Annotated in this window: 200 protein-coding genes, 1 tRNA gene and 3 pseudogenes (2 of these 204 cut by a window edge); 89 read left to right on the top strand and 115 right to left on the bottom strand. The window is 69.9% G+C overall.

Features of this window, described 5'->3' with window-relative positions; translation table 11 throughout:
• Positions 1-1,614, top strand: partial view of a cytochrome c oxidase assembly protein gene (locus AB0L53_RS06705; protein ID WP_363991346.1) — the 3' portion only. The gene continues 315 nt to the left of window position 1, outside the view; 1,614 of the gene's 1,929 nt are visible here — the last part of the coding sequence; its start codon lies off the left edge, out of view; the stop codon is at positions 1,612-1,614.
• Here AB0L53_RS06705 and AB0L53_RS06700 read toward each other — a convergent pair.
• The 4 genes from AB0L53_RS06700 to AB0L53_RS06685 are packed head-to-tail and all read right to left on the bottom strand — an operon-like array spanning position 1,531 to position 6,626.
• Positions 1,531-3,462, bottom strand: a complete 1,932-nt coding sequence (locus tag AB0L53_RS06700) for a hypothetical protein (protein WP_363991343.1) — start codon at positions 3,460-3,462, stop codon at positions 1,531-1,533. The two genes, AB0L53_RS06705 and AB0L53_RS06700, sit on opposite strands and share 84 nt — an antisense overlap.
• Before the next feature lie 29 nt (positions 3,463-3,491).
• Positions 3,492-4,382, bottom strand: a complete 891-nt coding sequence (locus AB0L53_RS06695; RefSeq protein WP_363991340.1) for a carbohydrate ABC transporter permease — start codon at positions 4,380-4,382, stop codon at positions 3,492-3,494.
• A complete protein-coding gene (locus tag AB0L53_RS06690) occupies positions 4,372-5,244 on the bottom strand; it encodes a sugar ABC transporter permease (protein ID WP_363991337.1) in 873 nt (290 codons plus the stop codon). Before AB0L53_RS06690 ends, AB0L53_RS06695 begins: the two co-directional genes overlap by 11 nt.
• 11 nt (positions 5,245-5,255) lie before the next feature.
• Entirely contained in the window at positions 5,256-6,626 is a 1,371-nt protein-coding gene (locus tag AB0L53_RS06685) for an extracellular solute-binding protein (protein WP_363991333.1), read from the bottom strand.
• A 101-nt stretch (positions 6,627-6,727) separates the two neighbouring features.
• Between AB0L53_RS06685 and AB0L53_RS06680 the strand changes: the two genes are divergently transcribed.
• Positions 6,728-7,501: a FadR/GntR family transcriptional regulator gene (locus tag AB0L53_RS06680; RefSeq protein WP_363991330.1), complete on the top strand. Its 774-nt coding sequence runs from the start codon at positions 6,728-6,730 to the stop codon at positions 7,499-7,501.
• Between the two features lie 137 nt (positions 7,502-7,638).
• Here the strand turns inward: AB0L53_RS06680 and AB0L53_RS06675 are convergent, their stop codons facing one another.
• From AB0L53_RS06675 to AB0L53_RS06665, 3 genes are all read right to left on the bottom strand, one after another.
• Positions 7,639-9,084 carry a peptidoglycan recognition family protein gene (locus tag AB0L53_RS06675; protein WP_363991327.1) on the bottom strand — a complete coding sequence of 482 codons (1,446 nt, stop codon included), beginning with the start codon at positions 9,082-9,084 and terminating at the stop codon, positions 7,639-7,641.
• A gap of 127 nt (positions 9,085-9,211) precedes the next feature.
• Positions 9,212-10,489, bottom strand: coding sequence for an ABC transporter substrate-binding protein (locus tag AB0L53_RS06670; protein ID WP_363991324.1), 1,278 nt, complete (start codon positions 10,487-10,489; stop codon positions 9,212-9,214).
• Positions 10,490-10,616: 127 nt separating this feature from the next.
• Positions 10,617-11,489, bottom strand: coding sequence for an AraC family transcriptional regulator (locus AB0L53_RS06665; protein WP_363991321.1), 873 nt, complete (start codon positions 11,487-11,489; stop codon positions 10,617-10,619).
• Positions 11,490-11,593: 104 nt separating this feature from the next.
• Between AB0L53_RS06665 and AB0L53_RS06660 the strand changes: the two genes are divergently transcribed.
• Positions 11,594-12,424, top strand: coding sequence for a phytanoyl-CoA dioxygenase family protein (locus AB0L53_RS06660; RefSeq protein WP_363991319.1), 831 nt, complete (start codon positions 11,594-11,596; stop codon positions 12,422-12,424).
• Between the two features lie 163 nt (positions 12,425-12,587).
• Positions 12,588-13,550: a D-glycerate dehydrogenase gene (locus AB0L53_RS06655; RefSeq protein WP_363991316.1), complete on the top strand. Its 963-nt coding sequence runs from the start codon at positions 12,588-12,590 to the stop codon at positions 13,548-13,550.
• A gap of 212 nt (positions 13,551-13,762) precedes the next feature.
• Here the strand turns inward: AB0L53_RS06655 and AB0L53_RS06650 are convergent, their stop codons facing one another.
• Positions 13,763-14,866, bottom strand: coding sequence for an ice-binding family protein (locus AB0L53_RS06650; RefSeq protein WP_363991313.1), 1,104 nt, complete (start codon positions 14,864-14,866; stop codon positions 13,763-13,765).
• Between the two features lie 151 nt (positions 14,867-15,017).
• Here AB0L53_RS06650 and AB0L53_RS06645 point away from each other — a divergent pair, with 151 nt between their 5' ends.
• Positions 15,018-15,857 carry a L,D-transpeptidase gene (locus tag AB0L53_RS06645; RefSeq protein WP_363991310.1) on the top strand — a complete coding sequence of 280 codons (840 nt, stop codon included), beginning with the start codon at positions 15,018-15,020 and terminating at the stop codon, positions 15,855-15,857.
• 11 nt (positions 15,858-15,868) lie between these two features.
• On the opposite strand, the gene AB0L53_RS06640 is transcribed toward AB0L53_RS06645, so the two are convergent.
• Positions 15,869-16,708 carry a universal stress protein gene (locus AB0L53_RS06640; protein WP_363991307.1) on the bottom strand — a complete coding sequence of 280 codons (840 nt, stop codon included), beginning with the start codon at positions 16,706-16,708 and terminating at the stop codon, positions 15,869-15,871.
• Positions 16,709-16,870: 162 nt separating this feature from the next.
• Between AB0L53_RS06640 and AB0L53_RS06635 the strand changes: the two genes are divergently transcribed.
• Both AB0L53_RS06635 and AB0L53_RS06630 read left to right on the top strand, forming a co-directional pair.
• Positions 16,871-17,431 carry an MFS transporter gene (locus AB0L53_RS06635; RefSeq protein WP_363991304.1) on the top strand — a complete coding sequence of 187 codons (561 nt, stop codon included), beginning with the start codon at positions 16,871-16,873 and terminating at the stop codon, positions 17,429-17,431.
• Positions 17,432-17,631: 200 nt separating this feature from the next.
• Positions 17,632-19,062 carry a PepSY domain-containing protein gene (locus AB0L53_RS06630; protein ID WP_363991301.1) on the top strand — a complete coding sequence of 477 codons (1,431 nt, stop codon included), beginning with the start codon at positions 17,632-17,634 and terminating at the stop codon, positions 19,060-19,062.
• 6 nt (positions 19,063-19,068) lie between these two features.
• On the opposite strand, the gene AB0L53_RS06625 is transcribed toward AB0L53_RS06630, so the two are convergent.
• A complete protein-coding gene (locus AB0L53_RS06625) occupies positions 19,069-21,108 on the bottom strand; it encodes a M14 family zinc carboxypeptidase (protein ID WP_363991298.1) in 2,040 nt (679 codons plus the stop codon).
• A 224-nt stretch (positions 21,109-21,332) separates the two neighbouring features.
• Here AB0L53_RS06625 and AB0L53_RS06620 point away from each other — a divergent pair, with 224 nt between their 5' ends.
• A complete protein-coding gene (locus AB0L53_RS06620) occupies positions 21,333-22,604 on the top strand; it encodes an alpha/beta hydrolase-fold protein (RefSeq protein ID WP_363991295.1) in 1,272 nt (423 codons plus the stop codon).
• Positions 22,605-22,644: 40 nt separating this feature from the next.
• Here AB0L53_RS06620 and AB0L53_RS06615 read toward each other — a convergent pair whose 3' ends face one another.
• The 3 genes from AB0L53_RS06615 to AB0L53_RS06605 form a co-directional block, all read right to left on the bottom strand.
• Complete coding sequence (locus AB0L53_RS06615; RefSeq protein WP_358544439.1) at positions 22,645-23,004, bottom strand: hypothetical protein; 360 nt, start codon at positions 23,002-23,004, stop codon at positions 22,645-22,647.
• Between the two features lie 221 nt (positions 23,005-23,225).
• Positions 23,226-24,008, bottom strand: a complete 783-nt coding sequence (locus AB0L53_RS06610; RefSeq protein WP_363991291.1) for a GAF and ANTAR domain-containing protein — start codon at positions 24,006-24,008, stop codon at positions 23,226-23,228.
• A 51-nt stretch (positions 24,009-24,059) separates the two neighbouring features.
• Positions 24,060-24,632, bottom strand: coding sequence for a DUF5994 family protein (locus AB0L53_RS06605; RefSeq protein ID WP_363991288.1), 573 nt, complete (start codon positions 24,630-24,632; stop codon positions 24,060-24,062).
• A gap of 206 nt (positions 24,633-24,838) precedes the next feature.
• Between AB0L53_RS06605 and AB0L53_RS06600 the strand changes: the two genes are divergently transcribed.
• Both AB0L53_RS06600 and AB0L53_RS06595 read left to right on the top strand, forming a co-directional pair.
• On the top strand, positions 24,839-25,840 hold the full coding sequence (locus tag AB0L53_RS06600; protein WP_363991285.1) for a LacI family DNA-binding transcriptional regulator: 1,002 nt from the start codon (positions 24,839-24,841) through the stop codon (positions 25,838-25,840).
• A 62-nt stretch (positions 25,841-25,902) separates the two neighbouring features.
• Positions 25,903-27,267, top strand: coding sequence for a sulfatase-like hydrolase/transferase (locus AB0L53_RS06595; RefSeq protein WP_363991282.1), 1,365 nt, complete (start codon positions 25,903-25,905; stop codon positions 27,265-27,267).
• A 40-nt stretch (positions 27,268-27,307) separates the two neighbouring features.
• Here the strand turns inward: AB0L53_RS06595 and AB0L53_RS06590 are convergent, their stop codons facing one another.
• From AB0L53_RS06590 to AB0L53_RS06580, 3 genes are read right to left on the bottom strand one after another with little or no spacing between them, the layout of a single operon-like run.
• Positions 27,308-28,225: a formylglycine-generating enzyme family protein gene (locus tag AB0L53_RS06590; RefSeq protein ID WP_363991279.1), complete on the bottom strand. Its 918-nt coding sequence runs from the start codon at positions 28,223-28,225 to the stop codon at positions 27,308-27,310.
• Between the two features lies 1 nt (position 28,226).
• A complete protein-coding gene (locus tag AB0L53_RS06585) occupies positions 28,227-29,642 on the bottom strand; it encodes a sulfatase (RefSeq protein ID WP_363991276.1) in 1,416 nt (471 codons plus the stop codon).
• Positions 29,639-31,105, bottom strand: a complete 1,467-nt coding sequence (locus AB0L53_RS06580; protein WP_363991274.1) for a sulfatase-like hydrolase/transferase — start codon at positions 31,103-31,105, stop codon at positions 29,639-29,641. Before AB0L53_RS06580 ends, AB0L53_RS06585 begins: the two co-directional genes overlap by 4 nt.
• A 236-nt stretch (positions 31,106-31,341) precedes the next feature.
• Between AB0L53_RS06580 and AB0L53_RS06575 the strand changes: the two genes are divergently transcribed.
• Positions 31,342-32,214 carry an ice-binding family protein gene (locus AB0L53_RS06575; protein ID WP_363991272.1) on the top strand — a complete coding sequence of 291 codons (873 nt, stop codon included), beginning with the start codon at positions 31,342-31,344 and terminating at the stop codon, positions 32,212-32,214.
• Between the two features lie 8 nt (positions 32,215-32,222).
• On the opposite strand, the gene AB0L53_RS06570 is transcribed toward AB0L53_RS06575, so the two are convergent.
• Positions 32,223-32,423, bottom strand: coding sequence for a hypothetical protein (locus AB0L53_RS06570; protein ID WP_363991270.1), 201 nt, complete (start codon positions 32,421-32,423; stop codon positions 32,223-32,225).
• 396 nt (positions 32,424-32,819) lie between these two features.
• Between AB0L53_RS06570 and AB0L53_RS06565 the strand changes: the two genes are divergently transcribed.
• Positions 32,820-33,428 carry an SUKH-4 family immunity protein gene (locus AB0L53_RS06565; RefSeq protein WP_363991267.1) on the top strand — a complete coding sequence of 203 codons (609 nt, stop codon included), beginning with the start codon at positions 32,820-32,822 and terminating at the stop codon, positions 33,426-33,428.
• A gap of 268 nt (positions 33,429-33,696) precedes the next feature.
• On the opposite strand, the pseudogene AB0L53_RS06560 reads toward AB0L53_RS06565, so the two are convergent.
• A pseudogene (locus tag AB0L53_RS06560) lies at positions 33,697-33,789 on the bottom strand (TetR family transcriptional regulator); the annotation flags it as partial.
• A 163-nt stretch (positions 33,790-33,952) separates the two neighbouring features.
• Positions 33,953-35,170 (bottom strand): hypothetical protein, encoded by a 1,218-nt coding sequence (locus AB0L53_RS06555; RefSeq protein ID WP_363991265.1) that lies wholly within the window; start codon positions 35,168-35,170, stop codon positions 33,953-33,955.
• Positions 35,171-35,639: 469 nt separating this feature from the next.
• Between AB0L53_RS06555 and AB0L53_RS06550 the strand changes: the two genes are divergently transcribed.
• The 3 genes from AB0L53_RS06550 to AB0L53_RS06540 all read left to right on the top strand — a co-directional run bounded on the left by AB0L53_RS06550 (position 35,640) and on the right by AB0L53_RS06540 (position 38,060).
• Complete coding sequence (locus tag AB0L53_RS06550; protein ID WP_363991262.1) at positions 35,640-36,062, top strand: hypothetical protein; 423 nt, start codon at positions 35,640-35,642, stop codon at positions 36,060-36,062.
• A gap of 187 nt (positions 36,063-36,249) precedes the next feature.
• Positions 36,250-37,398 carry a histidine kinase gene (locus tag AB0L53_RS06545; RefSeq protein WP_363991259.1) on the top strand — a complete coding sequence of 383 codons (1,149 nt, stop codon included), beginning with the start codon at positions 36,250-36,252 and terminating at the stop codon, positions 37,396-37,398.
• Complete coding sequence (locus AB0L53_RS06540) at positions 37,395-38,060, top strand: response regulator transcription factor (protein WP_363991257.1); 666 nt, start codon at positions 37,395-37,397, stop codon at positions 38,058-38,060. Before AB0L53_RS06545 ends, AB0L53_RS06540 begins: the two co-directional genes overlap by 4 nt.
• 80 nt (positions 38,061-38,140) lie before the next feature.
• On the opposite strand, the gene AB0L53_RS06535 is transcribed toward AB0L53_RS06540, so the two are convergent.
• From AB0L53_RS06535 to AB0L53_RS06520, 4 genes and pseudogenes are all read right to left on the bottom strand, one after another.
• Positions 38,141-38,818: a GNAT family protein gene (locus AB0L53_RS06535; protein ID WP_363991254.1), complete on the bottom strand. Its 678-nt coding sequence runs from the start codon at positions 38,816-38,818 to the stop codon at positions 38,141-38,143.
• A gap of 150 nt (positions 38,819-38,968) precedes the next feature.
• Positions 38,969-39,355 (bottom strand): VOC family protein, encoded by a 387-nt coding sequence (locus AB0L53_RS06530; protein WP_363991251.1) that lies wholly within the window; start codon positions 39,353-39,355, stop codon positions 38,969-38,971.
• A 32-nt stretch (positions 39,356-39,387) separates the two neighbouring features.
• Positions 39,388-40,238 (bottom strand): annotated as a pseudogene (locus AB0L53_RS06525) (IS5 family transposase).
• 164 nt (positions 40,239-40,402) lie between these two features.
• Positions 40,403-41,299, bottom strand: a complete 897-nt coding sequence (locus AB0L53_RS06520; protein ID WP_363991247.1) for a zinc-binding dehydrogenase — start codon at positions 41,297-41,299, stop codon at positions 40,403-40,405.
• Positions 41,300-41,429: 130 nt separating this feature from the next.
• Between AB0L53_RS06520 and AB0L53_RS06515 the strand changes: the two genes are divergently transcribed.
• The 3 genes and pseudogenes from AB0L53_RS06515 to AB0L53_RS06505 all read left to right on the top strand — a co-directional run bounded on the left by AB0L53_RS06515 (position 41,430) and on the right by AB0L53_RS06505 (position 43,393).
• Positions 41,430-42,026 carry a TetR family transcriptional regulator gene (locus tag AB0L53_RS06515; RefSeq protein ID WP_357962672.1) on the top strand — a complete coding sequence of 199 codons (597 nt, stop codon included), beginning with the start codon at positions 41,430-41,432 and terminating at the stop codon, positions 42,024-42,026.
• 54 nt (positions 42,027-42,080) lie between these two features.
• Positions 42,081-42,212, top strand: a pseudogene (locus AB0L53_RS06510) (IS5/IS1182 family transposase); the annotation flags it as partial.
• Between the two features lie 152 nt (positions 42,213-42,364).
• Positions 42,365-43,393: a hypothetical protein gene (locus AB0L53_RS06505; RefSeq protein ID WP_363991243.1), complete on the top strand. Its 1,029-nt coding sequence runs from the start codon at positions 42,365-42,367 to the stop codon at positions 43,391-43,393.
• Positions 43,394-43,808: 415 nt separating this feature from the next.
• Here the strand turns inward: AB0L53_RS06505 and AB0L53_RS06500 are convergent, their stop codons facing one another.
• Entirely contained in the window at positions 43,809-44,189 is a 381-nt protein-coding gene (locus tag AB0L53_RS06500; protein ID WP_357962522.1) for a helix-turn-helix domain-containing protein, read from the bottom strand.
• A gap of 143 nt (positions 44,190-44,332) precedes the next feature.
• On the opposite strand from AB0L53_RS06500, the gene AB0L53_RS06495 reads away from it, so the two are divergent.
• The 5 genes from AB0L53_RS06495 (at position 44,333) to AB0L53_RS06475 (ending at position 47,311) form a co-directional block, all read left to right on the top strand.
• Entirely contained in the window at positions 44,333-44,740 is a 408-nt protein-coding gene (locus AB0L53_RS06495; RefSeq protein ID WP_357962525.1) for a RidA family protein, read from the top strand.
• A gap of 69 nt (positions 44,741-44,809) precedes the next feature.
• Entirely contained in the window at positions 44,810-45,016 is a 207-nt protein-coding gene (locus AB0L53_RS06490; RefSeq protein WP_357962527.1) for a hypothetical protein, read from the top strand.
• Positions 45,017-45,037: 21 nt separating this feature from the next.
• A complete protein-coding gene (locus AB0L53_RS06485; RefSeq protein WP_363991239.1) occupies positions 45,038-45,328 on the top strand; it encodes a hypothetical protein in 291 nt (96 codons plus the stop codon).
• 477 nt (positions 45,329-45,805) lie between these two features.
• Complete coding sequence (locus AB0L53_RS06480; protein ID WP_363991236.1) at positions 45,806-46,363, top strand: DinB family protein; 558 nt, start codon at positions 45,806-45,808, stop codon at positions 46,361-46,363.
• Between the two features lie 558 nt (positions 46,364-46,921).
• Positions 46,922-47,311 (top strand): DoxX family protein, encoded by a 390-nt coding sequence (locus AB0L53_RS06475; RefSeq protein ID WP_363991233.1) that lies wholly within the window; start codon positions 46,922-46,924, stop codon positions 47,309-47,311.
• 91 nt (positions 47,312-47,402) lie between these two features.
• Here the strand turns inward: AB0L53_RS06475 and AB0L53_RS06470 are convergent, their stop codons facing one another.
• Complete coding sequence (locus AB0L53_RS06470) at positions 47,403-47,876, bottom strand: TIGR00725 family protein (RefSeq protein WP_363991230.1); 474 nt, start codon at positions 47,874-47,876, stop codon at positions 47,403-47,405.
• A gap of 17 nt (positions 47,877-47,893) precedes the next feature.
• On the opposite strand from AB0L53_RS06470, the gene AB0L53_RS06465 reads away from it, so the two are divergent.
• Positions 47,894-48,082 carry a LuxR C-terminal-related transcriptional regulator gene (locus AB0L53_RS06465; RefSeq protein WP_363991227.1) on the top strand — a complete coding sequence of 63 codons (189 nt, stop codon included), beginning with the start codon at positions 47,894-47,896 and terminating at the stop codon, positions 48,080-48,082.
• 170 nt (positions 48,083-48,252) lie between these two features.
• On the top strand, positions 48,253-49,431 hold the full coding sequence (locus AB0L53_RS06460; RefSeq protein ID WP_363991224.1) for an IS701 family transposase: 1,179 nt from the start codon (positions 48,253-48,255) through the stop codon (positions 49,429-49,431).
• Positions 49,432-49,582: 151 nt separating this feature from the next.
• On the opposite strand, the gene AB0L53_RS06455 is transcribed toward AB0L53_RS06460, so the two are convergent.
• From AB0L53_RS06455 to AB0L53_RS06440, 4 genes are read right to left on the bottom strand one after another with little or no spacing between them, the layout of a single operon-like run.
• The gene (locus AB0L53_RS06455; RefSeq protein WP_363991221.1) at positions 49,583-49,798 is read right to left on the bottom strand and encodes an MFS transporter; all 216 of its coding nucleotides are present in this window, start codon (positions 49,796-49,798) and stop codon (positions 49,583-49,585) included.
• A complete protein-coding gene (locus AB0L53_RS06450; RefSeq protein ID WP_363991218.1) occupies positions 49,799-49,972 on the bottom strand; it encodes a hypothetical protein in 174 nt (57 codons plus the stop codon). It abuts the gene before it with no gap.
• A 14-nt stretch (positions 49,973-49,986) separates the two neighbouring features.
• The gene (locus AB0L53_RS06445) at positions 49,987-50,970 is read right to left on the bottom strand and encodes a hypothetical protein (protein WP_363991215.1); all 984 of its coding nucleotides are present in this window, start codon (positions 50,968-50,970) and stop codon (positions 49,987-49,989) included.
• Complete coding sequence (locus AB0L53_RS06440) at positions 50,967-57,899, bottom strand: DNRLRE domain-containing protein (RefSeq protein WP_363991212.1); 6,933 nt, start codon at positions 57,897-57,899, stop codon at positions 50,967-50,969. The genes AB0L53_RS06445 and AB0L53_RS06440 overlap by 4 nt, the downstream gene beginning before the upstream one ends.
• Before the next feature lie 300 nt (positions 57,900-58,199).
• Between AB0L53_RS06440 and AB0L53_RS06435 the strand changes: the two genes are divergently transcribed.
• Both AB0L53_RS06435 and AB0L53_RS06430 read left to right on the top strand, forming a co-directional pair.
• Positions 58,200-59,744: a protein kinase gene (locus AB0L53_RS06435; protein ID WP_363991209.1), complete on the top strand. Its 1,545-nt coding sequence runs from the start codon at positions 58,200-58,202 to the stop codon at positions 59,742-59,744.
• Positions 59,745-59,803: 59 nt separating this feature from the next.
• Complete coding sequence (locus AB0L53_RS06430; RefSeq protein WP_363991206.1) at positions 59,804-60,304, top strand: NUDIX domain-containing protein; 501 nt, start codon at positions 59,804-59,806, stop codon at positions 60,302-60,304.
• A gap of 7 nt (positions 60,305-60,311) precedes the next feature.
• Here the strand turns inward: AB0L53_RS06430 and AB0L53_RS06425 are convergent, their stop codons facing one another.
• Genes AB0L53_RS06425 through AB0L53_RS06415 form a run of 3 tightly spaced genes read right to left on the bottom strand, consistent with a single transcriptional unit; the run spans position 60,312 to position 63,429 of the window.
• Positions 60,312-61,133 (bottom strand): carbohydrate ABC transporter permease, encoded by an 822-nt coding sequence (locus AB0L53_RS06425; protein WP_363991203.1) that lies wholly within the window; start codon positions 61,131-61,133, stop codon positions 60,312-60,314.
• Positions 61,133-62,062, bottom strand: a complete 930-nt coding sequence (locus tag AB0L53_RS06420; RefSeq protein WP_363991200.1) for a sugar ABC transporter permease — start codon at positions 62,060-62,062, stop codon at positions 61,133-61,135. Before AB0L53_RS06420 ends, AB0L53_RS06425 begins: the two co-directional genes overlap by 1 nt.
• Positions 62,059-63,429 carry an extracellular solute-binding protein gene (locus AB0L53_RS06415; protein ID WP_363991198.1) on the bottom strand — a complete coding sequence of 457 codons (1,371 nt, stop codon included), beginning with the start codon at positions 63,427-63,429 and terminating at the stop codon, positions 62,059-62,061. Before AB0L53_RS06415 ends, AB0L53_RS06420 begins: the two co-directional genes overlap by 4 nt.
• Before the next feature lie 104 nt (positions 63,430-63,533).
• Between AB0L53_RS06415 and AB0L53_RS06410 the strand changes: the two genes are divergently transcribed.
• Positions 63,534-64,745 (top strand): ROK family transcriptional regulator, encoded by a 1,212-nt coding sequence (locus tag AB0L53_RS06410; protein ID WP_363991195.1) that lies wholly within the window; start codon positions 63,534-63,536, stop codon positions 64,743-64,745.
• On the opposite strand, the gene AB0L53_RS06405 is transcribed toward AB0L53_RS06410, so the two are convergent.
• The 6 genes from AB0L53_RS06405 to AB0L53_RS06380 form a co-directional block, all read right to left on the bottom strand.
• Positions 64,723-65,592: a hypothetical protein gene (locus tag AB0L53_RS06405; RefSeq protein ID WP_363991192.1), complete on the bottom strand. Its 870-nt coding sequence runs from the start codon at positions 65,590-65,592 to the stop codon at positions 64,723-64,725. The genes AB0L53_RS06410 and AB0L53_RS06405 overlap by 23 nt on opposite strands.
• Positions 65,593-65,689: 97 nt before the next feature.
• Entirely contained in the window at positions 65,690-66,526 is an 837-nt protein-coding gene (locus AB0L53_RS06400; RefSeq protein WP_363991189.1) for an SDR family NAD(P)-dependent oxidoreductase, read from the bottom strand.
• A gap of 11 nt (positions 66,527-66,537) precedes the next feature.
• Entirely contained in the window at positions 66,538-67,314 is a 777-nt protein-coding gene (locus tag AB0L53_RS06395; RefSeq protein ID WP_363991186.1) for an SDR family NAD(P)-dependent oxidoreductase, read from the bottom strand.
• Positions 67,311-68,636: an MFS transporter gene (locus tag AB0L53_RS06390; RefSeq protein WP_363991183.1), complete on the bottom strand. Its 1,326-nt coding sequence runs from the start codon at positions 68,634-68,636 to the stop codon at positions 67,311-67,313. The genes AB0L53_RS06395 and AB0L53_RS06390 overlap by 4 nt, the downstream gene beginning before the upstream one ends.
• An 81-nt stretch (positions 68,637-68,717) precedes the next feature.
• Positions 68,718-69,593: a polysaccharide deacetylase gene (locus AB0L53_RS06385; RefSeq protein WP_363991180.1), complete on the bottom strand. Its 876-nt coding sequence runs from the start codon at positions 69,591-69,593 to the stop codon at positions 68,718-68,720.
• Positions 69,594-69,595: 2 nt separating this feature from the next.
• The gene (locus tag AB0L53_RS06380; protein WP_363991178.1) at positions 69,596-70,606 is read right to left on the bottom strand and encodes an asparaginase; all 1,011 of its coding nucleotides are present in this window, start codon (positions 70,604-70,606) and stop codon (positions 69,596-69,598) included.
• 160 nt (positions 70,607-70,766) lie between these two features.
• On the opposite strand from AB0L53_RS06380, the gene AB0L53_RS06375 reads away from it, so the two are divergent.
• Positions 70,767-71,789 (top strand): substrate-binding domain-containing protein, encoded by a 1,023-nt coding sequence (locus tag AB0L53_RS06375; protein ID WP_357948043.1) that lies wholly within the window; start codon positions 70,767-70,769, stop codon positions 71,787-71,789.
• A gap of 28 nt (positions 71,790-71,817) precedes the next feature.
• On the opposite strand, the gene AB0L53_RS06370 is transcribed toward AB0L53_RS06375, so the two are convergent.
• The 5 genes from AB0L53_RS06370 to AB0L53_RS06350 are packed head-to-tail and all read right to left on the bottom strand — an operon-like array spanning position 71,818 to position 76,245.
• Positions 71,818-72,582: an amino acid ABC transporter ATP-binding protein gene (locus AB0L53_RS06370; protein ID WP_357948040.1), complete on the bottom strand. Its 765-nt coding sequence runs from the start codon at positions 72,580-72,582 to the stop codon at positions 71,818-71,820.
• On the bottom strand, positions 72,579-73,526 hold the full coding sequence (locus tag AB0L53_RS06365; RefSeq protein ID WP_357948037.1) for an amino acid ABC transporter permease: 948 nt from the start codon (positions 73,524-73,526) through the stop codon (positions 72,579-72,581). The genes AB0L53_RS06370 and AB0L53_RS06365 overlap by 4 nt, the downstream gene beginning before the upstream one ends.
• Positions 73,523-74,455: an ABC transporter substrate-binding protein gene (locus tag AB0L53_RS06360; RefSeq protein ID WP_363991173.1), complete on the bottom strand. Its 933-nt coding sequence runs from the start codon at positions 74,453-74,455 to the stop codon at positions 73,523-73,525. Before AB0L53_RS06360 ends, AB0L53_RS06365 begins: the two co-directional genes overlap by 4 nt.
• A 15-nt stretch (positions 74,456-74,470) precedes the next feature.
• On the bottom strand, positions 74,471-75,307 hold the full coding sequence (locus AB0L53_RS06355) for a nitrilase-related carbon-nitrogen hydrolase (RefSeq protein ID WP_363991170.1): 837 nt from the start codon (positions 75,305-75,307) through the stop codon (positions 74,471-74,473).
• A complete protein-coding gene (locus tag AB0L53_RS06350) occupies positions 75,304-76,245 on the bottom strand; it encodes a hypothetical protein (RefSeq protein ID WP_363991167.1) in 942 nt (313 codons plus the stop codon). Before AB0L53_RS06350 ends, AB0L53_RS06355 begins: the two co-directional genes overlap by 4 nt.
• Before the next feature lie 94 nt (positions 76,246-76,339).
• Between AB0L53_RS06350 and AB0L53_RS06345 the strand changes: the two genes are divergently transcribed.
• A complete protein-coding gene (locus AB0L53_RS06345; RefSeq protein ID WP_363991164.1) occupies positions 76,340-77,704 on the top strand; it encodes an aminotransferase class I/II-fold pyridoxal phosphate-dependent enzyme in 1,365 nt (454 codons plus the stop codon).
• A gap of 64 nt (positions 77,705-77,768) precedes the next feature.
• Here AB0L53_RS06345 and pip read toward each other — a convergent pair whose 3' ends face one another.
• From pip to AB0L53_RS06325, 4 genes are all read right to left on the bottom strand, one after another.
• Positions 77,769-78,716, bottom strand: a complete 948-nt coding sequence (gene pip / locus AB0L53_RS06340; RefSeq protein WP_363991161.1) for a prolyl aminopeptidase — start codon at positions 78,714-78,716, stop codon at positions 77,769-77,771.
• A gap of 57 nt (positions 78,717-78,773) precedes the next feature.
• On the bottom strand, positions 78,774-81,671 hold the full coding sequence (locus AB0L53_RS06335; protein ID WP_363991158.1) for a M36 family metallopeptidase: 2,898 nt from the start codon (positions 81,669-81,671) through the stop codon (positions 78,774-78,776).
• Positions 81,672-81,889: 218 nt separating this feature from the next.
• Complete coding sequence (locus AB0L53_RS06330) at positions 81,890-82,816, bottom strand: amidohydrolase family protein (RefSeq protein ID WP_363991156.1); 927 nt, start codon at positions 82,814-82,816, stop codon at positions 81,890-81,892.
• Positions 82,817-82,836: 20 nt separating this feature from the next.
• Positions 82,837-83,529: a FadR/GntR family transcriptional regulator gene (locus tag AB0L53_RS06325; RefSeq protein WP_357948014.1), complete on the bottom strand. Its 693-nt coding sequence runs from the start codon at positions 83,527-83,529 to the stop codon at positions 82,837-82,839.
• A 185-nt stretch (positions 83,530-83,714) separates the two neighbouring features.
• On the opposite strand from AB0L53_RS06325, the gene AB0L53_RS06320 reads away from it, so the two are divergent.
• Positions 83,715-86,135, top strand: coding sequence for a glycoside hydrolase family 95 protein (locus AB0L53_RS06320; RefSeq protein ID WP_363991152.1), 2,421 nt, complete (start codon positions 83,715-83,717; stop codon positions 86,133-86,135).
• Here AB0L53_RS06320 and AB0L53_RS06315 read toward each other — a convergent pair.
• Positions 86,111-87,232, bottom strand: a complete 1,122-nt coding sequence (locus tag AB0L53_RS06315) for an FCD domain-containing protein (RefSeq protein WP_363991149.1) — start codon at positions 87,230-87,232, stop codon at positions 86,111-86,113. The two genes, AB0L53_RS06320 and AB0L53_RS06315, sit on opposite strands and share 25 nt — an antisense overlap.
• A gap of 142 nt (positions 87,233-87,374) precedes the next feature.
• Between AB0L53_RS06315 and AB0L53_RS06310 the strand changes: the two genes are divergently transcribed.
• The 7 genes from AB0L53_RS06310 (at position 87,375) to AB0L53_RS06280 (ending at position 95,778) form a co-directional block, all read left to right on the top strand.
• A complete protein-coding gene (locus tag AB0L53_RS06310) occupies positions 87,375-88,646 on the top strand; it encodes an extracellular solute-binding protein (protein ID WP_363991147.1) in 1,272 nt (423 codons plus the stop codon).
• On the top strand, positions 88,643-89,572 hold the full coding sequence (locus AB0L53_RS06305) for a sugar ABC transporter permease (protein ID WP_363991144.1): 930 nt from the start codon (positions 88,643-88,645) through the stop codon (positions 89,570-89,572). The genes AB0L53_RS06310 and AB0L53_RS06305 overlap by 4 nt, the downstream gene beginning before the upstream one ends.
• Positions 89,569-90,375: a carbohydrate ABC transporter permease gene (locus AB0L53_RS06300; RefSeq protein WP_363991141.1), complete on the top strand. Its 807-nt coding sequence runs from the start codon at positions 89,569-89,571 to the stop codon at positions 90,373-90,375. Before AB0L53_RS06305 ends, AB0L53_RS06300 begins: the two co-directional genes overlap by 4 nt.
• 1 nt (position 90,376) lies before the next feature.
• The gene (locus AB0L53_RS06295) at positions 90,377-92,281 is read left to right on the top strand and encodes a hypothetical protein (RefSeq protein ID WP_363991138.1); all 1,905 of its coding nucleotides are present in this window, start codon (positions 90,377-90,379) and stop codon (positions 92,279-92,281) included.
• A gap of 114 nt (positions 92,282-92,395) precedes the next feature.
• Positions 92,396-93,160, top strand: coding sequence for a hypothetical protein (locus AB0L53_RS06290; protein WP_363991135.1), 765 nt, complete (start codon positions 92,396-92,398; stop codon positions 93,158-93,160).
• Between the two features lie 73 nt (positions 93,161-93,233).
• On the top strand, positions 93,234-95,048 hold the full coding sequence (locus tag AB0L53_RS06285) for a right-handed parallel beta-helix repeat-containing protein (RefSeq protein WP_363991132.1): 1,815 nt from the start codon (positions 93,234-93,236) through the stop codon (positions 95,046-95,048).
• A gap of 532 nt (positions 95,049-95,580) precedes the next feature.
• On the top strand, positions 95,581-95,778 hold the full coding sequence (locus AB0L53_RS06280; protein WP_363991130.1) for a hypothetical protein: 198 nt from the start codon (positions 95,581-95,583) through the stop codon (positions 95,776-95,778).
• 58 nt (positions 95,779-95,836) lie between these two features.
• Here AB0L53_RS06280 and AB0L53_RS06275 read toward each other — a convergent pair whose 3' ends face one another.
• Genes AB0L53_RS06275 through AB0L53_RS06265 form a run of 3 tightly spaced genes read right to left on the bottom strand, consistent with a single transcriptional unit; the run spans position 95,837 to position 98,208 of the window.
• Complete coding sequence (locus AB0L53_RS06275; protein ID WP_363991127.1) at positions 95,837-96,292, bottom strand: GNAT family N-acetyltransferase; 456 nt, start codon at positions 96,290-96,292, stop codon at positions 95,837-95,839.
• A gap of 51 nt (positions 96,293-96,343) precedes the next feature.
• The gene (locus AB0L53_RS06270; protein WP_363991124.1) at positions 96,344-97,006 is read right to left on the bottom strand and encodes a response regulator transcription factor; all 663 of its coding nucleotides are present in this window, start codon (positions 97,004-97,006) and stop codon (positions 96,344-96,346) included.
• A complete protein-coding gene (locus AB0L53_RS06265; RefSeq protein WP_363991122.1) occupies positions 97,003-98,208 on the bottom strand; it encodes a histidine kinase in 1,206 nt (401 codons plus the stop codon). Before AB0L53_RS06265 ends, AB0L53_RS06270 begins: the two co-directional genes overlap by 4 nt.
• 215 nt (positions 98,209-98,423) lie before the next feature.
• On the opposite strand from AB0L53_RS06265, the gene AB0L53_RS06260 reads away from it, so the two are divergent.
• Positions 98,424-99,407 carry an MASE1 domain-containing protein gene (locus tag AB0L53_RS06260; protein ID WP_363991120.1) on the top strand — a complete coding sequence of 328 codons (984 nt, stop codon included), beginning with the start codon at positions 98,424-98,426 and terminating at the stop codon, positions 99,405-99,407.
• A 35-nt stretch (positions 99,408-99,442) separates the two neighbouring features.
• On the opposite strand, the gene AB0L53_RS06255 is transcribed toward AB0L53_RS06260, so the two are convergent.
• The 4 genes from AB0L53_RS06255 to AB0L53_RS06240 all read right to left on the bottom strand — a co-directional run bounded on the left by AB0L53_RS06255 (position 99,443) and on the right by AB0L53_RS06240 (position 104,069).
• Complete coding sequence (locus tag AB0L53_RS06255; RefSeq protein ID WP_363991118.1) at positions 99,443-101,284, bottom strand: rhamnogalacturonan lyase; 1,842 nt, start codon at positions 101,282-101,284, stop codon at positions 99,443-99,445.
• A gap of 21 nt (positions 101,285-101,305) precedes the next feature.
• A complete protein-coding gene (locus AB0L53_RS06250) occupies positions 101,306-102,265 on the bottom strand; it encodes an arabinan endo-1,5-alpha-L-arabinosidase (RefSeq protein ID WP_363991116.1) in 960 nt (319 codons plus the stop codon).
• Positions 102,266-102,504: 239 nt separating this feature from the next.
• Entirely contained in the window at positions 102,505-103,500 is a 996-nt protein-coding gene (locus AB0L53_RS06245; RefSeq protein ID WP_363991113.1) for a CU044_5270 family protein, read from the bottom strand.
• Between the two features lie 2 nt (positions 103,501-103,502).
• The gene (locus AB0L53_RS06240; protein ID WP_363991111.1) at positions 103,503-104,069 is read right to left on the bottom strand and encodes a sigma-70 family RNA polymerase sigma factor; all 567 of its coding nucleotides are present in this window, start codon (positions 104,067-104,069) and stop codon (positions 103,503-103,505) included.
• 117 nt (positions 104,070-104,186) lie between these two features.
• Here AB0L53_RS06240 and AB0L53_RS06235 point away from each other — a divergent pair, with 117 nt between their 5' ends.
• Complete coding sequence (locus AB0L53_RS06235; protein ID WP_363991108.1) at positions 104,187-104,861, top strand: MOSC domain-containing protein; 675 nt, start codon at positions 104,187-104,189, stop codon at positions 104,859-104,861.
• Between the two features lie 4 nt (positions 104,862-104,865).
• Here AB0L53_RS06235 and AB0L53_RS06230 read toward each other — a convergent pair whose 3' ends face one another.
• The 3 genes from AB0L53_RS06230 to AB0L53_RS06220 are packed head-to-tail and all read right to left on the bottom strand — an operon-like array spanning position 104,866 to position 107,126.
• Complete coding sequence (locus tag AB0L53_RS06230) at positions 104,866-105,978, bottom strand: tetratricopeptide repeat protein (RefSeq protein ID WP_363991105.1); 1,113 nt, start codon at positions 105,976-105,978, stop codon at positions 104,866-104,868.
• A 24-nt stretch (positions 105,979-106,002) separates the two neighbouring features.
• Positions 106,003-106,824 (bottom strand): hypothetical protein, encoded by an 822-nt coding sequence (locus AB0L53_RS06225; protein WP_363991102.1) that lies wholly within the window; start codon positions 106,822-106,824, stop codon positions 106,003-106,005.
• 2 nt (positions 106,825-106,826) lie between these two features.
• A complete protein-coding gene (locus AB0L53_RS06220) occupies positions 106,827-107,126 on the bottom strand; it encodes a hypothetical protein (protein WP_363991099.1) in 300 nt (99 codons plus the stop codon).
• Positions 107,127-107,322: 196 nt separating this feature from the next.
• Between AB0L53_RS06220 and AB0L53_RS06215 the strand changes: the two genes are divergently transcribed.
• Positions 107,323-107,703 (top strand): YbaB/EbfC family nucleoid-associated protein, encoded by a 381-nt coding sequence (locus tag AB0L53_RS06215; RefSeq protein ID WP_363991097.1) that lies wholly within the window; start codon positions 107,323-107,325, stop codon positions 107,701-107,703.
• 111 nt (positions 107,704-107,814) lie between these two features.
• On the opposite strand, the gene AB0L53_RS06210 is transcribed toward AB0L53_RS06215, so the two are convergent.
• A complete protein-coding gene (locus AB0L53_RS06210; protein WP_363991095.1) occupies positions 107,815-109,143 on the bottom strand; it encodes a GH1 family beta-glucosidase in 1,329 nt (442 codons plus the stop codon).
• A gap of 510 nt (positions 109,144-109,653) precedes the next feature.
• On the opposite strand from AB0L53_RS06210, the gene AB0L53_RS06205 reads away from it, so the two are divergent.
• Positions 109,654-111,066 carry a glycoside hydrolase family 6 protein gene (locus tag AB0L53_RS06205; protein ID WP_363991092.1) on the top strand — a complete coding sequence of 471 codons (1,413 nt, stop codon included), beginning with the start codon at positions 109,654-109,656 and terminating at the stop codon, positions 111,064-111,066.
• A 101-nt stretch (positions 111,067-111,167) separates the two neighbouring features.
• On the opposite strand, the gene AB0L53_RS06200 is transcribed toward AB0L53_RS06205, so the two are convergent.
• Entirely contained in the window at positions 111,168-112,757 is a 1,590-nt protein-coding gene (locus tag AB0L53_RS06200; RefSeq protein WP_363991089.1) for an IclR family transcriptional regulator C-terminal domain-containing protein, read from the bottom strand.
• Between the two features lie 313 nt (positions 112,758-113,070).
• On the opposite strand from AB0L53_RS06200, the gene AB0L53_RS06195 reads away from it, so the two are divergent.
• Genes AB0L53_RS06195 through AB0L53_RS06185 form a run of 3 tightly spaced genes read left to right on the top strand, consistent with a single transcriptional unit; the run spans position 113,071 to position 115,663 of the window.
• Positions 113,071-113,895, top strand: coding sequence for a CoA transferase subunit A (locus AB0L53_RS06195; protein ID WP_363991087.1), 825 nt, complete (start codon positions 113,071-113,073; stop codon positions 113,893-113,895).
• Positions 113,892-114,521 carry a CoA transferase subunit B gene (locus AB0L53_RS06190; protein WP_363991084.1) on the top strand — a complete coding sequence of 210 codons (630 nt, stop codon included), beginning with the start codon at positions 113,892-113,894 and terminating at the stop codon, positions 114,519-114,521. The genes AB0L53_RS06195 and AB0L53_RS06190 overlap by 4 nt, the downstream gene beginning before the upstream one ends.
• Positions 114,518-115,663 (top strand): thiolase family protein, encoded by a 1,146-nt coding sequence (locus AB0L53_RS06185; protein ID WP_363991081.1) that lies wholly within the window; start codon positions 114,518-114,520, stop codon positions 115,661-115,663. Before AB0L53_RS06190 ends, AB0L53_RS06185 begins: the two co-directional genes overlap by 4 nt.
• A 5-nt stretch (positions 115,664-115,668) precedes the next feature.
• Here the strand turns inward: AB0L53_RS06185 and AB0L53_RS06180 are convergent, their stop codons facing one another.
• Positions 115,669-115,926 carry a hypothetical protein gene (locus AB0L53_RS06180; RefSeq protein WP_363991078.1) on the bottom strand — a complete coding sequence of 86 codons (258 nt, stop codon included), beginning with the start codon at positions 115,924-115,926 and terminating at the stop codon, positions 115,669-115,671.
• On the opposite strand from AB0L53_RS06180, the gene AB0L53_RS06175 reads away from it, so the two are divergent.
• Positions 115,890-116,087, top strand: a complete 198-nt coding sequence (locus tag AB0L53_RS06175) for an amidohydrolase family protein (protein ID WP_363991075.1) — start codon at positions 115,890-115,892, stop codon at positions 116,085-116,087. The two genes, AB0L53_RS06180 and AB0L53_RS06175, sit on opposite strands and share 37 nt — an antisense overlap.
• Before the next feature lie 52 nt (positions 116,088-116,139).
• Here AB0L53_RS06175 and AB0L53_RS06170 read toward each other — a convergent pair whose 3' ends face one another.
• The gene (locus AB0L53_RS06170) at positions 116,140-117,333 is read right to left on the bottom strand and encodes an Ig-like domain-containing protein (RefSeq protein WP_363991072.1); all 1,194 of its coding nucleotides are present in this window, start codon (positions 117,331-117,333) and stop codon (positions 116,140-116,142) included.
• A 326-nt stretch (positions 117,334-117,659) separates the two neighbouring features.
• Here AB0L53_RS06170 and kstD point away from each other — a divergent pair, with 326 nt between their 5' ends.
• The 3 genes from kstD to AB0L53_RS06155 all read left to right on the top strand — a co-directional run bounded on the left by kstD (position 117,660) and on the right by AB0L53_RS06155 (position 124,043).
• Positions 117,660-119,435, top strand: coding sequence for a 3-oxosteroid 1-dehydrogenase (gene kstD, locus AB0L53_RS06165; RefSeq protein WP_358536010.1), 1,776 nt, complete (start codon positions 117,660-117,662; stop codon positions 119,433-119,435).
• A 102-nt stretch (positions 119,436-119,537) separates the two neighbouring features.
• Positions 119,538-122,609, top strand: a complete 3,072-nt coding sequence (locus AB0L53_RS06160) for an NACHT domain-containing protein (protein ID WP_363991069.1) — start codon at positions 119,538-119,540, stop codon at positions 122,607-122,609.
• Positions 122,610-122,792: 183 nt separating this feature from the next.
• Entirely contained in the window at positions 122,793-124,043 is a 1,251-nt protein-coding gene (locus tag AB0L53_RS06155; protein ID WP_363991066.1) for an MFS transporter, read from the top strand.
• Here AB0L53_RS06155 and AB0L53_RS06150 read toward each other — a convergent pair.
• From AB0L53_RS06150 to AB0L53_RS06140, 3 genes are read right to left on the bottom strand one after another with little or no spacing between them, the layout of a single operon-like run.
• The gene (locus tag AB0L53_RS06150) at positions 124,024-124,446 is read right to left on the bottom strand and encodes a hypothetical protein (RefSeq protein WP_363991063.1); all 423 of its coding nucleotides are present in this window, start codon (positions 124,444-124,446) and stop codon (positions 124,024-124,026) included. The genes AB0L53_RS06155 and AB0L53_RS06150 overlap by 20 nt on opposite strands.
• A 14-nt stretch (positions 124,447-124,460) precedes the next feature.
• Positions 124,461-125,636, bottom strand: a complete 1,176-nt coding sequence (locus AB0L53_RS06145) for a hypothetical protein (protein WP_363991060.1) — start codon at positions 125,634-125,636, stop codon at positions 124,461-124,463.
• A complete protein-coding gene (locus tag AB0L53_RS06140) occupies positions 125,629-126,138 on the bottom strand; it encodes a SigE family RNA polymerase sigma factor (RefSeq protein ID WP_363991056.1) in 510 nt (169 codons plus the stop codon). The genes AB0L53_RS06145 and AB0L53_RS06140 overlap by 8 nt, the downstream gene beginning before the upstream one ends.
• A 157-nt stretch (positions 126,139-126,295) precedes the next feature.
• Here AB0L53_RS06140 and AB0L53_RS06135 point away from each other — a divergent pair, with 157 nt between their 5' ends.
• Positions 126,296-126,667, top strand: coding sequence for a hypothetical protein (locus AB0L53_RS06135; protein WP_363991053.1), 372 nt, complete (start codon positions 126,296-126,298; stop codon positions 126,665-126,667).
• A 582-nt stretch (positions 126,668-127,249) separates the two neighbouring features.
• On the top strand, positions 127,250-128,623 hold the full coding sequence (locus tag AB0L53_RS06130; RefSeq protein ID WP_363991050.1) for a hypothetical protein: 1,374 nt from the start codon (positions 127,250-127,252) through the stop codon (positions 128,621-128,623).
• Between the two features lie 111 nt (positions 128,624-128,734).
• On the opposite strand, the gene AB0L53_RS06125 is transcribed toward AB0L53_RS06130, so the two are convergent.
• From AB0L53_RS06125 to AB0L53_RS06090, 8 genes are all read right to left on the bottom strand, one after another.
• Positions 128,735-129,022, bottom strand: coding sequence for a hypothetical protein (locus tag AB0L53_RS06125; protein ID WP_363991047.1), 288 nt, complete (start codon positions 129,020-129,022; stop codon positions 128,735-128,737).
• Between the two features lie 143 nt (positions 129,023-129,165).
• Entirely contained in the window at positions 129,166-130,014 is an 849-nt protein-coding gene (locus AB0L53_RS06120; protein WP_358535990.1) for a family 3 encapsulin nanocompartment shell protein, read from the bottom strand.
• A 10-nt stretch (positions 130,015-130,024) separates the two neighbouring features.
• On the bottom strand, positions 130,025-130,747 hold the full coding sequence (locus AB0L53_RS06115; protein ID WP_363991043.1) for a hypothetical protein: 723 nt from the start codon (positions 130,745-130,747) through the stop codon (positions 130,025-130,027).
• Positions 130,744-131,727, bottom strand: a complete 984-nt coding sequence (locus tag AB0L53_RS06110) for an aldo/keto reductase (protein ID WP_363991041.1) — start codon at positions 131,725-131,727, stop codon at positions 130,744-130,746. The genes AB0L53_RS06115 and AB0L53_RS06110 overlap by 4 nt, the downstream gene beginning before the upstream one ends.
• Position 131,728: 1 nt before the next feature.
• Positions 131,729-134,650: an amino acid adenylation domain-containing protein gene (locus tag AB0L53_RS06105; protein WP_363991038.1), complete on the bottom strand. Its 2,922-nt coding sequence runs from the start codon at positions 134,648-134,650 to the stop codon at positions 131,729-131,731.
• Between the two features lie 71 nt (positions 134,651-134,721).
• A complete protein-coding gene (locus AB0L53_RS06100) occupies positions 134,722-135,828 on the bottom strand; it encodes an FAD-binding oxidoreductase (RefSeq protein WP_363991035.1) in 1,107 nt (368 codons plus the stop codon).
• Positions 135,825-137,258 carry an MFS transporter gene (locus AB0L53_RS06095; RefSeq protein ID WP_363991032.1) on the bottom strand — a complete coding sequence of 478 codons (1,434 nt, stop codon included), beginning with the start codon at positions 137,256-137,258 and terminating at the stop codon, positions 135,825-135,827. The genes AB0L53_RS06100 and AB0L53_RS06095 overlap by 4 nt, the downstream gene beginning before the upstream one ends.
• The gene (locus tag AB0L53_RS06090; RefSeq protein ID WP_363991029.1) at positions 137,255-138,901 is read right to left on the bottom strand and encodes an AMP-binding protein; all 1,647 of its coding nucleotides are present in this window, start codon (positions 138,899-138,901) and stop codon (positions 137,255-137,257) included. The genes AB0L53_RS06095 and AB0L53_RS06090 overlap by 4 nt, the downstream gene beginning before the upstream one ends.
• Positions 138,902-139,106: 205 nt before the next feature.
• Between AB0L53_RS06090 and AB0L53_RS06085 the strand changes: the two genes are divergently transcribed.
• Positions 139,107-140,000: an ATP-grasp domain-containing protein gene (locus AB0L53_RS06085; RefSeq protein ID WP_363991026.1), complete on the top strand. Its 894-nt coding sequence runs from the start codon at positions 139,107-139,109 to the stop codon at positions 139,998-140,000.
• Positions 140,001-140,546: 546 nt separating this feature from the next.
• On the opposite strand, the gene AB0L53_RS06080 is transcribed toward AB0L53_RS06085, so the two are convergent.
• Together AB0L53_RS06080 and AB0L53_RS06075 are read right to left on the bottom strand one after the other, a co-directional pair.
• The gene (locus AB0L53_RS06080) at positions 140,547-142,643 is read right to left on the bottom strand and encodes a hypothetical protein (RefSeq protein ID WP_363991023.1); all 2,097 of its coding nucleotides are present in this window, start codon (positions 142,641-142,643) and stop codon (positions 140,547-140,549) included.
• Between the two features lie 34 nt (positions 142,644-142,677).
• On the bottom strand, positions 142,678-142,890 hold the full coding sequence (locus AB0L53_RS06075) for a hypothetical protein (protein ID WP_363991020.1): 213 nt from the start codon (positions 142,888-142,890) through the stop codon (positions 142,678-142,680).
• A gap of 380 nt (positions 142,891-143,270) precedes the next feature.
• Between AB0L53_RS06075 and AB0L53_RS06070 the strand changes: the two genes are divergently transcribed.
• Positions 143,271-143,468: a hypothetical protein gene (locus AB0L53_RS06070; RefSeq protein WP_363991017.1), complete on the top strand. Its 198-nt coding sequence runs from the start codon at positions 143,271-143,273 to the stop codon at positions 143,466-143,468.
• Positions 143,469-143,560: 92 nt separating this feature from the next.
• The gene (locus tag AB0L53_RS06065) at positions 143,561-144,814 is read left to right on the top strand and encodes an FxsB family cyclophane-forming radical SAM/SPASM peptide maturase (RefSeq protein WP_357947893.1); all 1,254 of its coding nucleotides are present in this window, start codon (positions 143,561-143,563) and stop codon (positions 144,812-144,814) included.
• Positions 144,815-145,350: 536 nt separating this feature from the next.
• Here AB0L53_RS06065 and AB0L53_RS06060 read toward each other — a convergent pair.
• Positions 145,351-147,045 carry a protein kinase gene (locus AB0L53_RS06060; RefSeq protein WP_363991013.1) on the bottom strand — a complete coding sequence of 565 codons (1,695 nt, stop codon included), beginning with the start codon at positions 147,043-147,045 and terminating at the stop codon, positions 145,351-145,353.
• 245 nt (positions 147,046-147,290) lie between these two features.
• Between AB0L53_RS06060 and AB0L53_RS06055 the strand changes: the two genes are divergently transcribed.
• Positions 147,291-148,193, top strand: coding sequence for a TauD/TfdA family dioxygenase (locus tag AB0L53_RS06055; protein WP_363991010.1), 903 nt, complete (start codon positions 147,291-147,293; stop codon positions 148,191-148,193).
• A gap of 124 nt (positions 148,194-148,317) precedes the next feature.
• Here the strand turns inward: AB0L53_RS06055 and AB0L53_RS06050 are convergent, their stop codons facing one another.
• Entirely contained in the window at positions 148,318-148,725 is a 408-nt protein-coding gene (locus tag AB0L53_RS06050; protein ID WP_358429809.1) for a nuclear transport factor 2 family protein, read from the bottom strand.
• Between the two features lie 86 nt (positions 148,726-148,811).
• On the bottom strand, positions 148,812-150,218 hold the full coding sequence (locus AB0L53_RS06045; RefSeq protein WP_363991007.1) for a dienelactone hydrolase family protein: 1,407 nt from the start codon (positions 150,216-150,218) through the stop codon (positions 148,812-148,814).
• A 365-nt stretch (positions 150,219-150,583) separates the two neighbouring features.
• Between AB0L53_RS06045 and AB0L53_RS06040 the strand changes: the two genes are divergently transcribed.
• Both AB0L53_RS06040 and AB0L53_RS06035 read left to right on the top strand, forming a co-directional pair.
• On the top strand, positions 150,584-151,741 hold the full coding sequence (locus tag AB0L53_RS06040; RefSeq protein ID WP_363991004.1) for a DUF418 domain-containing protein: 1,158 nt from the start codon (positions 150,584-150,586) through the stop codon (positions 151,739-151,741).
• A 57-nt stretch (positions 151,742-151,798) separates the two neighbouring features.
• Positions 151,799-155,125 (top strand): glucodextranase DOMON-like domain-containing protein, encoded by a 3,327-nt coding sequence (locus tag AB0L53_RS06035; protein ID WP_363991001.1) that lies wholly within the window; start codon positions 151,799-151,801, stop codon positions 155,123-155,125.
• Positions 155,126-155,133: 8 nt separating this feature from the next.
• Here AB0L53_RS06035 and AB0L53_RS06030 read toward each other — a convergent pair whose 3' ends face one another.
• The gene (locus AB0L53_RS06030) at positions 155,134-155,772 is read right to left on the bottom strand and encodes a helix-turn-helix domain-containing protein (protein WP_363990998.1); all 639 of its coding nucleotides are present in this window, start codon (positions 155,770-155,772) and stop codon (positions 155,134-155,136) included.
• Between the two features lie 113 nt (positions 155,773-155,885).
• On the opposite strand from AB0L53_RS06030, the gene AB0L53_RS06025 reads away from it, so the two are divergent.
• Both AB0L53_RS06025 and AB0L53_RS06020 read left to right on the top strand, forming a co-directional pair.
• Positions 155,886-157,466: an MDR family MFS transporter gene (locus AB0L53_RS06025; protein WP_363990995.1), complete on the top strand. Its 1,581-nt coding sequence runs from the start codon at positions 155,886-155,888 to the stop codon at positions 157,464-157,466.
• Positions 157,467-157,687: 221 nt separating this feature from the next.
• A complete protein-coding gene (locus AB0L53_RS06020) occupies positions 157,688-158,008 on the top strand; it encodes a DUF6289 family protein (protein WP_363990992.1) in 321 nt (106 codons plus the stop codon).
• 95 nt (positions 158,009-158,103) lie between these two features.
• Here the strand turns inward: AB0L53_RS06020 and AB0L53_RS06015 are convergent, their stop codons facing one another.
• Positions 158,104-158,970, bottom strand: coding sequence for a fumarylacetoacetate hydrolase family protein (locus AB0L53_RS06015; protein WP_363990989.1), 867 nt, complete (start codon positions 158,968-158,970; stop codon positions 158,104-158,106).
• A gap of 106 nt (positions 158,971-159,076) precedes the next feature.
• Here AB0L53_RS06015 and AB0L53_RS06010 point away from each other — a divergent pair, with 106 nt between their 5' ends.
• The 10 genes from AB0L53_RS06010 (at position 159,077) to AB0L53_RS05965 (ending at position 169,567) form a co-directional block, all read left to right on the top strand.
• On the top strand, positions 159,077-159,778 hold the full coding sequence (locus AB0L53_RS06010; protein WP_358173986.1) for a FadR/GntR family transcriptional regulator: 702 nt from the start codon (positions 159,077-159,079) through the stop codon (positions 159,776-159,778).
• 8 nt (positions 159,779-159,786) lie between these two features.
• Positions 159,787-160,551 carry an enoyl-CoA hydratase/isomerase family protein gene (locus AB0L53_RS06005; RefSeq protein WP_363990986.1) on the top strand — a complete coding sequence of 255 codons (765 nt, stop codon included), beginning with the start codon at positions 159,787-159,789 and terminating at the stop codon, positions 160,549-160,551.
• Positions 160,551-161,729: a CoA transferase gene (locus tag AB0L53_RS06000; protein WP_363990983.1), complete on the top strand. Its 1,179-nt coding sequence runs from the start codon at positions 160,551-160,553 to the stop codon at positions 161,727-161,729. The genes AB0L53_RS06005 and AB0L53_RS06000 overlap by 1 nt, the downstream gene beginning before the upstream one ends.
• The gene (locus AB0L53_RS05995) at positions 161,717-162,760 is read left to right on the top strand and encodes a hypothetical protein (RefSeq protein WP_363990980.1); all 1,044 of its coding nucleotides are present in this window, start codon (positions 161,717-161,719) and stop codon (positions 162,758-162,760) included. The genes AB0L53_RS06000 and AB0L53_RS05995 overlap by 13 nt, the downstream gene beginning before the upstream one ends.
• The gene (locus tag AB0L53_RS05990; RefSeq protein ID WP_363990977.1) at positions 162,757-163,461 is read left to right on the top strand and encodes an SDR family oxidoreductase; all 705 of its coding nucleotides are present in this window, start codon (positions 162,757-162,759) and stop codon (positions 163,459-163,461) included. The genes AB0L53_RS05995 and AB0L53_RS05990 overlap by 4 nt, the downstream gene beginning before the upstream one ends.
• Entirely contained in the window at positions 163,458-164,504 is a 1,047-nt protein-coding gene (locus AB0L53_RS05985) for an aldose 1-epimerase family protein (RefSeq protein ID WP_363990974.1), read from the top strand. The genes AB0L53_RS05990 and AB0L53_RS05985 overlap by 4 nt, the downstream gene beginning before the upstream one ends.
• A gap of 367 nt (positions 164,505-164,871) precedes the next feature.
• Positions 164,872-166,266 (top strand): family 2B encapsulin nanocompartment shell protein, encoded by a 1,395-nt coding sequence (locus AB0L53_RS05980; RefSeq protein WP_363990971.1) that lies wholly within the window; start codon positions 164,872-164,874, stop codon positions 166,264-166,266.
• Positions 166,267-166,287: 21 nt separating this feature from the next.
• The gene (locus tag AB0L53_RS05975) at positions 166,288-167,562 is read left to right on the top strand and encodes a family 2 encapsulin nanocompartment cargo protein terpene cyclase (protein WP_363990968.1); all 1,275 of its coding nucleotides are present in this window, start codon (positions 166,288-166,290) and stop codon (positions 167,560-167,562) included.
• A 40-nt stretch (positions 167,563-167,602) separates the two neighbouring features.
• Positions 167,603-168,457 carry a geranyl diphosphate 2-C-methyltransferase gene (locus AB0L53_RS05970; RefSeq protein WP_363990965.1) on the top strand — a complete coding sequence of 285 codons (855 nt, stop codon included), beginning with the start codon at positions 167,603-167,605 and terminating at the stop codon, positions 168,455-168,457.
• A 102-nt stretch (positions 168,458-168,559) separates the two neighbouring features.
• Entirely contained in the window at positions 168,560-169,567 is a 1,008-nt protein-coding gene (locus tag AB0L53_RS05965) for a LacI family DNA-binding transcriptional regulator (protein ID WP_363990962.1), read from the top strand.
• On the opposite strand, the gene AB0L53_RS05960 is transcribed toward AB0L53_RS05965, so the two are convergent.
• From AB0L53_RS05960 to AB0L53_RS05945, 4 genes are read right to left on the bottom strand one after another with little or no spacing between them, the layout of a single operon-like run.
• The gene (locus tag AB0L53_RS05960; protein ID WP_363990959.1) at positions 169,564-170,439 is read right to left on the bottom strand and encodes a nucleoside hydrolase; all 876 of its coding nucleotides are present in this window, start codon (positions 170,437-170,439) and stop codon (positions 169,564-169,566) included. The genes AB0L53_RS05965 and AB0L53_RS05960 overlap by 4 nt on opposite strands.
• Positions 170,440-170,451: 12 nt before the next feature.
• Entirely contained in the window at positions 170,452-171,237 is a 786-nt protein-coding gene (locus AB0L53_RS05955; RefSeq protein WP_363990956.1) for a carbohydrate ABC transporter permease, read from the bottom strand.
• A gap of 2 nt (positions 171,238-171,239) precedes the next feature.
• Positions 171,240-172,085 (bottom strand): sugar ABC transporter permease, encoded by an 846-nt coding sequence (locus AB0L53_RS05950; protein WP_357947826.1) that lies wholly within the window; start codon positions 172,083-172,085, stop codon positions 171,240-171,242.
• Positions 172,082-173,383, bottom strand: a complete 1,302-nt coding sequence (locus AB0L53_RS05945) for a sugar ABC transporter substrate-binding protein (protein WP_363990952.1) — start codon at positions 173,381-173,383, stop codon at positions 172,082-172,084. Before AB0L53_RS05945 ends, AB0L53_RS05950 begins: the two co-directional genes overlap by 4 nt.
• A 241-nt stretch (positions 173,384-173,624) precedes the next feature.
• Between AB0L53_RS05945 and AB0L53_RS05940 the strand changes: the two genes are divergently transcribed.
• A complete protein-coding gene (locus AB0L53_RS05940) occupies positions 173,625-175,679 on the top strand; it encodes a beta-galactosidase (RefSeq protein WP_363990949.1) in 2,055 nt (684 codons plus the stop codon).
• Between the two features lie 65 nt (positions 175,680-175,744).
• Here AB0L53_RS05940 and AB0L53_RS05935 read toward each other — a convergent pair whose 3' ends face one another.
• Both AB0L53_RS05935 and AB0L53_RS05930 read right to left on the bottom strand, forming a co-directional pair.
• The gene (locus AB0L53_RS05935; protein ID WP_225290909.1) at positions 175,745-176,209 is read right to left on the bottom strand and encodes a PPOX class F420-dependent oxidoreductase; all 465 of its coding nucleotides are present in this window, start codon (positions 176,207-176,209) and stop codon (positions 175,745-175,747) included.
• A gap of 62 nt (positions 176,210-176,271) precedes the next feature.
• A complete protein-coding gene (locus AB0L53_RS05930; protein ID WP_363990945.1) occupies positions 176,272-178,821 on the bottom strand; it encodes a caspase family protein in 2,550 nt (849 codons plus the stop codon).
• Between the two features lie 83 nt (positions 178,822-178,904).
• Here AB0L53_RS05930 and AB0L53_RS05925 point away from each other — a divergent pair, with 83 nt between their 5' ends.
• Entirely contained in the window at positions 178,905-179,378 is a 474-nt protein-coding gene (locus AB0L53_RS05925; RefSeq protein ID WP_363990942.1) for a GNAT family N-acetyltransferase, read from the top strand.
• Positions 179,375-179,857, top strand: a complete 483-nt coding sequence (locus AB0L53_RS05920; protein ID WP_363990939.1) for a metallophosphoesterase family protein — start codon at positions 179,375-179,377, stop codon at positions 179,855-179,857. The genes AB0L53_RS05925 and AB0L53_RS05920 overlap by 4 nt, the downstream gene beginning before the upstream one ends.
• Before the next feature lie 29 nt (positions 179,858-179,886).
• Here the strand turns inward: AB0L53_RS05920 and AB0L53_RS05915 are convergent, their stop codons facing one another.
• Positions 179,887-180,642: a poly-gamma-glutamate hydrolase family protein gene (locus AB0L53_RS05915; protein WP_363990936.1), complete on the bottom strand. Its 756-nt coding sequence runs from the start codon at positions 180,640-180,642 to the stop codon at positions 179,887-179,889.
• A 567-nt stretch (positions 180,643-181,209) separates the two neighbouring features.
• On the bottom strand, positions 181,210-181,818 hold the full coding sequence (locus AB0L53_RS05910) for a UTRA domain-containing protein (RefSeq protein ID WP_363990933.1): 609 nt from the start codon (positions 181,816-181,818) through the stop codon (positions 181,210-181,212).
• A 50-nt stretch (positions 181,819-181,868) separates the two neighbouring features.
• On the opposite strand from AB0L53_RS05910, the gene AB0L53_RS05905 reads away from it, so the two are divergent.
• Positions 181,869-182,309, top strand: coding sequence for an NUDIX domain-containing protein (locus AB0L53_RS05905; protein WP_363990930.1), 441 nt, complete (start codon positions 181,869-181,871; stop codon positions 182,307-182,309).
• 25 nt (positions 182,310-182,334) lie between these two features.
• A complete protein-coding gene (locus tag AB0L53_RS05900; protein WP_363990927.1) occupies positions 182,335-182,871 on the top strand; it encodes an XdhC family protein in 537 nt (178 codons plus the stop codon).
• A 24-nt stretch (positions 182,872-182,895) separates the two neighbouring features.
• Here the strand turns inward: AB0L53_RS05900 and AB0L53_RS05895 are convergent, their stop codons facing one another.
• The 8 genes from AB0L53_RS05895 to AB0L53_RS05860 form a co-directional block, all read right to left on the bottom strand.
• A complete protein-coding gene (locus AB0L53_RS05895) occupies positions 182,896-183,129 on the bottom strand; it encodes a DUF6289 family protein (RefSeq protein ID WP_363990925.1) in 234 nt (77 codons plus the stop codon).
• Positions 183,130-183,265: 136 nt separating this feature from the next.
• Entirely contained in the window at positions 183,266-184,573 is a 1,308-nt protein-coding gene (locus AB0L53_RS05890) for an alpha-glucosidase/alpha-galactosidase (protein ID WP_363990922.1), read from the bottom strand.
• Positions 184,570-185,520 carry a carbohydrate kinase family protein gene (locus AB0L53_RS05885; protein WP_363990919.1) on the bottom strand — a complete coding sequence of 317 codons (951 nt, stop codon included), beginning with the start codon at positions 185,518-185,520 and terminating at the stop codon, positions 184,570-184,572. The genes AB0L53_RS05890 and AB0L53_RS05885 overlap by 4 nt, the downstream gene beginning before the upstream one ends.
• Before the next feature lie 26 nt (positions 185,521-185,546).
• Positions 185,547-186,428: a carbohydrate ABC transporter permease gene (locus AB0L53_RS05880; RefSeq protein ID WP_363990916.1), complete on the bottom strand. Its 882-nt coding sequence runs from the start codon at positions 186,426-186,428 to the stop codon at positions 185,547-185,549.
• Positions 186,425-187,375: a sugar ABC transporter permease gene (locus tag AB0L53_RS05875; protein WP_363990913.1), complete on the bottom strand. Its 951-nt coding sequence runs from the start codon at positions 187,373-187,375 to the stop codon at positions 186,425-186,427. The genes AB0L53_RS05880 and AB0L53_RS05875 overlap by 4 nt, the downstream gene beginning before the upstream one ends.
• A 10-nt stretch (positions 187,376-187,385) precedes the next feature.
• Positions 187,386-188,708, bottom strand: coding sequence for an ABC transporter substrate-binding protein (locus AB0L53_RS05870; RefSeq protein WP_363990910.1), 1,323 nt, complete (start codon positions 188,706-188,708; stop codon positions 187,386-187,388).
• A gap of 50 nt (positions 188,709-188,758) precedes the next feature.
• A complete protein-coding gene (locus tag AB0L53_RS05865) occupies positions 188,759-189,520 on the bottom strand; it encodes an endo alpha-1,4 polygalactosaminidase (RefSeq protein ID WP_363990907.1) in 762 nt (253 codons plus the stop codon).
• A gap of 333 nt (positions 189,521-189,853) precedes the next feature.
• Positions 189,854-190,741 carry a hypothetical protein gene (locus AB0L53_RS05860; RefSeq protein WP_363990903.1) on the bottom strand — a complete coding sequence of 296 codons (888 nt, stop codon included), beginning with the start codon at positions 190,739-190,741 and terminating at the stop codon, positions 189,854-189,856.
• Between the two features lie 48 nt (positions 190,742-190,789).
• Between AB0L53_RS05860 and AB0L53_RS05855 the strand changes: the two genes are divergently transcribed.
• Positions 190,790-190,930, top strand: a complete 141-nt coding sequence (locus AB0L53_RS05855; protein ID WP_363990900.1) for a hypothetical protein — start codon at positions 190,790-190,792, stop codon at positions 190,928-190,930.
• 42 nt (positions 190,931-190,972) lie between these two features.
• Here the strand turns inward: AB0L53_RS05855 and AB0L53_RS05850 are convergent, their stop codons facing one another.
• The 5 genes from AB0L53_RS05850 to AB0L53_RS05830 all read right to left on the bottom strand — a co-directional run bounded on the left by AB0L53_RS05850 (position 190,973) and on the right by AB0L53_RS05830 (position 198,450).
• On the bottom strand, positions 190,973-194,212 hold the full coding sequence (locus AB0L53_RS05850) for a hypothetical protein (protein ID WP_363990897.1): 3,240 nt from the start codon (positions 194,210-194,212) through the stop codon (positions 190,973-190,975).
• 212 nt (positions 194,213-194,424) lie between these two features.
• Complete coding sequence (locus tag AB0L53_RS05845) at positions 194,425-195,432, bottom strand: hydroxyacid dehydrogenase (RefSeq protein WP_363990894.1); 1,008 nt, start codon at positions 195,430-195,432, stop codon at positions 194,425-194,427.
• 117 nt (positions 195,433-195,549) lie between these two features.
• Positions 195,550-197,547: a DUF2264 domain-containing protein gene (locus tag AB0L53_RS05840; protein ID WP_363990891.1), complete on the bottom strand. Its 1,998-nt coding sequence runs from the start codon at positions 197,545-197,547 to the stop codon at positions 195,550-195,552.
• Positions 197,548-197,605: 58 nt separating this feature from the next.
• Positions 197,606-198,325, bottom strand: a complete 720-nt coding sequence (locus tag AB0L53_RS05835; protein WP_363990888.1) for a cupin domain-containing protein — start codon at positions 198,323-198,325, stop codon at positions 197,606-197,608.
• Positions 198,322-198,450 carry a hypothetical protein gene (locus tag AB0L53_RS05830; RefSeq protein ID WP_363990885.1) on the bottom strand — a complete coding sequence of 43 codons (129 nt, stop codon included), beginning with the start codon at positions 198,448-198,450 and terminating at the stop codon, positions 198,322-198,324. Before AB0L53_RS05830 ends, AB0L53_RS05835 begins: the two co-directional genes overlap by 4 nt.
• A gap of 469 nt (positions 198,451-198,919) precedes the next feature.
• Here AB0L53_RS05830 and AB0L53_RS05825 point away from each other — a divergent pair, with 469 nt between their 5' ends.
• Positions 198,920-199,774, top strand: a complete 855-nt coding sequence (locus AB0L53_RS05825) for an SGNH/GDSL hydrolase family protein (protein ID WP_363990882.1) — start codon at positions 198,920-198,922, stop codon at positions 199,772-199,774.
• Here the strand turns inward: AB0L53_RS05825 and AB0L53_RS05820 are convergent.
• On the bottom strand, positions 199,763-200,995 hold the full coding sequence (locus AB0L53_RS05820; protein WP_363990879.1) for a helix-turn-helix domain-containing protein: 1,233 nt from the start codon (positions 200,993-200,995) through the stop codon (positions 199,763-199,765). The genes AB0L53_RS05825 and AB0L53_RS05820 overlap by 12 nt on opposite strands.
• Positions 200,996-201,147: 152 nt before the next feature.
• Here AB0L53_RS05820 and AB0L53_RS05815 point away from each other — a divergent pair, with 152 nt between their 5' ends.
• From AB0L53_RS05815 to AB0L53_RS05800, 4 genes are read left to right on the top strand one after another with little or no spacing between them, the layout of a single operon-like run.
• On the top strand, positions 201,148-201,801 hold the full coding sequence (locus tag AB0L53_RS05815; RefSeq protein ID WP_357947744.1) for an ABC transporter permease: 654 nt from the start codon (positions 201,148-201,150) through the stop codon (positions 201,799-201,801).
• The gene (locus tag AB0L53_RS05810; RefSeq protein WP_363990875.1) at positions 201,788-202,846 is read left to right on the top strand and encodes an ABC transporter ATP-binding protein; all 1,059 of its coding nucleotides are present in this window, start codon (positions 201,788-201,790) and stop codon (positions 202,844-202,846) included. The genes AB0L53_RS05815 and AB0L53_RS05810 overlap by 14 nt, the downstream gene beginning before the upstream one ends.
• Positions 202,843-203,610 carry an ABC transporter permease gene (locus AB0L53_RS05805; RefSeq protein WP_363990872.1) on the top strand — a complete coding sequence of 256 codons (768 nt, stop codon included), beginning with the start codon at positions 202,843-202,845 and terminating at the stop codon, positions 203,608-203,610. Before AB0L53_RS05810 ends, AB0L53_RS05805 begins: the two co-directional genes overlap by 4 nt.
• 55 nt (positions 203,611-203,665) lie before the next feature.
• Positions 203,666-204,631 (top strand): glycine betaine ABC transporter substrate-binding protein, encoded by a 966-nt coding sequence (locus AB0L53_RS05800; RefSeq protein ID WP_363990869.1) that lies wholly within the window; start codon positions 203,666-203,668, stop codon positions 204,629-204,631.
• Between the two features lie 136 nt (positions 204,632-204,767).
• Here AB0L53_RS05800 and AB0L53_RS05795 read toward each other — a convergent pair whose 3' ends face one another.
• From AB0L53_RS05795 to AB0L53_RS05785, 3 genes are all read right to left on the bottom strand, one after another.
• Positions 204,768-207,260: a PEP/pyruvate-binding domain-containing protein gene (locus tag AB0L53_RS05795; protein WP_363990866.1), complete on the bottom strand. Its 2,493-nt coding sequence runs from the start codon at positions 207,258-207,260 to the stop codon at positions 204,768-204,770.
• A complete protein-coding gene (locus AB0L53_RS05790; RefSeq protein ID WP_363990863.1) occupies positions 207,257-207,985 on the bottom strand; it encodes a helix-turn-helix domain-containing protein in 729 nt (242 codons plus the stop codon). Before AB0L53_RS05790 ends, AB0L53_RS05795 begins: the two co-directional genes overlap by 4 nt.
• A gap of 61 nt (positions 207,986-208,046) precedes the next feature.
• Positions 208,047-213,203 carry a tetratricopeptide repeat protein gene (locus AB0L53_RS05785; RefSeq protein WP_363990860.1) on the bottom strand — a complete coding sequence of 1,719 codons (5,157 nt, stop codon included), beginning with the start codon at positions 213,201-213,203 and terminating at the stop codon, positions 208,047-208,049.
• A 123-nt stretch (positions 213,204-213,326) separates the two neighbouring features.
• On the opposite strand from AB0L53_RS05785, the gene AB0L53_RS05780 reads away from it, so the two are divergent.
• Both AB0L53_RS05780 and AB0L53_RS05775 read left to right on the top strand, forming a co-directional pair.
• The gene (locus AB0L53_RS05780) at positions 213,327-213,872 is read left to right on the top strand and encodes a hypothetical protein (RefSeq protein WP_363990857.1); all 546 of its coding nucleotides are present in this window, start codon (positions 213,327-213,329) and stop codon (positions 213,870-213,872) included.
• A gap of 37 nt (positions 213,873-213,909) precedes the next feature.
• Entirely contained in the window at positions 213,910-214,131 is a 222-nt protein-coding gene (locus AB0L53_RS05775; RefSeq protein WP_363990854.1) for a DUF6766 family protein, read from the top strand.
• Here the strand turns inward: AB0L53_RS05775 and AB0L53_RS05770 are convergent.
• A complete protein-coding gene (locus AB0L53_RS05770; protein ID WP_363990851.1) occupies positions 214,056-214,925 on the bottom strand; it encodes a 1-aminocyclopropane-1-carboxylate deaminase/D-cysteine desulfhydrase in 870 nt (289 codons plus the stop codon). The two genes, AB0L53_RS05775 and AB0L53_RS05770, sit on opposite strands and share 76 nt — an antisense overlap.
• Positions 214,926-214,968: 43 nt before the next feature.
• Here AB0L53_RS05770 and galK point away from each other — a divergent pair, with 43 nt between their 5' ends.
• The gene (gene galK / locus AB0L53_RS05765; RefSeq protein ID WP_363990849.1) at positions 214,969-216,081 is read left to right on the top strand and encodes a galactokinase; all 1,113 of its coding nucleotides are present in this window, start codon (positions 214,969-214,971) and stop codon (positions 216,079-216,081) included.
• Positions 216,082-216,292: 211 nt separating this feature from the next.
• Here galK and AB0L53_RS05760 read toward each other — a convergent pair whose 3' ends face one another.
• From AB0L53_RS05760 to AB0L53_RS05745, 4 genes are all read right to left on the bottom strand, one after another.
• Entirely contained in the window at positions 216,293-217,066 is a 774-nt protein-coding gene (locus AB0L53_RS05760) for an enoyl-CoA hydratase-related protein (RefSeq protein WP_363990846.1), read from the bottom strand.
• A gap of 132 nt (positions 217,067-217,198) precedes the next feature.
• Positions 217,199-218,338 carry a nitric oxide synthase oxygenase gene (locus AB0L53_RS05755; RefSeq protein ID WP_363990843.1) on the bottom strand — a complete coding sequence of 380 codons (1,140 nt, stop codon included), beginning with the start codon at positions 218,336-218,338 and terminating at the stop codon, positions 217,199-217,201.
• A gap of 192 nt (positions 218,339-218,530) precedes the next feature.
• Entirely contained in the window at positions 218,531-219,157 is a 627-nt protein-coding gene (locus AB0L53_RS05750; RefSeq protein WP_363990840.1) for a response regulator transcription factor, read from the bottom strand.
• The gene (locus AB0L53_RS05745) at positions 219,142-220,293 is read right to left on the bottom strand and encodes a sensor histidine kinase (RefSeq protein ID WP_363990837.1); all 1,152 of its coding nucleotides are present in this window, start codon (positions 220,291-220,293) and stop codon (positions 219,142-219,144) included. The genes AB0L53_RS05750 and AB0L53_RS05745 overlap by 16 nt, the downstream gene beginning before the upstream one ends.
• Before the next feature lie 84 nt (positions 220,294-220,377).
• Between AB0L53_RS05745 and AB0L53_RS05740 the strand changes: the two genes are divergently transcribed.
• On the top strand, positions 220,378-220,563 hold the full coding sequence (locus tag AB0L53_RS05740) for a hypothetical protein (RefSeq protein ID WP_363990834.1): 186 nt from the start codon (positions 220,378-220,380) through the stop codon (positions 220,561-220,563).
• A gap of 180 nt (positions 220,564-220,743) precedes the next feature.
• Here the strand turns inward: AB0L53_RS05740 and AB0L53_RS05735 are convergent, their stop codons facing one another.
• Together AB0L53_RS05735 and AB0L53_RS05730 are read right to left on the bottom strand one after the other, a co-directional pair.
• Complete coding sequence (locus tag AB0L53_RS05735; protein WP_363990831.1) at positions 220,744-221,379, bottom strand: hypothetical protein; 636 nt, start codon at positions 221,377-221,379, stop codon at positions 220,744-220,746.
• Between the two features lie 270 nt (positions 221,380-221,649).
• Positions 221,650-221,721, bottom strand: a tRNA-Asn gene (locus AB0L53_RS05730).
• Between the two features lie 126 nt (positions 221,722-221,847).
• Between AB0L53_RS05730 and AB0L53_RS05725 the strand changes: the two genes are divergently transcribed.
• A complete protein-coding gene (locus AB0L53_RS05725; protein ID WP_363990828.1) occupies positions 221,848-222,171 on the top strand; it encodes a YtxH domain-containing protein in 324 nt (107 codons plus the stop codon).
• A 107-nt stretch (positions 222,172-222,278) separates the two neighbouring features.
• Here the strand turns inward: AB0L53_RS05725 and AB0L53_RS05720 are convergent, their stop codons facing one another.
• From AB0L53_RS05720 to AB0L53_RS05710, 3 genes are read right to left on the bottom strand one after another with little or no spacing between them, the layout of a single operon-like run.
• Complete coding sequence (locus AB0L53_RS05720) at positions 222,279-222,752, bottom strand: hypothetical protein (protein ID WP_363990825.1); 474 nt, start codon at positions 222,750-222,752, stop codon at positions 222,279-222,281.
• A complete protein-coding gene (locus AB0L53_RS05715; RefSeq protein WP_363990822.1) occupies positions 222,749-224,023 on the bottom strand; it encodes a hypothetical protein in 1,275 nt (424 codons plus the stop codon). Before AB0L53_RS05715 ends, AB0L53_RS05720 begins: the two co-directional genes overlap by 4 nt.
• Positions 224,024-224,055: 32 nt before the next feature.
• Positions 224,056-224,211 carry a hypothetical protein gene (locus AB0L53_RS05710; protein ID WP_357947682.1) on the bottom strand — a complete coding sequence of 52 codons (156 nt, stop codon included), beginning with the start codon at positions 224,209-224,211 and terminating at the stop codon, positions 224,056-224,058.
• A 175-nt stretch (positions 224,212-224,386) separates the two neighbouring features.
• Here AB0L53_RS05710 and AB0L53_RS05705 point away from each other — a divergent pair, with 175 nt between their 5' ends.
• The 4 genes in view from AB0L53_RS05705 to AB0L53_RS05690 are tightly spaced (each overlapping or abutting the next) and all read left to right on the top strand, a layout consistent with a single transcriptional unit that may run on beyond the window.
• A complete protein-coding gene (locus AB0L53_RS05705; protein WP_363990819.1) occupies positions 224,387-225,556 on the top strand; it encodes a hypothetical protein in 1,170 nt (389 codons plus the stop codon).
• Positions 225,553-227,697: a tetratricopeptide repeat protein gene (locus AB0L53_RS05700; RefSeq protein ID WP_363990816.1), complete on the top strand. Its 2,145-nt coding sequence runs from the start codon at positions 225,553-225,555 to the stop codon at positions 227,695-227,697. Before AB0L53_RS05705 ends, AB0L53_RS05700 begins: the two co-directional genes overlap by 4 nt.
• Entirely contained in the window at positions 227,697-228,743 is a 1,047-nt protein-coding gene (locus AB0L53_RS05695) for a protein phosphatase 2C domain-containing protein (protein WP_363990813.1), read from the top strand. The genes AB0L53_RS05700 and AB0L53_RS05695 overlap by 1 nt, the downstream gene beginning before the upstream one ends.
• Positions 228,736-229,858 carry the 5' portion of a VWA domain-containing protein gene (locus tag AB0L53_RS05690; RefSeq protein WP_363990810.1) on the top strand. 170 nt of this gene lie beyond the right edge of the window, so 1,123 of the gene's 1,293 nt are visible here — the first part of the coding sequence; the start codon lies at positions 228,736-228,738; its stop codon lies beyond the right edge, outside the window. The genes AB0L53_RS05695 and AB0L53_RS05690 overlap by 8 nt, the downstream gene beginning before the upstream one ends.

The following is a 229,858-nucleotide window of genomic DNA, read 5'->3' as shown; positions in this document are numbered from 1 at the left end:
TACCTGCTGACGCTCGCGAACATCCTCAGCCTCCCGGCGAGCCAGGTGTTCGGCGACTTCACCCTGCTGAACTTCGGCACCGCCCTCCCCCAGACGCAGGCCATGCTCGTGGTGACGTGCACGGCCACGGTCGTGGTGCTCGGCTCCTCGCGGGTACGGGACGGCCGGCGGCCCCGGTGGGCGGTCGCCCTGCTCGTGGCCGCCGCGTTCGGCCTGCTGCCGCCCGCCTACGTCGGTCACGCCGCCTCGGCCGGAGATCACGACGTCGCGGTCTCGGCGCTGATGACGCACCTGCTCGCCGCGGCCGTGTGGGTCGGCGGCCTGGTCGCCGTGCTGATCCACTTCCGCCGCTCGGACCGGCTGGCCGGGGTCGTCGCCAGATTCAGCACGCTGGCCCTGTGCTGCTTCGTCGCGGTGACCGTGTCCGGTGTGGCCGGCGCCTGGGTCCGGCTGGACTCGGTACCGCAGTTGTGGACGACGAGGTACGGCACGCTCGTCCTGGCCAAGGTGACGGCGCTGGTGGCCTTGGGCGTCATCGGGTGGATGCATCGCCGCCGTACCGTCGCCGGGATCGCCGAACGCTCCAAGCGTGGCACCTTCGTCCGGCTGGCCACCGGCGAGATCGTGGTGATGGCGGCGGCCATGGGCCTGGCCGTCGGCCTGTCACGCTCCGCGCCGCCGACCACCGGCAGCCACGACGACCTGCTGGGCTACAACCTGGCGCCCTATTCGATCGGCCACCTGATCACCGAGTTCCGGCCGAACCCGCTGGTCCTGCTCGCCCTGGCGCTTCCGGTCATCGGCTATCTGGCCGGGCTGCGCAGGCTCGCCCGCGCGGGCGTGCCGTGGCCGGTGAGCCGGACGATCGCCTGGTTCGCCGGGGTGGCGGTGCTGGCATTGGTGCTCGCCGGCGGCGTGAGCGCCTACGCGCGGGCGATGCCGTCGGCGCACGCGCTGCACTACACGGTGCTCAACGTCGTCGGCCCGCTGCTGCTGGCCTTCGGGGCGCCGCTGACGCTGACCGCGCGGGCCATCACACCCGGCTCACAGTACGGCGACATCGCCTCCGCCATCCTGTACAGCCCCCTGGCCAGGCGGCTCACTCATCCGGTGACCCTCCTGGCCATCTATGTCCTGCCGCTCCTCGTCCTCTACGGCACCGAGTGGCTGGCCTGGTCGGTCATCAACCAGGCGGTCCACCTGCTCACCCAGGGCCTGTTCTTCGGCACCGGGCTGCTGTGTTGCTGGGTGCTGGCCGGGGTCGACCCGCTGCCCCAGACGATCGCGCGGCGCGATCGCACGCGGCTGCTCGCGGCCGTCGCCGCGACGCAGGTGGTGGTCGGCCTGCTCCTGCTGTACGGGCCGGTGCTGGCCCAGGACTGGTTCGCGCAGGTGACCCCGCGCGGCGCGCCGGGCGTGGCGGCCGGGCAATGGCTGGCCGGCCTGATCTACCTGGCGCTGCCCGTGGCCGCCCTCGCCCTCCTGGCCGTACGGATGACCCGGTCACAGAAGAGCGCGGGGAGGACAGGCTCAGTCCCACGGCTGCCGGTACGACGGCTGGTAAGCGTGCAGCCGCAGCCTCAGGGTCAGCGTGACGGTGGTGCCGGCCGGTAGCTCCACCGTGAGGTGCGGGCCGCCGACCGTGAGCTCGGTGGCGGACGGCACCGGCTGGTGGTGGATGTACTCGGTGTCGTGGCCGGTCCAGCCAGGCTCGGCCCCGGTCGCGACGGCGGTGGCGATCTCGTGCTCGCCGAACGTCCCCGCCTGGACGATGAGCACCCGGTCGTCGGTGGCCGAGAGGTTGACCAGCGTGACCACGGTGGCCTCCGGCTCGATCGCGCTGACCAGCGCGGCGACCTGCTCCGGCACGCCGGCGCGGCGGCGTACGGCGTCGAAGTAGCGGACCCTGGCCTGCTGCAGGCCGCCGTTGTAGATGACCTGCGGGCCGCCCCACATCGTCTGGGCCAGTGCCTCGGTGACCACCGGGTTGACGTTCTGCCACAGGTGGATGGCCTCCTCCGGCAGGTCCCGGTCGGCGTTGGCGAGCAGCAGCGCTATGCGGCGCCGGGCCTGGGCGTGCGCGGCGGCGAGGATTCGCTGGGGGTAGTCCGGGTTGTCGCCGCACAGGTAGGCGTACCACGGCTCCTCGTGCCCGGCCTCCTCCTTGTCGCGGAACGGCCGTACCGTCGCCCAGTCATAACCGGCCGCGGCGCGCAGCGCGTCCAGACGGGCCCGGTCCTCGGCCGCGCCGGTGTGGTGCCAGAGCGCGAACGGGACCGAGGTCTGGATCGGGTTGTAGTCGAACCAGCCTTTGTCGCTGTGCCGGTAGGGCACGAGCAGCGTGGCGGTGTCCACGTCCGAGCCGAGATGAGCGCGCCAGCGGCCCTGATTGGCCGAGTCGCTCTGGCTGAACGGCAGCTTGACGCCCAGGCCGATGATCGCGTCCAGCAGCGACCGGACCAGGTCGAGGTAGCCGTCGTCGCGCGTGGCCAGCGCGGCGCTGAGCGCGCCGACGGCCGTCGCCTGGCCAACGCTGTACATGCCGTGCGGCCAGGTCCAACCGTAGTGACCGCCGTACCAGCGCCCGTCCAGCTGGCTGCCGACCGCACCGTCCAGGCCGACGTTGTCCGGGACGATCCCGCCGTTCTCCTGGGCCCGCCGCTGCCAAGCGCCGACGTACTCGCGCAGCCAGGCGGCGTATCGCTCGTCGCCGGAGACCAGAAAGGCGTTGCAGACCAGGCCGGCCACGCTCAGGTTGCCGACCGCGTCGCCCCGGCCCATACGCTCGCGCATCTCCGCGCCCAGTCGCGGGTCGTCGGCGAGCGGCGGCACCGGCGCGTCGGCCGGAACCAGCCAGTCCAGCGGGTAGCCGTACTGCGCGGCCTCGGCCTCGGTCCAGGGATAGGCGGGCGTGTCGGACACCCCGTCGCGGGCTCCCCCGCTGCCGTTGTGCGGGGCCTTGATGATGCGGTGGACCGGGTCGTAATTGCCCGGGTTCGGCCGGTCCGGGAGATAGAGGTCGGCGAACCTGGTCGCCCGCTCCGCCCAGGCCGCCGGGTCGGCGGCGGTGAGGAAGTAGGTGAAGAGCAGGCTCTCGCCCTGGTGGAACCAGTCGTAGCCGATCTCGAACTCCTCGGCGAACATGCCGAGCTCGGTCATCTGGGCCACCACCCCCTCCCAGTGGTGGGCGCACGCGGGGAGCAGGTCGTCCGCGCCGCCCAGCAGGTAGAGCTGGGGCCAGTTGAAGAACGGTTCGAAGAAGTCGTCCGCGCCGTCGCGGCTGGACAGCCGGCCGGAGTAGCGCAGCGAGCCGTCCGGCCGGGTGTAGCGGGCGGAGAACAGCCGCCACCCGCTGTCCAGCAGGTCGAACAGCGCGCGCTGGGACAGCGCCCAGGCCGGTGGCTCGATGACGGGGACGCTCGCCGTGACAACGGGCGGGCGCCGGGCGGAGCTGTCGGTCATATGGTGCGTACTCCTCACCTCGTAAAATCTCATCCCTTGGTCGCGCCGGCGGTCAGCCCGGCGACCAGGAAGCGCTGAGAGAACAGGAACACCAGCAACACCGGCGCGATGGAGATGAGGGTGGCCAGCACCAGTTCGGGCGGCTGCACCTCGGCGTTGGCACCGACGACGGGGTTGAAGGTGGGGGTCGCGGCCAGCATCTGGGTCAGGCCGACCTGCATGGGGTAGTTGTCGCTGTTCGGCAGCATCACGTACGGCAGGAAGAAGTTGTTCCAGTTGTTGACGAAGCTGAAGAAGGCGACCAGCGCGACCACCGGCTTGGCCAGCGGGAGCGCCACCCGGAAGAAGGTCGCGGTCTCGCCGCAACCGTCCAGCCGGGCCGCGTCCAGCAGGTCGCCGGGGACGCTGGTGGAGAAGTAGATGTAGGTCAGGTACACGCCGAAGGGGAAGAACGACATCGGCAGCACGACCGAGGCCGTCTTGTTGATCAGCCCGAGGTAGCTGAGCTCCAGGAAGATCGGCAGCACCAGGGCGGTGGCCGGCATCAGCATCACGACCAGGGTGACGATGAGCAGCAGGCGGCGTCCGCCGAATCGCATGAGCGCCATCGCGTAGCCGGCCGGGATGCCGACCAGCAGGGTCAGCGCCACCGAGAGCGCCGAGTAGACGACGGAGTTCGTCATCCACGTCAGCACCGCCCCGTCCTGGAAGGACATGAGGTGCTGCCAGTTCGTGACGAGCGAGCCGATCGAGCCCGGTGACAGCGGATTGGCGTGGATCAGGTCGGCCGGGCTCTTGGTCGAGGCGAGCAGCAGCCATACCATCGGCAGGACGAAGAACAGCGCGAAGGCCAGCAGCAGCGCGGCGATCAGCCCTCGGCCGACCATCCGGATGACGCCGGGCCGTTGATCAGTCCGCATCGAAGAGACCTCCCCGCGCGACGAACAGCCCGGCGCAGCACAACGCCACGATGAGCAGGTCGATCGCGATCGCCGCCGAGCCGTTGAAGTCGTTCTGGTCGAAGGCGTACAGATAGGCGAGCTGGTTGAGCGAGTAGTCGGTCCCGACCACCCCGAAACCGGCCTGCGAGACGAGCTGCGGCTCGACGAAGAGCTGCGTGCCCGCGGCGAGCGACAGGATCAGCATGTAGACGATCCACTTGCGCAGCATCGGCAGTTGCACCCGCAGCGCCGTCTTCACCGGCCCGGCGCCGTCCACCCGCGCCGCCTCGATCACCGTGTACGGGATGCTGTTCAACGCGCCGTACATGACCGTGATCCAGCCGCCCGCGCCGGTCCAGAAGGCGATGATCGTGAAGATCCACGGCAGGTGGCCCGGCGCGATCACCTGCACGAACGTGTCACCCCACAGCGAGCGGACGAGGCCGTCGACCGGGCTCACGGAGGGGTCCAGCATGAACAGCCACAGCAGCACGCTCGACGCCCCGGCCAGCGCGCCCGGCACGTAGTAGACGAACCGCAGCGCCGCCCGCGACCAGCGCGAGGCGAGCCGGTGCACCACCAGCGCGAGCAGCAGGACGAGCACGGTCAAAGTGACCAGCCACAGCACAAGGTAGGTGGCCACATGGCCGACCGCGGCCACGAACCGATAGTCCTGGGCGGTACGGAGGAAGTTGGAGATGCCGGCGAAGCGCCCCTCGCCGTCGGTGAACGCCAGATTGAGTGCGTACACCGTAGGCGCGATGCCGAACGCGACCAGGAGCACCACGTACCCGGAGACGAAGACGTGCCCGGCGGCAGGCCGCCAGGAACGACTCCGCACGTGCGTAACGCTCACTTGGTGACCTGGTATCCGGACACCTGAGCCTGCTGCTCGATCGCCGTCTGCCAGTCCGGCAGCAGCGACTCGATGGTCTTGCCGGCGGTCTGGCCGGGGATGACGGTCTTGGCCCAGACCGCCTCCTGGCTGAACTCCGGCGAACCCCAGCCCGGCCAGACCTGTCCGGCCGCGGCGGCGATCGGGGCGGCGATGTCGCCGGCGTAGTAGCCGCTGTCCTGCTGCTTCTTGATCCACTTCGTCGCGGCGGCCGAGAAGGCGGGGTAGCCCGGTGAGAGGGCGACCTGGTACTCGTCGGCGGTGGCGACCCAGCTGATGAAGTCCTTGGCCGCCTTCAGGCGCGCGGTGTGCCGCGACAGCCACCAGGTGCCGCCGCCGACGTTGCCGGTCACCGGCTCGGTCTGGTCCGCCCAGTGCAGCGCGTCACCGACCGCGAGCTCGCCCTTCGGGGTCTTGATCGTCCCCTGGAACACCGCCCCGCCGTACCAGGCCGGGCCGGGCAGCATGAGCACCTTGTCGCCCTGGTTCTTGACGAAGTCGGGGCCGAACAGCGGCAGCATGGACATCGTCTTGTTCGCCACGAGCTTGTCCAGCATCCGCGCGGTCCGTACGCACTTGGCGTCCGTCGCCTTGACGGTGATCGCCTTGGCGCCGGTGACCTGGTTGGCCGGGCACTCGCCGCCCCACATGTAGATCTCCGGCGCCCACGCGTCACCGGCCGTGCCGATGATGTATCCCGGGTGCTCGGCGGCCACCTTCTCGCCCAGCGCGGTGTATTCCTCCCACGTCTTGGGCAACGGGTAGCCGAACTTGTCGAGCAGCTTCTTGTTGTACCAGAGCACCACCTGGGCCAGGTCGTTGCGCAGGCAGTAGACCGTGCCGTCGACGGCGCACACGTCGAGCGCGCCCTTGGCGAAGCCGCTCAGCGTGGCGTCGTCGAGCAGGCCCTTGTTGAGCGGGGCGACGAAGGCGTCATCACCCTGCGAGGCCCAGGAGGCGGTGTTGTTGTCGGTGGTGAACACGACGTCCGGCCAGCCCTCGCCGGCCCGGTTGAACAGCTGCACCTTGGTCTTGAGGGTGTTGGAGCCGTTGGCGTTGCCGTCGTAGGTGACGATGTCCAGCGGCACGCCGGGGTGCGCCGTCTGGTAGGCCTTCGCGGCGTCGAGCCGGGTGGAGTCCACCCAGACCACGAGCTTGCCGTCCTTCTGCTCGGCCGTGGCGAACCCGTACGGGGAAGCGGCGCCGGTCGGCTTCGACGAAGCCGTGGGGTTGGGGGGACCGCAGGCCGCCACGGCGAGAAGAACCGCCGCGGCGGCGGTGGCCGCAGGCACCGCACGGCGGTACGCGGCATGACTGCGTCGTCTCATTGGGCCTCCGTTAACGGCATGTTTCGAGATATGACATCATACGAATGACGTCGACACAATGGCCTATACTCAAGGCGCTGTCGTGATCAAGGGAGGGCACGTTGACTCAGCACGCGGAGGGTCCGTGGACGGACGACGCGGTGCGGCCCCAACCACCCGCGAAGCGGCCCCGCCGCGAGCGGGCCCCCAAACTGGGCACCACGGTGGTCGAGCAGCTGGTCGACGACATCATCCGCGGCACGCTGCGCCCGGGTGCGACGCTGCCGCCCGAGGCCGACCTGTGCGAGGAGTTCGGCGTCAGCCGCACGGTGATCCGCGAGTCGGTCAAGGTGATCCAGGAGAAGGGCCTGGTCCGGATCGAGCACGGTCGCGGCACCCAGGTCACCGAGCCGAGGCAGTGGAACCTCCTCGACGACGTCGTGCTCACCTCAGTGATCGCGCACGACGAGACCGCGGCCTTCCTCGACGAGCTGGTCACCGTACGCACCGCGCTCGAAGCCGAGATGGCCGCCGCCGCGGCGCTGGCCCGCACCTCCGACGACGATCAGCGCATCGCCGAGGCGCTGGGCGTCATGCGGTCGAACCTCGCCTCTCCCCCCGATTTCGGCGCCGCCGACGTCCGCTTCCACGACGTGATCATGGCGGCCTCCCGCAACCGGCTCGGCCGGGCCATCGTCAACAGCATCCATGACAAGGCCCGCACCAGCATGCGCTACCACGGCCAGTACAACGAGGAGGTCATGCGCCAGACGCTGGACGAGCACCAGGCGATCAGCGACGCGATCTCGGCCGGCGATCCCGAGGCGGCGGCCGCGGCGATGCGCACGCACATCCTCGACTCCTGGAACCGGCGGCGCCCCACTCCGGCCCAGTGACCACGCTGGCCGGTGATCACGCTGGGTCCGATGATCGCCTGACATGACGAAGGCCCCGACGACGATTCGTCGGGGCCCCGTTGTTTCTGTTTCCGGCTACCCGCGGCGCATCGCGCGTCGAGGCCGGGACGTTCCGGTTATCCGCAGTGCTCGGACGGGCTGTCGTAGGTGGACGCGCCGGCCTTGCCGCCCCATCTGACGCACTTGTCGGCCGCGTTGGCGCGGACCGGACCCGCGTAGTAGGCGAAGTTACCGGTGTCGGTGATGCGCGTCTGGCCCTCCACCTCCAGGTAGGCAGTGGTCGCCGAGGCCGTGCCGAGCTGGGTCTTCTTGATCGTGGCCACGCAGTTGTAGCCGGTGGTCGAGTTGTACGTCAGGTAGACGGTGCCCGCCGTGCCCAGCGCCGCCGAGTCGATCACCTTGAACCCGGTGCCGCAGACCGATTCGGCGGTGTGCGGGTTGGTGGGGCCGGTGCCGCCATTGACGTAGTTCATGTACGTGGTCCAGTTCCAGTTCGGACCCGGGTCGGTGTGGTCGGCGCCGGGCACCTCGCTGTGGCCGAGGATGTGCGCCCGGTCCTTGGGGATGCCGTAGCGGTCGGCGATGTTGCGGGTCAGCGCCGCCGAGGAGCGGTACATCGCGTCGGTGAACCAGGAGGCGTTGTCGACGAATCCCTCGTGCTCGATGCCCACCGAGCGCCTGTTGTAGTCACCGGCGTGGAAAGCCCGGTCCTTCTCCCTGACCATCTGGGTGATGGCGCCGTCCGACGAACGGATGACGTAGTGCGCCGACGTGGGGTTCGGCCGCGGCCCTGTCTGGAACCAGTCGATCGTCCCGGAGTAGGAGCCCTGGGTGACGTGGATGACGATGCGGTCGATCGCGTCGCTGGTCGGGCGGTTGGAGACGGCGTAGTTGGAGCTGTGCGCCGCCGCCCACGTCGCCCCCGGGTAGTCGACCGCCGCCGCGAGCGTGTTGGTCTTGCCCAGCTCCTGCGCCTTGGCGTAGGAGCCACGCTCAGGCTCGACGACCTGCGGCGCCGCCGTGACGGCCTCGCCCTCCGGAGTGGTGGCGCGGATCCCCTGGGCCATCAGGTCGTAGACGGTGTCGGCGTACAGCCGGGCGGCCTCCGGCGAGGAGGCGCCGCCGTACTTGGCCACCGCCTGGTACCACTTGGCGGCGTCCTTGCGGGCCTTGGCGTCCAGCCCCAGCTCGTCGGCGTAGGCGCGCAGTACGGCGGCGCCGCCCGTGATGTTGGCCGCGGCGTCCGCCTTCAGGGCCGAGACGGGCTGCTTGGTCAGCGTGGCCGCACGCTCAAGGGTGTGCGTGACGGGGTTGCTGACCAGGTGCATCACCCCGTAGCCGCCGGACGCGCTGGGCTGACCGCGGTGGCCGTCCAGGTGGGTTTCTGAGTAGGCGAGGGACACCAGCAGGTCGCGTGGCACCTCGTACGTGGCGGCCGCGCGGGCGAAGGCGTCGGTCATGGGATCGGCGGACGCGGCTCCGGCCGGTTGGCCGGTGAGCAGCGAGAGGGGGATGAGCGCACCGGCAAGCAGCGCGGCCGAACGACGGAGTCGGGCCTGCACAGGTTTCTCCTCAAGAACAGTTCCGGGGGGCATCGCAAGGAGTGGAGGCCGCACGCGGCACCCGCTGTTGATCAGCCTGCAAGCGCGGCGTACAGAATTCGTACAGGTGCCGATGCGCCCTCGAATCTCAGCTGCCGGGCTGGTGACTGCTCCAGTACTCGTCGGCGGCGCCCTGGATGTCCTCAAGGACCTTCTGGTAGCTGTCCGGCTTGACGAGGAAGGCGCCGAAGCCGTCCAGCGCGGCCGTGAGCACGGGCGGCGGCGTGGCCTCGAAGTAGCGGTTGACCAGGCGATACTGTCCGCTGCCCGCCGCCTTGCTGACCTCCGCGATCGCCTGGTCGGTGATGGTGACCTTGGGGTTGGCCGAGACGTCTCCCCTGGCGGTGGCCCACTTCTCCTGCGCGGCCGGCGTCACCCACCACTTGAGGTACTTCGTGCTGGCCTCAGGGTCGGGCGCCTTGGCCAGCGAGCAGAGCGGGCCGCTCTCGAAGATCATCGAGGTCTTGGGCAGCGCGGGGTTGACGTTCGGGATCGTGAAGTAGCCGTAGTCGGTGCCGGCCTTCAGATCGCGCTGCGTCATGCTCGTGTTGAACCACGTACCGAACGACACCATCGCGGTCTTGCCGGTCTTGAGTACGTCACCCGGGTCCGTCTTGTCACCGGCGTTGTTGAAGTATCCGGCGTCGATCATCGACTTCCACCGCTTCATGACCTCGACCACGCCGGGATCGGTGTACTTCGCCTGGCCGGTGGAGAGGCGGTCGTACAGGTCGGGGTCGGTGCCGGCGAGCAGCTGCTCGAACCAGACGAAGGAGAACAGCACCGAGGTGTGGTAGAACGCGGGCACCCCGTTCTTCTTCAGCGTGTCGGCGATCTTGATCAGCTCGTCCCACGTGGTGGGGGGCTTGAGGCCGTACCTGTCGAAGACCTTCTTGTTGTAGAACATCCCCCAGTAGGCGGCGTTCAGCGGCACGCAGTACTGCTTCCCACCCACCGTGTAGTACTTCGCCAGGTCCGCCGACAGGTCGCCGTTCTTGATGGCCTCCTGCCAGAGCGCGGTCGTCTCGGCCAGCTGCTTCTGGGCGACGACCTCGGCCAGCCCGCCGCCGGTCGTCCAGGTGAACAGGTCGGGCTTGACGTTGGTGCGGAAGGACGCCTTGATGAACGCCTGGTACGTCGGCTCGTCGGTGTAGCCGACCGGCTTCATCGACAGCCCGATCTGCTGCTTGGACAGGGCGCCCATCTGGTCGAAGTATTTGCTCCAGGCGCCCTTGTCGTTGTACAGCTTCAGCTCGGTCTTGCCCGCCCCCTTCGCCGTGTCACCGCTGGAGGAGCAGCCCGTGAGGGCGAGCGGGGTGACGACGGCGCAGATGGCGGCCATGCACAGTAAACGCGACCGGATCATGCCCGGCCTCCTGTTCGATCTTGGGGGGTGTCTCGTACGTGGGCGTCGAGTGGGGGCATGATCGCGTCCGCCGGGGGTGGATCGGGCGGCCGCACCATGCGTCCTTCGCCCAAGTGAAGTCATCTAATCACTTGATGTGTGGGGTGTCCAGGGCCGCCGGGACCACCGCCCGCCGGGTGGCCTCCCGATAGTCGCGGGGCGCCAGGCCGTATTTCTGGTGAAAAAGCCTGCCGAAGTACGACTGGCCGGAGAAACCGCAGCGCTGGGCGATCCGGCCGATGCCCTCGGTCGTCGTGGTGAGCAGCAGCGCGGCGTGCTCCAGGCGGCGCCCGGCGACGAACGCGATCGGCGTGCACCCGTAGTGCGTACGCATGGAACGGGCCAGATGCCCCGGGCTGACCGCGGCCATCGCGAGCAGCCGGGGCAGCCCGTCGCGCAGGTTCTCCTCGCGGCTCATCGCCACGCAGGCCGCCACCAGCCAGCCCGGCCGCCGGTCCACGGCGGTGCCATCGGCCCGTTCCAGGAGCGGGACGACCGCCGTCCACAGCCCGACCAGGTCGAGCACGCGCGGCACGCCCGAATAGGCGGCCAGCACGCGGGCGAACTCCGCCGCGACCGGCCCGTCCAGGTCGGTGCGCGCCGCCAGGGGAAGGTCGCGCCGCTCCCATTCCGCCGTGCCGGCCAGCCCGGCGAGGTCGGCGAAGGCGCGCCAGCGCCAACTGGGGAAGGCGATGTTGATGAAGCGCATCCCGTCGGCCGCCGTACCCGCGAACTCGTGCCGGTCGTGCGGCCGGACCAGCACCACGTCGCCCGCGCGCAGCGGCATCTCCGCCTCACCGACCCGCTGCGCGCCGGCCCCCGCGGTCACGAAGACGAACTCATGGAAATCAGCATGACTGTGCGGCTCGGGCCGGTCGCGACGGCCGCCGCTCACCGGCACCAGCGCCGCGTGGTAGGGCAGGCCGTACGCGAAATCCACCCAGCGCAGCACAGTCGGCATGTCAGGAAATTAATAGTTATGGGGCGGCGAGTGCTAGTAAGTCGGGGCGCGGAGGCCGAAGAATCCGGATCGATGTCCATCGCTCCCGCGCACAGGAGAACATCGTGACCCAGGAAGCCGACCGCACCCTTCAGGACCCCGCCCGCCTTCAGGACCACGCCCCCTCTCAGAACCATGATCGTCTTCAGGACTACGACCGCGACGGCTACACGATCTTCCGGAACGTCATCGACCCCGATCTGATCGCCGAGGCCGGCGACCACGTCGCCTGGCTCCAGGCCAAGCACCCCGAATTGCTCGGCGAGGACCTGGGCACCGAACTGGTGGCCGACGACCCGTTCTGGGTACGGCTGATCTCCGACGATCGACTGCTGGACATCGCCGAGCTCTTCGTCGGCCCGGACCTCGCGCTGTTCGCCTCGCACTACATCAGCAAGCCGCCCTTCTCCGGCAAGGCGGTCCTCTGGCACCAGGACGGCGCCTACTGGCCGCTGGAGCCGATGCGGGTGATCACGCTCTGGCTGGCCGTCGACGAGTCCACGCCGGAGAACGGCTGCATGCGGGTGATCCCCGGCTCGCACAAGGAGGCCCTGCACGAGCTGCGGCAGCGCGACGACGTCGCCAACGTGCTCGGCTCGGAGAGCGCCGTGACGGTGGACGAGTCCCAGGCCGTGGACCTGGTGCTGTCACCCGGCGACGTGGAGGTGCACCACCCGAACATCCTGCACGCCTCCAGCGCCAACACCTCCCCCAAGCGCCGCTGCGGCCTGACCATCCGCTACATCCCGACCTCGACCCGGATCACCAGCGAGGAACAGCCGTTCGTCTCGGCGCTGCTGCTGCGCGGCCAACCGGGCGCGAATGTCTACCAGCCATTCCCGAAGTACGTGGAAGGCGAGCACATGCCCTTCACCGGAGCCACCGAGCCACACTGACCCGACCTCTCCTCCCCCGCCCGCTCGTCCCCCGCCCGCCCCCCCGACTTCGCCAACCTCGTCTGCCCACCTCCCCCTGACTTGGTCAACATCCAGGTGATCTATGTTGATGGAGGGATGTTGTCCGTGCTCAGGCCGGACCCCATCGGGAGGAGAGAGCAATATGCAGGCGACGGCGCCGATCGTGGTGGTCACCCGGCCGACATTGCCGGGCACGGGTCTCGAACGGCTCGGCCGCGTCGCCCAGCTACGCCAGTGGTCCGAGGTCACGCCGCCGCCGCCCGAGCGGCTGCGCGACCTCCTCGCCGGCGCGGACGCGCTGCTGTGCCAGAACTCCGACCATGTCGACGCCGCGGTGCTCGAGGCGGGCGAGCGGCTGCGCGTACTGGCCCTGCCGAGCGCGGGCTACGACGGCACCGACGTCGTCACCGCGCAGGCCCGCGGCGTCGTGGTCACGAACACCCCGGGTGTCCTGCACGAGACCACCGCCGACACCGCCTTCGCCCTCATCTTGATGGCGCGGCGGCGGCTGCTCACCGCGGCCGACAGCCTCAGGAGCGGCGGGTGGACCGGGAGCCGGCTGGACGCCTACCTCGGACTCGACGTGGCGGGGGCGACCCTGGGTCTCATCGGCTACGGCGAGATCGGGCAGGCCGTCGCCCGGCGGGCGATCGGGTTCGGCATGACCGTCCAGCACACCTTGTCCCGCAAACCCGATGACGAGCTCTCCCAGGCGGTGTCCCTGCCCAAGCTCCTGAGCACCAGCGATGTGGTGTCTCTGCACGTACCGCTCACCGATCAGACCCGCCGCCTCATCGGCGCGGACGAGCTCGCGATGATGAAACCCACCGCCACCCTCGTCAACACCGCCCGCGGCGGCGTCGTCGATGAGGCCGCGCTCCTCGCCGCCCTGCAGGCCGGGCGGCTCCATTCGGCCGGGCTGGACGTGTTCGACCGCGAGCCGCGCAACGGCGTCGGCGACCCGCTGATCCAGCACGAACGCGTGGCGGCGCTCCCGCACATCGGCTCGGCCACCGAGGCGACCCGGGCCCGGATGGTGGATCTCGCCGTGGACAACATCATCGCGGTCCTGAACGGCGAACCGCCCCTGACGCCTGTCCCCTGACGTCCATGCTCTGACGCGTCTCTGACGCCCTGCACGCCCATCCTCTGACGCGTCTCTCACGCCCTGCACGCCCGTCCGCTGGCGCGTCCTCTGACGCCGTGCGCGACCGACCTCGGCGCTCACAGACGCCGACCGGCTGCGGCGATGCGGGATGACCTCAACGAACTGGTCATCCCGCACATCGCCCCGAAACAGTCAGCCGGACAGGATCGTCAGCCGGCCACACGCAGACGCGAGCCGACCGGGACGGGCTCGGGCGCCGGTTCGAGCCCGCAGTGGTGACCGCAGTGGTGGCGGTCGCGGTGGTGATGATCACGGTGGTGATCGGGTGTGCTCGTCCTGGAGGTGGATGTCGCCGTCGGAGTGGACGTCGCGGTCGCCGTCGGAGTCGACGTCACCTTCGGAGTAGCAACCGCCTGAGGCGTCGCAACCGTCTTGGGCGTCGAAACCACCTTCGGCGGCGTAACCGTCTGAGGAGTCGAGACCACCTTCGGCGGCGTAACCGTCTGAGGAGTCGAGACCACCTTCGGCGGCGCATCCACCTGGGGCGTCGAAACCACCTTCGGCGTCGGAGCCGGCTTCACCGGCTGAGCCGGGGTCGGCCGCTCTATCGGAGTCGGCACCGGTCGGACCGGTGGAGTCTCCGCGCACGGCGGAAGGGCGGGCGGCGTGACCTGATGCGCCAGAGGGCAGTCGTCCTTGACGGCCGTCTCGGTCCCGGGCCTCCCCCGATCCTCGTTGACCTCCTCATCGACCTCCTCATCCACCGGTACGGTCACGTCGGGCATGGCGCCGGTCGTCACCGTGTTGCCCACCTCCCAGAAGACGTTGCAGTCCTGTGCGCCGCCGACGAGTTCGACGTCGCTGTCCGGGCCGGTGAAGAACGCGGTGCCGATCTGGAAGATGAAGACGGCGTCGGGATCGCCCTGAGCGTCGAGGGTGACCGTGCCGGTCAGCTCGATCGAGGAGGCGGCCGTGTAGACGCCCGGTTCGAGGGTCATGCCCTCGAGATCGCCCGAGATGCTGGTGGCCGGGCTATCGCAGACGTCCTCGTTTTGGTGGCATGACCGCGGCTGGGCCGCTTTCGCGCCGGATGGCCATGTGGTCAGCAGAGCCCCGGCGACGACGAGCACGAAGGCCCCCGCCAGCAGAGAGACCCATCGTGACCGGTGGGAAGCGCGACCAGAGATTACTTCCATGTAGCGAATCTTTTCTATAGGGGAGCGCGCTGGATACAGCCGGCTTCCACCCGCGCAGCGAGGTGAAACGGCAAGCAACTCGGCATGATATTCGGGGAGATCAACGACGACGGACAACCGACCGGTAAAGGCGCGACAAAGCCTCTGCCAGTTATCAACCAAGGCCCGAGATCACCCGATAGAACGACTTATCACAATTCTCGGCCCAAGACGCTCAAGGCCTCTCCGTAAACTGCCCTTGCTCACTCCGGACATAGTGGAGGCCTTCTTGCGTGACCGCATGGCAATGGACAGGCACGGCAATGCGCGGCCGATCGCATGGAGCACGGCATTGGCCGCCATGACCATGGCCGCGGCCTGCGGAACGACCCCCCCGCCACCGGCCGCCGCGCCGCTCGCCGCCCCGATCCAGCAGGTCGCGCCGCTGCCGGTGTCAGCCGCGCAACGGGCTCGGCTGACGCGCTCCACGACGTACACGAGATTGCGCGGCACGCCGAAAGACACCGCTCCTTTCGAGCCGGGAAATGGGCACGTGACCCATCCAACGCAACCACAGGTGGTTTATGCCAGCCCCGGCGGCGCACCGGTGGGGATATTGCCGACCACTTCAGTTGGCGGTCCGGTATGGGTGCCCATAGTGGAAGAGCAACCGGGATGGGTACGCGTTATGCTGCCGAGCCGCCCGAATCTGTCGACGGGCTGGATATATACCGCTGGCGGCGGGTTGCGGAATGCCTACAGCCCTTATTACGTACGCATCGATTTGGCCGCTCATCAACTCACGGTGTTCAAGTCCGATCGCAGTCTGGGCACGTGGAAAGTCGCCACCGGCGCCCCGTCGACCCCCACGCCAACGGGACGGACGTTCCTGCTCGCCTCACTGACTCCGGAGGATGCGACGTACAGCCCGCGCATGCTCGCCCTGGGCTCGCACTCGGCCGTCCTCCAGACCTTCGACGGCGGACCCGGCACGATCGGGCTGCACGGCTGGCCGGACGAGAGCGTGTTCGGGCAAGAGGTCAGTCACGGTTGCGTCCGGGTCCCGGCCCCCGCCCTGCGCGTCCTGGCACGTGTCCCGTTGGGCAGCGCCGTCGTCATCAACCCGTGAACGCCCGGCCCTCAACCGAGGTCGTCCTGCTTGTTCCGGACCACGGCGAGCGGGCATGGGGAGTGGTGCAGCATGGCCTGGCTGACCGAGCCCATGACCATGCCGGCGAACGCGCCGTGCCCGTGCGAGCCGACCACGAGCAGGTCGGCGCCCTCAGCGGCCTGACGCAGCACCTCCACGGGGTGACCGTGCACGGCCTCCTCGATCACCTCGACGTCGGGATGATCCTGACGGTGTCCGGCCAGCGCCTCTCGCAGGATCAGCCGCCCGTCCCGCTCATCCTCCTCGCTCGTGGGCTGGAACCCGCTCCAGGCGTGTACGGCCCGCAGGGTCACACCCCGCAGCTCCGCCTCGGAGAAGGCGAAGTCCAGCACCCGGCGGCGAGTCCGCGGCGAGCCGTTCACCCCCGCCACCAGCTCGCCGCGCGGAAGGGACGGCAACTGCCGCACGACGACCACGTCGCACGGGGCGTGCCCGGCCACCCCGTACGCCACGGACCCCACCAGCAGCCCGCGCACTCCCCCGAGCCCGTGGCTGCCGATGACGAGCAGCTCGGCCTCCTTCGCGGCCTCGATCAGGGCGGCTCGGGGATCGCCGGGCAGCAGCATCGTCCTGATGCCGATCTTCGGGTGCTCGCCACGCGCCCGGTCCTCGGCTGCGGCCAACGCCATCTCGCCCCCGTCGCGCATCCACTGGGCCACGGCGGCATAGCGACCGGGCGCCGTCTCGCAGGCCCATCCCGGCATGGCGTGCACCACGGTCAGTGGCACCTCGCGCAGCGCGGCCTCCCTGGCGCCCCATCCAACGGCCTCGAGCCCCGCCCGCGAGCCGTCCACCCCGACAATGATCATGATCTGCCCCCGTTCGACATCCCCTTCTCCGACACCCCTACCCGGCGATCCGAAATTTCCGCAGGTCAAGCCGGTGGAGCTCATGGGACCACCGCCCATTACGGCGTGATCGAACCGAGACACCCGCTGGGCCGTATCTGCACATGTGAGCGGTGATCGCGCGTGAGCGCCGATCGGAACGAGCCCGCCGGACGTGTCGTGCGCGCGGCGGTGTTCGCGGTCGTCTGCGTGTACGCCGCGCTGGGCATGCACGTGCTGGCCGGTGGCACGGGCGCCGGCCTGGGGATCGTCGCCGCCGCCACCGCCGTGACCGGCGCGGGGGCGTACGTCCTCGCCCGTCGGCGACGGAGTATGGGAACGCTGCTCGTCACCTCCTTCGCCGCGCAGTACGGCATGCACCACCTCTTCGGCCCCGGCCCCGGCCCCGGCCTTCCGCTGACGGGACACCACCTCGGCGGGCTGTCCGCGGGGATCGGGATGCTGCTGGCGCACGTGCTGGTCGCCAGCGTGTCCGCCTGGTGGCTGGAGCGCGGGGAGACGGCGCTGGCCACGCTGCTGTTCCTGCTGGCCTGCTCGCTGCGCGACCTGTGGCGCCCGCTGACCGACCTGCTCGTGCCGACCTCGACGCCGCGCCGCGTGGCGCCGGTCGTGGCGGTCACGCCGGGGATGCCCGCCGCCCAGGTGCTGGCCTGGGAGCTGTGCCGCCGGGGGCCGCCTCAGTAGGCGACGCCTGCTGAAGCTGACCATTTACCGGCGCCGTGTGCCGCCGGGACCGACCGCGTGCATCGCCGTCGTCGTACCCGGAAACCGCAGGTCCGGTCCGTCATGACCGCCTCCGCTGTTCGCGGCTCGATCGCGCGGTCATGACCGCCCCCGCTGTTCGCGCGCCCCGAGACGGGCGCGTCTCCGGAATGGAGAACCCCATGACCTCTGTAGAGGTACGGCCGCCGACCGTCCAGCCCACCCCGGCCCTGTCATCCCAGCGCTATCGCATCATCTGGCGCTGGCATTTCTACGCCGGGCTGTTCGTCGCCCCCGTTCTGCTCATCCTCGCCATAACCGGGTCGATCTACCTGTTCAAGGAGCCGTTCGAGGAGTGGCACTACGCCGACGTCCGCACGCTCGCCGCGCCGGTAACTACCGCGAAGCCCCTGTCGGAGCAGATCGCCGCCGCCCGCCAGGCACGGCCCGGCGCGGCCGTCATGTCGGTCATCCCGCCCACCGCCCCGGACCGGACCACCCGGGTCATTCTGCAGGGCGCCGACACCGGCCCCTTCGCTCAGGGCGTCTCGGTCTACGTCGATCCGGCCACGGCCCGCGTGGTGGGGCAGATCGACGACGGCACCACCTTCATGCGCGTCATACGCACCATCCACGGTGAGCTGATGGCGGGCACCATCGGCGACCGGGTCGTGGAGATCGCCGCGTGCTGGGCGCTGATCCTCATCGCCACCGGCACGTACCTGTGGTGGAGCGGGCGACGTACCCACAAGCGGGCCAAGCGGTCGGGGCGCGGCCGGCTGCGCCGCCTGCACACCCTCACCGGAGTCGGCGCCGGAGCGGCGGTCGTCTTCCTCGTCCTGACCGGCCTGCCCTGGTCAGGCGTGTGGGGTGACGGCCTGCAGCGCATCCAGGACAGCACCGGTTCGACCACTCCCAGCGCGGACTCCTTCCCCAACACCTCGACGCTGTCCGGAGACCTGTCCACCAACCCCGACGCCAAGGTGCCCTGGTCCGCCGAACGACTCCCCGTACCGCAGTCCGAAGGTCACGCCGCGCACGAAACGGCGGGCGGCGTGCTGCAACCGGGTGCCCTGCCCATCGAGCGGGCCCTGGCCGCCGCCCGGCCGGTCCTGCGCGACTGCGCGCCCGCCGAATGCGACATCAAGGTCCTCCTCCCCAAGGACGCGAAGGGCGTCTACACCGTCGTGACCGACAACCGCCGTGACCCGGCCGCCGCGCAGACGCTCCACGTCGACCAGTACAGCGGCCGGGTGCTCGTCTCCTACGGCTGGGCCGAGTACGGCATCATGGCCAAAGCCGTCGAACAGGGCATCGCCCTGCACGAGGGCCGCCGCTACGGCACCGTCAACCTGCTCGTCATGCTCGCCGCCTGCCTGTCCCTGATCACGCTCGTGGTCACCGGCGCGTGGATGTGGTGGAAGCGCCGCCCGCGCGGGCGAGCGGGAGCGCCCGCCCGCGCCACCAACAGGCGCAGCGCGTACGGAGTGATCGCCGTCATGGCGGTGCTCGGCCTGCTGTTCCCGCTGGCGGGGGTCACCATGGCGGCCGTGCTGCTGCTCGACTGGCTGGTGCTCCGGCGGATACCGGCGGTGGCGCGGGTGATCGGCTGACGCCCGTCACGGCTCGCGATAGTCAGCGGCGACCCCGATCAGCGAGATGAGCCCGGAGGCGAACTCCATCGCCTCCGCGTGCCCCTCGCTGAACGGCGGCTGGAACCCCACTCCCTCCCACATCCGGGTCGTGGGGTTCCACAGGTCGCTGCCGACCTCGAAGTCCCAGCCGAAGACGCCGTGGTCGTACCAGAGCTCGTCCGCGGAGTTGCCCGCCGCCGAATACAGCACGTCGGTCACCGGCCCGGTCTGCTGGGGCCAGGTGACCGTGCCTCGTTCGGCGGCGATGGCCTGCTCGATGGTGCGGGCCGAACGCAGGAAGTACGCCTCCTGCCGGGGTGTGGGCCGGGGCAGGGTGACGCGGCCGTCGAGTTTGTAGGCGCCCGGCGGCCACATGAAGTAGCCGCCGTAGCTGTGGACGTTCATCGCGAACTTGATGTTGCGATACCGCTGCGCCAGCCACATGACGTTGCGGCTCTCGGGCTCGGAATGTTCGGCGGGCCCGGCGTACGTACCGCTCTGGCAGCCGGCCGAGGCGCCGAAGTACCCGTCCGACAGGGAGCCCACTGCGTAGTTGCGGTTGACGTCCACTCCCCAGGTGTTGCGGAGCGCCGGGTCGGACTGCTGGGCGGGGCAGTGGTTGGTCATGTTCTTACGCTGGGAGTTGAAGTCGTAGAAGCTGTAGTTCGCGCCGTCGGGGTTGACCGTGGGCACAATGAAGATGTCGGTGCGCTTCAGCAGCTCCCGTGTCGCCGCGTCGCGCGCGTAGTTGCGCAGCAGCCGCTCCGCCGCCTCGATGGTGACCAGCGGGCCCACCCATTCCCTGGCGTGTTCCTGCGCGTAGGCGAGCACTCCGGTGCGCGAGCCATCCCGGTGTACGCCGACGCGCAGGGCCAGCACCCGCCACGGCGCGCGGGGGACGTCGGCCGGTGCCTTGAGGAAGTCGCTCAGCTGGGTGAGCGGGGCGGGCGCCATGACGCCCTGTCCCGCGTCGGTGCGGTAGGTCGTGGCCTTGACGGCGATGCCCGGCGTCGCGTTGATCGCCGCGACCACCTGGGCCGCGGTGCTGGTGGGCGTGCCGGAGCCGTCGGTGGCCAGGCTGACGGTGATCTGCTTGCCGTTCACCGTCACCTGCAACTGCCGGTCGGGCGCGCCGGGGGTGACGAGCTCGATGGCCAGGTCGTTGCCGCCCTCGGAGCCGTAGGCGTTCGAGGTGACCACGACGGCGGCGCCGGGCGGGGTGCCGATCAGGGCTTGGGCGTTGCGCCGGTAGCCGTTGGTCGGGTTCGGCAGCGTGATGATGTCGGTGAGCTTGGGGAAGCGCCGGTGCAGCGCCTTGACCCGCTCGTTGAGCTGGGTCGGTGGCATGTACTGGCTGACGAAGTCCTTCTCGTAGCCGGGACCCTGGCGGTCGGGCCGCTCCCCGTCGGGCCACTCCTGTACCCGCGCGTCCGCCTTGCCACCGGCCGTCGACGTGACGGTGACCCACTGCGGCCGGTTCTCCGCCGGCACGGGGGTGCTGAGCTGGTGGCCCAGGTAGGCGCCCGCGTCGACGTACGGCACCATCGGCACCTGACCGCCCGAACCGCCCTTGCCCGTCCAGCTCACGTTGAGCGTGGCTGCCGCCCCCGCGCTGCTGGACGCCTCGACCGACAGGAAGTAGCCGTCGCGGCTCCTGAACCACACCGCCCGCTCGATGACCAGCTGATCCGGCACGGCGGCGCCCTTCGGCGTTGCCTGGGGACGAGACGGCGTGCCGGGCGCCAGGGTCGCGCCGAGCGCGGCGAGCGCCGTCAGCTGGCTCGGCGTGACGACCGCGTCGACCTGGACGCTGCCGTCCGCCTGTGGGCGTACCCGCTCAGTGAGGTCCGCCCCCGAGGCGGTCAGCCGCTCCATCGTGGCCTGGTCCGGCACGGAGAGTGTGACCAGCGAGGCCGGCTCCGGGTCGGACGGCCCGGCGACCGCCGGGACGGACTGTCCCGAGGTCAGGAACGTCGTGAGAAGAACGATCGCCAGAACGACTGCGGACGCCCGTAAGCCACGCATCGGCTCCTCCTGGATCACCGGTATGGAGATCAGTGAAAGCCGACATGACAAAACTGGCAAGACCCACTCGAAAGCCGTAATACGCCAGGCGACCTACCGCAGGAGTTGTACGCGGCCCCGGCCCGCAGGGTGAAGGTTGACCACTTTCTCCACCCGGCGGTTGACGCAGAAATCGGCACCGCTTTGTACAGTGATGCCCGGTTTCTCACTTGGAGGAGGAAGCGATGCGAAGTTCCCCATGGTGGTTATCGCGCGCATTGACCGGGCTGCTGCTGATCGCCGGAGCGGTCGTGGTCCCGGCCGGCGCGGCGCGGGCGCAGACCTGCTCGACGACCCTGCCCCACCCCGACGACTACGGCATCACCTGCGTGAGCGTGGACCGGCACCTCCAGGACAACGGATCCGAGCTGCGGGACATCACCATGACCTCCACGGCGATCTTCCAGGCGTCCGGCGGCACGCCGGCGATCGACCCGCTGGCCCGTCCGATCACCGTACGGATCTACCTGCCCAAGGACTACGACCCGGCCAGGAGCACCCGCTACCGCTCGCTCTACCTGCTCAACGGCGGCGGGGACAACTACGACGAGTGGACGACGAAGACCGATCTGGTCTCCCTGGTGGAGCAGGCGGGGGCCTATGACGGCATCGTGGTGATGCCGACCGGGGGGATGACCGGCTGGTACAGCGACTGGGTCGGCCGCACTGACGGATATTTCGCGCCCAAGTGGGAGACGTACCACATCTCCCAGCTCATCCCCTGGATCGACGCCAACTTCAACACCATCGCCGACCGATCGGGGCGCGGGCTGGCCGGGCTGTCGATGGGCGGTTTCGGCACGCTCAAGTACGCCGCCGCGCACCCCGACGTGTTCTCCGTCATCGGCGCCTTCTCCCCGGGCATCGACCTGCGGGGCATGCCCGCCCAGCGGACGATCTCCGACTCCATGTGGGCGTCCGGCGCGGCGATCATGCCACTGACGGACTGGGGGGCGTTCCGGGTCAACAAATACGAGAACGGCGTCCTGGTGCTCGACCAGGACAAGCAGCGGCGCTACCGGCTGGAGAGCCTGTTCGGGCCGTACACGAGCACCGTCTTCAACGGCAAGACGATCGACGACTGGCCGTCCGTCAACCCGGCCGAACTGGTGACACAGGGCAAGTACGCGCCCTACAGCGGCCGGTTCGGCCTGTACGCGGGCGGCTGCAAGGAGTTGCCGGGCGCTCCCGGCAATCCCCAGTACGCCGACGGCCACCATCCAGCGCCGAAGACGTGCGCCTACGACAGCAAGGCCCATGATGACGCCCTGTCGGGCGACGAGACCATCCTCGGCTCGTACGTGAGCGACTTCGACAAGACGCTGACCAGTCTGGGAGTGAACCACCGCTACTGCTACGGCACCGGCGGCCACGACTGGAACTCCTGGCCTGACGACCTGGCCGACTTCCTCCAGTACGCCTACGGCACGGCCCCGGCCTACTGCCCCAACGCGTGACCGAGCGGCCTCGCACGGTGCGCCGGTGCCTGAGCGGCGCTCAGTTGCCCGTTGCCTCGGCGAGGCCACCGTGCGTGCCCCCGTCGAGGAGATGTGCCCCGGCGTCGTGCAAGGTGATGCCGAAGCGCGCGCTGCCGGCGGGCATCCGGTCGTTGTCCGCTTTGTCGGCGCTGATCGCTTTGAAGCGGGTCTCGCGGGTCGGGCCATCGCCGACGAGGTGGCCGCGCAGGTGACCGGCACGGTTGTACACGGCCCAGCGGCCCGCGGCCACCTGCGGCATCGAAGCCGGGTTGTCCTTGAGCCACTGCGCGTTGGCCGCGTGCTCGGCCCGCTCGTCGGCCTCGGTGGCCGGGGCGGACTCCATCGTGGTCAGGTCTTCGGATGTGCGAGGACTACTCATCTTGCGTCCCGCTCTCAGGATGTGGCTGACGTCCCCCGATACATCGGAGGAACACTCGGTGCCTGGCCCCATGCTACCGGCGTACAGCACCTGTCACCGACCTGGGACTTCAGGGGCTCCCGTACCCCGCCCCCGATCCGGCAGTTCGGCGACGCGGTCACCTTCTCCAGCGACACGGGCGGAACCACCGTCCGGTTACCGGGCTGACGCCTCGCCGGGTGTCACGGCGTCGGGTCAGCGTCCTCGGCTGAGGGGGCGGGAGGGAAGGGCATGAGGCCGGGGTCGGCGGCACGGGCGACCACCTCACGCGCGAGTTCGGTCAGGTGGCGGTTGTGGTCGCGAGCGTGCCGGCGCAGCACGACGAAGGACTGCTCCATCGGCAGCGTGTAACGCTCGCTGAGCATGCCCTTGGCCTGTTCGATTACCGCCCGGCTGTTGAGCGCGTGCTGCAACTGCTCGGACAGAACCTGGCCTTCCCGGATGGTGCGCTCCTGTAGCAGCCCGATGGTGGCTATGTCGGCCAGGGCCTGGGCGAGCGCGACGGTGGGGGCCGGCATTTCGCCGGGCTCCTGGCGAAACAGGTTCATCGCGCCGATCACCTGGTTGCGCAGCCGCATGGGCAGCGCGTCGACCGCGCGAAACCCGTTGACGCCGGCCTGCTCGGCGAAGCGGGGCCAGCACCGCATGGGCTCCGCCGTGGCCAGGTCGGCGCAGTGCACGGACTGACCGGTGGCGAAACAGTCCAGACAGGGACCCTGGTCGGTCTGGAGCTGGAACAGCTCCAGCAGCCGGCTCTGCTCACTGGAGGCGCCCACCAACCGCAACTTCTCGCCGGGGGCGGCGAACAGCAGCCCGGCGGCGTCGACGCCGAGGAGTCGCACGCACTGCTCGGCCAGGCCATGCATGAACTCGATGACGTCGAACCCGGTTACCAGCGTGTCGGCCAGGGTGATGAACGCCTGGGCGACCTCCAACGTCGGGCCGTGGGACGGGGGGAGGTCCACACCCAGCAGCCTACGCCCCTGCCGACCCGGCGATCCGGTTGGAACCACTGGCTACCCGATCGGCGGACCGGCCGCCTGGTCGGCGATGTGCCCACCCTCGTTCTCCCAGCCGTCCAAGGCTTTCCGGCCCGCCCGCCGGGCACCGCGAGTGGCGGGCAGGCGGGCGATGGTGAGGAGGTCGACCGGCCACAATCCGGTCGTGTCCTGAGCGCCGAGCTTGAGCGCGGCCGCAGCGGGCCCGCTCGCGGTGCCCGGTGGGATGACCAGCAGCACGATCGGCTCGGCACCCGCGAGGATCAACGTGACCACCTGAGGGTCGGTGTTGCGGAACCAGCCGACCTTGATCTGGCGCCCGGGTGCCGGGATACGGCGCGGGATGTGGTCCCACGTCTCCTTGCGCACGCCGACCCGCAACGTGGTCTGGTCGAGCCGCTGATCGACGGCGGCGATGAGCCCTGGCAGCTCCGCGGCCGCGTCGCGGGAGTGGGGCCACCACGCCCCGTCCACCACGGATCGCCGGCTGAGCACGGGATTCAGGCTGAGCCGCACTTCGGAGTCGATGGCGGAAACGGCGGAAGCGACAGCGCGCAGCGGCTTGAGATGAGTAAGAATTGACGCCTTCATGGTCGCCTGACCTGTCCGGCCCAACATGAGGAGGCCGACAATCGCGGATCGCCGTGGGCGACGCCGACCTGAGTGTCAACGCACGAAATGTCCTCGGTACCTGAATTCTACCTCACGGGCAAAGAGCGTCCGAACGACAGAAGGTTGATCCGATCAGGAGGGTTAGAGTAGAGCCTGCTGATGTTAATCGTTTAACATCAGCACACATGAGACCCACAGCGCGACAGGTGGCCGAGCTGGCGCAGGTGTCGGTGGCGACCGTGTCCTATGTGCTCAGCGGCCGGGACCGGCCCGTCGCCGCCGAGACGAGACAGCGGGTGCTCGACGCGGCCAGGCAGCTCGGCTACACGCCCGACCAGGCCGCCAGGAGCCTGCGCAAGCGCCGGACCCAGCGGGTCTGCCTGGTTCAGGGCTCGCTCGGCGGGGTGCCCACCGACGAGCGGCTGGCCAGGGACCTCCACGAGATGGCCGACGTACACGGCTACTCCGTGATCACGCTCGCCGTCTACTCCGAGGCTCGCGCGCGGGCCGCCGCCGACGTGCTGCGGAGCGGGATCGCCGACGGCGCGCTGGTCAATCTGGCCGGCGAGCACCTCACCCACGACCTGCTGGCCGAGATCGTCGCCGGCGGACTGCCGATGGTCGTGGTCCGCAACGAGAGCGTGCCGGACGGCTGCGACGTCGTACGGACACCGGAGACCGAGGTCAGCGCCGAGGCGGTCGAACACCTGCTCGCCGAGGGCCGCACACGCGTCGCCTTCATGGCGCACCGCCACGAGCTCTACCGCGACCACCCGACCGGCAGGCTGCTGGGCTACACGACGGCCCTCGACCGGCATGGTGTGGACCGGCGGATCATCGTCTCCGGCGCGGACGACCGCGTGGCGGCCTACCACTCAGCCACCGAGCTCCTGCGCTCCTCCGACCGGCCGGACGCGATCTTCGCGGCGTCCGACCGGGCGGCGATCAGCGTGCTCTCCGCCGCCAGGGACGCCGGGCTGAGCGTGCCGGGCGACGTCGCGGTGATCGGGGTCGGCAACATCGACGAGGGTCTCATCAGCAACCCTCAGCTGAGCACCGTCGGCCCGCTCAAACACGACTACACCGACGTCGTACGCCTGCTCTTCGACCGCCTCCAGGCCGATGGACCCCTGCCTGCCCGCGAGGTGGTCCGCCCCTGGACATTCCTGCGGCGCGGCTCCTCCTGACGGGCTTCCCCACAGCCCCTTCCCCACAGCCTCTCCAACGGCCCTTCGACAGGAGTCCTTTCTTGCGCCCGAACGTGATCGTCGTCTTCACCGACCAGCAGCGGTGGGACACCGTGGGTCCCTTCACCCCGAACCTCGACCGGATGGCCCGGCATGGCACGCAGGCCACGGTCGCGCTGACTCCGCAACCGGTGTGCGCGCCCGCCCGCGCGGCCCTGCAGACGGGCCGCTATCCGACCACGACAGGGGTCTACCGCAACGGCCGCGCCCTGCCCGCCGAGGAGCGCACGCTGGCGCACCACTTCGGCGCGGCCGGATACGCCACCGGCTACATCGGCAAGTGGCACCTGGCCGCCACCGAGCCGGTGCCCGAGGAACTGCGCGGCGGCTACGGGTCGTGGCTGGCGGCCAACGCGCTGGAGCACACCTCCGACGCCTACCGCACGATCGTGTACGACGAGGCCAACGACCCCGTCTTCCTGCCCGGTTACCGCTCCGACGCCCTGGTAGACGCGGCCGTCCGGTTCGTCGCCGACCACCACGACGAGCCGTTCTTCCTCTTCCTGTCCTTCCTGGAGCCGCACCACCAGAACGAGGTGGACAACTACCCGGCCCCCGACGGCTACGAGGAGCGCTACCAGGGCCGCTGGACGCCGCCGGACCTGACCGCGCTGGGCGGCACGGCCGCCCGGCACCTGGGCGGCTACCTGGGCCAGGTCAAGCGCCTGGACGAGGGGCTGGGCCGGCTGCTCGACGCGCTGCGGAGCATGAACCTGCTCGAGGACACGATCGTCGCCTACACCTCCGACCACGGCAACCACTTCAAGACCCGCAACGGCGAGTACAAGCGGTCCTGCCACGACGCGTCACTGCGGGTGCCGCTGGCCGTGCGCGGGCCGGGGTTCGACGGGGGCGGCGCGATCTCCCGGCCGGTCAGCGTCATCGACCTGCCGCCCACGCTGCTGGACGCGGCCGGGCTGCCCGTACCGGAGAACATGCAGGGCCGCTCGTTCCTGCCGCTGCTCAGTGACGCCCGCGCCCCCTGGCCGGACGAGGTCTTCTTCCAGGTGAGCGAGTCCGAGGTGGGGCGCGGCATCCGTACCTCTCGGTGGAAGTACTACGCCGTCGCCGAGGACGCCGACCCGGTGGCCAGCCCCGCCTCCGCCCACTACCGCGAGCAGGCCCTGTACGACCTGGACAGCGACCCGCACGAGCTGGTCAACCTGGCGGGGCACCGGTCCCATCTGGAGGTGGCGGCCGGGCTGCGTGCGCGGCTGCTGCGGCGGATCGTGGCGGCGGGCGAGGCCGAGCCGGTCATCGAGCCGGCCGTCGAGGTCGACGCCCGGGACCAGGCGCTGACCGACCCGGCCGTCCGGCTGCGCGGCCCGGAACCGGTCAGGTTCGGCCACCAGCCGGCGATCTCATAGCGCCAGGGTCGGCGCTCTTATAGCGCCAGAGTCGGTGCTCTTACAGCGCCACGGTGCGGAACCCGGCGTTGGCCATCGAGGAATCGGGGGTGTTCGACGACCGCGCCGCGTTCCGATAGCGGTTGCAGTAGGAGTCGTGGCACAGGAAGGAGCCGCCGCGCAGCACCCGCGTCGTGCCACGGCGCGGGCCGCGCGGATCGGCTGACGGGGAGTAGGCGTAGTAGTCGGGGGCGTACCAGTCCGAACACCACTCCCAGACGTTGCCGACCGTCTGCCAGAGCCCGTACGCGTTGGGCGCGAACGTACGGACCGGAGCCGTGGTCAGGTAGCCGTCGGCCAGCGTGTTCCGGGTGGGGAAGACGCCCTGCCAGATGTTCACCCGCCACTCGTCCTCGGGCAGGTCGTCGCCCCACGGGTAGCGGGCGCCGTCGAGGCCGCCACGGGAGGCGTACTCCCATTCGGCCTCGGTCGGCAGGCGCCGGCCGGCCCACGAGCAGTAGGCGAGCGCGTCGTTCCAGCTCACGTGGACCACGGGGTGGTCGGCCTCCGCCGACGACAGGGCTCCGCCGGGGTGCCGCCAGTCGGCGCCGTGGACGCCGACCCACCAGGGGGTGCCCGGGACGGGGTTCATTACCTCTTCCGGGCGGGCGTGCAGGGCCAGGTGGAAGACGGCGGAGAAGCCGTACTCCTCGGCCTCCGTCCGGTAGCCGGTCGCCTCGGCGAAGGCGGCGAAGTCGGCCGTCGTCACGCAGGTGGCGTCGATCGAGAACGGCGTCAGGACCACCGGGTGGACGGGCGTCTCGCCGTCGCCCCGGTTGCCGTCGCCGGTGGCGTCGCCCATCCGGAACTCGCCGCCGGGCAGGTCCACCTGCTCGATCGTGTGCGTGCCCTGTGCCGCGAACCGGGCCGGCTCCAGGGGTGACGCGAGCGTCGCGGGTGTGCAGCAGCTACCCGACATGTCAGACCCCACCGGGGATCGGCTGGCTGGGGTGCGGCTCGTCGCCCAGTGCCGCCTGCGCCTGCCACATGCGGGCCTTCATCTCCTCGCGGACCGCGAGATAGTCCGGCTCGAAGTAGACGTTGCGCAGCTCCGCGGGGTCGGCCTCCAGGTCGTAGAGCTCCCATTCCCCGCTGTAGGTGAACGCGCCCGTGCCGGGCAGTCCCATGCCGTCGTTGTAGAAGTAGATGATCTTGTAGCGGGAGGTCCGGTACCCGTAGTGCGCCGGCGCCTTGTGGAAGACGTCGTCGTGCTCCCAGTAGCGGTAGTACATCCCCTCGGCGGGAGCCGGGCCGGGCTCGCCGGTCAGGTCCGCCAGGAAGCTGCGCCCCTGCATACGGGGATGGTGCGTCACCCCGGCCACGTCCAACACGGTCTGCGCGAAATCCACGTTCGTCACGATACCGGGGTGTACCTGACCAGCCGGAACGCGCCTCGGATAGCTCAGGACGAGCGGCATCCGCAGCGACTCCTCGTACATGAAGCGCTTGTCGAACCAGCCGTGATCGCCCAGGAAGAAACCCTGGTCGGAGCAGTACATCAGGAGAGTGTCCGCGAAGTCGCCACGGGCCCGGAGCCAGTCGACCACCCGGCCCACGTTGTCGTCGACCGAGGCGACGACGGCCAGGTAGTCCTCCATGTAGCGCTGGTACTTCCACAGCGCCAGCTCCTCGTAGGACAGCCCCTCGGGCGGATCCTGCTTGAGGTCCTCGGCGTTCAGGTGTTCGGCGATCCGCATCGCCGCCCGCCGCGCCGAGGACGAGCGCGTCGCGTGGTCGTCGGTGAACGTCGCCGGCACCGGGATGGGCTCGGCGTACATCCCGGCGTGCTTCTCGTCGGGCTCCCACGGGCGGTGCGGCGCCTTGTGGGAGATCAGCAGGCACCACGGGTCGTCGCCGTCGAGCCCGTCGGCCCACGACAGCGCCAGGTCGGTGATGAGATCGGTGGCGTAACCGGGGACGGTCCGCAGTCCCTCCGCCGAGAGGAACCGCGGATCGAAGTACTCCCCCTGCTCGATCAGCACGTCCCAGTAGTCGAACCCCTCCGGATCATGACCGGGGCCGTCCCCCATGTGCCATTTGCCGACGATGGCCGTCCGGTACCCGGCGTCCCGCAGCAGGCTCACGAATGTCGGCTGGGCGGCGTCGATGGGCGTGACGAGCGTCGAGACGCCGTTGACGTGCGAGTACGTGCCGGTCAGGATGCTGGCCCGGCTCGGCGAGCAGAGCGCGTTGGTCGCGAAGCAGTTGTCGAACCGGGCCCCGGACGCCGCGATCTCGTCGATCCGCGGCGTCCGGTTGACCACCGACCCGTACGCCCCGACGGCGTGCGAGGCGTGGTCGTCGGTGAGGATCATGACGATGTTGGGCCGTCTCACCGGTAGGTCGCCTCGTCCAGCCCGCTCATCGTCGGGTCGTAGGAGACGTCGCCGACGTCGTACATCGACGTCATCCAGTGGTAGAAGTTGTCACCCCGATCCCGCAGCACCTGGCACAGCCGCCGCATCAGCCGGCCGCGCACCGCCTCCATCTCGGGATGCGCGTAGACGTTGAGCAGCTCGTCCGGGTCGGTGAACAGGTCGTACAGCTCGTTCGTCGAGTCCGGGTTGACGACCAGTTTGTAGCGGTCGGTCCGGATCATCCGCTGCGGGTACGGGAAGTGGTGCCCGTGGAACTCGCAGACGATGTCCTGCTCCCACGCCACCTCGTCGGCGGAGGCGAGCGGCACGAGGCTGCGCGAGTCGACGGCGGGAGTGGGGTCGATCCCGGCCAGTTCGAGGATGGTCGCCGTGCAGTCCAGCAGGCTGACGAACTCCAACCGGACGACTCCGGGCTCCTGCCCCGGGACGCGGAGCAGGCCGGGCGTGCGGTAGATGTCCTCGTACATCGCCGGGCCCTTGTCGTGCAGCCGGTGCGCGCCGGTGAACTCGCCGTGGTCGCAGGTGAAGAACACGGCCGTGTCGTCGACCAGCCCGAGGCGCCGCATGGCGTCCATGACCCGGCCGATCTGGGCGTCGATGAGCGCGACGTACCCCCAGTAGACGGCGATGAGCTTGCGCGTCACCTCCAGCGGCATGGTGTCGAACGTCCAGTGCGCGCTGTAGTTGGCCTGCACCGCGGGCTTGCCGACGAAGGTCTCGGCGATCGACTTGGGCAGCTCGACCAGCTCGGGGTCGAACATGTCGAAGTACTCGTCCGGCACGATGTACGGCAGGTGCGGCCCGAAGAAGTTGAGCTGCAGGAAGAACGGCCGCTCGTCGGCCGCGTACCGCTCCAGCATCTCGATCGTCCGCGTCGCCAGGTAGTGCTCGAACGTCGCCTCGACCGGCTGGCGCAGCCGCGCGGCGAGCAGGTTGCCCGGCCCGCCGTTGGGCAGCGTCCCCCGGATGTGGTCGTGGATCTCGTACGGCGGAAGTCCGTTGGCCGCCAGGTAGTCCAGATAGTCGGGGTGGTCCACGGGGTTGTGCCACCCCGGCAGGTCCGGCCCGTCGAAGCCGAAGTCGGCCGCCCGCCGGTGGTGCCCGACGTGCCACTTGCCGATGAGCCCGCAGTTGTACCCGGCCTCGCGCAGCGCCTCGGAGAAGGAGAACTGCCCGTCGGGCAGGTCCTCCATGTAGCCGACGTTGCGCTCGTGGTTGGCCAGCAGCTTGTGCCGGAACGGCGCCTGCCCGGTGAGCAGGCTCGCCCGCGCGGGCGTGCAGATCGCGGTGGGGGTGTACCAGCGGTCGAACCGGGTTCCGGTCCTGGCCAGCTCGTCGAGGACGGGGGTGGCGGCCAGGCGGTTGCCGTACGCGCCGAGGGTGTCGACCCGGTGCTGGCGGATCTGGCTGCGGTTATCCACAGCTCACCCGCCGTGGTGTCGCGACGTGAATCGTGCGTCACAGGCTGACAGCGAAATTCGGCGCCATAGCCATCCCAAGGTTTGGGCTGATCCCGGTGAACCCCGGCTGTCTTGTATCCCGTGTCAGTGATCAAGGAAAGAAGTCTTGTCATCCACAGAGCACGCCACCCCCGCACCGGGCCGATGTGGGGACTACAAGATCACTATCCGCAACTCCGTCCATAGGTGAGGGACTTATGAACAGACTTGTCTCGGCAATGCTGCGATATGCCAGGGGTTCGACCTTCGCGACCACCGGTGTGGCCGCCCCGGCACAGATCGGCTTTCCTGGCTCTTCCCGGCTGGCGGCCGGTTTCGCGCTCATTCCCGTCGTGACCATGCTCCTTACCGCGCAAGCCAGGGCGTGCACCCCGGACGAGCCGGTGGGGCTCGGCAGCGCCGCGAACTTCGCGGTTCTGGGTGCCAGCACCGTCACCAATACCGGCGACACCGTCATCACCGGCGACCTCGGGCTGAGCCCGGGTACGTCGGTCACCGGTTTCCCGCCCGGCACCGTGGTCGGCGGTGCCATCCACGTGGCCGACACCGCCGCCGCCCACGCCCAGGTCGACCTGACCGCCGCCTACAACGACGCCGCCTCTCGTACTCCCGCCACCACCATCGGGACAGAGCTCGGCGGGACCACCGTGAAACCAGGGGTCTACAACTCCGCCGCGGGCACCTTCGGGATCACCGGAAACCTGACCCTCGACGCGCAGGGAGACCCGGACGCGGTCTTCATCTTCCAGGCGGCCTCCACCCTTATCACCGCCTCCTCCAGCGCGGTGATCCTCACCGGCGGCGCCAAGGCCGCCAACGTCATCTGGCAGGTCGGCAGCTCGGCCACGCTGGGTACCGGCTCCAGCCTGGCCGGGAACGTCCTCGCGCTGACCTCGATCACCGTGACCACCGGCGTGAACGTGAACGGTCGCGTCCTGGCCCGCAACGGCGCCGTCACCCTGGACACCAACGCCATCAACCGGTCCACCGGCGCCCTGTCCATCAACGTGCCCGGCAGGGCGGACCTGGGTTCCGCGGCAGCCGGCGCCATCACCCACTCGGCCGCTTAGTGCTTCCGTCACAGCTTGATGGGGCGGGCGGCGAGCCGTACGCCCAGGTGGGCGTGAGTGCCGAGTAGCCACGCAGCGCTACCGTACACCGATACGGTGGAGCCGCCGAAGATCTGAGCCACCATGGCCACCGGGGACCACATCCCCGTGAGCAGCGGCAGCCAGCGGAACGCGCCGGGCAGGAGCACGAGCAGTCCCGCCGGAATCACCCGGGTCCCCCTCTCCGGCGGCGCAGGTGGACATGACCATCCAGACAAAGGCGAAGAGCCCCACGACGAACAGCATCCCGGTGACGGTGTCGAGCGTCTGGACGCCCTCCTGGATCTTGTCTCCCACGATGGGGCTACCGGCCGCCCAGGCCGCGGCCCCGACGGCAAGGAGCAGCCCGGCGAGCCGGCTTCACAACGCGCGAACTGACCGCAGCTGATCGGGGAGAATGTCCGATGCCCGTCGTCAACTCCCGTCGTCAACGGCACTGGGACGTGCCAGAGCGTTCACGTCGCAAACCTCGATCCGCAACGCTGTTGTTGTGGCCGCTTCCATCCGCTTCCATCCACTAATATCCCCACGGCGCCCGTGCCGCCGCCGAGTTCGGAGTTCCGGCAGTGCTTTTCGACGTCACCCGCAGCGAACTCGCCGACATCTTCGGCGAGGACCGGCTCGCGGCCCTGCCCGCCACCGCCTTCCCGCCCTCCGCCGCAGGCACCGAGGGCGCCCGCCTCCTGCAGACCGTCGGCGTCCCCACCGGGACGCTCTGGCTGCATGAGGCCGACGAGGACTCCGGTCGGCTGCCCCTCGTCCGGGACGTCGTCGACGCCGAGGACGTCTCGGGGGACGCGGGCGAATGGCCCGTCATCGGCTGGCTGCTCAACGCCCGCCTTGCCCTCGACCCCGGCTCCGGAAAGGTGCACGCCTTCGACGCCGACGAGGAGACCGTGCGGAAACTCCACACGGACGTCTCCTCCCTCGTCCAGGTCACCCTCCGGTTCCAGCGCCTGCTCGAGGAGTTCACCTTCAGCGGCGACGACGGAGACGAGGAAGCCGACTTCGAGCGCCTGGAACGCGAGGTCGAGCGTATCCGTCAGGAGACGAGCAGCATTGACCCGCTCCCCTTCCAGGACGACGAGACCGTCTGGTCGGTAGTCGGCGAGGAGATCGCCGCGGGCCAGCGCTTCAAGGGCACCAGCCCGGGAGCCCGCTCGCTCTACGGGTGATCGCCGGCCGATGTCGCCCACAAACCGCGGTCTGCGCGGCGCGGCGCGTTCGTGAGCGGCACGGCGAACCGCCTGCAGGACGTCTCGATCGCTTACGACGTTGCCGCCCCCACCTATGCGCAGCTGTTCCGAGACTCGCTGCGAGACAGTCCCCTGGACCGCGCGATCTTGGGTGCCTTCGCCGAGGTCGTCAGTGCGGGTGGGGACGGTCAGGTCGCGGACCTGGGATGTGGGCCTGGCCATATCACCGCACATCTGGACGAACTGGGGCGGCGTACATGCTGGTGCGGCTGATACCCATGGCGTCGGTCAGGTCGGTGAGGCTGGCGCCCTCGTAGCCCTGCTCCCAGAAGACGCGCATGGCCTGGTCGAGCGCCTTCTCGACAATGAACAGGCCACCACCTCAGCCGCTTACGAAGGTCCCGTTCGGCGCGGACTCGATCATTCCGGAGTCCGTCCCCGCCGGAGGCGGATCTTGGTTCGAGGCGTCAACGCCACGGGGTGCATCGCGAAGTGCCCGGGGTTCAGCCGGTGACCCGGGCCAGGAACTGGCCCTTGGCGTGCTCGTCGGTCTCCCGGGTGCCGTAGCCGGTGGCCCACAGGCCGCCGCCCGGCACAGCGCCGAGCTGCTTGATCCGGTAGTCGTCGAGCAGCGGCGGTTTCGGCGCCTGCTGCCAGGCGGTGCCGTTCCAGCGCAGCAGCACACCGACGCTGCGCGCGGTGTCGTCGTCCTGCCCGCTGCCTCCGGCCCACACCTCGGTGCCGTTCCAGGCCAGCGAGGTGATGGAGGATCCGTACCAGCCGGTGATCGCCGGGGTCGGCGTCACCGTCCACGCGCTACCGTTCCAACGCATGGCGAACGCCTCGCGCTTCTTGACCGAAATGCCGTTGGCCTCGTAGGTGGTCCGCTGACCGGCCGCCCACACCTCGCCGGACCGCGCGGCCACCGCGTCCAGGGCGGTCTCGACCAGCGCTTCCTTCGGCGGATCCGGCAGCCGGGACCAGGTGCGGCCGTCCCAGTGCAGCACCAGGGTGTGCGCATCGGTGCTCGGCCCGTAGCGGTTGGTGGTGCCGACCGCCCAGACGTCGTCCGGCGCCAGAACATGCACCGCGCTCAGGTCGGTGTTGCCCGCGAGCGGCGGGAGGCTCATCTTCTGCCAGGCGGTGCCGTCCCAGCGGATCACACCCGCCGTGGAAACCTCACTGCTCGGCTGGTACGACCTGCCGACCGCGAAGGCGGTGCCGCCCACCGCGGCGACATCATCAAGGTAGAAAGGGTTGTTCTGGTCGGTCGGGTACGGAGTGAGGGTCCAGGCCGTACCGTTCCAGTGGTAGGCGATGGTTGAACCGGTGGCCCACACGTCGTTCGCCGCGGCGGCCGACACCGAGGTCAGCGCGCCCCGGCAGTTGATATCCGGTCGGTCGTTCACCCAGTTCTGACCGTTCCAGCGGAACAGGTCGGGGCAGACCACACCCGCCGGCGGGTTCGGCCAGCCCTCCATCCGCACCTGCCCGACAGCCCAAGCTTGGGTACCGCTCAGTGCGGCGACATCGTTGAGTTCCTTGAGTTGCTTCTCAGATTCGACGTATCCATAGGGAAAGGACAGCTGGTCCCAGACCGGCGCAAGTGTCGCGCCCGCCGGGGCCGCGGTCGCCAGGCTCGCGGTCGTCAGGCTCGCGGTGAGCGCGACCGCGCCGAGAATTCTGCTGGATGTCAGGGATAATATTTTTCGCTTGGTCACGAACGCTTTCGTACCATCGCCGGTCAGCGGCGCCCATGGCCTAGGGAATGCGTAGGGGGCCCTGGAGAAACCATAGGGGCCCTAGGGGGTGCTCCACTGGCGCGCCCATTATCGATAGGCATTGGCCAATGACGTTTTCTCACTGAATTTTAGCTGATCTGCCTGTGTGAGAAATGGACGAGAACGAGCGTGGCGCGGACCAGATCGCTGACTCTGCTGAGGGCTGAGCGTTCCTGACGTATTGGCGGGGTCAGCAGTGGCGGTCCGCCAACGGTTCCTACCACGAGCGGAACTTCATGTCCGTCCACAGGTCGCCGGGGCACTTCGCGCCTGATACCTACTCCCTTTGGTGTAGCTCGTACAGCGAACGGGGCAAGGTCAAGTGACGATCAACGGACGACGCGCTCCCGCTGCGGTCCTGCCTAGCGTTTCTCGTCGAGATAGCCGGATGAGAACTGGAGGAATCGCCATGAGCAAGAAAGTGATCACTGCGATCGCCGGGCTGAGCTTGACGGCCGGTTTGCTGGGATTGGCCGGCGTGCCGGCTGGTGCCCAGACCGGCACGGCCGGCCAGGCCACTGCTGCGATGGCCGCGCCGAAGCCGCCGAAGGGCGCCAGGGCGGTGCTTCAGGTCAGCCCCAATCCCACCACCAAGCGAAGCCAGGAGGTGACGATCACCGGCAACTGCGGCGGCGGCAAAGAGCTTAAGGCCGTGCTCGCCGGGATCAACAGAGAGCACCCGCTGCTGCAGAACATCCGCATCATTGACGACAACCCGCAGGGATTCGTGGTGAAGGCGACCCTCGCCCCCACAATCGGTAACGGCGTCGGTCCCGTTTTCGTCGACTGTGGCGACGAGGCAGGCGTGACCCTCCTGGTCACCCACGTCTGATCCGAACCTTCCCACCTGGGCTGGTAAACAGATCAAGAGCTTCCGCGGTCCGTGAGTCCGCCGGTCCGCGCGACTTCGGAAGCCGAACATGCCGACGGCGTCACCTAGGCGGTCACCTGGGCGACGCCGTCCCGGTTCGCCCCGGCCCGGCGTTACACCCCCTCGCCCCTCGAGAAAGGGCCTTCGCATGGCCGAACCGCCCCCACTACGCGAACCCGCTCCTGTCCGGCACTTCGCCCGGATCACCGACATTGCGCTCGCTACCCTCACCCTGGTCTTCTTCATCGCCGTAGCCCTCGCCACCGGGGTGCACACCCCCCGGCAGGGCACGCTCCCCCTCGCTCTGCTTCTCGGAGCGCTCCTGCTGGTCAGACACCGCTGGCCGATGACCGTGCTGCTGCTGTCAATCGGCGGGATCTTCGCCTATCACCTCACCGGACATTGGTCTCCCGCCGGTTGGATCTGGCCGGCCGCGGTCGCCTACTTCACCGCCGCAACCACGCCACGCGTGCGCTGGGTGGCTGCCATCGGCCTGGCCCAGCTGGTCTACTCTGCGGTCGACTTCCGCTGGGCGCTGGACACGAACCCGACCCGCTACGTCTTACACGTCGCGGGGGAAGGCCTGCTCCTGGCGATCCTCATCGCTGCGGGCCTCGCCTACGCTGCCGCGCTGCGCTGGCGCGAGCGGCTGCGCGAAACCGACAGCCGTGCTCGTGCCGCCGAGGAACGGCTGCGCGTCTCGCACGAGGTACACGACATCATCGCGCACACGCTGGCCGTCGTCGGCGTTCAGCTCAATGTCGCCGCCGACACTCTCCAGGAGGACCCAACCGCGGCCGCCGTCGCGCTACGCCTGGCGAAGGACGTCAGGAACCGGGCGATGACCGACCTCCGCTCCCTCGTCGCGGTCCTGCGCGACAGCCCCGCTGACACCGCGCCCCAGGCGGATCTGGCTTCCCTGGACACTCTCATCGCCGACGCCCGCGCCACCGGGCTCGAGGTGACCCTCGACGAGCACGGCGACCGCGCGGCCATCCCTGCCATTCCCGCCGTCGCCCTTTACCGCGTCGTCCAGGAGTCCCTCGCCAACACGCTCAAGCACGCGGGAGCGAGCAAGGCCGAGGTGACGATCGGCTACCAGCCCCGCTCGATCACCGTCGAGATCACCGACGACGGCCGCGGCGCCTCAGGAGCCGCCGAGGCCACCGAAGGCCATGGCCTGGCCGGTATGCGCGAGCGAGTGAGCGCACTCGGAGGCGCGCTCACCGCAGGACCGATCGCCGGCGGCGGCTTCGCCGTGCGGGCCGACATCCCTGTGGCAGGCTCGACGGCATGACGATCAAGGTGCTCCTCGCCGACGACCAGGCACTCGTACGGGCCGGCTTCCGCAGCCTGCTGGCCCGCTCCCGGGACATCACGGTCGTCGGCGAAGCCCAGGACGGCGACGAAGCCGTACGGCTGGCCTCGAGCACCCACCCCGACGTGATCCTCATGGACATCCGCATGCCCGGCACCGATGGGATCACCGCCACGCGCCGCATCATCACCGGCTCGACCGCTCTGAGCTGTCGCGTCATCATCCTCACCACGTTCGACACCGACGAACACGTCTTCGCCGCCCTGCGCGCCGGCGCCAGCGGCTTCCTCACCAAAGAGGTCGAACCCGCCGAACTGCGCCGGGCGGTCGCCGCCGTCGCCGACGGAGACGCGCTCCTGTCTCCGGGCGTGACCCGCCGCGTCATCGAGCAGTTCGCCCACCGGCAGGACCTCACGCCCAGCGCGGGGCAGCGATTGGCCGCCCTTACCGTCCGGGAACTGGAGACGGTCAAGCTCGTGGCGCTCGGCCTTTCCAACAACGAGATCGCCGAGCGGCTCGTCATCAGTCCGCTCACTGCCAAGACCCACATCACCAGGGCCATCGCCAAGCTGAACGTGCGCGACAGGGTCCAACTGGTCATCCTGGCCTACGAGAGCGGCTTGATACGGCCCGGCGCCTGACATCGGGTTTGCCGCGACTGATCGAAGAGGGCCATCACCCAGGATGAAAACAGTCATACCCTCCCCGGAAGGTTTGTTGGTCAGTCAGCTGGTGGTAGGCCGATCCCGAGGACTGGCAGGCAGTCGCCGACGGCGACGAGTTCGATGTCGTCGCGCCGCCGCTTGATCCACTGCTCCCGGGTCAGCCGCCACCGCTTGATCTCTGCCGGCTCGCCGCGCCGGGTGTCCCAGTCGACGCCGTTCGGCACGTAACCCAGTGCCTGCGAAACGCGGTTCGAGGCGTGGTTGTCGACGAAGGCATCGCTGCCCGCCTCACGGGCCCCGAGCCCGTCGAAAGCCAGCTGCAGCACCGCCTGCCGCATCTCCTTGCCCAGGCCGCCGCCCCGAACGTCCGGGCTGAGCCAGGAGAATGTGGTGACCGTGCCGAACGCGGCGAAGTCGCGGCCGATCAGATCCTGCATGCCCACCGGTTCGCCGTCGACGACTACGACGAAGTACAGACGCCACAAGCTCTCGCTGACCTGGCCCCGGCCCCGCCACACCGCCCGCAGCCAGCCCCACTCGCGCTCCGGGCTGTCCGCATAGAGGGACATCGGATCGTCGAAGGGCCACGGGGGCTTGACGGCCACGCCCTTGCGCACCGTCGGGACCAGGCGTTCCAGGAGCTCATCTGTCGCCCCGAGCAAGGACAGCCGAGGTGTGTGCACCTGCACGTTCAGCGGGGGATACGCGGACAGAGGCGAGCCAGTCGTCGGCATGGGCGCAACCGTACGGGCCGACCGGCACGGCGCGCATCACATATTCGGCCTGGCCCCTGAGCACGTCGTTCGCCTCGCGCACTGTCACAGGCCATCGACAGTCGAGACGCCCACTCCGGCCCACACCCGCCTGGTCTACCAGCGGCAGACTCAGGGCCAGGTCTTGGCCTCGGACTCGAACACCGCGCGGTCGCTCTCCACAGGCAGCACGCACATGAGATGACCGCCGGGGACGCGCAGGGTACGGCACTCCTGCCACCGCGCCACCTCACTCGCGCCCAGGGAGAGCAGGCGCCGGGTCTCCGCCTCGACGTCGTCAGTCTCGATGTCCACGTGGAAGCGGGGCGCGTCGTCGACCGACTGCACGGCCACGAGCGGGCCGGGCTCGGGCAAGGCGCCGTGCAGCGAGATGAACTGCTCCTCGGAAGGCAACGGGCGAGCCGTGGCCCCCAGCGCCGCAGCCCAGAACGCGGCCGCCGCCCCAGCCTCCGGCGCGGGGGTGTCGATCAGGAGGGCGTAGACACGACTGCGATGCATGGTGATCATGCTAAGACCGACCGGCAAATGGATCACTTCAGGCGTCGGGTGGTGGGCGGTGGTCCCAGCGATAGCGGGTCGTCGAGCGTCGGATGAGCATGCGGAGCGTGACGAAGGCGGCGGCGAGGTATAGGTAGAAGTCCACGACGCTGCTGCTCTTCTCGGTGCAGCGCCGCAGCTTGCCGTAGCCGTTCATCCACGAGTGGCACCGCTCAACCACCCACCGTTTGCCGGCCTGGATCGGTGCGGGCACGCCCTTGCGGGCTATCTCGCCGGTGAAGCCGAACTCGTCGAGCAAGGCACGCGTCCTGGCGCTGTCGTAGCCCCGGTCGAGATTGACGTTCACTTGCTCGGGGAGTGCTCCTACCTGGGCTTTCGTTGCTTCGAGGGTGGGGCCGAGCAGTGGTGAGTCGTGCCGGTTGGCGCCTGCGGAGACAATTCCCAAAGGGACCCCGGCCGCGTCGGAGGCTAACGATCGCTTCAGTCCCTGTTTGTCTCGGTCGACCGGGGAGCGTCCAGCTTTCTCGCCGCCCGATGGAGCTTTCGTGATGCATCCGTCCACGGAGATCTCAGCCAGTTGGAGGCCGATCATCCGATCGTACGCTTGCAGCGCCAGGGCGTGGACCTGCTCTGATATGCCCATCTGCGACCAGAGCTTGACGCGGCGTCGAATGGTTCGGTCCGAGCAGTCCGGACTGGCGATCCGCTCGTATCCAGTGCCGTGGACCAGGGCCTGCACGATGTGCTCGAAGACGATTCGGTCCGGGACCCGGCGACGGTGGCAGCCCAGCAGGTGGGTCGGCGCATAGTCATCGCGCGCGGGTAGCAGGGCGGCGAACTGGTCCCACAGGGGGGCGAGCAGGCAAGATGGCACAGCAGGCACGGGCCCTCCAGTGATCACTGAGCGTAGAGAACTCCATGATCATTCGAGCCCGTGCCTGTCTCGTACCCGGCACCACCATTCGCCCGTCGGTCGCAGCCCCGTCTTTGACCTCCATCAGCGTCGTACGGCACGGAGGAAGGTTGTGACGGCGTCGCACCAGCCGGTTACTTGAGATCGAGGACGGCTTTGCCGTGGAGGCGACGGTCGAGCAGAACCTTGACTGCCTCGGAGTGGCGAGTCCAGGGGCCGCGCCAGCTGATGCCCGGATCGAGGCTGCCTGCGGCGATCTCTCCAGCCAGCCAGGTCAGATCCGCAGAGAAGTCGGTGGTGGGGTCGCCGAAGAGGAAGAAGGTGCGGATCGACCGGCCGTGCCGTCCTCCGTCGCCCAGCAGGGCATCCGGTGACAGCACCGCATCGGCCTCGGAGGATCGGCCTACGCTGATGAGGCTGCCGCCGGCCGACAGGGAGGCGAAGGCGTCGACGAGGTACTGTCCGCCGACGTTGTCAAGAACGGCCGAGACGGGCTGCCGCACGGCGGCCGGCTCGGGGTGGACCTCGTGGGCGCCCAGGGCTCGCAGCCCGTCCGCCTGAGCGGTGCTCCGGCTGATGGCAACGACGTGCGCGCCGGCGCGGGCGGCCAACTGGACGGCGTAGCGGCCGACGCCGCCTGAAGCACCGGTGACCATCACGCGGCGACCGAGCAGCGATCCCATCTGACGTAGCACGTGCAGGGCGCTCAGCCCGGCCACGGGAACGGTGCTCAACGCGCCGGGATCGGCGTCCTTTGGCGCGGTGCCGAGCAGGGCGGCGGGTACGGCGCGCAACTCGGCCCAGCCGGCCTCCCCTCCAAGGGTGACAACCCTCTCTCCCTCGGCCGGGCCCGAACCGTCGGCGGCCGCCTGAACGACCACGCCGGCCGCGTCCCATCCGAGCACGGTGCCGTCCGGCATCTCCGGACGGGTGGCCACATGGACCTCACCGAAGTTCAGCGAGACCGCCTCGACCCGCACGAGCACCTCGTGGGCGGCGGGTCGCGGGGCAGGGACGTCCGTCAGTGACAAGTGTCCAGGTGAGGTGTGATCCACGACGAGTGCACGCACAGGAAGGTTCCCTTTCATAAAGTGCCATAGTGTGGCGTTTGCTCTAGTAGAGCATATGCGTGATCTCGGCGTACTTGGTACAGTGATTGTGATGACGACCGTTAAACAACCCGCCAGCCTGCGCGAACGCAAAAAGCTGCATACTCGCCAGGCACTGATCGACACCGCCATCACGCTCTTCAGCGAACGCGGATTCGACAACGCTCCGCTGGACGCGCTGCTGGAGCAGGTGGAGGTGTCCCGGCGGACCTTCTTCCGCAACTTCCGCTCCAAGGAGGACGTTGCACTCACCGCCGTCAAGCAGCTCTGGGACACCTACCTGGAAGTCCTGGACGGCATCCAGAAGTCCGGGCCTCTGGCCGATGTCTTCCTCGCCGCCATGCTGACCACTCTGGAGCGCATGGACGAGGACTGGTACCGGCGCTTCCCGCTCACGCTCCGGCTCATCGCCGACTCACCCGCACTCGACGGGTACACGCTGCGGCACTGCGCCGAAGTCCAAGCCGAGATCGCGTGCCGACTTGACGAACAAAACCGTCTCGAACTGCGGCTCCTCATCGAGTTCTTCGTGGCCACCTGGCGCTGCGCTCTGGACGAATGGCTGCCCGACTGCACACCGGGCGAACTGCCCGCGCTCTTGCGCCGGGCCTGCTCAACCATGAACTCCGCCCTCAGCCTGGAGGCATGAGCTCGTTCTGTGCCACCCGGCCTCGAACAGGGCCCGGACGTGCTCACCCATAGGGAGAAGCGCAGCAGCGCCGTGGACTTCTACCTATACCTCGCCGCCGCCTTCGTCACGCTCCGCATGCTCATCCGACGCTCGACGACCCGCTATCGCTGGGACCACCGCCCCACCACCCGACGCCTGAAGTGATCCATTTGCCGGTCGGTCTAAGAGCCTGCTGACAAAGGGATTTGGTGCCGGGGCTCGAGCCAGGAGACGGTCGGGTTTGGTCATGTTCGGGCCGTTGACCTGAGAATGGGAGCGGGCTCCCGGTAGCTGAGGTGTTGTCTAAGATCGCGTCCATGACGAGGACCACGCCGCCGCGCCCGCTCGATGTTGAGGTGTTGTTCCCGGAACTGGCCGCTTACCGCGGTACGACTACCCGGCTGCACCCTCGTCCGGGCAGCCCGGACGTGTCGTCCAGTTCCGTGGGCGGCCCCCTTCTTTGGCCGGCGGACGAGCCATGGCCGGTGTGTACGAAGCCACACAAGCGCGGGACCGGGCGGCGCCCCGCGGACATCCATCGGGAGCGACAAGTCCTCGCGGCTGCCTGGGCCCGCGACCCGGATGCGGGTCCCACGACGGAGGAACGGGCACTCCTGGAGGAGTTGGCGCGGAAGCATCGCGTCGAGGGGGTGGCCGACACCGATCCGCTGCCGATGATCGGTGTCGCCCAGCTGTACCGGCGGGACGTTCCCGATCTGCTGACGGGACCGGACGGGTGCGACCTCCTCCAGGTGTTCTGGTGCCCGTTCGACGGGCACGGACCGACCGGCTGCGGCATGTCGCTGGACCTCCGTTGGCGCCGATCCTCCGAGGTGGCCGAGGTCCTGGCCGCGCCGCCCCGACCAGCGGTCGTGGGATTTGACGGATATGTTCCGGAGCCCTGCGTGCTGCACCCGGAACAAGTGGCCACCTACCCGTTCGCCGGACTGCTGCCCAAGGACCTGCACGCCCGGATTGACGCCTGGGAGGAAGCCCTCGAGGAGGAGGCCGAAGAGACAGGGGAAGACGACGCACCCGAGGCGCCCACCTACCAGCAGGACCTGTCCATTCCGCCCGGCTGGCGCGTCGGAGGGTTCGCGTCGTGGCACCTGACCGACCCGTCTCCCATGCACTGCCGGGCCTGCACGGCACCGATGGACCTACTGTTGACCATCGACAGCAGCGAGTGGGACGGCGGCAGCGGCAGCTGGAAGCCGATCGAGGAACAGGATCTGCCCGCGCACCGGTTCGCCACGCCGACCGAGGTCACCGTGGGGCGCTGGGGTCAGCTGAACGTCTTCGCCTGCCCTGTTCCCTCGCATCCGCACTCCTGGAGCATCCAGTAGGCCGTCAGGCCTGTGATCCCTCGCGTGTGCCCGATGCAGGGTGGCTGCGGGAATGGGCTTAGCGTACGTTTCCGTTCCGCCACACCCTGACCCCCGAGATGTGGCCAAGATGATCAGATGAGATCGGGTTCGCTGGAGGTAATGATGCCGCGGGTGGACACCTGACTCACCTGCCGTGACCAGGTCGCGGGGATACCGTCCGATCTGAGGCGAACCGGCTCGGGCGGCCGCGGCCGGCGGAGTGCGGCTCCGGGGGGTCCTGCCGACTACTGCATGATGGTAACTGTCAGGTGACACGCCATCTGGCCGCGTGCCAGCCAAAGTGGCCAGATAGTTGGCCAGCGTCAGGCGAAGTGGCCAAATGTGACTGAGCACGCTAGCTGGCCACTCTCGGCATCCCAGTTGGCCGCAGAAGTCAGGCGTCGAAGCGACGGCGTGCGGCCTCTATGTGACCGAAGTACCGGTGGGTCCAGCCGCACATCCCATCGACCGTCGCTCGCAGAGCCTGGCCCGGCTCAGTGAGGGTATATTCGACCCGCGGCGGGACGGTGGGGTACACGGTGCGCTCGACCAGGCCGTTGCGCTCCAGCATGCGCAGGTTCTGGGTGAGCATCTTGTGGCTGATGCCCTCGACCTCGCTCCGCAGCTCACTGAAGCGCAGGGTGCGATCACCGAGGCCCTCGACGATCAGGAACGCCCACTTGTTGGCCACGTCCGAGAAGATCTCCCGCGCCAAGGAGCCCGCACGCGCCAGGTCTGCGTCCTCGGGCGAGCCTGTGAACTGCTTGGTCACCATAAGGTTCTCCAGTCACGGAAAAGTGCGTTCTTCCACGTCAGCAGCCAGTCTCTTATAGTTCTTGAGTAACCACAAGAGAGCAAGAGTGTCGTGGTCGGCGCGGACGCGAGCCCACAGGCGCTCAGAACGAGGAGACAGGCACCATGGCCATCACCTTTGTCAACCCCAGCGGATTGCCCAAGATCGATGTCTACCGGCAGGTGTCGATCGCGTCCGGGTCAAAGCTGATCTTCATCGCCGGACAGGTCGCCTGGGACGCCGAGGGTGTCACGGTCGGCGAAGGCGATCTCGCCGCACAGGTCGAGCAGAGTTACCTCAACATCGGCAAGGCCCTGGCCGAGGTCGGCGGCTCCTTCGACGACGTGGCGAAACTGACCTTCTACGTCGTCGACTGGACCCCCGACAAGATGCCCCCGCTCCTGGAAGGCATCTCCCGGGCAGCCGCGAAGCTGGGGGTCACCCCGGCCCCGCCGACCACGCTGATAGGCGTTGCGGCACTGGACGTCCCCGACCACCTGGTCGAGATCGAAGCCACCGCGATCCTCGACTGAACAGATGGCCTTCGCTCACTGAGCACCGAAGTGGCCATGATGTGATTTGTGAGCGCTACGTCACGGAATATGATCAGCGAGTTCAGGGTCGCCTACGTCGTTGCCGATGGCGTGGAGCAGCTCGTGGGGTTGGAGCGGCTGGCGAGCGTGGCGCTGGAGGAGGCGCTGCCCGTCCGTTCGTTCCCGTCCTATCACCGGGCAGCGGAACTATCCCGGCTGGTACTGGTCGGCCACGATGGAGCGCCGGGTGGGGTTCGAGTCGTGGGTCGAACGTGACCACCTGGTAGCGCTCGATCGTTGACACCCGAAGCCGTCGCGCTCACCGACCTGGGCTGGCGCCGCCACGTCGCCATGGTGGACGAGCGAGCGCTTCGCAGCTTCTATGAGCGCGTCGCTCAGCAGATGAACGAGCCCGCTTCAGCGAGTAAGGGGCCCGCCCCGCCCTCTCTCTGGGGACAACAAGACGGGCTCACCCGGTGGGTCGAGCAACTGCGACGCAAGCACCGCATCCGCCGACGACGCCACCTGGCCGAACAGCGTCACACATGGCAACCGCTACCACTGCCGGAAAATGGCCACTTCAAATGACACAGCCACCTCGCCGTCCGTGACAGATGAACTGACCAGCACGAGGTCACGCCGTGATCAATGGCCAGATTGGATGTCACCTGACAGTGACCGGTGGGTGCTCGTGAGAGGTGTGAACGATCTCGATCATGTACGATCCGGCCCTGACCAAGGGAGTCAGAGTGACGGAGGATGCGCTCCAACGGCTGCGCGTGGAGGCGTCACGGGACGACTACGCCTCGATGGCCCGCCTGGCGCGGGCGCTGTACGAGCAGGGCACCGACTCCCCTAAAGTGATCGACTTCGTCAATCCTTTGGGGGTTATGCGGCGGGGTTCGGTACGGCAGGCTGGTGGTCGCAGCCAGCGGGCTGCTGGAGGTTCGGCTTCTTCTGGGCCCCCAGCGTCATCTCCCGGTGCGGTACGCTCTCGCGGCCCACGGCCGGCGACGGCGTCCGCGAGGGTCGCAGCCAGGTCTCCGTTGTCTGTACTGTGCCGAAATGACAAGAAGCGAGCGACTCGCGGACCAGCTGGACCGGCACTGGCACAAGAATCTGCGGCCGCGGCTGGACGGTCTTGCCGATGAGGAGTACTTCTGGGAGCCGGTGCGCGGCTGCTGGAGCATCCGCCCACGTGACACGTCGGCCACACCGATGTCGGCAGGTTCAGGGGAATGGATGATGGACTCCGCGTCCCCTGCCCCGGTGCCGGCTCCGGTGACCACGATTGCCTGGCGGCTTGCGCACATCATCGTCTCCTGCCTCGGCTATCGGGTCGGATGGCACTTCGGCGGCCAGGACGTCGACTCCCAGACATTCGCCTACGCGGGGACCGCTGACGAGGCGCTAAAGCAGCTCGATGAGATGTATGGGAGATGGAACGCGGGGGCCCGCGAGCTCTCGGACGCTGACCTGGAGAATCCGCCCCCGGTGGGTCCCGAGCAGTTTCCCATGGAGGGCATCGTCCTGCACGTCAACAGGGAGCTGATCCATCACGGCGCCGAGATTTCCCTGCTGCGCGACCTCTACCGCTGGCAGGACGGAGCCGTACCGCGCTGAATATGACTTTACGGTAACCGGCGATCGAGCTTCGGAACCCGCAAAACCAACCCTGCCAGACGATCTACACCTCAGACTGCCGCCCACCACCAGCACGAGCACCCCGAACGACCCTCACGCCACCACCCTGATCAGCTACGTCAAGATGGCGCAGCTTCTCTGCTCGTGTCGCTCGATCCGGGCCAGCAGGTCCTCGAGGCCGCCCGGAAGAATCCCTCGACTTCGTCTGCGGTCTTTATGTGACCAACGCCGACCGTTGAAGCCAGTCGGAGTCTTGGGACTATCCGGCAGGAATTGCCCGATAAGCCTCCCTCTGCACGATCAGGGGTATGCCGACATGCGAGCCCGACCGGCGCCGGCGAGTGACATGGACATGGTCGTGGACCCGCGCCGACGCGGTCTGACCAGCTCGTTGACATCACCGGTGGGCGACCTTCACCACCTCATGCACCTGGCGCTCAACCGATGTGACGCCATCCCTGGCGTCGGCCGGCGGAGCCGTAACCCAAGTCACACGCCGGGCATGTCACGTTCCCGGCAGCTCATCTCGTCCGTGTAGTGCGCAACCGGCCTATCACTCGCACGGACAAGGGGACCATCGTGTTCGCCGTCTACCTCGTGATCACTCTCCTCGCCTCGGCCGTCGTCGGCCTGGCCGCCATCGCCAACCTCATCGGCCATGAATACCCCAAGAAGCAAGCGGACCAGCTTCGCGTGCCCCGTTCCTGGATGCTCCCGCTGGGCGTGATGCTGGCGGCGGGCTCACTGGGGCTGCTGGCCGGGTTCGCCGTCCCAGTGCTGGGCCTGCTCGCCGCCGCCGGCCTCGTGTTGTACTTCCTCGGCGCGTTCTTCGTTCATCTGCGGGCCCGTGACCACCACTTCGGCGCCTGGGCCGCGTTCTTCACGCTGGCGGCGGCCGCCCTGGCCGTGAACGTGGCCTACTACTGAGTTCCAGCCCAAACTGAGATCAGTTCGCCCGCGACGCCTCAGCCCGCAACCCCCTTGAACCTCAGAACCAGGCTCTACATTCAGTCGTGATCTACCGCCACAGACCTGTCAGCTCTATCGCGTGTTCAGGGCTGTCGGCGTGAAGGATGCCGGGAATCGGTTGCCCAAGGCGATCTTGAATGCGCCACCCTCCGAGCTGGACGACGGGGCTTCGTCCTCTCCTCATGGCAAGGGCCAATTCGGAAAGCGTCCCCCAGGAACCGCCGACCACAATCACGGCGTCACCCGAGTTGACGATGACGTTGTTACGAGCTTCGCCGATCCCTGTAGGAATGACGATGGTCAGGTCGGGGTTGATGTGCTCCCGGTCAGCGCGGGAGAGGATCCCCACAACCGTTCCGCCTGCGGCGTTCGCACCTGCGGCGACCGCCGCCATGACACCTGTATATCCGCCGCATATCACCACCGCTCCGCGTTCGGCCAGCATGCGGCCCAGCTCGCGGGCATTGCGACGGTCATCTTCGGTACAGTCACGTGGCCCGCATACCGATACCTGAATAGCCATTAAGGGCCTCCTACGCCGTGACCTCACTCAGGGAGCGCTGGCTCGAGCTCATCGCGACTGGCCTCTCCAACCGAGCGATCGCCGAGTCGCTGTCGCTGTCGCCGAAGACGGCGCGCAACAACGTGTCCGACGTCTTCACCAAGTTGCAGGTCGCCGACCGCGCCCAAGCCATTATCCAGGCCCGCGAAGCCGACCTCGGCCAGTGACCAGCCAGGCACGGCATCCCTGTCGCCCATGCTGCGACTTACCAGGAGCAATAGGTCAGCGTTATCAGCACCCCTGTATTACATTCAGAGATCTTGAGGTTCGGGCCCGTTACGAGATGTAGTGGGTCCATCGTCGATGGGTGACCTGTACTCTCACTTACGATCTGGTCGTGTCCTGGGATACGGAACTGACCACGCTGACCGAGCGGATCGCCGGGCCGTTGTTCAACCGGCCCGAGCCGCGCTCCACCTTCCCCGACCTGGTTCGCAGCCTGCTGGCTGACGTGCCACGGAAGAACTCCTGGCAGCTGGCCGACCACATCGGGCACGTCAAAGCCTACCGATTCGAGCATCTGCTATACGGCGCCAAATGGGACGCCGACGTCCTGCGCGACCAGGTGCGCTCCTACGTGCCGGAGCATCTGGGCCGCCCGGACGGAGTACTGATCGCCGACGACACCAGCGCGATCAAGCAGGGCAACAAGTCGGCCGGCGTGGCCCGCCAATATTGCGGGCTGACGGGCCAGGTCGAAAACTGCCAGATCATGCCCATGCTCACTTACGCCTCCAGCGCCGGGCACGCCTTCGTCAACCGGCGCCTGTATCTGCCCGAGAGCTGGGCCAACGACCCGCAGCGGCGCAAGGAGGCGGGCATCCCCGCCCAACTGCTCTTCGCCACCAAGCCGGCCCTGTTCATCGACATGCTCAGCGAGGAGATCACCGCGGGGACTCCGTTCCGATACCTGTGCGGCGACTCCGGCTACGGCCGCGACCCCGACCTGCGCGCCTTCTGCCATACCCAGCACATCGGCTACGTCCTGGCAGTCCCGGTCGATCTGCCGCTGATTGCCGTACGTGGCGGCGGCGAGCCGGTCGGCCACCTACTGGATCGGCTCCTGGCCCACGCCAACTCCTCGGTATGGGAGCGCCGCTCGTGCGGATCCGGCACCAAGGGCATCCGCCTGTATGACTGGGCCACCGTCGCTGTCCACCTGGCCGAGCAGACCCCCGCTCCCGGCTACGCCCACACGGTATTGATCCGCCGCTCGGTGACCGACCCAGCCGACATCGAGTTCTTCCTCGCCCACGCCCCCACCGGCACCCCGACCACCGAACTGATCAAACTGGCCGGACTCCGCTGGAAGATCGAGGAGAACAACGCCCAAAGCAAAGACCTGCTCGGTCTGACGCAATACCAGGTCCGCAAGTGGACGCCCTGGCACCGGCACGTCACCACCGTCATGCTCGCCCTGGCCTTCCTCGCCGTCACTCAAGCCGCCTTACCCCCAGACCACGACGAACCCGATGACCAGGGAAAAGACACGACAACAAACGCCAACCCGCCGTGAGGAGCACCCCAACCCGCCTGCTGCGGCCCTCACTCGCCGAGATCCGCCGCGTCCTGACCCGCCTGTTCATTCCAGCCGCCAACGCCATCGCGCACGTCCTGGCCTGGTCAGCCTTCCGCCGCCTCCACCAAACCCGTGCCCTGGTCAGCCACTACCGCCGACGCGGCGACCCGAGACCCAAAGATCTCTGAATGTAATACCGGGCGGCCAGCAGCGCCTCGATGCTCGGCGAGAACCCGGCGAGCAGGCTGGCGACGGTGAAGACGACGAAACCGAGCAGGTAGGTGCCCTGGCGGCCGAACAGATCGGCCACCCTGCCGAACACGACGAGGCCGACGGGGCTGACGAGCATGTAGATCAGCAGCACTCAGCTGGCGACGAACGCTTCGGCGTGGAAGTGCTCGACGACGGTCGGCAGCGCGACGTTCAGCGAGCTCGAGTTGAGGCCGGTCAGGAGCATCCCGAGCCCGGTGACGGACACGGCCCGCCAGGCGTAACGTAACCGGACTGTCTCGTCCGCCTCGCACGCCGTGATCGCCATTCTCAGAATGGTATTCAAGAATCCCGTTCTGGAATCGTCCGGTGGAGCCACTCCGGCCCCAGCGCACGGCGCGCATAGGTGAGAGAGTGCAGGCCGTCATCGGGGTTCAGCAGCGCGTGCCGTACGGCGAGCGAGGCCACCCACCGCTGCCAGAGCTCGTCGCCCTCTCTGGGGAACCCGCCGTTGCTGTCCATCCAGTCACGCAGGAGCGGCGCGTGCATGAGCAGCAGCCCATCCCTGACCTCCGCACCGAGCGGGCCATCCGCGCGCAACGCCTCCTCGACCGGCTCGTCCCAGAGCTGGAACCGTGCGGCCAGCTCGCCCGCCACCGCGATCAGGACCGCCCGCCTGCCTGCCGCGTCAAGTGCGCGGAGCCGCCGCTCCAGCTCGGGTTCGACGTGCTCCAGGCCCAGGGGCTCCAGCGGACCTGCCGACGTGGGGGTGTCGATCAGCACGGCGGTCCGCGCACCTGTGAGCCACTCCCGGTCCAGCCGGGCGCCAGTGAGCTCCTCCACCAGCGCCATCGCCGCCGCCTTGCGCGCCCATCCGGACGCCGCCCGCACCCGCTCCACACCCGGCCCCAACGCCCCCGAGTAGGCGCCGGAATCCGTCAGATCGACGGTCTCGTAGCCGGAGCGCCCGGGCACGGCATGGATGATCCGCTCGCCGCCACCGGCGTGCCAGCCGAGATTCCACACGTAGGCGTCCTCGCTCAGCCAGCCGAGCACCTCGGGCCGGTCCTCGTAGCCCCCGCCCCACCGCTCGAACAGCATCACGCCGTCGCCGACGGTGTCCACGAACAGGACATGGAACCCGTCGAGCTCGGTGTCCTGCACGTCGAGCTCGCGGATCTCCGGCCGGCCGCCGCCGGTGAGCCTGGCGGCGACCTGGGCAGGGCCGATCGCCCCCGCGACCGGCCTGACGACTGTCCACGACAGGCCGGAGCCGAGCCACTGCTCGGTCTCCAGCAGGTCGCGGTAGTGCGTTTCGCGCGTCAATCGTGGTCCTTGTCGATCGCGTACGGCGAGACGGGATTCTTGGGCGGCTCGCAGAGCGTGTCGATGGGGAACGCCTTGGGCCGTCCGTCCTTGCCATCGAGCAACTGCTTGAACCGTACGGCGAACGCGTCACGGTACAGTACTCGATCTTGCTGGTAGAACCGGTTCTGCACCGTGCCGGCGTTCCTGTTCGACGCGGCAGGAACGGGACAGACCGAGAATTCCCTGTTCTTGTCGGAATCCACCGTCCTGTTGGTGGTGGCGAACGGGTACTCGTCGCACTCCCTGCCGTTGTTCTTGTAGCCGAGCCACAGGCTGTCACACCGGGTCTGCGCCCTGCCGCGGTTCTGACCGCCGTCCGGGTCGTCCGGTCTACGTGTCAGCCTGTGCTCCGGAGAAGGCAGCCGATCGTTGCCGTAGTCGTAGCACCCGCGGATCAACTTGCCGGTCTTCCGCGGGTAGGTGGTCGGGCTCGCGTAGCAGGCATTCCAGTAGTGCATGTACGTCTGGTCGTAGGGAGTGGCGAGATTGCCCATCCCCAACTGCAGCGACGGCACCGCGGGGAAGACGCAGCCCCCGCCCCCGGAGAGGTACGCGGCGGAGTCGCAACGGACCAGGACCGGCTTGGACAGGCCCCACGGGTAGGGGGCTCCCAGGATGTCGAAACCCTCCGCGTGGGCGTAGGTGTTGAAGCCGCAGTGGGATACCGCCTCGGCGTTCTCCACCTTGATCGCTTTACCGTTGGCGTCCAGTTCCCCGGTGATGCGCTCGGCCGGCTTGGCGGCCGGGTCCGACCAGAACCTGAACGTGGCCTGCGGTGTCCAGACGTCGGTCTTGAAGGGATTCTGCGTCTCCCACTGGTCGACGGTCTTCTGCACAAAGTTCCGGTTCTGGGCGCCTCCCCACTGGGTGACGTCCAGGCAGTCCCGTGAATTGCGCGGGGGAAGCATGCCGATGGTCACCACCTCGTCGGCGATGGAAGGCCCGAGGCGCTTACCTGTCAGGACGTAGGCGTCGAAGACCACGAGCCGGTTGGTCTGCGACGGGCTGTCGAGCCCGTCGGGCTTGGTGCCGTAGGTTCTGGCCACCACCATGAGCCCGGCGGTGAACATCGGATTGAGATACTGCTTGACGCGCGGTTCGTACTCGTAGCGGTCATTCCACTTCGCTTCGAGAGCGAAGATCCGGCACAGGCTGAAGCCGTTCTTGGCCCAGCCGTTGGACCAGCGCGGCTTGCCGTTCTCCGGGTAGAAGTACTTCGTCGCACACTCCTTGGCGCCCAGCCGGTCGTAGGTCCGCCCGGGCAGGGCGGCCGCGGACGCGATCTTCGCCGCCGCGGGGGCTGCGACGCCGCCGAAGAGGGCCGCGATGCTCTCCGGCGCGGCGGCCACGCTGTAGGTGCGGAGTTCGTCGATCGCGCCGGGCATGCTGGTCCCCATGGTCAACGGACCGGCGGCATTCCAGCTCGGGAAGGAGATCGCAGCCGTCTTGATCGGGCTGCCGTTGAGGTACAGCGTCGCCGTCTTCGAGGAGGCTTCGTAGGTTCCCGCGAGATGGAACCACTCGTTCAGCGGTGGCTGTATCCCGGAGACGGCGCCCTCGGTAGTGGCGTCGGCCGTATCGGCGCTGGTCAGGGTGAAGACGAGACCGTGCTCCTGGTCGTAGCCGAGGCGGAAGGGAGCCTGGTGGGCGCCGCGCTGCTCGGCCACGCTGTAGGAACCGTTCCTGGCGGTCCAGCGCACCCACGCGGCCACGGTGAAGCTGTGGTCTGTCGCCAGGACCGGCTCACTCGTCTGTGCCAGCGCCTCCTCACCCGGCTGGACGAGGTGGATGACGATCACCTGCCAGGGCGACCAACCCGCGGTCGATTCCCCGGCGACGGCACGCGCGCGCCAGCGCAGGACCCAGCCGTCTGACAGTAGGTTCGCTGGCACCGTGACCTGACCACGGCTCCCGGACGCGGCCCCGTCCACGCTGCCGGACCAAATCCGTCCGCTCCCCTGACCTGCCGGGGCGGACGGGTCGTGCTCGAGCTCGACCTCGGCGCGGACAGGGGCGCCGTCGGGGTTGACGACCGTGGCGCCCAGCGTGGGGGTCGTGGAGGTGACCACCCGCTTGGCGTTGACGACCTGGTTCGGAGTCGCCTCCAGCGCGCTCACGTCAGGCTTGGGGACGTTGATCGTCAGCTTCTGCCAGCTCGACCAGGCCGAGGTCGCGGTGGACGACAGGGCTCGGGCACGCCAGCGTACGACCCAGCCGTCGGAGAGTTCGCCCGCCGGCATCGCCGCCGTGGCCTGCGTTCCCGCCTGGACGTCGGCGACCGTTGCCGTCCAGATCTGCCCGGTCCCCTGCCCTTCGGGCGCGGAAGGATCGTGCTCGACCTCGAACTCGGCGGAAAGGAGGTCACCGCGTGGATCTGCCGCCGTCACCAGGAGTTGGGGAGTCAACGACGGGGTGACCGTCTGCCCGCCGACCTCGGCGGACGGCACCACCCTGAACTCTCCCACGGTGGGTGCCGAGGCCGGGCGGCGGACGGTGAGCTGCTGCCAGTCCGACCAGGCCGAGGAGGCGCTCGCCGAGACGGCGCGGGCGCGCCAGCGCGTCATCCAGCCGTCCGAGAGCTTTCCGCCTGGCACGGCGACGGTGGCCTGGGTTCCTGGCCGGACGTTGTCGACACCGCTCGCCCAGATCTGCCCGGATCCCTGCTCCCCGGGCGCGGATGGATCGTGCTCCAGCTCGAACTCCGCGCGGACCGGCTCGCCCCTGGGATCGAACGCGGTGGCGCGCAACTGGGGCGTGACCGTCGGGGTGATCGTCTTTCCGTCCACCGAACTCGACGGGGTCACCTGCAGCTCCTCCACCGCCGGCGCCGAGTCGGGAAGGTCCACGATCAGCGACTGCCAGTCCGTCCACGCGGAGGTCAGCGGCGCCGTACCTGATTCGGTGATCGAACGGACCCGCCAGCGGACGTGCCAGCCGTCGGTCAGCTTGCCCGGCTCCACGTTCACGCCGGCTCGCGCGCCCGCCTGGACACCGCCGACGGCCCCCGACCAGATCAGCCCGCTTCCCTGGCCTTGCGGCGCGTCCGGGTCGTGCTCGATCTCGTACTCGGCGCGAAGGGTCCCGCCTGGCCCGTAGGTGAGCACGGCCTCAAGCGCAGGAGTCAGCGACGTCGTGGTCAGCTTGCCGTCGATCACCGACGACGGCGTCACCTGCGGGAAGGTGACTCCTGGCTTGGGGATGGTCACTGCGAGACGCTGCCAGGCGGTCCACGTGGATGACGCGCCACCGTCGAGCGAGCGCACCCGCCAGCGAGTCACCCAGCCGTCGTGCAGCTTGTCAGCGGGCACCTGGACGGCCGCGGTGGCGCCCGATACCACCTGGTCGAGCGCGGTGGCCCAGATCTGACCCGATCCTTGGCCCTCCGGCGCCGAGGGGTCGTGCTCGAGCTCGAACTCCACCCGGGAGGTGTGCTCCTGCGGGGTGGTCACGGTCACCCGCAGCTCGGGCGACACGGTGGAGGTGACGGCCGTGCCGTTGTCGACTTGCGAGGGCACCACCTGCGGCGAACCGAGCGCCGGATCGGTGTCGGGGTTGAAGACGTTGATCTGGAATCGCTGCCATGACGACCAGCTCGCGGTGGATCCCCGCGTGGTCGCCTTGGCACGGAACTCGTAGTCGTGCTGATCGGACAGTACGCCGGTGGGGATCTTCACCGTCGCGGTGGTTCCCGAGGCAACCCCGGCGGAGGAAGCCGTCCAGAGGACCGTGTCGGTCATGTAGTCGGCGACCTCGAAGTCGACCGTGACCGCGCCGCCCAGCGGATCGGTGACTCTGACGAGCAGGGACGGGGTCAGCGACGGTGTCACCGTGTTGGCGTCGATGGTCTCGGCCGGTGTCACCTGGAACTCGCCGACCGTCGCTTCGGGCACGTCCACCGTGAAGAACTGGTAGCCGGTCCAGGAAGGGGTCGAGCCTGGCGTGCTCGCCTTGACGCGCCATTCGTACTTGACGCCGTCGGCCAGCTTGTTCGGGGGAACCGACGCCGAGGCCTCAGCACCGGAGGGCGCGGAAGGCACCGAGGTCGACCACTGCAAGGTGTCGGTGGCGTAGTCGCGTACCTCGAAGTCCACGGTGGCGGCGCGCCCCAGGGGATCGGTCACCCGGACCTTCAGCGCGGGGGTCTGCGACGGCGTCACGATCTCGGCGCCCACCAGCGACGACGGTGTGACCTGGAACTGGTCCACCACGGCCTCGGGCACGTCCACAGTGAAGAACTGGTAGCCCGACCAGGCCGAGGTCACGCCGCCGGCCGTGGCGCGGACCTGCCACTCGTAGCGCGTGCCGTCCAGCAGCTTCGCCGCGGGCACGGTGATCGACGCCTGCGTGCCGGAGGGCACGGCGGTCACGGAGCCCGACCACACCATGCTGTCGTCCGCGTACTTCAGCACCCGGAACTCGGCGGTGAGCGTGCCGCCCGTGGGATTGGTCGCTCGCGCCAGCATCGTCGGCGTCAGCGACGTCGTGGTGATGGCTCCCCCGACCAGTTGCGAGGGGGTGAGCTGGAACTGGTCCACGGACGGGGTGGCGTCGACCGAGAAGAACTGGTAACCGGTCCAGGCCGGGGTCGAGCCAGGCGTGGTGGCCTTCACCTGCCACTCGTACTTCACGCCGTTGACCAACTTGCCCGCCGGAACGGTGACTGACGCCAGCGAGCCCGAGGCCACATTGGCCACCGAACCAGACCACACGGACACGTCGTCGGTGTAACGCTTCACCTCGAACGCGACCCCGACGGGACCGCCCAGCGGATCTGTCACCCTCGCCTTCAGCGTGGGTGTCAGCGTCGGCGTCACGGTGTCCGTGCCGACCTGCGAGGACGGTGTGACCTGGAACTGGTCCACCACCGCCTCGGGCACGTCCGCGGTGAAGAACTGGTAGCCCGACCAGGCCGAGGTCACGCCGCCAGCCGTGGCGCGGACCTGCCACTCGTAGCGCGTGCCGTCCAGCAGCTTCGCAGCGGGCACCGCGATCGAGGCCTGGGTCCCCGACGGCACGCTCGCCAGCGAGCCGGACCAGACGGGCGCATCGTCGACGTAGCGCATGATCTGGAAGTCGACCTTGGACGCCGCTCGGCCCGGATCGGTGACCAAGGCACGCAGGCTAGGCGTCAGGGAAGGGGTGACGATCGTGCCGTTGACCTTCTGTGATGGCTGAACGTCGAATCCGCTGAGCACCGGCCCGGCGGCCGCCCGGGAGTTCCCGATCCACGGGCTCAGCTGCCGGGTCAGGCCGGGGGGCGTCGACTGGTTCGTCAGCGCGGACCCGGTCCTGCCGGGTGTCCAGGCCGCGGTGGTGTTGAGGGTGGCGGTGCGCAGATTGCCGGAGGAGTCGGCCGCCCTGTCACCGGATCCCTCGTCGAAGGTCCAGTGGCCGGTGAGCCCGTGCTCGGGCTCGGGTAAACCGGGAACCGGTTCGTCCAGTTCCTCCGTTGGAACCAGGGCCTCGTCGGCGTCGGCGTCGTTCCTGATGTCGACGATCTCGTCGTCGGACAGCTGCGGCATGCCGATGAGCGACTTGGCCACCCGGCTCTGGGCGGCCAGCGCGTCCAGGTCGGCGAGCGTGGTGGGGACCTGCTCGCCCTCTTCCAGGAGGGTGATGTGGTTCGGGTTCTTCGGCGGGGCCGGCACGTAGCCGATGACCAGTTTGGGACCGTGCGCGCCGCCGCCGGAGACGTACTCCTTCGAGCGGTACGCCCGCCAGTTGAGGTAGTCGGATTCGTTGCCCGAGGTGAGCTGGAACCCGTAGTTGGCCTGACCGTCGGCCCACGCCTGGGTGATCGCGTTGACGCTGTGGTACAGGTCCCATTCGTAGTCCATGTAGCCGCGGTCGCACCCGGGCAGATAGGCGCCGTACTCGGTGTTGGCGCCGTCGCCCGTCACGGTCGGCTGGTTGCTCCACGTCAGTGTGGACACGTCCCAGCGTTGCGTGACCCTGCGGGCCGTGATGCCGGAGCCGACGCTGACGCCGCAGTCGTTGGAGGCGATGTTCCAGAGGACGAGGTCGGCGTTGGTCACCCGGCCGCCGCGCAGCGGCGAGTCCTCGGGAATCTCCTCGAAACGAATATAGGTGCGCCAGCGCACCGTGCCCTCGTTGGTCTTTCCGGCCTGCAAATGGTAGGCGCCGCTGTTGGCATAGCCGTTCTGATAGGAGGAGTTGTTGATGAACGTGTCATTTCCAACGGGCAGTTCCGTCCAATCGGAGTCTGCTACCACGAGGGAAAGCGGATAGGAAACTCGCGAATTGCCGAAGAAGCCGGCGTCGGGCTTGTAGACGATGGCGGCCTTGCCTACTGTCATGGCCACCTTGCCCAGATGGCCTTCCTCACCGACGCTGAGATCCGCGCTCGCGTCCGTCAGCATCGGCGGCGGAAGCTCGGTCGTCGTGTGCGCCGCTCCGTCGCGGACGACCAGCTTCCCCGCCGAGCTCTTCCCCAGGGAGAAGCCGTCGGGAAGCTGGACGGGGACCGAGAATGCCAGCGGGCCGCTCGGCCGCCGCCTGATGACGACTTCCTCCCGGAATCCCGTCGGCGTGGCCACAACCACGAGGTCGACGCCGGGACCGTAGGCGTCTGCGTATTCGGCCCGGTTTCCTGAAAGCTTCGGAACCGCCAGCGACCGCGGCGCCGAGACCTTGATCGTCGATCCGTCGCGTCCGCTGCCTGCGGTGAGGAGCTCGGTGTCGCCGCCCGGCGAGAGGGTGAGACCGGCCCTGGTGGAGCGCGGCCTGATGACGCCGTTGTCAGCCACCAGCGTGGTATCGACGGGATGCCAGGAGCCGCCCTGCTTGAAGCAGTTTTCACCCGTCGTCGACAGCCGACCGGGCGAAGCGTTCTTGGAAGGCGGTCCGTGCGTAGCGAGGTCCTTCACGGGGCGGGCGTCAGCCCGCCTGGGAGGACGTCCGGAGCGTAGCGGAGGGCCGTTGTGGGCGGGTGGGCATCAGACGGCCAACCACCGAATCGGGTGACGGGCGGGGAGGAAGAACGCCCGGAGCGAAGCGGAGGCCCTTTTGAGGGAGAGCACCGATCGGCGCGACTCCGCAGTAAGTGCCCACGCGGCAGCACAGACCCCTAATATCACTTCTGTCCGCATAGGACCGATAGCGGAGGAAGCAGTGGGTGGCTCCGGGGCCGAGAACACGTCAGGACGTGCGCGAAGCGCGGCGGTCCGGTGACGCTGCTCGCGGGCCGCTACCGGCTGCTGTCACAACTCGGCCAGGGCGGCATGGGCACCGTCTGGCGGGCGATGGACGAGCTGCTGCGGCAGGAAGTGGCCGTCAAGGAGGTCCGGCTACCTCCGGATCTCAACGAGGCGGCACGTACTGAGCTGGCCGAACGTACGTTACGTGAGGCGCGGGCCGCGGCGCGGCTGCGTTCCCACCCGTCGATCGTCACCGTGCACGACGTCGTCCTCGACGGCGACCGGCCGTGGATCGTCATGGAGCTGGTCCGCGGACGCTCCCTCGACCAGGCCGTACGCACCAACGGCCCGCTGCCCCCGCGCCAGGTGGCCTGGATCGGCCTCCAGATGCTCGACGCGCTGGGCGCCGCGCACGCGTCGGGCGTACTGCACCGGGACGTCAAGCCGGCCAACGTCATGCTCACCGACGACGGACGGGTGCTGCTGACCGACTTCGGGATCGCGACCGTCGCCGGGGACGCCGCGCTCACCCAGACCGGCCTGCTCACCGGCTCGCCCGGCTACATCGCCCCCGAGCGCCTGCGCGGCGAGACCGACGGCCCGCTCGCCGACCTGTGGTCGCTCGGCGCCACGCTGTTCACGGCGGTGGAGGGCGGGCCGCCGTTCGCCCGCGCCAACCAGGCCGCCGTCATGGCGGCCGTGCTCATGCAGCCGCCCGCCCCGGCCCGGCTGGCCGGGCCGCTCGCCCCCGTACTGGCCGCGATCCTGGAGAAGGATCCGGTACGCCGCTGCGCCCCCGGCCAGGCGGCCGACTGGCTGAACGCCGTCGCCCAAGGCACCGTGCCGACTCCGTCGGAGGCGGGCCCGGCGCCCGTCACACCCTCGTTCAGGACGGCCGGCACCGACCCGGCCCTGCACCGCGAGCGGACCCAGGCCGGCGTTGTGCCCAGGCGCAGCCGCGTGCCCCTCATCCTCCTGGGCGCCGGTCTGGCGGTCGTGCTGGCCCTGGCCACAGGGGTGGTGGTCTTGGTGCAGGTTCTGCCGAACTTCACCGCCACCTTCAGCGAAACGATCGGCGACACCTCCACCCCGGCCCCGACGTCCCGCTCGACGGGGGCCGCCCGGGCGCTGTTCGGGCGCGACTTCGAGGCGTGTGGCCTGCTGACGAACGCCCAGGCGCGTTCACTACTCGGCGGCGCGGTGAAACGCCAGTACCAGACAGCCACCGCCTGCATGTGGACCCGGCCCGACAACGGCGCGTTCGTGAGCGTCACGGCGAACCGCCTGGCGGATGCCTCGGCCGCGCACACCGCCCAGGAGTACACGGTCAAGACGATGAAGGAGGAACCGAAGCGCAACCCGGGGACCAAGGTCCGCAAGGGCCCGGACGTCGGCGACGAGGCGTACAGCTACACCCGGGGCGAATCCATCGTGGACACGATCTACCGGACCCAGATCTCGTTCCGCCTGTCGAACGTCTGGGTGATCGTCTACCACACGGGCCGGCAGCCGGGCTTCACCACCGCCGACCGCACGGCCAAACTCGTGACCAAGGCCCTCGACCGGCATCGCTAGTCCCGATGGGATACCCCCTCAAGGACCCCAGCCACGACGGACCGTCATAGTCTCACCCCATGGCGATCAGGAACTCGCACTGCTCCTTCTGCGGCCAGGCGTTCGCATCCGACCAGGCGTGGCCGCGCACCTGCGCCGGCTGTGGCAACACCGCCTACCTCAACCCGCTACCCGTCGCGGTGCTGCTGCTGCCCGTGGACGACGGCCTGCTGGTGGTCCGGCGCGGCATCGAGCCGCGCCGGGGGGAGCTCGCCCTGCCCGGCGGGTTCATCGACGTCGGCGAGAGCTGGCAGCAGGCCGCCGCCAGGGAGCTGTACGAGGAAACGGCCGTCGTCGTCGACGCGGACCGCGTGCGGCTGTTCGACGCGCACAGCGCTCCTGACGGCACCCTGCTGGTCTTCGGTCTGGCACCACGGACCATCTCGGCCGCCCTGCCGCCGGTCGTGCCGACGGCCGAGACCATGGAGTGGCTGCTCATAGACGGGCCGCGGGAGCTGGCGTTCCCGCTGCACACCGGGGTCGTCTCCGCGTACTGGGAACGGCGCTCAGCCCTTCACTGAGCGACGCTCAGCCCTTCACCGATCCGGCGAAGCTGAAGGAACCGGCGAGGTACTTGTTCACGGCGACATAAAGGACCACGGCGGGGGTCGTGTAGATGATCGAGAACGCGGCCAGCTCACCGTAAGCGACCTGACCGTACTGGGAGAAGAAGGTGTAGATGGTCACCGCCGCCGGCTGCTTCTCCGGCGTGTCGAGGAGGACGAACGGGGCGAAGAAGTTCCCCCACTGGCCGACGAAGACGAAGATGGCCACGACGGCCACCCCGGGCGCCATCAGCGGCCCGACGATCCTGAGCAGCGACTGCACCCAGCCGGCCCCGTCGACCCAGGCCGACTCCTCCAGGCTCACCGGCACGCCGTCCATGAAGTTCTTCATCATCCAGATGGAGAACGGCAGCGAGCTGGCGGCCAGGAACAGCACCATGGCCGGGATCGACCCGTACAAGTTGAACCGGAAGAACATCGAGTAGACCGGCACCATGATCGCCGTGACCGGAAGGCCGGTCGTGAACAGCAGCGTCAGCATGAAATGCCGCTTGAAGCGCAGGGTGTAGCGGGACAGGGGGTAGGCGGCGAGCCCGGCGACGATCACGGTGAGGATCGCCGTACTGCCGGAGATGAGGATCGAGTTGATGATCGGGTGGTAGATGGTCTCCCAGGTCAGCACCGCGCTGAAGTTCTTGAGCGAGAACTGGAAGGTCGGCTGCGCGGCCAGGTTGGCGTCGGGTTGCAGCGAGGCGAGGATCACCCACAGGAACGGCCCGAGGAAGGCCAGCGCGATCACCGCGAGCGAGATGAGTGCCGCGCCACGGGCGGCCAGGCGCGTCATCAGGTGTCCACCTTGATCAATCGCAGGTACACGAGGGAGAACGCGGCACCGATGACCAGCATCACCAGGGCCATCGCGCTGCCGTAGCCGATCTCGAAGTAGCGGAACGCCTGCTCGTACATGTAGAGCGGGGTGGTCTGGCTGTCCGTGCCAGGACCGCCGCCGGTGAGGGCGTAGATCAGGCCGAAGCTGGCCAGGGTCTGCAGCGTGATCAGCATGAGGTTCGACAGGATCGAGCGGCGGATCAGCGGCAGGGTGATGTGCACCAGCCGCCGCCAGGTGCTCGCCCCGTCCACCGCCGCCGCCTCCAGCAGTTCCCCCGGCACGTCCGACAGCGCGGCGGAATAGACCAGCATGGAGAACGCGGTGCCGCGCCACACGTTGGCCAGGATGATCGCGATCATGGGCGCGCTGTAGAGCCAGTCCTGGGAGAAACCGAGGGCGGCGAGCGCCTCGTTGAGCGTGCCCTCCTCGGCCAGGAAGGAGTACCAGCACGCCGCCGCGACCACCTCGGGCACCACCCAGGCCGCGATGACGATGCCGTTGACCACGCTCCTGACCGCTCGTCCCCGGCCCCGCTGGAGTAGGGCAATGATCAGGCCGAGGGTGTTCTGCCCGATGACGGCCGAGCCGATCACGAAGACGAAGGTCAGCAGGAGGGAGTTGCGGAAGTCCTCGTCGCTGAACATCTTGACGAAGTTGTCCACGCCGATGAACTGCGAGTTCACCGACGCGGCGCCGGTCAGCGTCTCGTTGGTGAAGGCGATGTAGACGCTCCACAGGATGGGCCCGACCATGAAGATCACGAACATGATCAGGGCGGGCCCGAGCGGCAGCAGCCAGCGCAGGGTGCGCCGGGCCCGCCGGCGCGGCTCCCCCTTGTCGGGAGCGCCGGCCAGCCGTGGCGGCGTCACGGACGTGACGGTCATGAGCCGGGGATCACCTTGTCCGGGCCGCCGACGACGCCGGGCAGCGCGTCGGCGTACTCCTTGGCCGCCGCCTCCGGGGTCTTGGAGCCGGTCGTCATCGCCTCCATGACCTTCTGCACCTCGGCCGAGACCTTCGGATAGACCTCGTACGCCGGGCGATAGTGCGTGACCGACGCCAGATCGGACCAGAACTTCACGCTCGGGTTGTCAGCGGTGTACTTCGGGTCGGCGGCCACGTCCTTGCGCGGGGCGAGGTCACCGGTGCCGATGGAGTACACCAGCGTGTTCTCCTTGTTGGTCGCCGTGGCGATGAAGTCCCACGCGTCCTTCTTGTCCTTGGCGTAGGAGCTCATCGCCATGACCCAGCCGCCCGACATGCTGACGGCGCCGGGCGCCTGACCGTTCTGGGTCGGCATGGCGGTCCAGCCCATCTTCTCGGCCCACTGCGGCCACGGTTTGGTGCTGGTGGGCCGCCAGCTGCCCGACATCCAGGCTCCGTCGAGGTCGATGCCGATCTTGCCGTTGGGGAACCAGTCGAGCCCGATCTTCTCCCCCAGCTTGGGGTTGAACGCGTCGGCCTTCTTCGGGCCGAGGTCCTCTCGGTAGATCGTGTTGATGAAGGCGAGCGAGTCGGTGAATGCCTTGCCGGAGGAGACCCACTTCTTCTGGGTGTCGTCGTAGAGCGTGCCACCGGGGGTGCCGTAGAGCAGCATCTCGAAGCCCTGCATGGTGGCGGCCTCGCCGTGCGGCTTGGTGGAGTACATGCTGAAGGGGACGACGCCGGGCACCTTCTGCTTGATCGCGCGGGCCGCGGTCAGCACGTCCGCCCATGTCTTGGGCTGCCACGGCAGCTGGATGCCGGCCTTGGTCAAGATGTCCTTGTTGTACCAGAGCCCTCGGGTGTCGGTGCTGATCGGCACACCGTAGATCTTGTCGTCGGGGCCCTTGGCGGCCTGCTTGACCGAGTCGGGATACTGGGTGGCCCAGTCGGGCCAGGTCTTCAGGTAGTCGTCGAGCGGGGCGAGCTTGCCGGCGGCGACGTCGGCGTTGACCTGGAAGGTGTCGTGGAGGTACACGTCCGGAGCCGACTCGGCCGAGCGGTTCAGCAGGGCGAGCTTGGTGTAGTAGACCTCGTTGCCGCCCTGGACCGCGGTCAGCTTGATCGTCACGCCCTTGTGCGCGGCTTCGTACTGCGTCTTGGCCTGTTTGAGCATTTTCTCCAGGTGCGGCCAGGAGGGTTCCACCCTGTAGAGGACTTCGATCTCCTTGGCCCCGTTGGCGCTCTTCTGCGGCGTGTCCGCACCACATGCGCCGGCCGTGGCGGCTAACGCGACTGTCAGGATCGAGGCCACCATCGCTCGTCTCATGGGACTCCTTATCACCGGCCCACAGAACTGACTTGACGAGACGGTAAATCTTTTTGATTTATTAAGTCAACGACGGAAGCCCAAAACACGGGGAGCAGCCATACATGCAGAAAGGGACAAATCTCCCGAAAGTAGGCCATTTCAATCGGGCTGTCGTCCTGGAGGCGATCCAGGTCTCGGACGGCATCAGCCGCGTCCAGATCGCCGGGCGCGCCGGGCTCACCGCCCAGACCGTCTCCGTCATCGTGCGCAGGCTCCTGGAGGAAGGTCTCGTCATCGAGGACGGCTCGCTCCCGTCCCGGGGCGGCAAACCGCGCACGATCCTGCGGGTGGACCCGACCGCCGGCTACGCCGTCGGCATCCACTTCGATCCCGGCGAGATCTCGTACGTGCTGGCCGACCTGGCGGGGCAGCCGGTCGCCAAGCTGCACACCGCCGTACGGCCCGGCCTCGCGCCCGACGCGGTCATCCGCCAGATGGCCCGCACCGCCCGCAGAGTGCTGCGCGAAGCGGACGTACCCGACCGCAAGGTGCTGGGCATCGGCCTGGCCTGTCCGGGACCGCTCGACGCCGAGGGCATCATGAACGTCCCGCCGCGCCTGACCGGATGGGACCACGTGCCCATCAAACGCCTGCTGGAGCAGCATGCCGGCTTCCCGGTGACCTCGGACAACGACGCCACGGCGGCGGCGATCGGCGAACGCTGGGCCGGGGTGGCACGGGCCGCGCCGAGCTTCGCCTACCTGTATCTGGGGACCGGCATCGGCGGCGGGCTGTTCCTCGACAACCAGATCTACCGCGGCCGATCCCTCAACGCCGGGGAGTTCGGCCACATCACGGTGGCGCCGGACGGCCCCGACTGCTACTGCGGCAACCGCGGCTGCGTCGAGGCGGTCTGCTGCCCGAGCGCGATCGAGGCGACCGTACGTGCGCGGCTGGCCGAGGGCGCCGAGAGCACGCTGACCGCCGAGGCTCTCGACCACGCGGCGATCTGCGCGGCGGCCGCGGCCGGCGATCCCCTCGCCGGTACGGTCATCGGCCAGGTCGCCGCCCGGCTCGCCGACGCCGCCGTGAGCATCGTCAACATGCTCGACATCGACCTGCTGGTGCTGGGCGGCCCGGCCATGTACGAGGTCGCGGACGTCTACCGCCAGGTGGTCGCCGCGGCCGTGGCCACCCGGCCCCTGGCCCGCCGCCTCCACACGGTCCAGGTGGCGACCTCCCCCATCGCCGCCGACGCCGCCGCGATCGGCGCCGCGTCCCTGGTCTTCCACGCCACGTACGCGCCCCGGCTCAGCACGCTCCTGAACCGCTGATCTCCAGGCGTCCGTACGGTTGCGTACGGGCGCGGACCACGTGACCGGCGCGGATCTCCACGTCCAGCAGCGTCGCGTCGTCGTCGAGAGGGCAGCTCAGGGCGAAGGCCGTGTCGTCGAACCGGCCCGCCTGCCGCGCCCATTCGAGCCGGACGACCGCATCGGCGGCGAGCGCCGCGGATCCGGGGAGCGGCACGGACGGGCCATCCAACGGCTGGCCCCACGGCGCGCTCACGCCCTCCACGCGCGCCAGGTAGAGCCGTCGCAGCCACACCGGCGTCGCGAGTTCGGCCAGTACGGCGAGCGCCGCCGCCTCGTCCGGTACTAACACGACGGCCGCCTCGTTCGGCAGCGCCGCGTCGACCGCCTGGTCCGGCACGACTACGTCGACCGCCGCAGCACCAAGCGCGGGGCTTGGCGGCGCGAGGGGGTCCACGCGCAGGACGATGCCCGTACGGCCATCCGCCACCGGGACCGACAACCGCCCCGAGGGGCGCGCCGGGTCGAGCCAGGCGATCGGGCCGAACGACGCGGAACCTGCCGAATCGGCCATCTCGCCACTCGAGGAGCGGCCCAGATCCGGCCCGGTGGCGGAGCCGGGCGGCCCGGTGGCGGAGCCGGGCGACGCGGCGCGTACCGCGGCGACGAGTTCGCCGAGCGTGGCGCAGACCACGGAGCCACCGGTGGGACGGACGACGAGCCAGCCGGCGGCGGCGGGCGAGATCCGCGCCCCTGGAGACGACCGTACCCGGCTGACCGCGCGAGCCACCACCGCACGGGCGCCCGGCCCGGCCACCCAGGGCCGCGCCCAGTCCGCGTCCCCGCGCTCACCGCAAGCACCGCACATCAGCCATCACCACCCCGCCCACACATCAGTAGGCTCTCCCTGCCCGCACGCGCCGCACATCAGCCACTCGCTCTTCCCAGAAGGCCCGCCACACGGATCACGGCATGACGTCGCCGGAGTTGGGGCCCAGGGTCTGGCCGACGTAGAGGTTGCCGCCGGGGTCGCTGGCGAGCAGGACCGCCGTCGGCGCGATCTCCTCCGGGCGGCCGAATCGGCCCAGGGGCAGTTCCGCGCGTTTGGCCGCCTTCCACTCGTCGGTGATCCCGGCCACCAGCGGGGTCTCTACGGGGCCGGGCGCGATCGCGTTCACCAGTACGTTGTGCTCGGCCACCTCGAGCGCCAGCGACTTGGTGAGCCCGATGACCCCGGCCTTGGCCGCCGCGTAGTGGCTGAGTGAGCGGCCGCCCTTGATGCCGAGCTGGGAGGCGATGTTGATCACCCGTCCCCAGCGCCGCTCGACCATGTGCGGCACGACGTAACGGCAGCACAGGAAGACCCCGGTGAGGTCGACCGCGATCGTCTCCGCCCACGTCTTCGGGTCCATCTCGACCAGCGGCGCCTCGGTGAGGATGCCGGCGGAGTTCACCAGGACGTCGATCCGGCCGAACCGGTCCAGCACGCCGGCGACGGCCCCGGCGACGGAGCCGGGATCGCTCACGTCGACGGCGACGTGCCCGGCCGCCCCGATGTCGGTGGCCGCGCGCTCGGCGTCCAGGTCCGCCAGCACGACCTGGGCTCCCTCGCGGAGGTACGCCTCGGCGATCGCACGGCCGATACCGCTCGCGCCACCGGTGATCAGCGCGGTCCGGTGTTCCAGGGCGGGCCGATATACCGGGATGGGCCGGTGTTCCGGGGCGGGCCGATCTCCCGGGGCAGGCATGGCTGATGGGGTGGACGCGCCTTCCTGGGCGGCGACGGGTTCCGGGGCGGGCATGCGGTTCCTCCTCAGGCGGGCATGCGGACGGTGAGACCGCCGTCGACGACGATGTTCTGGCCGGTGATGTAGCCGGCGTCGGCCGAGGTGAGGAACCGGATGACGGAGGCGACCTCCGCCGGCCGGCCCACCCGGCCCCAGGGGATGTCCTGCCCGGCTCGGGCCAGGCCGTCGGGGCCGAGCGAGTTCACCGGGTCGGACGACTGCGGGGTTTCGATAAGGCCGGGGATGACCGAGTTGACGCGGATCTGGCGGGAGGCGAGTTCCACCGCGAGGCTCCGGCACAGGCCGAGCACCCCGGCCTTCGCGGCGGCGTAGTGGGCGTGCTCGCCCCAGCCGTACACGCCCCCCGCGATGGAGGAGACGGCGACCATCGCGCCGGGACCGGAGATCCGTGCGGCCGCCGAGCGCAGAGTGCGCAGGACGCCGGTCAGGTCGACCTGCAGCATGTCGTCCCAGGCCGCGTCGGTGAGCTCGGCAAGCGGGGCCCGGCGCAGCACTCCGGCGTTGGCCACCGCGATGTCGAGGCGGCCCCACTCGTCAAGCGCGCGCTGGGCGAACACCTCCACCTGCGCGGCGTCCCGTACGTCCACCTCATGCACCACGCCCGCGCCGCCGGCCTGCTCCACTTGGCGGAGGGTCTCGGCGGGGTTGTGCGGGTCGCCGGGGAAGGTGCCGATGACCGTACGGACCCCGTGGGTGGCGTACGAGACGGCCAGCGCGCGGCCGATCCCGCTGGCGGCACCGGTGATAACGGCGACCCGTCCGTCAATGTCGGGAGCGGTCACAGCGCGGGCACCTTCCGCGCGCCGAACATCACGAATCCCGACAGGAACGTGCCCAGCGCGCCGACCAGCAGCGCGCCCTGGTTCCAGTCCGAGCCCGCGACCAGCATCGCGGTGATGATCGCGCCGGCCGCGATGGCGCCCGGCTGGCTGATCGCGTTGATGAACGAGGTCCCCGTGGCGCGGCAGCGGGTGTCATAGCACTCGCCCATGAAGAACAGCATCGCCGAGTACGGCCCCACCAGGAAGAACATGCCCAGCGAGTACAGCACGACCACGGCGAACGTGCCATTGGCGACCAGCAGCATGAGCGCGAAGATGACGCCGGAGGCCATCCAGCCGAACGCGATCACGTTGCGCCGGCCGAACCGGTCCCCGGCCCAGCCGTGGAAGACGTAGCCGACGTAGGCGACCGCGTTGATCACGATGAACATGAGCAGGGAGTTGGTGAAGCTGACATTCTTGCCCTGGGTGAGCACCGTGGTGCCGAGCACGCTGAACACCTGGATGCCGAACCAGTTGACGAACCAGGCGAACCCGAGGACGAGCGTGTTGCGCAGTGCGGACCCGCGGAAGATCTCCAGGAACGGCGCCGACTTGGCCTCGGACACGCCGTACTCGCGGGCGAGACCGGCCGCCTCTTCCGTACGGCCCTCCTTGCGCATCCGGTCCATCTTCTGCTGCAGCTCGAACTGCGGCGTCTCGCGCAGGCCGCGCCGCAGGAGCGCGATCACGATGGCCGGGAACGTGGCCAGCAGGAAGCAGCCCCGCCAGCCGACCAGCGGCAGGAACAGCGCGATGAACGCCGCGGCCAGCAGCGTGCCGAGCGGCCAGCCGCCCTGGACCAGGCTGTAGATCAGGCCGCGGCGCTTCTTGATCTTCTCGTCCTCGGTGACGGCGTAGATCTCGTTGAGGTACGTCGCGTTGACCGACTGCTCGGCGAGCCCGAGCCCGCCGATGGAGCGCACGCCGACCAGGTAGGCGGCGTTCATCGTGGCGGCCGACACCGCCGAGGCCAGCGCCGTGCCCGACACCGTGATGATCATGCCCTTACGGCGGCCCAGCCGGTCGACCAGCGGTCCCACTCCGAGGACCACGATCGCCGTCCCCACCGAGATCAGCGTGGAGATCAGTGACGCCTGCGCCGGGGACCACTGAAACTGGCCGGAGATCTCCGGCAGCAGGGTCCCGAACATGATGTAGTCGTAGACCGCGAAGATCCACGCGAACAGCGCGATCACCGTGGCCTTGCGCGTCTGCCGCACCCCGACACGTGGGAAGGGCCGGGTGCCCGATTCCGGGATGCCCGATGAGGTGGTTGTCATGGAGATGCCCTTTCGGAGAAAGAGAGTGGGGGGTTTCGCGCATGCGTCATCACCGGACCGGCATGGACAGGCGCGGGGCCGCTACCGGGGTGAGCGGGCCTTGAAGTCGTCGGCGATCTCGTCGAAGGTCACCCAGCGCACGCCCTCGTGGCCGCTGATGTACTCGATGAGGCGCTCGTGCATGAGCAGGCTCTGCGGCCGGCCCGAGACGTCGGGATGGATGGTCATGGTGAAGACCGCGTAGTCCGATTCGCGGTAGACCCAGTCGAACTGGTCCCGCCACATCTCTTCGAGGTGGCGCGGGCTGACGAAGCCGTGGCTGTTCGGGCTGGCCTTGACGAACATCATCGGCGGGAGGTCGTCGAGGTACCAGTTGGCCGGGATCTCCACCAGGTCGGTCTCCTGGCCGCGCTCCAGCGGCTTCATCCACTCGGCCGCCGGGCGGGAGTAGTCGATCTTCGTCCAGGAGTCGCCGACGCGGACGTAGTACGGGCTGAAGTCGTTGTGCATGAGCGAGTGGTCGTACTTGATGCCCCGCTCCAGCAGGAGCTCGTTGGTGACGGGCGAGAACTCCCACCATGGGGCGACATATCCGGTAGGCCTGCTGCCGGAGTACCTCTCGACCAGGTCGATGCAGTGGTCGAGGATCGCGCTCTCCTGCTCCCTGCTCATCGCGATCGGGTTCTCGTGCGAGTAGCCGTGCACGCCGACCTCGTGACCGCCGGCCACGACCTGGCGGGTCTGGTCGGGGAAGGTCTCGATGGAGTGGCCGGGGATGAACCAGGTGGTCCGCAGGTCGTACTTCTCGAACAGGCGCAGCAGCCGCGGGACGCCGACCTCGCCGGCGAACAGGCCGCGCGAGATGTCGCACGGCGAGTCCTCCCCGCCGTACGAGCCCAGCCAGCCGGCGACGGCATCGACGTCCACGCCGTACGCGACGAGAATCTCCTTGGGCATGGTCACTTCGTCCTTTCGATCGGAGAGGTATTCCAGGTCCGCGCGCGCAGCTCCTCGCGTACCCGGACCGGGTCGCGATGGCCGCCGAGCAGCGCGCTCAGCAGGACGCGCGCCTGCGGCGAGCGCAGGGTTCCGGTGGGGATGGCGCCGGCCTCGACGAGATCCGCGCCACCGCCGTTGCCGTACAGCGCGGCGACAGGCCCGGCATCGACCCGGGTGGACAGGGCGACGACGACGCCGGCCTTGGTGATCCGGGCCACCTCGTCCCTGATCCGGGGGTTGCCGTTGCCGGCGCCCAACGCCTGGAGGACGACCCCGGTGGCGCCCGCGTCGACCACCGCGCGCAGCGCGGCGGTGTCGCAGCCCGGGTAGAGGGCCACGATGTCGGTACGGACTCCGTCGAGGTCGAAGGTGTCGAGGTCCAGTGGCTTGGCCCGCGCGGGGGTCATCACGATGTTCACCTGGCCGTCGCGTACGCGGCCCAGCGGCCCGCTGTCCGGCGCGGAGAACGCCGATGAGGCGAGCGTGTGCGTCTTGCGGGTGCCGGAGGCGGCGAAGATCTGGCCGTCGAAGCCGATCAGCACCCCCAGCCCGCAGGCCCTGCCGCCCGCCGCCACCGCGATCGCGTCGGCCAGGTTGCGCGGGCCGTCGCCGTCGACCGCGTCGGCCGGCAGCTGCGCCCCCGTGAACACGACCGGTCGCGGGTCGTCATGGAACAGATCGACCAGGTAGGCCGTCTCCTCCATGCCGTCGGTCCCGTGGGTGACGACGACGCCGAGTACGTCGGGGTCGGTGAACGCCTCGCGGGTCCGCAGCGCGACCTCGCGCATGTCCGCGAGCGTGAACAGGTAGCTGCCCGCGCACAGCACGTCCCGCCCGACGAGTTCCACCCCGGGGTCGACCGGGAGGCGGCCGAGCAGTTCGCCCGCCCGATCCTGGGCGAGACCCACCCCCTGCCCGTCCCTGCGGGTCGCGATGGTCCCTCCTGTGGACAGGACGATGACCTTGGACACTCGACGGCCTCCTCAGTTACCCAAACGTTTGCGCCAAACGTTTGGTAGCATCTGACCTGCGCCTACGAGATGTCAAGAACTTCACGTTAAAATCAAGAAAACCCCAGCCGGAAGCCGAGGGACATTGGGTGCGAAGAGGGCGCGGCCGGTTACGCTGCAGATGATCGCCGACCAGCTCGGACTGCACGTCTCCACGGTGTCGCGAGTGCTGCACGCCAAGCCCGGCGAAGGTCTGCGGGCGGCGTCGAGTCCGACCGTGGAGCGCGTCCGCAAGCTCGCCGACGAGCTCGGCTACCAGCGCAATCCGCACGCGATGAGCCTGCGCACCCAGCGCAGCAACCTGATCGGTGTGCTGGTCCCCCGGCTGTCCGACGTGGTGCTCGCGACCATTTACGAGGGCATCGAGGAGGCCGCGGCCGAGCAGGGGTTGTCGACGTTCGTCACCAACACGCGCGACCTGTCCGACGTCCAGCGCGCCCGTACGGAGATGGTCCTCGGCCGCCGCGTCGACGGCATGATCTTCGGCGACGCGCACGCGGACACGGGCTTCCTCGACGAGGTGGCCGCGCGTGGTGTCCCGTTCACGCTGGTCAACCGGCGGGCCGGGCGGCACCCGGCGGTGGTCTGCGACGACCGGCTCGGCGGCCGGATGGCCGCGGAGCACCTGCTGGGGCTCGGGCACGAGGAGGTGGCGATCGTCGCCGGCGAGCCGTACGCGAGCACCGGCATCGACCGCACCAGCGGCTTCGTCGAGAGATTCCGCGAGGCCGGGCTCCCGATCCCCGAGCACCGGATCGTGCACTCGCGCTTCGACGCGCGCGGCGGCCACGAGGGGGCCGAACGCCTGCTCGCGACGGGCCCGCTCCCGTCAGCGATCTTCGTGGTCAACGACTTCGGCGCCATCGGCACGATCGGCGCGCTGCGCGATCACGGGCTGCGGGTCGGGGCGGACATCGCAGTCGTGGGCTTCAACGACACCCCGCTCGCCGCCGAGTTGCCGGTCCCGCTCACCTCGGTCCGCTCCCCCATGCACGAGATGGGCCGCCGCGGGCTGCACCAGCTCGTCCGGGTCCTTGAGGGCGAGCAGGGGGAGACCGAGCTGCTCCGTCCGGAGCTCATCGTCCGCGCGTCGAGCGACCCGGAGCTCTACGCCGCCCTCACCCGGAAGACGGCCGGCGCCTGACCATCAGATCAGGGGCCGGTTCCAGACCTCAGAGGACCTTGCTGAGGAAGGCGCGGGTGCGCGGGTTCTGCGGGTTGTCGAGCACCTCGGCGGGCGGCCCGGCCTCCACGATGACCCCGCCGTCCATGAACACCACCCGATCGGCCACCTCGCGGGCGAAGCCCACCTCGTGCGTGACGACGATCATGGTGAGGCCGTCGGTGGCCAGCCCCTTCATGGTGGCCAGCACCTCGCCCACCAGCTCGGGGTCCAGCGCGCTGGTCGGCTCGTCGAAGAGCATCAGTTTGGGCTGCATGGCCAGCGCGCGGGCGATGGCCACCCGCTGTTGCTGGCCGCCCGACAGCTGGCGGGGGTAGCTGTCCGTCTTGTCCGCCAGGCCGACCCGCTCCAGCAGGGCCAGAGCCCGCGTACGGGCCTTCGCGCGGGATTCGCCGCGCACCCCGACGGGCGCCTCCATGATGTTCTGCACCACGGTGAAGTGCGGGAACAGGTTGAACTGCTGGAAGACCATGCCGATCTCCCGGCGCTGGCGGGTGATGTCCCGATCGCCCAGGTGGTGCACCCGCCCGCCGTTGGCGCGAAAGCCGATCAACTCGCCGTCGACGTGGATGGCGCCGCCGTCGATGGTCTCCAGGTGGTTGACGCACCGCAGGAACGTCGACTTGCCCGACCCGGAAGGACCGAGGATGACGACGACCTCACCCCGCTCGACGGTCAGGTCGATGCCTTTGAGCACCTCCAGGTGGCCGAAGCTCTTGCGTACGGCCCGGGCGTGCACCATGGGCGTGCTCATGATGGCGTCTCCTCGCGGGTCGGGGCCGGCGCCGGCTGCCGTCGCCGGAACATCAGGAAGCTCCAGAAGCTCTGGGGAGCGTTCCGCGTGGCGCCGCGCGCGTAGTGGCGCTCGATGAAGGACTGGCCGACGTACAGGATCGACGTGATCACCAGGTACCAGACGCAGGCCACGATGAGCAGCGGGATCGTCTGGAAGGTGCGGTTGTAGATCGCCTGCACGGTGTACAACAGGTCGGCGAGGGCGATGACGCTGACCAGCGAGGTGGCCTTCAGCATGCTGATGACCTGGCTGCCGGTCGGCGGCACGATGAACCGCATCGCCTGCGGCAGGATGATCCGGCGGAACGTCCGCCCCCGGCTCATGCCCAGCGCCGACGCGGCCTCGGTCTGGCCGGGGTCGACCGACATCAGGCCGCCTCGGATGATCTCCGCCATGTACGCCGCCTCGTTGAGCCCGAGCCCGAGGATGGCGGCCAGCAGCGGCGTGATCAGCTTGTTGGTGTCGGCCGTGAGGAATTCCGGGCCGAACGGGATGCCGAACGAGATCTGCGGCATCAGGGCGGACAGGTTGTACCAGAGCACGAGCTGCACCAGCACCGGCGTACCACGGAAGAACCAGACGTAGAGCCCGGAGACGATCCGCGCGATCGGGTTCTGGGAGAGCCGCCCCATCGCGACGATCACCCCCAGGATCACGCCGACGGCCATGGCGATCACCGTGAGGTAGAGCGTCGTGATGATGCCCGCCCCGATGACCTGCGCGTTGAAGTAGCGCGCGACCACGTCCCACTTGAAGTTGTGGTTGGTGATCAGCAGGTTCACCAGCTGGGCGGCGAGGATCAGCAGGATGATCGAGGCCACCCAGCGCAGCGGGTGCCGCGTCCGCGCCGCCCCCGCGACGTCCACTTCAGGGGGCGAGTGCCGCTCGGTGGCGGTCGTCACTGCTTCGCCGCCAGGTTCACGCCGGCCTGCTTGAGCATGTTGCCGCTGGTCCCCCACTTGGTCATGACCTTCTCGTACGTCCCGTCGTCGATCAGCTTCTGGATGCCGTCCTTGATCACGTCCCGCAGCGGCGAGTCCTTGGCCACGACGGCGCCCTGGTAGAGGGTGTCGAACCCGTTGGGCTTGCCCGTGGCCGCCAGCTCAAGCTCTCCGCCCGACTGCTTTACGAAGTAAGTCAGCGGCGCCTGCGAGGAGAAGAAGGCGTCGGCCCGGTTGGAGCGGACCGCGAGGATCGAGGTGGGCTGGTCCTTGTAGGACTGGACCTCGACCTTCTTCTTGCCGTCCTTGACGCAGGTGTCGGACTGCGCCTTGATCACCTTCTCGGCCGATCCGCCGGCCATCACGGAGATCCGCAGCCCGCAGGTGTCGTCGATCGACTGGATCTTGTTCGGGTTGCCCTTCGGCACGGCGAAGACGACGAACTCCTGCACCCAGTCGACGAAGTCGTTGGAGGCCTGGCGGTCGGGGAAGTCGCCCACCGGCCCGAGGGCCAGGTCGTACCGGCCGGCCGCGATGCCGGTGAGCTGGCTGGGCAGGCCGTCCACGGTCACGTGCTCGATCTTGACGCCGAGCAGGCCGCCCAGTTCCTCGGACAGGTCGGCCGCGACACCGGTCAGCGACTTGCCGTCGGTGCCGGCGATCTCGTACGGCGGGAACGAGCCGTTGTTCACCGAGACCAGCTTGCCCGCGCTCTTCACCTTGTCGGGCAGGCGGTCGAACAGGGCCTGGTCCTTGGCGTGGGTGGCGGCGGCGGGGGCGGAGGAGCTGTTGTCGCCGACGGCGCCTTGGCTCTCCGACGGGTTGGCGCCGCATCCGGCCAGCAGCAGGGCCCCGGCCATGACGGCTCCTACGGCATGGGTCTTACGCATTACGCGCTCCTTGGGCTATCGAGAGCCGGTCGTGGGACCGGTCGAGGGGGTGATGGGGCGGGGATCGACTTTGAAACGCCGGTTGGCGAGGACGGGCAGGGTCTGGCGGGCCAGGTCGAGGTCCTCGGCCGAGGCTTCGGACCAGAGCAGACCCGGGGTGTCGCCGCCGAGCCGGGCGCGGGTGATGCCGAGCGGATCGACGAACATGCTGGCGCCGATGTTGCGGCGGCCGCACTCGCCGGAGGCGGCGACGTAGTAGGTGTTCTCCAGGGCGCGCGCGGTGACCATGACCTCCCAGTGCCACTCCTTGGCGGGTCCACGTACCCAGGCGGCGGGCAGAGCGACCACCTGCGCGCCCTGGTCGGCAAGGATCCTGGCGATCTCGGGGAAGCGGACGTCGTAGCAGGTCATCATGCCGACCTTCCAGCCGGCGCAGTCGATGACGACGGGGTTGTCCGAGCTCGCCAGCACGTTGTCCGACTCGCGCCGGCCGAAGGCGTCGTACAGGTGGAGCTTGCGGTAGATGTCGATGATCTGGCCGTCGCGCAGCGCGACCAGCGTGTTGATCACCCGGCCGTCCTCGGCGGGCTGGTGCATGCCGACGATCACCGTGGTGGGCGTGCCGCGGGTGCGCTCGGCCAGCCCGGTGACGAACGGCCCGTCGAGCGGCTGGGCCGCCTGCCGGATCCGTACCGGATCGTCGACGAACAGGGCCATCGCCCCTTCCGGGAGCACCAGCAGGTCCGCGTTCCCGGCGACGGCCTCGTCGAAGAGGTCGCCGCAGGTCTTGAGGTTGGCCGCCCAGTCCTCTGATGAGGCGAACTGGCCGACCGCCACACGCAGGTTCTTCATGAGGGAAAGACCTCCTGGGGGTCGATGGGAGCGGGGGCGATCCCCTGGGCGTGCAGTTCCGCGCAGAAGGCCGCGGTCATCGCGGCGTTGGCGGCGGTGCCGTACGGCATCCAGTCCGCGCCGAAGACCTCCTGGGTCCTGCTCAGATCGGCGAGCAGCCACGGAGTGGTGTCGGTCAGCAGCCGCCGCCGCGCCAGCCAGTGCCGCTTGGAGCGTTCGAAGAGCTCCTGTACGGCCTGCGGCAGGAAGGGGTGGCGCTCGACGACCTCGCGCTTGAGCGTCACCAGGTGGATGCCGGGGACGAAGCCGTTCTGGCGGTAGTAGTCGAGCTCGGCCGCCGGGTGGTCGGGCAAAAGGTGACGGAAGCGGCTCTCCGGGGTGAAGAAGCCCTCGGGCATGAACGGGGTCATGATCGCGTCGAGCGTTCCGGCGTCGAGCTGCTCGGCGAGCGAGCCGTCGGTCACGCTGACGTTGTCCGGCAGCTTCGCCGTGCCGACGCGGTCCTTGCCCGGCTCGGGCGCGTCCACGGCGCCGACCGTCCACTGGATCCCGGTGAGGTCGACTCCGGCCGCCCGCAGGAGCGCCCGCGTCCAGGTGTTGCCCGAGTCCGGCCAGCCGGTCAGGCCGATCCTGGCCCCCTTCAGCTCGGCGAACTCACGCAGCTCGCTGTCACGCCGCACCAGCACGCACCGCTGCCGGAAGCCGCGCATCACGAAGACGGGCAGGCCCACCAGCCGGTCGTCACCCTTGGCCCGGCCCAGAACGTACCTGCTGAAGGAGGTCTCCCCGCCGTCCAGCTCGGGCTCGCTCAGCACGTCCGGCGTGATCGACCGGGAATCGAGATCCAGGTCGAACGCCTCGGACGTCAGCGTCCCGGTCGCCACGGGCACGAGGTGATCCCAGTCCCGCAGACCAAGCCGAATGCCAGGTTTCGTCACAAAAACTCCCTTTAGTGATGTATTGGGCTGTACCTTATGTTCAGCGAAATCCGCTACACAAGTTGCTCTTTGTTCCTGAACAAAGCTTTGTCAGATGGGAGTTCTCGTGGAGGTCGATCCCGCCTGGCTGGGGCAGCAGGTTCGCGAACCGAGCGCGCGTGGCGTCGCCACCTCTCTGATCGACCTGATCCGGCAGGGCACGCTGCGGCCCGGCGCGCGGCTGCCCACCGTGCGGAATCTGGCCCGCGCGCTGGGCGTCAGCCCGAGCACGATCGCCGAAGCCTGGTCTGAACTGCGCAAACACCGGATGATCGGTACGGAGGGCCGCCGGGGAACCGTGGTGCTCGGACCTCCTGGCGTGCCGCACCCGGCGCGCTACGAGCGGATCGGCCACTTCGGCAGCAGGCTGGCGATCGACCTCGCCATCGCGGCGCCGGACCGGGCGCTGCTCCCGCCTCTCGACGCCGCGCTCGCCACGGCCACCTCCGCCGAAGGGTTCAACGGCTACGTCCGCGAGACGATCACTCCGCGCCTGCGGGCCGCGGTCGAGCCCACCTGGCCGTTCGCGGCGCAGAGCTGGCTGGCGCTCGGCGGCGGATACGAGGGGGTCCAGTTGCTCTGCCAGACGACCGCCCTGCCCGGCGACCGCATCGCCATAGAGGAGCCCACCGCGGCCAGGCTGCTCGACATCCTGGAGATGATCGGCGTCGAAGTGGTCCCCGTCGCCTGCGACGAGGACGGGCCCATCCCGGCCGCGCTCGCCGAAAGCCTGCGCTCCAGCCCGGTGGCGTTCGTCTACCAGCCGCGCGGACACTCGCCGTGCGGCTACGCCGTGCCCGAGAGCCGCTCCGCCGAGCTGGCCCGGCTCCTCGCGCCCACGAACACCCTCATCGTCGAGGACGACGGGATCGGCGACCTGTCCACCGTGCCTCTGAGCAGTATCGGCACGCGGCTGCCCGACCGGACGGTGCTGGTGCGCTCGTACTCCAAGTCACACGGGCCCGACCTGCGCCTCGCGATCATCGGCGGTGCGGCGGAGGCTGTGGAGCGGGTGCGGGTGCTGCGTAGCTACGGCACCGGCTGGACCAGCAGGATCCTCCAGGACACCCTGGCCCACCTGCTCACCGACCCGGGCACACAGTCGATCGTGGAGCAGGCTCGGACCGCCTATGCCCGGCGCCGGGCGAGCCTGGCCACTCTGCTGTCGGCTCGGGGCGTGCAGACCGGAGGCCGGGACAGTCTTGTGCTGTGGGTGCCGGTCCACGACGAGTCGGAAGCTCTGGTCACGCTGGCCGCCCACGGCATCTCGGCGGCGCCCGGCAGCCGGTATCGGATCCGGCCGGGCCAGCCGCATCTGCGACTGGCCATCGCCGCGCTCACCGAGGAGCCCACTGAGCTGGGCGAACTCGCCGATGTGATCGCTCTGGCCGCCAAACGACCGGGGGCCGACCGTCACTAGGGCTGTGACGGTCCGTTGTGGCTGGGGTCCCTAGGAGGGACCCCCTTGGGGGAAACGAAGAGGGTCAGGTCGCGAAGGCGTCCAGGGCGGCCAGGACCTGCTCGCGCATGGTGCCGCTGCCGGTGTGTCCCGAGTCGTCCACCACGACCAACCGGGCGTCGGGCCAGCGTTGAGCCAGGTCCCAGGCGGTCTCCAGGGGTGAGCCCAGGTCGAAGCGGCCGTGGAGGAGGACGCCGGGGATGCCCGCCAGCTTGTACGCCTCGCGCAGCAGGATGCCCTCCTCCAGCCAGGCGGCGTTGGAGAAGTAGTGGGCGCAGATCCGTACGAAGGCCAGCAGAGCCAGGGGCGGCCGGTCGCTGTAGGCGTTCGGCTTGCCGTTGACCTCCATGGAGATCACCGTGTCCTCCCAGGTCACCCACTCGTGGGCGGCCTTGGCGCGGACGGCGGGGTCGGGGTCGGACATGAGCCGCGCGTAGGCGGCCAGCACGTCGCCGTCGCGCTCGGACTCAGGGACGCCCTCGCGGAAGCGCTGCCGCTGCTCGGGGAAGTAGCGGCCGACGCCGTTGTAGAGCCAGTCGATCTCGGAGCGTCGGGTCATCGTGACGCCGCAGATCACCAGCTCCGACACCCGAGTGGGGTGCGCCTCGGCGTAGGCGAGCATGAGCGTGGACCCCCACGAGCCGCCATAGAGCAGCCACCGGTCGACGCCGAGGTGCTCCCGCAGCCGTTCCATGTCGGCGATCAGGTGCGGGGTGGTGTTGGTGGACAGATCGGTGGCCGGGTCGCTGGCGTGCGGCAGGCTCCGGCCGCAGTTGCGCTGGTCGAACAGGATGATGCGGTAACGCTCGGGATCGAACCTACGCCGCTGATTCTCCGAGCAGCCCGAACCAGGGCCACCGTGGACGACGAGTGCGGGCTTGCCCGCCGGATTTCCGCAGACCTCCCAGTAGACGAGATGGCCGTCGCCGGTGTCGAGATGCCCATGGTCGTAGGGCTCGATCGGAGGATACATAGATCAACGGTACGGCCTGCGCCCGGTGGTGAGCGCAAGCCGTACCGTCTCCGCGGATCAGTACGAGAACGCCTGGAATTCGGCGGCTCGGGCCTGGTCGCGCGTCGGGCTGGCCGTGGCGCAGTCCGTCGAGGAGTTGGGATCGTTGTCCTGCTCACCGGCGTAGAGCGGGTTGCCGGTGCACTGGGTGGTGAGCGTACGGAGCATCAGGTGGGTGGCGGTGGTGGCGGGGACGGTGAACGACTTGATGAGCAGGTTCGCGCCGCGGGGACGGGGCAGCGTGGTCTTGAAGGCGTCCGCCGGGCTGGTGTAGATCTTCCGGAAATTGGCCGGGTTCGCGCAGTCCTTGGCGCAGGCGAGCACCTCGAAGGAGCGCAGGGCGGTGAACCGGTTCTGCGCGCCGGGGTCGGCCGGGTCGTTGATGTTGGGTCTGAGCATCGCGCTGACCTGGACTCTGCGGATCTTGACCGGGCTGTCGCCCGCCAGGTCCACCGTGACCGACTTGCCGGCCGGCGCCCCGGTGAGTGAGGCCCAGTTCGTGGCCTCGGTCTCGTCGATCAGCTTGGCCTGGTTGACGCCGTCGCCCGAGGCCACCGCGCCGGCCGAGGCTGAGGCGAGGTTGCGCGACAGCGGGAGGGGAAGCGGCAGTTTCGCCCCGCCCACCACCGGGAACTTCAGCCGCGTGTGGCCGAACCCGTTGCCCGCCACCACGAAGTCGTAGACGCCGGGCGTCATCTCCACGGTGTCACCGAGCGGCGTCGCGGGGTCGGTGTCGGCGACCGGGACCACCCGTCCCTCGTAGTCGCCCACGTACAGGCGCAGCGCCGCGCCCTTCGCCTCGCCCAGCGGCTTGAGCTGCAGCGAGCCGTTCTTGCCTGCCGGGTTGACGAAGCTCGGCGTGGGGTCGGGGTCGTTCGGGCCGACGCTGGCCGCCGTCGCGCCCAGGCCGTGCTCGGCGAACGCGCGCCACATGATGTCCTGGTCCGCGCCGTCGAAGCGCATCGCGTCGGCCGCGAGCAGCGCGTCCCGGTGATCGACGTAGCTGACCGCGCCCGAGGCCATCAACAGCAGGGCGTCGAGGGAGAGCTGCGCCCAGCGCCGGTTGCCCGGGCACTTGGCCAGCGGCGTCTTGCCGTCCGCGCAGGCCCGCTGCTGCTTGGCGGTGCCCTTGCCATACCGCTTGACGAAGGCGTCGCGCACGTCGAACTGCGTGGCCGACCAGATCTCACCGTCCGCGTGGACCTGCTGGCCGACGAGGTCGTAGGCGATGTCGCTGTAGTTCAGCGGCGACTTGGACATGTCGTAGTTCCGGATGCCCCGCTCGCGGTCTCCGGTGACGTAGCCGCCCGTGACGTACGGGGTCTGGCCGGAAGGACGGAAGCCGTACTCGAACAGGTACTCCATCGCCATCAGGTCGGAGGTGCTCTCGTTCATCGCGCCGGCCTGCGCGCCGCTCCAGCCGGCGTTCGGGCCGCCGATCATGCGGCCGGAGATGGCGTGGGTGTTCTCGTGGCCGATGACCGACATGTCGTAGTCGCCGTCCACGCACGGGGAGTAGAACGAGCCCGCGATCGGCTGCCACAGGTACATGTTCGTGATCGGCGCCACCCCGTCGGGGCCGGTGATCTGGTTGGCGTTATCACGCACGGTCAGGTCGCGGGCGCCCGCCTGGGCGTTGCCCTGCTCGGGGTCGTTGCCGAGCCCGCCACGGTCGCCGTTGTTCACTTGCATGTTCCACGCCGTCTCGGTGAAGCCGAGCCGGTAGGACCAGTCGTGCATGCGGTTGTGCATGGCGTTCAGGTTGGCGATGGCGGCTTCGAGGTCGTTCTCACCGCTCTGGTCGAAGACCGCCGGGTCGCACTTCGCCTCGTGCCATTGGTTCCGCCACGGGTAGGCGTAGTTCCGGCTCGGCGTGAGCACGTTGCTGCGGGTGCCGACCGAGAACGGGTCGGGGTTCGCCCGGTTCTCGACGGTCTTCGCCGCGTTGCCGACGCTGGTGGTGGAGGAGGTGTTCGTGGCGTGGTCGACGTCCCACGCCTTGCCGGTCGGCGGGTCGCCGCCGGTCACGTAGTCGCAGCCGGCGGCCGCCGCGAAGCACCAGGTCTGGCGGGTGTCGGTGGAGGAGTAGTCGTCGGGCGGGTTCGACGGGAACGCCGACCAGGTCGGGTTGTCCGGGTCGAAGTGCTCGACCAGGTTCTCCCGGACGAGGATCGCGCCGCTGACCGCGTCGACGTGCGTGGTGTATCCCGCCGCCTCGCCCTTGCCACCGATCAGGACGACCTGGTACGCGCTGTGCACCCCGTCGGGCGCCGGTACGGCCACCGCGCTGACCTGCTTGGTCACAGCCGTGGCCAGGTCGATGCCGTCGTCCCTGGCCGCGATCTCCATGGCCCGCTGCGCGGTGATCGTGGCGGCCGGGGGCGCCGCCGTGTCGCGCGACAGCGAGGAGGTCACGTGCCTGATCTTGCCGCCGGCCACGCCGATCGCGACCAGGCCGTCCACGCCGGCCGGCAGACCGCCGAAGCGCTGGCGCAGCAGTACGGCATGGCCCGCGCCGATCGGGTTGACCGCGACCTTCTCCAGGGCGTCGACCGACGCGGCGGACAGGCCGAAGACCTGCTCGTTGCTCTTGAGGTAGGCGCGCGCGGCCTGCTCCGGGTCAGCGCCCAGCCCTTCGGCCAGCGGCTCGGCGCTGGTGATGGCGGCGGGAGTGCCCAGAACGTTCCAGCGGATCTCGGCCGCCGGTCCGGCGCTGCGGGCGTTGACCCCGACCGGCGGCGGGACTCTGCCTTGCCGGTTGTCCAGGTCGGGCTTGCCGGGCTCGCCCTCCTGAACGCCTTGGACTTGGGGAGCCGTCGCGCCCGGTTCGCTCCGGGCGGCTCCGGTGAGAGGTAGAGAGGACGCCGTGATGGCGAGGACGACAACAGTGCTGCGTAACCAGGGTCTGCTCGACACCTTTTCCTCCTGCACATCCAGAGGCGCGGGAACTCGTGTCCCGCGCCTCCGCAAGAGTTAACACTGGTTTTATGCGCTGACAAGATCTTGTAAAGCCCGAAATATCGGCGTATGGGGGTCTGGGCGGGGGCCTGCGGGCCGGTACGCTCGGCGGGTCTGGGCGGGGGTCCGCCCGCGTCGGCCGTCCCCGAGCCGGTACGCCGGGCGGGTGGTTCGCGTCAGCGGTTTCCGAGCCGATATGCCCGGCAGGCCGTACCGCCGAAGACGGCCGCGCGCTCCCCCGCCGACAGCCCCGCGCACAGCTCCTCGGCCGCCGACACGACCCGCTGGTAGTCGGCGGCGAGCAGGCAGACCGGCCAGTCCGACCCGAACATCACCCGCTCCGGCCCGAACGCCGCCAGCACGGTCTCGGCGTAGGGCCGCAGGTCGGCCACCCGCCAGGACGCCCAATCGGCTTCGGTGACCATCCCGGACAGCTTGCAGTACACGTTCGGGTGTGCGGCCAGTTCCCGGATCCGGCTCGCCCACGGTTCGAGCTGCCCCGAGGCGATGGGCGGCTTCGACAGGTGGTCGAGCACGAACGTCAGCTCGGGCAGCGCGGCCACCGTCTCGATGGCCGCGGGCAGCTGGTGCGGCAGCGTGAGCAGGTCGTAGGCCAGACCCGCCGACGCCACGGCGGCCAGCCCACGGCGGACGTCGGGGCGCGTGAGCCAGCCGGGATCGGGCTCAGCCTGCACGCCGTGGCGGATCGCCACCAGCCCGCCGGGCCGACCCGCCTGGCCTGCCCCGCCTGACTGCCCGCCGGGCAGGCCGGCCAGCGTCTCGGCGATGGCGGGCGCGGTGAGATCGACCCAGCCCACGACCCCCGCCACCAGCTCGGACGCCGCGGCCAAGGCCAGGAACTCCACGGTCTCCGCCAGGTCGGGCAGCACCTGCACCAGCACGGTCCCGCCCACTCCCGCCGCGACCGCGTGCTCGGCGAGCCGGTCGAGGGTGAACGTGCGGCGGATCGGCGCCAGCTTCTCGGCATCGAGCCAGCCATGGGCCCGGACCCCGAGGTCCCAGACGTGGTGATGCGCGTCTATCCGACGCGCCTCTATGCGCGGCGCGTCCACCCCAGACGCGTCCATGCCAGACGCGTTCATGCCAGGCGCCTCAATGCCGGTCATCGCGGCGGCTCGGTGGCGAGGACGAGGCGGAACCAGCTCTCGGTCGTGCTGACGTGCATCAGCGCCGCCGCCTGGGCCAGCGGGGCGTCCCGCGCGGCCAGAGCGTCGTAGATCGCCTGGTGTTCGGCCAGCGTGCGGTCCGCGCTGCCCGCCACCACGCTCCCGCGCCACACGCGCATCCGCGTCGTCCGGCCGGAGATGCCGTCGAGCAGCGTGCACAGCGTCTCGTTGCCGGTCGCGGCCACGACCGCGCGGTGGAAGGCGGCGTCGAAGTGGTTGAGCTTCTCCACGTCACCGCTGACCTCCCGCATCGCCGCCAGCTGCTCTTCGATGACCGCCAGCTGGGCGTCGGACACCCGGGTGGCGGCCAGCGCCGTGGCGACCGGTTCGAACAGCCGCCGGGTCTCGATGACCTCCATGAGCGTGTCGTCACGCAGCAGCTCGATGGCGATCCCGAGCCCTTCGAGCAGGAGCGCCGGCTCCAGGCTGGTGACGTACGTGCCGTCGCCCCTGCGCACGTCGAGGACGCGCGCGACGACCAGCGCCTTGACGGCCTCGCGCAGCGGGTTGCGCGAGACGCCGAGCTGGGCGGCGAGCTGCGGTTCTGGCGGCAGCCGCGAGCCGGGCGGCAGGTCTCCGGACTGGATGAGCTGCCGGATCCGGGCGATGGCCTCGTCTGTCAGGGACATCTGATCCTCTCGTTCGCCAGCTGGAATCTAACAAACGTCCCATGTTCTGGCCAGCCCTATGCGCCGGACCTGGGGAACTAGACAGCGGATGACGATCGAGCGTACTAATACATCCCACGTCCGCCTTGGCCCATCCGCGTTAACCACCGCGCAACAACCTCCGCGAAAGCGAAACAAGAGGAGTAATGGTGACCCACGGCTACACACGCAGGGGCGTGCTCGCGACCGGGCTGGGAGCCGCCGCCGGATCCCTGCTCACGAGCGGCATCGCCGCAGAACCCGCGCGGGCCGAGCCGTCCGCGCGGGACAACCCCCTCACTCTTTGGTACGGCAAGCCTGCCGCCGCCTGGCTGGAGGCGTTACCGGTCGGCTGCGGGCGGCTCGGCGCCATGGTCTTCGGCGGCGTGGCGACCGAACGTCTCCAGCTCAACGAGGACAGCATCTGGGCCGGTGGCCCGCACAATTACGACAGCCCCGAGGCGCTGGCCGCCCTCCCGCAGATCAGGCAGCTGGTCTGGGAGGACAAGTGGCAGGCGGCGCAGAACCTGGCCGACCAGAAGTTCCTCGGCCGGCCCAGCGAGCAGGCTCCCTACCAGGTGCTCGGCGACCTCACGCTGACGTTCCCGGGGTCGGCGGAATTCACCGAATACCGCCGCGAACTCGACCTGACCCGCGCCGTCACCACGGTCACCTACGTCCGGGACGGCATCCGCCACACGCGCGAGGTCTTCGCCAGCAACCCCGACCAGCTCATCGTCGTCCGTCACACGGCCGACAAACCGGGCGCGGTGACGTTCCAGGCGGTCTTCTCCAGCGCGCAGAGCTCCACGACGGCCGCGGCCGGCCGGGCCACGATCGCGCTCGACGGGGTCAGCGGCGACACCCAGGGCATGAAGGGCGAGGTGCGCTTCCAGGCCCTGGCCAGGGCCGAGGCGAAGGGCGGGACGGTCCGCACCGACAGCGGCACGCTGGTGGTGGAGGGCGCCGACGAGGTCACGCTGCTGATCTCCATGGGCTCCAGTTACCGGAACTTCAAGGACGTCGGCGGCGACCCGGCCCAGGTGGCGGAGCGGCATCTGAAGCGGGCGAGCGGGCGGCCGTACGAGGTGCTGGCGCATCGGCACGTACGGGACTATCAGCGGTTGTTCGGGCGGGTGGCGATCGACCTGGGCACCTCGGAAGCGGTCGCGCTGCCGACCGACGAGCGCATCGCCCGCAAGCAGCTCGACACCGACCCGCAGCTCGCGGCGCTGTACTTCCAGTACGGCCGCTACCTGCTGATCTCCAGCTCCCGCTCCCCCGGCTACGCGGCCAACCTGCAGGGCATCTGGAACGACTCGCTCACCCCCGCGTGGGAGTCGAAGTACACCATCAACATCAACTGCGAGATGAACTACTGGCCGGCCGCGCCGGCCAACCTCACCGAGTGCATGGAGCCGCTGTTCGACCTGATCAAGGACCTGGCCGAGTCGGGGGCCAAGACTGCCAAGACGCAGTACGGCGCGGGTGGCTGGGTGGCCCACCACAACACCGACGGCTGGCGCGGAACCGCGCCCGTCGACTTCGCCTTCTACGGCGTGTGGCCGAGCGGCGGCGCGTGGCTCTGCCTGACGATGTGGGAGCACTACCTGTACACGGGCGACGAGCGGCGGCTGCGCGAGCACTTCCCGCTGATCAAGGGCTCGGTCCAGTTCTTCCTGGACACGCTGCAGACCGACCCCAGGACCGGCTACCTGGTGACCAACCCCTCGCACTCCCCCGAGGTCGGCCACCACGAGGACGGCGGCGAGAACGTCAGCATCTGCGCCGGTCCCACCATGGACATGCAGATCCTGCGGGACCTGTTCGGCGCGTTCGAGGAGGCCTCGACGATCCTGCGGCTGGAGGAGGGCATGCGGGAGCAGGTGAAGCAGGCCCGCTCCCGGCTGGTGCCCACCCAGGTGGGTCACCTCGGCCAGATCCAGGAGTGGCAGGAGGACTACCGGGGCGACGCCGCGTTGTCGCGCAGCCGGCACATCTCCCATCTGTGGGGCCTGTTCCCGAGCCACCAGATCGACCCGCGTCTGTCCCCCGAGCTGGCCACGGCCGCCCGCCGGACGCTGGAGCTGCGGGGGGAGGCGGGGGCGGGCTGGTCGCTGGCCTGGAAGATCAACTTCTGGGCTCGGCTGCTGGACGCGCCCGAGGCGTACAAGCGGCTGAGCAACCTGCTGCTGCCCGCCAGGACCGCACCCAACATGTTCGACCTGCATCCGCCGTTCCAGATCGACGGCAACTTCGGCGGGACCTCGGGGATCACCGAGATGCTGCTGCAGAGCCACGGCGACCAGGTCCACCTGCTGCCGGCGCTGCCCTCGGTCTGGCCGGCCGGGTCATTCCGCGGGCTGCGGGCCAGAGGCGGGTTCGAGATCGACCTGGAGTGGAGCGGCGGGGCCGTACGGCGCGGGAAGATCCGCTCGGATCTGGGGCGGAAGCTCACGCTGCGCACCGCGAAGGAGGTCACGGTGACCGAGCACGGCAGGCCGGTCAAGGCCGAACGGCCGGAGCCGGGGGTGATCGTCTTCGACACCCGGCGCGGCGGGGTCTACGAGGTGGCCGCGTCCGCCTGAGCGCCCGCCTGAGGGTCGGCCTGGAGATCTGCCTGACCAGGCCGGGTGCGGGGCGGGGTGCGGGACGCCTCGCCCCTGGCGTGGGCGGCGAACAGGCGGGCCGCCTCGTCCGGGTCGCCGGAGGCCAGCGCCGCCACCAGGTCGTCGTGGTGGCCCGCCATCGCGCCCCAATCGCCACCGTAGAGCGGGTTGCCGACCACGTGCAGGCTCCACAGGTTGGACTCGATGGTCCGCCACAGCCGCAGCAGGAAGGAGTTGCCGCAGGCGGCGCAGACGCGCCGGTGGAAGGCCAGGTCGGCGTCCCGGAAGGCGCCGATGTCGCCGTCGCCCGCCGCCCGCCGCATCGCCTGCACGTCGGCGGTCAGCTGCCGCAGGGTCTCGGGCCGGACGCGGGTGGCGGCCTCGCGGGCGGCGTACTCCTCCAGCAGCACCCGGATGTCGCGGACCTCGCGGGCCTGCTCGTCGGAGATCTCCGCGACGTAGCTGCCCCGGTTGGGATAGGAGATGACCAGGCCCTCGTGTGCCAGCCGCTTGATCGCCTCCCTGGCCGGGGCCTGGCTGGTGCCGACCCGGCGGGCGATCTCCGACTCCACCAGCCGCTGCCCCGCCACCAGCTCACCGGCGACGATCCAGCCGCGCAGCAGCTCGTAGACCCGGTCGGACAGCAGTTCCCTGGGCACCAGCCGGGCCGCGGGCGGCGCGACCTGCTGCTCCTGCCAGATGCGCGCCACCGTGGACTGCGAGAGGCCGAGCTGCCTGGCCATCGTGCGCGTCGAAGGGAGGGCCGGCCCGGTGGCCGCGGCGGCGATCACCCGTTCGGCCTCCTGCCGCTCCGCGGTGCGCGGGCGGCCGGGGCGCGGGGCGTCGGCCAGGCCGTCGAGGCCGCGTTCGACGAACCGGTCGCGCCACTTGGCCACGGTCGCGGGGCTCACCGCGAGCCGCGCCGCGATCTCGTTGCGGGGCAGGCCCTCGGCGCAGGCGAGCACGATGCGGCTGCGCAGGCGCAGGCTTTCACCGACCCCCTCCGCCCACGCCCGCAGGGCGGCCAGCTCCTCCGCGCCCAGCACCAGCCGCTTGCCGTCCTCGCGTCCAGCCATCCGCCCATCCTAACGTATTTATGACTCAGGCAATCCGCTCGTAACCTATTTACGTGGCTCTTGACGAGTCTATGTGGCCTACGTATTAAATAATCGTTAATCGAGTGACGACCCATTAAAAGGCGTCTCCCCTGGAGGTGCGATGCGCTCCCCACGTCCAACCCACGCCCTGACCGCGCTCGGCGGCCTGCTCCTGCTCGCCGGCTGCGGCGGGGGCGGCTTCGCCGGCGGCTCGCAGGCGCAGCAGAGCGAGGGGGGCCAGGTCACCGTACGGATGCTGGTCAACATCACCCCGAACCTCACCCAGGCGTACTGGGACGGGCTGGTCAAGCCGTTCGAGCAGGCCAACCCCGGCATCGACGTCAAGATCGAGGCGCCGACAGGCAAGGGCGTGGCCGACACGCTGCCCCAGCAACTCGCCGCGGGCAACGCCCCCGACGTGATCGAGACGCTGACGGCCGACGAGACGCTCTCCAAGCAGATGCTCGACCTGACCGACCAGCCGTGGGCGAAGGACACGCCGCTGGTCAAGGAGGCGAGCCTGAACGGCAAGGTCTACACGGTCGGCGTCGGCGTACAGGCGCAGTCGCTGGTCTTCTACAACAAGGCCACGTTCGAGAAGGCCGGGATCGACAAGCCGCCGACCACGCTCGACGAGTTCGACACGGTCATGGGCAAGCTCAAGGCGGCCGGGACGCTGCCGCTGCAGACCGGCGGCGAGTTCCTGACCGGGCTCCAGTTGCTGCAGCTGTCCAGCCCGTCGCGCGCCCAGGCCCACCCCACCTGGCAGCAGGACATCAAGGCGGGCAAGCTCAAGGCGGGCGAGTCGCTGCTGCCGTTCCTGGAGCGCTACCGCACCTGGATCGACAAGGGCTACGTCGACAAGAACGCCCTGGGCATGAAGTACGCCGACGCCGAGACCGCCTTCCTGTCCGGCAAGTCGGCGATGTACGTCATGGGCAGCTGGTTCACCGCCGCCGAGGCCAAGTCCAAGAAGGACTTCGAAGTCGGCGTCTTCCCCGCCCCGGTCGACAAGGGCCTGAGCTACCCGGGCCCGCAGGGCGCCACGATGGCGGCCCCGTACATGATCCTCAAGTCCACCCCGCAGAAGGACGCGGCGGTCAAGCTGGTGAAGTGGCTCGTCACCGACCCGGCGGCGGTCAAGAGCCAGCTCAAGCAGGACGGCAACTTCCGCAGCGGCGTGGAGCGCGAGTTCACCCCGCTGGAGAAGCAGGTGCAGCAGATCCTCGACGGCGCCCCCTCCGGGGTCCCGCAGGGTGAGGGCTACGGCGACGCGACCCTGCCCAAGGGCTTCAACGCCGCCTGGAACACCGAGGTCCAGGGCCTGTACGTGGGCAAGTCGCCCAAGGAAGTGGCCGAGGGCGTGGACCGCTGGCTGGCCGGCCGTTCATGACGCTCACCCGGGAAGCACCCCTCATCACCACTCCGGTCGTGCGGCGCAAACCCAGAACGCGCGACGGCTGGGTCACCGCGATCATGGTCGCCCCCGCCACCGTCCTCTACACCGTGATGCTGATCATCCCGGTCGGCCTGGCCCTCTACCTGAGCCTGACCGACTGGGACGGCTTCAGCGCCAACCCCGCCTTCGTCGGCGCCGCCAACTACGTCAATCTCCTGGACGACCCCGAGCTGCGCCGCGCCGCCCTGGTCACCCTGCTGGTCGCGGCGGCGGGCACGGCCGGGCTCAACCTCCTGGGTCTCGGCTTCGCCCTCCTGGTGAACGGCGTCTCCAGGGCGAACACGTTCTTCCGGATCGTGCTGTTCTATCCGCACGTGCTCAGCGCCCTCGTGGTCGGCTTCCTCTGGTCGGCGATCCTCGGCACCACCGGCGCGGTCAACAACCTGGTGACCACCTGGGGCGGCGAGGTGCTGCCGTTCCTGTCCGACCCGACGTGGGCCACGATCACCATGATCGCGGTGCTGGTGTGGGCGGGGTTCGGCGTCAACGTGGTGCTGTACCTGGCCGGGCTGCAGGCCGTGCCACACTCCCTGATCGAGGCGGCGCGCATCGACGGCGCGACCCGCCTCCAGGTGTTCAGGAACGTGACGCTGCCCGCCCTGGGCCCGTCCGTGACGGTCAACATCGTGCTGTCGCTGGTGACGCTGCTCAAGACGTACGACCTGGTGGTGTCGCTGACGGCGGGCGGCCCGGCCGGTCAGACGCAGACCGTCGCCTACCTCATCCTGTGGAACTCCTTCCACGACGCCCGCCTCGGCTTCGGCTCGGCGCAGTCGGTGCTGCTCATGCTGGTGACGGCGGCGCTGGCGTTCGTGGTGACCCGGCTGCGCAGGCGCGGCGAGCTGGCGGTGCACCAGTGAGAAAGCCCTTCCTCTGGGCGACCGTCGCCTTCATGCTCATCCCCCTGTACGTGCTGACCGTCAACGCCTTCAAGGGCCAGCAGGACATCCTGGCCAACCCGTTCGGCCTGGGGGGCCTCACGCTGGAGCCCCTGGGCCGGGCGCTGACGAACCCGCAGTTCAACGTGGTCAAGGGGTACGCGGTCACGCTGCTGTTCGTGGTGGCGGTCAACCTGCTCTCGGTGGTGCTGGCCGCGCCCGCGGCCTACGTGATCGCGCGCAGCCCGAAGCGTCGCTTCCGGGTGCTGATGCTGTTCTTCCTGGCCGGGACGTTCATCCCAGGGCAGGTGCTGGTCATCCCGGTGGTCTACGTACTCAAGACGCTCGGGCTGATGGGGACGATCCGCGGGTTCGTGCTGTTCGAGACCGTGCTCACGCTGCCCTTCTCGATCTTCCTGTACGCGGGATACATCGCCACCGTCCCGGCCGTGCTCGACCAGGCGGCGGCGGTGGACGGGGCCGGGCGGCTGCGGACGTTCTGGCAGATCGTCTTCCCGCTGATGCGGCCCGCGGTCGCCACGATGGTCATCCTCAACACCTTCTCGGTGTGGAACGACTTCGTGAACCCGCAGATCATCCTGGGCCCCGGCAGCGGCCTGTACACGGTGACCACCGGCGTCTACGCGGCGGTCAGCCAGTACTCCACCGACTACACGGTGGTCTTCCCGACGCTGCTGCTGGCCATCGCCCCCCTGCTGGTCTTCTTCGTCTTCATGCAACGGCACATCATCAGCGGCCTCACCGCCGGGGCCACGAAAGGTTGACATGCGGGAGATCACCGCGACTGTCCCTCTTGGCGCGCCGCCCGCCTGGGCGGTGCTCGAACGCCGGCTGTTCGACGCCCTCGACGAGGCGTGGCGCGCCTTCGCAGCCCGCTACTGCGGGCCCGACGGCCGGCTCATCTACCACGGCGCCACCGAGGACCGGGACGGCGCCGACGACTTCTACGAGGCGTTCTTCAACTGGCCGACGCTCTACCAGCTCGGCGGCGCCGACGACCTGCTCGACGCGACCAAGCACCACTGGGAGGGCGTGACCGCGCAGCTCACCGAGCTCGGCTACCTGGTGGACGAGTTCGAGCGCGGCTACGACTGGTTCCACCAAGGCGAATCACTGCTGCTGTTCTACGGCATCTGCGCCGCAGACCCGCGCGACGAGCGCTTCCGCGAGCGGTCCCGCCGCTTCGCCGAGCTCTACCTGCCCGGCTCGGCCAACTACGACGCCGATCTCGACCTCATCCGCGCCCCGCACAACGGCGCGGGCGGCCCCCGCTACGGCATGCAGCGGGAATGGGCCTCCTATCACGCGGGTCTGACCAGCATGCGACCGTACGGCCTGCCATTGCGCGACCTGCCGGGGATCACGACCTGGGCGGACCTGGCCGACCCCGGCAACGCCGCCCGCATGGGCGCCGCGATGAACGAGCGGATCGGCCGCGGCGACGTGGCGGTCAACCTGGCCGCCACCAGCCTGGCCGTCAACGCCTGGCTGTACGACGGCGACGACCGCTACCGCGACTGGGCGCTGCGCTACATCGGCGCCTGGCAGGAGCGGGCCGCCGCCAACGACGGCGTGCTCCCCGACAACGTCGGCCCGTCGGGCAAGGTCGGCGAGCTGCACGGCGGGCGGTGGTACGGCGGCAACTACGGCTGGCAGTGGCCGCACGGCCTCTACAGCGTCGGCGCCGCCGCGGCCGTCGCCGCGGTCAACGCCCACCTGCTGACCGGCGACGACGCCATGCTCGCCATCGGCCGCGACCCCCTGGAGAGCGTGTACGCCCACGCCAGGCAGGCGAGCGTGACCGGCACGGAGATGAGCACCAGCGACCGGTGGCTGGCCGAGCTGGGCGAGGAGGCCGGGCAGCCCACCATGCTGGTGCCCAACCGGCACGACGACGGCGGCTGGTTCGACTTCCAGCCGCCGCAGCTCGGCCTGCCCGTCTGGCTGTGGCAGGCGAGCCGGTCCGCCGAGGACGCCGACCGGCTGGACCGGCTGCGCGCGGCCTCGGGCTATGACTGGACCACGGTGCACCCGTTCCGCAACAAGGAGGAGGCCGGGCACGAGGCGCCCTGGCTGGAGTACCTGCGCGGCGCCAACCCCGGCTTCCCCGAGGCCATGCTGGCCACCGCGCTCGGCCAGGTGCAGCGGCGGATGGAGCTCATCGACGCCGACCAGGCGGACCTGGCCACCGTCCACGTGCACCACTGGCAGCGGCTCAACCCGGTGCTCACCGAGGCGCTGCTGCAGCTGGTCACGGGTACGCCGCAGGTCCTCTACAACGGCGGGCTGCTGCCGACGCGGCTGGCCTACTTCGACGCCGACCGCCACCGCCCCGGCCTGCCCGCCGACGTGGCCGCGCTGGTCGACTCGGTACGGCCCGACGGCGTCCGCGTCGAGCTGGTCAACCTCGGGCTGAGCCGGACCCGCCGGGTCGTGGTGCAGGCGGGCGCGTTCGGCGAGCACGACATCGACCGGGCGGTGGTGACCGGGGCCGAGCCCGGTTATCCGGGCGATCCGCGCGCCTACACCGCTCCCCCGATCAGTGAGGCCGAGCGGGAGGTGGCGGTGGGCGGTCCGCGACTGGTCGTGGAGCTGCCTCCCGGCCGCCGCATCCGGCTCGACCTGCACACGACGGCGCGCGTCCGCACCCCGTCGCACCAGCACTACTGACCCGTACCTCTCGCCGTACCGAGCCTCTCGCCGTACCGAGACCTGGGCCGAGCCCTGCCGAGTCACGGGCCGCCCTACCCCGAGCCGCACCGAGCCCTTCTACCGAGGAGTTTCATGGACGACCCCATCTGGGACCTTCCCGTTCGCGGGCCGCTGCCCGCCGAACCCGATCCCGCCCTCGTGGCCGGGCTGTCCCGGATCAGCTCGGCCACCGCCTGCGCGAAACTGCACGCCCAGGGCATCCGGCGGACCTTCGTCGAGGGACCGCTTCCGCTGGCGCGGGGGCAGAAGATCGCCGGCCGGGTCCGGACGCTGCAGTTCATGCCGCAGCGCGAGGACATCGCTTCGGGCCTCGGCCAGGAGTACGTCGAGCGGCACACCGCGCTGTGGGCGGTCCTGGAGGAGGTGCGGCCCGGCGACGTGCTCGTCGTCCAGGCGTACGGCAGCGCCTACACCGGCTGCTTCGGCGACATGCTGGTCCGCTACTTCAAGCGCAAGGGCGGCGCGGGCATCGTCGTGGACGGCCGGATCAGGGACCTGCCCCGAGTCGCCGAGCTGGACGTGCCGATCTGGTCCACGGGCGCGACCCCGCACTACGCCTCGCAGGCGGAGCTGTTCCCGTGGGCCTATGACGTGCCGGTCGCCGTCGGCGGGGCGCTCGCGCTCCCCGGTGACCTGCTCGTCGCCGACGACGACGGCGCCGTGGTGGTACCGCGCCGCCGGGCCGAGTCGGTGATCGAAGCCGCCGCCGAACACGAGCAGTGGGAGCGCTACAGCCGCGCCCGCATCGAGGACGGCGGCGCCCTGTCGGACTACTACCCCCTAACCCCCCAAACCCGCGCCGAGTACGAGCAGTGGCGGGAAGCAAAGGAGAGCTAGTGATCAGGTCCTTGGGCGGGGTCGTCCAGACCCGCGCCGAGTGCAAGTGGTGGCGGGAAGCGAAGGAGAGCCAGTGATCTTCAGATCCTTGGGCGCGGTCGTCTTACTGCTGGGCAGCCTGACCGCACCGACGACGGCAGCGGCGGCGAAGGCCACGTGCGACTACTACGTGTCCCCCACGGGCGGAGACCGGGCCGACGGCAGTGCCCAGCGCCCGTGGAAGTCCATCGAGCAGGCCCGCGACCAGCTGCGAGCCAAGAAGAAGCACCAGCAGTGCGACATCGTGGTCAACGTCAAGACCGGTGACTACGTCGTCGACAAGACGATCACCTTCACCGAGGCCGACTCCGGCGAGAACGGCCACAAGATCACCTACCGCAGCGCCGACGGCCCCGGCAAGGCCAGGCTGCTCGGCGCCAAGCCGCTGACCGGCTGGCAGAAGTACAACGACACCATCTACAAGACCAAGGTCGACCGCAGCTTCTACACCCTCTTCGAGGACGGCAAGCGCGCCACGACCGCCCGCTACCCGAACAGGACCAGCGACGACCTGTGGTCGCCGTATCTGTTCTCGGTGACGCCCGAGGCGGAATACCAGGCCGTGCACAACTGGCTCTTCTTCGACGCCAAGGACATCCCGAAGGAGTGGGACGCCGACTTCGACAAGAACGCCCAGATGGTCGTCTGGTCCGGCGGGTCGTGGAGCTGGTTCACCGACACCGTGCCGCTCGGCGGGGCCGACTTCCGCAAGAACTTCTTCACGCTCAACCACGACGCCCGCTTCACCCTGGTCAACAGCCGCAGTGGCTCGCGCTACTTCCTGCAGAACACCCTGCGCTTCCTGGACCAGCCGGGCGAGTATTACTTCGACTTCGCCAACAGCGAGGTCTACTACTGGCCCAAGGGCTCGATCGACAAGGTCATGGCCCCCACCGTCAAGACGATCATCTCGCTGGCCGGGTCCTCCCCCGACCGGCGCGTCCAGAACCTCGCCTTCGACGGGCTGCAGCTGCAGTACTCCGACTTCGTCGACTGGTATCGCTATGCCTGGAACGCCCCGGGCGACTCGGGCTACGAGCACAAGTACCCGATCTACGACCGGCAGATCGAGATGCCGCGCAACAGGTTCGGCATGATCACCGTGACGAACTCCCGCGACATCGACCTGACCAGGCTGCACCTGTCCGACAGCGGCTTCACGGGCGTCTTCCTGCTCTTCGCCAACGAGCGGGTCAAGGTGTCGGACAGCCTGCTGGACAACCTCGGCGGCGACGGCATCAAGGTGGAGGGCGGCTACCCCGGCGAAGGTGATATCTCAGGACATCACACGATCACAAATAACTACATCTACCACGTCGGCGAGCTGGTCCCCGGCGACGCGGCCGGCATCGAGCTGATGAGCACGGGCAACAACACCGTCAGCAACATCGTCGTCAAGCACAGCGCCCGCTACGGCATCAGCCTTGAGGTCCGCCCAGAGATCAAGAACGAGGACAACTACGCCCGCAACAACAAGTTCTCCTACATCCGCCTGGAGGAGACCGGCCTCGACAGCGGCGACATGGGCGCCTTCTACACCTATGGCGTGCACAACGTCGAGCCGCACCCGATCGACAACTACGTCACGCAGATGGTGATCGGCGACGTCATCAACGACCCCGCCGGGCAGATGCCGGACTCCGGCACCCGCGGTGTGCACATGGACGCGGGAGGGTGCGGCTTCGCCATCTCCAACGTTGAGGTGGGCAAGGTCAGCGACGACAAGTACCAGGCGTACAAGTGCAACGAGGTCACCAACGCCAACTGGGCGGACGGCTTCGACACCTCGAAGATGGAGTACGACAAGATCGGTGTGACGAGCGCGTTCCCGTACCCGATCCCCAGCTGAGCGCGTTCCCTTAACCGGTCGCGAACTGAGCGCGTTCCCTCAACCGATCGTGAACTGAGCGCGTTCTCTTCAACCGATCGCGAACCGGACGACGACCGGTGGAGCCGGGCCCCGCGGCGATTGCCGCGGGGCCCGTTCCCATAGCGCCGCGATATGCGCGAATGGTATGCCCCTTGCTGATCGGCCCCGTCATACCGTGACGGCACCCCCCGATCCGAGGAGCTTCCATGATCCCTTACCGCCCGTCGGCGGCGGGCGCGGTGCTCGCGATCATCGCTCTCGCACTCACCGCGCCCCCGCCACGGCCGCCCCCGCGCAGGCCGTCCCCAGAAAGGTCGTACAGGCGGCCACGGTGGAACCGCCGGCAAGGGGCGCCGGGCGAAAGGTCCCGGTCTGGTGCGTGGACGAGCGGGCCAACACCGTCGTGCTGTCGGCTTCCCGGTGACGACTACCCCTGGGTCGCGGTCAACTCACCACCTTCTTCCAGCCGGTCAACGAGATCCTCAACGCGTACGGGCTCACGCTGTCCACTGTGAGCACCCAGTGCGCGGGCCACCCGAACCACCACTTCAACGAGCTGACGGCCCACCAGGGCAGCTTCGGCAACCTCATCCCCGACGCTGGGATCTACCCGCCGAACGGCTTCACCTCCGCCGGCGCCGGCACGCACACCGCCTGCATGGACGGATCCGGCACCACCCTCAAATCCTTGACCACCAGCCCCGCCTAGCCGAGACGCTCCGGGGCCGCCACCGGAGACCGGTCGGCGGCCCCGGGGCGCCACCGATCTACAGCATTCTGGTCATGAACGCGCTGTTCGGGTCGGGCCGGTAGTGCGCGAACGGCTCGCAGTACGCGAACCCGAACTTCTCGTACAGCTTCCTAGCCGGCAGGAAGAACTCGTCGGAGCCGGTCTCAAGGCTGAGCCGGGTGAGGCCCATGCGCGTGGCCTCGGCGATGATGTGCCCCAGCAGCAGGGACGCCACCCCGCTGCGCTGGCGCACCGGCCGGGTGCGCATCGACTTCACCTCGGCGTGGTCCGCGTCCAGCCGCTTGATCGCGCCGCAGCCGACCAGGGTGTCTCCGTCGACGACCGTCCAGAACGTCACCTCGGGCGCGCGGAGCGCGTCGAGGTCGAGGGCGTGCTTGCTCTCCAGCGGCGTGATCGATCGCATCTGCTGGAGATGCTCATCGAGGAACGCGGCGATCTCCGGACCGGAGAGGTCGTCTACGGCGATCTTCATGGACTCGGCCCCCTTCTTATCCCCGAATGGGCGGTTCGGAGATTACCAGGGCTAACGGGAGGCAGGTCTGACCAGGCCGCAGTCGTAGGACAGGACGATCACCTGGGCGCGGCTGGTCAGTCCCAGCTTGGCCATCAGGCGGTTGAGGTGGGTCTTGACGGTGCCCTCGCTCACCGACAGCCGCTCGGCGATCTCCTTGTTGGACAGGGCGTGCCCGACCAGGCCGAGCACCTCGGTCTCTCGGCTGGTCAGGCGGTCGAGGGCCGGTGGCGGGGTCTCGACGGCCGGCGGCGGGTCGACGAACGCCTCGATCAGCCGCTTGGTGGCGACCGGGGCCAGCAGGATGTCGCCAGAGACGACCGTGTGGATGGCGGCGATCAGGCGTTCGGGCGGCGTGTCCTTGAGCAGGAAGCCGCTGGCGCCCAGCCGCAGCGCGTTGAAGACATATTCGTCCAGGTCGAACGTGGTGAGGATGAGCACCTTGGGCGGCGCCCCCTGGGCGGCGGCCAGGATCCGCTCGGTGGCCGTGATGCCGTTGATGCCCGGCATCCGGATGTCCATCAGGATCACCTCGGGCTTGACCGCGGCGGCCAGGCGCACCGCCTCCTCACCGTCGACGGCCTCGCCCACCACCTCCAGGCCCGCCGCGCGCAGCAACGCGGCCAGACCGGCACGGATGAGCACCTGATCGTCGACCACGAGCACTCTGATCATGAGCTCGCTTCTTGAGGCTGATCGTCGGACGGGGACAGCGGGAAGATCGCCAGCACCTCGAATCCGCCCAGCGGCAGCGGCCCTGCGTTGATCTTTCCCTGATAAAGCCTGACACGTTCGGTCATGCCGATCAATCCGTGACCACGAGAACGGGAGCTCCCGGTGGCCGCGGCGCCGTCGTTGGTCACGCGAAGGGCCAGCGTGGCCGGGCCGTACGTCACCCGGATCTCCACCCGGGCGCGACCGGCGTGTTTCAGCACGTTGGTCAGGGACTCCTGGACGATGCGGTAGGCGCACATGTCCAGGCCGGGCGGCAGCGGCCTGAACTCACCCTCGACGATCACCGTGAGCGGCAGACCGGCCGCGCGGATCCGCTCCGCCAGGGGTTCGAGGCTCTGCAGGCCGGGGGCCGTGGAGTAGAGCCCTTCGTCCTCGTCGTCGGCCTCGATGCGCAGGATCGACAGCAGCCGCCGCATTTCGGCCAGCGCCTCGTGGCTGGTGTCGGCGATGACCCCCAGCGTGGCGTGCGCGGTGGCCGGGTCGGACAGGGCGACGTAGCGGCCGAGCCCCGCCTGTACGGAGATGACCGACATGTGATGGGCGACGACGTCGTGCAGCTCGCGGGCGATCCGTACCCGTTCGTGGGTGACGGCGCGGCGGGCGGCGGCGTCCTGCTCCCGGTGGAGCTGGTCGGCCAGCACGGCGAGCTGCCGGGTACGTTCGGCCAGCAACCGCGTGCTCGTGCCCGCCCCCACGGTGTAGGCCACCACCAGGAGCGACTGCCCTAACGCCGACCACAGCGCGACGTCGGGCTGGCGGACCGACGCCTGCGTCCACTCCGTCACGATCAGCGCCGCCCCGGCCAGGGTGAACGCCCAGGACCGGTGGGCGGCGACGGTGTAGAGCGTCACCAGCGGCCCCATGCTGTTGAGCCCGAGGTGGTAGCCCAGCATGTGGTAGACCAGCGCCGCCCCGGTGGAGACCACCAGGACGGCGACGGGCGCCCGCCTGCGCAGTGCCACCGGCGCGTTCACCAGCACGGTCAGGGACAGGGACAACGTGTCCGGGGGCCGCCCCTTGCCCGGGTCGTACATCTCCCACAGCCAGGTCCCGACGACCAGCGCCAGGGCCAGGGCGCCGTCGAGGAGCAGGGGGTTGACCGCGGACACTCGGCGGACGAGCGATGCGGCGCTGATGGGCATCCGCCACGCTAACTCCAGGACCGGCCGTTACGCATCTACCTGGGGTTTACCTCGGCTGCCGCGGAAGTTGCAGCCCAGCTCGCGCCTGAAACCCCGGCGGGCCCGCGCCGCACGTCGCGTGCGCGAGAAGCCCGTCCAGCGGTCTGTGACCCCCGGCCCATCCGTAGCAGAATGTCATGGGGGCAGTTTTCGCAGGTGAGAGGGAGTGAGGCGGCGTGCTGAACAATATTCGGCCCCGCTCATATGCCGTGAACGGCTTGCGGATGCTTGCCGTCGCAGGCGCCTATTTCGCAGCTGCGAAGGTGGGATTGGCGCAGGAGTTGGTCGGCGGGCAGGTCACGCCGCTCTGGCCGCCGACGGGCATCGCGCTGGCCTGTCTGCTTCTCATGGGCATTCGAGTCTGGCCCGGTATCACTCTCGGTGCGTTCCTGGTCAACCTGATGCTCGGACCGTCGTTGCTCGCGGTCGCGGCGATCTCCGTGGGGAACACCCTCGCTCCGGTGTGCGCTTACCTCCTGCTCGTTCGCGCGCGTTTCTGCATCGAGCTGGATCGGTTGCGGGACGCGCTGGCGCTGGTATTCCTCGGCGCCTTGACCGCGATGCTGATCAGCTCGACGGTGGGCAGTGGCGTGCTCCTGCTCGCCGGCGCGCTGCGAAGCGGTGACTTCTGGCCGACGTGGTCGGTGTGGTGGACGGGCGACGCGATGGGCGTGCTCGTAGTAACGCCCATTCTGCTGGTGCTGCGCACATCCCGGGCTCCGTGGGACGCTCGTCTGTCCCGTTGGGGCGAGGCTGTGGCCCTGGCCGTGGGCACGCTCCTCATCACGGTGATGGCGACGGTGAGCTCTGTCAACCTGCTCTTCCTCGTCTTCCCGTTCCTGATCTGGGCCGCCCTGCGTTTCCAGCTGGCGGGCGCCGCGGCATGCGCGCTGATCGTGTCGACAGTCGCGATCGTCGCGGCCGCGCATGGTTCGGGCCCGTTCGCCGAACATGGCCTCTTCCTCAACATGGTCACCCTGCAAGCGTTCAACGGGGCCGCGTCGCTGACCGCCCTACTGCTGGCAGCGATCATCGCGGAGCGAAATCAAGCCCATGAGAGGCTCGAGCACATCTGTGCGCGCCTTAGTGAGGTCGCGGACCGGGTCGACCGGGAACGGACCGCGGCCCAGCGGTTGCCACCACCCGAACCCGAGGTATGACACGAAAGCGGCTGAGTCGCTTATGTCATGAGAATCTAGCGCGCGTAGACGTTCGGCTGGGCCGGGGTGGACATGCCGTTCCCGATGAAGTAGCTCGGGTGCGGCGGCTGGTTGTAGGCGGTGTTCTGCCAGGCGATCGCCACCCGGTACATCGGGTCGTGCATGAGAGTCCACAGCCGCCGGGTCGTCACGGTGGGGGTGCTGTAGATCCGCAGCGCCGTCTCCGACGTCGTCGGCCAGACGACCTCCTCGCGCCAGTCGCCGAACAGGTCGGCCGACAGGGACGGGGTCGACTTGGTGCCGTTGTTGGCGTGCACGCCCGAACCGGTGAGCAGGCGGGTGTCGGCGCTGGTGCCGTACTTGTCGATGTGCGTGCCGTCGAGCAGCTCGCGGACCGGGTCTGCGTCCCACCAGATGAGGAAGTTGGTCGAGCCGGGCTTGCGGCCGATGTTCGCGCCGGAGGTGTTGAGCAGACCGGAGACGGCCGACGACCATGATTCGGCGCCCGCGCTGCCCGCGTACACGTCGCCGGACACGCCGCGCCCGTTGTCGCACCCGCAAGAGGGGTTCGTCCAGATGACGGCGCCGGTCCGGGCGTCGACCATCGAGGTGGCCGGCTGGTTGGTGTTCTCGTGCGGCTTGAACACCTCGAGGCCGGAGCGGGCCGGGATCAGGTCGCCGACGTGCAGCGCGTCACCGTGGAACAGCCGGGTGTTCCACAGCGGGCTGCCGTTGTCGTCGATCGCCTCAGAGCCGTAGATGATCTCGTCCCGGCCGTCGGCGTCGGCGTCCGCGATCGACAGCTGGTGGTTGCCCTGCCCCTCGTACTGGGAGCCGGACACGTTGGAGTCGAACGTCCATCGCTGGGTCAACGCGCCGCTGCGGAAGTCCCACGCGGCGATCACCGTACGCGTGTAGTAGCCCCGCGCCATGATCAGGCTGGGCCGCTGCCCGTCCAGGTAGGCCGTACCGGCCAGGAACCGGTCGACCCGGTTGCCATAGGAGTCGCCCCAGCTGGACACGGTCCCGCGCGGCGGGTTGTAGTTGACGGTGGACATGGCCGCCCCGGTCTGACCGTTGAACATGGTCAGGAATTCAGGCCCCGACAGGACGTATCCGGAGGAGTTCCGGTAGTCCGCGGACGCGGAGCCGATGACCCTGCCGCTGCCGTCCACACTCCCGTCGGCGGTCTTCATCGCGACCTCGGCCCTGCCGTCGCCGTCGTAGTCGTACACCTGGAACTGGGTGTAGTGCGCCCCCGCGCGGATGTTGCGGCCCAGGTCGATGCGCCACAGCCGGGTGCCGTTCAGCCGGTACGCGTCCACGTACACGTTGCCCGTGTAGCCGGACTGGGAGTTGTCCTTGGCGTTGGACGGATCCCACTTGAGCACGAACTCGTAGCGGCCGTCACCGTCCAGGTCGCCCACGCTCGCGTCGTTCGCGCTGTAGGTGTAGGCGACCCCGTCCGGCGTGGTGCCGCCGGCGGGCCGCTGGATCGGCACGTCCAGGTACCCGTTGGCGAACTGCGTCGCCGCCGCGGAGGGCGCCTGTTCCACCCCGCCGACCACCGCGCGCACGGTGTACGTGGAAGTCGCCGCGGCGCCGGAGTCCAGGTAGTTCGTCGAACTCGTGATGGGCGACGAGGTCAGCAGGGTCGAGCCGCGGTAGACGTTGAATCCCGTGCTCATGCTCTCGCTGCCGAGCAGCCGCCAGGACACCAGGTTGCCACTGCCGGAATGGACGCTGATCAGGCCGCGATCCAGGTTCTCCACCTGTCTGGCCGCGGCGGCCGAGGCGGTGCCGACGTTCATGGTCCCGGTCAGGGCGAGGATCACGGCGGTCACGAGAGAGAGGGAGCGCCTTCGCGCGGGAAGCATGCCTGCTCCTTTCGAACCTGATCAGTAGACGTAGGGCCAGCCCGCACTGTCGTAGGCGATGAGGTTGATCCCCAGCAGCGAGGCGCCGTTGTCGGCGTAATAGTGGTAGAAGAGGACGTCGGCGTCGCTGTCCGTGATCACCGCCTGATGTCCCGGCCCATGGATGCTGCCGTGCCCGGCGAGGACCTGCGTGCCGCCGCCGGAGGTCATGGCGGTGCCGTTGCGGTCCACGTACGGGCCGGTGACGCTGGTCGACCGGCCGACCATGATCCGATACGTGCTGGACGCGCCCCGGCAGCACAGGTCGAACGAGACCCACAGGTAGTAGTACGACCCGTGCCGGAAGATGAACGGCGCCTCCACGGCCGTGCTGGCGCCGGTACGCTGCGCGATCGAGTAGAGCGCGGTCCCGCTGCGCAGCCCGGTCGAGGAGTTGAGCGGGATCAGCTTGATGCCGGTCCAGAACGAGCCGAAGGACAGCCACCAGTTGCCGGCGGCGTCCGTGACCAGGTTGGGGTCGATCGCGTTGTAGCTGCTGGAGGAGGTCGTGGAGATGACCAGGCCCTGGTTGGCCCACGTACCCGAGGCGCCGGTGGCACTGGTGGCCAGGAAGATCGCCGAGTTGCGGGAGCCGAACGTGGAGGCGGCGTAGTACATGTAGTACTTGCCGTTGTGCCGGGAGATATCCGGCGCCCACAGGCTGGCACTGCCTCCGGTGTACGGGAGCGTCCACGACGCGCCACCGGGGAAGGCCACACCCGCGTCCCGCCAGGCCGTGCGGTCGGTGGACGTCTTGAGGGCGATGTTGTCGCCGGTATTGGCCAGGAGGTAGCCGCTCGACGTCTTCACCACCGCCGGATCGTGCACGCCGATGCTGCCGGTCACGTACCCGGGGTTGGGGTACGCCGCCGCACCGGCCGGGAGCACGGCGATCACCGCCGTGACCAGCATGGTCACTAGAGAGACGAGAAATCGCGCCATGTGCCACCTCGCTGTTATCGCTAACACTTGAGGGGATCGCCGGTGAGTCTTCTCGGCCGTACGGGGAGCGTCAAGGCGCGGGCTCGGGGCCTCCGGGTCTTGCCGGGTCAGCTCAGGTGTGGCCGGTGAAACGTTCACCAAGGGATCGCCGCGAAACGCGTGAAACGACCAGCGCTCCCCCGTACGCCACGGCGCACCAAGCGGGCAGCCACGCGTCCAGCAGGCGGGCCGTGTCACCGTCAGGGTCGTACTCCGGGCTTGTCGGTGATTCCGATGGCGAGGCGGACCAGGAGGGCATCGATCCTCCCCTTTTTGACCAGACGGGGGTCTGCGCCCGGGTAGTTGAAGTCGGCGATCGCGATGTCGCGCGCGCCCAGGTATGTGTAGGTGGTCCGGTCGAGCAGGATCTCGTGGCTCAACCAGCCGTCTTCGACGTAGCCGACGGCCAGCGCCGGACGTCCTGCGACGTCTACCGCGTCCGGGTTCACCGTCACCCCGGGGATCTTGGCCATTGCCTGGTAGACGGCGGCCTCCTGGGCCGGCGGGACGAGGTTGTTGTTGAGCAGGGAGCCGAGCAGGAGGTAGGCCCTGGCATGCCGCTGCTCCTGGAGTCCGCCGCCCAGGTTTCCATACATCCAGGCCAGGAGCGCGTCGGGATCCGTCGGCAGCGCCGCCACCGAGGCGTAGTCGACCGGTGGCATGGCGCCTCCGGTGGACGAGCGGACCAGCTTTCCGTCCTCGAACATGGCCACCACCTTGCCGTCGGCCCGCGTCCAAGCCCGATCCACCCTGGTCTTCAGCGGCGTCCCCGGGGTCAGCACCACGCTTGGGTCAGCCTGGTCGGGTCCCTGAATGCGCGTCTCGATGTAGACCCACTGGTTCGGGCGGGGCGCGGTGAAGGGCCGGTCCCGGGCGACGGCGGCCGCCTTGTGGAGCAGTACCTGCGCGTTGGCGGCCGGCAGCGCCAGGCCGGGGACGATCGGGCGCGGTGTGTCTCCTTCGGGGTTCCCGACGACGAACGCGACCGCCGTGATCGCGACGGCCAGCGCCCCCACCGCGAGGACGCGCCCGCCCGCGCGAGGCAGGCGGAAGCGGCGCGCACGCCGGGGAAGCGCCGCGGTCGCCTCCTGGAGAAGCGCGGCCCTGGCGGCGGAACAGGTGTCATGGGACGGCGGGACGGGCTCGGGCCAGGCCCGGCGCAGGGCGTCCAGATCGGCGTCGGGATGTTCGCTCATGATCAACTGTCCTTCCTGATGAGTGCCGGGTCCAGCGCGGCGCGGATCTTCGTCCGGGCCCGGTGGAGCCGGGACCGGACCGTGCCCGCCCGAACGCCGAGCGCCTTGCCCGCCTCTTCGGAGGTCAGGTCGGCCCAGGCGACCAGCAGCAGCACGTCGCGTTCCGCCGCGGGCAACTTGGCCAGCGCCGCCGCCAGCCAAGGGCGGTCCGCCAGCGAGGCGGCGATCCGGTCGGCGTGGTCCTCGCTGCTCTCCTCGACACCGGCCCTGGCCAGCGCGCGGTACTGCCGGACCTCGGCCCGGTGGTGGCGGGAGATCAGGTTCGAGGCGATCCCGTACAACCAGGGCCTGGCGTCCGGCCGGGACAGGTCGTAGGTGTCGCGCCGGCGGAACGCGATCAGGAATGTCTCGGCGGCGATGTCGTCGGCCAGGGGCCGGGGGAGCCGCCGCTCGGCATAACCGTGGATCGGCGCGTGGTAGCGGTCGAACAGCTCCGCGAAGCACTCCGGCTCCCGTAAGGACCGCTCGATGATCGCGGCGTCCTCCGCCCGCTCCGTCATCGGGGCCATGTCGTAGCTCTTCGAGTCATCGCCTGTCTTCCGTCGCGGGGGATCGGTCCCCCCTCCTTCACCGATCGCCCCAAAAGTGTTCGCTCCGTCTGCCCGGCCCGGAATAGCTTGGGGGCCATGAGACTTCTGTCGGTGAACGTCGGCCGCCCCATGCCCGTGGACTACACCGATGCCCCGGGCGGAATGACAGGCATCGACAAGCGCCCGGTGACGGGGCCGGTCCAGGTATCATCCGTCGGCCCCAAAGGAACGGCGGGCGGCGGCGTGGCGGGAGACGCCGTCTGCGACCGCCGCTTCCACGGCGGCGGTGACCGGGCGGTGTACGCGTTCGCGCGCGAGGACCTGGACGCCTGGCAGCAGGCACTCGGCCGTACGCTCGCCAACGGCGCCTTCGGCGAGAACCTCACCACATCCGGGCTGGACGTGGCCGAGGCGCTGATCGGGGAACGCTGGCAGGTGGGCTCCGACCTGGTGGTCGAGGTGACCGCCGGCCGGATTCCCTGCCGCACGTTCGCGGGGTGGGTCGGAGAGCAGGGCTGGATGAAACGGTTCATCAAGGTCGGCCGCACCGGCGCGCTGCTACGGGTGATCGCGCCGGGAGAGATCCGCGCGGGCGATCCGATCACCGTCGTCCGCCGTCCCGACCATGACATCACGGCGGCTCTGCTGCTCCGCGCCGCCACCACGGAGCGCCACCTGCTCCCGCGCACGCTGGCCGCCGCCGAGTGGATGGAGTCCGAGCTCCTGCGCGTTGCCCGTACATATACGGAGAAGTACGGGCAACGCAGCTGAACCCCTAAACCGCGGTCAATTCCTCCAGCTGGCCGGGAGTGGCGCCCAGGCGTTCGGCGTCGGGGCGCAGGGCGGCGATTTCGTCGGCGCGGCCCTCCTGGCGGAGCATGTCGGCATAGGAGTACACCGAGCTCAGCCAGCCCGCCGCGATGCTCTCCTTGAAGTGCTCCTCGGCGGCTCGGACGGCTCCATTGCCCAGGTAGATGAAGGCGAGCCGTCGGTGGGCGGCGTCCGATCCGTCTTCCACGGCCTGGTCGTAATGCCCCACCGCCTGGCCCACACGATCATGCGCGGCGAGGAATTCCGCGTAATAGTAATGGGCGCCCTCGTCACCGGCCTCCACGGCGGCCAGGAAATCGGCCTCCGCCGCCTCCGGATCGTCATGGTCGGCGAGGAAGTTCGCGCGGGCCACATGGGCGTCGGGCAGGCCCGCGTCGACCGCTCGATCATGCAGAGCGCGGGCCTCGTCGAGGTTGCCCAGCCGCGCTTCGGCGTCGGCGAGTTTCAGCAGGGCCGTGGAGCCGGACTGGTCCTCCAGTTCCAGTCCCCGCCGCAGCCACTCGGCAGCGGCCTCGGGGGCATCGCGGTCCAGCTCCATCCCGCCCAGGTTGCTGAACGCCAGAGCGTCCCCCTGCTCGGCGGCCTGGCGGAGCACATGTTCCGCCTCTTCGAGGCGGGAGTCGTCCTCGGCGAGGAAGGTGCCGTAGTCGTTCAGCGCGCCCTGCTCGCCGCGGTCAATCGCTTTCAGGTACCACTGTTCCGCCCGCTCGCGGTCGCCCACGGCGTCGGCCCAGATGGTCGCGGCCCGCAACGCTCCCACGGGGTGGCCCTGACCTGCGGCCTGCTCCATGAGCATGGCCGCCTCGGCGGGGCGTTCGGCCGCGACCAGGGTGTCGGAGAGCCAGCCGTAGGCGTCCGCCTCGCCCCCGGCAAGCGCCGCGCGGAGGACGCGCTCCGCCGCCGGGAAGTCGCCGAGGTGGAACAGCATCTCGCCCTGATATACCGCCGCTTCGGGCAGGCCCCCCTGGGCTGCCTGACCGTACAGGGCGGCCGCCTCCGCGTACTCCTCCGTCTCGGCCAGCTCGTCGGCATGGGTGATCAAGTCAGTGGTGTTCATCCGAACCTCCTCTCCGCGATCCTGCTATGACTGCTTCGGCTTCTTCGGCTTCTTGTTCGGGTTCTTCGGAATGTTCCGGCGGCCGCCGTGGGCTCCGGCGTTCTGATGGGCGTCGCTGGTCGATGGCGAGGAGCTGCTCGTGTGCGGGTTCCTGTTCTCCTGGTTGAGCGGCTGCTTCTTCTTCCCCCGGGTCGCGATACCGGGGTTCCCGTCGAGACGGTCGCCCTTGAAGGCGGGCGAACGCGTCGGAACGTTCCGGCCGCCCGCGCCGGCCAGCCTCGGGCCGCCGCCACCACCACCAGGGCGGCGCAGGTTCTGGACAACGCGGCGGAACGTCTCGGTGGCCCTCCTGCTGAGGGCCGGAGCCAGCCCCCTGCCGGTGCTTTCGCCACCCTCTCTGAGGATCTTCGCCATCATCCGCCGGGCGAAGAACATCTCCGCCGAGGCGAGCGAGCCGCCAAAGGGACCGCCGACCAGCAGGGCCCGCCCAACCTTCACGGCCGTGAAGGCGGCCTGCGTGCCCACGGCCACCTTCACGGCGGTCACCACCGCGGCGGCGCCATCGAGGGCCACAGGGGCGACCTTCGCCGCGGACGTGACCTGCGCGAGGTGGCCGTCGCCGTTTCCGGCCTCGCTCCAGTAGGCGGCAAGCGCGGTCCCCGACTCGCCCCCGTACACCTGCTGCGTCCGCCGGACCTGCGCGTCAGCCGCGGCCCCCGCCGGAACGGTTCCGGCGAGCACGGTACGCCAGGCGCTCGCGTCTTTCCTGATCTCGTCCTCGTCGACGTTCGGCCACGGTACGCCGAGGATCGCCAGCATCCCGCTCGCCTCGGGAGGAAGCGTCACACTCATGTCGTGCCATACATGCTGGCGGCGTCGGCCTCGCTCGCGTTCCTGGCCGCGGTACGCAGGCCGTCACCCGTTCCGCTGATCACCTCGGACAGGCCGCTCAGCGCCTCGACTCCGAACTGACTGCACTCGGCGTACGCGGAGGCGAACATGCCGATCAGGCCGACGTCGCCCCATGCGGAGGCGCCGTTGCCGCGTTCCTTGAGGCGCTGTACCGCGGCCTCGTAGTCCTCACTGTGCCCCTGTAGCCGGGAAGCGTCCTGACCAACCGCTCCCCAAGCGATCTCTAGCCCTGTCATCCGAGCGACACTAGCGGTAAACGATCAGGAAATTTACCAGTTTGCTGGCTTTCATTAGCATAGTCAGCTACCCACGTCAAGATCTGTCTAGACTTGACGGCTGCATCAGCATCCTCGACCGCCGGAATCCGATATGCCGACGATGCCCGCGCGCGAAGACGACCTCGAATGCGCTCTTCTCTAACCAGGAGGCAATGTGTACGGACCACATATGGACCCGGGCTACATCCGGGACAAGGACCTCGACGAGGCCGCCGATCATGGCGAGAGACTACTGGCGTGGGCGGAGAAGTCCGAGGACGCGATCGCCGAGATCGTCGGCCTCGGCGAAGGCCTTTCGGGCCGTGTCAAGGCGAAGGTAGGTCCAGACGGCCGGGTCCTGGAAGTCACCTACGACCCCCGCGCCATGAGACAGGACAGCCAGAGCCTCGCCGACGAGACCCTCGCGGCCGTACGGGCGGCGCGACTGCACGCCGAGCAGCAGACCAACGACCTCATGTGCGAGGCCCTGCCCGGCTTCGACCCCGTGGAGGCCCAGTCACAGCTTGAGCGACTACTGAAGGGGCAGTGGCAGTGATCTCTCGCCGCTGAGGTGCGATTACGGGGGCGCCGGGGAACCGGCATCCCCGGAACGCCACGGGGACCGTCGAGTCGGCCTCGCCCAAGGTCACCCGCTCGCGCGGCGGAATCACCCCAGGACGCCCTCGCGGATGCGGGCCGCGTACCAGAGGGCGGAGTCCTTCGGGGTGCGCCGCTGAGTGTCGAAGTCCACGTGGACGAGGCCGAACCGCTGCCCGTACCCGTGGGCCCATTCGAAGTTGTCCAGCAGGGACCAGGCGAAGTAGCCCTTGAGCGGGACGCCACTGTTCACCGCCTCGGCGCAGGCGTTGATGTGGCGTTCCAGGTAGTCGATGCGGTCCGGATCGTGCACGGCGCCGTCCTCGCTCACCTCGTCGGCGAAGGCCGCGCCGTTCTCGGTGATGTAGAGGTCGATGGCCGGGTAGTCCTTGTGCAGCCGCTGGAGGAGGCGCAGCAGGCCGTTCTCGTCGATCTCCCAGTTCATCGTGGTGCGCTTGCGGCCGCCGTCCACCCAGCGGACGTTCTCCGCGCCGATCCACGGCGTACTGCCGGAGGGTACGGGCTCGCCGGCCGCCACCAGGGCGGGGGAATAGTAGTTGACCCCGAGCATGTCGATCTTACGGGAGATGAGGGCCAGGTCCCCGTCCAGGACGTGGGAGAAGTCGCTGTGGGGCGCCAGGTCGCGGACGACGTCCTCGGGGTAGGAGCCGCGCAGCACCGGGTCGATGAACAACCGGTTCTGGATGCCGTCTATCCGGCGGGCGGCGTCCGCGTCCGCCTCCGACTCCGTGGCGGGCGTCACGTGCGACATATTCAACGTGATGCCGATATTTCCGGACAAGATGGGGACGGCTAGGCCGTGGCCGAGCAGCAGGTGGTGTACCGCCTTGACGGCCTCGGACGGCTCCTGGTGTCCCGGCGCGTGCTCCCCGTTGGCGTATCCGAGCAGCCCGGAGCACCACGGCTCGTTCAACGTCGTCCAGTTCGCCACCCGATCACGCAATGCCGTATGCACAATGTCGGCATATTCCGCGAACCGATAGGCCGTGTCCCGGTTGGGCCACCCGCCCGCGTCCTCCAAGTACTGCGGCAGGTCCCAGTGGTAGAGCGTCGGCCACGGGGTGATGCCGTGCTCCAACAGCGTGTCGACCAGGCGGCGGTAGAAGTCGAGGCCCTTCTGGTTGACCACCCCGCGCTCCGGCACGATGCGCGGCCACGCGACGGAGAACCGGTACGCCCGCAACCCCAGCTCCGCCATCAGCCGCACGTCGTCGGCGTAACGGTGGTAGTGATCGCAGGCAACGTCACCGTTCTCGGCGCCCCGCACCTTGCCGGGGACGCGACTGAAGGTGTCCCAGATGGACGTCCCCCGGCCGTCCTCCGCGAACGCGCCCTCGATCTGATAGCTGGACGTCGCCGCGCCCCAGAGAAAACTCATGCCCTGACGGCCCTCTCCATGATGCCGCCGAGGTGATCCGGCGGCGCAATCCGCTAAAGGTCGTGACCACCGGCACGATCGTCCCGCCCGCAACGGCCGTCGAGCCGGCGATCTGTTGAGCTGTCGCCGCCGCCGCAGGCGACCTCGGCGTCCGGTGCGCGGTCGCGGCTCTCTTGGGAACACACCTGACCTGTGCCGATCGGCGCCTCAACCGCCTGGGAGCGCTCCCATAGACGGTAGACCATCACCTGTCCTGGAGAGAAGAGGGCCGATGGGTTGGATATTTACCACTACCTAATCCCTTGACCGTATCTAGGGTGGTCAGTAATGATCACGCCGACGCCGCGGTACCGCACCTAGAGAGGTCCGGCATGCCTGTTCGAGTGCGGCCGGCGTGTGCGCCGGCCGTGGTGACCCTCCCCCTCCAGCGCCTCCGTCGACGACGCTCTCCTGGTGCGCCGAACCCCACCGAGCTCTTCGGCGCACCACACCCCACTGAAAGGTGATTTAGTGCGATTTATCGCAGCAAAAGCCGCCGCAGCCTTAACCGCGGTCGTGGCCGCTGTCCTGGCCGTACCACCGCCTGCCTCAGCCGCCGCCCAGCTGATCGGCAACGGCGCCTTCACCAGCTCGACGGCCCCTTGGCAGGCGATCGGCCAGACGACGGTCACGGCCGAGTCCGGCCGTATGCGGGTGAACGTGACATCCGTCGTCACCAACCCGTGGGACGCCATGGTGTCCAGTCCCACGACGACCGCCCTGAACGCGGGCAAGAGCTACACGCTCTCGTTCGACGCGTACTCCACGACGGCCTTCAAGGCCACCACGACCGTGCAGTACGTGGCGACGCCCAGCTCCAACCAGTCGCTGGCCGCGCCCGTCCAGCTCACGACAGGCAGCAGGCGCTACAGCATCCCGTTCGTGGCCGCGTCCGCCACCAACACCGCCGCCGAGGTGACCTTCCAGCTCGGCGGGTCCGGCGGCACCCCGACGGTCCGCTTCGACAACGTCTCGCTGATGGAGACGCAGACGACCCGGCCGACGGCGCTGTACGTCTGGAACCAGTCGCACCCCGCCCAGTATGCCGCCACCCACCAGGGCACGAGCGAGGGCACCGCCATCGGCTCGAACATCGGCAACAAGCCCATCTTCGAGTGGTTCGGCGGCTGGTTCACCGACCTCACGCTGGCCGTGGACACCTACGTCGGCGCCGCCCAGGCCGCGGACAAGCTGCCGATGCTGGTGGCGTACAACATCCCGAACCGCGACGCGTGCGCGAACCAGTCGGGCGGCGGCGCGGGCGACGCGGCCGGATATCACACGTGGATCACCGAGTTCGCCAAGGCGATCGGCACCAGGCACGCGATCGTCGTGCTGGAGCCAGACGGCGTCGCCGCCGCCAGCTGCGTGACCCAGATCGGCAAGGATCCGGAAGACCAGTACAAGATGCTGCTGGACGCCACCCAGGTGCTGAAGGCTCAGGCCCCGAACGCCTGGGTCTACCTCGACGCGGGCAACGCCACCTGGGTCGCGGCCGACGACATGGCCACACGGCTGGTCAAGTCGGGCATCGCCAACACGCGCGGCTTCTCCGTGAACGTGTCCAACTACATCACCACGGCCGCCTCTGAGAGCTACTCCGTCGCGGTCAACGGCTACCTGTCCGGGACCGTCGGCGCCAAGAAGTACGTCATCGACACCAGCCGCAACGGCAACGGCCCTTGGACCGGCCAGGACAGCTGGTGCAACCCGCCCGGCCGCAAACTGGGCAGCGCGCCCGCCAAGCAGACGAGCGGCGCCGAGTACGTCTTCTGGGTCAAGGTCCCGGGTGACTCAGACGGCAGCTGCAACCTGGGCGAGGGCATCCCGGCCGGCACTTTCAGCCCCGAGCTGGCCATGGCCCTGATCAACGGCACCTCCTAGCCGTCAAGTATTTCTGGAGTAGCTCTGGAGGGTGACGTGCCCCGGCCGGCCACGGCGGGCCGGGGTTCACGTGGCGCCACCGAGCATCGTGGCGGGGACATTTAGTAAAAACGTGCGGCGCCGCGTGTGTTGGCCAGGTCCGCTTCCATGCGTGCGGCGGCCTCGGTGAGCGCGGGCAGGACGTCACGGATCAGCTCGGCGGGGGTGGCACGGCTGGCGTGCGTGGCCACGTTGACGGCCGCGACGGCCCGGCCGCTCCGGTCGCGAATCGGCACCGCGATGGATCGCACGCCTTCCTCGAGCTCCTGGTCGACGAGGGCGTACCCGTCCACGGCCGCCTGTCGTACGGCTACCGCCAGGTCGGCGGGCGCGGTGAGCGTGTGGCGGGTCAGCCGGGGCGAGGGCATCCCGGCCAGCCGTTCCCCCGGCAGGTCGGCCAGGAGAACCCGGCCCATCGAGGTGGCGTACGCGGGGAAGCGGGTGCCCACGGTGATGTCGACGCTCATGATGGCGACGGTCGGCACGCGCGCCACATAGACGACATCGTCCCCGGACAGCATCGCGACCGAGGCCGACTCGTGGACCCGTGCCACCAGGTCCGCCAGGTGCGGCTGGACGATCTCGCCGAAGGTCCGGCCCGACAGGTGGGCGTACCCCAGCTCCAGCACCTTGGGCAGCAGGACGAAACGTGCGCCGTCGGCGGCGACGTACCCCAGGCGATCGAGAGTCTGGACCGCCCTCCGTACGGTGGCCCGCGGCAGGCCGGTGGCTTTGGCCGCGGCGGCCAGGGTGAGCCCGCCGCGCGCCGAACCGAGCGACACCAGCACGGCCAGACCCCGGGCCAGCGACTGGAGATACTCCGCGCCCAACTCCTCCTTCCTGGCACGAGACGTGTCCACACCCGCGGCACTCGGTACGGGCGCAGCACTCGGGACAGGCACGGCGTGCGGGGCGGGCAGCGGCGCGTGATGCGAGGAGAGCGGGGCGTGGTGCGGGGCGGCTGCGGCAGGCTGGAGGGGCGTGGACGGCGGCGGGAGTGGCGGTTCGGTCAGGGCCGCGGCCATGTCCGCCGCCGTTTTCAGCAGGCTGGGCAGGGCGTGGTCGCGCAGGCCGGCGGCCGTGTGCCTGCTGGTGTGGCTGGCGACGGTCAGCGCGCAGACCGCCGTCCCGTTCGCGTCCCGTACCGGCACCGCGACCGCGACCAGGCCGGGCTCGGTGAGCTGGTCGTCCTCGGCCCACCGCGCGGCGGGGTCGAGCAGGATCAGACCGGCCGCGCAGCGGTCGGCGGGCAGCAGGTCGCCGACGCGGAAGGCCACCGACATGGTGCGCCGCCGGACGGGGCGCCCGGTGAAGCGCCCGACGAAGCGGACCCCGTCCCCGTCCCGTACGGCCAGCGACACCGACTCGTCCAGCTCGTCGGCGAGCCGTTCGGCGTACGGATCGAGCGCCCCCAGACCGCCGCAGGTCAGGTACGCCTCCCCCAGCTCCATCAGGCGCGGCGCGAGCAGCACGTCGCGCTCTTCGGCCCGCGCGTAGCCGAGCCGGACGAGCGTGGCCACGATCCGGTCGACCGTCGACCTCGCCAGGCCCGTGGCCCGCACCAGGTCCGTCGCACGCATCGGCCGCCTGGGACCGGCGGCCAGCACGCGCAGCACGGCCAGCCCGCGCTCCAGAGCGCCCGCCGGTTCCATCCGCCCTCCTCCGACCTCAACCAACCTGCCTCCTCCAACCTCAACCCATCCGCCTCAACCCGCGCACCTTAACCGCCTCAAGCCGCCCGCCCTCAACCCACCCCAACGCGCCCACCTCAACCCATCCGCCCTCAACCCGCGCGCCTCAACCCACCTCAAGCCGCCCGCCCTCGACCCACCCCAACAGGCCCACCTCAACCCCGCCCGCTCTCAAGCCGCCCCAAGGACTTTGACAGAGAGCGATGCGGCTCCTCATACTCGACCATGATAATGAACTGAAGTTCATCTAGCGAACACTACGAAGCGGAGTGTCGTGCGGAGAGACAAAGTGGTTGCCACCGCCCATGAGGCGCTGGCCGATGTGCGGGACGGCGCGTCGTTCGCGGTCGGCGGCTTCGGTCTCTGCGGCATCCCGGACGTGCTGATCCAGGCGCTGTACGACTCCGGCGTACGCGGCATCAGCGTGGTGTCGAACAACTGTGGAGTGGACGGCGGCGGCCTGGGCACCCTGCTGGCCGATCGGCGGATCGCCCGCGTGACCGCCTCCTACATCGGCGACAACAAGGAGTTCGCCCGGCAATACCTGGGCGGCGAGCTGGAGGTGGAGCTGACCCCGCAGGGCAGTCTGGCCGAGCGGCTGCGCGCGGGCGGCAGCGGCATCCCCGCCTTCTACACCCCGGCCGGGGTCGGCACGCCGGTCGCCGAAGGCGGCCTGCCGCTGCGCCACGGGCCCGACGGGTCAGTCGCGCTCGCCTCGCCCCCCAAGGAGGTCCGCGAGTTCGGGGGCCGGCAGTACGTTCTGGAGCACGCCATCACCACCGACTTCGCGCTGGTCCGGGCGGCGAAGGGCGACCGGCACGGCAACCTGGTCTTCAACAAGGCCGCCAGGAACTTCAACCCGCTGGCCGCGATGGCCGCGCGAATCGCGATCGCCGAGGTCGAGGAGCTGACCGAGCTCGATCCCGACGAGGTCCACCTGCCCGGGGTCTTCGTCGACCGCGTCGTGGCGCTCACCCCCGAACAAGCCGCCGCCAAGACCGTCGAACGGCGTACCACCTCCGGTCCCCCCGAACAGGCCACCGCCAAGACCGCCGGACGACGTACCGTCTCCACTCCCCCCGAAGGGACCGCGTCATGAGCTGGACCCGGGACGAGATGGTCGCGCGCGCGGCCGCCGAGCTGCGCGACGGCGACTACGTCAACCTCGGCATCGGGCTGCCCACGCGCATCCCGTCCTTCCTTCCCCCTGACGTGGACGTGATCCTTCACTCGGAGAACGGCATCCTCGGCGTCGGCCCCTACCCGACGCCGGAGGAGATCGACCCAGACCTGATCAACGCGGGCAAGGAGACGGTGACCGTACGGCGGGGGGCGTCGTTCTTCGATTCGTCGGTGTCGTTCGGCATGATCCGCGGCGGCCACATCGACGTCGCGGTGCTGGGCGCCATGCAGGTCTCGGCTCGCGGCGATCTGGCCAATTGGATGGTTCCCGGGAAGCTGGTCAAGGGCATGGGCGGGGCCATGGATCTGGTCCACGGCGCCCGCAAGGTGCTCGTGATCATGGATCACACCGCCAAGGACGGATCCCCCAAGATCGTCCAGGAGTGCTCGCTGCCGCTCACCGGCAGGGCGTGCGTACACCGGATCATCACCGACCTCGGCGTCCTCGACATCACCGACAAGGGCCTCACGCTGATCGAGACCGCGCCCGGCGTGAGCGTCGCGCACCTGCGTGAGCGCACGGATGCGGAGGTCCTCGCGTGAAGGCCGTTTACGTTCTCGACGCCGTACGCACTCCTTTCGGCCGCTATGGCGGGGCGCTGTCCGGCATCCGTCCCGATGACCTGGCCGCGCACGCCATCAAGGCACTGGTGGAACGCAACGGCGAGACCATCGCCGACGAGGTGATCCTCGGCAACGCCAACGGCGCAGGCGAGGAGAACCGCAACGTGGCCCGGATGGCCGCGCTGCTGGCCGGGCTGCCGGTGAGCACGCCGGGCGCGACCGTCAACCGGCTGTGCGGCTCCGGCATGGAGGCCGTCATCCAGGCGTACCGGGCGATCGCCCTCGGCGACGCGGCCACCGTGATCGCGGGCGGTGTGGAATCGATGACTCGCGCGCCGTGGGTGCTGCCCAAGCCGGACCGGGCCTTCCCCGCCAAGGGTCAGGAACTCGTCTCCACCACGCTCGGCTGGCGGCTGGTCAACCCCAAGATGCTCGCCGAGCACACGGTCGCCCTCGGTGAAGGCGCCGAGCTGATCGCCGACAAGCACGGCGTCACCCGGGCCGAGCAGGACGCGTTCGCGCTGGCCAGCCACCAGAAGGCGGCGAAGGCGGCCTTCGACCGCGAGATCGTCCCCGTCGGCGGCCTCACCCGTGACGAGGGCATCCGCGAGGACACCTCGTTGGAGGCGCTGGCCCGGCTGAAGCCCGCGTTCCGCGCCGACGGCACCGTCACCGCGGGCAACTCCTCCCCGCTCAACGACGGCGCGGCGGTGCTGCTGCTCACCGACGAGGCCGGGCTGCGTGGTCGCGAGCCGCTGGCCAGGATCACCGCGAGCGCCGTGAGCGCGCTCGAACCCCGCTACTTCGGCCTCGGCCCGGTCGAGGCCGTCAAGAAGGCCCTGGCCAAGGCGGGCAAGGGGTTCGGCGACCTGACGACCGTCGAGCTGAATGAGGCGTTCGCCGCGCAAGCGCTCGGCTGTCTGGCCGAGCTGCCCGAGCTCGATCCCGGGATCGTCAACCTCCGCGGCGGGGCGATCGCCCTGGGCCATCCCCTGGGCGCCTCCGGAGCCCGCATCACCGGGGCGGTCGCCCACCAGCTGGCCGTGGCCGGGTCCGGCACCGGTCTGGCCGCCCTTTGCATCGGGGTCGGCCAGGGGCTGGCCGTCGTCCTCGAAAGGTAGGCGGCTCAGCCGTCGACGCGGAGCACCCGGAGCTGCGCGGCCAGCAGCCGGTGGTAGCCGACCAGGGTGATCACCTCGTACAGGCGGGTCTGCCCGAGCGCGCCGATCGACGCGGCGAACCTGTCGTCGGTCAGATCCCCCGTACGGAGCAGTTCGCGGGCCGCTTCCAGGACCGCCCGGTCGGCTGGGTACGCAGCCCGCCACGGCGGGGCCGCCGTACGAGGACGTGGCTCCGTTCGCCGGCCGACTCGCCGCGCACGCACCGGAACGGGTCCTGTGGGGGACCGACTTCCCGCACCCGAACATCTCCGGCGACATGCCGGACGACGGCGTGCTGGTCGACTTCCTCGGCCGGATAGCCCCCACCGAGGCCCTGCGCCGGCGCATCCTGGTCGACTACCCGACGGCCGTCTTCGGTTTCTGAGGTGGCGCTGATTCTGGAGCGGCTGATTCTGGGGCGGCTGATTCTGGGGCGGCTAGCCGCCGTTGACGGGCTTGCCCAGCGCGCTGCCGGCCAGCCAGTCGTCCCAGGACTTGGCCCACGGTGTCGGGCCGTTGCCGAACCGCAGCTTCCGTGACGTACCGCTGACCTGGATGATGTCACCCCGCTGAGTGAACTCGAAGAACCAGCGGGCGTTCGCCGGACTCGCGTTGACACAGCCGTGGCTGACGTTGGAGTTGCCCTGCGCGCCGGTCGACCAGGGGGCGGAGTGGAAGAAGGTGCCGCTGTAGGTCATCCGGACGTTCCACTTGGTAGGGATGCGGTATTCACCCGGGTGGCCGGTGGTCGCGGAGTCCATGATGATGTCCGCGGCCTTCTCCTGCGCGATCATGGTGCCCGAATAGCTGTCGTCGCCCGGTCGGCCCAGGCTGACCGGGATGGTCTTGACGACCTTGTCCCCGTCGCTCACCTCCGCCTCGTGGGTGCGGGCGTTCACCTTGGTGATGTGCTTGGCGCCGACGGTGAAGCTCAGGCTGCGGTCCTTGGTACCCCACACCCCGTCGCCCGCCTGTACGCCGGCCAGGTGCGCGACGACCTTGACCTTCTCCCCGGTCGGCCAGTATTCACGCGGCCGGAACTGGACCTCCCGGTCGCTCACCCAGCTCCACGCGCCCTCGACCGGCTCGGACATCTCGACCACCAGGGCCCGCTCGATCGCGGCCCGCTCCTCCTTGCCGGTCACCGACCGCGACAGCAGGAGCTGGACGGGCATGCCGACGCCGACCTTCTCGCCGTCCAGCGGCGACATGCCGCTCTCCAGCGCGCGCTTCGGCTTCAGCGTGGTGAACTTCGCCTGCGTCGTGACCTCCTTGCCGTCCGTGCCGGTCGCCTGGGCGCTGACCGTGTACGCCGTCGAGGGGCGCAGCGGCCACTTGGGCCGCCAGGTCCCGTCGGTGCCCACGGCGCCGCTCACCTCACGGCCCTTGGAATCGGCGACGGCCAGCCGGGTGACCTTGCCGTCGGTGACCTTGACGCTGACCCCGGTGTCCGGCGCGACCTTCTTGGTCCCGTCCGCCGGGGTGATCGCCACCTTCGCCACCGGGCCCGGCGATCGGGGGGCGGCCGCCGGGTTCCGCGCGCCACCGCTGGAGGTGCATCCGGCGGTCAGGGCCACCGCCAAGGCGAGCGCGCTCGCGAACATCGTCGTGCCGGTCCGGCCGTTCCGCATCCTTGATGCCTCCCGTACCTGACGGATAGTCAAATTTCACTCAATCATGTTTGCCAATGGGCCGTACGGCCTTTGCCCGGACACCGGGCGATCATGCGCCGCCGTGGCGATCGACCGCGAGCCGCGCCGCCCGAAAGCGGAAGATCGCCACTCCCGCACAATCTGTTGACAGGCGTTCCCAACCAAGCGCATGCTTCATGCTGTGACGGGGGCCACACCCCCCAGCTCTTCCGTAGCGTCGCACCGGCGCGAGGTGCCACCACGGTTGTTCCTCCGACCACCTGTGCTGCCCGCAGCGCACGCACGTTGAAGGGATCCGATCCACCATGGCCGATTCGACGCCCGCAACGCCCGCCATGCCCACAGAAGGACCCAGCCGCCGCACGCTGCTGCGCGGCGCCGCCATCGCCGGCGGCGTACTCATGACCGAAGCGGCCCTGGGCCGCGCACCCGCGTACGCCGCCGACATCGAGTACGACGTCGTGGTCGTCGGATCGGGCGCGGCCGGGATGACCGCCGCGCTCACCGCGGCCAAGCGCGGCCTGCAGTGCGTGGTGGTCGAGAAGGCGCCGACGTTCGGCGGGTCGGCGGCCCGGTCCGGCGCCGGGATCTGGATCCCGAACAACGAGGTGATCCTGGCCGCCGGCGTCCCGGACACCCCGGCCAAGGCCGCCCAGTATCTCTCCCGCGTCGTCGGCGACACCGTGCCCCAAGCGCGGCAGCAGGCCTTCCTGACGAACGGCCCGGCCATGATCTCCTTCGTGATGCGGAACAGCCCGCTGCGGTTCCGGTGGATGGAGGGCTACGCCGACTACTATCCGGAGTACCCCGGCGGCATGCCGAACGGCCGCTCCATCGAACCCGACCAGATCGACGGGCACATCCTCGGCGCCGAGCTCGCCCACCTGAACCCGCCGTACATCCCCACCCCGGCCGGCCTGGTCGTCTTCAGCGCCGACTACAAGTGGCTGAACCTCACCCTGGTCAACCCGAAGGGCCTGGAAGTGAGCGCCGCGTGCCTGGCCAGAGGCACGGCGGCCGCGCTGCGCGGCGAGAAGCCGCTCACCATGGGCCAGTCCCTGGCGGCGAGCCTGCGCGCCGGACTACTCGCCGCGAACGTACCGGTATGGCTGAACACCCCGCTGCTCGACCTGCGCGTCGAAGGCGGCCGCGTCACCGGCGTGGTCGTGACGCGGAACGGCGTACAGACGCTGATCAAGGCCCGCCGCGGCGTCATCGTCGGCTCGGGCGGGTTCGAGCACAGCGCGGCGATGCGCGCGGAGTTCCAGCGGCAGCCCATCGGGACCGGCTGGACGGTCGGCGCCAAGGAGAACACCGGTGACGGCATCGAGGCGGGCGAACGCGCCGGGGCCGCGCTGGACCTGATGGACGACGCATGGTGGGGACCGGCGATCCCGCTGCCCGACGAGCCGTACTTCTGCCTGGCCGAACGTACGCTGCCCGGCTGCATCCTGGTCAACGGCAAGGGCGAGCGCTTCGTCAACGAGGCGGCGCCGTACAGCGACGTGGTGCACGTCATGTACGACCGCAACACGGCGGCCTCACCGCACATCCCCGCCTGGCTGATCGTCGACCAGAACTACCGCAACCGCTACCTGTTCAAGGACATCGCGCCGCTGCTGCCGTTCCCCCAGTCCTGGTACGACAGCGGCGCCGCCTTCCAGGCGTGGACGATAGAGCAGCTGGCGCAGAAGATCGGCGTCCCGGCGGCGACGCTGCGCGCCACGGTCACCCGGTTCAACGGTTTCGCGGCGACCGGCAAGGACACCGACTTCCATCGTGGCGACAGCGTCTATGACCGCTACTACGCCGACCCCGTCGTCAAGCCCAACCCCTGCCTGGCGCCCCTGTGGCTGGCGCCCTTCTACGCGTTCAAGATCGTCCCAGGTGACCTGGGCACCAAGGGCGGGATGCGTACGGACGCGCGGGCGCGGGTGCTCCGGGCGGACGGCTCGGTCATTCCCGGGCTGTACGCGGCCGGCAACGCCAGCGGCGCCGTCATGGGACACAGCTACGCCGGCGCCGGCTCGACCATCGGACCGGCCATGACCTTCGGCTACGTGGCGGCGAACGACATCTGAGGCGTAGCCGCGGAAGCGACGCCCCAGTCACACGGGGATAGATTCTGATCACCTTCCGTAGAGATCCGGACGTGGCCGCCGTCGCCGGTGAACGATGGGCGGATGGTCGGCAAGCTCGTCAGGTGGCTCCTGGCGGCCATCGTTCCCCCGTCGGTGGCGGTGGCCGCATGGGGACAGCAGATCTGGGACGACCCGGTGGTCACCGGCATCCTGCTCGCGCTCTACGAGGGCCTGCTCGCGCTCGCGCTCTTCGCCGGGCAGATCGCCGGGCAGGTCGTGGAGCGCTGGCGGCAGCGAATCGTCGACAGCCTCGACCGGGCCGTGGGGCGGCGCGTGTCCCGGTTCGACAAGCGCTACCGGGAGTCCCTGCTGGGCAGCCTCCGCTACATCGATCTCAAGGGCCTGCCGACGATCGGCTACTACACCCCCGAGCTGGACGAGGTCTTCGTCGACGTGAGCCTGGCCTATCGGGCGCCGCGTGACGTACGCCAGGACGTGCTCGCCCAGCTACCCGCCGAGGTGACCGACCGCCATTCGATCGGCGACTTCCTCGACCGGCGGCGCCCCGTGGTGCTGGCGATCGTCGGCGTTCCGGGCAGCGGGAAGAGCACCCTGCTGCGCCACACCGCCCAGCAGATCTGCCGGGCCGGGCGGGGACGGCGGCGTAGCGTGCCGATCCTGCTCTACCTGCGCGACCACGCCGCCGAGATCGTCACGGCCCCGACGGTCACACTGCCGCAGCTCGTACGGACCACGGTGGAGCCGGGCGTCAAGGAGCCGGCCGGCTGGTTCGAGGAGAAGCTGCGCGACGGCGACTGCGTCGTCATGCTCGACGGCCTGGACGAGATCGCCGGCCAGGACGACCGCAGAAGCGTCGCCGACTGGGTGGAAACCCAGATCAGGCGCTATCCCAAGAACGACTACGCGATCACCTCACGGCCGCGGGGCTACCTCTCGGCCCGGGTCGACGGCGCGACGGTCCTCCAGGTGTGCGGTTTCACCGACGAGCAGGTCAACCGGTTCGTCCGGGGCTGGTACACCGCCGTCGAGAAGCACGGCGAGGCGGGCGAGGACGCGCGGCGGCTCGCCGAGGCCGCGGCCGACGACCTGCTCGACCGGCTCAACCACACCCCTGAGCTGTACGAGCTGACGATCAACCCGCTGCTACTGACGATGATCGCCAACGTCCATCGTCACCCGGGCGCCCTGCCGGAGAGCCGCGAGCGCCTCTACAGCGAGATCTGCCAGGTGATGCTCTGGCGGCGGCAGAAGGCCAAGAAGATCCCGCTCGAGCTGAGCGGCGACAAGAAGGAGGTGCTGCTGCGCCGGGTCGCGCACGCGATGATGCAACGCGGCGTCCGCGACCTGCCGAGCACCGCCGTACTGGCCGAGATCCGGCCGGCCCTGCGCCGCATGGCGACGCGGCTCACCGCGGAGGAGCTCCTGTGCGACGTCCGCTCGAACGGCCTGCTCATCGAGCGCGAGAGCGACCTCTACTCCTTCGCCCACCACACCTTCCAGGAGTACCTGGCCGCCGCGCACATCCGTGACAAGGGCCGGCCCGACGTGCTGGTCGCCGCCGTCGACGACGTGTGGTGGCGGGAGACGACCCTCCTGTACGCCGCCCGCTCCGACGCCGACCCGATCGTGGCGGCCTGCCTGTCCTCGGGCACCGTCACCGCGCTGTCCCTGGCCTTCGACTGCGCCGAGGAGGGCAGCGAGCTCGACCCCGTTCTCCGTGAACGGCTCGACCGGCTCCTGGGCTCCGCCTTCACCCCGGACGCCGACCCCGAGCGCCGCCGGCTCATGGCCGGCGTCCTGGTCGCCCGCCATCTGCGCCACCTGACCAGGACCGGCGCCGCCGGCGGCCGCGTCTGCGCCCGGCCGATCACCGCGGGCATCTACTGGCTGTACGTGCTGGACGCGCGGGCTCCGGAGCCGGACGGCCCGGCCAGGATCGAGCCCATCGCGTACGGGCCGTGCGGCGACCACCCGATCACAGGGGTACGCGCGGGTGACGCGGCGGCCTTCGTCGACTGGGTCAACGGAGTCACCGGCAACGAGCCCGTCTATCGGCTGCCGACCCATGACGAGATCGAGAATCCGGCGGTTCAGCGCTCGCTCAACCCCGGGGCGTCGGCGCTGAGCGTCTGGAGCGAACCCGGCGATCACCCCGCTCCCCGGCTGTGGACGCCTCCCGAAGCCGGGCCGCCCTACGCGGTGGACGCCGCGACGCTGATCAGGCACGTCAACGATGACATCCGTCGCTCCATGCCCACCTTCGTCCGCCTGCTCCTGCTGCGCGCCATCGTGGGCGTCCGCGTGCTGCGCCGCGGTCTCGACCTCGTTCCCGTCTTCGACCCCGCGCTCGACCACGTTCTCGACCACGCCTTCGACCTGAGCCGGACCATCAGTCACGTACGCGGGATCGGCGACGCCTTCGGCCTCGCCCACCCGGCCGACCTCGGCCAGATGGAGGCCGACCTTCGCGCGCTCAGCCAATGCCTCGACCGCGAACGTGACCGCGCCCGCGCCCGCGTCATGGCGGACACCCTGGCCGCGTCCTTCACCCACGCCCGGACCACGAACCCCGGTGGCGGATGGACGGCGGCCGACGCCCTTGACGTCGTGCTCGACCCCGACCTCGTGCTCGATCACGCGCTCGACCTCGATCACGCCTTCGACCGAGCCCTCGACCGGGTCATGGGACGCGCGCTGTCGCACGCTCTGGCGCGGGTCCTGCGCCTGGACACGGCCCCCACCGACTGGCCGGCCCAGTTCGCCCGGGCGTTTCTCAAGCAGACCAGCCTCCCGGCCGGCCCGTACGTCGTGCCGCCGGACACGCTGATGAGCAGGCTGCACGCGGCGGACGTGGCATTCAGGAACGTCCTCGGGCCGCTCGACGCGGGCACGCCGGCTCCGTGGGCGCACCGGATCGCGGACGGACTGCGCGCGGCGGCCGTGCCGCTGTTCACCCGCCGCGAGCGGCTCACCTCAGGCGCCGCGACGACGCTGCGGCTGGCGACCCTCTGCCTGGCCGCCGAGGCCGACACCCGCGGCGCCAACGAGCTCGCCGTCGCCTTCCGCGAGCTCGCGGCCGGGATCACCCTTCTCGAACGTCGTTCCAACGGGGAACCGCCACCCACGGAAACTATTATTCTCGCGACTGTGTGACAAATATGTGTCACACATAATAACCAATATTGTCATGATAAATCGCGGAATGTCGTTTTTCCCAGTTGCCCTATCACGCCGACGATCCCAGCACGGGTCGCGAATCCCACCCAGAAAGACCACGTCGCGCGTGATACTGACACAATGCGCCATTCCCCCGTCACCGCCGGCCATTTTCGCCCGATGTCGCGCCGCGGCCTCGTCGCGGCCACGATCGGCCACGCGCTGGAATGGTTCGACTGGAACGCGTACGCGATCTTCTCCGTATTCTTCGCCGGCCAGTTCTTCCCCGCGGACGACCCCGCGCTCGCCCAGGTCAAAACCATGATGATCTTCGCGATCGGCTTCCTCTTCCGCCCTCTCGGCGGCATCCTGCTCGGCAGCTACACCGACCGGTTCGGCCGGCGCGGCGGCATGACGCTGGCCGTGCTCCTGGTGTCGGGCGGCAGCCTGATCCTGGCGGTGTGCCCCACCTACGCGGAGATCGGGCTGCTGGCACCGGCGTTGTTGCTGGTGGCGAGGATCGTGCAGGGGCTGTCCACGGGCGGGGAGATGGCCGCCGCCGCCACCTATCTCGCCGAGATCGCCCCACCCGGCCGCCGGGGGTTCTACTCCAGCTTCGCGTACGTCACTGGCACGCTCGGCCCCCTGACCGCCACCTTGCTGGCGGAACTGCTCTTCAGTGTCCTGGGCGAATCCGGCCTGGCCGAATGGGGATGGCGCGTGCCGTTCGCGATCGGCGCCGTGTTCGGGGTCTACGGCCTCCAGCTGCGGCGCACCTTGCACGAAACCAGCCCCTTCCTGGCCGGACGGGACCTCAGAGTGCGCCGTCCCACCTGGGAGGTGCTCCGCAGGCATCCGGTCAGCGGACTTCGCGTGGTCGGTTTCACCGTCGGCGCGACGGTCGTCTACTACACCTTCCTCGTCTACCTGCCCAGCTACGTACAGGACAACTTCGGCATGCCGGCGGAGTCGGCGCTGTGGGCGTCGGTGATCGCGCAGGCCGCGATGATCATGGTCCTGCCCCTGTACGGCGCTCTGTCCGACCGGATAGGGCGCAAGCCGTTGCTGTGCGCCTTCGCCGGGGGCTATGTGGTGCTCATCGTGCCGCTGTTCACGCTGCTGAACTCGACACCCGAGTCGCTGGTGATCGTGATGACCGTCGGGCTGCTGCTGTTCGGCTGCTACGCCTCCGTCGCGCCGACCGCCATGGCGGAGCTGTTCCCCACGCAGGTGCGCTCGGTCGGCCTGGGGATGCCCTATTCGCTGACCGTGGCGGTGTTCGGCGGCACGTCACCGCACCTCGTCGAGCGGCTGACGGACAGCGGCCACGCCAGTTGGTTCCCCTGGTACCTCGCGGGGCTGTGCCTGATCAGCCTGGTGGTCTTCCTGACCGCCCGCGAAACGAAGGGCATCAACCTCGACCAGTGCTGACCGAGGCCGGATGAGGATCGGCGCGACTCTCGGCCGCGTCTCGGCGCGGCCGAGAGCGCGGCCGAGAGCGCGGCAGCGTCGCCAGTGCCGCCGCGTACGCCAGGCCGTACCAGAGCGACGGACACCCCTCGGGCCTGGCCGGGACGGCGGCGAGGCTGACCGCCGCGACCAGGCCGAGCAGTGTGGCGGCGACCGCCGGGCGCCGGGTGGCCACCGCCACGACGGCGGCGCCACCCAGCACGCCCACGGCGGCGAGGAGGTCGAGCAGCAGCCACGCGTCCAGCAGCCCGGCCCACGCGATCGCGTGGAGCAGGGGCCCCGGCAGGGACCGGGTCCAGATCCAGGTGAGCCCGTCGTCCGCCAGGTTGACGGCCGTGGGGAGCGCCACGAGCACGATCATCACCCAGGGGCGTCTGATCAACGGACCCGCGCCAGGCGGTAGGAGGTGCCGTCGTCCCACAGGAGCCAGTCGCCGGCCGCGTACGCCACACCCTGGAACTCGAACGACTGGCCGCTGCGCGGGTCGTAGACCACGGACTGCCAGCCGGGGCCTTCGCCCTCGCCGTGCCCGGTGTACACGATGAGCCGGTCACCCGCGGTAAGGTGCGCGCCCAGCTGGGCATACGTGGCTTGAGATCTTCCGTTCGCCGGGATCGCGGTCCCGCCCCAGTTGAGCTCCATCGCCCGGCCGACACGCGGGCCCTCGGTGACCTGCCAGTCGGCGCGGTCCGCCGTTCTGAGCACGCCGTCGGCGACCCAGGCGAACGTGTCACGGTTGGCAGCGGCCAGCCAGAGCTGCCCCCGGTCCTCACCGGCCGTCCGGATGTTCACCCCCTCGGGCAGCGGGTGCTGGGCAGCCACCTCCCCCGACTCGACGTTCACCTGGCGCAGGCCCTTGGGGTCGAAGGGGTCGGCCACGAACAGATCGGGATAGGAGAACGCGACCGCCTCGCCGGAGACGCCGGACACCGGGGCTCCCTGGGTGCAGCCCTTGGCCGTCCACGGCCGCATCTGCGGGTCGCTGCCGACGATCGTCCCTCCGCTGACCCAGAACGGCGATCCGACCAGGTTCAACGGCATGACCGGTGTGGTGCCGTTCTGGTCCTGGCAGTAGAGCGGGGCGACGATATTGGTCCCCGGCCATACGCGGATACCCGATCCGGTGGCCGGTGTCGCGCCCGCGTCCTCGTTCAGCGGGCGCAGCGGACCACCTTCCGGTCCCGTCTCCCACAGCTTCTTCGCCTTGTCCGACCGGCCCAGCACGGACCCGTCCTCGCCCAGCGTCTCGGGAAAGAAGTCGCCGGCGTCCTTGGTCTCTTTCGGCAAGGCGACCGAACCAGGCATGTCGACCAGGTCTTCGAGCCCGTCGATGGAGTTGGCGACCATCTGCTCCCCTCCCCCGATCTGCCGCCACGCCACCGGCACGCCCACCGCCAGCACGACCGCGCACGCCGCCGCGGCGAACGCCAGAGCCCGGCGCCGTCTCCGCCTGACCGCGACGCCCCGGTGGACGCGGTCGGCGAGGTAGGCGGGCGGGACCGTCCGGCCGGGGTCGCCCAGCACATCGCCGAGCCGCGACTCCACGTCATCCATGATCGACCTCCTGAGTATCGAGAGCGGTGCGCAGCCTGGCGAGCGCCCGTGACGCCTGGCTCTTGACGGTGCCGGTGCTGCAGCCCAGCAGGCGGGCGATCTCCTTCTCGCTGCGCTCCTCGACGTAGCGCAGGACAAGGACCGCGCGCATGCGCGGAGGCAGCTCGGCCAGCCGCCCCCTGAGGCTCGCGTCGGCGAGCAGACCTTCCAGTCCGCTGTCCTCCACGGCGGGCTCGGGCGGCTCGGCCACGGCGACTTCCCGCCGGGGGCGCCGCCAGCGGTTGGTCATGATGCGCAGCATCGCCGTGCGGACGTAGCCCTCCGGGTCGTCCTTGCGGACGATCCTGCGCCAGTGCACCCCCGTCCTGGTCAGCGCCTCCTGCACCAGGTCCTCGGCGTCGTGCCGGTCGCGGGTCAGGACCATGGCGTAGCGGTACAGCGCCGCCAGCCGAGCGGCCACGAATGATTCGAACGACCTCTCGTCGTCCTGCGGATCCTCCACCCCTACAAGGACACACAAGGGCGGAGAAAGGTTGCGTCCCTCCGCTATTTTCTTTTTCCACCACAATTCGCGGGCCGCCCATTAAACGGAAAGTACGCATACCCGGGAGCTGCTAAATTCCATGCCATCGATCCAGACCAGAAAATAGGAGAGAGCAATGAAGGCCATCCGTCGCACCATTACCACCGCCCTTTCAGCGCTGACCGTGGCAGGCGGCCTGCTGGCCTTCGGGGCTCCCGCCGAGGCCGCGTCGCAGTGCACGTCGACGGGCGTGGGATATTTGTGTGTAAATATCGACCCACGCGGATACGATGCCTCTTACCAGAAAGTCGGGGGCAGCACGGCGCACGTGGACTTCAACCTCGTCTGCGCCAACGGGCGCTGGTTCGGCGACGAGGGCTCGTTCTACATCTCGGCCGGCGAGACCCGCACCTACACCTTCGCAGTGGGCTCCCAGGGCAGCTGCTTCCTGAAGCTGATCGACATGAACACGGGGGCGACGTGGCAGACGCCCAGCATCAGCCGCTGACCCGCCGCCACGGTTGACGACGTCGCGCCCCAACGTAGATCGTTTCCACCGAAAGATCTGCGGCCCCTGAAAGCGCGATGAAGTTGATCAACGGTGTGCCGCCCATCGGTGCTCTCGTGGCGGTGGCGGACGCCTCATGGGCTCGCCGCCGCCACGTGGTGGTCGCCGGAGCCGGGACCAACGTGGCCCCGACGTCGGCCCGCAGGCACCGCGACCTGCTCATTCTCGATCTTCGTGCTCGCCGGCGGCCGGATCCCCGGACAGGTCACCCACCGCGACCTCATGGCCGCGGGCAATCGGTGGGCCCGATTATCCGCAACGCAGGCGAGCGGTCACCGCGTGGAGGCAGGCCAAAAAAGCCTGCCCGAGCTGACGTTGTTCATGAAGGATGTCTTGGCGCCGGCAATCAACCGGACATAGCATCGGCCCGAAATCAAAGTGGAGGATTAAAATCTTACACAGCGCAAGCCCGCGCATAACCGAGAGTAAAGGTGGCCGGCGTTCCGCCGCGTAAGTAAAGCCAAAGAAATTCAACCTACCTTGTCCGAGGGCCCTGACCGGGCAAGTTCCTGAGATGTGCTTATGAGCCGTCCCACCGCGGCCATCACCGGTGGTGCCGGGTTTCTCGGTCCGCATCTCTGCTTTCGCGCCGAGAAGCGGATTGTGACGTTCCCCTTTCTGTTCGTGATCACCGGGCCGCGGCGGCGCCAACCTGTGCAGAGAGCGTCTATTCGGGAGATGCTTTTCTCGCCGATTTCCCGGCTGTCAACTCTTGCCGAAAATCGACGACGCGTTTATCTTTATGATCGTTTTGAATTATCGGCTACCCGATGTGCGGTGATGATCATGCGATTCACGAGCAAGAGCTTCACAATCCTGGCGAGCGCCCTCCTCATGACGTCGGCCGGGCAGGCGCTGGGGGCGAGCCCGATGACGTCGGCCGGGCAGGCGCTGGGGGCGAGCCCGGCCGCGGCGGACGAGTGCCCGACGGCGACCGACCGGTGGGAGGCCGTCGACCTCGGCGTGACCGGCGGTGCGCTCGACATCAACGACCTGGGACAGATCGCTGGTTTCAGCCGGAACGCGACCGGCGCGACCCGGGCGATCGTCTGGGACAGCGGCGAGATCATCGACGTGGGCACCCTCGGCGGCCCCAGGGGCGACGCCTCTGGGATCGACGAGGAAGGCCATGTTGTCGGCGGCAGCTACACGGAGTCGGAGAAAGGTCACGCCTTCCTCTGGCACAAAGGGACGATGCAGGACTTGGGCACCTTCGGGGGGTTCGCCGCGTTCCCCAGGGACGTCAACCAGGGCGCCATCGTCGGCGAATACAGCACCCTGCTGCCCGGCCACATCAGAGTCAGGCAGGCCTTCGTGATCCGGAACGGAGTCAAGACCGATCTCGACCTCGCCGCCGGCAGCGAGGCCACGGGCATCAACACGACCGGCCAGATCGCCGGCACTCATCGCCGCACCGAAAGAGCGGGCCTGCCGGCCAACCAGCAGACCCAGCGCGCCTTCCTGTGGGAGAACGGCACCGTCACCGAGCTGGGCACTCTGGGCGGCATCTGGAGCGAGGCGAGCGGCCTCAACAACCAGGGACAGGTTGTCGGCCAGTCAGCGCTCGACGCGGACGGCGTGCTCCAGGCCGGCTTCGTGTGGAATCCCGAGACGGGCATGCGGCGCCTTGAGGACCGCGGCGGCGTGGCCCGCCCGAAGGCCATCAACGACGGGGACGTGATCGTCGGGACGCACACCTGCGACACAGCTTCCGGCACCACCCGCGCGGCGGTGTGGACCGACCCCTCGCAGGCACCGGCTCTGCTTCCCGACCCCGCGGGCGGCACGGCGACGGCCGCCAACGCCATCAACGTCCACGGGGAGATCGCCGGGAACGCGATGTATCTCGATGGCCAGCAGCACGCCGTGCTCTGGAAGCCGGTGGCAGGCGACTGAGGCGCTACTCCAGGCTGACCGGCGACGGCACGGCCAGGCTGGCGGCGGTGTTATTCGGCCGCTCGTGGATCGCCGCGCTCGGTGCGGTCGCGTTCGTGCGAAGCGCGCATTTCACCTGATCACGCCCATTGGCCGCCACGCGAAGGGCCGCTCCAGCGGATAGACCAGGTGGAGGGCTTCCTCGCGGACGGGCGTGACAGCCGGTCGACCGTGTTCTTTGAGGTCGAGCCTCTCACGCCTTTGCTGACCCGGTGGGCTGGGCCGTTCGATTAGCTCCCGGTTGGTGCCCACGTCGGCCACGTGACCGTCTTCCAGCACCATGATGTGGTCGGCGGTGAGGATGGTCGACAGCCGGTGTGCGATGACCAGCGTGGTGCGGTTGCGTCGGACGCTGGTCACCGCAGCGACCACCTCCGCGCGGCGCGTGAGGCAGGCGTGGGACGCGGGGCGGCTCGGTGCCTTGGCTCCGAGCCGCCCCGCCCGCTCCGTGGTGGCCGACCGGCTTCGGCGACCCTCGGGGGCTCACGTTCGGGCTCGGCGGGCTATGCGGGGATCACGTGGAAGAAGTGGGTTGGCAGGTGGACCGCGACGCCCTCGTAGATCTCCGCGCAGACCGCCACGCCCGGGGCGGCGAAGGTGCCCTCTGGCGGCTCGGCGACCTTGATGACCGAGCGTCCGGCGTCGAGGAGCTGGGCGGCGACGGCGAAGTCTCCGACCAGCGCGCACCCGGGTTCGACCATGCGGGTGCGGCTGATCACGGTGCCGTTGCGGGCCAGGTCGCCCAGCAGGCTGCCGGCGCCGAGCATGTGCGTGTAGTAGTCGCGGGGGTTGACCACCATCGCGTGCGCCGTGGCGCCGGTCTGCTCGATCTCGTCGCACGCGGCGAGCACGCCGTCCACGTAGGTGCCACGGTAGGGCAGCTTGGCCACCTCGGGATGGCTCAGCACACCCTTCTCACCGATGGTCAGCGCCTGGTTCTCCGCGGTGGCCAGCCGTACCAGCAGCCGGTAGTCGAGGAAGCGGGCCAGTCCCTCGGGGTCGTCAGCGAGCTCGTCGGGGATCTGGACCCAGCCCCTGATCGGCGCGACACCGAACTCAGCCATGCCGAACTTGAAGGCGGCCTCACGGCGCAGCCCGGACTCGTGGACCCCGGCGGCCTCGGCCGCGGTGGACCGCGACTCGCACCAGACCCTGACGGTGTCGGTATCGATCAGGCGCTTCTTGAACAGGTTGCGCACCGTCACCCTCGGCCGGTCCTGGGTGGGCTTGAAGGCGTCGGTGATGGTGAAGTCGAAGCGCACCTCGGCGCTGTCCCGCTCCTTGAGGTAGGCGCGGGCGAACTGCTCTCCCGGCGAGAGCTCGACCTCGGTGTGCTGTGCTGCGGCGGTCATGGAAGTCCCTTCAGATGAGAGCGTGCTCGACCAGACGGTCGTAGTAGGGGCGGTGGTGGTCGTAGTAGGAGCGCAGCCGTTCGTCGTTGTCGACTGTGGCCGCGTACTCCTTTGCGGGCGCGCTGAACCCCGAGCTGGCGATCGCGTCCAGGTGCCAGCGGCGGCTCCGGTGCCACTCGATGCGGTCCTCGGGCACCCACTGGAGCGCGTGCGGCAGGTACAGCAGGTCGACCGCCTGGCAGTACGCGGCGACCGTCTCGGCGGGCTCGGCCAGCAGGCTCTCGGCGCGGATGACGACGGGACGCTCCCCGCTCACTCGCCAGGCCAGCTCGAACAGGTCGTACTGGTGCTCGTAACCGATCTCGTGGCAGGCGACCTCGGGCTTGATCAGGTAATGCGAGGCGATGGCCTTGGCGGGGTCGCGGACGATGAAGGTGTGCCGGAACCCGGCGATCTCCTCGGGGTGGTCGAACAGGTACTGGTGGCGATACTCCAGCGTGTCCTTGAAGAACACCGTGCGGTCCACGCCGAGCTCGGCCAGGTGCCCGAGCACCTCACCCGGGCTGCGGAGCGTGACGGTGCCGCCGTCGAGACCCGGGGCCTGCACCTCGTTCCAGTCCGTCAGCGTGACCAGCGGTTCATGGATTATGCAGACATCGCCGCGCTCGATCATCATCCGCAGGAACGCGGTGGAGACCGCCCGCGGATGCGCCCACATCGCGATCACGCTCACATCGACCACCACGCCGGCTCGCGGTCCCAGCGGTGCGCCCGCAGTTCCTGGAGCAGCCGGGAGTCGAGCGGCGTCCCGTCGGAGACCGCCAGGTTGGCCCGCACGTGCTCGGGCCTGCGCATACCGGGGATCACGGTGCTGACCGCCGGGTGGTGCAGGATGAACCGCAGCGCCAGCTCCGGCATGGTCATGTCGTCGGGGACCGTTTTCGCCAGCCGCTCGGCCCGGCCCACGGTCGGGCCGAGGTTCTCCGGACCGAAGTAGGTGGCCCGCCAGTCACCCTCGGGGAAGATGGTGTCGGCCGTGAGCCTCCCCGTGAGGCCGCCCTCGTCGAAGGGAACCCGGGCGATGATGCCGACGCCGTCGCGCAGGGCCCGCTCGAACAGCTCATCCTCCGGAGCCTGGTCGAAGATGTTGTAGATGACCTGGACGACGTCCACGAGCCCGGTGTCGATGGCGCGCAGGCAGTTGGCGGGCTCCCAGCGGTTGACGCTGAGGCCGAACGCCTCGATCAGGCCCTCGGCCTTCAGCTCGGCGACCACCCGCTGCCAGCGCTCATCCGGGGTCCACCGGTCCTCCCAGACGTGGAACTGCAGCAAGTCGATGCGGTCGACCCCGAGGTTATCCAGGCTGAGGTGGACGTACTCCCTGACGTGGTCGGCGGGGAAGACGTCGTCGAGGGTGTCGGACGGGCGCGGCGGCCACTCCCTGTTCTTGGGCGGAACCTTGGTGGCGATCTTGAGCCCGTGGTCTGGATAGTCCCGCAGGAGCCGGCCGAGCAGCTGCTCACTGACGCCCCTGCCGTACACCCACGCCGTGTCGAAGAAGGTGCAGCCCAGCTCGACGGCCAGGTCGAGGCAGCGGGGCGCGACATCGTAGTCCCAACCGGTGAACCCGCCGGGGCCGCCGCCGATGCCCCACATTCCGTAGCCGATCTCGCTGACCTGCCAGCCAAGGCGGCCCATCGTCCGGTAACGCATCTCAGTGTCCCTTCAGTGAAGTGAGGTAGGCGCCGATCACGGCGTCCAGCGATCCTGCGTCAAGAGCGGAACCCCTGACGAACAGGGCCGGGTTGTCGACCAGCAGCTCGGCCAGGTCGGTGCCCGTCAGCATCGCGCGCAGCGTGTCCAGCTCCGGGTCGCGTTCCAGCATCGCCATGAACTCGGCGGCCGACACCTCCCGCACCGGCAGCAGGCGGGCGAGGTCGACGCTTTCGGGGCGGAACACGTGGAAGGCGCCTGCCGGTCCTGTCAGGCCCGCGACCAGTCGGGCCGCCACCTCGTCCACCGGCGAGTAGTCGGTGAGCATCGGCACGTCGGGGCGCACACCTAGCCGCTGGAAGGCCGTGAGCAGCAGGTGGGTGAGTGCGCGCGGGTTGGGCACGCCGTTGTCGGCGGCCGGCATCACCTCCCCGAGCCGGTAGAAGGTGACGGTGGCGCCCCGGTCCCGCGCCTCCCACAGCAGCCGCTCGGCCACCCACTTGGAGCGGCTGTAGCCGCTGCGCGGCGGGATGGCCTGGCCAGGATGGAAGTCCTCGGGCAGCGGTTCGCCGGAGGCCGCGGCGTGCCGGTCGAGCACGCCCAGCGTGGAGATGTGGTGCAGCGGCTTGGGCCGGCCGTGGACGGCGAAGCGGAGCACCTCCAGCGTCCCCAGCACGTTGGCTTGGCGGTGCGCGCGGTAGTCGAACAGGAAGTTCACCAGGGCGCCGACGTGCATCACCGCGTCGCACTCGGTCGCCAGCGACTCCCACTCGGCGGCGTCCAGGCCAAACCGCGGCCTGCCCAGGTCACCAGCCATCGCCTCCAGGCGCCCGGCGACCGCCGCGTCCCATAAGCGCTGGGCCCGCAGCGCTTCTGTCACGCGGCGCCGGGCGTGGTCGTGGTCGGCGGCTCTGGTCAGGCAGATCACCCGCAGGTCGGTGGCCGACAGCAGCCGATGGACGACCCTGGCGCCGACGAACCCGGTCGCGCCGGTGACCAGGACGGTGCGCAACGGCCCGGGAGCGGCGGTGGTGATCACCAGGTCGCCGGGGAGCCGGGCGTCGCGCTCCATCAATGCGGACTCGTTCTCTTCCAGCTCCGCCGGCTCCACCCTGTCTCGGAGCAGCTCGGCGAGCGCGGCCGCGGTCCTGAACTCGTACAGGTCCTGCACGCCGACCCGCACGCCCACGGCCGCGCGCAGCCCGAGCACTGCGGCGAGCGCGGTCAGCGAGTCGCCGCCGTAGGCCACGAAGTCGTCGTGGACGGCGAAGTCAGCCAGCCCGAGCACGCCCCTCAGTACTTCGGCGATCCGCTCCTCCAATGCCCCGTCGACCAGCTGCCGCGCGCCGCCGTCCAGCCGCTCCTCCATCAGTGCCCGGATCGCCCCGAGGTCGACCTTGCCGCTGTCGCTGAGCGGCAGGTCCGGCAGGATGAGGCAGTGGTGCGGCATGCTGGTGCGCGGCAGCTGCGCGGTCAGGTGCTCGCGGAGCGCGGCCGAGGTCACTTCGGCGTTGGCGGCGGCCGCCAGGACGAGCCGGGTGCGCGTGCCCTGCCGTACGGCCACGGCCTTGGCCTGCCTGACCCCCGGATAGCCGGCGGCGGCCGCCTCGACCTCGCCCAGCTCGATCCGCACTCCGTCGACCTTGACCTGCCGGTCCGCCCGTCCCGAGAAGCGCAGCAGGCCCGCCTCGTCATACCAGCCCAGGTCGCCCGTCAGGTACAACTTGTCACCGGGGATCTCGGCGAAAGGGTTGGGGACGAACACCCTGTCAGTGCGCTCGCGGTCGCCCAGGTAGCCGATGCCCAGGCAGTCGCCGCCGACGACGATCTCACCGATCTCGCCGGGCGGCAGCAGACCCAGCTCCTTGTCCAGCACGACGGCGTAGCAGTTGTCGATGGGTCGCCCGAGCGGGATGTGGTCGCAGTCGGCGAAGTCGATGGGGTGAAAGACCATGCCGATGGAGGTCTCCGACGGGCCGTACCCGTTGGAGACCCGGAGGCCGGGAAGGAGGGTCCGCAGCCGGTGCACGGCGTGCGGGCCGACCTCCTCACCGCCCACGACCAGGTGCCGCAGCGAGGCGACCTTCGCCACGGCCCCGGGCTCGGTGTCCAGCAGGGCGACCATCATGGCGAGGGTGGCGGGCACGAAGTCGGTGATGGTCACCTGGTGCTCGGCGATGGTGGCGACCGTGCGCTCCAGGTCGAGGAACTCGCCCTGCTCGGGGACGACGGCGCACCCGCCGGTGGTCAGCGGCCACAGCAGCTGCCAGATGGCCGAGTCGAAGGTGTGCCTGCTGTTCTGCAGCACCACCTCCTCACCGGTGGCCTGGAAGTAGCGCGACATGAACCTGAACCGGTTGGTCAGGCCGCGGTGGACGTTGAGCGCGCACTTGGGCGTCCCGGTCGTGCCGGAGGTGAAGACGCCGTAAGCCACCTCCTCCGGCCCCGGCTCGGCTGTCCTGCGGTGCGGAGAGGGCGTCACCCGGTCGGCCGCGACGGGGTGGTGACCTTCGCCCAGCACCAGCCGGGGCGCGATCACGGCCAGCGCCGAGCGCATCCGCTCGGCCGGCCACGCCGGGTCGCACGGCACGAACGCGGCCCCGAGCTTCAACAGCGCGAGCATGGACAGCGGCAGCTCAAGGCTGTTGACCAGCACCAGCGGGATGACGTCGCCGCGCCGAACGCCGGCCTCGGCCAGCTCCGCGGCCAGGCCGTTGGCCAGCTCGTCCAGCTCACGGTAGCTCAGGGTCGTCGTCCGGTAGGACAGCGCCGGATAGTCGGGAGTGCGGTCGACCTGCTCCTCGAAGAGCCTGGTCACGGGACGGTATGGGCCGTGGTCGACCTGGGTGCCGGCCAGGCCGTTGAGTACCCGGCGACGAGTGACGGTGTCCAGATTCGGAAGGGTCCACATGGTGTCCGACATGCTTGTCCGATCTCTTTCCCACGGGATGTGGCGGGCCAAGGGCGGCACCGGTTCTGCCGGTGCCGACTGGATCAGGAAGTCCTGGCGGTGGATGCGGGGGCCAGCGCCGGGGCGCAGGCCGCCAGTTCTGGCGATGGCGTGCCGGTGACCAGCGCGGACAGCAGCAGCCCCGCCGCTGGGGCGACCTGGATGCCGTATCCGCTCAGAGCGGCGAGCCAGAAGAAGCCGGGGTCGTCGGCCGCCTCCCCGATCACCGGTACGTCACCGGAGACCGAGCTGCGCAGCCCCGCCCAGCGGTGGGTGACGTGCGTGACCTTGACGGTGGTGGCCTCCTCGAATCTGGCGATCGCCAGCGCGACGTCCAGGTCGTCGGCCCGGGGGTCGCCCGGCGGCATCGGCGTGGAATCGGCAGGCGAGAGCAGCAGCCCGCCGGACTCCGGCTTGGCGTAGAAGGTCCCGGCCAGGTCGGTGACCATCGGCCAGGACGCCACCGCCGCCGCGTCGTGCCCGAACGGCCCGGGAACCAGCGCGGCGGTACGGCGCAGCGACCGCAGCCCGATCGGGGCGGCCCCGGCCAAGGCCGCGACCTCGTCGGCCCACGCCCCGGCGGCGTTGACCACGTAGACGGCCGTGAAGTCGCCGGCGGTCGTCTCGACCCGCCGGCCGCCGGGAACCGGCTCGATCGCCAACACTCGCGCGCCGGTCACCACCCGGCCGCCGCGCCGCCGGACCCCGGCCAGGAACCCCTGGTGGGTGGCCGCTACGTCGAGGTCGCAGGCCCTCGGCCGGAGCAGCGCCCGCTCATGGGATCGCGGCCGCAGCACCGGGCACATCTCTCGCGCCTCGTCCCGGCTCACCTCGACAGCACCGTCGGCCACCGCGCGGTCGAACTCCTCGCCCGCGTCCGGCGGCACCAGGACGAGCGCGCCGCGCGGGTTCAGCAGGGAGGCGTCCCCGAAGCCGGGCGGCGGGGCCTCGTAGAACGTGCGGCTGGCCGCGGTCAGCGCGCGCACCTCGGTGCCTCCGTAGTACTCGGAGAACCAGGCGGCCGAGCGCCCCGTCGAGTGGATGCCGGGGGTCCGCTCGGCTTCGAGCAGGGTGACCCGGCCGTGCGGGGCCAAGAAGTAACCGGCGGCCGCCCCCGCGATACCGCCCCCGATCACCACGAACTCGTTCATGATCTGCCACGCGGCATGGTGAGGGCCGCGATGAGCAGGGCGAGCACCACGATGCCCGCCGCGACGGCGAAACCGCGCCCTGCGCCCACGGCCAGCGCGTGGTCGGCGAGCGAGCGGCCGTTCGGCGTGGGGCCCGTGACCGCGGCCGCGGCCGCCCAGGCCACGGTGCCCAGGACCGCCAGGCCGATCGCTCCGCCGACCTGCCTGGCCGCGCTGAAGACTCCCGAGGCGATCCCCGAGTCCTCGGCCGGCACCCGCGACAGGGCCGACAGGGTGAGCGGGACGGCGGTGAGCCCGAGCCCTGCGTAGGCGAGGATCGTGGGAACGAGCATGCCGGTGAGGTAACCGGTGGAGTTCCCGATCTGCGACAGCCAGGCCATGCCTGCCGCCGCGGTCGCCAGGCCGCCGATCACCAGGTTCCGCGCCCCCGTCCTGGCGACCAGCCGCGAGCTGAACCGAGCGCCGAAGACCAGCAGGGCGGTCAGCGGCACGTAGACCACCGCGGTCTGCAGCGGGGTGTAGTCCCAGACCTTCTGGAGGAAGAGCGTGAGGAAGAAGAAGATGCCGAACATGGCGGTGCTGGTGAGGATCTGCACGATGTAGGTGCCGGCCCTGACCCGGTCGGTGAAGAGCCGCAGCGGGACCAGCGCGTGCGGGTTGCGCCGCTCGATCGCCACGAAGGAGGCGATCAACAGCACGGCCACCCCGACCGTGACCAGCACGTCCGGGTCGGCCGAGTGGGCGGTGCCCGCCTGGTCGGTGGCCGCGTTGATCAGGCCGTACACCAGGAGGGTGACCCCGGCGGTGCCGGTCACGGCACCCCCCAGATCGAACCGGTCGCGCCCCCGCTCGGTCTCGGTCAGTACCCGCAGCGCGGCGATGACGATGAACACGCCGAAGGGGACGTTCACGAACATCACCCAGCGCCACGACAGGTAGGTGGTGATCACGCCGCCCGCGAGCAGCCCCACCCCGCCGCCCGCCGTGGCCACCGCCGAGTAGACGCCCACCGCCCGGTCCCGCTCCGGCCCCTCGGGGAACGTCGTCGCGATCAGCGACAGCGCCGCGGGCGACGCCGCGGCGGCTCCCACCCCCTGGACGGCACGGCAGGCCAGCAGCCACCACGATTCGGTCGCCAGCCCGCCGAGCAGGGACGCGACGGTGAACAGGACGAGACCGGCGATGAACACCCGCCTGCGGCCCAGGATGTCACCAGCGCGCCCGCCCAGCAGCAGCAGCCCGCCATAGGTGAGGGAGTAGCTGGTGACGACCCACTCCAGGCCCGAGCCCGAGAAGCCGAGCGACCCCTGGATGCCGGGCAGGGCCACGTTCACGATGGTCGCGTCCAGCAGGAACATGAGCTGCGCGACCGAGATGATCCAGAGGGCGACGGCGCGCGAGCGCCGTCCCGCTTCCAGATGCCGGGTCATCGTCTAGGGGACGCGGCGATCTCCAGCCGCTCGCGCAGGGGCTGGCGCAGGACCTTGCCGAGCGAGTTCTTGGGCAGCTGCCAGACGAACTGGACTCTGTCGGGCCACAGCACCTTGGCCATCTTCTCGGCCGCCAGGTGGTCGCGCAGCTCCTCCAGGCTGGGCGGCGGCCCGTCGGGCACCACCACGGCGCAGACCAGGTCGGCGCCCGGCACCGCGGGGTCCGGGTAACCGACCAGGACCACCTCGGAGATCGCGGGGTGGCGCAGCAGGACCGCCTCGACCTCCAGCGTGGAGACCTTCTGGCCGCTGGCCCTGGTGATGAGGTCCACCCTGCGCCCGGTGATCCGGATGCCGTCGCGGCCGTCCTCCCTGGCCAGGTCGCCCGTGTCGAACCAGCCCTCGGCGTCCAGGCAGCCCTCGTACAGCTCGCGCTGGCCCAGGTAGCCCAGGCACTGCGAGGCACCGCGAACCAGGAGTCTGCCCGCTCCTTCCTCGGCCTCCGGATCGGGGACGACTTTGATCTCCATCCATGGCATGGAGCGTCCATCGCTGTGCGCGGCCCAGCCCTCGGGGTCGTCCGGCCTGGTGACGGTGACGCCGCCGTTCTCGGTCATGCCCCACAGAGCGTGCAGCGGGATGTCGAACACCTCACGGACGTCGGTGATCAACTGCGGCTGGATCGGCGCCGAGCCGGACACGATCCGGTTGAGGCTGGCGGCGTCTCGCGGGTTCTCGCGCTGCGCGGCCAGGAGCTTCACCAGATAGCCCGGCGCGCAGTACGCCCAGCTGATCCGATGGGCGGCGATCAGGTCGAGCAGCAGCTCCATGTCGGTGTTGGTGTCCTGCATCACACAGGTGCCGCCCAGGTGGAGTGGCATGTAGACCGCGTAGCTCATCCCCGCCATGTGGGTCAGGTAGTTGGGAATCGAGATCACGTCGTCCGCGGTCAGCCCATACGGCTCCGACACCGCCCTGACGGCCGCGTAGACGGTGTTCTGGCTGTGCACGACGGCCTTCATCGTGCCCGTGGTGCCCGAGGTGTACAGCAGGAGCGCCGGGTCGTCGGGGCCGAGCGGCACCGCGTCGCCGGGGTCGTGCTTGGTGTGGACGAAGAACTCCTCGAAGTCGACGGCCCCCGTGGCCGCGGCGTCCCCCACCACGACCCGGTGCTGGAGAGTCTCGGGTGCGGCCTCCACCAGGCGGGCCGCGTAGTCGACGCCGTCGAAGGAGTCGACGGTCACGGCGACCTTGGCCGAGCTCGCCCGCAGGACGTGAGCCAGCTCGCGCCCCCCGAGCACCGGGATGACCGGTGAGCTCACCGCGCCGATCCGGTTGCAGGCCAGGTAGAGCGGGGTGAGCATCCACAGGTTGGGCAGGTAGAGCACCACCACGTCACCGGGGCCGACACCCAGTTCGCGCAGCGCGCCCGCGAAGCGCGAGACGGTGTCCGCCAGCTCGGCGTAGGTCAGGGTCCTGGCCGGCTGACCGCCCTCGTAACTGATGATCGCCTGATGGTCCGGACGCCGCTTGGCGGCGTCGGCGAGATCATCGAGAAAAGTGGAATCCCGCCACCAGCCAGCCGCGCGGTAGCGGGCTGCGGTCGGCGGGGCTGGGGTCGCCAAAGTCTCCCAGATAGGCATCTGCGCGCGCCTTCCCCCGTCGAATAAAGATCATGTCGACGATGAAACCTAGCCCTAATCCCACCTAAGAAGACATGTCTTGACATTTTTGGTAGGACCGAATAAGTGACTGATCTCATGGCAGCGCTTGACACGCCCACGGCCGCGGGTACAGGCTCCATGATCGATCACACACCTGTCACGGAGCGCTGGGGGAAGGGACACCGTGAAGATCGGCGTGCTCGGCTGGGACTACGGCGAGATGGATCCCGACGCCCCCTGTCTGGTGGAGGCCGGTAGGGAACGGGGGCACGAGATGGCCCTGTTCACGCTGGAGGAGCTCGCCTACACCCCAGCGGCCAAGGGCGGCCTTAACCTCGTGGTGGGCGGGCACGACGCCGAGTCCTTCGACGCCATCATCTCCAGGGCCAAGCTGTACGGCGATGACTGGCAGGACCGCGTGGAGCGGCTGACCCTGCTCAGCAAGGTCCCTGGCCTGCGTCTGTTCGACCCCGCCGAGGTGTGGGTGCGCGGTTACAGCAAGTTCCTCACCGCGCAGAAGCTGGCCGAGGCCGGTCTGCCGACGCCCCCCGTCCGCTCGGCCGTCACCCTGGCCGAGGTCGAGACCGCGTGGAAGGAGTGGGGCTCGACCATCGTCAAGCCCTCCTTCGGGTACCGCGGCGTCGACGTCGAGCGCGTCACCGACTTCCCCACGCAGACGGCCGTGGTCGAGGAACTGCTCGCCAGATACGGCACGCTGGTGTGCCAGCCGTACTATCCGACCCAGTACGGCGAGTACCGCATCACCGTCGCCGGCGAGGTCACGCCCATCAACATGCTGAAGCTGCCGGCCGCCGGGTCGTGGCGGTGCAAGACCCTGGAAGGCGCGAGCTTCGAATACTTCGAGGCACCCCCCGAACTCCAGGAACTGGCAGTGCGCGCGGCCAGGGTGATGGGGATCACACTGGCCGGCCTCGACATCCTGCCGACCGAGGACGGCTACATCATCCTCGAGGTCAACCCGATTCCGGGCTTCCTCAACATCTTCGGCCCAGAGCGGCACCAGCAAACTCTGCACGGCGTCTTCGACTGGGTGGAGAAGCAGGTCTCCCAGCCCTAGCGACTGCCAGGGGTGCCCCGGCCGGCCGCCGGCCCGTCAGCAGGTGACCGATCGGTGCTGGCCTTCACCGCGATGCGGCCCATGCTTGATCCGAAGGGTACCCCCGGCAGGATTCGAACTTGCGGCACTCGCTTTAACCGTTAGTCATCCACCAGGGCTCGCTGCCGCGTGCCCGGTTACTGGCCGATTTTTCGGATCAGTCCCCCTATCCCTGTGGTGACGCCGCGCAGGCGTGAAAATGGGGTCGGGTAGCCCCCCACGTCGGCGTCTTTTCTGGGATTCAGGACCGGCGGTCCTGGTACAGGTGCACGTCGTGCCCAGCACCGACCCGCCGGGCGAGGTGCTGGCGACCCTACGAGACAAGCTCTTCGGCCTGACCGGTGGCGAGTTCCGCTGGAGGTGGTGCTCGCCGAAACCATCGCGATCACTGCTGACGGCAAGGGCATCTTCATGAACCAGATCCTGCGCGGCGAGGAGCGTTCTCTGGGATCGAGGTGGCCCGCAACATGCCGCCGTCGTGGCAGGCCCTCATCGTCCCGTGACGGATCATTGACGGGACAGCGCTCGGGTGATGCCGGTGACGATGGTCGTGACCAGGATCCAGCCCGCCAGCACCAGACCGTAGGCGACCCACTGAGCGCCGCCGGCCGGCTGGAACGCCTTCTCCTGGCCGAAGTCGATCAACGGGAACAGCAGGTCCAGGGCGTACACCACGGCGTTGAACACCGGCCCCTTGCCCGCCTCGGCGGGCGGCGGCCGATCGAGCGCGAACACCGTGGCCCCCATGACCAGCAGCGCGACGAACCAGGCGGCGGCGCGCAGCGGCCGGTAGCCGTAGCCGACTGTGACGTCCTGCAGCACGCCCCACGCGCGGGCGGGCCTGCGGAGCGTGGCGCGCCGCCGCCGCTGCTTGGCCAGCAGCACCGTGCGGGCCTCCTCATCGTGCCCGAGCCGCCGATACGTGCTGGCCAGCTGCTCGTACGGCTGCGGCACGTACTCCTCCGCGCCCTCTTCGAGCCAGGCCAGCCGGCGGGCGGCGGGCAGCGTGGGATCCAGTGCCTCGTACGTCAGGCCGTCCTGCCGGCGCGGCGACCAGGTGTCGGGGTCGTCGCGCAGCACCCCGATGCGGGCATGCCGCAGGTCGACGGTGCCTTCGGGGGCCGACTTCGGGCGTAGGTACAGCTCACTGGCCTGTAGTTGCCAGGCCGCCAGCGCCCGGCCGCCGGGGTTGGCGAGGGTGGCGTCGTTGAAGTACACGTGCCGGCGGACCTGGGTGCCGATCAGCGTGACCTCCCCGTCAGAGGTGAAGCCGCGCCCGCAGAACAGCCCGCTACCGATGGTCGCCGCGGCCGCGTCCAGCGTCTTGCCGCCGGGGTTGCTCAGGCGGGCACCGGTGAAGCCGGCGTACGTGCCGATGGTGGCGTCGGCCAGCCGTACCGCGCCTTCGGACCGGAACCCGTCGACGCAGGCCAGCGCGCCGCCGATGGAGATGCCGTCGGCGTCCAGCGCCACCTTGCCCGGGGCGGAGAGGTCGGCGCCGGCCAGGCGCAGAGATCCGGTGACGCGGGCCTGGGACAGGTCGACCCGGCCGCGTGCCGTGAGCCCGCGCGCCTCGATCGTGCCCTCGACCTGGATCTCCTCTGCCTGGAGCGCGTCGCCGGCGGGGTTGTCCAGGCGGGCGCCGGTCAGGTTGAGCTCGCGGTCGACGCGGGAGTCCGCCAGCCGTACCGTGCCGTTGGCGGAGAAGGTCCCGCCCAGGTACAGGCCGCCTTCGGCGGTGATCCGCGAGCCGCGGAAGGCCATCTCACCCGGGTGGTCGATGGTGGTGCCGGTCAAGGCGAAGGGCCCGGTGACGCGGGTGTTGCGCAGGCTGATCATCCCGGTGACCGTCATGCATCGGCAGAACACGTTGCCGTCGGCGACGAGGCCGTCCAGCGTCAGGGCGTGCCGGTCGGTCGCGGTCAGCCGAGCGTCGTCCATGATCAACGTACCGCCGACCTTGACGTTGGACAGCCGCACGTGGCCCTCGGCCCGCAACCCGATGGCGGCGATCCCGCGGTCGGCCTGGAGCCGGTCGCAGTCGATCGCGAGCCCCGGCGCCCGCACCTGGGCGTGGTCGAGCGTGAGGCTGCCCGCGATGTGGGCGCCGCGCAACTCCACCCGCCCGGTGAACAGGCAGCTCTCCAGCCTCAGATGACCGCCGATCTGGGCGTTGGACGCCGACAGGCCGGGCAGCCGGGACCGGGTGAAGCTCAGTTGCTGGCAGCGGGCCCAGTACAGGCGCGGTACCTGCTCGAAGTCACAGGAGAGGAACCGCGCCGGGTGGCCGATGGTGGCGTGGGTCAGGTCCAGGAGTTCGGTGACGCGGGCGCCCTTGAGGCGCAGGGCCGGTAACCGCGCCGATTCCTCCCACTGGGTGGGTACCCGCACTGATTCCTCCCGCAGGGCGGGTGACCGCGCTGATTCCTCCCGCAGGAGGAGCTCGGTGATCACTCCGGCGCGGACCGTCCGCTCCGGGCCCCAGCTCGCGCCGGTCGCCGGGTCGTCCTCATCCGGTTTCCCGGTGCGGAAGTCGACCAGCTCGCCCCGGGGGAACGCCTCCCACACGCGGCGCTCGGCCGCGGACAGCTCCTCGACGCGCATGGCTGAATTCTGCCGCACGCCCAACGGCCGCCGATCATTTGACGCCGATCGACATCTCCACCCCTGAGCCGGTGCACGCGGTCGCTCCGGCGGGCGGGCTCAGGGCCGCCACCTTCCCGATCCAGTCGCGACCATTCCGGTCGCCGGCCTTCTCCACAGCCGCCTTTCCCGCGTCGAGCGGCCAGCCGCGCGCGCCCGCGGGCAAGCCGACGAGCTGCTCCGGCGCGATGTACGAAGGGGTGCCCATGATCTGACTGGTCGCCGTGGCCGTGGTGCCCGCCTCACGAGCGATGCCGAAATCGATGACGCGCGGCGCCGCAAGAAAGCCGACTCAACGAATGAGACAAATAGTAGAAAAGTTAACATTATGGCGATTTCCTCTTAGCGGTCCGTTGGATTACGGGTGGCCTTCTCAAACACCATCTCCCCGGACGTAGCCTGGCCGGCCCGCATTCAGCACCGTCCGCGACCTGGCGTTTCGCCACGCCGAGGCCTCGAGCGGCTGCTGCTGTGACATGAAATGTCACGGTCCACTGAAAAGGACGGTAAAAACACAGGCTTGCAGACGAAGATCGCCATGCCTACGATCTGGAGGTAATTAATTCCTTTATAGGAAAGAGATATCACATGCCCGAAAAGTCCAACCTGGAACACCTGCGGCGAGTCGCGGCCCTCGCCGCCGCTACTGCGGCCGCGGCCGCAGCGCTCACTGTCGGCGCGGCCGCGGCTTCGGCCGACACCGGTTCTAGCGCGCTGGGCGCGGCGCTCGACCGCGTGGCCAGCGACGACGCCGTCTACACGCCGGCGGGCTGGTTCAATAGCTGATCCCAGGGCAACCGAGTTCCGGCTGCGCGGCGTCTTGCAGTCCAAGCCGCGCAGCCTTCTCCCTGCGAAAATACAGGGTAAGGATGGTTTAAGTGAGAGAACTCCCCCTGATCAGCCTTAACTCGATGGTGAGCCTAGGTACCAAGGTCAGTGAGTGGCCGACGAAGGATGTCGTCGACGCGGCCCTGGCGGATCCGCAGTGGCGGCCAAAACCATTCGTCGAATTCGTTCTCAAAGTTCACAGCAGGTGCAACCTCTCGTGTGACTATTGCTACGTATACGAGATGGCCGATGACAGCTGGAAAGACAACCCGGCCACTATGTCGAAGGACACCGTGGACCAGGCCGCCGCCCGCTTCGGTGAACACATGCGGGCCCACGCCGATGACATACCTGATGCCAAGGTGGTTCTGCACGGCGGCGAGCCGCTCATGGCGGGCCCCGAACTGATCACCTATCTCACTGAGCGCTTCCACGCCGAGACGCCACCTGGCATCGAGCTCGACATCCGTATGACCACGAACGCGGTGCTCCTCACCCCGGACAACCTCCGGCTGATGCGTGAATGTGGAATCCGCGCCTACGTCAGTCTGGACGGAGGCCGGGAAGCGCATGACCGGCACCGCAAGTACGCGAACGGTCGCGGCAGCTACGACGCGACCATCAGCGGCCTCAACGCCCTGCGCACCCCGGAGTATCGCGACCTGTTCTCCGGCCTGCTGTGCACGGTCGACGTGGCCAACGACCCGATCGACGTCTACGAGATGCTCATTGCCCATGAGCCGCCCATGGTCGACTTCCTGCTCCCGCATGGAAACTGGAACCAGCCGCCGCCGGCCTGGGGTGGCGACTCGAATACCACGACGTACGCCGACTGGCTGATCCCGATTTTCGATCGATGGTATGACGCTCCGGTACGTCCGACGTCGATCCGCCTGTTCGACGAGATCATCAACCTCGTCCTGGGCGGGCACAGCCACGCGGAGACCGTAGGACTCGCACCCTTCCAATCGCTCACTATCGACACCAACGGCTCGATCGACTTCTGCCACCAGCTCAAGTCGTCCTTCAATCGAGCCGCGATCAGCGGCCACCATGTGTCACGTGACTCGCTCGACGCGCTCATGCTGCAGCCCGGCTCGGTCGCCCGGCAGATCGGTGCTGACGCGCTCTGCGACACATGCAAGGCCTGCCCGATCAGCAACATCTGCGGCGGTGGACTCTACGCCCACCGCTACAAGGTCGGAACCGGCTATCTCAACCCGTCCGTCTACTGCGCCGACTTGTCCCGTCTTATCGGCCACATCGTCGAGCGTGTGGCCAAGGACGTACTGGAACACAACTAACCCAGCGGCGCCTTCCCGAGCAGGACAGCCCGAAGACCGCGAACACGACGCGGTCTTCGGGCGTTCGGCGAAATTCTTAAGTTCCTCAGGCCCCGCGCGCCCACCGGGCAGAGTCCTCGGTAACCAGGCCGAACCCGTCCGGGTTCACGAACGCACCTGAACACCGACTACTACCCCGACGTCATCAGCGGCTGGAACAGCGGCGACTGCCTGGCCGAGATCACCCGCCGCCTAGGCCGTGTACCGCTTCCCGGTCAACGCCATCCCCGCCTCTGTCTCGCGGGCGGCACGGCGGCGATCGACCACGTGACGCTGCCGTCGGGCATGTCGGCGGGCACCTACGCGCTGCTGCTCGACCTGCCCGACCCGCAGCTGTCGTCCCGGTCCGAATACTCGATCCGGCTGGCCAACGAGAACGTCTGGGAGGCCACCAACGGCTTCAACAGCCTGCTGCCACCGTCCACACCCGGCGCTCGGCCGTGGACAGCTCCTCGACGCACATGCCTGAATTCTGCCGCGCGCCCAACGGCCGCCGATCATTTGACGCCGATCGACATCTCCACCTCTGTGCCGGTGCACGCGGTCGCTCCGGCGGGCGGGCTCAGGGCCGCCACCTTGCCGATCCAGTCGGGTCCCTTCCGGTAGCCGACCTTCACCGTGAAGCCGGCCTTCTCCACGGCCGCCTTTCCCGCGTCGAGCGGCCAGCCGCGCGCGTCGGGCACGCGGGCGCGGGCCGCGCTCATCACCAGGTCGACCGTGCTCGTGCCCGGCCGTAGGGCGGCGCGCAGGACGCGGCCGGTCGGGCCAGCGGTGGAGCAGTCCGGGGTGAGCTTTCCGGGGGTCAGCCCGGCCTGCTGGATTCTGGACGTCGCGTCCTTCTGCCGCAACCCGGCCACGACCGGCACCGTCGAACTGCCTGTCGCGCTGGGGATGGCCGGGCTGGTCCCGGTCAGGCCGGTGGTGGTCAGGTTGGTTGTGGTCAGGCTGGTCGCGCTCGGGCCGGTCGTGGTCAGGCCGGGCGTCGTCAGGCCGGGCGTCGGGGGGTGGGTGGTGACGGTCGCGCCGGTCCGGGTGCCCGCGCTCACCGTCCGCGGGGCCCACGGCCGTACGGCTGCCGCGCCTACGCCAGCACCGACCAGCAGGGCGGCGGCCACGGTAAGCGCCACGCGACGCCTCGGCCGGGCACTCCCGGACGACCCACCGGACGGCTCGGCTGACAGCGCAGTGGGCGGCTCGGCGGACGGCCCGGAGGGCGACTCAGTGGGCGGCCCGGCGGACAACCCGGCAGGCGACTCAGTGGGCGGCTTGGCGGACAGGGAGGCAGGCGAGGCTGCAGGCGGGACGGCAAGTGAGGCTGCGGACAGGGCGGCGGGCGGGGCGAGGTCGGCGGCGGCCTTGAGGTCGCCCGACCTACCCCCGAGCAGCGTCAGCAGGAGCTCCTGCGCGGTGGGCCGCGTCGCCGAGTCCTTGGCGAGGCATCGCTCCACCAGTTCGCGCAACGGCAGCTGGATCGGGGACAGATCGGGCGTATCGTTCAGCACGCGGTTGATCACCGCAGGAATCGAGTCCTGCCCGAACGGCGCCTTCCCCATAGCCGCGAACGCGATCGTCACACCCCAGGCGAAGACGTCGGAGGGGGCGCCCGCGGGCGAGCCCGCGAGCTGCTCCGGCGAGATGTACGCGGGCGTGCCCATGATCTGACTGGTCGCCGTGGCCGTGGTGTCCGCCTCACGAGCGATGCCGAAATCGATGACGCGTGGACCGTCGGGACCGATCAGCACGTTTCCCGGCTTGAAGTCGCGGTGCACGATGCCGGCCTGGTGGATGGCGGTCAGGGCGGTGGCGGTCCCGATCGCGAGCCGCTCCAGCGCGCTCCCGATGACCGGACCGTCCCTCGCCACCCGTTCGGCCAAGGAGGGCCCGTCGATGAACTCACTGATCAAGTACGGCTGACAGCCGAGCATCCCGGCGTCCACCACCTGGGCCGTACAGAATCGGGCCACCTGTTTGGCCAGGGCCACCTCGCGCATGAACATGCGCTGCGCCCGCTCGTCGTCCCACGACCCGGCGTTCAGCAGTTTCGCGGCGACACGCTGCCCGGTCGGCCCGTCCGGCCCGTCCGCTTCCGCGAGGTACACCTCGCCCTGGCCGCCTCTGCCGATCCGGCCGATCACCCGATAGACGCCCAGCCGGCGTGGGTCACCCGTACGCAGGGGCTCGATAGCGCGCATCGCTTCCTCCCGAGAAAGTCACCCCTTATTCGCGTCAGCCCCACACGCGGATTGCGCGAAATACTAAAACCCTTATTTCCTACCTGTTGTGTTGACTATAGGAGCGTCCCCGATCTACGGTGAGAACTGTGACGCCCATGGTTCTCACCATCCGAGGTCACGTGGACTTCTGCCGCGTGGCCAGCGCGCTCTGTCCGTCCTTCCGTTGATCGGCCGACATCCCATCTCCTGGAAGGACCACATCCATGTCAACCCTGTACATCGACCCCGTAGCGGGACGGATCGGCGCCCAGGTCGGCGGTGTACGGCTCGGCGGCGACCTGCCCGCCGACGTCGTCGCCGAGATCCGCCTCGCGCTGCTCGCCCACAAGGTGCTCTTCTTCCGCGGCCAGGACCACCTGGACGAGGAGCGTCAGGTCGCCTTCGCCCGGCTGCTCGGCGACCTGACCACCGCGCACCCCACCGTGCCCGCCCTCGACGACAACGCGCACATCCTCGACCTCGACTATCGCAAGGGGCACAAGGTCGACCGCTGGCACACCGACGTCACGTTCGTCGACCGGCCGCCGCTCGCCTCGGTCCTGCGGGCCATCACCATTCCCCCGGCGGGCGGCGACACGCTGTGGGCCAATACCGTGGCCGCCTACGAGTACCTGCCGGCCGAGCTGCGCGACCTGCTCGACCGGCTGCGGGCCGTACACACCAACCAGTACGACTACGCACGCATCGCGACGTCGGAGGATCCCGCGCGGACCCGCGAGTACGCCGAGGTGTTCGCCGCCACCGTCTACGAGACCGAGCACCCGGTGGTGCGCGTCCACCCGGAGACGGGCGAGCGGGCCATCCTGCTGGGCGACTTCGCCAAGCGGTTGACCGGGCTGTCGGCGCAGACCTCCGCCTCGGTCATCAAGCTGATCCAGGAGCAGGTCACCCAGGTGGAGAACACCGTCCGCTGGCGATGGGCGCCCGGCGACGTGGCCATCTGGGACAACCGCGCCACCCAGCACCGCGTCGTGCACGACTTCGGCGACCAACCGCGCCGCCTGCACCGGGTCACGATCGCGGGCGACGTCCCGGTGGACGTGGACGGACGGACCAGCACGGTGCTGAAGGGGGACGCGGCCGCGTACTCACCTGTCGCGGCCTGACCCCGCGAACCGCCCATCGTCCAGGGAGACGACTACGCGGCCTGGCCGAGCGAGACCGCCGATCGATCGAGGGGGTGGTCCCGCCCGGCCAGGCCGGGATGGTGGGCGGCCGGGCGTGCATTTCCTATTGGTCGCGGACCGGGATCGGCTCGGCCAGCGCAGCCCGGCTGGGAGGCGCGGGGAAGGGGTCGGCGAAGTATTGGGTCTCGTGCGTCACGAGACCATCGGTGATCTCCATGACGCTGAGCGAGTGTGTGGGCACGCCGTCATAGGTGATCACACACTCACTCACCCAGACGTCGCCGCCGCCCAGGATCCGGCGGATGGTGAAGTGCCGTTCGGCCGGGTGCCCGCCGCGTTGCGCCTGGATCCTCGACCGGCCTCTGAAGCGCTCGCCCGACTGCGGGTAGTCCAGGATCGCGTCCGCGGCGTAGATCGAATGCTCGGCGTCGACATCGCCGCGTTCGGAGGCCGCCCAATGCTCCTGGAGCCGTGCCCGGATCTCGGCCTCGGGATCCCTTGCGCTGTTCAATCGCTACACCCCTCGTGACCAGTAGAAATGTCGCTCTGCCCGCACGACGGATGCTACTTGAGGGTTCTCCTGCGGCTCGGGACGGCTCAGGCCAGTTCGTCGGCGAGAGCCCGTTCGATGCGCTGCCAGGTCTCGGCGTGGTACGGCGAGTCCTCCTGTGCCAGGAAGGCGTGTGGGGCACCCGCCAAGACGACCATCTCGTGCCTGATCCCGTCGGCCTGAAGACGCTCGGCGATCGCCGTACGTTGCTCTTCGGTGATCGCGTGGTCGCGGTCGCCGACGATGTACACCAGCTTGCCCTTGATGCCCGGGGTCAGGTCGAGCGTGGGCTCCGGGCTGCTCACCGGGATGTCGGTGCCCGTCAGCCAGCCCGCGTACAGGACCACGGTGATCGGGAAGCCGAGTTGGGTGGCGGCCAGGTAGGCCAGGTGGCCGCCCAGGCTCAGGCCCACCATGCCGACCGCGCCGCTCGTGTCGGCGCGTGCCGCCAGGTAGTCGACGGCCGCGCGGGTGTCTTCCAGCACTCCTGTACGGCTCAGCGTCGCTATCAGTTCGAACCCGCGCGCGCGGCCCTCGTCGGTGGCCGGCAGTTCCACTCCCGGGTCGGCGCGGTGGTAGTAGTCGGGGGCCAGCACCACGTACCCCATGCCCGCGATCCGGTCCGCGACCGCGCGCACGTCCTCGGTCAGCCCGAACAGTTGGTGGGCCACGATGACGGCCGGATAAACACCGTCCCCGGCGGGGCGAGCGAGGTATCCACCCATGGGACCGTCGCTGGTCCGCACGGTGATGTCCGTGGGGTTCACGGGTGCCGTGCCGGTGTCTGAGGGGACGTCGGCCAGGGCGGACACGACGGCTTCGGCCACACCCATGGCGGAGGCGGGGTTCTGGCCCGTCACCAGGCGGCCGTCGCGGATCACCTGCGGCTGGAAGTCGGGGCCTGGCACGTGCTCGGCGCCCAGTTCGCGCAGGCGGGAGGCGAGCAGGAAGGGAACCACCGAGGTCAGCCCGACGGCCGCCTCCTCGGCATCGGTGAAGGCCGCCACCCGGCGCCCCGCCACCAGCGGCGTGCCGTCGGACAGCGTCACGCCGACCAGGGCGGCCGGGCCGTGGCACACGGCGGCGACGACGCCGCCGTTCTCCCAGATGGTACGGGTCAGAGCGGCCAAGGCAGGGTTGTCAGGGAAGTCCCACATCGTGCCGTGCCCACCGGCGAAAAGGATCGCGCTATACCCGGACGGATCAACGTCCTCCGGCCGAGGTGTGTCGCCGAGCGACGGCAAGGCGAGGAAGCGCCGCTGGACGGGATCGTCCAAGTCCACCCCGTCGCGCGGCGGCTCGCCACCGGCGACGCTCACGAGGTCGACCTCGAAGCCCGCCTCGGTGAAGACCTCCCACGGATGGGCCGCCTCCGGGACGTAGAAACCCGTGTCCCTGCCGGTGTCGCCCAGTGCGGCGTGGCTGGTCAGTGCGATCAGAATGCGTTGGGTCATGACCACATGGTCGCCCTCGGGAACCATAGGCGGCCAATAGGCTTTTGAGGGTGCATCCATCAGCATTCTGATAGTTCGCGCCGCTCCGCACGTCCCTCAGCAAGTGGAGCACGCCTCGGAGTACTCGATCCGGCTGGCCGACGACAACGTCTGGGAGGCGGCCACCGGGTACGACAACCTGCTGCGGAGTGTGACCGTCAACTGACGGCTCGGGTCCTTCTGGAGAGAAACCTCCTCCGGAGGAGCAGAAGAAGACAGTCCGTCGGGGCTGAGGTCTCTGGGATGGGACCTTGCGACTTTGGTCGGTGCCGGAGGCTGCCAAGGATCGATGTGCCGGGGAGCTCGGCGTCTCTAGCGTCAGGATCATGACTCTGACCGAGGCGCCGGGCTCACGGCGCGTGCACGAGATCGACGCCGTCCGGGGGTTCGCGCTGGCGGGCATCCTGGTGGCGAACATCGGCTTCTTCGCCGATCCCGGCTACTCCGTGGGGACGGGCACGATGCCCATCACCGAAGGGCCGGTCGCGTACCTCATCAGCACGCTGGTGCTGACGAAGTTCTACATCCTGTTCTCCTTCCTGTTCGGCTACTCCTTCACGCTCCAGACGCGCGACGGGGTCGACGTCAAGGCCAGGATGCTGCGGCGCTGCCTCGGTCTCTTCGTGATCGGGGTGCTGCACGGGTTCCTGCTGTGGGTCGGCGACATCCTCACGCTGTACGCCACGCTCGGGGTGATCCTGCTGGCGATGCGCGGCATCTCGCCCAGGAAGGCGGTCGTCACCGGTTGCGCCATCATCGGCGTCATGTCGGTGATCTGGCTGCTGCTGGCCGGGCTGACCCTGCTCGACCCGGCGACGGGCACGGCGGCCGGCACGGCGGCGGTGACCGACGCGGCGGCCGGGGCGCGGGCGGAGGCGCTGGTCACGGGCGGGCCGTTGAGCTTCCTGTCGTTCCAGGTGGAGACGTACCCGGCGCTGGCCGCGATGGTGTGGATCGGGCAGGGGCCGATGGCGCTGGCGATGTTCCTGTTCGGGCTGGCGGCGGGCCGGTCACGGCTGTTCGAGGAGCCGGCGCGCTGGGCCCATCTCGTGCCGCGCGTCCAGTGGGTGGGCTTCGGCGTCGGCCTGCCCGCCGCGGTCTTCTTCGCCTGGGTGTCGTCCTCATCCGGGGACACGCTGGATCTGGTCGCGCTGGCGGTGAACAACGTGGGCTCGGTGCTGCTGACGGCCGCCTACGTGGTCACCCTGCTCCAGGTGTTCACGCGCTTTCCCGCCGTCATCGGCGTGCTGTCGCCGGCCGGGCGGGTGGCGGCCTCCAACTACATCGGGCAGTCGCTGCTCTGCTGCCTGATCTTCACCGGCTACGGGCTGGCCCTGGCGGGCAAGCTGTCGCCGCTCACCGTGATGGGCGTGGCCGCGGTGATCTACGCGCTCCTGCTCGGGCTGAGCTGGTGGTGGCTGCGGAGCCATCGTTACGGCCCGATCGAGTACGGCCTTCGCCGCCTCACCGCGGGTCGGGGTTGACACGGATCAGGGCCTGGTCTTCTCTGCAACGAAAGGGCGGACCCGAGGGGGCACGGCATGGCCACGGTTCGACGGTTCACACTTGCCCTCGTCGTATCCGCCGCGCTGGTCGGGCTGCCCGCCGCGCCCGCCATGGCCCGGGGTCCCGCTCCGGCCGGGCCGGGTGCGGCGTCCCACTTCGGGTTGGCACGCAAGGACTGCGTCGGTACGGCCGCCGGCCGGGCGTCCAAGGTCTGGTACACGGTCGCGGGCGGCGTACTGTCCGACGTCTACGAGCCGACCATCGACAACACCAACGTCGAGACGATGCAGTTCGCCGTCACCGACGGCACGACGTTCACCGAGTTGCAGTCCCGCGACACCACCTACAAGGTGAGCACCGACCGCTCCGGCATGACCTGCACGATCACCTCCTCCAGCAAGGCCGGCCGCTACCGCCTGACCACCACCTATCTCACCGATCCGGACAGCGACGCCGTCGTGGTCAGGACCCGGCTCCAGCCGGCCGGACTGCGCCTGTACGTACGCCTGGACGCGAGCGTCAACGGCAACGGAGGCGGCGGCGCGCCGAACGGCGGGGCCGACAGCGGCGTGGTGGACGGCCCGACCGGCGCCCCGGTGATCTCCGACCCGAACACCGAGACCTCCGCGCCCGCCCGCGACTACGCCGTACCCACCCACCTGGCGCTGCGCGCCGAGCGGCGGCTGCCCCAGGCGGGCGTCGGCTACGCGGGAACGCCCAGCGACGGCGCCGCGCAACTGGACTCCGCCCACACGCTGACCCCCAACACCACCGCGCCGGACGGCAACGTGGTCGCCACCGCCCGGCTGCCCCTGGACGGCTCGGGTGCGGTGACCTTCGCGCTCGGCTTCGGCCGTACGGCGGCCGCCGCGTTGCGGACCGCGGGCGCGGCCGCCGCCCGGCCGTTCGAGACCACCCGAGCCCGCTACGAGGCGGGCTGGGCCACCTACGACGCGGGGCTGCGCAAGCCGCCCGCCTCGCTCGCCGACGCCTACCGGTTGTCCGCCAACGTGCTGAAGGCGAGCGAGGACAAGACCTTCCCCGGAGCCGTCGTCGCCTCGCTGGCCAGCCCGTGGGGCCAGGCGGTCGGCGCGGGCGAGAAGGTGGGCGGCAAGGCGGTCTATTTCGGGTCGTATCGCGAGGTGTTCGCCCGCGACCTGTACGAGGCGTTCACCGGCTTCCTCACCGACGGCGACCTGGCGACCGCCCGCGCCACAGCCCGCTTCCTGCTGGAACGCCAGCAACTGCCCGACGGCCGCCTGCCGCGCAACTCCCTGCTGAACGGCCGGCTCGCCCCCGACTCGGGCGGCGACCAGCTCGACGAGAGCGCGTACCCGATCCTGATGGCCCACCAGGCCGGGATCGGCGCGGACCTGTGGGAACACGTCTGCCAGGCCGCGGACTTCCTGGTCGCGCACGGGCCCGCGTTCGGCGTCGAGCGCTGGGAGGAGCAGCAGGGCTACTCGCCGTCCACGATCGCGGCCGAGATCGCCGGGCTCGTCGCCGCCGGGGAGATCGCCGCCGGCCGCGACGACCAGGGCCGGGCCAGGCTCTACCGGGCCACCGCCGACCACTTCGCCCGCTCGGTCAAGGGCTGGACGGTCACCACGACCGGCCCGTACGCCCCCCGCTACTTCCTGCGCCTGTCGCGCACCGGCGACCCGGACGCCGCCGCCCCGTACAACCTCGGCAACGGCGGCCCGACGGAGGACCAGCGCCGGGTGGTGGACGCGGGGTTCCTGGAGCTGACCCGGCTGGGCATTCTGCCCGCCACCGACCCCGACGTGCTGGCCAGCCTGCCGGTCGTGGACCGAGTGATCGGGCGTACGACGCCGAACGGCCGGGGCTGGTACCGCTACGGCTCCGACACCGCGGGCACCGAGGACGGCTACGGCGACTGCTACGAGCCCGACCCCACCTCCTGCGCCCCGTCCGGGCGGCCCTGGCCCACCGCGAACACCGGCTCGGGCCACCTGTGGCCGGTCCTGTCCGGCGAACGGGCCGAGCAGGCGTTGCAGGCCGGCGACCCGCGTACGGCGGCGTCCCTCCTGGCGGCGATGCGGGCCATGTCCTCCGGCACCGGCCTGGTCCCCGAGCAGGCGTGGGAGAACCCGGACCTGGCCGCCGCGCCGTACGGCACCGACCCGGCCACCGCCTCGATCGGCTTCCGCGACGGCGAGCCCGCCGGCTCGGCCTCCCCGCTGACGTGGGCGCAGGCCCAGGAGGTGCGGCTGGTCCTCTCTCTCGCGGCGGGCCGCCCAGCTGAACAGCCCGAGATCGTACGCCGTCGCTACGCCGCCCACGGCACGCCCGGCATGGCACCGCTCACCGTCACCGCCCCGGCGGAAGGGAGCACGGCCGCCGGCACGTCGGTCACGGTCGAAGGGACCACCGCGCCCGGCGCGCGCGTAGACGTCGCGGCCACGCCCATCGACATCGGCGCCGCCACCAAGGTCGTCTCGGTACGGGCCGGCGCCGACGGCCGCTTCACCGCCCAGGCGCCGGTCTCGTTCGGCGAGGTCGTGCTCACTGTGACCGCCACGACCCCCGACGGCCACACCGTGACCGCCATGACCCCTGACAACCGCGCCGTAGCCGCGACAACCTCCGACGGCCGCACCGGGTACGCCCGGCGGTCGATCGTCGGCGACATCACCGGCGCCACCACCGTGCTCGACGTCACCGACCCCGACGGCGACGACGACGGGCCGGGGACCTACGCCTACCCGACGGCCGCCGACTTCCACGCGGGCGCCTTCGACCTGCGCAGGTTCCAGGTGATCACGGATGCGAGCACCGTCTACCTGCGCGCCGAGATCGCCGACCTCACTCCCACCTTCGGCAGCCAGATCGGCGCCCAGCTGCTCGACGTCTACGTACAGGACCCGGCCGTGACCGCGCGCTCAACTGATCCGGCGTTCCCGCAGCGCAACTACCGCATCGCCGAGCAGGACGCCTGGTCGCAGCGGGTCGAGGCGCAGGGCTTCGCCGCCCCGGTCTGGGTGACGGCCGCCGGCGCCGCCCGGTCCGGGGCCGCCGTCCGCGGCTCCGGCACCACCCGCACGATCACGATCGCCCTGCCTAAGGCGGACTTCGGCACGCCGGGGCCCGGCTGGCGGTTCGCGGTCGTGCTCGCCGGTCAGGACGGGTTCAGCGCCGACCAGGCCAGGGGATTCACCGCCACTCCCCAGCCGTACCAGTTCGGCGTGTGCGCCCCCGGCGGGACCGCTCCCCTGTGCTCCGTCGACCCGGGCGGCGTGCCCAAGGCCGTGGACGTGCTCACCCCGGCCGGACAGTCGCAGGCCGACGAACTGAACCCGCTCCTCGGCCCGGTCATTCTGCGGGCGGTTCCGGTCCCTTGAGGCCCCGGTCACTCCGCCAGCGGTTCCGGTCCCCTGAGGCTGAGGAGAGGCAGGTCGGGGAACAGGTGGCTGACCAGGAGTGTCGCCGTGCGCATCGCGGCGGTGACGATGTCGTCGTTCGTCGCCTCGGTGCCCTGGGCGGCCAGTACGGCGCTGTGCACGCTGAGCAGGGCCAGCCGGACGCTGAGCTGATCCTGCACTGAGGCTCCGGGCCCCAGGATGAGCCGGGTGGCCCGGTCGGTCCGCTCCAGCGGGCTGCTCTGACCCGTCGGCATGGCCGTCTTCAGCGCGGTGTGGTTGGCGACGGCGAATCGCATGTTCCGCACCCCTTGCCGGCTGCTCATCGTGAGCCACCGGCTCAGCAGCTCGGCGGCCAGCTCCGGGGAGTGCGGCTGCCCGGCCGCCCAGTCGAGCAGCTCGTCCATCGCCCGCATGTGGTCGGTGAAGAGGCTGACGATGACGGCCTCTTTGCTGTCGAAGTGGTAGTAGAGCGCCGCCTTGGTGATGCCCAGTTGCTCGGCGATCTCGCGCATAGAGGTGGCGTCGTAGCCGTGCTCGGTGAACAGGGTCAGCGCGGCCTCCTGGATCTCGGCTCGCGTCTGGCTGCCCTTGCGCCGCGCACCCGGCGCCGACTCCGTCTTGGTCATGGCTCTTCCCTCTTGCTCCAAAACTGTTACACAGCCTATTTGCCTACCGGTCGGTTAGCAAGTACGCTTGCCGACCGACAAGTAAGTTCTATGGATCGACAGGAGCGCACGTAATGGCCAAGGACAGCGCGGACACCGCCTCGGGAGCGGAAGAGCAGGTCGGATTAGGGTTCAGCCACCGCCAGATCATGGTGACCATGAGCGGCCTGGTCGTCGCCATGCTGCTGGCGATGCTGGACAACATGATCGTCGCCCCGGCGATTCCCACGATCGTGGGCGAGCTGGGCGGCCTCGAGCACCTGGCATGGGTGACCACCGGCTACGTCCTGGCCTCCACCGTGGCCACGCCGATCTGGGGCAAGCTAGGCGACCTCTACGGCCGCCGCATCATCTTCACCACCGCAGTGGCGATCTTCCTGCTCGGCTCGGTGCTGTGCGGCGCGTCCCAGGATATGGCACAGCTGGTCGCCTTCCGCGCCATCCAAGGGCTGGGCGCGGGCGGACTGATGGTCGGCGTTCTGTCGATCATCGGCGAGATGATCCCGCCGCGCGACCGCAGCAAGTACCAGGGCGTCATGATGGCCGTCATGCCGGTCGCGATGATCGGCGGCCCGCTCATCGGCGGTTTCATCACCGACAACCTGAGCTGGCGCTGGGCCTTCTACGTCAACCTGCCGCTCGGCGCGGTCACCCTGGTCCTGTGCTGGATCACCCTGGCCAAGCTGCCCAAGGGCACCGGCAAGGCCGTGATCGACTGGTGGGGCACCGGCCTGCTGACGATCTGGATCACCGCGCTGGTGCTCGTCACCAGCTGGGGCGGCACCCAGTACGAGTGGGGCTCCGGCCAGATCCTCGGGCTGATCGCCCTGGCCGTGGTCACGTTCGTCGCCTTCATCTTCGTCGAGCGGCGCGTGGCCGAGCCGATCATGCCGCTGCGGGTCTTCAAGAGCCTCAACTTCTCGCTGTCCGGCGCGGTCGCCTTCATCTCGGGGTTCGCGATGTTCGGCGCGATGGGCTTCCTGCCGCAGTTCCAGCAGTTCGTCCAGGGCTCCTCGGCCACCAACAGCGGCCTGCTGCTGATGCCGATGATGATCGCCTCGATGGCCGTCAGTCTGGCCGCCGGCCAGCTGATCAGCAAGACCGGGCACTACAAGTCGGTGCCGATCGTCGGCGCCGTCCTGGTCACCATTGGCCTGGCGCTGTTCGCCACCATGGACGTCGCCACCTCCACCACGGTGACCGCCCTCTACATGGTGGTGCTCGGCGCCGGCATGGGCGCGCTGATGCAGACCAGCACCCTGATCGCGCAGAACAGCCTCGCGCTGCGTGACATGGGCGCGGGCACCGGCGTGTCGACCTTCCTCCGCAACATGGGCAGCTCGCTCGGAGTCTCGTTGCTCGGTGCCGTCTACGCCAACCACCTGACCGACACCCTCATCGGCACTCCCGCGGTCGCCGCCCAGGCCTCCTCGATGACCCCGCAGCTACTGCGCCGCCTGCCCGAGGCGGTCCAGGACCTGTTCCAGCAGGCGGTCACCAACGGCATCACCGCCCTGTTCACCTGGGGCGCGGTCGTGGCCGCCATCGGCATCGTGGCCGCCCTGTTCATCCGCCAGGTCCCGCTGCGCGGGGCCGCAACGCCGCAGGCGGCCAAGGCCAAGGCCGAGGCCGACGCGGTCGCCATGAGCGGCTGAGTCCGCACGGGCCGGAGGGGCACCTCGGCCACGTAAGGGTGCGGTTCCGATCACGCGGAACCGCACCCTTACGGTTTTGTGGGCCCAGCGTCAGCAGTGCCGCTCGAGAAAGTGGCCCAGCCTCAGTAGGGCCGCTGAAGGAAGCAGCCCAGGCTGATGTCCCGTCAAGGAACGCGATGGAACGCCCTCCTTTTGGACAACTCACAGGAAGGGACGTCTCTATGATCAGATCCAGCCGCCCGCGCGGCGTCGGCTTCGGCTTCGTCCTGGCATGGATGCTGGCCGTCCTCGTGGCAGCCGCCGTCGCCGCCGCGCTCACGCTGCTACCGGCGAGCACCGCGTCGGCCTCGGCTCCCGTGCCCGAGCCGACGACCTTCATCTCGACCCCGCCGGGCGGAGGCGACGTCCTGCTTGTCATGGACTACTTCGACGGGAACGACAAGCTCGTCGGCCAGTTCTGGAGGGGCTGCGGCCAGCCTTCCGGAGGCTGGGGCGTACGCCAGGGAATCCTGCGCATCTTCACGCCGCCCTGCGGGCCGTAATCACGACGGGCCGTAATCACGACGGGCCGGGCACCGGAGACGGTGCCCGGCCCTGGTCGTGCCGGTCTCAGCGCTTGACGGCGAACAAGCCCGTCTCAGCCCATGGCGGCCAGGCCGTGCACCACGGTGCTGGTCAGCGTGCCGATCTCGGCGATGCCGATGGTCACCGTGTCACCGTCGCGCAACGTGAACGGCAGGTCAGGCACCAGGCTGGTGCCGGTGGAGAGCACGGCCCCGTCGGGGAAGGCGTCGGCGCGGAACAGGTAGCCGGCCAGGTCGTCCAGGCGCCGGTGCAGCTCCGAGGTGGACGCCTTGCCGTCCCACACCGTCTCCCCCGCCCTGGCGATGGTCAGCGTGATGTCCAGCGCGTACGGGTCGGCCACCTCCCAGACGGGCCGGATCGCCGGGCCGACCGCGCACGCGCCCAGGTAGATCTTGGCCTGCGGCAGGTACAGCGGGTTGACCCCCTCGATCGTGCGCGAGCTCACGTCGTCGACCACCGTGTAGCCTGCGATCTCGCCCGCGGAGTTCAGCACCAGGCCCAGCTCCGGCTCCGGCACGTCGATCTCCGAATCGGCGCGCACGGCGATCCGGCCGCCGTCCCCCGACACCTTCCAGGCGACCGACTTGAAGAACAGCTCAGGCCGTTCGGCGTCGTAGACGAGTTCGTACACGTCGGCCGCCCGCTCGCTCTCGGTCACCCGCGCCTCGCGCGAGCGCCGGTAGGTGACGCCCGCGGCCCACACCTCCATCAGCCCGTCCACGGGCGCGAGCCTGCGCACGGACGCGGACGGGTGCTGCGGGCCGGCCGCGGCGGCGCACCGCTCGCGCAGCTCCGCGACGGGCAGGCGGAGCAGCTCTCCGACGGTGGTGACCCCGTCCAGCTGCGTCACCTGGTCGCCGCCATCGACGCCGACCGCGTCCGTGCTGGTCAGCGGGCTGACAAACCGTACGATGTGCATGACACTCCCAGCTTCATCTGATGAAGCCCGAACTTCATCAGATGAAAGTCTATGAAAAAACCGACCGTCCCGATACTGTGCCAAACATCCGAATACGGAGGAAACCGTGGCAACTGATCCTTACCCGGACACGGCTCGGCATGCTCACGTCGTGCACGCCCTGGGTGCCCGGATCGTCGACGGTTCGCTGGTGCCCGGCACGCCCATCCCGATCGAGGAGCAACTGGTCAACGAGCTCGGCGTGGGCCGCTCGGCCGTACGGGAAGGCGTGAAGGTGCTGGCCGGCAAGGGCCTGCTGGAGACCAGGAGGAGCGCCGGGACCCGCGTCCGGCCGCGCGAGTCCTGGAGCCTGCTCGACGCCGACGTGCTGAGCTGGCGGTTCGGCGCCGACGCCCAGGCCGGGGACATCCGGGTGCTGGCCGACCTGCGCGTCGCGCTGGAGCCCGGGGCGGCCCGGGTGGCGGCCGAGCGGGCGGACGCGGCGGCCATCCAGCGCATCGACGAGGCCCTGGCCGCGCTGCACGCCACGGCCGACGACCCCGACCCCTTCATCGACGCCGACCTGGCCTTCCACCGGGCCGTGTTCGGCGCCGCCGACAATGACCTGCTGCTCTACATCTACGACATGATCAGCATCGCCCTGCGCTCGGTACGGCAGGTGCACACCCGATCGGTCGCGCACAACAAGGAAACGCTGCCCAACCACGAGCGCGTTGCCGTGGCGATCCGGCGCCGCCATCACCGCAAGGCCGAGGAGGCCATGCGCGAGGTGGTCGAGGTCGCCCGCGCCGACGCGCTCCACTGCTGAGGGAATCCATGGACGTCCTGCTCGACGTGGCCGGCCCGGTGGCCGTCATCACCCTGAACAGACCCGCCAAACTCAACGCCATCACCCCCGAGATGGCCGATGCGCTGCGCGCCTGCCTCGACCGCGTGGACGCCGACCCCGCCATCCGGGTGGCCGTGCTCACCGGCGCCGGGGAGCGCTCCTTCTGCGTGGGCAGCGACATCCGCGAGCTCGACGCGTACGCCACGCCGTGGGAGTTCCGCAACCGCGGCGACTACGGCGACGCGGTCCGCGCCCTGCGCAAGCCGATCGTCGCCGCCGTCAACGGCTACGCCTACGGCGGCGGCCTGGAGCTGGCCATGGCCTGCGACATCCGGCTGGCGGCCACCACCGCCACGTTCGCCGCGCCCGAGATCAAGCTCGGCTGGATCGGCGGCAGCGGCCAGTCCGCCCTGCTCGCCCACTCCGTCGGCCCCGGCAACGCGGCCACCATGCTGCTCACCGGCGACCCGATCGACGCCGCGCGGGCCAAGGACTGGGGACTCGTCACCGAGGTGGTACCTCCCGACGAGCTGCTGCCGGCCGTACGAGAGCTGGCCGGGAAGATCGCCGCCCGGCCGCCGATCGCCGCCCAGACGGCCAAGGCCAACCTCAAGGCGGCCTACACCATGCCGCTCGACCAGGCCATCCAGTATGAGCGCGACCTGCAGACCGTCTGCATGGCCACCGCCGACGCGGCCGAGGGCCGGGCCGCGTTCGCCGCCCGCCGCGAGCCGGTCTTCGAGGGGCGCTGATGGGCGTACTCGACGGTTACCGCGTGGTCGACCTGTCCATCGCCATGGCGGGCCCGCTGGCCGCCATGCGCCTGGGCGACCTGGGCGCGGACGTGATCAAGGTGGAGCCGGTGACCGGCGAGTGGCAGCGCCACGCCCCCGCGGGCGGCGCCACGGGCAACCAGGTCAACGCCTCGTTCCTGTCCCTCAACCGCAACAAGCGCAGCCTGGCGGTGAACCTCAAGTCGGACGAGGGCCGCGACATCGTCCACCGGCTCGCCGCGACGGCGGACGTGTTCCTGCAGAACTACCGGCCCGGCGTCGCCGAGCGCCTCGGCATGGATTACGACACCATCAGCGGGCTCAATCCGCGCGTCGTCTACGTCTCCATGTCCGGGTACGGCGAGAGCGGCCCGTACGTGACGCGGCCGGGACAGGACCTGCTGCTCCAGGCCATGAGCGGCGCCATGCTCAGCACCGGCCGCGACGGCGACCCCCCGGCGCCCGCGGGCACCTACGCGATCGACGCGATCACCGCCTACAGCGCCTTCGAGGGCGCCCTGGCCGCGCTGCTGCACCGCGAGCGCACCGGCGAGGGCCAGCGGGTGAGCGTCAACATGCTCGACGCGGCCATCGCCGTACAGATGCAGGAGCTGTCGGTCTTCACCGTCGGCGGGGTCCCGCAGCGGCGCGGGCGCGAGCCGCACGGCCACACCTACATCCGCGCGCCGTACGGGGTGTTCGCCACCAAGGACGGCTATCTCGCGCTCGGCATGCCCAGGCTCGACGGGCTGGCCGTCGCGCTCGACCTGCCCGAGCTGGCCGACATGGACGGCCACACCCAGCGCGACGAGATCACCTCGACCGTCGCCCGGCGGCTGCCCGAGCGCACGACCGCCGAGTGGCTGGACATCTGCGCCCGCCACGACCTGTGGGCGGGCCCGGTGTACGGCTACGCGGAGCTGGTGGCCGACCCGCAGGTCCGGCACAACGGCTCGTTCGTCACCTACGACCACCGCACCGAGGGCACGGTCACCACGCCCGGCTTCCCGTACGGCCTCAGCGCCGCCCCGCCCCAGGTACGCAGGGGCGCGCCGCTGGTGGGCGAGCACACCGCGGAGATTCTCGGCGAGCTGGGCTACCCGGCGGAACGCGCCGCCGAGCTGGTGGAGAAGGGCGTACTGGCGTGCGCGGACTGACCTGGGACCACCCCCGCGGCCACGCCCCGCTCGACGAGCTCACCCGTCTCGACCTGGCCGGGCCGAACCCGTACGGCGACGTGCCCGAGCCGATCGAGTGGGACCGGCAGCCGCTCGAAGGCTTCGAGTCCGAGCCGATCGCCACCCTCAGCGCGTCGTACGACGTGCTGGTGATCGACCATCCCGGACTGGGCGCGGCGCTGGACTCGCTGGTGCCGATGGACGAGCTGTTCGCGCCGCCCGAGCTGGCCGATTTCCGGGCCCGTACCGTCGGCCGCTCCTACGAGAGCTACCACCTGGACGGGCGCCAGTGGGCGCTGCCGCTCGACGCGGCCGCACAGGTGGCCGCCGCCTGGCCGGGCACGCACATCCCGGAGACCTGGCCAGAGACGGTGGAGTTCGCGCGGAAGGGCGGGCGGCTGACGCTGTGCCTGGGCGGTCCGCACGCCTTCCTGATGTTCTGCGCGTTGTGCTCGGGCGACTTCCTCGACCGCGAGGCGGGACTGCGGGCGCTGGAGCTCATGGCCGAACTGCTCGCGCTGGCCGACCCCGAGGTCTCCCTGCGCAACCCGATCGGCGTCCTCGACGCCATGGCGGCGGGCGGGCCCGACCTCTGCCCGCTGGTGTACGGGTACGCCACCTACCCGCTGGCCTTCGCCGACGCCCCCGCCTGGCCCGGCCGGGCGCCGGGGAGCGTGCTCGGCGGCACCGGGCTGGCGGTCTCCAAGAGCCGGGTGCGCGACGGCGGGACCAAGGACGCCGTACGAGCCCACCTGCGCCGGTTGCTGTCGGAGCCGGTGCAGACCGGGCTGTTCCCCGCCACCGGCGGCCAGCCCGCCGCCCGCTCCGCCTGGGACGCCTCGGGCTTCTACCGCGACACCCGCGACACCGTGGAGGCGGCCTGGATCCGGCCGCGCTTCCCCGGCTACATCGGCAAGCAGGAGCGGACCTCCGCGCTGCTCCGCGACGGGCTGACCGCCCGCCGACCGGCCAGAGACCTGCTCGACGACCTGCACAGGGAGTGGACATGACCACGGCGCTGGTAACCGGCGCGGCCGGCGCGCTCGGCCAGGCGATCGTGCGCCGCCTGACGGCCGACGGCCACCAGGTGGCGGCGCTCGACCTCGACGCCGGCTCGCTCGACGGCGCGCTCAACCTGGCGGCCGACCTGCGCGACCCGGCCGCCATCGAGGACGCCTTCACCCGTACGGCCGCCGCGCTCGGGCCGGTCGGCGTCCTGGTCAACAACGCGGCCATCTATCCCAGCAGGCCCTTCCTGGAGGTGCCGCTGGCCGAGTACGACGACGTGCACGCGGTCAACCAGCGCGCCTACTGGCTGGCGGCCCAGCACGCGGCCAGGCAGATGACCTCGCTGGGCGCCGGCGCGATCATCAACATCGCGTCGATCACCATGCACGGCGGCTGGCCCGACCTGGCCGCCTACGTCGCCACCAAGGGCGCCGCCACCGCCCTGACCAGGGCTCTGGCCCGCGAGCTCGGGCCGCGCGAGATCCGCGTCAACTGCGTCTCGCCCGGCGCGTTCCCCACGGCCGCCGAGGAGATCCATCCGGATCCCGAGGCGTACAACCGGTTCGTCCTCGAACGGCAGGCGCTCCAGCGGCGCGGCCGGCCGGAGGAGCTGGCCGCCGTGGTGTCCTTCCTGGCCGGCCCCGACGCGTCCTTCGTCACCGGCCAGACCATCGAAGTCAACGGAGGGTGGGTGATGGCATGACGCCGACCCGCAGGCAACTGGCGGAGCTCACCGGCGACCCGGCCGCGATGGGCGGGGTGCGCCTGGTGACGCTCGGCGACGGCGCCGAACGCGGCATCCGGACGCTGGAGTTCCGCACCGGCTCGGGGCTGGCCTTCGACGTGCTGGTCGACCGGTGCATGGACATCGGCGCGGCCGAGCACGCCGGACGGTCCTTCGGCTGGCGCTCCCCCACCGGCTTCCGCCATCCGGGGCTGCACGAGAACAACGACGAGGACGGCCTGTCCTGGCTGCGCTCGTTCTCCGGGCTCATGGTCACCGGCGGCCTCGACCACACGCTGTTCGGCGGCGAGGTCCCCGCCGACACCTACCGCTACCCGCCCCGCCAGTCCGTACGGCACGGCCTGCACGGTCGCGCGGGCAACCTGCCCGCCCGGCTGACCGGCTACGGCGAGCGCTGGGACGGCGACCGCTGCGTCCTGTGGGCCGAGGGAGAGGTACGGCAGGCGGCGGTCTTCGGCGAGAACCTGACCCTGACCCGCCGCATCGAGGCCGACCTGGGCGGGGACGAGATCCGGCTGAGCGACACCGTGACCAACGCCGGGTTCGAGCCGACGCCGCACATGTTCCTGTACCACATCAACCTCGGCTGGCCGCTGCTCGACGAGGGCGCCCGGTTCGAGGCGGACATCCGCGAGACCCTCTGGCAGAGCGACAGCGTCGCCGAGCAAGGGGCCGACCACCTGACGCTGCCGGGGCCGGTGCCGGGCTTCGTGGAGCAGGTGTACGAGCACGCGCTGAACCCCGGCGCCGAGGGCCTGCACCGGGTCGCGGTGGTCAACGAGCGGCTGGGCATGGCGGTCAGCGTGGAGTTTCGGGCGGCGCAGTTCCCGTGCTTCTTCGAGTGGCTGAACCTGCGCTCCGGGAACTACGCGATCGGCCTGGAGCCGTCCACCCACCACGTGGGCGGCGACGCGGCGGCCCGGGAGGACGGCAGCATGATCTGGCTGGGGGCTCAGGAGTCGCACACCTACCAGACCACGTTCAGGGTCGAGACGGTCTGATTTCATAAGGAGGACCCGGTCCGCACCTGACTTTTGGTGCGGACCGGGTCCTCTGCTTTTTCCGCCGGTAGTTCACGAATTATCGGTTAAATCAGACGTACTTGGATGGTCGAACAGCCAGAGAGGGCCATTGATTGGCTGCGGAATGGCCTTTAGCATCGAAGACGCCTCGACCGGACCACCAGCGTGAAGGCGACCAAGAATTCGATGACAGAGCCGCTCACATTCCGCGGTACCACGACCGAGGAATTACCCGCGTCGATCTGATGCTCTCCGGAAGAGATTTCCCACCCGTACTCTCAAAGCCGCCGAAATCGGCCAGCTGAGCCGACGGGTTTCATTCCACGATAAGAGAGTGCGAGGAAACATGCCCCCCGAGCAAGCGGAACACCGGCTGAGCCTGGACACCCGGGCCGCGCGCAACCTGGCCACCACCACCAAGACCCGTCCGCAGATGCAGGCCATCACCTCCCGCTGGCTGCTGCGCATGCTTCCGTGGGTGGACGTGGCCGGGGGCACCTATCGGGTCAACCGCCGCCTGACCCACGCGGTGGGACGTGGCCGGGTCAGCGTGGTGCAGAACGGCGCCGACGACGTGTGGATCATCTCGGAGACGCTCACGGAGCTGCCCGCCCTGCGCGGGTTCGGCGACCTCGACGTGCTGAGCGCGCTCGCCTCGACGTTCACGGCGCGGCGGTTCCAGGCCGGGGAGGTCATCGTCGAGGCCGGGACGCCGGTCACCGAGACCTTCGTCATCGCCCACGGCCGGCTCAACCGGCTGTCCACCGGCCAGTACGGCGGCACGGTGGTGCTCGGGGTCATCGCGGACGGTGACCAGTTCGGCGACGAAGTCTTCGCCCAGGACGATGCCCGGTGGCCGTGCTCCATCCAGGCCACCACCGCCGGGACGGTCATGGTGTCGCCGCGTCGGGAGTTCCAGCGGCTGCTCGACCAATCGCCCGCTCTGCGGGAGCACATCCAGCGTTACCTGGAGGGCACCCGCAAACCGGTCAACAAACGCGGCGAGGCGGCGGTCCACGTGGCCGCCGGGCACGTCGGCGAGCCGGACATCGGCGGCACCTTCGTGGACTACGAGCTCCACCCTCGCGAATACCCCCTGAGCGTCTCGCAGACCGTCCTGCGGGTCCACACCCGCGTGGCCGACCTCTACAACGAGCCGATGAACCAGTTCGAGGAGCAGCTCCGCCTGACGATCCACGAGATCCGCGAACGCCAGGAGTGGGAGCTGCTCAACAACCGCGAGTTCGGGCTGCTGCACAACGCCGACTACAGCCAGCGGATCAACACCTGGTCCGGTCCCCCGACCCCCGACGATCTGGACGACCTGATCAGCATGCGCCGCAAGACCCGCCTGCTGCTCGCGCATCCCAAGGCGATCGCGGCCTTCTTCCGCGAATGCAACAAGCGCGGCCTGACCGTGGGCAGCGCCAACGTCAACGGCCACGAGATCCCGGCCTGGCGCGGAATCCCGATCTTCCCGTGCGGCAAGATCCCGATCACCGACGGGCACACCAGCTCGATCATCGCCATGCGCACCGGCGAGGAGGACCAGGGAGTGGTCGGCCTGCACCAGGTCGGCCTCCCCGAGGAGTACGAGCCAGGCCTGAACGTCCGCTTCATGGGGATCAACAGCCAGGCGGTGATGTCCTACCTGGTCAGCGCCTATTACTCGACGGCGATCCTGGTGCCCGACGCGATCGGGATCCTGGAGAACGCCAACATCGCCGCCCCCCGCTCCTGACGATCCTAGGAAGAGGGCCGCATGCCCGCAGACGACACCGCAGAACCTCCGGCCGCCATCACACTGCCGGCCGGCCCCTCCGTCCGCCGAGCCGCCGAAGCGCGGGTCCAGGCCATACCTGAGAAGCCCGCCGAAGCGGACTCACTGGCCCGGATGGTGGCCGGTCCCACCGGCCTGGGCACCTCGGCGCTGCGTGTCCCGTCCCCGGACCAGTGGCCCCCGCCCAGGGTCTGCGAGCACGACGGGCACGAACCCCCGCAGCCGCGGCTGACCCTTTCGAGCACCATGCTCACGTACGACCTTGAGCCGCTCGCCTACCAGGAGCGGGAGTGGGGCGACGGGTCGTATCCCCCGCTGTACTGCCCCGAGACCGTACGCGTCAACGAGGACCTGGGCGACGAGGTCAACCGGCGCCTGGTGGCGTGGGCGGAGCGGATCGGGCTCCACGAGGGCCGGATGAAAGAGTTCAGCGACACGGGCTACGGCCGGCTGGCCATGCTCACGCACCCCGACGCCGACGATCCCGACATGCTGCTGATCGCGGCGCAGACGAACGCCGCCTGGTGGGCGGCCGACGACTACTACGCCGACGAGAGCGACCTGGGCGCGACGCCGACCGAGCTGCCACCGCGGCTGGCCCTGGTGACCTCCGCCATGGACCCGCCGCCGCCCGCGGGCGACTACACCCGCCAGCTCGAGGAGGCGATCCAGGCCGACCCCGTCCTGGTCTCGCTGAGGTCGAGCATCAGCCACATCTCCCGCCACGCCAGCTCGTCACAGATCGGGCGCGTCTGCAACATCACTTCCCAGATGTACGTGAGCTGGGCCGCCTACGCGGCTTGGCGCTACCTGGAGACGCCGCCGCCGGTCTGGCGCTACCTCGCGGCACGTCAGCACGACAGCTTCTACACCTCCATGACGCTGATCGACATCGTGGGCGGTTACAACCTGCCCGCCGACCTGTTCTTCATGCGGCGCTTCCACACCGCGCTCATGCAGGCGGGCACCGCCAGCGTCCTCGTCAACGACTTGTATTCCGTCGAGAAGGAGGCCGCGGACGAACTCCCCGACTCCAACGTGATCCTGCTCATCGCGGCCGAGGAGAAGTGTTCCATCCGCGAGGCGACCGAACGCGCGGTCGCCCTCCACAACGATCTCGTCAAGGGCTTCGAATCCAGCCATCGCGCGCTCATTGCCCTCCGGTCTCCCGAGCTCCACCGGTTCCTGCGCGGCGCGCAGGCGTGGATGGCCGGCTGCCTCGAATGGCACGGCTCCACCAGCCGCTATCAGTCTTGACCGCACCCCCGACAGTTCATTGAAGAAGGGAATCCCTCAGGTGACCGCTACGCAGGACTCCTCCGTTCTCAGCAGCCTCTACCAGCGATCCGTCGCCGATTACTGGAACACCGAGCAGAACCCGGTCAACCTCCGGCTGGGCGAAGTGGACGGCATCTACCACCATCACTACGGCATCGGCGAGGTCGACTGGACGGTCCTGGACGGCCCCGCGGAGACCCGGGACGAACGCGTGATCAAGGAGCTCCACCGGCTCGAATCGGCGCAGGCTGACTTCCTCATGAGCCGGCTCGGCCCGCTCCAACCCCACCACCGGGTCATGGACGCGGGCTCGGGCAGAGGCGGCTCCAGCATCGTCGCCAACCTGCGGTTCGGCTGCCACGTGGACGGCGTCTCCATTTCTGAGTCGCAGGTCGCCTTCGCCAACGAGCAGGCCAGGAAGCGTGGCGTGGCCGACAAGGTGCGCTTCCACTTCCGCAACATGCTCGACACCGGCTTCGAGTCTGGAACGTTCCAGGCGATCTGGAACAACGAGAGCACCATGTACGTCGAGCTCTCGCTGCTGTTCGCCGAACACGCCCGGCTGCTGAGCCGCGGTGGCCGATACGTGTGCATCACCGGCTGTTACAACGACGCCTACGGCCTGCCGTCCCGGGCCATCAGCCAGATCAACGCGCACTACATCTGCGACATCCATCCGCGCAGCACGTACTTCAAGGAAATGGCGGCCAACCGCCTCGTCCCCATCAGCGTCGTGGACCTCACGCCCGCGACGATCCCCTACTGGGAACTCCGCGCCCAGACCGCCCTGGCCACCGGCATCGAACAGCCCTTCCTCGACGCCTACAAGAACGGCAGCTTCCAGTACCTGCTCATCGCCGCCGATCGCGCCTGACAGACGTGCCGTCCCGGCCGCCGGCGACGCGAGCGTCGCCGGCGGCACCCCTCCCCGGGGCGGCGCTCAGAGGCGTGTACCGGGCGGTAAAGTGGTGTGATCGTGGTAACCCGTAACGACGTGGCGCGCCTGGCCGGGACCTCGCCCGCCGTGGTCAGCTATGTGATGAACAACGGCCCCAAGCCGGTGTCCGCGGCGACCCGGAGCCGGGTGCTGGCGGCCGTCGAGGAGCTGGGCTACCGTCCCAACGCCGTGGCCAGGTCCTTGCGCGCGCGGCGGACCTGGACGATCGGCGTCATCGCCTCCGACAGCGCGGGCGGCAAGAGCCCGTTCTTCGGCGAGTTCACCAGATCCTGCGAGGACGTGGCCTGGGAGCGCGGCTACTCCGTCCTGCTCGGCAACTCGGCCGAGGATCCCGCACGCGCCGAGGGCTACGTGCGCTCGTTCATGGAGCGGCAGGTCGACGGCCTGGTGCTGATGCGGGTGCGCCCGTCGCCCCAGCAGGTCAAGGAGATGGAGGGCGGCATCCCGGTCGTGACGATCGACCACGAGGCGCCCCCCTTCTTCTCCAGGCTGGCCGTGGACGATGAGGAGGGCGGCCGGCTCGCGGCCGCGCACCTGGCGGGGCACGGCCACACCCGGCTCGCGTTCATCGGGGGGCCGCTGGACATCGCGGCCGTCGAGCTGCGGCTGGCAGGGTGGCGCAGGGGGCTGGCCGAGGCCGGGCTCGACAGCTCACTGGTCGCGCTGGGCCCGCTCAGCATGGAGGGCGGCTATTCGGCCGCCGTCGAGCTGCTGGCCGAGCGGCCGACCGCGGTGTTCGCCACCACTGACCATCAGGCGATCGGCGCCATGCGCGCCGCCGCCGACCTGGGCCTGCGGGTGCCCGGTGACCTGGCGATCGTCGGGTTCGACGGGGCACGCGAGTCGGCGTTCACCGTGCCGGGCCTGACGACGATCAGGCAGCCGATCGACGAGATGGCCCGCTTCGCCACGGAGACGCTGATCGCCGGGGTCGAGCAGGGCGCCCACCAGCCGGTGACGAAGATCTACCCCGCCGAGCTCGTGGTCCGCGGCTCGTGCGGCTGCCAGGACCGGCGGACGCCTTAGGTGGCGTGATCCGCCGCCACGGTCCTGGCGACGATCTGCGCGGCGACCTCGTCCGCGCGCGCCGCCACCGTGATCCTCGTGCGGCCCGCGCCTTCCGTGAACACGCTCCCGCCATCGGGACCGATCGCCACGTGGCCCTCCGGCGTGAACCCGAACAGATCGGGCGCCAGCAGGGTCAGCACCGTGATCGGGTCGTGCGGGCTGTTCCACTCCTCGTTCCAGAACCGCCACCACTGCTCGATCTCCGCCTTCAGCGCCTGCCCGAACTCGCCTGCCTCAGCGATCCTGGCCACGTCGCCGGCGTCCAGCCGCACGGTCGTGGTGATCTCCAGCCCGGTCACGGTGATCGGGGCGCCGGAGTCGAACACGATCTTCGCGGCCTCGGGGTCGCACTTGAAGTTGTGCTCCGGCTTCGCGGAGTCGAAGCGCCCGCCCATGATCCACAGGTGCCCGACGTTCGCCGCGAACTCCGGGTCGGCCTGGATGGCGTTCGCGATGTTGGTCAGCGGGCCGATCGCGACGACGTCGATCTGGCCCGGTGCCTGGCGTACCAGCTCGGTGAGGTAGGCGGCGGCGTCCGGCTCATGGGAGATCTGCTCGATGTCGAGGTCGGGGAAGAGCTTGCCCTCGTGGCCCGCCCACCAGACCTCGCGGTCGGTGAGCGTCTTCTCCGCGCCGGGCACCACGGTGAGGGTACGGCCGGCCAGCCGTACCAACCGCTGGGCCAGGCGCGCCCGCAGCGCCGTGTCACCGTAGACGGTGACACAGCCGAGCAGGTCCACCTCCGGCGACCCGAGCAGGACGGCCAGCGCGAGCGCGTCGTCCACGTCGGAGCCGAGGTCGGTGTCGAGAACGATCTGACGGTCAGCCATGATGGCCTTTCTCTATTTGAGCCCGGTCGTCGCGATGGACTGGGTGAACTGGCGCTGGAAGCGCAGGATGATGACCAGCGGGATCACGGTCAGCACGACCGAGCCGGCGAACAGCTGCCCATAGTCGATGGTGAACTGCCCGCGCATGTTGGCCAGCGCGATCGGCCCCAGCTGGTGCTCGGCGTCGGTGCCGATGAGCAGCGGCCAGACGTACGCCTGCCACTGGAAGATGAACAGCGTCAGACCCGCACTGACCAGGGCGGGACGCGACAACGGCAGATACAGCCGAGCGAACACCCCGAACCACCCCAGCCCGTCGATCCGCGCCGCCTCCACCAGCTCGGCCGGGACGGCCAGGAAGAACTGACGCAGCAGGAAGATCGCCAGGCCGTGACCGAGTCCGGGCAGGATGAGGCCCGCGTAGGTGTTCTGCAGGTTCCAGTCGCGAAACAGCGTGGCCAGCGGGATCGCGATCGCGTCGAACGGGATGAGGAAACTCAGCACGACGAGGCCGAAGAGCACGCCCTGACCCCGGAACCTGATGGCCGACAGGCCGAACGCCGCCGCCGCGGAGATGGCCAGGCCGATCAGGACGGTGGCCAGCGCGACGAGCAGCGAGTTGGCGATGGCCCGGCCGAAGCCGCCCGTCAGCAGCGCCAGGTAGTTGGCGAGCGTCGGGTCGGCGGGGATCAGCGAGTTGCCGAGGTTGCCCGTGCCGCGCAGCGAACTGCTGAGCGCCCACAGCAGGGGCAGCGCGAAGGCGAGGCCGACGGCGCCGGCGAGTGTCTTTCTGAGCATGCTCAGTCCTTGGCGCGCAGCAGGCGGAACTGGACGATGACGACCGCGAGCACGACCAGCACCAGCAGCATGACCTCGGCCTGGGCCAGGTTGAGGTCGCCGACGCTGTAGGCGCGGGTGAAGATGTCGAACATGGTGACGTTCGTGGAGCCCTGCGGGCCGCCGTTGGTCAGCATCTGGACCGGGGCGAAGACCAGGAAGTTGGAGACCGTGTCGGCCACCAGGACGAACGCCAGCGGCCTGCGCAGCAGCGGCAGCGTCACGTGCCAGAATCTGGCCCAGGACGAGGCGCCGTCGATGGCCGCCGCCTCGTAGAGCGCGCGCGGGATGTCCTGCATGCCGGCGATGAGGAACATCATCCAGTAGCCGACGCCGATCCACGACAGCAGCACGATCAGGCACCACAGCGCCTGCTGCGGCGAGGTCAGGAACGGCTGCTGCGGGATGCCCAGCACGTGCAGCACGGCGTTGAGCATCCCGTCGGGCCGGTAGGCCACGCTCCAGATGGCCGCCGACACCGCCGGCGGCACCGCGATCGGCAGGATCACCAGGGAGCGCAGGAAGCGCACCCCGGCGAACTTCTGCGTGTAGAGGACCGCCAGCGCGAGGGCGACCGCGATCTGCAGCGGGTTCACGATCAGGCTGAACACCAGCGTGACCTTGACGCTCTGCAGGAACGTCGGGTCGTCGAACAGCGTCGCGTAGTTGCCGAGCCCGACGAACGACGTCTCACCGGTGACCAGGCTGGTGTGCCGCAGGCTGCTGCCGATGGCGATGCCCGCGGGGATCAGCCGGAGCGCCAGCAGAGCCACCAGCGCGGGCGCCAGAAAGGCCAGCGCGACCTTCATCGAAGCTGCTTCCAGGCGGTGGTGATCTCCTGGGTCGCCTGGTCGAGCCGGGCCTTGGGGTCGGCGCCGTTGCGAATGTCGGCGAACGCCTTGGTCATGATGTCCTCGAACTGGATGTAGCCGACCGACCGGGGCCGCGCCACCGCCGTGTTCTGGGCGTCGTACTTCATGATCTCGCCGACGCCCTTCGCCTTGGCGTCGAGCAGGGGTACGTACTTGTCGAACGCCGCCTTGTTGGACGGGATGATCGTGGTGTTCTGCGTGGTCTGGAGGTTGCCTTCGGGGTCGAGCGCGGCGTACTCGATGAACTTCTTCGCCGCCGCCTGCCTCTTGGAGGCCGGGTTGACGCCCCATGACCACGAGCCGGTCGGGGTCACCGGCTTGCCGCCCTGGAAGTAGGGGTACGGCGCCACGCCCCACTTCAGCCCCTTGGCCGCGGCGAACGTGCCCACGTCCCAGGGGCCGCCGGCGAAGAAGGCCACCTTGCCCTCGCTGAACAGCGGCGAGGTCTGGAAGGAGCCGACGCCGCGCGGGGCCAGCTTGTTCGCGAACAGGCCGTGGTACCAGGTCATCGCCTTGAGCCAGCCGTCGGTCGTGATGGCGGGCGTCAGCATCTCGGGGCCGGTGATCCCGGATCCGCCGCCGAGCGACTCGGCGAGGCTCTGCAGCTGGTAGAACTGCTCGATCTGCTCAGGGATGACCGCCCACTGGGCGCCGGCCTTCTCCTGCGCCTTCTTGCCGGCCTCGACCGTCTGCTCCCACGTCCACCGCTTGGCCGGGTCGCTCGGCGGCGGCTGGACGCCCGCCTTCTCCAGCAACTCGGTGTTGTAGAAGAGGAACTGGTCGGAGGTCCAGATGGGCAGCGCCCACAGCTTGTCCCTGAAGACGTTGACCTCGTACTGCCCGGGGAGCGCGGCGCTCTTGACCTTGTCCGTCAGGTCCGTCAGGTCGGTGAGGAAGCCGCGGGTGGCGAGCGCGGCGACGCGCGGCTGGTCGACCGTGTAGACGTCGATCGAGTCGTCCTTGGCCGCGAGGCGCTGCTGGAGCACGCTGTTGAGCTGGTCGAAGGGGACCTGGGTGTAGTTGACCTTGGTCCCCGGGTTCTCGGCCTCGAACCCGGCGATGACCGGGGCGAAGGTCTTGGGGTCCTCAGGGCCGACGAACTGGATCGGGCCCGAGGCGTCGGCGGCCTGGCTCGCGCCGCCCGACCCGCCCGACCCGCCCGACCCGCCTGAGCCGCAGGCGGCCAGGGCGCCGGCCAGGGCTGTCGTGGCGATAACCACCCTGAAGAACTTCATCCCCTAGCTCCTTCTGGACCGAGGTCTACACGTGTCACCTTCAGGCGGCCAGGATGCCACCAAGCGCGCAGAAGGACAAGGGCCAGGTCAGGCGGCTCTCACGCCGCCTGACTGGACATTTAGGACGCATCACCTAAAGACGTTGACATATCCGCAAACCGGGCCATAGATTTTTTGCGAAACGTTTACACCGACACGTCTCGGCCCGCCGCTGCGCCGAGCCGCCCCAGGCCGGAGTGGAATGACTTCGTTAGGCTCGGGCCCGGCGCGACGGAGCAGGCATCTGACGGCCTCGCCGCGACTGGGCACGCACACCCTCACCGACGAGCGCGGGCTGCTCTTCGGCGGCGACTACAACCCCGAGCAGTGGCCCGAAGAGGTCTGGACCGAGGACGTCGAGCTGATGAAGGCGGCCGGGGTCAACCTGGTCACCGTCGGCGTGTTCAGCTGGGCGCGGATCGAGCCGAGGCCGGGCGCGCGCGACTTCGGCTGGCTGGACCGGGTGCTCGACCTGCTCGGCTCGGCCGGGATCGCGGTCGACCTGGCCACCCCGACCGCCTCGCCGCCGCCGTGGCTGGGCCACCGCTGGCCGCGCACCCTGCCCGTGGATGAGTCGGGACACCGGCTCTGGTACGGCTCGCGCAACCAGTTCTGCCCGTCGTCCCCGGCCTACCGGGAGAAGGCGCTGGCCATCGTCACCGACCTCGCCGACCGCTACGCCGGGCACCCGGCGCTGGCGCTGTGGCACGTGGGCAACGAGTACGGCCAGGTCTGCCACTGCGGTGACACGGCGGCGGCGTTCCGCACCTGGCTGCGGGAGCGCTACGGCGACCTGGACGCCCTGAACGAGGCGTGGGGCACCACCTTCTGGAGCCAGCACTACGGGGAGTGGGCCGAGATCATCACCCCGCGCCGCGCCCCGTACATGATCAACCCCACGCAGCAGCTGGACTTCTGGCGGTTCTGCTCGGACGCGCTGCTCGCGCACTACCGCGCCGAGCGCGACATCCTGCGCGAGCGCACCCCGGACGTCCCCATCACCACGAACTTCATGGGCCTGTTCAAGCCCGTCGACTACTGGGCGTGGGCGCCCGAAGAGGACATCGTCTCCAACGACTGCTACCCCGACCCGGCGGACCCGCTCTCCCCCGCGCGGACGGCGCTCACCCACGACCTGATGCGCGGGCTCGGCGGCGGGCGGCCGTGGCTGCTGATGGAGCAGGCCACGAATGGGGTGAACTGGCGCCCGCACAATCTTCCCAAATCGCCCGGACAGCTGAGGCTGGAGTCGTTGCAGGCGCTCGCCCGCGGCGCCGACGGGCTCTGCTACTTCCAGTGGCGGGCCTCCCGCTTCGGGGCCGAGCGGTTCCACGCCGCGATGGTGCCGCACGCGGGGCCGGAGACCCGGCTGCACGCCGAGGTCCGCGCCCACGGCAAGGAGTTGCGTGGGCTGGCCTCGGTGGCGGGCACGCCGGTGCCCGCCAAGGTGGCGATGGTGCACGACTGGGCCAGTTGGTGGGCGCTGGAGGAGCGCGGCCGGCCCAGTGACCGGCTCACCCTGCCCGACCAGCTCCTGCGCTTCTACCGGCCGCTGTGGGAGCGCGGCGTGACCGTGGACCTGGTGCCGCCGTCCGCGGACCTCACCGGGTACGCCCTGACCGTGGTGCCCAACCTCTACCTGATCAGCGATGGGGACGCCGCGTCCCTGACCGAGTACGTGCACCGTGGCGGTGTGTTGGTGGTCGGCCCCTTCTCCGGGGTGGCGGACCCGCGGGCGCACGTCCGTACGGGCCGCTTCCCCGCGCCGCTGCGCGAGGTGCTGGGCGCGTCCGGCGAGGAGTGGCTGCCCGCGCCGGAGGACCGGCCGGTGCGCTGCCACTGGGCCGACGGCACCGGCTTCACCGCGCGAATCTGGACCGAGCTGATGGCCGCCGAGGGCGCCGAGCCGGTGGCCACGTTCGCCGACGGCGACCTGGCCGGCCGCCCGGCGGTGCTGCGGCACGAGAGTGGCGCGGGCGTCGCCTGGTATGTGGCGACGGTGCCCGAAGCCGACGGGCTGGCCGAGCTGACCGCGCGAGTGCTGGCCGACGCGGACGTGACCGGGGCCCTGCCCGAGCTGCCGCCCGGCGTCGAGGCGGTACGCCGAGGGCCGGTGCTGTTCGTGCTCAACCACGGCGACGAGACGCGGCGCGTGCCGATCCCCTATCCGGCCGAGGACCTGCTGACCGGGTCCACGGCCGACGGCACGGTGACACTGGCGCCGCGCGCGGTCGTCGCGCTGCGGCCTCTCGACTGATCCCGTCAGAGCTGATCCCGTCAGAGCTGATCCCGCCTGAGCTGATCCCGCCTGAGCTGGTCCCGTCAGAGCGCCAGACGGGCCGGGAATCCGCCGGTCGCGATCGGACTCCAGCGGTCGATATGGAGGCGGATGAGGGACTTGCCCTGCCGCTCCATGGCGGCCCGATAGTCATCCCAATCGGGGTGCTCGCCGGAGATGCACCTGTAGTAGTCCACTAGCGCGTCGAGCGCCTCGGGCATGTCCAGCACCTCGGCCCGCCCGTCGACCTGGACGTACGGGCCGTCCCAGTCGTCGGACAGCACGCAGATCGAGGCCCGCTCGTCACGGCGGGCGTTGCGCGTCTTGGCCCGATCGGGATAGGTGGACACCACGATCCGGCCGCCTTCGTCCACCCCGCAGGACACGGGCGAGAGCTGAGGCCGCCCGTCGGCACGGGTGGTCGACAGCAGGCCGTGATGCCTGGGACGGAGGAAATCAAGGAGTTCGGGCAGTTCGACACGGTTGGCGGTCGCGACCCTCGGAGCCATTTCTTCCCATACCTTTCCGCGCCCGGCCATCGGCGGCGGCCGGCGCCAAGACTCCGATCCTTTCACCTCCTCGGTTCAGACGACGGTTCGCGTTCCGTTGTGGCACTCGGACGGCTCAGATAGGCGCCGACCGCGACGCAGACCGCCGCGAGAGACAGGACCAGCAGTCGCGCCGGATGAGTCGGAGCCGCCTCCAGGGTTTCCAGCCCCCACTGGGAGAGATTGGGAAAGGAGTTGTAGTAGTGGCCGACCCCGTACAGCAGCCCGACGATCACCGAGAGCCGCGCGGCGGCCAGGATGTACGGTCGTGGACGCGCCGACAACGCGGCGATCAGCAGCATCACGAGCAGAGCGGGCTGGTAGGCGGCGGCCATCTGATTCCTGCCGGTGGTCAGGTGATACACCTCGACCAGGTCGTACGTCACGAGCAAGGTCGCCGCCAGCCCGAGTGCCATCGGGACCCATGGCAGGCCCTGGCGCGCGTGACGGACGAGGTGGAGGACGGCCAGCACGACGAAGCCGCCGGCGAGGGCGACCGTGGCGATCCATATCGGGGTCTCCCCGGGACCACGCGTGATGTCGTTGGGGGCGGCCAGATGGGCGGTGATCGCGGCCAGAGCCAGGCCGGCTATGACCCGGTCGAGGAATCTCCACCGGCCGGGGGCGGCGGATGTCGTCTCGAACAGCACGGCCGCGAGCACCAAGACGCCCGCGGCGGCCGCCACCCATCCAGTCACGGGCTGCGGTCCCCGTGCCCAGGAGAAGACGGACAGCTCGCCGAGGTAGACGGCGGCGAGCCCGAACGTGGCGCCGACGGCCACATCGCGCTCAAGGCGGCCGGGCGGCAGCAGGCCGACCAGGACGGCGGCGGTCACCAGAAGCGCCAGCCAGATCGAGGCGATCGGCGTTGCGAGCGCAAACATCGGCGTGCCGACCAGCAACAGGGCCGCCGCCAGCGCCGCCGCCCGCACGGGCATGAACCACCGCGACGGCCCGGCCGCCGGTGACGCGGGCACGGACGGGGAGACCGCGCTGGTCGCAGGCGTGAGTGCCGCAGGCGTCGGTGGCGCGGGCGTGAGCGTCGGTGACGGTGTCGGTGGCGCTGGCGCGGGTGGCGCTGGCGTCGGTGTCGCGGGCGTCAGTGGCGTGGGCGTCAGTGGCGTGGGCGTGGGTGTCGCGGGCTTCGGTGTCTTGGAGGCTGCCCCGACAGGCTCGGCGGGCCCACTGGCCCGTTTCGCGACCCGGGGAGCCGGGGCCGCCGCGCTCAGGGCCTTCGTGGCGGCCCCCGACACGAGTCGGCTGTCGTCGTCGGCCAGCGCCTCCAGGGCCAGCCGTGCCGCCAGGGCCAACCCTTCGTGCCTGCTGTGGCGCAGCCGTTCCAGCTCCCCCACCGCACCGGCCCTGATCTTGGCGATCGGGTGGTCGATCGCGTGCTGGAGTTCTTCCGGCAGTGACACCGGCCGGCTGACAGGGCGCGCTCTCCTGGCGATGTACATGTCGCCCTGCACGTCGAACGTCCACTTGCCCGGTGTCTGGCTGGGTGTGGTGCGCCGTACGGTGTCGTAGACGTGGTCGTACAGCTCGTCGATGGCGACATAGCCATCCGAGTCCCGGTCGGCCTCGCCGCTCTCCAGCCCTTCCACCAGGGCGCTGGTGAAGACGGAGGGCGACAGCTCCTGGGTGTCCGCCAGTTCGGTGCCGTCGAAGGCGTACTCCATGGCGTTGGACGCGGTGATCACCACGCGACCGCGCCCGCCGAACTGCTCCTCGACGTTGACGCCCAGTCCGGCGCGCGGCAGCGCCCCGCGCGCGAAGGCGCCCGCGTAGCAGCAGTCGAGCAGCAGGACGATGCGGCGCGACCGGCTGCGGCTCATCCGCCGGTTGACGAACTCGGCCGGCACCGCGGTCGCCGCGAGCCGGTTCAGCTTGGTGGTGGGCGTGGCGAAGTACAGTTCGCCGGATTCGTCCTTAACGCCGTGACCCGAGAAGTGCAGCAGGAGCAGATCGCCGGGATCGCGGTCGGCGAAGAACTCCTCCACCGCCTCGTTGACGTCCTGCGTGGTCTCGTTGAGCATCGTGCGGACGTCGAACCCGCCGATCCGCCGGTCTCCCAGCACGCGGGCCAATGCCTGGGCGTCCAGCGACGGGGCGCGCAGCCGCCGCAACCCGGGATCGGCGTACTCGTCGCTCGCCACGATCAGCGCCATCCGCGTGCCGCTCAGCGGACGCTCGCCGCCGCGGGCGGCGCGTCGGCGCAGCCACTCGTCGGTGAGCCGCCGCTGCTCGCGGGACGGTACCCCGGTCAGTTCGAGCAGGTCGCCGTCGACGCCGAGCTTGACCGAGCGGTTCTGATCGCGCTGCAGCCAGGCCGTCACCGCGTTCACGACCGCCGCGAGCAGGTCCATGCCCGCCAGCGAGATGACCAGGCCGCCCACGGCGAATGACAGGATGGCCCTGGTGCCTGGCGGCGGCTCGCCGGTCTCGGGTGCGACGTCCAGTATGTCGAGTTCGAGTAATTCGCCGCGCAACCCGGCGGTCAGCCGCTCCAGCTCCTGCGCGTCCGCGCCGCCGTCGAGCACGTGCACGGTCAGCCGCGTCACCTCATCGGCCATCCACTACCCCCCGCCCCGGAGCGTGTCGAGCGCATCATAAGCCCGGGGATCGACCCTCGAACAGCCCGGATATCGTGAGCCGTATGGACATGATCGAAGCCCCACGGCTGGTCCTGCTGCCCCTGCGGGTCGAGCACGCGGACGAGATGGCCGTCGTGCTCGCCGATCCCGCCCTGCACGCCTTCATCGGCGGCGCGCCCGCGACCGCGCAGGAGTTGCGCAGCCGCTACGAGCGGCTGGTCGCCGGGCCGGTCGGCTGGCGCAACTGGGTGATCCAGCTGCGCGAGGACGACGCTCTGGTGGGCTACGTGCAGGCCACGATCGACCGCCGCACGGCCGAGCTCGCCTGGGTGGTCGGCACGCCCTGGCAGGGCCGAGGCCTGGCCGGCGAGGCCACCAAGGCGCTGGTCGGCTGGATCGCGGGCCAGGAGATCGACACGATCGTCGCGCACATCCACCCCGACCACGCCGCCTCGGCCGCCGTCGCCGCTTCCGTCGGTCTGCGCCCCACCGACCGGTGGCAGGACGGCGAGGTGCGCTGGGAGGCGCCGGTATGAGAGTGGCGGTCCTGTCCGACACCCATGCCCCTCGGCATTGGAAGTCGTGCCCGGACCGGGTGGCCGCGCAGTTGCGAGAGGCCGACGCCATCCTGCACGCGGGCGATGTCTGCACGGGTGCGGTGCTGGCCGAGCTGGCGGCGTACGCGCCGGTTCACGCGGTGAAGGGCAACAACGACGGGCCCGACGTGGACGCGCCCGAGACGCTGGAGTTCGAGCTCGCCGGGCTCCGGGTGGCGATGATCCACGACAGCGGTACGGCCAAGGGACGGTGGGAGCGTATGCGGCGACGTTTCCCGGACGCCGAACTGGTGGTGTTCGGGCACTCGCACATCCCGCTCGACCATCACGAGGACGGGCTGCGGATCTTCAACCCGGGCTCCCCGACCGACCGCCGCCGCCAGCCGCACGGGACGATCGGTCTGCTCGTGATCGAGGAGGGGCGCCTGGTGTCGACGGAGATCGTGCCCGTCACCTGATGGCGCCGCGTCGGCGGACCGCCCCGATATCAGTCGCTCAGGGCCTTGTTGACCACTGCGGTGTAGGCGTAGAACGCCTTGGTGCGGTTCGCCGGATTCTCGATCGAGCTACGGGTGAGATCGCCGTCGGCGAAGAACCGCTTCCGCTGGGCGCTGCTGATCTCCAGCTGAAGGCCCTTGCCACGGCGGTTCTTGTTGGCGATGTTGTCCGGGCTCGACCCGTCGAGACCGTCCGGGACCTCCCGCGCCACCGTGAACCCGGCGGCGCGCAGCCCGGCGGTGACCCGCTCGACCAGCGCCGTGTCCCGGCCGCCGACGTACGTGCTCGCCTCGGTGCTGTCGGAGTAGCCGTGCCAGGAGACGGTACGGTCGACCTGGGACAGCAGCGTGAGCGCCCGGGGCTCGTCGAACCGGCTGGCGGTGATGTGCAGGGTGCCGTTGCCTGTGGACTTGATGCCCTCGAACGCGTAGAAGGCGGCCTGGCTCGCTTGGGCGCTGTAATCCGCGAGCTGGGACGTGCCGGCCTCGATGCTTCCCCCGTGAATGGCGATGTGCGCCACCTTCGCGCCCTGAGGGAAGCGCTTGACGCGCCGGTAGTCGGTGCCCTCGGTCTCATGCGCGGCGAGCTCGGCGTAGTTCGAGTACGTGTCGGCGAGGCGGTGCTGGGCGGCGGCGGGAGCGCGGTGCTGGGCGGAAGCGGAGGCAGGCGCCGGGGCAAGCGCGAGGCCGCCCGCGATGACGGCGACCCCGGCGCGCGTCAGAACCGATGGAAGTAAGACAGCCATGTTCATGCCCCCGGGCCTAGGAAACGCTTGACCCGTCCAACGATAGTCCGTCAGCGGGGACGGGCCTGTACGACCGCTTTCGGGGCGCCGAGGACTACGAGCGCACATTCGCGAAGAACTCCCGGGCCGGCTTCGCACGCTGACGTGATCTCCGCGAATTTCCGGTAGGCGGAAGCCCGGAACGCCACACTCGTTCTACCGGGCTCGTCCGGACAACACCTCTGTCCAGATCACCCGGGCTTCAGATGATGGAGGCGCGTCGCGAAGGTCTCTGTACCTGAACGCGACCCGACTGGCAGCGCGGGCTGGATCCACCGCCGGATGCCAGGCATAGATAAAGCGCTTACGCCGATCGTCCCATCCAGTGCGCCACCAGAACCGGTCGCCGTCGCACCACACGACCAAGCCCACCCAGACCGACACCAGCGCCAGGCCGTAGCCGTCGTGCACATCAGCGGAGATCTTCCAGCGATCAAGCTCGGATCGCAAAGACTCGGCCGTCTCCAGCGGCGAGACACCCCTCGCGCCGAGGTTGCCTATGACTCCTCTAGAGGAGTTCGTCAAGCGTTATCGGGCGGGAAGTTCGTACGAGAGCGGGTAGGCATCGCTGGACATCACCGTGTCGCACACCTCCACGGCGCGACCATCGGCGTCATATGCCGTACGGGCCAGGTGAAACACCGGAACGCCCGGAGCCAGTCTGAGCGCCCGCGCCTCGTCGCGAAGCGGCATCCGGGAGCGGATCTCCTCCACGAAGTGATCCAGCTGGTAACCCAGCTCCTCCAGCCGAGCGTAGATCCCGCCCGGCCCGCTGTCCGGCTGCGCGATCTGGGTGCCCCGAGCGATCTTCACGGGAATGTACGAGATGGCCGTCTCGACCGGCTGACCGTTGATCAGGTACCGGCGCGACCGGACAATGACTGGATCTTCCGAGGTGATCCCGGGCTGCTCAGCCACGTCGGCCGAAGGCCGCTCTTCGCTGACCTTGATGGAGTCCACGGTTGGATTCCCACCCGCTGCCTCGGTCTCCGCGATGAATGCGGCCTTGCCCTGCTCGCGATGGCGACGGGCGAACCGGTCAGAGGCCAGCCGGCGCACCGGCGGGTGAGAGCGGACGAAGACGCCGCGCCCATGTTCGGCGGCAGCTCGGCCACGACCACTCCTCAACTCGTACATACATGTACCGCAGCCTGAGAATAGCGATCAGCGGCCCCGGAGGTAATCCGATGGATCACCACAGCACGCAGCACTCCGTCAGCGTGGCAGGCGTGATCATCGACGACCAAGGCCGCGTGCTCCTCACCCAGCGCAGAGACAACGGCCGCTGGGAAGCACCCGGCGGAATCCTGGAGCGCGACGAGGACGTCACCAGCGGTCTGCTCCGGGAGGTCCACGAAGAGACCGGCCTGCAGGTCGAGCCCATCGCCCTGACCGGCGTCTACAAGAACATGACGCACGGCATCATCGCTCTGGTCTTCCGTTGCAAGGTCATCGGCGGCCGGCTCACCGAAACCGACGAGACCCGCGCCTTCCGCTGGGTCACCGCGGAAGAGGTCCAAGAACTCGCATCCGAGGCATTCGCCATCCGTGTCCTCGACGCCATGCGCCACGACCAAGCGCCGGCCATTCGCAGTCATGACGGCGTCCGCCTACTGAGGACGATGTAGCCCGATCGCGTGCGAGACTGCTGGCATGGCCCATTCGCATGACGCCCACGCGCATGACGCGGACGCGCTCTGTGACGTCGCCCATGGCGAGGCGGCGGCCGGTGCCGAAGGCCGCGCCCTCGTCGCCGTGTTCGCCTCACCGGTCGCCGGCTACCTGCTGCGTTACGGCGCCGACCTGGGATTCCGCGGGATCCTTTTCGAGCCCGACCCCGGCCGGGCGGCCGCGCCGGAGGGGTTCGAGGTCGTCACCGCGCCCCCGGCGGATCTGGACGGCACCGCGGACATCGTGCTCACCGACCACCACCGTCCCGAACTCGCCGCTGTGCTGCACGAGCTGCTCGCGCACAAGTGCCGGTGGATAGGTGTGATGGGCAGCCCGCGCCATCCGGCGCCCTATCTCCAGGCGCTGGCCGAGCTGGGCGCGACGGAGGAGGACATCGCCCGGGTGCACCGGCCGATCGGGCTCAACATCGGCTCGCGCACGCCACCGGAGATCGCCGTCGCGACGCTGGCCGGTCTGCTCGCCGACCGCAACGGACGGCCGGGCGGCTTCGCCTTCTGAAGCCACCCGGCCACGGTGCCCGGTTCAGCAGGGGGTCTCGACGAAGTCCTTGTAGATCGAGCGGGAACCCCATCTGGACTCGGCGCCTTCACAGTCCTCGTACATGGCGCCCACCACCGTGGTCCAGGTGGAGTCCGAGTAGTACGTGGTGACGCAGTGGTAGCCGAGCGCGCAGACCCGGGCGTACGCGGGAGCGCTGGTGAAGGTCGTGAGGGTGGCGAGGGCGAGGAGTACGGCCAGCAGTACGCGGCGAATCATGAAGATCCTTCCCAATCGAGGAAGCAGCACTGCCGTTGATGATCGATCACCGCGGCCCCGAGCTCAAGACGCGTAAGGATCTTGACTCATACTGTCCTGAGCTCGGGCAGGCGACCGTCATGAATAGGCAGCAGGCCTAGCCGAGGGTGGCGCGCAGGGCGGGCTGCAGGCGGTCGGCGTGGGCCCGCACCATGTCGTCGCACAGCTCCCAGATCCGCTCCACGGGCAGGGCCGCGGCGGTCGCCGGGTCCGTCATGGCGGCGTGGCGGATGTGGCGCGGATCGTCCTCCAGCGCGGCCCGCACGACCAGGTCGTTCATGCTGAGGTAGGTGCGGTTGAGCGCGGCCAGCTGCGGGGGCAGCTCGCCGACGCGGGTGGGCTGCACGCCCATCGCGTCGACCAGGCAGGGCACCTCGACGGTCCCCCGGGCGGGGAGGTTGCTGATCAGGCCGTGGTTGGGCACGTTCCCGTAGATGGTCCTGGGCGTGCCCGTGGTGATGCTGTGGATGATCTGCGGGGCGTACTCCATGGTCCCGTCGACCGGCAGCGGCTCTCCGGCGGCCAGGGCGTCGCGGGTCCGCTCGTAGATGGCCACGTTCTCGTCGACGATGTCCAGGTAGGCGCCGATGGGCAGGCGCAGCCGGTCGATCTCGCTGTCGTGGCCCAGGTACCAGGGCACGTACTCGGAGGAGTGCTCGCTGGTCTCGGTCGGGTAGTAGCCCAGCCGCCGGTACATGTCGACGCGGACGCGGCGGCGCAGCTGCTCGTCCGCGGCGATCAGGGCGTCGAGCCGGGGGTACAGGTCGACGCCGTCGTGCTCGAACCGCAGCACCCACGCCTGGTGGTTGACGCCCGCGGCCCGGTAGGTCACCTGTTCGAACGGCACGCCCACCAGGTCGGACAGGTCGCGCATCGTCCAGTAGACCGAGTGGCACAGCCCCACCACACGGGTGAGCCCGGTGGCCTCGGCCAGGTATTGGACGTTCATCGCCATCGGGTTGGTGTAGTTGAGCAGCCACGCCTCGGGGCAGACGGCGGCGATGTCCTCGCCCAGCGCCTTCAGCAGCGGAAACGTGCGCAGCGCGCGGAAGATGCCGCCGACGCCGAGGGTGTCGCCGATGGTCTGGCGCACGCCGTACCGGGCGGGGATCTCGAAGTCGGTGCGGGTCGCCTCGCCCATGCCGACCTGGACGATGTTGATGACGAAGTCGGCGCCGGTGAGCGCTTCGCGCCGGTCGGCGTGCGCGGTGATCCGCGGGCTCGCCCCGCGCTCGGCGGCGATGTGCCGGGCGGCGGCCGTCGCGGTGCTCAGGCGCTCGGCGTCGATGTCGTGCAGGGCGATGCGGGCCTCCTTCAGCTCGGCGAACGCGAACAGGTCCGCCAGGAGGCCCTGGGTGAAGACGACGCTCCCGGCGCCGATGAATGCGATCTTCGGGGTGTTCATGTCGGCTGCTGATCCTTGCTGGGGACGTGTGCGACGGCCTCATCCCAGGTGGGCTGGGCCGGGGTGCCGCCTTGGGCACGGGTGGACAGGGCGCCGCAGACGGCGGCGAGGTCCAGGGCTCGGGCGGGGGGCAGTCCGGCCAGGGTCGCGGCGATGAAGCCGGCGTCGAAGCTGTCGCCCGCGCCGACCGCGTCCACGGGCGTGACGGTGATGCCGCGGGTTGTCACGAGCGCGCGCCCGTCGTGGCAGAGGGCGCCGTCCGCGCCGTTCTTGACCACCACCAGCGGCCCCCGCGCGGCGAGCGCCGCGGCGGCCGCCTCCAAAGACGCGTCCTGGGAGCGCGCGAGGTTGCGTGCCTCGTGCGCGTTGGGGAGCAGGATGTCGGTCTCGGCGAGTACGGCGGCCAGCCCCGACGGATCCCACAGCCCGGCGGGGTCGTCGTTGGTGTCGAGCGAGGTCGTGGCGCCGTGGGCCCGCGCGGTACGCAACAGGCCGGGCAGCGCCTTCGCCAGCCCCGGCATGAGGAAGTAGGAGGCGGCGTGCACGTGCCGGGTGGCGGCCAGCAGCGACTCGGGCACGTCGTCGCCGCCGGTCGCGGCCAGGGTGCCGGGTGCGGTCAGGATGGCGCGGTCGCCGCCGTCGCGGGTGAGCACGACAGTGAGCGGGGTGGACAGCTTCGGATCCACACGCAGCGCCTCGGTGTCGACCCCACGGGCGTTCAGGACGTCGCGGACGTAGCGGCCGGCGTCGTCGTCGCCGACGCGCCCGGCGAACGCGACGCGCAGGCCCAGGCGCGCGGCGCCGCAGGCCATGATCGCCGCGGAGCCGCCGAGGGTGAGCGCGCCCTCGCCGACGAGTTGCTCGCGCTGCTCGAAGGCGAGCGGGGCGTCCAGGGGGCCGATGATGACGTCGGGGTTGGCGTCGCCGATGACAAGCAGGTCGAACATGGACTTCCTGTAGCTGGAGATGGGTTTCAGCCCTTGAGGCCGCTGGAGGTGATGGACCGGATGAAGGACTTCTGGGCGCCGACGAAGGCGAGCAGCACCGGCAGGACCGTGATGACGTTCCCGGCCATGACCGCCGCCCACTGCGTGTGGTGCTTGCCCTGGAAGGTGGCCAGGCCCAGTTGCAGGGTGTACTGGGTGTCGTGGTTGATGGCGATCAGCGGCCAGGTCAGATCGTTCCAGGTGGTGAGGAACGTCAGGATCGCCACAGTGCTCAGCGCGGGCCGCGACAGCGGCAGCACGATGCGGAACAGCACCCGCAGCCGCGAGCAGCCGTCCATCCAGGCGGCCTCCTCCAGTTCCCTGGGCAGCGAGAGGAAGAACTGCCGCAGCAGGAACACCGCGAACGGCGTGACCAGCGACGGCACGATCAGCGCGCCCAGCGTGTCGATGAGCCCGAAGCTCTTCATGACCAGGAACGTCGGGATCATCGTCAGCTGGAACGGGATGGCCATCGTGGCCAGCATCAGCACCAGCAGGACGCGGGAGCCGAAGAACCGCATGCGGGCGAAGGCGTAGCCGCCGAGCGCGCCGAACACCAGGTTGGAGGCGACCGCGACACCGGAGACGATCAGCGAGTTGAGGAACCAGCGCGGGAACAGCGCGTTGTTGAGCACGTACCGGTAGCCGCCCAGGTTGATCCCTGACGGCCACAGCGCGGGCGGGAAGCGGTTGATCTCCGCGTTGGTCATCACGGAGCTGATCAGCAGCCAGACCAGCGGGATCGCGAAGATCAGCGCGAGCGGCGCCAGCAGCAGGTGCCAGGGACTGAAGGGGAGCCGCCGCGCGCGGCCCGGACGGCTCACGCCCGCGTGCGCGGCCCGGCGTTGGGTGGTGGCGGTCGCCGTCATCGGGTGGCTCCTTCGAGGCGCTGGCGCTCGCGGCTGCGGATCACGCGCAATCCGGCGGCGATCACGAACAGGGCCACGGCGAGGACGTATGCGGCGGCGGCTCCGTAACCGGCCGTGAAGTTCTTGAACGCCTGCTCCCAGATGAAGTAGACGATCACCGTGGTGGCGCCGAGCGGGCCGCCCTTGGTCGTCACGTACACCAGGTCGAAGACCTGCAGGGCGTTGATGGTCTGCCAGAGCACCAGGAACACGCTGACCGGCGTGAGCGTGGGCAGGGTGACGTGGCGCAGCAGGTGCCACCGCCCGGCGCCGTCCAGCCGCGCCGCCTCGATCAGCGGCTGCGGTACGTCCTGGAGGGCCGCGAGATACACCACCACGCAGAACCCGAGGCCGCTCCACAGGCTGACGGCCACCAGGACAGGCAGGGCCTGGGCGGGGTCGGTGAAGAACCCCTGGGGAGAGATCCCGAGCCAGTGCAGCACCGAGTTGGCCGCCCCGAACTGCGGGTCCAGGATGAACGAGAACAGCGTCCCCTGTGCCGTGGCCGAGATGACGAACGGCACGACGAACAGCGTGCGGTAGAGGCCGACGAACCTGATCCGCCGGTTCAGGGCGAGGGCGAGCGCCAGTCCCAGCACGATGCTGAGCGGTACGTACAGGGCCGTGTAGACCAGCGTGTTGCGTACGGCCTGGCCGAAGTGCGGGTCCTTGGTCAGCGCGTAGTAGTTGTCCAGCCCCACCCAGCGGCTGGGCGTGACCAGGTCGTCGGCCTGGAAGGACAGTAGGAACGACCAGACCGTGGGCACGATGCTGAGCCCAAGGATGATCAGGACGGCGGGGGTGATGAACGTCCAGGCGGTCGCCGACTCCTGGCGGCGGGCCTGGCGCCGGGCCCGTTGCCGCAGCTCGTGGCCGGAGATGGTGATGGGGGTGGGCAGAGACGACATGCGAGGCTCCTCAACGCGGGATGAGCAGGGCGGCGTTGGCCTCTTCGGCACAGGTGCGCAGCGCTTCGGCGGGGGTGCTCTTGCCGAGCAGCACGGCGATGACGGCTTGCCCGAGCGCCTGGGAGATCTGCGGGTAGGCGGGGTGCGTGGGGCGTACCCGGGCCGTCTCCAACGTCTTGACGAACACCGGCAGGCCCTCGGTGTCCGCCTCCTGCTTGCGCCAGGCGGGCAGCTGCTGGGTGGGGCGGCTCAGCGGCAGGCTGCCCGCCTCCACGTCCCAGCGCACGTCCTGCGCGGGTTGCATGAGCCAGGTCAGGAAGGTACGGCTGGCCTTCACCCGCGCTTCACCGTTGTCGAACATGGTCCAGGTGTCGGGGCCCGAGATCGTGATCGGCCGCCCGCTGAAGGTGGGCAGGGGCACCACCTGATAGTCGATCTTGGCGGTCTGGATGTCGGGCAGCTGCCACGGGCCGGTGACCGACATCCCCATCAGGCCGGACAGGAACACCTGGTACATCTGCTCGCTGCCGGGCTTGGGGTCGATGTAGACGCTCTTGTCCTTGGCGAGCGACTCCACCACCTGTAGCGCCTGTACGCCCACGTCGGCGAACCCGATGCCGCGCCCGTCCTTGCCGATCACGTCGCCGCCCAGGTCCCAGATCAGCGGCCACAGCCGCCAGACCGTGTCCTCGTCGGCCGCGCCCGGCCAGCCCGTGCCGAACCGGCCGCGGCTCGCGTCGGTCAGCCGCTTGGCCGTCTCGATGAACTCCGGCCATTTCCAGCCTGGCTGGGGCAGCGGCACCCCGGCGTCGCGGAACACCTTCTTGTTGCAGACCACGGCCAGCGAGTCGAGCAGCGCGGGAGCCGCGCGTACCTGGCCGTTGATCGTGACGGCGGCCCGCGCCGGCGCCCAGAAGTCGTTCCACGGCGTGGGACCGGACTCGACCATACTGGTCAGATCCACCACCTGGGGACTGCGCGCGACGTTCGCCAGGTCCGAGCCGAAGATATAGGCGATGTCGGGGTAGGAGCCGGACGCGAGCGCGGCGGTGATCTTCTGCAGCATCGCGTCGGCCAGCACTCCCCCGCCCATGTCCACCCGGATGTCGGGGTGGGCGCGCTCGAAGTCGGCCACCAGTCGCGCCATGGCCTCTTTGGCGGTGTCGGTCTGGCCGTGCCAGAGCTCGATCGTGACCCGCCCGTCGGCGCCGACACCGTCGCCGGCGCCGCTCGCGCACCCGGCCAGCGCCGTTCCCGCCACCGCCGTGAGCGCCAGGGCATATCCGCCGCGCAACACGTCCCGGCGGGAGGGCGGTGGGGCAACGCGCTCCATCTTTACCTCCAAAAACCGTGGGTCAGGAGACCGTTCAGGCAAAAGACCGTTCAGCAGGTCTTGCGGACGTATCCGCTGGCGCCCTTGGGCGAGACGTCCACGTCGCGCTGGACGATGCTCAGCTTGGTGCCCCAGCCCGAGCACGCCTTCTTCAGGCCCGACGCGGTGTACTCGATCACGATCACGTTGTTGCCGAACGCCGCCGTGTAGTCGCCGCACTCGTCCCAGGTGCCGCACTCTTCGGCGACCGCGAAGTCGAGCCCGTTCGCGACGCGCGACCCGGCCAGTTCCGAGGTGTTCTTCTGGGCGATGGCCACGCCCTGGGCGTGGGCGTGCGTGCTGAGCAGCCGGATGTAGGCCTGGGCGTTCGAGGCCGTCAGCAGCTTCTTCGAGCGGGTGTAGCTGTCGTAGTTGTCGGGCTCGATGGCCTGGTAGCCCTTGGCCTTGCAGCCGTCGATCCAGCCGTTCACCTTCGCGGCGACCCGCTTGCGCTTGGCGTCGGTCCGCAGGTCCAGCAGCGCCTCGCCCCAGTCCTCGTCGATGACCACCTTGCCGTTGGCGTCACGCAGCAGCAGGTCGGAGTCCCAGTCGTCCTCCTCGCCCGGCTGGACCTGGAAGGCGTTGACGTAGCAGATGTTGTACAGCCCCGCGGCGGGCGCGGCGCCCCGGTCCCTGCTGACCACGGTGACCCCGGCCGGCGGCGTGTACGCGCCGCCGATCTGGTAGTCGAACCCGGCGTGGACCGGAGGCAGGGTGACCGCGGCCGCCGAGGCGGTCGACGGGACGGCGATCAACGCGGCCGAAAGGGCCACGGCAGCGCCTAAGCATCTACGGGTGGGGCTCATCGTCGCATCTCCAGACGATAGGGGGTACGTCCCCGCCTCGGACGCTGACAGCGATCCTGGCGACTTAGTCCGGGCTTGTGGCGATGGCCACTTACCGGCTAGGCGTACCTCTGGGGCCGGTGCTCGATTCCGGCGTTCCTCGGAGTAAATCGAGCACCAACGCTCCTGTCAAGAGTCCGGAGCTGCTCACTTCTGGCACATTCAGCGCAGCATTGCACAGGGGATACGTCACCGCAGTGCGGAGCAGCCTACCGGTGCGCGGAAGCCGGGGCGGGGCGATCAGCCCGCCCGCACATGCCGTCAGACCCGCCCGTTGCGGAGCAGAATGCCGAGCGCGCCGACGGTCGTGTAACCGCGCCAGTCCAGGACTCCCGCTGGTGAGATCTGGGCGTAGTCGACGGTCCAGCCGCCGTCGTCCTTCTGCATCCCGGCCAGGCGGTCGAGGTCGGCCTCGATCACCTCCGGGGCGAACAGGGCCCGCACCGGGCGGTCCGGGAGCGGCGCGAAGTCCAGCGGGCGCAGCATCTCGTGCTCGGTGCCGCCTTCGACGCGCACCAGGCCGCCGGCCGGCAGGTACGCGCCCAGCCGCTCGAGCAGCCCGGCGGCCTCCGGGTGGGTGTCGTGCACGGCGTCCAGGAAGCGCAACGCGAAGGCGAGTATGTACGCGGGCGGCTGCCGGTCGAGGGCGGCGATCGCGTCCAGGCAGTAACGGGTGGCCCGCTCCAGCCACGGATGCGCGGCCACCTCGGGCAGGTGGGCGGCGACGCGGTGCGCGACGGCCGCGGTGACGGAGGTGATCTGCAGCGAGGACACCGTACTGTCGGCACCCGCCCACCAGGGGGCGTTGCCGGCGTTCGAGGCGCGGGGCAGCGCGAACGGCAGCCCGCCGTCGGGCAGCGTGACCGACTCCAGCCAGTCGCACAGCTCGCTCGCCCGCGGGCAGGCGGCCGGTGCGACGTCCTCGAACACCTCGAAGGCGTGCAGCGCGGCCCCCGGCTGGCTTTCGGGCGAGCGCAGGTCGGGCTCCAGGCCCCAGCCGTAGCCGCCGTCCGGATTGCGGTAGCCGTCGAGCGCGGCCAGCGCGGCGGCCGGATCGCGCTCGCCCGTCAGGAGCTGGAAGCGGCGGCGGTCCAGGACCCGTGCGTGGGTGGCCATGAAGTCGGCGGCCACGGAAAGATCAATATCCATACGTTCATCATGACCCGGCCCCGTGCCCCGGTCTTGTAGGAAACGGCCATGCGGCGACTGCCAGGCCCAGGGCCACGCAGGTCAGCGGGATGGCCGGCAGAGGGCCCGTGGGCGCCCGCCGGGGCCACCTCCTACACCGGCATCAGCCCGCACACGACGATCAGCGTGTGGATCGACACCCGCGGCTGAGACCGTGAAGGGGGCGTGCCCCGAGAGGCACGCCCCCGCCGGTCACGGTCCGTAAGCCTTGACCTCCAGGAGGCCGACGGAGCTGGTGCCGTTGCCGGTCATCAGCACCCGCAGGCGGGTGGTGTTCGTCGCGGTGAAGTTGACGGTGTTGTACTGGTTCTTGGCCAGCCCGTACGCGCTCGCGCCGGGCACGTCGACGTAGGCGCTGCCGTTCCAGTACTGGAGCTTCCAGGACGCGGGCATGTCGATGCCTTCGTCATCGTCGAAGAAGTACACCTCCGCCTTGTTCAGGTTCTGGGCCGAGGACCAGGTCAGGTCCACCCACTGCTGCCCGGTCTCCGGCCAGCAGCCCCAGCGCGGGTTCACGGTGTCGTTGGAGGAGGGCGGGTCGATCCCGTCGTTGACGGCGGCGACGCTCTCCCAGGAGGAGGTGTTCGACGCCGACGGGGTCGCCGAGGCGGCCAGGTTGCCGCTCGGCGGCTGCTGGGTGCCGCCACGGTTGAACATCTTGATCTCGGTGAGCCCGGTCTTTGCCCCCGAGGCGTTGGTGGCCAGCACCCGTACCCGCTGGGCGCTGATCGCCGGGAACTGCACCACGTTGTAGTTCGCTCGTGGCGCCGACGGGCTCTTGGCCTGGCTGGGCACGCTGACCCAGGCGCTGCCGTTGTAGTACTGGATGTCGTACGAAGCCGGTGCCCGGTAGGTGGCGCTGGCCGGGCGGCTGTCCTTGAAGTAGAGCCGGACCTCGTTGAGCGTGCGGGCCGCCCCGAAGTTCACCTCGTACCAGTCCTGGCCGGCGCCCGTGCCGCCCCAGAACGGCTCGTTGATCGGGAAGCCGTCGACCGCGCCCGCGGCGGTGCTGCCCGACGCGGTGGAGGAGGTCGAGACACTGGCTCCGGAGGCCAGGTTGGTCAGGTTGGCGGTCAGGTCGACCCCGGCCTTGGCCAGCAGGTCCACCATCCGGGCGCTGCTCTGCGTCACCTGCGCGGGCGCCTGCAGCCCAGGCGAGGACACGTGATAGGTGACCGTGCCGCTCGTGGTGACGTCACCGGTGGCCGGGTCCCAGGTGAAGGGCACCAGCGAGTTGACCGTGGCGACCCTGCTGCCGTTGATGAAGATCGAGTAGCCCTCGGGCACGCCAGGATAACGGACCACGCCGTCCGCCGGGTCGTCCCAGACGATGGTCAGGTCGGCGTTGCGGTAGCGCAGGTTGTTGACGGTGAAGTTGGGCCAGCCGATGTTGATCGGCGAGAGCTCCACCTTCGCGTCGTTGCGCGGGCGCAGCCCCGCCACGTCCTCGATCACGGTCCAGTTGCTGCTGCCCAGGATGTTGTGGTGGATCCAGGAGCGGTAGGTGATCGAGGAGCCGTTCCAGTCGGCCCAGAACTCGTTGGCGTCGGGGTACTGGGTGTTGCCGTTGATGTACTGGGCCCAGGCGTTCCAGTACAGCAGCTTCTTGTACCAGCTCGCGTCGATCCACGAGTTGGAGTAGTTCCGCAGCACCGAGGAGAGCAGGCGGAACTGCACGGTGGAGTTGATCGTGGAGAAGTTGTTGCTGCCGGTGCCCGAGGCCGCCTTGTCAGCCTGGTTGGCGGTGTAGAAGGGGAAGATCGGATACTGCGCCGGATCGTCGAACAGGCGCAGCGCCTGCTTGTACGTCGCGGTGTTGGGGATGGCGCCGACGGCGAACGGGTAGTAGTTGTTGATCTCCTTCCACGGCACCCACTCGTTGGTGGACTTCAGCCGGTGCTCGAACAGCTGCCGGTTGGGGTTCCACAGCACGTTGACGATGGCGTTCTGGATCTGCGTGGCGAGCGTGCGCATCTCGGTGGCCTTGGCGGTGTTGCCGACCGCCTCGTACGCCTGCGCGGCGGCCAGCGCGCCGCTGTACTGGTAGGCCGACTCGGCGCGGTCCATGTTGCCGGGCTTCCAGTGGAAGGAGACGGCGTCGGCGTCGTTGCCGGTCAGGGCGCCCCAGTCGTACTCGATGAGCTTGTTGTTGTCGTGGTCGTAGTACGACAGCTGGCCCTTGACGTCCCCCTCGGCGTAGCGCGCCAGGTTGGCGGCGATCGCCGGCTGGCCGCCGTGGATCTGGTAGCTCTTCCACGCCGCCTCGGCGATGTACTGGGTGTAGCTGTTGGACCAGTTCTCGGGATCGCCCGGATTGTCGAGGAAGCGGCCGTTCTTGGAGATCTGCCCGACGCTCAGCCAGTCGCCGTAGGAGTAGATCGGGTTGCGCAGGTACTTCAGGTCGTCGATGTGCATGGGCTGGGTGAGCGCGATGGCGTTGTTGTAGCCCAGAACGCCTTCGGTCGAGGTGGGGAACTGGAACGTCTGCCCGGGAATGTCAGCGTCGAGGTTGTTGAAGCGCATCAGCCACCAGCGGTAGTAGATGTTCTTCTTGATGGCCGGCTCGGGCACGTCGATGTAGGGCACGTTCTGCGCCCACCACAGGTTGTAGGCCCGCACGTGGGTGGCGAAGGCGGTGGCGTTGGTGTATCCCGCGTAGGCGTCATACTCGGTGCGCGACTCGGGGATCTCGTTGGTGACGAAGCCCATGACCACCTTGGCGGTCACGGTCCCTCCGGCCGGGATCGTCACGGACCTGTTCAGGCCGCCGCTGGAGACGGTGAAGCCGTCACCGGTCAGCCGGGGATAGATCGTGGTGAGGTTGTTGTAGGCGTTGACCTGCCCGGTCAGCTCGCTGCCGCTGCCCGAGGTGGCGTACGGGGAGGTCGCCCGCAGCTGCAGCGTGGTCGAGCTGGAGCCGCCGTTCGTGATCGACAGGTTCGTCACGGCGACGTTGTTGTTGGTGATGAACTTCGTCTGGTTCACCGTGATGGAGCCGCTGGTGTGCACGCTCTTCCAGTAGCTCGGCGCCTGCCAGCGGGAGTTGACCTGCTCGGTGAAGGTGCCCGGGGTGATGGCGACGGTGTAGGCGTTGTCGTTGCTGATGCTCTCCCAGTACGCCACCTGGCCGGCGAAGCCGAGCGTGCCCGGCGTGTGGGTCTTCATGAACAGGGCGCGTCCCCGGGACATGAGCCAGGTTCCGGCCGGGTCGTTGCCGGGGCGGGCCAGCAGCCGGTCCATCCAGAAGTCCGTGCCCGAGCTCTCAGAGTCGTAGATGGCCTGCATCATGTTGCCAGTCGTGTACGTACCGGGCGCGGCCGGGATCGACGGGCCGTTGAAGGTGGGGTATCCGATGGTCTGGGCAGCCTGCGCGGGAGCGCCTAAGACGAGTGATCCCGCGATGAGCAGGAGGGCCGTGAGGATTCTTCTCATGCAGAGTGATCCGATCCGATCGAACGCTTGGGGGGAGTGATCGAACCTAGCGCTTGGTTGTGGTAGCGCTAACAATCCTTTCTGTCGAATCGGCGAAATAAAAGGTTTTCGGCAACGTAAACCGATATAAGGGCCCTGTCAATCGGCGTGGCGGACTGCCTTGGCGAACGTTGCGAAAAGGTTTTCGGCTGTTTTCGGCTTTCGGCAGGTCGTCAGGCCAGGCGAGCGAGCTGCTCGGCCGTCACCCGGCCGCGCATCGGGCGGCCCCGCATGAAGTGTTCAAGGTCGGTGATCGCGTACTCGCCGAGCCGCCGCAACTCACGCCCCTGCGCGCCCGCCACATGCGGGGTGACGAGCACGTTGGGCAGGCCGAAAAGGGGATGGCCCGGAGGCAGCGGCTCGGGGTCGGTCACGTCCAGCACGGCCGAGACGCGACCGGACGCGCACGCCCTGGTGAGCGCCTCGGTGTCGATCAGCGAGCCACGGGCGGTATTGATCACGACGGCCCGGTCCGGCAGGAGGCCGAGGCGGCGCTCGTCCAGCAGGTGGCGGGTCTCGGCGAGGGCCGGGGCGTGCACGGTGACCAGGTCACTACGCCGGCACAGCTCGTCCACGTCCACCAACTCCGCCCCCATTTCGGCCGCCTCCTCCGGCGAGACGTAGGGGTCGGACAGCAGGATGTCGACCTCGAAGTCACGCAGCCGCCGCAGCACGTGCCGGCCCACCCGGGAGGCCCCGATCACGCCCACGGTGCAGTCGTACAGCCCGGTGCCCGCCCCCTGCTGCCAGGCCGACCGGTCGGCGCCGGCCGCGTAGTGACCGGCCCGCTCGAAGACCCGTTTCGCGCCGAGCACCAGCATGGCGATGGTGTACTCGGCGACGGGCACGGCGTTCGCCACCGCGGCGGACGACACGAGGATCCCCCGCTCGTACACGACGGGATCGACGATCGCCTTGACGGAGCCGGCGGCGTGGACGACGGCCCGCAGGCCGGGCGCCGCTTTCAGCACCTCGGCGTCGATCCGCGGGCAGCCCCATCCGGTCAGCAGGAACTCCGCCCCGGCCAGGGCCCGTGCCGCCGCCTCGCCCTCGAACGAGGTGAACGTCACCGTCGCGTCGACCTCCACCGACTGCCGCAACCGGTCGACCAGATCGGCAGGGAAGACGTCGTGGAAGGCCCAGGGTGCGATGGCGAAGACCGCGACGGGTGGCCGAGACATCAGGCAAGCTCCTCAGGTGGGTGAACGGTTACGCGGGGTGCCACTTCACGTGCGGTGTCGGTGAGGCGAGGTGCCACCTCACGCGGGATGTCGGTGAGGCGGACCGTCGCCGTCACTTCACGTCGGGTTCTTCCCGCCGCCGGTGACGCGGACGCAGGTGGGGGTCTCGGTGAGGCGGACCGTCGCCGTGTCACCGCCCGGCAGGTCGAGGGTGACCTGGTCGCCGTCGACCCGCACCTCCGGGGGCGGCCCCTCGGCCGCGCCGGTGAGCAGGACGAGGCTGACGTACACGGCTGTTCCGCCCGGGTGGGCGTCCGCGAGCACGTACGGGGTGGCCGAGTGCCGCCCGAAGGCGTTCGCGCCCGTCGCGGTCGCCACCCCGGCGGTCGTGTAGCCGTGCAGCCCGCGCACCACGCTGACCAGCCCGTCCGCCCGCCGAGCCGACGCCCAGAGCTCGCCGCCGCGCGCCGTGGGCGGCGCCTGCCCGGCGATGGCGTGGCCACCGTCCCTGACCTGGTGACCGGCGGGCGCGGTGACCCGGTGGATCCGTACCTCGGCCGCCCCGTCCACCACCGAGACCGTCACCACGTGGACCGGCCCGGCCGGCAGGTCGTCACGGTAGGCGGAGGCGGCGAACCGGTCCCCCGTCGTGAGCGGCTCGATGCGGCGCCTGCGGGAGACGGCCCCGTCCGGCGCGACGACCACCACCTCCCCGTCGACACCGACCGCCTGCCCTTCGGCTCCTGCTGCCTTCCCTTCGATACCGGCTCCCGCCCCTTCGCCGCCGGCCACCTCTCCTTCGTTGCCGCCCACCTCTCCTTCGCCGACCGCCTCGGCCAGGTTGGGGCCGGTGTGGCTGGTATAGGCGAGCTTGAGGTAGTGCGGGTCCGGCACCCCTGACGGGTCCTGGATCCGGTCCCGGTCGCTGCCGTGGTTGACCAGCCGGACCACGCCGTCCTCGCGGGTGGCGTGCAGCAGCCACCCCGGCGGGCGCATCGTCACCGCCTGGTCCGCCAGGTCGATCGGCGCCGGAACCTCGGCGTCCGTCCATACCGGGTGTTCGGGGGGCAGCAGCAGGCCGAGGAACGCCTTGCTGGCCCAGTAGGGCGAGCCCGGCCCCGAGTAGCTCTGCGTGACCGGCAGGAACGTGTCGTACCAGCCGAGCGTCAGCAGCCCACGCTCATCCGGCACGCCCCGCTCGACGAAGTGACGCAGCACCCCACCGGCGATCCGCCGGGTCCGGCCGGGTGGGAGCGGCGAGGAGCCGGTCAGCGCGCCCAGCCAGAGCGGCGCGACCGTGGCGAACCGATAGATCAGCGACCGCCCCTGGTGCACGGGCCCGCCGTCGGCGGCGAACAGGTGCTGGTACTGGCCCAGGAAGGCCCGCAGCCGCTCGCCGTAACGCTCCAGGCGGGCCGCGTCCCCGGCCATCCTGGCCCACAGCAGCGGGTAGAGGTGCAGGGCCCAGCCCGCGTAGTAGTCGAAGTTCTTGCCCGCGCCGTCGGAGTACCAGCCGTCCCCGACGTACCAGTCCTCGATCCGCTCCAGGCCGCCGGTGATCTCGTCGGCCTTGTACGGCCCGCCCACCTCGGCCAGGAACTGCTCGACGACCACCCGGAACAGCACCCAGTTGTTGTCCGGCGTCCGCCTGCCGACGAAGCCCGCCAGCCAGGCCACCACCCGCTCCTGCTCGGCCGGGGACAGCCGGTCGTACAGCCAGGGCCGGGTCTCGTGCAGGGCCAGCGCGATCGAGGCCGCCTCCACCAGCGGCTGGGACATGTCGGTCAGCGGCGGCCAGGCATAGGGGTGCGCCGGGTCGGTCCCCGCCACCAGCCCCCGGGCGTACCGCTCCAGGAGTGCGGGCGGCACCGCGCCGCCCGCCCCGGCGATCCGGAACGCGGCCAGCAGGAACGTGCGGGCGTATCCCTCCAGGCCGTCACTCACCGGCCCCGACCGGCTCTCCCTGCCCGGCAAGCGGTATTGCGCGAAGTCGTCGGTGGCGTACGGCACCACGGATTCCAGCAGGTGATCCGCCACGGCCTCCCAGTGCGCCCGGGTCCAGCCGGTGACGGCGGACAATGCGGTATCGGCAGGTGGGAGACGCAGCGATGACATAAGCGGATAATACGGCTCGCGATCAACAAGCCCCGGGGAGGGGAGGCGAGGAGCGGTGTCAGCCGGGGGCCGAGTGGACGTGCGGGTGGGCGACGTCGTGGGTGTGCAGATTGCCGCACATGCCCCAGCGGGCTTCGGGTGGGGATTCGAGCAGCGTGGCTTCCTGCAGGTGCGTCCCGTCGCCGCGTTCCAGCGCGTCGAGCACCTCGGCGGTGTGGCGGGTCTGCCGGACGACGGTGTCCTCCCAGGTACGCCGCCAGCCCGCGACCCTGGGACGTACCAGCGCCACCGCGCTGTCATAGAACTCCCGCAACGGTCCCGGATCCCCGTCGGCCAGGCTCTCGGACAGCCGCAGGAACCCCGCCACCGCCAGATCACGGCGACGCCGCACGGCCTCCTCCGCTCCCGCGCCCAAAGGCAGCGTGGCCGCCTCCCGGTAACGGGCCGCGTCCGCCACGATCTCCGGCGGGAACGTCATCACCGCGTCACCCGCCTCGGGCAGCCCGGCGTTCTGCATCACCACGACCACCTCCAGACCGCCCCGGTTGATCGCCCGATGGATCGTGCCCGGCGTGAACCACACCGTCGAACCGCCGCTCAGCTCCGTCTCCCGGAAACCGCGCATATCGAGGGTCTGCAACGCGCCACTGCCGCCGATGACGACGTACGCCTCGGTGGAGGCGATGTGCATATGCGGCGTACCGCCCTCCAGACCATCGGAACACGCGCCCGAGTAGACCGACAACCGGGTGACCGAGGTCCCGCCGGGGAACGTCATGCTCGCACCCCCAACGCGGCACGGCCCTGGTCGGCCAGGTGCCGGGTGCCTTCCTCGCCGTGATCTCCGGTGGCCACCACGACCGCGTACCGGAAGCCGACCGTCTCGCTGTCCGCGACTCGCACGGCGGTGGCGATCCCTCCGGTTCCGACAATGGCGGTCCAGCAGCTAGGTGAGGGCATGGGCGCCTGGCCTCCTGAGCGGTTTGACGTGGGTGGAAAACGTGTGCCGCAGTTCGCATCGTGCAAGGTGACGGTGGGTCTGGCCGCATGGGGCATTCGATGTTCCTCTCGCGGTCCCTCTCGCGCCTGGCAATCGGCCGATCGGCCCGACCATTCGCGGTTCCTCTCGCGCCAGGCAACCGGCCGATCGGCCCGACCATACTGGATACGGTCACACCCGGCCGGCCGCCGTTCGGCCTCCCCCTGCTCCCCTCGCCCGGCTACGTGAGGGCGGCCGGATTTGTGAGGCGTCACAGATTTGACAGCGCGGATTTACCGCCCGGTCCAATTCACAGAATGACCTTCGCGGCTCATCGTTTGTCTGCACCTCGAACTCCTCACCCCCCACCGACCCCTCGCCGAAGGAGTCTCCATGGTCCGACGGATGTTGACCGTGCTCGCAGCGGCCGCCCTGGCGTTAGGTCTCGCTCCCGCTGCCCAAGCCGCGCAGAGCGACGTGTACGTGGCCCTCGGCGACTCGGCCGCCTCGGGACCGCTCGTGCCCAACCAGGTCATTCCCGACCTCGGCTGCTGGCGCTCCGACCACAACTACGCCCACCTGACGGCGCAGGCCATCGGCGCCCGTACGTTCCGCGACGTCACGTGCTCCGGCGCCGACACCGGCGACATGTACCAGCGGCAGAGCACGGACCTCGGCTCGGTCGCGCCGCAGCTCGACGCGCTCAGCCAGGACACCACCCTCGTCACCGTGCAGATCGGGGCGAACGACGTCGGCCTGACGGGCTTCATCGAGGACTGTCTGAACCTGCTGCCGCCGCCCGTCGGAGACGCCTGCAACGACGACTACATCGTGGACGGTCAGGACAGCTGGCGGGTGAAGACGGACGAGCTGCGCTCGCGCCTGACCACGCTCATGGGCGACATCCGGGCCCGCGCCCCGCAGGCCCGGATCTTCATGGTCGGCTACGCCACCTACGCCCCGCCGAACGGCTGCTACCCGCGCGTCCCGATCATCAAGGCCGACGCCAACTACATCCGCGCCACCCTCCAGTACTTCAACCAGATGCTGGCCGAGCAGGCGTCCGCCGCCGGCGTCGGCTTCATCGACCTGCAGACCCCGAGCGTCGGCCACGACCCGTGCGCGTCGCCGGGTGTGCGGTGGATCGAGCCGTACGTCCCGGCCGCGCCCGCCGCCCCCTTCCACCCGAACGCGCTCGGCATGAGCAACTTCGCCACCGTGGTCACGGCCTCCGTCTCAGGCGTCTAACCAGTCCAACCCGAGCCGGCGACGGGCGGCCAGCGCCGCGCCGATCCGCTGGAGATGCGCGGGGTCGACGGGATCCAGCCCGGTCAGGCTGACGGCCCTGCGCAGGCGGTAGTCGACCGTGTTCGGGTGTACGTGCAGGAGTGAGGCCGACCGCCGCCGATCGAGCCCCGTGTCCAGGTACACCTTGAGCGTCCTGAGCAGATCGGGATTGTCCAGCAGCGGATCGAGCAGCCCGGCCAGCGCCGCGGTCGCCTCGCTGGACCGGGTGAGCTGGTATTCGAGCAGCACGTCGGCCAGCCGGTACGCGCCGGGCGGCCGCTGGAAGAGCCGCACCACCTCCAGCACCTCTTCCGCGAGCTTGGCCGCGGCCGGCACCCCGGCGGGCGGCGCGAGCTCGGCGGCGACCCACACCGGCACCCCAGCGGCCTTGCTCATGTCGGCGCGAGTAGCGGCGGCCATCTCACCGACATGAGCAAGGCGCCCGTCAAGCGGGCCGCAGGGCACCAGCACGAGCCCGCCCGTGGTGTCGAGCACCGACAGCACCGGCTCCGCGGCGTGCCGGCGCAGCGCGGTGGTGATCCGGTGCAGCTTGCGCCGCCCGGCGATGGACCCGCCCGGCTCGTCGGAGTCCTCGTCGGCGTGCCGGCCCGCCGCGACGGCCAGCACGAGGTAGCGCCGCGCGAGCCGTACCCCCGCCAGAGCCGCGCTGTCGCCCGCGAGCAGCGCGGACACCGTCGCGTGCATGGTGTGCTGCTCGTGGCTGAGCATGCTCTCGCGCTCTTCCAGGTACGCCGTGCACACGGCGCCCGTCACCGCCTGCGTGTAGACGAGGATGAGCCGGTTGGCCGCCAGGACGTCCTCGAAGTCGGCCGGCGTCGCGGCGGCGAACAGGTGCTCCCACACCATCCGCGCCCCGCGGGCGTAGGCGTTGAGCAGGTCGTCCAGCGGCACACCCTCGCGGGCCCGGCGCGCGGACGAGGAGCGCAACGGCGCCAGCTCCGCCCTGGTCGGCGGGCGGCCGTCGCGGAACATCCGGGAGATCAGCCGTAGGTTGTCCTCGGTGATCCGGGTGATGTCGCCGTCGAGCTCTTCCCTGGGCAAGCGCCGGTAGATAGGGATCTCCTCGGCGAAGCTCCGCACCAGTTGCCTGGCCAGTTTGGTGGTCTGGCGATCAAGCGTCTCATGTACGGGGCGGCCGGCCAGGGTGAGGGGGCACGCCACCGTCAAACCATGCCAAAACGGACGCATTTCCGCAATGGACAGGGCTTCACGAGCGCTATTGCAAGCCCCTGACCTTGACTGACTTTGCGCTGACGGCCATTAGTCACATACGTTTACAGACTCATGCAAGCGTAAGTAAAGGCGGTCACTCTATGAATTTCAGCGAGTACGTCGTCTCACGCTGGGACACCCTCTCGCTGGCCGCCGGGGAACACGCCCTCGTCGTCGGCGTCGCCATCGGCGTCTCCACGGCAGTCGGCGTCGGCATCGGGCTACTCGCCCACGACCTTCCGAAAACCCGGGGATTCTCGCTGGCGATCTCCGCCGCGATCCTGACGGTCCCCTCCCTCGCCCTGCTCACCCTGCTCATCCCGATCACCGGACTCGGCTGGGGATCCACGCTGGTCGCGCTGACCGCGTACGCGTTCCTGCCGATCATCAGGAACACCGTGGCCGGGCTGCGCGGCGTCGACTCCGCCATGGTGGAGGCCGGACGCGGGATGGGCATGAGCCGGACCCGCGTCCTGCTGAAAGTGCGGCTGCCACTGGCCTGGCCGCTGATCCTCACCGGGGTGCGCGTGGCCACGCAGATGCTCATCGGCATCGCGGCCATCGCCGCCTACGTCGACGGCCCCGGCCTCGGCACGCAGATCTTCGAAGGCCTGTCCCGGCTGGGCTCGGTGAACGCGCTCAACGCGACGCTCGCCGGCACGCTCGGCATCGTGGTCATCGCCGTCCTGTTCGACCTGTTCTTCTTCGCCGTACGTCAACTGACCATTCCTAGGGGGCTTCGTGTTCGATCGTGACACCGGAGGCGCAAGCATCGAGCTGCGGGAATTGACCAAGCACTACCCGGGACAGCCCGCGCCAGCGGTGGACCACGTCGACCTCGACATCCCCGCCGGCGAGCTCGTGGTCTTCGTCGGCCCGTCAGGCTGCGGCAAGACGACCACGATGAAGATGATCAACCGCCTGGTCGAGCCCACCTCGGGCGAGATCCGCATCGGCGGCGACGACGTGCTGAGCCTGCATCCCGACGAGCTCCGCAGGCACATCGGCTATGCCATCCAGCAGGTGGGACTGTTCCCGCATCTGACCATCGGCCAGAACATCGGCCTGGTGCCGAAGCTGCTCGGCTGGACCCCCGCCAAGACCGCCGACCGGGTGGAGGAATTGCTCTCCCTGGTCAACCTGGAGCCGTCGGCCTACCACGACCGCTACCCCCGCGAGCTGTCCGGCGGCCAGCAGCAGCGCGTGGGCGTCGCCAGGGCGCTGGCCGCCGATCCCCCCGTGATGCTGATGGACGAGCCCTTCGGCGCGACCGACCCCATCACCCGCGAGCACCTGCAGAACGAGTTCGTCAAGCTCCAGAAGCAGCTGCGTAAGACGATCATCTTCGTCACGCATGACTTCGAGGAGGCCATCAAGCTCGGCGACCGCATCGCCGTGCTCAAGGAGCGGTCGCACATCGCCCAGTACGACACGCCCGCGAACATCCTGGCCAATCCGGCGGACGACTACGTCGCCGGCTTCATCGGCCAGGACGCCACGCTCAAGCGCCTCGCGCTGCTGCGCGTGGCGGACGTGGAGTGCCGGCAGCAGCCGGGCAGCGCGAACCTGCCGCAGATCACCGCGGACGCCAGCCTGCGCGAGGCCCTGGACGTCATGCTCGCGCACGGCACCGACCGCTGCGGCTCGCCGTCCGGCGTCCTCACCTACGGCGCGCTGTGCGAGGCCGTGGGAACCGAACCAGCGCCCGCCCCCCGACTGAAGTCGGTGGGATCCGGACCGAAGCCGGTGAGCGCCGCGCCCGTGCCGGACACCGCCCGAGAGGAGGCGGTCGGCAGGTGACCGCCGCGACACTCGGCGCAGGCCGGACCCGCTCACTCGGGCGCGCGTCAGGTCTGCGGTTCCTCATCACCCCCATCGCCCTCTGCGGCGTGCTGATCGCCCTGTACGCCTGGCTCGGCGCGCAGAACCTGGACTCGATCGAGAGCCGCAGCCTCACCCGTGAGGTCCTCCTGGCCAAGGCCGTGGAGCACATCCAGATGACGCTCGTGGCGACCGCGCTCGTGGTGGTCATCGCGATCCCCCTGGGCATCGTCGCCTCGCGGGCCCGCAACCGGCTGATCACCCCCATCATCCTCACCCTGGCCAACCTGGGCCAGGCGATCCCGGCCATCGGGCTGCTCGTGCTGTGCACGTTCCTGCTGGGGGTCGGCTTCCAGACCGCCCTGGTCGGCCTGGTCGCCTACGCGGTGCTGCCCGTACTGCGCAACACGATGGTCGGCGTGCAGCAGGTCGACCCCGCGCTCATCGAGGCCGCGCGCGGCATGGGAATGACCAAGGGACAGGTGCTGCGCCGCGTGGAGCTCAAGCTGGCCGTGCCGGCCATCCTCGCCGGGCTGCGGACCGCGCTCGTGCTGACCGTCGGCGTCGCCACGCTCGGCGCGTTCGTCGCCGCGGGCGGCTTCGGCGAGCTGATCATCAACGGGCTCAAGCTGAACCGCATGCCCGTGACCATCGCGGGCGCCGTGCTGACGGCGAGCATCGCCTTCTTCATCGACTGGCTCGGCGGGCTCGCCGAGAACCTGCTCAAGCCACGCGGCATCTGACTCCCCCTCTCATACCGCAAGTACCGTAAGCCCAGCTTCAAGAGGTGTTTTTCGTATGCGTGTCCGCAAGACGTTCACCCTGCTCACCGCCGCCGCCCTGACCCTGACCGCCACGAGCGCCTGTGGCTCGGGCGGGGAGGTCGAGGCCGCCAGCGCGGGCAATGAGCTGTCCGGCGCCAAGTTCGTCATCGGGTCCAAGGACTTCACCGAGAACATCGTGCTCGGCCAGATCGCCGTGCAGCTGCTCAAGGCGCACGGGGCCGAGGTCGAGGACAAGACCAACCTCGGCGGCACCGTGCCGAACCGCAAGGCGCTGACGTCGAAGGCGATCGACATGTACTGGGACTACTCGGGCACCGGCTGGATCGAACACCTGAAGAACGCCACCCCCATCCCGGACTCGGCCAAGCAGTTCAAGGCCACCGCGGAGGAGGACCTGGCGAAGAACAAGATCCGCTGGATCGGGCCGACCCCGCTGAACAACACCTACGCCCTGGCGATCCGCTCCGAGAAGGCCCAGCAGCTGGGCGTCAAGACGGTCTCCGACGTGGCGAAGCTCGCCAAGACCAACCCGAACGAGGCGTCGTTGTGCGTCGAGTCGGAGTTCTCGACCCGTGACGACGGGCTGCCGGGGCTGTCCAAGGCGTACGACCTGAACATCCCGAAGAACAAGATCAGCCAGCTGGACACCGGCGTCGTCTACACCGAGACCGACAAGGGCCAGACCTGCAACTTCGGCGAGGTGTACACCACCGACGGGCGCATCTCCGCGCTCGGCCTGACCGTGCTGCAGGATGACAAGCACTTCTTCCCGATCTACAACGCCGCGGTCAACGTACGGGACGAGACCTACCAGAAGTACCCGGCGCTGGAGAAGGTGCTCAAGCCGGTGATCGCCAAGCTGGACGACACGACCATGCGCAAGCTCAACGCCCAGGTCGACGTCGACGGCGAGGAGCCGAAAAAGGTCACCGCCGATTGGCTCAAGACCGCCGGCTTCCTCGGTAAGTCAGCCGCATAGCAAGTCATCGCCACCGGCCGCGCAGCCAGCCGATCGTGGCCCGGCGTGAGTGCTCGCGCCGCTCCCTCAGGTGCGGGGCGTGCGGCCGGTGGCGTGCATGATCTCCGGCCTACCCGATGGCCGCCCCGAGCACCCCTCAGCCCAGCAACTCCACCGTGCCCGCCTCGCCGTCCACCCGGACGCGGTCGCCGTCGCGCAGCCGCATCGTCGCGTTCCCCGTGCCGACCACCGCCGGTATGCCCAGCTCGCGGGCCACGATCGAGGCGTGCGACAGCGGCGCCCCCATGTCCGTGACCACGGCGGCAGCGCGCGGGAACATCGGGGTCCAGCCGATGTTGGTCAGCGTCGTCACGAGGATCTCGCCCGGCTTGAGCCGGTCGCCGTCCTCAGGTGAGGAGATCACCCGGGCGACGCCCTCGACGATGCCCGGCGCGCCGGGGAAGCCGGTGACCGTGTCGCTGACGGGCGCGCTCCCGCCGCGCGCGTCGTAGATGTCGCCGCGCCGGTCGGGGTCGGCGGCCCAGCGCACCGGGTCGAAGTGCCCGACGATCAGCGTCGGGTACGGCGGCAGCGCCGCGTACATCTCGTAGGTCGCCCGCCGGGCCGGGACCCGCTCCAGCGCGGACGTGTCGCCGCTCAGGAGGCCGAGGATCTCCTCCAGGTAGAGGAAGAACAGGTCGTCGCCGTGCCCCGTGAGCTCCCCGGCCCGCAGTACGAAGGCGCGCAGCACCCAGAACGCCCGCATGTTCTCCGACCGGGCGGTCTCGCGGTCGCGGACGACCTTGTTCCACCGGGTGACCCGGTCGCGCATCCTGGCTTCCTGGCGGGGGTAACGCTGGGCGAACCGCGCCCACGCCTCCTCGCGCGCCTTCTTCTGGCGGGCGAGCAGCGCCTCGGTGTCGGCGCTCACGTCACGGAGCCCGGCCAGCTGGGCGTCGATCCACGCCGGATCCTCGCCGGGACGCGGAATGGAGACCTCGAACTCGTGGGGCCCCCGATGGCCGTACAGCTGGGCGAAGGTGTCCCGGTCGATCTCTCCCCTGGCCAGCCTGCCCAGCCCGATGACCGGGCCGAGGCTGGCCAGCTCGCCGTCGGTGTTGACGCCGGTGAGCATGGCTTCGGCGTCGACGTCGCCCATCATCTTGCGCAGCTTGTCGCGGGTGTAGACGAGCGTGGCCCCGCCCTGCCGGCCGGCGGCCTCCAGCATGCGGCAGCTGGTGACGACGTACGGCTCGATCTCGCGCTCCCACAGATCGGCCAGCTCGGGGCCGGTCTCCATGGTGGCGACGCGGGCGCGCAGTTCCTCCGCCTGCCGCCGCGCGGTGGCGAGGAAGGCGGGCATGCCTTTGAGGTTCGTACGGACGCGCTTCTGGATGTTGATCCCCAGCGGCACGACCTTCTTGATGATCTCCCATCGGGAGACCTTCAGCAGCGGCACGTCGAGGCCGGGCGGCAGCTTGCCGAAGATCTGCTCGACGGCGCTCAGCCGTGACCGCATGCCGAGCGAGACGGCCATCGTGTACATGACGCTCAGGTTCATGTAGAAACGGCCGCCGATGTTGCCGACCAGGTCGAATCCGGGCAGCGCCGAGGCGGCCATCGCCTCATGGATGAACATGCGGACGAACGACCAGGTCGCGGGCGTCATCACGTCGGGGATGGCCTCGCCGAGGTTGCCGCCGGTCCACAGGTTCTCGCCCTTGAGACTGTCGTTCCACTCCTCGACCGGCTGCTTGAGGCCGGTGATCGGGCGGGCCTGGACGATGAAGAACGAGCCGTCGCGCCTGGCCCATTCGACGTCCATCGGCGTGCCGTACAGCTCCTCGATGCGCGAGCCGACCCCGGCCAGCTCGGCGGCCTGCGCCGGGTCGAGGACGGCCCGCCGCCGCAGCTCCTCGGGCACGGGCTCCTCATGCGTGCCGGACGGCGTGCGTACGGTCATGACGGTCTTGTCGCCGACCCGCGACTCGGCGACGGCGCCGTGGCGGACCACGACGGTGTCGGGGGTGACCTGGCCGCCGACGACCGCCTCGCCCAAGCCCCAGGAGGCGTTGATGACGATCTCGTCGCGGGCGCCGTTGACCGGGTTCGCGGTGAACATGACGCCGGCCGCGTCGGCGTCCACGAGCTCCTGCACGACGACGGCCAGCGCCACGTCGTCGTGCGGCACGCCGTTCTGCTCGCGGTAGGCGATGGCGCGGGCGTTCCAGAGCGAGGCCCAGCAGCGCTTGACGGCGTCGAGCAGCGCCTCGCCCCTGATGTTGAGGTAGGTGTCCTGCTGCCCGGCGAACGACATGCCGGGCAGGTCCTCGGCCGTGGCGGACGAGCGGACGGCCACCGGCACGTCATGGCCCATCGCCTCATATGCCGTGCTGATCTCCGCGGCGACGGCGGCGGGCATGTCGTGCCCGGCGAACAGGGCGGCGATCCCGGCGGCGTCGCCGGCTGCGGCCGCGTCGAGAATCCGGTCGCGGAAGTCCGCGGCGAAGGCCCGGTATGCCTCTGTGGTGATGTGGAAACCGCCGGGAACGGGCAGTCCTGCCCTGGTCAGCCTGGCCAGGGAAGCGCCCTTTCCGCCCACTGTCGCGAGGTCCGCGGCGGCATCGTCGAGAGGGAGTAGCACCCTCACGTGACACGCTCCTTAGCGCCCAGGGAGAGCGCGAGCTTCCGCTCCGCGATCTCCTCCATGGTGTCGAGGTAGCCGAGAGTGGCCAGCCTGACGGCCCGCGCGTCGTCGTCCGACAGCGTGGCGCCGGTGCCCATCGCGCGGACGCCGGTGTCGGCGACCAGCTCGACGAGCCGCTCCTCCGGCATCCGCATCTGCTCGGGCATCATGTTCTGCGTGAGCAGGAACCCGTAGATGACCGAGGCGAGGGTCGCGAGGTGCTCGGCGGGAGTCAGGTCCGAGCGGAGCACATCCCGCGCGGCCAGGTCCTGGAGGTACGTCCCGAACGCGGCGCCCAGATCGAGCGTGGTCTGGCTGCTCTTCTTCTGCCTGCTGAGCTTGCCGAACACCTCCGTGTCGTCCAGGATCAGCGCCCGCATGAGCGGCCGGCGCAAGAGCCCGCCGACCAGCTCCCGGAGCAGCTCGCGCAGGTCCGTGGGCGCGCGCTCGCGGACCTCACGCACCAGAAGGACCCGCTCACGGCGGATCAGCGCCGCGAAGAGCATCTCGCGGGTCTTCCAGTGCAGGTAGATCGTGCCCTTGGCGACCTCTGCCTGCCGGGCCACGTCGTCGATGGTCGTCTTGTCGTAGCCCCAGCGCAGGCACAGCTCGGCGGCGGCGTCGAGGATCCGGTGCGCCCGCTCCAGCTGACGCCCCGGATCCTGCGGGGGCCGTCCCACCCTGGCCATCTCGTCTCACCTCAAATGTTTGACTAGATGAGACTATGTAGTCATTTAATTAACCGCAAGTTCACCCCAGCTTCGCCAGGAGCTGTTCGGCGTCGGCCGCGAAGGTCGAGTCGTCGGTGCCGGCGGCGAGCCGGAGCATCCGCCTGGCCACGGTGAGGTCGCCGTGGGCGTACCGGATCTCCCCCAGGCGGAAGGCGGCCTCGGCGACCAGCTCGGGCTGCTCGGTCAGCCCCAGGGTGAGCTCGTAGTAGCGCACGGCCCCGTCGCGGTCGTTCAGCCAGTAGCAGAGCTCCCCCAGATGCGCCGCCGCCATGCCCGACTCGGTGTCTCCCGAGTCGATGACCCGCTGGTACCAGCCGAGCGCCTCCGGGAAGTCCCGCTCCCGCTTGGCCAGCGCCCCCAGGTACATCGCCCCGAGTGCGCTGACGTGCCCCATGCCCGAGTTCACCGCCTGGATGTACCACTTGCGGGCCTCGTCCTCATCCTCGTCGTGGTAGCTGTGGCCGAGCGCGACCATCGCCCTGGCCGCCAGCTCCTCGTCGCCCGCGCCCAGCACCCGCTCGTACACCTGCCTGCCCTCGGCCACCTCTCCGGTCCCGACCAGGGCCTGAGCGAGCACGCTCAGGGCGGTGGGCTCACCGCCCTCGGCCGCCTCCCGCAGCGTGCGCAGCGACGCCTCGGTGTCGCCCTGGCGGCCCTGGAGCATGCCGAGCAGGCTGCCGAACACCGACCGTACCGGGCTGTCGGCGTCCCCCGCCTGCCGTTCGGCCAGGCTGTAGAAGGCGGCGGAGTCGTCCTCGGCGTCGAGGAGCGCCAGCAGCCTGCCGCCCGCGACGAACCGCACATCGGGATCCTCGTGCTCGTTCAGCCGCTCGTAGACGGCCCGCGCCCGCTCCGTCTCACCGAGCTCGGCGAGCCGCTCGGCCACCCCCAGCTCGGTGAAGGCGTCGGAGCCGACCAGCTCGTAGTAGAGGTGGACGGCCTCGGGATCGTCACAGAGCTCCGCGAGCTCCCTGGCCTTGGCCCCGGCGTGCGGCCCCAGATGCGCCAGCACCTGTACGGCCAGCGCGTGCTCGCCCCGCTCGTACGCCTGGTAGGCCAGGGTGTTCACGTTGTCCAGGGCGGTCTGGGCCAGCGCGGACCCGGTCCCCGCGGCGGCGCCGAACGCCTCCGCCGCCCCGAGCGGGTCACCGTCCTCGTGCAGCCAGCAGCCGAGCTGGATGCCGCCCCTGGCCGCGGCGTCGGCCTCACCCGATTCGACGGCCAGCCGCGCCTGCCCGACGGCCGCCGCCTTGTCACCCAGCGCGTGCAGGGCCTCCGCGAGATCGGCGCGCATACCGGGGATCTGCTGACCGGTGTCGATCCCCTTGCGGTACATGTCGACCGCGCCCGCCAGGTCGCCCGTCGCCTTGCGCGCGTCGCCCCACACCCAGTAGCCCATGGCCACCGTCTCGGGATCGCCGGTGCCGACGGCCAGCTCGGCCTCGACGGCGATGGCCGCGTACTCCTCCCGCTGGAGCAGGTTGACGAGCAGGTGACACCGGCAGGCGAGATCGCCGGCCGCGGCGCCACGTTCGAGCACGTCACCGGCGCCCGTCAGGTCGCCGCGCTCCTCCAGCAGGGCGGCCAGCTCGACGGCGGTGGCCGGCAGCGCGGCCCGCAGCGCCTCGGCGGCTCCGTCCAGGTCGCCGCGCCGGCGCCGGACGACGGAGACGTTGCGCCACGCCATGAGGGCGATCTCGTCGTCGCCGCTCTCGGTCGCGGGCAGGAAGCACAGCTCGGCCTGGCTGTGCTGACCGTCCCCGGCCAGCTCGGCGCCGAGCCCGAGACCGGCGCGCGCGGCCCACTGGGGGTCGCCCACCTCGATGACCAGTTGATAGAGCGCCCTGGCGAAGTCCTCGTCGCGGCTCGCCCTGGCCATCTCCAGCGTCTCGGCGAACGCGTCGTCGGTGGGGAACCCGCTCGCCTCGGCCCGGCTCGCGGGGAACTCGCTCATCTCCGTCAGCAGGCGGCGTACCTCGGCTATGTCGCCGGCGTCCAGCGCGAGCAGGAGCCCCGCCATCGGCGCCGACCCGGTCAGCTCGGTCAGCGCCGCCAGGGCGCCCTGCCGGTCGCCCTCGGCGGCCAGTACCCACGGCCGTTCCTCCGGCGACGCCGTATCGAGCCGGACCCGGGCCGTGGCCGCGGCCCGTTGGTCGGTGTCCTGGGCCGCCGCGCGTTCATAGGCCGAGCGGGCGCCCTCCGAGTCACCCGCCTCCTCCAGGTGGCGCCCAGCCTCCAGCAGCGTGGCGCCCGCAGCCTCAGGATCGGCCGCCACAGCCCGCTCGAACGCCGCCCGCGCCCCCTCGAGGTCGCCGGTCCGCGCGAGGAGCCCGCCCAGCAGGCACTCCGCCTCCGCCGCCGCCTCGTCCGGCGCGGTCCGCACCGCGGCGGCCGCCTCCACGAGCGCTCCGTCAAGGTCACCGCCGTCACGCAGAAGCCGGGCCAGATGCGGGGCCGCCGCCACCTCGCCGAACGCCTCCCGCAGCACCTCACGGGCCTCGCCGGGCAGACCGGTCGCGACCAGGATCTCCCCCAGCCGCAGCGCGGCCTCGGCCACATGCGCCCCGTCGGCCCAGGCCGCCGCCCCCTCGCGCGCCACCACCTCGTCGTCTCCGGCCACCATCCCTTGGTACGCCTCCGAGGGCCGCTCCGCGCCGTACCCGGCGAGTATCTCTCGGTACGTTCGCGCCGCCGCGTCGAGGTCGCCGAGCGCGTGCCAGGCCCGGCCGAGGTCGCGCCGCGCGACGCCGGCGAGGCGTTCGTCAGGACCGGCCAGCGCCTGCTGCCAGGCGGCGATCGCACCGTGCGTGTCACCGGCGTCGTGGCGCAGGGCGGCGAGGTAGCAGGCCGCCTCCTGCCGGAAGTCCGGGTGACCGACGCCGAGCAGCAGGGACAGCGACCCGTCGGCCGCGGCCGTCTCGCCCTGCCGCCGCCACGCGTGCGCGGCCTGCAGGGCGAGCATGGACGCCATCCACGACCTGCCATCGTCAGAGATCGCCTCGAACGCCGCGGCCGCCGCACGGAAGTCACGGTCGAGCAGGAACCGGGCGTAGCTTCCCGTCTCCCCCTCTTCCGGGTGAGCCTCCGGAACGCGGCCGAACGCGGCCCGCGCGCCGTCGAGGTCGTCGATCCGTACCCGGGTGAGCCCGAGCAGCCACGCGTGACGCGGCGCCTGGACCGGGTCGCCCTCGGCGACGAGCCGTTCGTGCAGGCGGCACGCGGCCAGCAGGTCACCCTGACGCTCGAACAGCCCGAGCAGCGCGCCCACCGCCTCGAGCCGGAGCCCCCGGTGGCCGGTCTCCATCGCGGCGGTCAGCGCGGCCCGCGCCTCCGCCAGATCACGCTCGCGCGTACCCTCGCCGTCGTCCTCTCCGGACTCGCTCGTGTGGTCACCGAGCAGCTCACCCAGCCCGTACGCCACCCACGCCGCCAGCACCGGATGCCCGTCGGCCCGCGCCCGGCGCAGCAGCGCGACCGCTTCCTCGGCCTGGCCCTGGTTCACCAGGACGTCCTTGAAGATGGTGGCCGTATAGGACAGCGCGAGCGGGTCACCCGAGTCGGCCGCCGCGTGGAACAGCCGGGCCGCGTCCGACAGGTCGTACCCGATGGAGGCCAGCACCTGCGCGAACACCGCGGTGCCGATGGCGGCCGTCGTGGGGTGCTCCATGGCCTCGCGGTAGCGGACCAGCCCCTCCTCCCTGCCCAGGCGCTGGTGGTCGATGACCGCCCGCAGCACCGGGTGCGGTTCGTCGCCCGATTCGCGCAGCAGGTGCAGGAAGAACTCGGCGCTGAAGCCCTGCAGCAGGTCGTCGCCCTCGGCGACGTACGACAGCAGCTCGTCGGCCTGCTCCCGATCACCTTCGCCCAGCTCCAGCTCGGCCAGCGTCATCATGGCCCGGACCGACTGCGTGGCGGCGCCGGAGTCGATGGCGTCGCGCAACAGCCGCCGCGCCCCGGCCAGGTCGCCCGCCTGCAGGTGGCGCAGCGCCTCGTCGACGTCCAGGAGCGCCTGTTCCTCCACCGGGTCGGCGAGCGGCTGCTGCCGCGCCGCGTGGTCGAGCAGCAGCGCGGCCTTGAACGCCGCGTCGGGGTCGTCGTGCTCGGCCGCCTCGGCCACGAGCGCCATGACGCTCTCCCGCTCGTCCGGGTGCCGGTCGAGCAGCAGGCCGAGCAGCGTGATGGAGATCGAGGACCAGTCCGACTCCCCCGCCTCCAGTACGGCCCGCAGCGCCGCGAGCGCCTCGGCCACCTCCCCGGCCTCGGTGTGCATCTGCGCCAGGCACGCCTGGGCCTCGACGGCGTACTCCCGCTGGCCGCTGGCGACCACCCGGTGGAAGATCGCCCTCGTCGCCGCCACGTCGCCGAGCTGCGCGGTCACCTTGGCCTGCTCGATGAGCGCGGGCAGCCGCTCCTCGGGCCTGGGGTCCTCGGCGGCCTCGGCATAGGAGGCCGCCGCCTCGGCGTACTCGCCGAGATCGACCAGGACCGCGCCGAGCAGCCGGTGGGCGGTGGCCAGGTGGTCGGGGTGTCCCACGGCGATCGCGTGCTCGCACACCTCGCGGGCGGCCGCGAGATCCCCCTCATCGGCGTGGATCCGGTAGAGCTGGAACGCCGACAGCGACACCACATCGGGATCGCCGCAGGTCAGCAGCTCACGGTAGTCGTCTTCGCTGTCCGCCAGCTCGAACAGGTCACGCGCCGTACCCGGATCTTGGGGGGCGAAGTCGGGCAGCTCCAGCTGGGCGGCCATCGCGGCCACGGCGGGACTGTCGCACCGGCGCGCCCGCTCCAGCGCCTCCTTCGCGCCCTCGACATCGCCCAGCTCGGTCAGGACGAGCACCAGCGCCGTCTCGGCGAGCGCGGCCACCTCGAAGTCGGCGCCGTCGCAGGCGATCATCAGCACCCGGTGCGCGGCGGGCCATTCGCGGGCGGCGACCAGCATCATGCCCATGGCGATGGCGGAGCGCTGCCCGAAGACCGGGTCGCCGGAAAGGATCACCGACCGGTGCGCGGCCTCCGCGCCGTCGAGATCGCCCTGCTCCTCCAGCAGGCAGGCCAGCAGATGTGACGCCTCGGGATCGCCGGTGGCGGCGATCTCCCTGAACAGCACGGCCGCCGCGTCGGGATCCCCCGCTTCCCAGCACTTCATCGCCGCGGCCAGCTGCTCTGACTCCATATTGCACTCCCCAGTCATTTAATACTGTGAAAAAGCTACACATGTGTCGCTCTGGTCACAGCACGTTCCCCGATCTCGGGACCTTCCGACCATCCCGGTTCGGCGCGCCGTAGCGTAGGGGCCATGGCTAAAGCGTTCTGGATCGACCAGGAGTTCGACAGGGATCGTGACGGGCGCTATGCCGTACACGTGCGCAAGAACCTCGAAGAGTTCGAGTGGGGCGACATCGCGCCGGTCAGGTTCGCCTGCGCGGCCTGGCGGCTGGCCACGCCGCCGTCGCTGAACCCCGGCTACGTGCGCTGGGACCGCCGCATCCTTGAGGCGACCTGCCACCGCAACACGTGGGACGGCACGCTCAACGCGCGGATCAGGCTGGTCTCCCCGCTGCCCGAGGAGCTCACCCGCTCACGGGCCTGGTGGCGCGACCGCGGCTGGCTGGGCTGGCAGGAAACGTTCGGCCAGTATGTCGAGCCGACGCAGCAGGACCTGGCCAGGATCCCGTTCCTGCGGGCGACGCTGCTGGTCGAGGTGCCGGTGCCGCTCGACGACCTGCCGCCGGAGCCCGAAGGCCCGCATGACGAGGTCGAGCAGAGCGCGGCGCGGGCCCTGGCGGTGCTGGTACGCGAGCTGAACCAGCTGGTCAGCCCCATACTCGATCAGCTCGGCTGACAGCATGCCCGCCACATAACTGGGTAGCGGGGGGCGCATGAGAATGCTGCTCGCCGTGCTGTCGCTGGCGCAGGTCTGGGGCGACGACGCCCAGGTACGGCTGGCGGGCGACACGCTTTTCCTCCACCACTACCAGGACGGGTGGCGGGTCACGGCCGTGCTGTCGATGGTGGCGCTGTCGATCTACTTGCGGCAGCGCGGGTCGCCGGAGTCCAAACCGGTGGGCGCGCCGCACTCCTGGACCGGCGCCGAGGGCTGATCGGTCGCCGGGCTCCACGGCTCACCGGTGACGACCGCGACAATGCGAGTGCCTGGCTGGAAGGCGCCCTGCCGGACCAGGTCGAAGACGCCGTAGAGCATCTTGCCGACATACACCCCCTCGACCCGATATTTCGCGATGAAGTCGTCGAGAACCGGGGTCGAGCGGGCGTAGCCCCCGAAGTGGTAGTCCAGGTTGACCGACCAGTTCGGCCACACGCGCCCGTAAGCCTCGCGCTGCAGGCGCGCCACCTCATCCTCGAGGAACCCGGCCCCCTTGAGCACCGCGAACCCGATCGCCCGCCGGCCCTCCGGCAACCCGGCCGCGATCCCGGCCAGGGTGCCGCCGGTGCCGACCGCGCAGCAGATCACGTCGTAGTCGCCGCCGATCTCGCCGGGCAGCTCGGCGCACCCGCGTACGGCCGCCGCGTTGCTGCCCCCCTCCGGCAGGATCGCCACGTCACCCCACTGCTCGCGCAGCACGGCCTGCACCTCGGGCGTGTGCTTGCGGCGGTATGTCCCCCGGTCGAGATAGGTGAGCCGCATGCCGCAGGACACGGCGTACGCCAGCGACGGGTTGAGCGGCAACGTCTCCTCACCGCGGATCACCCCGATCGTCGCGAACCCATCTCGGCGCCCGGCCGCCGCGACGGCCCTGATGTGACCGGAGTAGGCGCCACCGAACGTGAGCACGCGGGGATGGCCCAGGTTGTACTTGAGCTTGCGCGCTTTGTTGTCGTCGCGGACCAGGAAGACCCGGACAGAGGCGAGCGCCGGATCCACCAACTCCTCCATGGCGCTAGTCTACGGTCGGACCTTTGTTGAGGAGTGTTGGATTATGCGCGTTGTCGATGCTTTTCGGGCCGCCTTCGGCGCCGACCCGCGGACGGTCTGGCACGCGCCCGGCCGCGTCAACCTGATCGGCGAGCACACCGACTACAACGACGGCTTCGTCCTGCCCTTCGCGGTGCCGTGGGGCGTCACGGCGGCCGTCAGCCCGCGCGAGGACGCCACGATCCGGCTGCTGTCCCTGCAGTCGTCCGGCGACCCCCTGGTGATCTCCAGTCACGAGGAGTCACAGGGCTGGAGCCGCTACGTGGTCGGCGTCCTGGCGATGCTGGGCGACCGGGTGCGCGGTGCCGACATCGCCATCGACGGCGACGTGCCCCAGGGCGCCGGGCTCAGTTCGAGCGCCGCGCTGGAGGTGGCCATCGCCTCGGCCCTCAACGACCTGTACGACCTGGGCATGACGCCCATGGAGCTAGCCCTGCTCAGTCAGCGGGCGGAGAACGACTTCGTCGGCATGCCGTGCGGCATCATGGACCAAGCGGCGTCCGCGCTGAGCGCCGAGGGCCACGCGCTGTTCCTCGACTGCCGCTCGCTCGGCTCCCGCAACATCCCGCTCGACCTGGCCGCGCACGGGCTCACCATCCTCATCATCGACACGCAGGTGCACCACGAGCACGCGGGCGGCGAGTACGCCAAGCGCCGCGCGGAGTGCGAGTCGGCGGCCCGCAAGCTGGGGGTCGCGGCGCTGCGCGACGTCACGGACCTGGCCGGGGCGCTCGACCAGCTGCAGGGCGCCGAGCGCAAGCGCACGATGCACGTCGTCACGGAGAACCACCGCGTCGAGGCGCTCATCGGCCTGCTCAGGGCCGGGGCGATCACGGAGATCGGGGCACTGCTGAACGCCTCCCACCTGTCGCTGCGCGACCAGTACGAGGTGTCGTCGCCGGAGCTGGACCTGGCCGTGGAGGCGTCGCTGCGCGGCGGCGCCCGGGGCGCCCGCATGACGGGGGGCGGCTTCGGCGGCTCGGCGATCGCGCTGGTGTCCGACGAACGCCTGGAGGCCGTGAAGGAGTCGGTGAGCGCGGCTTACGCCGAGCGCGGCTGGCAGCCCCCCCGATTCCTCCCCGCCACCCCATCCCCAGGTGCTCGGCGTGTGTCCTGACTGGGTGGCTGTGGGCGCGTTTCTTTGTACAGGCCCGCACTTCTCTTAAGAGCGACATTCTTTGTTACGGCAGGCCCGGTGGGCCCCACCCGCCGACCGGGGCCGGGGCCCATCCAGGGGAACGCTCCTCCGGTTCCCCGGCTGGCCACCGCTACGTGCGCACGGGCACCATCTGGGTGGTCTTCGGGAACCCGGCTGAATTTCCGGCTGACTACAGGGGCGGGAAGTTCGGCGGGCGGCGCTCCAGGAAGCTCGCGACGCCCTCGGTGAAGTCCGGGCGGTTGAAGGAGGCGAGCATCTCCTGGGTCGCCGTCTTGGCCGCTTCGTCCAGGGTGATGTTCCAGTCGTTCCAGACCTGACGCTTGATGACGGCCATCGAGGCCGGGGAGCTGTGGGTGGCGAGCTCCAGGGCGTACTCCTGGGCTGAGGCGAGCAGCGCGTCCCCCGGGACCGAGCGGTTGGCCAGGCCGAGCTCGTAGGCCTCCGCGCCGGTGAAGACCCGGCCCGACAGGAGGATGTCCATGGCTCTCTGCTGGCCCATGAGGCGGGGCAGGATCCACGACAGGCCGTATTCGGCGATCAGGCCGCGGCGCGGGAAGGCCGTGGTCCATTTGGCGTCCTCGGCCGTGAAGATCAGGTCGCAGGCCAGCGCGTGGACCACGCCCAGACCCGCGCAGGCGCCGTTGACGGCGGCGATGATCGGCTTGGCGATGGTCGTGGGGAAGGTGTTGGGGCGCGGGTCCGGCGTCTCGTCGTAGTCTCCGGTCTGGATGGCGCTGAGCGTCTGGAAGTCGGCGCCCGAGCAGAATCCCTTGCCCGCGCCGGTCACCACGATGGCCCGCACGTTCGGGTCCTTCTCGGCCTCCTGGAGAAGGTCGAAGTAGCACCGGCCCATCGCGTCCGTCCAGGCGTTGAGCCGGTCGGGACGGTTGAAGGTCAGGGTGAGCACGCCTTGATCGGCCGAGGAGAGAACGAGTTCCGCCATAGGGCAACAGAATCATATTCTAGTCATGAAAGGCAAGGCAGCCCTCCGACCAGCGGGCGAAGTGAACGAAAGCAGAGGTCAGAGCGGGGTTGCTGTAGTTGGGGGGAGGTGGAACACAAGACGACCCTCCATTCAGCCGGTGTGGTGGACAAAGGCTGGGGTCATCGTGGGGTTGTCGTAGTAGCGGTGGAAGACGCGTGTTGCGCCGCCGGAGATGGGCGGCACGATCCACGACCAGTCGGCCGGGCACACCCGCCCCGCCTTCTCCTCCCGTCCCAGGTGCATGAGGAACCGGTTCGACTCCGTGTGGTGGTCGGTCATCGTCACCCCCGCCTGCTCGAACGAGTGCAACACGGCCACGTTCAGCTGGACCAGCGCGTGGTCCCGCCACAGCGATCGGTCGGAGGCGGTGTTCAGTCCGAGCCGCCCGGCGACCACGGGCAGCTGGTCGTAGCGGTCGGTGTCGGCGAGGTTGCGGGCGCCGATCTCCGCCCCCATGTACCAGCCGTTGAAGGGCGCGCACGGATAACAGAGCCCGCCGATCTCCAGGCACATGCCGGAAATGGCCGGCACGGCATGCCAGCGCAGCCCCAGGTCGGCGAACCACGAATGGTCCGGATGCGTGAGGGGCACCTCCAGCACCGCGTCGCCCGGCAGATTGCACAGCAGCCTCTGCCCGCGCCCCGGCTGGATGATCAGGGGCAGCACATCGAACCTGCCGCCCTTCCCGCCCCGCCAGCCGAGCCGCCTGACCTTCTCGGTGAAGTCGACGTAGCGGGGATCCCCCACGATCGACCCGTCGCGCATGCGATACCCGGCGTACCGGATCAGCTGCTCGTTCAGCACCCGGGGTCCGCGCCGCTCAGGCGTGTCCGGCGGGAACACAGTGATCGTCGGCCGGATCTTGCCCTCACCCGTCGCGTCGCGCAGATGAGCCACGCACTCGAGGGCCACGCCCTCGGCGCTGGTCACCTGCCTGCGGTCGCGTACCCGTAACGAGCGCCAGTAGAGCCGCCCGATGCAGCGGCTGCTGTTGCGCCAGGCCACCCTGGCACCGAACTGCAGCTCCTCGAAGGTATGGGCATAAGTCCCATGACGGGCGATCTCCTTGGCGACCTCACGCAGACGCGCGTGCACGTCACCCGCGCCGGGATTCTCGGCGTGGAAGAGCCTGATGAAGCGCTCCGCCTCGCGGATGTCGATCGTTCGCTCGATGAGAGTCTGTACGGCGATGGCATCGAAGGGACGTAGGGACCTGATCCAGGTACGCACGCAGTAACCAGCACTTTTCCATCAACGGAGTGCCCCGCCGATTCCGGGTCGGCGGCACCTCCTGGCAGGCGGCGCCCTCTCCACACCGCCTCACGACGTGCCCGCAGCTCCTGCCATCCTTCACCGTCCACAGCCGTTTGTCCCGGCAAATCGAAAATCCCGTGACCTTACGACTACAAAGCGTGAAAGACGCTATCCGCCGGGCCGCCGCACCAGGTCGAGCCGCATCGCCACCACCACCGCCGAGGTCCGGTCGGAGACGCCCAGCTTGCCGTACGCCCGCAGCAGATGCGTCTTGACCGTGGCCTCCCCGATGAACAGCCGCCGCCCGATCTCCCCATTGGTCAGCCCCTCCGCGACCAGTTCCAGCACCTGCCGCTCCCGCGCCGACAGGCGCCGCCCTTCGGGTCCGGCCTTGTGCCAGATCGCCAGGCGGGCGGACACCGACGGCGACAGGACGGTCTCGCCGCCCGCCACCGCCCGTACCGCGGCCGCCAGGTCGGCTCGTGACACATCCTTCAGCAGGTATCCGGCGGCGCCGGCCGACATGGCGCGCTCGATGTCGGCGTCGTTCTCGTACGTGGTCAGCACGATCACCCGATAGCCCGCGCCCAGCCGCCGGATCGCGGTCACGCCGTCGCAGCCCGGCATGCGCAGGTCCATGAGGATCACGTCGGGCCGCAGCCGTGGCGCGACCGCGAGAGCCTCTTCACCGGATCCGGCCTCGCCGACCACCTCGATGTCCGGTTCGGCGACGAGCATCCCGCGCAGGCCCTCGCGGACCATCGGGTGGTCGTCGACGATCAGCACAGCGAGCATGGCAACTCCACCGTGACCGTTGTGCCCATTCCAGGGGAGGCCGCCACGGTGACGGCCCCACCGAGCCGGGCCACCCGGATACGCATGGTCCGCAGACCGTACCCATCGCGGGTGGTGGACGGCGCAAAGCCGTCACCGTCGTCACTCACCGACAACCGCACTGCCGAGTCCCCGTAGTCCAGCACCATCCGCGCGGACCGGGCGCGCGCATGCTTGCGCACGTTGGCGAGCCCCTCCTGAGCGACCCGCACCAGCACCGCCTCGGCCGTGGCGGGCAGCGCGACGGGCTCGCCACTGACGGTCACCTCCACCGGCACCTCGAACCCCTCCCCCAGCCGGCGCAGCGCCTGGCCCAGTGACGTGCCGTCGAGCGCGGGCGGGGCGAGCGCCGCGATGAGCGCCCTCGTCTCGGCCAGGTTCTCCTTCGCCGTCTGTACGGCCAGCGCCACGTGCCGCTCGGCCCCCTGACCGGTCTCAGCGGCCTGGAGGAGCATGATGATGCTGGTGAACCCCTGGGCCAGAGTGTCGTGGATGTCGCCCGCCAGCCTTTCGCGCTCCGCCAGGACCCCGGCCTCCCTGCTGACCTCCGCCAGTTCCTCCCGGGTGCGGTCGAGCTCTTCGATCAGCTCGGCGCGTTCGCGGTTCTGCTGGTACAGCCGGCTGATGAACGTGCCGAGCAGCGCGCTCGCGGGCAGTCCGACTGCCAGGGCGAGGAGGATCATCAGCGGATCCGCCCCGGCCGTCGTCAGTCCATTGATCATCGGCGCGGCGAAGAACGCCGCCGTCAGCACCACGGCGTGCGCCACCCGCAGCGACATGAACGCCATCGGCACCAGCGCGGACAGCGCGATCGCCGCCGCCGAGTCCAGCAGCCCGGCTCCGGTGACCAAGACGAGCATGCTCGCCGCGTACCACCAGCTCTCGCGCACGGGGATAGCGTCCGCGCGGACGGCTTTGCGGCCGAACAGGACATAGGAGAGGGCCAGCAGGAGCACCAGTCCGACGGCGATGGGCGGGCTGCCGTCCGCCACCATCGCGATGACGGTGGTGATGAGCACCACCGCGAAGTAAGCGTCCCAGAACGGATAGGAACGCAGCCAGGCGTTCTCGGCCCGCGCCGCCACGGGACTCCCCATGATCTGCAGTTTTACCCTCTTATGGCCAGATGTCCACCGATCGGTGGATACCCCGGCGACGCCGGAACCGTGATCGTCATGGTCATGAACAAGCACATCTACCGCACGGTCATGCTCGCCCTGTCGCTCGTCTTCGCCGCGCTGATCGCCATTCTGGCCCTCCTCGGCAGCGGCTCCATCGGCCTGGTCGCGGGGGTCGGCGGCGTCCTCCTCGGCCTCGGCTGGGCGCTCTACGGAGTGGTGACCGGCAAGAGGGGCTCCACGGTCTAGCGGAACGCGAAACCCCCCTTCCTGGCGATCCGGGAAGGGGGCTCGGTGTTGCTCCCGCGACAGGACTCGAACCAGGCTCTTGCCGGTCAGCCCCCGTAGAGCGCCCCGCCGATCACGTGTCGGAAGCCGACATGCGCTTGCTGGGTCACCTCGCGACCATTCGCCGGCAAAAGTAACCATTCAGTGATGTAGGTGCGACGGCTGCTGGGTCGAGGGCTCGCGGGCACCGTGCTCCCCGAGCAGCCGATCGATCATCGCCAGCAACAACGGTTGCACCCGATCCAACAGGGCGTCACCGCGCACAATGATGTCGGCGTACTGCCGGGACGGCTCGACATACAGCGCGTGCCCGATCCGAGCGCTCTCCCGGTAGTAATTGGCGATCACCTCCGGCTCGCGCGGTCCGCGCGGCTTCTTCATATCCCGCAGTAGCCGACGCAGCGCACGCTCGTCCGCGTCGAGCTCGACGAAGAGCCGCAGATGGAGCCGTTCGCGCACCGCCGCGATATGCAAGATCATGAGCCCTTCGACAAGCAGCACGTCCGGCGCTTCTACGTCGCTGGTCCGGGTGTCGAGGTCGCGCAGGAAAGCGAGCCAGTCGATCGACTCGGGCCGGTTGCAGTCGAAGGTCGTCTCACCGGTCGTGGGGGAGACGAAGACCGGGCCGCGATCGACGTCGTGATGCATGTACAGGTCGCTGGCGAGCACGTCCACGGTGCGTCCGGATTGCTCAAGGGCGGTACGTAACCCGGTGGTGATCGTGGTTTTGCCTGACGCGGAGCCGCCGGCGATGCCGACGACGAGTGGGTGCGCCACGTGCTCTCCAAGGCCGATCGGACGGGATCAGATCAGCCTATCTCCGGGCACATGCCACCTGGCCGTTTCGTCGATCCGTACTGGATATGCGGCTGCCACCGCCACTGTCGGAAGCCGCGTAATTCCCGTCCGGCGTCAGGCGCGTCGCCCAGCCTTGGCGACCGGGGCGACGCGCGCCGAGACGGCGGCGTGGTGACCCCTAGAACGACTCAGGCCCCTTCCTTGATCAAGGAAGGGGCCTGAGCTACGTCTACCTCAGTTCTACCAAAGCTCCCGCGATAGGACTCGAACCTATAACCTGCCGGTTAACAGCCGGCTGCTCTGCCGTTGAGCTACGCGGGATCGAACGTTCGCGCTGATCGGCGGGCCTTGCGGGCCGCTCCCCTGGGCGCAGGAATAGATTAGCGCACTCGAGGAGTGCGTGTCGCATCGTCATTCGGGTAGGCCCGGAGACAGCGGAGGTGCAATATGCGTTATCGGATGACATTCGCCATTGGTCTCGCCGTCGGCTATGTCCTGGGCAGCCGGGCCGGCCGCGAACGCTATGAGCAGATCAAACGGGCCGCCCAACGCGTTGCCGACAGCCCCAGGTTCCAGGAGACCGCGGGCGTGATGGGCGCCCAGCTGTCGAAGGCGGCCGGAGCGGCCAAGTCGAAGGTGGGGGACACGCTCCAGCATCGGATCCCGTTCCTCAACGGCCACGACCACCACGACACCGGCACCGGCTGGCCCGGCGAAGAGGTCGAGCAGGCCGGCCAGAAGAAGACCGACCAAACCGGCATTCCGCACTGACGCGGAACTTGACGCGGAACTAGACGCGGGCAACGCCGGGCCCCGGGCATGAGCGCAGGACGAACCACCGCCCATGCCCGGGGCGCCCGCGTACCACCCCAGTCTTCTCAGACCCCCATGCTGCGCCGTACACCCTCAAGAGCCTGTTCGGCCTGTGCGCGCACGCCCGGGTCGTCCGGGTCGAGGCCGTCGTCGAAGACGAGGGTCCACCCCAGCACCTCACCGCCGGGCGGGCGCCTGGCCACCAGCCGTACCCCGCCACGGCCGGGCAGGTCCACGTGCTTGTTCACCACGATGGTGGCGTTGACCCGCTCCCGGACCGTCTCGGGCAGCAGCCGCGGCTCCGGCAGCTCCACGCGGTGCCGCTCGCCGGACATGGTGAGGATGTTCAGTCCCTCCTCGTCCCAGGCGGCCCGGTCGATCGTCTCGTACGGCACGCGGATCGCGCCGGGCAGGTGCAGCGCCAGATTGGTGGCCACCACGTGCCCGTCGCCGGTGGCGGCGAAGGTCAGCACCCGCTCCCCCGGCTCGGTGACCAGGGCCTTGCGGACGTCGGCGGGCAGGCGGCGAAGGAAACTCATTCCTTCACGCTATCGGCGAGCAGGTCGAGGGTGAGCGCGGCACTCCAGGAGAAGTCCCGGCACCCCCGGCCGCTGCCGTCGAACGGGTCGAAGCACTCGCGGAATCCCGCCTGCCTGACCAGGCGGAGCGTGCCGTTGGCGAGTTGCTGGCCGAGCGAGCCGAGCGCGTGGACGTCGGCCGCCCGGCGCAGCAGCCAGTTGGTGTTCACCCAGGACGGGCCGCGCCAGTAGCGGGTGCGGTCGAACTGGGCGGCGCGGATCTCGCAGCTGGGCACCGGATAGCCCGTGGCGCCCATGAACCTGGCCGATTCGAGTATCTCGATGGCCGCGTGGACGCGATCGCTGGGCAGCTCGGGGTCGAGCAGCGGGCCGAAGCCGCCAACCGTGCAGACCCGGATCAACCGGTCGGTCCTTAGGTCGCGGGCGTAGAAGCAACCGTCCCACAGGCGGTCGAGGAGTGCCGTCCTGATGCGCTGGGCCTGCTCGGCGTGGGGCACCGGGTCGGCGCGGGCCAGCGGCGCCAGCTCGGCCATGGCCTGGCAGGAGGCGAGCCAGATCCCGTTGAACATCGGGTCCTCGATGGCGAACGGGTGCTCGTCGCGCAGGTATTCGGCGCGGTAGCCGGCGTTGCGGTAGCGCAGCGCCAGCCAGACGTAGCGGTCGTGGTCGCTGTCGGGGTAACGCTGCTCGAGTTCGACGGTGCGGTAGCCGTACCTGATCTCGGGCAGCGCGGCGAGCGGCTGGTCCCAGGCCGGGCTGTCGTCCATGCCCGACTCCCAGGGGTGCACGATCGCGGCGAGCCCCGAGCCGCCCAGGTCGCGCGCGGCGGCCAGGTAGGCGTGCTGGGCGGCCAGTGCCGGAAACGCCCGCCTGACGAAGTCGGCGTCGCCGGTGTGCCGGTAGAGCCACCACAGGGCCAGCGCGTGCAGCGGCGGCGAGGTGAGACCCGAGGTGAGCACGCGCGGCGCGGCGTCGTGGTCCTGCGAGCGCCAGACCGAAGGGCCCGGGAAGTACGCCTCGGGGGTGTGGAAGACGATGTGCGGCACCATGCCGGTCGCCCACTGCCCGGCCAGCAAACTGAGCAGCTCGGCACGAGCCCGGTCAGGCCGGTGCCTGGCCAGGCCGATCACCACGAACGCCGAGTCCCAGCTCCACTGGTGCGGGTAGAGACCTGGGGCGGGAACGGTGGAGGTTCCCGTCCAGTTCGCCTCGAGCACGGACAGTGCCTCGCGCCCGAGCGCGGCGTCGTCGACCGCGGGCCGCGCCTCCATCAACCCACTATGCGCCGCTATTCGGAAGGAAGCTACGTCCGGGCCCACTTGGAGACGAGCATGATGCCGAAGGCCACGGCTCCGATGATGAGTCCCCACTTGATCAGCGTGAAGACGAAGCCCACGAGGGGGCCGATGAGGATGAACACGGCGATGATCGCCAGGATTGCGAGAAGTATGCGTCCCATGTCTCTGACGTTACGAGATCGTTCAAGCGGATTGCAGGTGAGGCAGGGTTGAATCAGGGACAAGTCAGGGTCTCCCCTACCCTCGGAACCAACCGGTCGGTTTTGCCGTTAAGCCGGTAGACAACGGGGCTCGGGGGCCCGTATCACGGGGAGCGTGATGAGTCTGGGACCACCCATGAGCAGGGAGGGTGCGGAGTACGCACTGCGCGCCCGAGCCGACGAGCGCGACCGCATCTCCGGCGACCTGCTCGATCTTGAAGCCCACACCACCTACCAGTTACTCAAGGGCGCCTCCTTGCGCGGCCCGACCCAGACCCGCTGGGCCACCGCGCAGGGCGCCATCGCCGCGCTGTGGGCGCTTTACGACACCTATCGGGGGGTGTTACGCGCGGCCGAGCAGGTCAAGGGCGCCCGCGGCCGCCTCGGCGCGGAGCAGCTCGCCACCCTGACCGAGCTGCTGTCGGGCCGCTCGGTGGTGCTGAAGGCCGCCGCCAAGCCCGTCGAAGAACGGTCCCTCCTCCCCCAGGCGGACGAGCGGCTCACCCTGGACGAAACCGTCGCCCGGATGGACGCGGCCTTCCAGCAGGCCACGGACGTACTGACGGAGATCGACACGGTCTGGTCCGCGGCGTTGCCCCGCCTCGACGCCGCCGACGCCGAGCTGCGCGCGGTCGGCGACCTGCAGCGGCAACTCGGCGAGACCCTTGACCTGACCCAGACAGAGACCGATCTGCGGCGGATGCGGACCGCCGTACTCGAAGATCCGCTCGGCTCGGCGCCGCCGGACCACGAGCTGGAGCGCGTCACCCGCCTCCTGGCGGGCACCCGCGCGGACCTGGAACGCGCGCTGCAGGTCAGCCAGGAGTACGGCAGGCGGCGCGAGGAGCTGGTGGCCGCGCTGGACCGGGTACGCGCGGCCGAGAGCGAGGCCAGGGTGGCCCACGGCAGGGTCGTGGTGAAGATAGCCCTGCCGCCGCAGGCACAGCCGCGGAGCAAGGTGGACGCGCTGGCCGGCGAGCTGGACGCGCTCGACGCCGCGCCCGGCAGCTGGCTCGACCGGGCCGGGCGGCTGACGGCCCTGGAGCAGGGCGCCCAGCAGGCCGCCCAGCAGGCACAGGCCACGGCGACGGCGCTGATGGGGCTGCTCGGCAGGCGTGACGAGCTACGCGGGCGGCTCGGCGCGTGCCAGGCGATGGCGGTGCGCAAGGGCCTGGCGGAGGACCCGGACGCGACTGAGCTGTACGAGCGGGCGCGGCTGCTGCTGTGGAGCGCTCCCTGCGATCTGACGAAGGCGGCACAAGCCGTCGACCTGTATCAGCGTGCGATCCACGGAGGTGGCCGATGACCCGATGCGCCCAGCCAGGCTGTACGGGCACGATCGAAGATGGCTACTGCGACCTGTGCGGCCACGCGGCGGCGTCCGCCGCGCCCGCCGCGGCCTCGACCCCGGCGACGGCGTCGAGCCCCTCGGACTCCCCTGACACCCGGCCGGTGAGCAGGCAGATGACCGGCCCGCTGAGCAGCGGCCGGTCGCGGCCGGGCGTGCTGGGCGAGCTCGCCGACCTGCCGTCGGTGCCCTACCGGGACCCGGCCACCGCGATCATGGCCAATCCCATGGTGCCCGAGGAGAAGCGGTTCTGCGCCAACCCGGCGTGCGGCGAGCCGGTCGGCCGCTCCAGGCAGGGGCGCGCCGGGCTGCCCGACGGCTTCTGCCCGCACTGCCGTACCTCGTTCTCCTTCACCCCCAAGCTGGCCAAGGACGACCTGGTGGCCATGCAGTACCGGGTGCTGGGCTGCCTGGCGCACGGCGGCCTCGGCTGGATCTACCTGGCCGCCGACGAGAACCTCGACGGCCGCTGGGTGGTGCTCAAGGGCCTGCTGAACACCGCCGACGCCGAGGCGCTGGCGGCGGCGGAGGCCGAGCGGAAGTTCCTCACCACGGTCGACCACCCGAACATCGTCAAGATCATCAACTTCCAGCGTTCCAGCGGCCTCGGCTACATCGTCATGGAGTACGTCGGCGGCCAGTCGCTGCACGAGCTGCGCCGCCAGGGACCGCTCCCGCTGCGCGAGACGCTCATGTACGGACGGGAGATCCTGCGCGCGTTCGGCTACCTGCACCAGCACGACCTGGTCTACTGCGACCTCAAGCCGGCCAACGTGATCAGGGTCGGCAATCGGCTCAAGCTCATCGACCTGGGCGCGGTCCAGCGCGTCGGCTCGCCGCCGGGCACCTCCTGGGCCACGGTCGGCTACCACGCGCCCGAGCTGGAGACCCAGCCCTCGTCCGTCGCCTCCGACCTGTACACGGTGGCCAGGACGCTGGCGGTGCTGACCATCCCGTCGTTCAGCCCGGCCAAGGGCGGGGTGGAGAACCCGCTGCCGGCGGACTGCGGCAACGAGTCGTTCGCGCGGTTGCTGCGCCGGGCGACCGCCCCCGACCCCGCCGCCAGGTTCCAGAGCGCGGAGGAGATGGAGGAACAGCTCGTCGGCGTGCTGCGCGAGATCAGCGCGCTGGCGGAGGGGGTGCCGTACCCGGCGCAGTCCGCGCTGTTCGGGCCCGAGCGGCTCGCGGCGGGGGCAGCGCTGGCCGCCGACCGCAGGCGGGTGTTCGCCGGGCTCGACCCGCTGGAGGCGGCGGCCGCGCTGCCGGTGCCGCTGGCCGACCCCGCCGACCCGGCGGCGGGCGCGCTGGCGGGCCTCGTCGGCCGCGATCCCGACGTGCTGGTCAGCCAGGTCGAGGGGATGGCCCGGACGCCCGAGACGCTGCTGACCAAGGCCCGGCTGCTCGCCGAGCAGGGCTCGGACCAGGCGCTCTCCGCGCTGGACGAGGCGGGGCGGACGCTGCCCGGCGACTGGCGGGTGACCTGGTACCGGGCGGTCCACCTGCTGGCCTCGGGTCAGGCCGACCGGGCGGCGCCGATCTTCGACGAGTGCTTCTCGCTGCTGCCCGGCGAGTGCGCGCCCAAGCTGGGGCTGGCGTTCGCGCTGGAGTGCATGAACGGCGACCCGGTCCGCTGGTACGAGAGCGTGTGGCGGACCGACCGCTCCTACGTGAGCGCCGCGTTCGGGCTGGCCAGGGCGGGCCGGATCGCGGTGCTCGACGAGGTGCCGACCACGTCCAGCCACCGGGTGGCCGCGCAGCTCGCGGTCGTGGCCGCGGTGGCCAGAGCGGCCGGGGCGGCCGATCCAGGGAAGCCGAACGAGCTCTCGGCCGCGGCCGACCGCCTCGACGACCTCACCGACCTCGACCCGCGCCGCCGCGAACTGCTCACCGCCGAACTCCTGGAGAGCGCGCTGACCTGGCTCGACGCCGGCAAACCACCGGGCGGCCTGAAGCTGGCGGGCGCCGAGTTCACCGAACCCGGCATACGCAAGCGGCTGGAGGGCATCTTCCGCCGCCTGGCCGTGGCCGCGAGCTCCCGCCAGGAGCGCCAGGCCCTCGTCGACCAGGCCAACGCCGTCCGGCCCCGGACGTGGGTGTGATGGACGACACCGCCGCTTCGAAGGCGGACGTCCGGTGTCCGGTCTGCGAAACCCCTGTGTTCGCCGGCGACTCCTTCTGCGAGGCGTGCGGGCATCCACTCGGAGCACCTGCCTGTACGTCCTGCGGCGCCCCCGCCGTTGACGCGGAGGGCTACTGCGAGCGGTGCGGCGTGCGCCAGCCCACCAGCCGCGACCACGCGGAGCTCGAACTCGACGTCGGTACGGCGGGCGTGACCGACAAGGGCCTGCGCCGCAGCCGCAACGAGGACGCCATGGCACTGGTGTCCACGGGCACGCGGACCGTGGTCGTCGTCTGCGACGGCGTGGGCAGCTCGCCGCGCGCGGACGAGGCGTCGGCGGCCGCGGTGGAGACGGCCTGCGCCGCCCTGGCCAGGGGCGTCTCCACCGAGGAGGCGTTCGGGCTGGCCAGCCGGGCGGTGGGCAGGCTGGCCACCTCGGTGGACGACGCCCCTGCCTGCACCTACGTCTCGGCTGTGGTCGAGGGCGGCCGGATCACGCTCGCCTGGGCGGGGGACTCCCGCGCGTACTGGCTGTCCACCGGCCCCCGGCCGACCAGAACCAACCCGTCCGCCGACACCCAACCGGTCGCGACCGACCCTTCCACCGACACCCGGCAGGCCGATACCGGCCTTCCCACCGATGCCTGGCCGGTCGAGGCTGAGGCGCGCGTCGACACCCGGCCGGTCGGGGTTCTTCCGGCGGCCGCCATCCGGTCCGCCGTGACCGGTCAGGTCGTCGGTACCCAGTTGACCGAGGACGACGCCGCGCCTACGGGTGAGATCACCGCCTGGCTCGGCGCCGACTACGGCGACGTGCGCCCGCACGTCCGCGTACTGGAGCCGGAGACCCCGGGCCTGCTGCTCGTGTGCAGCGACGGCCTGTGGCGCTACCTCGACGGCTACACCTTCCCTTCCACCGGCAGCCCTCTGGACATGGCCCGCGCGATGCTGCGACACGCGCTCGACTCCGGCGGGCAAGACAACGTGACCATCGTCCTGATCCCTCTAGGAGACGCACATGGGTGACCAGCCCACTTTCACCCTGCACATCGACCAGAACAAGTACCTCCCGATCGACGGGCGCGAGGTGCACGCCATCCTCACGATCAACTCCACCGGCACGGTGACCACCCAGTCCGCCACCCCGGCCGAGGCCGCGGAAGTGATCATCATCGACACGTCCGGGTCGATGAGCGGCGGCAAGATCAGGGAGGCCCGGGCGGCCGCCGCGACGGCCGTGCAGACCCTGCGCGACGGCGTGCACTTCGCGGTCATCGCCGGGACCGACCGGGCCCGTGTCGTCTACCCGAACGGCCCCCAGCTGGTCAGGGCCAGTGCGGCCACCCGGGCCGAGGCGCAGCGGGCCATCGGCAAGCTCTCCGCCGGCGGCGGCACCTCGATCGGCCAGTGGCTGCAGCTGGCGGCCCAGATGCTGTCGGCCCACCCGAACGCGATCAGGCACGCCATCCTGATGACCGACGGCCAGAACAACGAGCGCGCCAACGTGTTCGCCGACGCGCTGGCCCGCTGCGAGGGCGCGTTCGTCTGCGACAGCCTCGGCGTCGGCGACGACTGGGTGCCCGCCGAGCTGCGCAAGATCGCCGAGGCGCTGCTGGGTACCTTTGACTTCGTCCGGAACCAGGGCGACCTGGCCGACTTCTTCCGCACGCTCACCCAGACCTCGATGAGCAAGACCGTGGCCGAGCTGGTGATGCGGGTGTGGGTGCCGCAGACGGCGACGCTCAAGTGGGTCAAGCAGGTCTCCCCCACGCTGCTCGACCTGACCGGCAAGCGCACCGACGTCAACCCACTGACCGGCGACTACCCGACCGGCTCGTGGGGCACCGAGGACCGCGAGTACCACCTGTGCGTCGAGGTGCCGCCCGGCCAGATCGGCAGCGAGATCCGCGCGGGCTGGGTGAAACTGCTCCGTCCCGACACCCAGGAGGTCTTCGCCAGCGGCAACGTGCTCGCCCAGTGGACCGACGACCTGGCCCAGTCCACCCGGATCAACGGCAAGGTCGCCCACTACACCGGCCAGGCCGAGCTGCACGAGCTGATCCAGGACGGGCTGAGCGCCCGCGCGGCCGGCGACGTCGAGAAGGCGACGGCCCGCCTGGCCAAGGCCAAACAGCTCGCCG

Origin of the sequence: Nonomuraea sp. NPDC052129, assembly GCF_040680095.1 — a bacterium.
GTDB lineage: Bacteria > Actinomycetota > Actinomycetes > Streptosporangiales > Streptosporangiaceae > Nonomuraea.
This window is presented reverse-complemented; position numbering and strand designations above follow the sequence as displayed.

Coding starts and splice junctions, on each gene's coding strand:
- AB0L53_RS06700 (WP_363991343.1), bottom strand. CDS start 3,462: ATGACCGACAGCTCCGCCCGGCGCCCGCCCGTTGTCACGGCGAGCGTC.
- AB0L53_RS06695 (WP_363991340.1), bottom strand. CDS start 4,382: ATGCGGACTGATCAACGGCCCGGCGTCATCCGGATGGTCGGCCGAGGG.
- AB0L53_RS06685 (WP_363991333.1), bottom strand. CDS start 6,626: ATGAGACGACGCAGTCATGCCGCGTACCGCCGTGCGGTGCCTGCGGCC.
- AB0L53_RS06670 (WP_363991324.1), bottom strand. CDS start 10,489: ATGATCCGGTCGCGTTTACTGTGCATGGCCGCCATCTGCGCCGTCGTC.
- AB0L53_RS06665 (WP_363991321.1), bottom strand. CDS start 11,489: ATGCCGACTGTGCTGCGCTGGGTGGATTTCGCGTACGGCCTGCCCTAC.
- AB0L53_RS06655 (WP_363991316.1), top strand. CDS start 12,588: ATGCAGGCGACGGCGCCGATCGTGGTGGTCACCCGGCCGACATTGCCG.
- AB0L53_RS06640 (WP_363991307.1), bottom strand. CDS start 16,708: ATGATCATTGTCGGGGTGGACGGCTCGCGGGCGGGGCTCGAGGCCGTT.
- AB0L53_RS06630 (WP_363991301.1), top strand. CDS start 17,632: ATGACCTCTGTAGAGGTACGGCCGCCGACCGTCCAGCCCACCCCGGCC.
- AB0L53_RS06625 (WP_363991298.1), bottom strand. CDS start 21,108: ATGCGTGGCTTACGGGCGTCCGCAGTCGTTCTGGCGATCGTTCTTCTC.
- AB0L53_RS06620 (WP_363991295.1), top strand. CDS start 21,333: ATGCGAAGTTCCCCATGGTGGTTATCGCGCGCATTGACCGGGCTGCTG.
- AB0L53_RS06615 (WP_358544439.1), bottom strand. CDS start 23,004: ATGAGTAGTCCTCGCACATCCGAAGACCTGACCACGATGGAGTCCGCC.
- AB0L53_RS06605 (WP_363991288.1), bottom strand. CDS start 24,632: ATGAAGGCGTCAATTCTTACTCATCTCAAGCCGCTGCGCGCTGTCGCT.
- AB0L53_RS06600 (WP_363991285.1), top strand. CDS start 24,839: ATGAGACCCACAGCGCGACAGGTGGCCGAGCTGGCGCAGGTGTCGGTG.
- AB0L53_RS06590 (WP_363991279.1), bottom strand. CDS start 28,225: ATGTCGGGTAGCTGCTGCACACCCGCGACGCTCGCGTCACCCCTGGAG.
- AB0L53_RS06575 (WP_363991272.1), top strand. CDS start 31,342: ATGAACAGACTTGTCTCGGCAATGCTGCGATATGCCAGGGGTTCGACC.
- AB0L53_RS06550 (WP_363991262.1), top strand. CDS start 35,640: ATGAGCAAGAAAGTGATCACTGCGATCGCCGGGCTGAGCTTGACGGCC.
- AB0L53_RS06545 (WP_363991259.1), top strand. CDS start 36,250: ATGGCCGAACCGCCCCCACTACGCGAACCCGCTCCTGTCCGGCACTTC.
- AB0L53_RS06540 (WP_363991257.1), top strand. CDS start 37,395: ATGACGATCAAGGTGCTCCTCGCCGACGACCAGGCACTCGTACGGGCC.
- AB0L53_RS06535 (WP_363991254.1), bottom strand. CDS start 38,818: ATGCCGACGACTGGCTCGCCTCTGTCCGCGTATCCCCCGCTGAACGTG.
- AB0L53_RS06530 (WP_363991251.1), bottom strand. CDS start 39,355: ATGCATCGCAGTCGTGTCTACGCCCTCCTGATCGACACCCCCGCGCCG.
- AB0L53_RS06515 (WP_357962672.1), top strand. CDS start 41,430: ATGACGACCGTTAAACAACCCGCCAGCCTGCGCGAACGCAAAAAGCTG.
- AB0L53_RS06505 (WP_363991243.1), top strand. CDS start 42,365: ATGACGAGGACCACGCCGCCGCGCCCGCTCGATGTTGAGGTGTTGTTC.
- AB0L53_RS06500 (WP_357962522.1), bottom strand. CDS start 44,189: ATGGTGACCAAGCAGTTCACAGGCTCGCCCGAGGACGCAGACCTGGCG.
- AB0L53_RS06495 (WP_357962525.1), top strand. CDS start 44,333: ATGGCCATCACCTTTGTCAACCCCAGCGGATTGCCCAAGATCGATGTC.
- AB0L53_RS06490 (WP_357962527.1), top strand. CDS start 44,810: ATGATCAGCGAGTTCAGGGTCGCCTACGTCGTTGCCGATGGCGTGGAG.
- AB0L53_RS06480 (WP_363991236.1), top strand. CDS start 45,806: ATGACAAGAAGCGAGCGACTCGCGGACCAGCTGGACCGGCACTGGCAC.
- AB0L53_RS06470 (WP_363991230.1), bottom strand. CDS start 47,876: ATGGCTATTCAGGTATCGGTATGCGGGCCACGTGACTGTACCGAAGAT.
- AB0L53_RS06450 (WP_363991218.1), bottom strand. CDS start 49,972: ATGGCGATCACGGCGTGCGAGGCGGACGAGACAGTCCGGTTACGTTAC.
- AB0L53_RS06430 (WP_363991206.1), top strand. CDS start 59,804: ATGGCGATCAGGAACTCGCACTGCTCCTTCTGCGGCCAGGCGTTCGCA.
- AB0L53_RS06425 (WP_363991203.1), bottom strand. CDS start 61,133: ATGACGCGCCTGGCCGCCCGTGGCGCGGCACTCATCTCGCTCGCGGTG.
- AB0L53_RS06420 (WP_363991200.1), bottom strand. CDS start 62,062: ATGACCGTCACGTCCGTGACGCCGCCACGGCTGGCCGGCGCTCCCGAC.
- AB0L53_RS06415 (WP_363991198.1), bottom strand. CDS start 63,429: ATGAGACGAGCGATGGTGGCCTCGATCCTGACAGTCGCGTTAGCCGCC.
- AB0L53_RS06410 (WP_363991195.1), top strand. CDS start 63,534: ATGCAGAAAGGGACAAATCTCCCGAAAGTAGGCCATTTCAATCGGGCT.
- AB0L53_RS06405 (WP_363991192.1), bottom strand. CDS start 65,592: ATGTGCGGTGCTTGCGGTGAGCGCGGGGACGCGGACTGGGCGCGGCCC.
- AB0L53_RS06400 (WP_363991189.1), bottom strand. CDS start 66,526: ATGCCCGCCCCGGAACCCGTCGCCGCCCAGGAAGGCGCGTCCACCCCA.
- AB0L53_RS06390 (WP_363991183.1), bottom strand. CDS start 68,636: ATGACAACCACCTCATCGGGCATCCCGGAATCGGGCACCCGGCCCTTC.
- AB0L53_RS06385 (WP_363991180.1), bottom strand. CDS start 69,593: ATGCCCAAGGAGATTCTCGTCGCGTACGGCGTGGACGTCGATGCCGTC.
- AB0L53_RS06375 (WP_357948043.1), top strand. CDS start 70,767: ATGATCGCCGACCAGCTCGGACTGCACGTCTCCACGGTGTCGCGAGTG.
- AB0L53_RS06370 (WP_357948040.1), bottom strand. CDS start 72,582: ATGAGCACGCCCATGGTGCACGCCCGGGCCGTACGCAAGAGCTTCGGC.
- AB0L53_RS06360 (WP_363991173.1), bottom strand. CDS start 74,455: ATGCGTAAGACCCATGCCGTAGGAGCCGTCATGGCCGGGGCCCTGCTG.
- AB0L53_RS06355 (WP_363991170.1), bottom strand. CDS start 75,307: ATGAAGAACCTGCGTGTGGCGGTCGGCCAGTTCGCCTCATCAGAGGAC.
- AB0L53_RS06345 (WP_363991164.1), top strand. CDS start 76,340: ATGGGAGTTCTCGTGGAGGTCGATCCCGCCTGGCTGGGGCAGCAGGTT.
- pip (WP_363991161.1), bottom strand. CDS start 78,716: ATGTATCCTCCGATCGAGCCCTACGACCATGGGCATCTCGACACCGGC.
- AB0L53_RS06330 (WP_363991156.1), bottom strand. CDS start 82,816: ATGAACGCGTCTGGCATGGACGCGTCTGGGGTGGACGCGCCGCGCATA.
- AB0L53_RS06325 (WP_357948014.1), bottom strand. CDS start 83,529: ATGTCCCTGACAGACGAGGCCATCGCCCGGATCCGGCAGCTCATCCAG.
- AB0L53_RS06320 (WP_363991152.1), top strand. CDS start 83,715: ATGGTGACCCACGGCTACACACGCAGGGGCGTGCTCGCGACCGGGCTG.
- AB0L53_RS06315 (WP_363991149.1), bottom strand. CDS start 87,232: ATGGCTGGACGCGAGGACGGCAAGCGGCTGGTGCTGGGCGCGGAGGAG.
- AB0L53_RS06310 (WP_363991147.1), top strand. CDS start 87,375: ATGCGCTCCCCACGTCCAACCCACGCCCTGACCGCGCTCGGCGGCCTG.
- AB0L53_RS06305 (WP_363991144.1), top strand. CDS start 88,643: ATGACGCTCACCCGGGAAGCACCCCTCATCACCACTCCGGTCGTGCGG.
- AB0L53_RS06295 (WP_363991138.1), top strand. CDS start 90,377: ATGCGGGAGATCACCGCGACTGTCCCTCTTGGCGCGCCGCCCGCCTGG.
- AB0L53_RS06290 (WP_363991135.1), top strand. CDS start 92,396: ATGGACGACCCCATCTGGGACCTTCCCGTTCGCGGGCCGCTGCCCGCC.
- AB0L53_RS06275 (WP_363991127.1), bottom strand. CDS start 96,292: ATGAAGATCGCCGTAGACGACCTCTCCGGTCCGGAGATCGCCGCGTTC.
- AB0L53_RS06270 (WP_363991124.1), bottom strand. CDS start 97,006: ATGATCAGAGTGCTCGTGGTCGACGATCAGGTGCTCATCCGTGCCGGT.
- AB0L53_RS06265 (WP_363991122.1), bottom strand. CDS start 98,208: ATGCCCATCAGCGCCGCATCGCTCGTCCGCCGAGTGTCCGCGGTCAAC.
- AB0L53_RS06255 (WP_363991118.1), bottom strand. CDS start 101,284: ATGCTTCCCGCGCGAAGGCGCTCCCTCTCTCTCGTGACCGCCGTGATC.
- AB0L53_RS06250 (WP_363991116.1), bottom strand. CDS start 102,265: ATGGCGCGATTTCTCGTCTCTCTAGTGACCATGCTGGTCACGGCGGTG.
- AB0L53_RS06245 (WP_363991113.1), bottom strand. CDS start 103,500: ATGAGCGAACATCCCGACGCCGATCTGGACGCCCTGCGCCGGGCCTGG.
- AB0L53_RS06240 (WP_363991111.1), bottom strand. CDS start 104,069: ATGGCCCCGATGACGGAGCGGGCGGAGGACGCCGCGATCATCGAGCGG.
- AB0L53_RS06235 (WP_363991108.1), top strand. CDS start 104,187: ATGAGACTTCTGTCGGTGAACGTCGGCCGCCCCATGCCCGTGGACTAC.
- AB0L53_RS06230 (WP_363991105.1), bottom strand. CDS start 105,978: ATGAACACCACTGACTTGATCACCCATGCCGACGAGCTGGCCGAGACG.
- AB0L53_RS06220 (WP_363991099.1), bottom strand. CDS start 107,126: ATGACAGGGCTAGAGATCGCTTGGGGAGCGGTTGGTCAGGACGCTTCC.
- AB0L53_RS06210 (WP_363991095.1), bottom strand. CDS start 109,143: ATGAGTTTTCTCTGGGGCGCGGCGACGTCCAGCTATCAGATCGAGGGC.
- AB0L53_RS06200 (WP_363991089.1), bottom strand. CDS start 112,757: ATGGAACCGGCGGGCGCTCTGGAGCGCGGGCTGGCCGTGCTGCGCGTG.
- AB0L53_RS06190 (WP_363991084.1), top strand. CDS start 113,892: ATGAGCTGGACCCGGGACGAGATGGTCGCGCGCGCGGCCGCCGAGCTG.
- AB0L53_RS06170 (WP_363991072.1), bottom strand. CDS start 117,333: ATGCGGAACGGCCGGACCGGCACGACGATGTTCGCGAGCGCGCTCGCC.
- kstD (WP_358536010.1), top strand. CDS start 117,660: ATGGCCGATTCGACGCCCGCAACGCCCGCCATGCCCACAGAAGGACCC.
- AB0L53_RS06160 (WP_363991069.1), top strand. CDS start 119,538: ATGGTCGGCAAGCTCGTCAGGTGGCTCCTGGCGGCCATCGTTCCCCCG.
- AB0L53_RS06155 (WP_363991066.1), top strand. CDS start 122,793: ATGTCGCGCCGCGGCCTCGTCGCGGCCACGATCGGCCACGCGCTGGAA.
- AB0L53_RS06145 (WP_363991060.1), bottom strand. CDS start 125,636: ATGGATGACGTGGAGTCGCGGCTCGGCGATGTGCTGGGCGACCCCGGC.
- AB0L53_RS06135 (WP_363991053.1), top strand. CDS start 126,296: ATGAAGGCCATCCGTCGCACCATTACCACCGCCCTTTCAGCGCTGACC.
- AB0L53_RS06130 (WP_363991050.1), top strand. CDS start 127,250: ATGAGCCGTCCCACCGCGGCCATCACCGGTGGTGCCGGGTTTCTCGGT.
- AB0L53_RS06120 (WP_358535990.1), bottom strand. CDS start 130,014: ATGACCGCCGCAGCACAGCACACCGAGGTCGAGCTCTCGCCGGGAGAG.
- AB0L53_RS06110 (WP_363991041.1), bottom strand. CDS start 131,727: ATGCGTTACCGGACGATGGGCCGCCTTGGCTGGCAGGTCAGCGAGATC.
- AB0L53_RS06105 (WP_363991038.1), bottom strand. CDS start 134,650: ATGTCGGACACCATGTGGACCCTTCCGAATCTGGACACCGTCACTCGT.
- AB0L53_RS06100 (WP_363991035.1), bottom strand. CDS start 135,828: ATGAACGAGTTCGTGGTGATCGGGGGCGGTATCGCGGGGGCGGCCGCC.
- AB0L53_RS06095 (WP_363991032.1), bottom strand. CDS start 137,258: ATGACCCGGCATCTGGAAGCGGGACGGCGCTCGCGCGCCGTCGCCCTC.
- AB0L53_RS06090 (WP_363991029.1), bottom strand. CDS start 138,901: ATGCCTATCTGGGAGACTTTGGCGACCCCAGCCCCGCCGACCGCAGCC.
- AB0L53_RS06080 (WP_363991023.1), bottom strand. CDS start 142,643: ATGCGCGTCGAGGAGCTGTCCGCGGCCGAGCGCCGCGTGTGGGAGGCG.
- AB0L53_RS06075 (WP_363991020.1), bottom strand. CDS start 142,890: ATGGGCACCCCTTCGTACATCGCGCCGGAGCAGCTCGTCGGCTTGCCC.
- AB0L53_RS06070 (WP_363991017.1), top strand. CDS start 143,271: ATGCCCGAAAAGTCCAACCTGGAACACCTGCGGCGAGTCGCGGCCCTC.
- AB0L53_RS06060 (WP_363991013.1), bottom strand. CDS start 147,045: ATGCGCGCTATCGAGCCCCTGCGTACGGGTGACCCACGCCGGCTGGGC.
- AB0L53_RS06055 (WP_363991010.1), top strand. CDS start 147,291: ATGTCAACCCTGTACATCGACCCCGTAGCGGGACGGATCGGCGCCCAG.
- AB0L53_RS06045 (WP_363991007.1), bottom strand. CDS start 150,218: ATGACCCAACGCATTCTGATCGCACTGACCAGCCACGCCGCACTGGGC.
- AB0L53_RS06040 (WP_363991004.1), top strand. CDS start 150,584: ATGACTCTGACCGAGGCGCCGGGCTCACGGCGCGTGCACGAGATCGAC.
- AB0L53_RS06035 (WP_363991001.1), top strand. CDS start 151,799: ATGGCCACGGTTCGACGGTTCACACTTGCCCTCGTCGTATCCGCCGCG.
- AB0L53_RS06030 (WP_363990998.1), bottom strand. CDS start 155,772: ATGACCAAGACGGAGTCGGCGCCGGGTGCGCGGCGCAAGGGCAGCCAG.
- AB0L53_RS06025 (WP_363990995.1), top strand. CDS start 155,886: ATGGCCAAGGACAGCGCGGACACCGCCTCGGGAGCGGAAGAGCAGGTC.
- AB0L53_RS06020 (WP_363990992.1), top strand. CDS start 157,688: ATGATCAGATCCAGCCGCCCGCGCGGCGTCGGCTTCGGCTTCGTCCTG.
- AB0L53_RS06015 (WP_363990989.1), bottom strand. CDS start 158,970: ATGCACATCGTACGGTTTGTCAGCCCGCTGACCAGCACGGACGCGGTC.
- AB0L53_RS06005 (WP_363990986.1), top strand. CDS start 159,787: ATGGACGTCCTGCTCGACGTGGCCGGCCCGGTGGCCGTCATCACCCTG.
- AB0L53_RS06000 (WP_363990983.1), top strand. CDS start 160,551: ATGGGCGTACTCGACGGTTACCGCGTGGTCGACCTGTCCATCGCCATG.
- AB0L53_RS05990 (WP_363990977.1), top strand. CDS start 162,757: ATGACCACGGCGCTGGTAACCGGCGCGGCCGGCGCGCTCGGCCAGGCG.
- AB0L53_RS05985 (WP_363990974.1), top strand. CDS start 163,458: ATGACGCCGACCCGCAGGCAACTGGCGGAGCTCACCGGCGACCCGGCC.
- AB0L53_RS05980 (WP_363990971.1), top strand. CDS start 164,872: ATGCCCCCCGAGCAAGCGGAACACCGGCTGAGCCTGGACACCCGGGCC.
- AB0L53_RS05975 (WP_363990968.1), top strand. CDS start 166,288: ATGCCCGCAGACGACACCGCAGAACCTCCGGCCGCCATCACACTGCCG.
- AB0L53_RS05960 (WP_363990959.1), bottom strand. CDS start 170,439: ATGGCTGACCGTCAGATCGTTCTCGACACCGACCTCGGCTCCGACGTG.
- AB0L53_RS05955 (WP_363990956.1), bottom strand. CDS start 171,237: ATGCTCAGAAAGACACTCGCCGGCGCCGTCGGCCTCGCCTTCGCGCTG.
- AB0L53_RS05950 (WP_357947826.1), bottom strand. CDS start 172,085: ATGAAGGTCGCGCTGGCCTTTCTGGCGCCCGCGCTGGTGGCTCTGCTG.
- AB0L53_RS05945 (WP_363990952.1), bottom strand. CDS start 173,383: ATGAAGTTCTTCAGGGTGGTTATCGCCACGACAGCCCTGGCCGGCGCC.
- AB0L53_RS05940 (WP_363990949.1), top strand. CDS start 173,625: ATGACTTCGTTAGGCTCGGGCCCGGCGCGACGGAGCAGGCATCTGACG.
- AB0L53_RS05935 (WP_225290909.1), bottom strand. CDS start 176,209: ATGGCTCCGAGGGTCGCGACCGCCAACCGTGTCGAACTGCCCGAACTC.
- AB0L53_RS05930 (WP_363990945.1), bottom strand. CDS start 178,821: ATGGCCGATGAGGTGACGCGGCTGACCGTGCACGTGCTCGACGGCGGC.
- AB0L53_RS05925 (WP_363990942.1), top strand. CDS start 178,905: ATGGACATGATCGAAGCCCCACGGCTGGTCCTGCTGCCCCTGCGGGTC.
- AB0L53_RS05920 (WP_363990939.1), top strand. CDS start 179,375: ATGAGAGTGGCGGTCCTGTCCGACACCCATGCCCCTCGGCATTGGAAG.
- AB0L53_RS05915 (WP_363990936.1), bottom strand. CDS start 180,642: ATGGCTGTCTTACTTCCATCGGTTCTGACGCGCGCCGGGGTCGCCGTC.
- AB0L53_RS05910 (WP_363990933.1), bottom strand. CDS start 181,818: ATGTACGAGTTGAGGAGTGGTCGTGGCCGAGCTGCCGCCGAACATGGG.
- AB0L53_RS05905 (WP_363990930.1), top strand. CDS start 181,869: ATGGATCACCACAGCACGCAGCACTCCGTCAGCGTGGCAGGCGTGATC.
- AB0L53_RS05900 (WP_363990927.1), top strand. CDS start 182,335: ATGGCCCATTCGCATGACGCCCACGCGCATGACGCGGACGCGCTCTGT.
- AB0L53_RS05895 (WP_363990925.1), bottom strand. CDS start 183,129: ATGATTCGCCGCGTACTGCTGGCCGTACTCCTCGCCCTCGCCACCCTC.
- AB0L53_RS05890 (WP_363990922.1), bottom strand. CDS start 184,573: ATGAACACCCCGAAGATCGCATTCATCGGCGCCGGGAGCGTCGTCTTC.
- AB0L53_RS05885 (WP_363990919.1), bottom strand. CDS start 185,520: ATGTTCGACCTGCTTGTCATCGGCGACGCCAACCCCGACGTCATCATC.
- AB0L53_RS05880 (WP_363990916.1), bottom strand. CDS start 186,428: ATGACGGCGACCGCCACCACCCAACGCCGGGCCGCGCACGCGGGCGTG.
- AB0L53_RS05875 (WP_363990913.1), bottom strand. CDS start 187,375: ATGTCGTCTCTGCCCACCCCCATCACCATCTCCGGCCACGAGCTGCGG.
- AB0L53_RS05870 (WP_363990910.1), bottom strand. CDS start 188,708: ATGGAGCGCGTTGCCCCACCGCCCTCCCGCCGGGACGTGTTGCGCGGC.
- AB0L53_RS05860 (WP_363990903.1), bottom strand. CDS start 190,741: ATGGATATTGATCTTTCCGTGGCCGCCGACTTCATGGCCACCCACGCA.
- AB0L53_RS05855 (WP_363990900.1), top strand. CDS start 190,790: ATGCGGCGACTGCCAGGCCCAGGGCCACGCAGGTCAGCGGGATGGCCG.
- AB0L53_RS05850 (WP_363990897.1), bottom strand. CDS start 194,212: ATGAGAAGAATCCTCACGGCCCTCCTGCTCATCGCGGGATCACTCGTC.
- AB0L53_RS05845 (WP_363990894.1), bottom strand. CDS start 195,432: ATGTCTCGGCCACCCGTCGCGGTCTTCGCCATCGCACCCTGGGCCTTC.
- AB0L53_RS05840 (WP_363990891.1), bottom strand. CDS start 197,547: ATGTCATCGCTGCGTCTCCCACCTGCCGATACCGCATTGTCCGCCGTC.
- AB0L53_RS05835 (WP_363990888.1), bottom strand. CDS start 198,325: ATGACGTTCCCCGGCGGGACCTCGGTCACCCGGTTGTCGGTCTACTCG.
- AB0L53_RS05825 (WP_363990882.1), top strand. CDS start 198,920: ATGGTCCGACGGATGTTGACCGTGCTCGCAGCGGCCGCCCTGGCGTTA.
- AB0L53_RS05815 (WP_357947744.1), top strand. CDS start 201,148: ATGAATTTCAGCGAGTACGTCGTCTCACGCTGGGACACCCTCTCGCTG.
- AB0L53_RS05800 (WP_363990869.1), top strand. CDS start 203,666: ATGCGTGTCCGCAAGACGTTCACCCTGCTCACCGCCGCCGCCCTGACC.
- AB0L53_RS05790 (WP_363990863.1), bottom strand. CDS start 207,985: ATGGCCAGGGTGGGACGGCCCCCGCAGGATCCGGGGCGTCAGCTGGAG.
- AB0L53_RS05785 (WP_363990860.1), bottom strand. CDS start 213,203: ATGGAGTCAGAGCAGCTGGCCGCGGCGATGAAGTGCTGGGAAGCGGGG.
- AB0L53_RS05780 (WP_363990857.1), top strand. CDS start 213,327: ATGGCTAAAGCGTTCTGGATCGACCAGGAGTTCGACAGGGATCGTGAC.
- AB0L53_RS05775 (WP_363990854.1), top strand. CDS start 213,910: ATGAGAATGCTGCTCGCCGTGCTGTCGCTGGCGCAGGTCTGGGGCGAC.
- AB0L53_RS05770 (WP_363990851.1), bottom strand. CDS start 214,925: ATGGAGGAGTTGGTGGATCCGGCGCTCGCCTCTGTCCGGGTCTTCCTG.
- galK (WP_363990849.1), top strand. CDS start 214,969: ATGCGCGTTGTCGATGCTTTTCGGGCCGCCTTCGGCGCCGACCCGCGG.
- AB0L53_RS05760 (WP_363990846.1), bottom strand. CDS start 217,066: ATGGCGGAACTCGTTCTCTCCTCGGCCGATCAAGGCGTGCTCACCCTG.
- AB0L53_RS05750 (WP_363990840.1), bottom strand. CDS start 219,157: ATGCTCGCTGTGCTGATCGTCGACGACCACCCGATGGTCCGCGAGGGC.
- AB0L53_RS05745 (WP_363990837.1), bottom strand. CDS start 220,293: ATGGGGAGTCCCGTGGCGGCGCGGGCCGAGAACGCCTGGCTGCGTTCC.
- AB0L53_RS05740 (WP_363990834.1), top strand. CDS start 220,378: ATGAACAAGCACATCTACCGCACGGTCATGCTCGCCCTGTCGCTCGTC.
- AB0L53_RS05725 (WP_363990828.1), top strand. CDS start 221,848: ATGCGTTATCGGATGACATTCGCCATTGGTCTCGCCGTCGGCTATGTC.
- AB0L53_RS05720 (WP_363990825.1), bottom strand. CDS start 222,752: ATGAGTTTCCTTCGCCGCCTGCCCGCCGACGTCCGCAAGGCCCTGGTC.
- AB0L53_RS05715 (WP_363990822.1), bottom strand. CDS start 224,023: ATGGAGGCGCGGCCCGCGGTCGACGACGCCGCGCTCGGGCGCGAGGCA.
- AB0L53_RS05710 (WP_357947682.1), bottom strand. CDS start 224,211: ATGGGACGCATACTTCTCGCAATCCTGGCGATCATCGCCGTGTTCATC.
- AB0L53_RS05705 (WP_363990819.1), top strand. CDS start 224,387: ATGAGCAGGGAGGGTGCGGAGTACGCACTGCGCGCCCGAGCCGACGAG.
- AB0L53_RS05700 (WP_363990816.1), top strand. CDS start 225,553: ATGACCCGATGCGCCCAGCCAGGCTGTACGGGCACGATCGAAGATGGC.
- AB0L53_RS05695 (WP_363990813.1), top strand. CDS start 227,697: ATGGACGACACCGCCGCTTCGAAGGCGGACGTCCGGTGTCCGGTCTGC.